Origin of the sequence: Marinomonas sp. UCMA 3892 (genome assembly GCF_012726345.1) — a bacterium.
In the GTDB taxonomy this organism is placed as follows: domain Bacteria; phylum Pseudomonadota; class Gammaproteobacteria; order Pseudomonadales; family Marinomonadaceae; genus Marinomonas.
The window spans coordinates 455,013-619,673 of record NZ_PTXN01000001.1; the positions used below are offsets into that span (position 1 = coordinate 455,013).

Sequence of the window (164,661 nt, forward strand, 5' to 3'; positions counted from 1 at the left end):
TTTTAAAACAGGTATTGTTGCCTTAGACAGCCAATCATCTTTTTCTGTGGGGTTTAACGTTCTGCTTCCATTCGGTTTGGCATTTTATACACTTCAGCAAATTTCAGCAATAATCGATACTAACAAGCCTGATGTAAAAAAAATGTCTTTATGGCAATATATATTTTTCTCCTTCTGTTTTATCACTCTTCCATCGGGGCCGATACTAACATACAGACAAGCAATAAATGAATACAAGCAATTTAATCATAGAAAAATTCGGTACAATGAGATTGCCTTAGGAATAAGTTTGATTATTTTTGGTTTAGCTAAGTTTTGTTTTATTGCACTACCCATAAATCAATACACAGAGCTTTTTTTTCTCAGTTTAGAGCAAAAATTATTTACTCTCACGTTTACTGAGAGCTTGTATGTTATGATAGGCAGTATACTCAAACTGTATTTTTCATTTTCTGCATACTCTGACATGGCGATAGGGATGGGATTTTGTTTTGGGCTTAAACTTCCTGTTAATTTTGATTCGCCATTAAAAGCCTCGTCCCCCGGTAGTTATATGAATTCATGGCATATGAGTTTTATGGCCTTTATTAGGATGTATGTATTCTTGCCTTTATTTTTGTTGACTAAGAATGTTCCAATAAAGTCGGTCCAAACTCGCTATACAACAGCGTGGGCTATAGCAGTCTTTTTTTCATTTTTTTTGACGGCAGTTTGGCATTCGCCAAGTGATAGTATGATTATTCAAGGTGTTGTTGTTGCATTGCTTTTGGTATCAATCGAACTGTTAAAAAAAACAAGTGCTACTGAGCCTAGGCAATTTATAACGAGGTTTTCACAGGCGTTATCTAGATTGATAACTCTGGTCTGTGTATTTATAACAGGTTTGTTTTTCTTTGTTCCTTCTTCTGGCGTTGCTATACAGATTTTGATAAATATTGTTGCACCAGAAAAGATTAGCGTTACCTCACTATTATGTCCTTTTATAGAAGAGTTTCATTTGTCGCTATTTGACTGTTCAAGTTTTTTTCCCTCACTTGATAGCGCTCAGCAAGCGAGTGCTTTCTTAGGTCCTTCTTGGGCCATACTGCATATGGCTTTTGTGGTCTTTATTGTTTTTTTTATGCCCAATTCTATGCATATATTTAACGTGTCTCGAAGTGTTCATTTGTCATTATTTAACATAACCTGGAAGAGAACATTGTTTTTTGCTTTTATAATGGCACTAATATTTGTTTTCTCAGTAAGTATGCTGAGTAATGTGCAAGGGTTTGTTTATGGTTAGTGGTAAACTATATTTAAAGGTGGTTGCATTTTTTATAATTTTATTTTTTTTTGTTATTGCTATCGTTAATTATATTGTTGACCCTTATTGGCAATTTGATTTTGCTTCCTCAAATACAATTACTGGAGTGAATGATCAAATATCGGAATATTATTTAATGGGGCATGTATATCCTGATTTAATGCTAGATCGGCAGAAAAAAATCATACAAAATAGTTTAGCTAATATAGTGATAATAGGAACATCACGCAGTTTAAAAGGATTAAATACTTGCGATAACTATAATATTCAGAAAGTGGGTTTTTCTGGAATATCTCAGCGATTTTCTATGCAGCTATTTGAAAAAACGATTAGCTCTAATAGTAAAAAATATGTTTTTTTTGAGCTTGGTAGTTTGCTTAATGATAAAGAGCTACCTTCGGAAAAATTAACTGCCCTTGAGGCATTGTTTTCAATTAGGATATTTTTCAATAGCTTATCTAATTTTTATGAAAGTTATACTAATCAGAAGAAATATCCATTTTGTAATATTAGTACTGTCCAATTGAGAAAATGGAGTAAAGAGAGGGTTGAAAAGCAAAGAACTCTTTATCAAAACTCTTTATCGTCAATTGAACCAATTATGGAAAGAATTGCCCAACAATGTGAGGGCTCTCTAAGAGATGAAAATAACCCGTTAAATATTATATTATATATCGATCCTGTTAACCCCAATTTGATGAGTTATGATAAATTGTTAACTATGAAAAAGACCTTAGAGAAAATTATTGTTAATCATGATTTTGGTGGTGGGTGCTCTTTAAAGGTAGAGATTTTTCAGGAGAGTAAAGAAATAAGTCAGGAAACAAACTGGTATGATATTAATCATTATAATCCGCTTATTGGGGATTATTTTTTGAAAGAAATGCTAAGAAATAATGTGATTCTTAGATCTAAATAAAAGCTTAGGGAGGATATTATGGAAAATAATTATGGCTTATATTTCTATCTATTTTAAATTTTAGCATTTAGTTTACGGGGCTGCGTCTTGGCTAGAAGCTTTTTGAAGAGTTATTGATTGGCGATAATGTAAAAGAAACTCAGCATAAACGTATTATGACCGCCAATGAGCGGTTTTTATCCTTACCTGATTTTGTTCAAACCATGGAGCAATTGGATAAAGCTTGCCATGATTTTGACCATGAAAAAGTGCGTGAGATCTTGATTACGGCTCCAACCGATTTTCAGCCAACCGATGGTATTGGCGATTTGGTGTGGAATGCGAAAAAGGCGTTAGATCAGCAAGTTGAAGATTCAAATGTTGTTCACTTGAAAGAGCATGTGTCGTAGCGTTTTTCGTCGGCCGATTTGTTTTTTTGTAGGGCTTTAGCGCGTTAAGGTTTTGGTTTGGTGTGATTAGGTTTTTGACGGCCTAAAGGCCGACCTACATGTGATTGGTTTTTTGTAGGCATTATTAGTGAAGCGTGATGTGCCTATGTAGCGGTCCATCCTCAACCGTCAGATCACGCCTCGTACCTCGGCTAATCAGACCTACAGGTGAGGTAGGTGTTCGTGGTGCCAGAGTATGGCGGGTGTTGGGCAGTGTGCAATGGGGAAGTAGCCGATGTTGCTGCGGATGCGTTGCGTAACGCTTTGGTGCCAGTGGGGTGATAGTGTATGGTTGGGTTGGTCGTTTTCCAGTACACAGCAGTGCCGCGGCGCGAGGGTTAGTTTGCGCCACGGGTGCAAGCGACGTTGTTGGTAGTGTATTTTGCCTAGGTGCTTGGGTTCTATGGTGAGCAGTGGCTGCCAATGGGGCGGCTGTGTTTTGGCTAAGCGTGTTGCGTGATAGCAGTTTTGTTTGGTTTGTTGTTCTATCCAGTTTATTAGGACTCGCAAGGCGATGTCTCCTATGCCATCTTTGCGGTATCCGCCGCCAATATCCGAATGTACTCCTGCTAGCCATATTTCCAGTGCGCGTCCATCTTGGTTGATTAATGTTGGGCGAAAGGCGAGGCGTTGCTCGTCTAGTGCGACTAGGTGTAGTGCTCGATGAACGCCTTCAGGTAGTGTGTTTCCATGTTCAAATACGACTTCTGTTTGTGGGCGTTTTGTTAAATCTAGGTTTGGCCAGCCAATAGAGGCTACGGTGTCGATGACCGCTTCTATAATGATAGGGCGATCAATAAGTGGAGTAATCAGTGCGGCAAAGCGTCTGGCTAATGCGGCACCTCGACTGAAGTCAATTAAGACAATGTGGCGAATCGATTTGTTGTAATGATTTTTAAAGTCGTTTATCGCACGATTTAAGATATTGGCTACATGGCCAGATTCGATGGCAAAGGCGGCGTTTATTTTTTGCTCTAGCCAGCTGCCATAGGCTCCAATACCTGCGTAGTAAAAGCTGCGATATGGTAAACATGTGGGCGTGATGTCTATCTGGTTTTTAACGCGGCCGCCTAATAATAAATGGGATTTTAGTACGTTGGTGATGCTGGAAATGCTGTGTTCTGGTGCGCAGGCGTCGTTTGGGCTATTGTCTGTGCCATCGAAGTGAAAAAATAACATCGACATACATGTCTCCTTGTGGTGTTGAAAGTCATCTTCCTGATGACCGAATTGATCATAGCATGGTTTGTGTTTTTGTTTTGGTAGATCGTGTTTTAGCGCGTCAAGGGTTTTGGTTTGGTGTGATTAGGTTTTTGACGGCCTGAAGTCCGATCTACATGTGATCTGGTGTTGCTAGGGTTTTGACGGCCTGAAGGCCGACCTACATGTGATTGGTTTTAATGGATTTTTTTGGGAGTGTTGGATGTTTGTTTTGGTAACGGGCGGTGCAGGTTATATTGGCTCGCATACTTGTGTCGAGTTGATTAAGGCGGGTTTTGAGCCGATTATTATTGATAATCTCTCGAATAGTAAAGAGGTCGTTTTAGATCGCATTGAGACGATTGCCGGTAAGCGTCCAGTGTTTATGAAAGGCGATATTCGCGATTCAAACTTTTTAAATAGTGTTTTCGAGAAATATACTTTTGCTGCGGTTATTCATTTTGCCGGTCTGAAAGCGGTTGGCGAGTCTGTTCAAAAGCCTTTTTTGTATTATGAAAATAATGTTGCCGGAACCTTGAGCCTTATCAAGGCTATGGAGTTGGCTGGACTGCGGAATTTAATTTTTAGTTCGTCTGCGACTGTCTATGGTATGCCTGAATCTGTGCCTATTCGTGAAGATTTCCCTACTTCAACGCAAAACCCTTATGGGGCAAGCAAGTTGATGGTAGAAGGGATGTTGACTGATTTGGCTAAGGCCAATAGCGAATGGAATATTGCTACTTTACGTTACTTTAATCCGATAGGTGCTCACGAGTCTGGTCTGATTGGCGAGGATCCAAAAGGTATTCCAAATAATTTATTGCCCTTTATCAGTCAAGTAGCTGTGGGTAAATTGGCTTGTTTGAGTGTGTTTGGTGATGATTATGATACGCCAGACGGGACGGGGGTTCGTGATTATATTCATGTGGTGGATTTGGCTCGCGGCCATGTCTGTGCCTTGGAAAAGGTGCTGGCTCAGTCTGGTCATTTTGTTGTGAACCTAGGCACTGGCAATGGATACTCTGTACTTGAAATGGTTAAAGCGTTTGAAGCGGTCTCTAATAAATCTATTAGCTATAAGATTGTGGATCGTCGTCCTGGCGATATCGCGACTTGTTATGCGGATCCTGAGTTTGCTAAGGCTTTTCTTGGTTGGCAGGCAGAGTTTGACTTGGCGCGTATGTGCGAGGATTCTTGGCGCTGGCAATCGAATAACCCAAATGGGTTTGATTTGTAGGAATAGGGCAAAAGGGTTAGATTCCTTTCGGTTGGTTTTTGTGGGTCGTGCTTTAGCGTGTCAAGGTTTTGGTTTGGTGTGATTAGGCTTTTGACGGCCTAAAGGCCGACCTACACGTGATTGGATGTTATTAGGCTTTTGACGGCCTGAAGGCCGACCTTGTGTTTTGTTTAAAAAAAAGGGGCCGATATGCGTTTGACTAAATACCAGCAAGAGACAATTAAGCATGTGCTATTGAAGCATTTTGGCGAAGGGTCTGATTTGCTGCTTTTTGGCTCAAGGGCTGATGATAGTGCGCGTGGTGGGGATATTGATCTGTATATTGAGCCTGATTTGCATGAGGCCGATGACATTGTTGAGGCTAAATTGAATGCTTTGGTTGAACTTCATTTGCTACTTGGTGAGCAGAAAATTGATTTGGTAGTCAATCGTAAGTCTGGAAGGTTTTTGCCTATCTATAAAATCGCTAAAGAGAGTGGCATTCGTTTATGAATAAGGATGTATTTCAGGGGATCGTTGACATTTGCCAAACACATGCAGAACGTTTGCATTGGTCTATGCAGCACTTGGCAGATAAACAACCCTACACTGCAGCTAGTTTGTATGAACTTACGGAAATTGAACTTGCGGTATTTGATCAGTTTATTGTCCGGTTTTCAAAATTGCAGGATGTGATGGGGTAAAGTTGTTCCCTGCTGTGATTGAGTTGACATATGAAGAAGGTGAGCTTACTACATTTATTGATAAATTAAATCGGCTTGAAAAAATAGGAGCCTTGGGTTCTGTTGAACAGTGGCTGAAGTTACGGGAAATGCGTAACCAATTTGCCCATGATTACCCCGATGATCCTGAAATACAATCGGCGTTATTGAATAAAGCGTTCGGTATGGCTGGTCAGTTGTTGCAATGCCTAGATCACGTGGTTTGTTTTGCGGCTAAGTATCAATAGATATGTGTGTTTCTTCCGTGTTGTTAGTTTTTTTGTAGATACCATCTCTCCTAATCTGCCTCAAGTTTTTATTTAACTAACTTGAGGCAGATATTCTGTTTGATTCTTAACAACACCAAAACATATTTGTGACAACTTTCTCATCGCTGCACCTAGCGCCTGCATTTTTGTTTTGCCTTGTTTTAGTAATCTCGTTTTCTGCGCTTTTATATCGGTATTATGTTGCCCAGCTACGATTGCGGCCATATACAATTTTGCTCTGATATAACCGTAAGCGTGTGGTAAACCACACATAGATCGTGTTGCTTTACTTTAGTAAATGATTGTTATAACTTTATTATCAGACAGAGGGCAATGGATTTGTCCACGCCTCCAGGACGGAGGCTCTGTCACTTTTCAGGAAGATTCAAGGCTGCATGGATGCAGCGGGAAGACTCACCCTTTATTCTCAAACTTAAGTCAGCTTGATATTCCACGGCAATAAATCGTCTACGTCATCGTTTTCCTTTCTTCTCGGCAGCTCTTCAAACAATCTTACTAAGTAATCATACGGGATAAGCCCATTGGCTTTGGCCGTTTCTATGATGCTATAAAGCGTGGCGCTGGACCGTGCTCCATTGCCCGTATTTGAGAACAGCCAGTTTTTGCGTCCAATCACGAAGGGTTTGATGGCGCGTTCCGCTCGGTTGTTATCGATGTTGACGTGATAGTCTGTCAAGTAAACTGTCAGTTTGTCCCATTGATTGAGATTGTATTGGATGGCTTTACCCAATAAAGATTTCGGTGGCACCTGTTGAGCTGACTTTTCAAGCCAGGCTTTGTAGTTCGCTAGTGCTTCGGGCGCTTGCTCCTGACGGATTTTAAATGCGCCTTCTACATTGTCGGCCTGTTGGGCCAGCGTTTCGATGGCGTACAGTTTTTTGATGTGGTTGATCGCCATCGTTGCTTTTCCTGACTTGCCTTTCGGCATGCCTTTTTCCGCCTCAATAAATTTGCGACGTGCATGGGCCCAGCAACCAGCCAACGTGGCTTGGGTGGATTCATACGCTTGATAACCATCTACATTAAGATAACCGTCGTAGCCTTGTAAAAAATCGATGGCACATTGCCCACTTCGAGTCGGCTGGTAATCGTATAAGACAATATTCGGGATCAGGTTCTGTTTGCTTGGGGCATCTTTGCCTGTGCAATACACCCACATGTAACATTTTGAACGAGCTTCTTTGATCACATTCAGGGTGGTTTCATCGGCTTGGATAACGGACTGTTTCCGTAATACTTGATGTAGCCGTTCATAAAGAGGCTCTAAGGCATCAGCACATTTTTTCATCCAATCTGACATGGTTCGTCGGCTCAACTCAATACCGTATTGTTTGAATAAGGTTTCTTGTCGATAGAGTGGTAAGCTGTATTGGAATTTACCCGTGATAATCTGACTCAGCAGACTTGGGGTCGCGATGCCTTTGGGGATAATGCTCGGTGGTATAGCTGCTTGCTTAATCGCATTCTGAGTGCCTGTTTTTTCACACTCACGGCACGCGTATTTAGGGCGAACGGTTTCGATCACTTTAAGCTGAGCTGGGATTTTTCAGAACGGTCTTCGCCTATGCAATGAAGTGCACCTTGGCAACATGAGCAGACTTTGTCTGACTCAGCGATATCCAGTACAACCGTTTCGCGTGGTAAATCCTTTGGCAGGGGCTGACGCTTGGGTTTCTGACGAGTGTAGGAGACGGTCTGTGTTTCAGTCTCTGTGTCGATGACATCAGATTCGGCCGCTATTTCATCAAACAACTCACCTTGCCCAGGTGAGATTTCCGAGCTTTTGCCAAACTGCTTTTGCTGCGCCAAACGCCACTGCTCTAAAATGAACGTGTATTTAGATTGCCACTGCGCAAGCTGCGAGTCTTTTTCACTCAGAAGGCTGTCTTTTTTACCCAATAGTAAAGCTTGCTCAAGCAATAGTGCTTTAAGCGCTTCAATGTCATTGGGTAAGTCTTCTGGAAGTATGTTCATAGGTTGGATTATACCAACCTAATGGGCTATGCGTCATGATATCGGTAAGTTAAATGCGGATGTGCCCCCTGGGAGTGAAGGGGTAGACCGTCCAACAACCAATTCAGTTGTCGATGAGATATGTGCAGCGATAAATGCTCATCCTCAATGCCTGGCCATTGGAAACGCCCTTTTTCCAATCGTTTGTAATGCAACCAAAAACCATTATTAGACCATTGCAATATTTTAATCTTGTCACGTGCTCGCCCACAAAAGACAAAAATGTGCTCACTACAAGGTTCTTTTTCAAGATCGTAGGCGACAATATTGCAAAGCCCATCAATGGCCTTACGCATATCGGTTGGTCCACAAATGAGAGTAACGTTAAGCTGGGAAGACGCGGTAAACATGAGTCTGTTGCTCTGATTTAAAAGACAACAGACTTTAAGGTGTTTGAAGATAATTAAAATGTGTGGTTTGCCGGACGCTTACATATAACCTGGCCCTTCCTTACTCAAGGTTGTTTTTCCTGTCCGTTTGCCAGATTCGTTGTGCTTGGGGATCAAGCCTAAATAAGAAGCTAGCTGTTTCGCGCTCTTAAACCGCTTACACGCCAGTAAACAAACCATTATTCGGGATGTTACTTCACCAACACCATTTATACTTTCAAGTAATTGGCGGTTCTTCTTCAATTGAGGATGCCTGTTAATATGCTCATCGATTTCATTTTTGAGTTTATCAATTTCAGCCTTTAACACTGCTATCATATCTTTGAGAGATTGAGTGACCCGAGCGGATGCGCCTGAAAAACCTGCCGCTTCATAACGGTTTTTTTCACGCTGTAAATCTTGCTCTAACGCTTCAAGTCTACGCACCATTGCCTTTAGCTCTCTTGCTTCTATAGGCTCTGGCTGCCAGCTTGAAAGTGAATGTTGTTGGTCATGACCATAGCGAGCCAGCATTGTGGCGTCTGATTTATCAGTCTTATGAACTAGCCCTAATGAGTTTGCATATTGTTTTGCTTTTCCTGGGTTTACATGTAAAAGAGTAAATCCTTGTTCATATAAAAAATACATCAAAGGTTCGCTATAAATACCAGTAGGCTCTGTCGTAATAACAATATTCTGAGCTTCTAACCCTGTATTCTTTAGCACCCAATCAACTAATTCTTGATAGCCTTGTATTGTGTTCTTTAAGACCTTGGTTTTCTGCTTATTTTTGACTACGTCGCGTAACCAGCTAACATCTAACTTTTCTTTACCTACATCAATGCCAATAAAAGCCTTCATCTCTATCTACTCCCCTTGTACATGCAGCATCACCCTTACTTGGGGTGTTAGGATACCATTCAGTTTAATGGAGGTTAGGAAATCAGGGCTCAATCTACAAAACAGCATTTTTGTGCTAAGGTCGCGCACGAGCTCACCGATTTCCCGATGCGATAAGTGCTAGCTAAACACCCATCAAGAAGAGATACAAGGTCGTGCTTTAGCGCGTCAAGGTTTTGATTTGGAGTGATTAGGCTTTTGACGGCCGATTCATTTTTTGTAGGTCGTGCTTTAGCGCGTCAAGGATTTTGGTTTGGTGTGATTAGGCTTTTGACGGCCTAAAGGCCGACCTACATGTGATCGGGTGTTGTTGGTTTTTTGACGGCCTGAAGGCCGATCTACATGTGATTGGGTGTTGCTAGGTTTTTTGCTTCTTTATTTGTCCTTCATTAATCCATTCTTATATTTCTTACCTCTTACTTTTGTTAGACTAGGCAGATTATTTTTGTCATATACGAAGGATCTGTTTTGAAAATTATTCCTGTTATTTTATCTGGTGGTGTTGGCAGTCGTCTTTGGCCATTATCACGTGAGCATTTTCCTAAGCAATGTTTGCCTCTGACGGATAAAGAATACAGTCTTCTTCAGCAAACCATGTTGCGTACTTTATCTTTAGAAGTGGCAGATCCTATTGTGGTTTGTAATGAAGACCATCGTTTTTTGATCGCGCAACAGTTGCAATCTATTGGTGTTAAAAAATCCAGTATTGTTTTAGAGCCTAAAGGCCGTAACACGGCGCCGGCAATTGCTTTGGCGGCGCTGGAAGCATTGCGAAGCCAATCTGGCGATGTACTTATGTTGGTTTTGCCTGCCGATCATGTCATCCGTGATATTGCTGCTTTTGAAACGACGATTAAGCAAGCGGTTGAATTGGCTAAGCAGGATGCTTTAGTGACCTTCGGTGTGCAGCCAACTCGTCCCGAAACTGGTTACGGTTATATTCGTTCCGGTGATAATTTCTCTGTAGTTGAATTTGTTGAAAAGCCTAACCTTGCAAAAGCTCAGGCTTATTTGGATTCCGGTGAATATTTATGGAATAGCGGAATGTTTTTGTTCCGTGCCAAGGCTTTTTTAGATGAGTTAGCGGCTCATCGAGATGATATTTTTCAAGCAGTAAATCTTGCCTATCAGCAGCGTACTGAAGATTTGGATTTTGTGCGTATTGATGCTGAATTGTTTTCACAATGCCCTGAGGAGTCCATTGATTTTGCTGTGATGGAGCCAACCAAAAAAGCGAAAGTTGTGCCTTATGCCGGGGACTGGAGTGACATTGGTGCTTGGGATGCTTTATATGATTATGCAGATAAAGACGCTGACAACAATGTGCTATTGGGTGATGTAATGGCTGAAGGCTCTACTAATTGCCTTATCCGTTCTGAGTCACGTTTAGTCGCTGCGGTGGGGGTGAGTGATCTTGTTATTGTCGAAACGGCAGATGCTGTTTTGGTGATGGACAAAAACAATGCTCAAGACGTGAAGAAGATTGTTAAACGCATTAAAGCCGAAGGTCGTGAAGAGCACATGTATCACACGACGGTGCATCGCCCTTGGGGAACGTATCAAACGGTAGATCTTGGTGGTCGCCATCAGGTGAAACGTATCATGGTCAAACCAGGTGAGAAGTTAAGCGTGCAAATGCACCATCACCGTGCCGAGCATTGGGTGGTTGTGTCTGGTACAGCGAAGGTTCAAAACGGTGATCGTGAAATTCTGCTAACCGAAAATGAATCTACTTACATTCCTGTGGGTGTTGTTCATGCATTAGAAAACCCCGGCAAAATTCCTTTAGAACTAGTAGAAGTACAGTCTGGTAGCTATTTAGGTGAAGACGATATCGTACGCTTTAGTGATCGCTATGGCCGTTAAAATAATAGCCGTTAAGAAAATGATCTTAAGCAAGGATTGATAAAATGAGTACTAGTGTTGTACAGGTAAAACAACTTAGCGATGAATTGGGTGTTGCCTTTGGTACCAGCGGTGTACGTGGTTTGGTGAAGGATTTAACGCCGACGCTTTGTTTTGCTTTTGTTCGTTCCTTCCTGCAAACAGTTTGTCCTTCTGCATCTAGCGTAGCTATTGGTATGGACCTACGTCCGAGTAGCTCTGATATTGCTAAAGCTTGTTTGCTGGCCGCTGAATCTTTTGGCGCGAAAGTCGAGTTTTGTGGTGCTTTGCCAACGCCTGCTTTGGCGTTTTATGCCATGCAAAATAACATGCCGGCGGTGATGATCACGGGCAGTCATATTCCTTTTGATCGCAACGGTATTAAGTTTTATCGTCCAGACGGTGAGATTAGCAAAGCTGACGAAGCCTCTATCATGAATGGCTTAGTTGAAGTACCTGAATTCGTTTCAGATCAAGCAGCACAGTTGGCGTTGCCTGTCATTGATCATTCTGCTGTTGAGCTTTTCAAACAGCGTTATACCTCGCTTTTTCCGTCGAACATGCTGCAAGGCAAACGTGTTGGTGTGTACGAGCATTCCAGTGTGGCGCGAGATGTGATTAAAGAGTTATTGGCTCATTTCGGTGCTGAGGTTATTTCGTTAGAACGTACTGAGACTTTTGTACCGATTGATACAGAGGCGGTATCAGAAGAAGATGTGCAGAAAGGCTTGAACTGGTCTAAAGAATATAAGCTGGATGCCATTATATCCACAGACGGTGATGGTGATCGTCCGCTTATTGCTAATGAAAAAGGTGAGTGGTTACGCGGTGATATTTTAGGCGTGCTCTGCGCTGATTATTTACAAGCAACCCATGTGGCAGCCCCCGTAAATGTGAATACTGTTCTTGAGTTGAGAGGTACATTGCAAAGCCCTGAGCGGATCTCGCTGAGAACTAGAATTGGCTCGCCTTATGTCATCGCAGGTATGGAAGATCTGCTGCAACAATCACCAGATGCCAGAGTTGTTGGTTATGAAGCCAATGGCGGTTTTTTGGTTGGCGCTGATTTTGTTGTTAATAATCAAGTATTACACGCTTTACCAACGCGAGATTCAGTATTACCTGCTTTAATTGTACTAGCAATGTCCTATGAGCAAGCTCTCCCAATTAGCCAATTAACGGCTAACTATCCAGGCCGTTATACCGCTAGTGATCGAATTAAAGACATTCCAACAGACGTCAGTAGACAGCTTATAGCCGATATTAAAACAAGCAAGGCTAAACAAACTGAGCTGCTATCAGCAATAGCGCAAGAAAGTGAAGTGCTAGAGGTTGTATCAATTGATGAAACTGATGGACTTCGAATGACGCTCAATAGTGGGGATATTGTTCACTTACGGCCGTCTGGTAATGCACCTGAATTGAGGTGTTATGTTGAATCTAAGATTTTGCGTACTGCTAAGCGAAGTGTCAGTGAGATATTAGGTAAAGTATTTGAAGTGAGTAACGTCTAAATGACTGTATCTTTACCTTTTAAAATATCTATTTATATACTGAGAGATGGTTTTGCTAAAAAATAAAATTATAAGCCTGCTTAGTAATAAGGGGTTTCAGCGCTATGCGGCAAACAGTTCATGGTTAATGCTTGAGCGAATGGTACGTCTTTGTACGGCTTTGATTATAGGTGTATGGCTTGCTCGCTATTTAGGACCAGAAAGGTTTGGGTTGTTGAGTTATGCTCAAAGCTTTGTTGGTATTTTTGCTTGTATTGCAAGTCTTGGTCTTGATGGGATCTTAATTCGAGAATTGGTTAAAGATGAAACTAAAAGGGATGAGCTTATAGGGACTGCTTTTGGGCTTAAAGTTATTGCCAGTATAATTGTGATTGGAATGATTTTTTTAATAAGCTCAAGCGTGAATGGTTTTGATGAAAATATACTGATATTAATCATAGCATGCACATCTTTTTTTCCTGCTTTTGAAGTTGCTGACTGCTATTTTCAGAGTAAGAGTTTAGTAAAATATACGGTTTTTTCTCGTTTTATTAGTGTATTCATTATTTCAATTTTAAAGATTGTTTTTATTTTAAATGAAGCCTCTCTCGAATCTTTTGCTATTTTGGTTGTCTTTGAAAGTTTTATTTTTTCAATAGGGTTGAGTTACTATTATTTTAAAGATCGTATTTATGCTTTAGGTGGAGAAGCAAAAAGAAAAATATTTCTTTTTTCAAAGAAAACGGCCATTAATCTTTTAAATGATAGCTGGCCACTTATTTTAGCTGGTGCTGCCTCAGCAATTAATATGCGGGCAGATCAAATAATTTTAGGTAATTTTCTTAGCAAGGATGTTTTAGGTAATTATTCGGCTGCTGTTAAAATTGCTGAGGTATGGCTAATGATTCCAACTGTTTTGGGTATTTCGATATACCCAGCTCTTATTTTGGCAAAGGAAAATAGTGAGGAATATTATAAGAAAAGGGTCATTCAGATAGTTAAAATTATGTCTCTATTTGCTCTTCCTGTTGCGATATTAATATCAATTTCATCCAATTATATTATTAACATCTTGTACGGGGATGAATTTACTACCGCTGGGAAATATTTGGCTTTATATATATGGACTGGAGTCCCTTATTTGATTTTCTTTGTTACTAATCAAGTGATGTTGATTGAAAATATAACTAAGTTAAGTTTTTATGTGGCACTATTTTCAGTATGCCTGAATTTAATTTTGAACTTTATTTTCATTCCTAGATATGGCGGTGTTGGTGCTATAATGACAACTTTTTTTGCGTCTTATCTCTCTGTATTGCTATCTATTTATTTGATTAATAAAAAAACCAAATTTATAACGCTAAGAATTTGAGTTAAATGAGCTTGAGCCCTTAAGCCGGTTTTTAAACTTGGTATGTTTTTATAGGGTTGTCAATTTTGGATGGATTTGAGTGTTAGGTTATATTAATAAAGCTGCTCAAAGTGAATTTATATAAGTTTAGAATGGGATTGATATATGAAAGTACTAATATTAGCTGGTGGGTATGGAACTCGATTAAGTGAAGAGACTGATATCCGACCAAAACCAATGGTTGAAATTGGTGGTAAGCCGATAATATGGCATATAATGAAGATGTATTCTCATTATGGCTTTAATGATTTTGTTATTTTGCTTGGCTATAAGGGATATTCAATAAAAGAATATTTTGCAAACTATTATTTACATCAAAGTGATGTGACCTTTGATATGTCAAACGGTGGTATGGAAATACATAATAATTCCAGTGAGCCATGGAAAGTTACATTGCTAGATACTGGTTTAGACAGTATGACTGGTGGAAGAATCAAAAGAGCTGTAGACTTTATTGGCGATGAGACGTTTTTATTAACTTACGGCGATGGTGTCAGTGATGTTAATATTAAAAATCTAGTTGAATTCCATAAAATGAACAAGGCCAAGCTTACTTTAACGGCTATACAACCTGCGGGACGGTTTGGTGCTTTAGACATCGATGGAAACAAAGTAGAAAAGTTTATAGAGAAACCTGAGGGCGACGGTAGCTGGATTAATGGCGGTTTTATGGTTTGTGAGCCGGAAGTTCTAGATTTTATAGAGTCTGATCAAACCGTTCTAGAGCAGGAACCTTTACGGAAATTAGCTGAAATCGGTGAATTAGCAGCTTTTAAACATGATGGTTTTTGGTCTTGTATGGATACACTTAGGGATAAAGTCGCGTTGAATAACCTTTGGGATAATAATAAAGCACCATGGAAAAAATGGTAATGAAAGATCTGTTTAATGGTATATATCAAAATAAAACAGTACTTATTACTGGGCATACTGGATTTAAAGGGTCTTGGTTAGCTTATTGGCTGGAAAAAATGGGTGCCAATGTCATAGGTTATTCATTACCTGCACCTACACAGCCAAATCATTTTTCTTTGTTAAATTTGAATATGATTTCGGTTGAGGGTGATATTCGAAATTTTGACCAACTTGATAGAGTATTTGAACAATATAAACCTGATATTGTATTTCATCTAGCTGCTCAGGCTTTGGTTAGGTTGTCATATCAAGACCCTATTGAAACATATGAAACAAATGTGATTGGAACACTTAAAGTATTTGAAGCCTGTAGAAAGCATAACGTTAATTCTATTGTTAATGTTACTAGCGATAAAGCTTATGAAAATAAAGAGTGGATATGGGGTTATAAAGAAACGGATGAGTTGGGAGGACATGACCCTTACAGCTCGTCAAAAGGGTGTGCTGATATTTTAGCTAATTCATATAGAAAGTCTTATTTTAATGTTGATAGCTACGCTAAAGAACATAATACGTTACTAGCAAGTTGCAGAGCTGGGAATGTTATTGGTGGTGGGGATTGGGCAAAAGATAGGTTAATAGTAGATGTTGTCCACTCTATCATTAGTGAGAAAGATGTATGTATCAGAAGTCCAGATGCGGTAAGGCCGTGGCAGCATGTGCTGGAACCTCTTAGTGGTTATTTATTGATAGGGCAAAAGCTGTTAGAGAAAAGAATCGAATTTTCAGACTCATGGAACTTTGGACCTTCTGATGAAGGGGTAATGACTGTAAAAGAACTGGTAGAAAAAACAAAGCAGTATTGGGATAAGCTCAATTATAAAATTGAGTCGAGTGTTAACCAGCCTCATGAAGCTAAATTGTTGCGACTTGATTGTTCAAAGTCTAGATTATATTTAGATTGGGATAATGTTTGGTCGAGTGATGTTACACTAAAAAATACAATCGAATGGTACCGCTCTTTTTATGAAAACAATGAAGTTAGTACAGAAAATAATTTGATTGATTATATTAATGATGCGAAGAAAAAGAAGCTGTGCTGGACTAACTGATGAAATATATATCTACTAACTTTGACGGATTGTTCTTGATAGAGCCAACGGTTTTTTCTGATGAGCGTGGTGAGTTCTATAGGGTGTATTGCGATCAGGAAAACAGTGAGTTTTCCGACTTTTCAGTGAAACAAATAAATCATTCTATCACCAAAGAGAAAGGGACTGTGCGTGGCTTTCATTTTCAATATGAACCTAATGCAGAAGCTAAAATTGTGAAGTGTATTCGTGGAAGTGTATACGACGTGGTTGTAGATATTAGAAAGGGCTCTCCCACTTTTTTAGGTGTTTATACTGTCGAATTATCTTCTAAGAAAAGAAATATGCTACAGATTCCTAAGGGTTTTGCTCATGCTTTTCAGACTTTAGAAAATGATTCTGAGCTTTTGTATCTCCATAGTGAGTTTTACACGCCCGCTAATGAGGGGGGATTAAATTATAAAGATCCCATGTTAGATATTACTTGGCCCCTTGATGTAAAAAATATTTCTGAAAGGGATGAGTTGCATAAGTTTTTAAGTATAGATTTTGAAGGAATTGAAATTAATGAAATGTAGATTTTGTAATACACCCTTAGATTTAGTATTTGCTGATTTGGTTAACTCTCCACCTTCGAATTCTTTTTTGACTGAAAATGAATTAAATGAGCCTGAGGTTTTTTATCCTTTAAAAACATATGTTTGTGATGAATGTAAGTTAGTTCAAATTGATGAATATAAAAAATCAGATGATATATTTAGCTCCAATTATGTGTACTTTAGTTCATTTTCTAATAGTTGGTTAGAGCATGCTAAAAAGTACGTAGAAGATATTTCTACCAAGTTAGATCTTAAACCTACATCATTCGTTACAGAAATTGCTTCTAATGATGGCTATTTATTACAGTATTTTAAAGAAAAAAATATTCCTTGCTTAGGTATTGAACCAACATCTAGTACTGCTGCCGTGGCAAAAGGCAAGGGAATTGATGTTGTTGAAGATTTTTTCGGTTCAAAACTTGCTCTGAACTTGAAAAAATCAGATTTGATTCTTGGAAATAATGTTTTAGCCCATGTTCCAGATATTAATGATTTTGTTCGAGCCTTAAAAATTGCTTTAAAAGATAGCGGTACTATCACTATGGAGTTTCCGCATCTAATGAATCTTATAAAAGACAATCAGTTTGATACTATTTATCACGAGCATTTTTCTTATTTATCTTTGTGTACAGTGAAGCAAATTTTTGAGGCGCAAGATCTTAAGCTCTATGATGTTGAAAAACTTTCAACACACGGTGGTAGCTTGAGGATATATGCAACACATATTGATAATACATCATTAAAAGAAACTGAAAATATTTCCAGTATCCTGGAAGAAGAGCGTAATTTTGGACTTCTTGATATAAATGTTTATAAAGAATTTCAAGAAAGAGCTAATAGAGTAAAATGTGATCTAGTTGAATTTTTGTTAAAGGCTAAAAAAGAAAATAAAAAAGTAGTAGCCTATGGTGCCGCTGCTAAGGGAAATACTCTTTTAAATTATGCTGGTGTTAAAGCTGATTTGATTGAGTTTGTTGTTGATAAATCTCCATACAAGCAAGGTTTGTATTTACCCGGTAGTCATATTCCAGTTGTAAGCGAAGAAGTGTTAAGAAATAGCGTGCCAGATTATGTTTTAATTTTACCTTGGAATATTAAAGATGAAATTATGGCTCAGCTTTCATATGTCCGTGAGTGGAGTGCTAAGTTTGTTGTTTTTGTACCTGAGCTGGAAATATTATGAGTAAAATATATTATACAAAACCCTATATAACGCAATTAGAGGTTGACTACGCTACAGATGCTGCATTGAACGGATGGGGCGATAAGTGTTATGACTATATATATAAGTTTGAAGATTCATTTAAAAAACACCTTAATGTCTCATATGCCATGGCGACTTCTAGCTGTACTGGAGCTATGCATATGGGGCTTTCTGCTTTGGGTATTTCTCATGGCGATGAAGTTATAATAGCGGATATAAACTGGATCGCATCTGCTGCACCAATTGTATATCTTGGAGCTACTCCTATTTTTATTGATATATTGAATGATACTTGGTGTATCGATCCTTCAAAAATAGAGCAAGCTATCACTCCAAAAACAAAAGCTATAATTGCAGTGCATCTTTATGGAAATCTTTGTGATATGGATGCGATTATGGCCATAGCTAAGAAACATAATCTTTATGTTATCGAGGATGCAGCTGAAGCAATTGGTTCTATATATAAAGGTAAAAAAGCTGGTAGCATTGGTGATTTTGGTGTGTTTTCATTTCATGGTACTAAAACGATGACCACTGGTGAAGGTGGAATGTTTGTTACAAATAATCTTGAACTTTATAAGAAAGTTAATATTTTAAATTCTCATGGAAGAAATCCTGAAAATCCAAAGCAGTTTTGGGCAGAAACTATAGGGTTTAAATACAAAATCTCAAATATTCAGGCTGCTATTGGTTATGCCCAGATGACACATATTGATGAGCTAATTAATAGGAAGAGAGAAATATATTTCAAGTATTTCTCTCTATTTAAAAATGTCGAAAAGGTGTCTATGAACCCAAACCCAACTTCAAATGAATTAGTATATGGTTACTGGATGCCTACATTAATTTTTGATGCTGAATTAGAATTTGATAGAGACTTATTGATTGATAAGTTTAAAGAGATTAATGTTGATGCAAGGGTTTTTTTCTATCCTTTATCTATGCTGCCAATGTTTGACGAGGTAAGAAATAATAAGGTTTCTTTAAATATATATGCGCGCGGTATTAATTTGCCAAGTTACCATGAGATTAGCGATGGTCAAATTAAAAAAGTAGCAGATATAGTTGTTGAGTATTTGTCGTGAAAAATATAGTTATATGGGGTTGCTCTGGGCATGCCAAGGTTCTGAGTGAATTATTAGAGGGAAAAGATTTTCGTATTGTTGCTTTTATCGATAGAGATAAAAATATTCAAAGTTTTATTTCTGGAGTTCCTGTTTTTTCTGATGAGCATGCTTTTCTTGATTGGTTGGAATCTAACAGACCTAATGAATATTTCTATGGTGCTATTGCAATAGGGGGAGCGAATGGGAAAGATAGGATGAGTATTAATGATTTTTTTAAAAGTGCTAAAATTATCACACCGAATTTAATACATAGTTCTAGTTATGTTGCAATAACTGCATGTTTATCTGAAGGTGTTCAGATTCTTGCAAAAGCAATAATATCTGCAGGTGCCATTATTGGTAGAAATGTGATTATAAATACCGGATCAATAGTTGAGCATGAATGTATAATTTCAGATGGCGCTCACATTGGTCCTGGTGCGACATTAGCTGGTTGTGTAAAAGTAGGTATGTATTCTTTTATCGGTGCTGGCTCCGTTATCCTGCCAAGGGTGAAGATTGGGAAAAATGTAATTGTTGGAGCGGGTAGTGTTGTTGTTAAGGATATACCTGATAATGTTGTTGTTGCAGGGGTACCTGCTAGGTTTTTAAGAGAAAATAAATTGTGAGTATTTTTGAAGTATCGATAGTACATTTTATTTTAAGGCAAATTGAAAGTTTTTTTGGTGGCAGTGAAGATTTTCTGGACTTGCATTATTGTGTTCAAAAAGTTTTGAATAATGATCTTGAGTTTCACCGAGTTAAAGAATGGAAAGATACACCTACATTAGATGTTCTTAATTCCATTCAATATCCTATTTTTCTTTACAAACTCTCAAGAGAGCTATTTTTAAGTGGTGATGTTACTGGAGCCAAAAAGATTTTTTATCTTAATAAAGTACTTCATAGTATAGATTTATTTTATGAAATAGATCTAAAGAAGAATTTTTTATTAAGTCATTCTGTCGGTAGTGTATTTTCCAAAGCAACTTATGGTGATTTCTGTGTGTACTATCATGGTATATTAGTTGGTAAAAATAATGATGATAGACCAACTTTAAATGATGGACTTGTTATGTTTTCTGGTTCAAAGATTGTTGGCAATTCAACTGTGGGCAAGAATGTAGTTGTTTCTGCTGGAACGGTAATTGTTGATCAAAATATACCTGATAATGTATATGTTTTCCCTGGAAAAGGAAAAAAGCCCGTTTTAAAAGAGTTGGAAGAAAACTATACGGATAGGTATTTTATTAAATGAAAGTATTTGATAATAAGCTGACTATTATTATCCCTACACGAGAAAGAGCAGATACTTTATATCATACGATTCGAACCTGCTTGAATCAAACGTATTCAAATTATCATATCATTGTTAGCGACAACTTCAGTCAAGATAATACAAAAGAAGTTGTCGAGTCATTTAATGATGATAGGCTTTCATATATTAATACTAATAAACGTTGCAGTATGAGCGAAAACTTCGATTTTGCTTTGTCGCATGTTAAAGATGGTTATGTAATGAGTATTGGTGATGATGATGGCGTATTACCAAATTCTCTAGAGTATGTTAATGAAATTATTAACACAACTAAATGTGATGCAGTTGTCAGTCATAACGCTTTTTATTCTTGGCCAAATACACCTAATCCAAATAAACTTTATTGGAGTGATAAATCCAGCTACGAAGTACGTAATACAAAAGAATGGCTTTCTAAGTATCTGAAATTTAACATGTTATATACATTTGACTTGCCTGGAGTTTATTGTGGATTCGTAAAGAAAGAAGCAATAGAGCGGATGACAAAAAATGGTATTTTCTTCCGATCGGCTACACCTGATTCTTATTCAGCCCTTGCTATGTGTTTTGCCATGGGAAATTATGCTTATTCGTATAAAGCTTTTGCAGTACATGGCTCATCTGCGAAAAGCAATGGTGCGGCATATTTATCCAAGAAAAAGGAAGAGGTAGGTGAGGAGGTTATAAAGTTTTTTAAAGAAAATACGATTCCATTCCATAGCGACATAGTTATGACAAAGGCATTTAGAGTCTGTTCGCTTGAAGCCCTATTGCAGTTAAAAAATAATTTTCCTGAGCTTACAAAAGGCATCGAAATAGATTGGAAATTATTTTTATCAAAAGTACTTACAGAAAGACAAGAACATACTAAAGAAGAAATAGAAGATGCAGTCATGAAAATGTGTAGTTTACATAATGTTGACTACAATGAAATTTTATCTATTGTTCCAAGTAAATATGGCCATTTAAGAGAATTAAGTTTTAAAGAGCTATCATCTAAATTGATGTCTAAAATGCTTATAAAAGTCAGTGGTAAAAACACAAAAATAGAAGATGCAAGTAATTATGGTGTCTATAATGTTTATGATGCAATGATATTGTTGAAGGCATTCCAAAAATAGTTTTATTGCTTGTTCTATAAGAGATTTTAGGAAATTATTTTAGTGTCATTAAAATGATTTTCTAGGATTAAAGAAAGAGTTTTTTTAAAGAGTATATTTATGAAAGTCGTAATCGCTGGTACAGGCTATGTTGGCTTATCTCTTGCGGTACTTTTAGCGCAGCGCCAGGAAGTTGTTGCTTTGGATGTAGTTCCCGAGAAGATAGCGCTTTTGAATAATAAACAATCCCCGATTCATGATGCTGAAATTCAAGATTTTCTTGAAAATAAGTCTTTAAACTTGGTTGCTACATTAGATAAACAACAGGCATACCAAAATGCGGATTATGTCATTATTGCTACGCCAACGGATTATGATGCCGAAACGCATTACTTCAATACTAAGTCGATAGAGTCTGTTATTGTTGACGTTTTGGCGATTAATCCTCAGGCTGTCATGGTGATTAAATCGACGATTCCTGTCGGCTATGTAGAAAGAGTAAAAGCTAAATTTGGTGTGGATAATATTATTTTCTCACCAGAGTTTCTTCGTGAAGGTAAGGCACTTTATGACAACCTGTATCCATCTCGAATTATTGTAGGAGAAGTCTCTGAGCGGGCTACTATTTTCGCAAATTTGCTTGTCGATGGAGCTATCAAAAAAGACATGCCAGTCTTGTTTACGAATGCAACTGAAGCTGAAGCGGTAAAATTGTTTGCTAATACCTATTTAGCTATGCGTGTGGCTTTTTTCAATGAATTAGATACTTATGCTGAAGTTCAAGGGCTGGATGCCCGTCAAATTATTGAGGGTGTCAGTCTTGATCCTCGTATTGGTGGACACTATAACAACCCTTCTTTTGGCTATGGTGGCTACTGTTTACCGAAAGATACCAAGCAACTACTAGCTAATTTTGAGATGGTGCCACAAGCATTGATTGGAGCAATTGTTCAATCAAACGACACCCGTATGGACTTCATTGAACATCAAGTCCTCAATAAGCAGCCTAAAAAAGTAGGTGTTTACCGTTTAATTATGAAGGCGGGCTCTGATAACTTCCGTGCCAGTGCTATACAGGGAATCATGTATCGTTTACAGGGTAAAGGCGTTGAGTTAGTGATTTATGAACCTGAGCTTAGCGATTCCGAATTTCATGATGCAAAGGTACTGAGTTCTTTAGATCAATTCAAAGAAGAAAGTGACGTTATTATTGCCAATAGAATGAGTGATGAATTACTAGATGTGGTAGCAAAAGTGTACACACGAGACCTTTTTGCAAAGGATTAACAATGAGTAATAAAAAAGTATTGGTAACTGGTGGCGCTGGGTTTGTAGGCAGTCACTTGTGTGAGCGCTTGGTAACAATGGGATACGATGTATATTCATTGGATAACTATTTTACGGGCAGTGAAGCAAATCATGTAGCCGGCGTGACTTATATACGTGGTGAAACAAAGAATATTGCTACGCTTGTCGATTTTGCTCCCGACATGGTTTATCACCTTGGTGAATATTCGCGGGTAGAGCAAAGCTTTGACGACATTGAAAAGGTTTGGGCATACAACAAAGAAGGTATTTTTGCGGTACTAGAGTTTGTTCGCAAAGCTGGCTGTAAAATTTTGTATGCTGGCAGTAGTACTAAGTTTGGCGATGGTGGTCTTGGGCGCAGTGCTTCTCCTTATGCTTGGACAAAAGCGACTAATACTGAGTTAGTTATGAATTATGGCAATTGGTTCAATGTACCTTATGCGATCACGTATTTTTATAATGTATACGGTGAGCGAGAGATACAAACCGGTAAATACGCCACTTTGATTGCGTTATTTAAAGAAAAAATGCGTAATAACGAACCGCTTACAGTAGTGAGCCCAGGAGCCCAAAAGCGTAATTTTACCCACATCGACGACATTATAGACGGTCTGGTGTTGGTGGGGGAGAACGGCTATGGTGATGAGTTTGGTATTGGTAGTGAAGAAGGCTTTAGTATTTTAGAGGTTGCTAAGATGTTCAATGGTCATATTGAGATGTTGCCTGAACGCAAGGGTAACCGAATGACTGCAGATGTCATGGCAGATAAAACGAAAGCATTAGGTTGGTCCGCTAAACGTACACTAGCTAGTTATATCGAAAATCTTAGATTAAAGAGCTGGAAATAATGATGCCTGATGAAAACAAGTTCATCCCTCCGCATGCATTGAACACTGCTGTACTTTTTTTAGTATTCAACCGATTGGATACTACAAAACAAGTTTTTGAGGCGATTCGTCAAGCGAAACCACCGCGTCTTTATATCGCGGCAGATGGTGCTAGAACTAGTAAAGAAGGTGAAGCAGAGAAAGTTCAACTTGTTCGTGACTATATTACTCAAAATATAGATTGGGATTGCGAAGTAAAAACTTTATTTAGAGAAAAAAACCTTGGTTGTAAGTATGCTGTTAGCGGTGCTATTACGTGGTTCTTTGAAAATGAAGAGCAGGGGATAATCCTTGAAGATGACTGTTTACCTAGCCAAAGCTTTTTTTGGTATTGTGAAGAGTTACTGAATAGGTATAAATATGATGACTCTATTTATTTAGTATCAGGGGATTCTCGTGGTTCTGAGTCATTCGGAATGCAAGAAGACTACAGTTTTTGTAAGTATCCCTTGATCTGGGGGTGGGCTTCTTGGGCGAGAGTTTGGAAAACATACGATCCAGAAATATCAGATTGGCCTTCATGTCGGAATATCTTACCACATGATATTTCTAAATATGCCCCTACAATGAGGTTTTGGAAAGGCGTATTTGATCGTGTATATAAAAAAGAAATTGATACATGGGACTATCAGTTTTCTTATTTATTATTGAAAAATAAGGCTAAGTGTATAGTCCCAAAGTTTAATTTGATATCAAATATTGGTTTTGGTGCTGAAGCAACTCATACTTATGATGTTGATTCGGCTTCTGCAAATCGATCTACTCTAGACTTTGACTTTCCTTTAGATCATAAGATAAAGTTAGAAAATGAGATTCTAATAAATGAATATTATGATAAGAATGAATTTTTAAGGAGAAGGTTGTTGGTAAGAGCGATTAAAAAAGCTTTGCGTATTATTGGAAACTTAAAGACATAATTTTTGACTCTAATGCTCCTATCTTTCAGTTATATAATGAAGTATGAGGTTGACTACTCATTTTTATAACGAGCTTTTAAGTTTTATTAGAAATTTATAGGTTGTTTAGAATTATAGGGTATTATATTTAGGAATTGCCAAAAGTTATAGGTTAGGGAAAATGAGATTATGTCCTAAATATAGGACAATGCTTATCTGACCATAATCTCAAGATCGAATGACATGAATCAGCTTTCTTTCACAGATAACGAATTTATCTGCAAACGCCGAAAAGCTAGTAAAGAGCTGGTACAGCATGCGTGGTCCTGCTATGAAATACGCACTTTACGAGGTTACCTCGATGCGCCTATTTGCTGGCTTGTCATTAGAAGATACGATACCTGATCACGCAATCATCATAAACTTCCGTTATTTGCTTGAGAAGCACGGCCCTGATTGCCTGCATTTCAAAGAAGTAAACAAGCGGCTGTCGACTCAGGCATTACTTCAAGGAAGTAACGATTGACGATGTGAAGATCATCGAAGTTGTGAGCCCAACCAAAAATAAATCGAATACGAGTGACTCTGAGATGTACCGAACGCAAAAAGGTAAACAATGGTTTTTGGTCTAAAAGCACTTGTAGGAGTGGGTGAAGGCGATGTTTGATACATAGCTCAACCATCAATCCGCTAATGAGCACGACCTTAATCAACTACCGCCAGGGATGATACATAGGGAAGAGTTGTTTGTCTCTGAGGAGGTTAATGGGCTATTGTGGCGTGAATAAACGCATCGAAACGAGGGGGATAATATTAGACAGGTAGGTTGTTGAAATGCAGAGCAAGATATAAGCTTCGAAAAAGCACCTTAGCATTAATAATCGGCCTATCAAAAAATGTCAATAAGCATGCGGTGTTTTTTTGTGCTTGGCAACTCTATTAAGAGTTGACCAGATAGATACAATCTATATTAGGTTAATCTGTCTTATCGACGGAATTAGTTTTTTAGATACTCTGTTTTAAGGGCGAGCTTGCATAAAGACTGAGATTTAAGGGTGTTATTAAAGAGTTAAGGTCGTCGATGAGTAATTCTCTGACTTATTTTTAGGGTTTTTGATAGAAAATCGAGAAATTTTTCATGAAAGATATTTATATTCTTGTTTGGTTTTTATTTAATTATGAGATTTTTAATAAATTACTGAAAAAAGTTAAAAGCTCAAGCGAGTTATAGTCTGATTTTAACGTTTGGTGCTGATAGTTTTATTTCAAAAAAAAAGTTTTTTAGAATTTGAAGATTTAACTAAGTTGTTTTTTTGCTATAACCTTCTCTGAATAATAATAAGTTTAATGAGGATGTGTTATTTATGGATTTTATTAATAAGGGCTTGTTATGCCAAAGATCGTTACAAGGTTTTTTTTCTATAAAATATCTTATTTCGTTGCTAGAATGTTATCTTTTTTTTATAGAGGACTTGGTCGTAGAGGGAATGAAAAAATTATTATTTTTCGACCAGATGCAATAGGAGATTACTTGCTTTTTCAAAATTTCATTCCACTTGTTAAGAAGGATAATGTCGAGATTATATTAGTTGGTAACTCTAAATGGATGGAGTTAGCTGGAGTTAATGAAAGTTTTACATACGAATCTATAGATCGAGTAAAATTTTCAAGAGACTTTTTTTATCGAGTGAAATTTTTGTTAAATGCATCATGCTATTCTAATGTGCAGGCGGTTTTATATCCATGTTACAGCCGCGAAGGGGTTGTCTTTGAGGACTTTGTTAGAATTATCTCTTCTTCACGTAAAGTTGCTTGGTTCGGTGATACAGTGAATCATTCCAAAATCTCTAGATATTTTACAAGCAAAATATATACTGATTTATATTCTGATTCTAAGAAAGATTGCATAGTTTTTGAATTTTATCGAAATAGAATGTTTTTTTCTAGTTTTTTAGGAAAGGATATAAATATCGATAAGCCTACGATTTCATTTACACCATCTTATAATATGAAGCTACCAGAAAAATATGCTCTTCTATTTATTGGGGCCAGCACTTCAATTAGAAAATGGTCGCCTTCTGGCTTCTCAGAAACGGCTTCGTATCTTAAAAACAAATTTGGCCTTGATATTGTTTTATGCGGCGGACAAGACGATGTGTTAGAAGGTGAATTGATATCGGATTCAATAAAAGGTACCCATTTAAATTTAGTTGGAAAAACAACGCAATTGGAATTATTGGAAATAATATCAAGTTCAGTTATTTTGATTTCTAATGAGACCGCTATCCCACATATTGCAATGGCACTAGATCACCCTAATGTTTTCGTAATATACAATGGAAGTCATTATGGACGCTTTGTACCGTATCCAGAAAATTTTAAAAACTACCATTTAATTACTCATCCATCTATACATGCTGATCTAAATTCTTATAAAATTAATAGCAATAAGAGAGGATTCAATGATAATCCAAATATTAATGATATCTCATCATCAGATGTGATTTCTATAATTGAGTCAAAAGTATCTTTATGAAAAAAGCACTTATTACGGGTATTACTGGTCAAGATGGTTCTTACTTAGCTGAATTTTTATTAGCAAAAGGCTATGAAGTTCATGGTATTAAACGTCGAGCATCATCTCTTAACACTCAGCGAATTGATCATTTGTATCAAGATCCTCATGAACCAAATCCAAAGTTGAAGTTACATTACGGTGATTTAACTGACAGCTCCAACTTGACTCGGATTTTGCAAGAAGTTCAGCCAGATGAAGTTTACAATTTGGGGGCTCAATCTCATGTCGCCGTGTCGTTTGAAGCTCCTGAGTATACTGCTGATGTTGATGGTATGGGAGCTTTGCGTATTTTAGAGGCTATTCGTCTTCTAGGTCTCGAAAAGAAAACCAAGTTTTATCAGGCATCTACTTCCGAGCTTTTTGGACTTGTGCAAGAGACTCCTCAAAGAGAAACTACGCCGTTTTACCCTCGTTCGCCTTATGCTGTGGCTAAAATGTACGCTTACTGGATCGTGGTTAACTACCGCGAATCTTATGGTATGTATGCCTGTAACGGCATATTGTTTAATCATGAATCACCACGCCGCGGTGAAACTTTTGTTACTCGTAAAATTACTCGTGGTTTGGCAAATATCGCACAAGGTTTAGAGAAGTGCTTGTATATGGGGAATATGGATGCACTCCGTGATTGGGGCCATGCTAAAGATTATGTTCGCATGCAGTGGATGATGCTTCAACAAGAGCAGCCAGAAGACTTTGTTATTGCTACTGGGGTTCAGTATTCCGTTCGCCAATTTATCGAATGGTCTGCCCAAGAGTTGGGTATTAAGTTGAAATTTGAAGGTCAAGGCGTTGATGAAAAAGCTATTGTTATAGCTATTGAAGGCGATAAAGCACCTGCTTTGAAAGTAGGAGATGTGGTCGTGCAAATAGACCCACGTTATTTCCGCCCTGCTGAAGTAGAAACTTTATTAGGTGACCCAAGTAAAGCGAAGCAAAAATTGGGGTGGACACCAGAAATCACGGTACAAGAAATGTGTTCTGAAATGGTTTCAGCAGATCTTAAAATCGCTAAGCAGCATGCCTTTATGAAAGCCAATGGCTATGAAGTACCTGTGGCTCAGGAGAATTAATAGGTGAACTTAGATTCAAGAGTTTATGTTGCCGGTCATGGTGGAATGGTCGGTTCTGCTATTATCCGTCAACTGAAAAAAAGCGGCTATCAGCATATTGTTACTCGTACTTCTGCTGAGCTTGATCTAACAAATCAAACTGCAGTGGCTGCTTTTTTTGCCGAGCAAAAGATTGATGAAGTGTATTTAGCTGCTGCGAAAGTGGGTGGTATCTATGCTAATAATACGTTTCCAGCCGAGTTTATATACCAGAACTTGATGATAGAGGCCAATGTCATTCATCAGTCGTATTTGCATGGAGTACAAAAACTTTTGTTTCTAGGTTCTTCGTGTATTTACCCTAAGTTGGCTAGTCAACCTATGCAAGAATCGGCTTTGTTAGATGGCTATCTAGAGCCAACTAATGAGCCATATGCAGTAGCTAAAATTGCGGGAATAAAATTGTGCGAATCTTATAACCGTCAATATGGTGTAGATTATCGCAGTGTAATGCCTACCAATCTTTATGGTCCAGGGGATAATTATCATCCTGAAAATAGTCATGTTATCCCTGCTTTGATACGCCGTATACATGAGGCAAAAGAACAAGGGTTAAGTGAAGTGACTATCTGGGGGACCGGTACGCCAAAACGCGAGTTTTTACATGTGGACGATATGGCGGCGGCTAGTATATTTGTCATGAATCTTGATAAAGCTACTTATGATAGTGAAGTTCATTCAATGGAAAGCCATATTAATGTTGGCACGGGGTTGGACTGCTCTATTCTGGAAGTTACTCATAAAATTGCTAAAGTTGTAGGCTTTAATGGTGATATTAATACAGACACAAGCAAGCCTGATGGCGCACCAAGAAAACTAATGAATGTAGATCGTCTTCATCGTCTTGGTTGGGAGTCTAGTATTGAGTTGGATAAAGGACTTCAGGATGCCTATGACTGGTTTTTAAAGAACTCTACTGATTTGAGAGTATAGTATGCTTAAGCAAAATACTCAGTGGCAACCAATCATTAACATTATTACAATTGTTTATAATGATGTTGAAAATATTGAAAAAACATTAAAAAGCGTTTTAAACCAATCCTACGAGAATATTCATTATATTGTAATTGATGGTGGTTCATCAGATGGTACAAGGCAGTTAATAGAAAAGTACCAAGATAAACTTTTTGCTTTTCTGAGCGAAAAAGATACTGGTATTAGTGATGCTTTTAATAAAGGCACTAGATTAGCTGAAGGTGATTATATAAATTATATGAACTCAGGTGACGTTTTTATTAATAACCAATCTGTATCTATATTTGCTGATGCTATTGTTGAATCTAAAGCCGATGTAATTACTGCTTTTTCAAAGTTTGTTGATAAGAGAATACCGAAAAAAATAGTAAGTGATGCTACTTTTATAGGTGAAAGGTCAATGATTTCACATCAGGCTTCTTTTATATCTAAGGCTTTGTTTGATAAATATGGATTATATGATGAAGATTTTAGAATACGTATGGATTACGAATTTTGGTTAAGGGTTTTACCTCACTCATCTCTTTTCTTTATAAATGATACTCTTGTCGATTATGCTGATGGTGGTATAAGTGGTCAAAACTCCGGAAAGAACTTTAAAGAGGAGATTAAAGCACAAATCAAGAACTTACCCTCTATTACTTTAGTGATATGCTTGGTTAAAAGTAGTCTGAAGTATTTTATTAAGAGGTTGATTGGGAAATAGATGTTAGGGATAAATTATGCTTTATTTTGACTCTCGGTGGTTAAAAAGCGGAGGGATTGGTCGGTTTTGTAAGGAAATAATGCAAGCTCAAAGTCTAAGTGGATGTAGTCTCATCAGTGGTGAGCTGTCTTCTGCGCTATCAGCTATAGACCCGATTAAATTATCTAGAATTACGCTAGGTGGTAGCTACTTTGTTAGTCCAGGCTACAATTGCCCTTTTTTTTCTGCAAGTAAAGCTATAGTCACGCTTCATGACCTCATGCATCTGAGATTTCCTGAGTACTCAAATGCTAAAAACAAGTTGTATTATAATTATATTGTGAAGCAGACGGTACGAAATGCCCCTGCTGTTTTTACTGTCTCTGATTTTACACGACAAGAAATTTCACGTTGGGCTAAGGTTCCTATCGATAAAATAATTGTGGTTCCTAATGGGGTTGATCATGAATTTTATCATGAAGCTGTTCTTCCTATCGTGAGAGACAGACCTTATTTCTTATATGTTGGAAATAATAAATCACATAAGAATTTGAAAAGACTGGTGAGTGCTTATGCGAGCTCAGGTCTTTCTACTGAGGTTGACTTATTAATTTCTTGTAAATCCACACCAGAATTAAGTTTGTTTATTGCTGAATTAGATATGACTGAACGTGTGGTGTTTTTATGCGGAGTTGAAGAGTCTGATTTGCCTTCTTATTATAAAGGCGCCGTTGCGACTGTTGTCGTAAGTTTATATGAAGGCTTTTGTTTGCCTATTCTTGAATCTATGGCTGTTGGCACTCCAGTAATTACATCGAATGTTACAGCCATGCCCGAGACCGCTGGCGGAGCAGCATTTTTAGTTGATCCTTATGATATTAATTCTATTAGAGACGGTTTAGTTGATATCTGGCAAAAGAAATTGGTACGTATTAATTTAGTTGAATTGGGGTTGAAAAGAGCACAAATGTTTTCTTGGGAACGTTCTAGAGAAATTTGGGATGATGCTCTAATCCCTATCTTGGAGAAATAATGAAAATAGCAATTGTACATGACTGGTTTGTTAACCCAGGAGGCGCAGAAAATGTTATACAGGCTATTATCGATATTTTTCCTGATGCTGATTTATTCTCTGTAGTGGATTTTTTTGATGACGAGCAGAGAAAAAAATACCTGATCGGCAAGCAAACAAAGAACACCTTCATACAAAAGTTACCATTTGCAAAAAAGAAATATCGTGCGTATCTACCATTAATGCCTTTTGCTATAGAGCAGCTTGATCTTACTGAATATGATTTAGTGATTAGTAGTAGTCATGCGGTGGCAAAAGGAGTAATTACATCACCTAATCAATTACATGTTTGTTACTGTCATTCACCTATTCGATATGCTTGGGATATGAAGTTTGAATATTTAAAGGAGTCTGGCTTAACCAACGGTGTTAAGTCTCTAATTGCCCGATATTTTTTACATAAAATTCGAATGTGGGATTTTATTTCCAGTCATAATGTTGACGCTTTTATAGCTAATAGTCATTTTATTAAAAGAAGAATTGAGAAATCTTATCGCAGGGATTCAAAAGTTATTTTTCCTAACGTTGATGTTAATGCATTTTCTCTTCAAATAGACAAAGATGATTTTTATTTTACTGCGTCGCGTTTGGTTCCCTATAAACGGTTAGCGCTTATTGCGGAAGCCTTTTCAAAAATGCCTGATAAAAAGCTTATTATCATAGGTGATGGCCCTGAAAGAGATAAGGTTGAAAAAATAGCATCTGCTTCATCAAACATAAGTTATTTGGGATACCAAGATTATCAAACTCTTAAAGAGCATATGATGAAAGCTAGAGCTTTTATTTTTGCGGCTGAAGAAGATTTTGGAATTGTTCCATTAGAAGCTCAAGCCTGTGGTACGCCTGTTATTGCATTTGGTAAGGGGGGGGTATTAGATACGGTTATAGATAAGAAAACAGGCTTTTATTTTTATAAACAAACAGCAGATTCGATTATTAAAGCTGTTAATGATTTTGAAGAAAATCATAGCTTATTACTTGAGCCAAGTGAAATTAGAGCTCATGCGATGAAATTTTCTACGGAAATTTTTAAGGAAAATTTCAAGCAGTTTGTACTTGAGAAATGTGAAGAAAAAGGCATAGAAATTTGATCTTCATTGAAGATCAAATTGCATTCTTATGTATAAAGCCTTTAAAAATAGTCAAAAAGATGATTCTGAGATCGAACCATACAGACCAGTTTTCAATATAGTATAGGTCGTATTCAACTCTGTTTTCCATTTTGTCTATTGTATCGGTTTCTCCGCGAAAGCCATTTACTTGTGCCCAGCCAGTGATGCCTGGCTTGACCATATGGCGGCGCATATAAGATTCAACAAGTGTTTTGTAATGTTCATTGTGTGCAAGTGCATGGGGTCTTGGCCCAACAATGGACATCCTGCCTTGAAGTACATTGATAAATTGCGGTAGTTCATCTAAAGATGTTCTTCTCATGAAAGCACCGATAGGGGTTATTCTACTGTCCCCTTTTGTTGCTTGTGTTACTTTTCCATCTTCCTCATTGTGAACCACCATAGACCGAAACTTATAAACCTTAAAGTCCTGCCCATTGGCGCCTGTTCTATATTGTTTAAATAAGATCGGCCCTTTGGACGTTAGCTTTATAGTGATGGCTAAGGCTACTAAAATTGGGCTTATGAGTAACAGTATAATAGAAGCCAGTATTTTGTCTTCTAGGGACTTTAGAAAACGGTTTTTACCTTCAAGCATATGAGAGGTTGAAATGTTTATAACGGGTAAACCAGCAACTTCCGTCATGGATTGATTTAAGAGTCTAAAGCCAAAGATATCGGGTACCATTCGAATCACGATAGAAGTGTTGCTTAAAGCGGATTGTACTTGTTCCATTTTTTGCACTTCGCTCATTGGAAGAGCAATCCAAACCTGATCTATTTTGTGATTTTTAACTATTTTATCTAGTTCATTTAATGTGCCTAAAAATGGTACAGAGTTAATTTCATGTTTATCGATGGCTTGGTCTTGTGTACTAAGTATCCCTTTTACGACTAACCCCATTTCAGGGTGTTGTTTTAGTCGCTCTAGAACTTGTTGTGCCAGCTCTCCATCACCAATAATAATCACGCTTCTGATGTTGAAGCCTTTTGCTCTTAATGCCCCTAGGGACTTTCGAAGCAAAAATCTATAGCTCAATATTGTAGCGGTAGAGGTACATAGCCAACTTACTACCCAAATACGAGAGAATAAATCGGAAGATTGGGTAACAAATCCACTGATGATTAGTAGCAAAAATGTTGTTAATGTCGCACTAAGAACACATCTTATCTCAGACGTGAATGATGCCCCTCGCCATGCCCTATAGGCGCCAAAAAAGGACAGGCTTGCTGCTCCAAGTAGCACACCGAGTAGTAGGACATTTTTATATGTTAAATCAAGGCTAAGACTTGAAAATCTTAACCAGTAACTTAATAGTCCGGCACTTAATAGCCCAAGGCAATCTATGATTCTTAGTATGATACTAAGTGATGTGCTGTGTTCTTTTAATGCTAAACTTTTTTTCACGTATTTCTCTGCTGTTAACTTAGCTAGTCAATAATATTTAGATTTTTATAACTAAGATTTATTCTTTAAAATTATATTTTGCGCGCCATATTTGGGCCTGTATACCTGTCATAAATATCGTAAAGTAAAAAACACCTGTCCAGAAATTTTGGTAGGCTTCGAAGCAATTCATAATGCTCCAGAAGCAGACAAAACTCATAAAGAAATAGCCAACTTGTTTTTCTATTTTTCCAGCTTTTATTTGTTTAAAAAGGCTTTTTGCCATTACGACCCAGATACTAATATAAAAAGCTAATCCTACAATACCAAAGTTAACCAGCATCTCAATATAGATGTTATGCAAGTGCCCGAAATCTTTTCTTATATCATCTGGTAGCCATTCTGTTTTTTTCATAACAAGACTTCTACCATTGCTTCCCCAACCAAATATTGGTTTGGCTTTTATAAAGTCTGTTGCCGCTACCCAGCTATGAAGGCGTATACCAAAACTAGTATAGGGCACATTATCAAAGTCTAGTGTGGCAATAGCACTTAATGCTTCTTTCTCTTCTACAGCTCTGTTTATCATAGCGTCGTTGTTAGTTAACGCTATATTTATTGCCATGCTGAGGCCTAACATGCTAGCTAGAAATAGACTTAGGGTGACTAGCTTTTGCTTTCCTGTTGCTCGATTAAACCGCTTTATGGTGAAGTAGCTGGCCATAAAAAACGCCGTAATCAGTAACGCAAGCCAAGCTTGACGAGATGAGTTGATATAAATAATGAGGATACAGTAAGCAATAGCAAGAAAAAGAGGGATTGCTAACCATTTGCTTTTACTTAGAAGCGTGCGAGTAAAGCATAAAAAGCCTATCAAAATAACGCCAAAGAATAAGCTGGTATGTTGAGCTTGTCGAAGACCGAAAAATACTCGTTCTCCGTCTAGTCCCCGAATAATCTCAGGTATACCTTCACCTGTTACCCAAGGGGAAACTAGTATTCCTAGTGCTGCACAGCCCCAGACGAGCCAAGTGGCATTTTTGTATTGGGCTACCCACCAAGCTAACGGAATGAAAACAAACCAACGAGTTATCTTATCCAATTTAGGTGAGCTTTCCGCCCATTCAGGGGTAACATACTGAGATAATCCCCATGAAATTAATTGGAATAAGATAGCTATCCAGACAAAACGAAACAATATGTGGCTGTTGACCACTTTGCCGTATTTGAATAATCCCCAGAAACCTGTGAGTGTGGCTATAGCGGATGCGACACCTGCGATCTCAGAGAAGCCTGTTCTTGTGAGAGCATAAAGTGCAATCGAGATGATTCCTAGAAGGATTAACCAAGTTGGCTGTTCTGCTGGTGTGCGTCGTTTGAATGCATTGGCTAAACTGGTAGAAACTGATGTCATTTTAAGCTCGTGTATTTGGTTTTCTATAAGGGCATATCAATATTAAGTGGCAATTTTTGCGTAATTATACAAAGAGTTATGGGAAGGGGTATATAAGATATTCATCAGAGTAGTCATTTTCTTGAAGAAGGGGGCTTTTCTTGTCAAAAGTGGCTTAAATAAAAAATGGCCATCGATAACGACAGCCATTTTTTATTTTATAGAACAAATAATTTATTTCGTTGCTTTTGGTGCTTCTGGCTTCTCTATATCATGCAGTTCAACAACAAATTTAAGCGCTGCATTTGGTGGAATAGGACCTGTGCCACCAGGGCCGTAAGCTAAATCAGCTGGGATGTATAGTTCATATTTAGAGCCAACAGGCATAAGTTGTAGACCTTCGGTCCAGCCAGGAATTACACCATTTAGTGGGAAGGTAATGGCTTCACCACGTTTGTATGAGCTATCGAACACTGTTCCATCACTTAGGCTGCCTTCATAGTCCACTTTTACTGTGTCTGTTGCGCTAGGTTTGTCACCTTTGCCGGCGGTGATAACTTTATAAAGCAAACCAGATTCTGTTTTTTTCACGCCATCTTCGGCTTCTTTCTCTTTTAACCAAGCAGCAGACGCAGCTTTTGCTTCTTCTGCGGCTTTTTCTTGTTCAAGTTGAGCTTTTGCCATTTGTTCTTGCTGGTAGTCTTGGATGGTTTTAGTTACTTCATCCATGCTCATTTTGCCTTCTTTACCAGCAAATGAATCTTGGAAGCCTGCCATAAAGGTTTTCATATCTAGTTCAGAGAAATCCTGAGACATGCGAGAACCAAACATGGTGCCAATGCTGTAACCAAGGCGTTGCTCTTTAGTGTCTAGTTTAATTGAGCTGTCGGCTGCGTACGCAAAAGAAACAGATGACATGACCAGCGCCGCAATAAGAGTTTTTTTCATAGCTATTTTTTTCATAAGAAAAGGTGTTCCATTGTTTGTTGATTTATCATTTAGTGACGTGAAGCATTAAGACGGAGTTCAATTCGCATATTTTTTTTACCAGCATTTCTTGGGGCGAAAACAAAGCAGGAACAATGGTATACGCCTTGTGCTTTGCAAAATCAGATCCGTCGTTTTTGTTTAACATGAATGTTCTAACATAAGGTTGGCTATTTATGCCAGTTTATATGCGTTCATGTTATCAAAGCGACCCCTTCACCTGCACACTTTGTTTGAGTTACAAAAGATAGAACGGCCTCACAAAGCACAAGACGTAGGCTGAGATTAATCCGCTGTTCTTTATCTATACAATCGCTTTTACAAAAGCATGACGGTGTTTGCTAAAGCAAGTTTGTTTGTCTGGCTCTATTTACAATTTATTGACGTTTCTACGTTAAGGCTTGGGCTCAGGCATTTTATCGATTCGTGCTTTAGTGCGACAAAATACCTATGATGAATGTAATCGTTATAAAACTAGTGCTTTAACCTTGGTCTATTGAGTGAATCAATGACTGACTAAAGATCTGCCCATCCACAAAAGTGAAGACCTCATTGGCTTTAATGTGCGTTAAGAAATAGTTGTGGTAACCGTAATATTTATAATGGCTTTTTAGTATTTTGCTATGCCACCATTTTTTTAACATCTTCTGAATTCTCGGTTTGCTGCGTAGATCGTGCATTGAGTCAAAAGATACAACTTTGTCTTTTTGTGTATTTATATCGAGTTGGTGGCTATAACAGGAATAATGGCCAAATATCGATTTAGTGTCATAGCATGGTGCTAGTGCCGTTTTAGTGTGCTCTGGGCCGTAAGGGAACTTCTTTATTTTACGCAAATGGTTTACGTACATCAGAACTCTATTTGGCACATGGCTGCTTTTGTTGATGGCGAAGGCTAAGGCATAAGCTGACATAATATGTTCTGGATGAGGGTCTATCTCTGGTTCTGTTACTAGTACAGTTGAAGGCTTAATTTGCTCTAGTAGGCTAGTTAGATCTTCGATTAGTAATTGTCCAGAGCTAATATTCTGTTCATCATTCGGAAGTTTTAGCGTATTAAATGTGCGGCTTATTTGAGGTGTTAGCGCTGGGAAAGCTTTATCGCTTTTTGGCTCTTTTGGCGTTTGATAAAGCGATTCTTTGGATAACCAAGGGAAGACAATCGCTCAAGCTTAACGCCGGCAAGAAGCGGTGTTGTCATGCTATTCCACGCTCTGATTTGTACTTTTCGCTGTGTTGCATCGCTTATGGTTTCATCTAACCCAGAAATATACTGCCTATCTAAAGACTGGAGGTTTTGTCCTGCATTGATGGTTGTAATCCAAACTTGATCCGCAAAGTCGCTGTATAAGCCATATGCAGCGAGCTCAGCATCGTCGGCATGTGGCGCAATGATGAGAATGGGCCCATCAGCGAGGTTGGGTTTTTTAAAGCCTAAAAGTTTTGCTTCAGTAGGAGCTTTGCAATGTTCGAAAGCCAATTGTAATTGGTACAATGTTTTGTCTTTTGCCAATAAGCCACTTAGATTGAGGTAGCGAGTGCCTTGTTGATTCGCTTCAAAAAATTGTGAATGGCCAACTGTATTTTGATCTTCATTATTAAAAAAAGCGGAAATACAGCCTTGCTTTTTTTTATGAGTAGATTGATAAGGAAACGATAGTAACCAAGTAAATTCATCTTGTGTTAACTCAGCGAATCTTGCTTCATCTGCCAGAGTCAAATTAGATATATTGCTTGTGTTCTGCTTTTTTATAAGTACGTCACTTTGCCAATCTGGTTGTAACGCATACTGGTAATCAAGTTTTTTCATAAAAATAATTCTTGTAAAGTAAGGCAGTCGTTTAATCTAAATTTATTGAGCTGGTAAGTAGGTGCCGCAATATTGTTGCACGATATGTTTTTCGTCAAACTGCGCGAGCGATTGTGCGACGTCTGGGCCTAAAAGCACGGAGTCTCCTTGTTTCAAAGCAAGGACGATTTTCTCGGCAAGAGACTCAGGGCTTTGTTCTGCTAAATAGTCACTTAACTGCCCACGCATGATATCACTAACGCCACCAGGGCAATTTGTTGCAACGACAGGTGTTCCGCAAGCCAAGGCCTCAATGAGTACCATTCCTAGCCCTTCACTTTTGGAGCTTAAAACAAAGAGGTCTGCACGCTGATACCAAGGAAATGGATTGCTTTGTTTACCTTTTAGAAAGATACAATCTTCTAATCCTAGTTTTTTGATCTTATTTTCGATTGCAGCTTTTTCTCGACCTTCCCCGACGATAACTAGGTCATGTGTTACGCCGAAGTTGTTGCGTGCGTAATAATAGGCGTCGATTAATAATGGAAAGTTTTTACCTCCTACAAGACGGCCTAAACCTAAAATATAGGGGCTTGTATGGTAATTAATATTGGTTTCTAGAGCCGATGCTTTTTCTCTAATTTCTTCATAATTATTTGGGTTGCTTATGATTGAAATACTTTGACATGAAATAGCGAAGTTGTGAATTAGATCCATAAAAGAGCGCTGTGCTTCTTTGGATATACATACCACATGTCGGTTGGAAAATAGCCATGAAAACATCTGCTTAGATTTAGAGCCATACACCGACTGGTTAAGCATACTTTCACAAACGAAGACAAAACGAGGGTCTTTGAGTGGCCAAATATGTGAAAAAGTGCCTTGCCCACGAAAAATAATAAGATCAAATCGGCCAGCTTCTTTCTCTAATTTTTTGAGTTTATAAGAAAAAGCCATGGCTTCCGCATAGGCAAAAAACATGACGAACGATTTACGAAAAATGATATTTAATAATTTAGATATTATTAGCCAAATAAAACCAATGCCGCTTAGCATCACCATTTTTTGTAGGGCAAACAAATGTATTTTGACATTAGGGTTGCTGGGGGAGACTTCAATTTTGCGATTTTTAAGATAAATAAGGTGAGTATCATGGCCTTGTTTCGCAAAGGCGTCGGATAAATTGCAGGCAACTCTCTCCATGCCTCCAATTTTTAAACAATTTACAACAACCGCAACCTTCATCGAATCTCCTAAAAAATGTAAGGCAACGTTGTAAAGTCGCCGTCGTGCTATTTCTACTATTGAAAGCTAATACTAAACAACTCAGCATTCAAAAAATATAGTACATAAATTAACGAACCCACTAAATGCTCAAGAAGGCTATTTAATCCCCATAAATAACGGAATAAGAATTGGCACTAGAATGCTCATAATAAAGCCACTGGCGATGCAGACTGGGATGATTTGCGCGCCGTGAAATTTACCCAGCATGGGTAAGGTGAAATCCATTGCCGTTGCGCCAGAATAACCGACGGACATGTGGCTATTTAGTCGAGCTAAGAACGGAATCAGCATGAGGGCAAGGATCTCACGTCCAAGATCAAGCAAGAAGGCCGTGGTGCCAAGTACCGGATCGCCTAAGCCCGTAATAAGAATGCCAGATAAACTGTACCAGCCGAAGCCTGAAACAACCGCAAGCCCTTGGTTCCAACTTAGCCCTAAAACTAGGCTGCCAATCCAACCCGCTAATAGAGTGGTGAAAATGGTCACTAGGGCGATAATAACGCCTTGCGAGTTTAAAAAGAGCTTGCGTAGACGGTGATTGCCTTGACGAAGTTGGCAACCGATTAAAAAGAGTAAAACGTACAGCAAGCCAGTCACTAGTTCGTCGACGCCTGTTAGCCAATCTTTGGCGAAAATCCCAACGATGACGCCACCAATCACCCAAGCAATGGTTCTTGCTGCATCCATTAGTGCATGGTTTTTGCTGTCTGATGGACCTTGAGCAAGACTGTCTGCGTGGGTGCCGCCAAAACGCAGACCACTTAGATATAAGCCAGCTAGGCTCAATACGCTGATTAGCACAAAGAAAATAATGGCTTGATAACCAGCAATGAATAGCTTTTCTGCTAAATTGTCTAGCGCACCAAGGCTAAAGCCAATTAAGCCTAAAATGAGGTACACAAGCTGTTCTAACCCTTTTGCCACGCGCGCAGGCGTGAATAACTTGATATTGACCCAGTAACCAAAGAGTAGGGCGATAAGTAATGGGCCAAGAGTAGCGATAATGGTCATGTGGGTGTGGTCTTCCTAGACAGGTCTTTAAATACTGGTGCGGCATTTTCTCGGTATTGAGATGTAAATACAAGCTTGGTTTTTTGTAGAGCATGTTGTTTTTAGGTGGGACGTGATTCATCACGTCAAGGTTTTGGTTTGGTGAGATTCATTTTTGACGGCCTGAAGGCCGACCTACATTTTTGATGGTATGTTTTTTGATGGTATGTTTTTTGTGGGTCGTGTTTTTGCGCGTCAATATTTTGGGTTTGGTGTGACTTGGTTTGTTCTTATTGATGCTTGATATCGTATTTTTTACATAGTTAATCTGATAAAATCCGATTAACTATGTAAAAATGTAGGTTTTTTCCAATGAGCGAAGATCTTTTAAAAACGTTTGGTTGTGTGCCTATCCAGCATAGTAGTTTGTTGGCGGTATTACATGATTACAAAACGCCAAATGACAAAATACACCGTTGGTTGCAACAAGGTTGTTTGTTGCAGGTTAAGCGTGGGTTGTATGTCGTTTCGCCTCAGATGAGCGGTGAGTTGTGGTCGCTACCGCTGGTTGCGAATGTACTGTATGGACCTTCTTATGTCTCTCTGGATTACGCTTTGTTTTATCATGGGCTGATTCCTGAAGGTGTTGTTGAGATATCTTCGGTGACGACTAGGCGTTCGAAATTCTACAAAAGTGATGTAGGCCGCTTTTCGTATACTCATTTGCCTTTGCCTTACTATTCGTTAGGCATTATTCAAGTAAAACCAGCTGAAAAAGTGAGCTATTTAATGGCGTCACGAGAAAAAGCTCTGTGCGATAGTCTTTTGTTAGCACGTAATTTAAGAGTCTATTCTGTTAAAGGTTTGGAGAGTTATTTGCAGCAGGACTTGCGGTTGGACTTTTCTGAGTTGGCGCAGTTTGATATTGCTTTAGTAAAAAAACTCGCAGAGAGCGGAACTAAGGCTGCTTTATTAGGGCTGTTGGTTACCTTATTGGAGTCATTATCATGTTAAAGCAAATGCTACAAAAATATTCACTTTCCAGTGAGGCGGAAGCGGACCAAGCGCTACGCGAAGTCATGCAAGAAATTGCGTTGGCGGGGTTGTATCGAGGTGGTTTTTTTCAAAAAGCGGCATTTTACGGCGGCACCTGTTTACGTATTTTTCATGGCTTGCCTCGATTTTCTGAGGATTTAGATTTTTCATTACTTGCACCTGATCATTGCTTTACACTTGACCCTTATTTTAAGGCTGTTAAAGACGAGTTCATATCGCTTGGTATTGAGGTTGAAATTACTCAAAAAACCAGAAAGTCGACCAATCAGATTGAATCTGCTTTTTTGAAAAGTCATAGCCAAATTTTTGATATTTCATTGATGATAGATCGGCCTGTTAAGATCAAGTTTGAAGTCGATATTGATCCTCCATTGGGTTTTACTACAGAAGAGAAGTTGTTATTGGAACCTTTTTCATTTTATGTGAAGTGTTTCCGGCCATCTGATTTATTTGCCGGTAAGATGCATGCTCTGCTATTTAGGCCGTGGCTCAATAGGGTAAAAGGCCGTGATTGGTATGATTTCGAATGGTATGTTCGACGTGGTATCCCTATCAATCTCTCTCATTTTGCCAATAGAGCTAAGCAAAGCGGTGATATAATTGATATTGATTTGAATGAAGAGACCTTTAAACAATTGCTCGCAAGCAAAATTACACAACTGGATATAGTCGGTGCTAAACAAGATATTGTCCGGTTTATTACGGATCCTGATTCGTTGACGTTATGGTCTGTGGATTACTTTCTGCAAATTACGAAAAAATTAAAAGTCGTGAAGTGATGATAATTTGATTGGTAGATATAAGTGTAGGTCAAATTTATCCCAACAATGCTCGTATCTGTCGGCCTGAAGGCCGATATACAGGTGATTTGGTGCAATGTATGGTGATCGGTGGTAAATTGCTCGGCTGTTTTTTGGTGTTTTCTATGGATAGTCGGCGGTGATGTGTGGTTAAGCGTTTTCCAGTGTTAAAAGAAGTTTTGCATTTGTTGTTTCCGATGATCCTGACTATGACATTGGAGTTGTCTATTAGCGTTGTCGATACCATTATGTTAGGCCATTACAGTGCGTTGCATTTGGCTGCTGTTGGTTTGGCATCGAGTTTATGGCTACCGGTTGGATGTTTCTTGATTGGTGTGACATTCGGGCTTACGCCTTTGGTGACGCGTCATTTGCATGGTCGACAACCAAAATTGGTTAATCTGTATATGTCGCAAGCGGTTGGCTTGTCTGTTGGACTTGGTTTATTGGCAAGCTTGGTAGCTATCTTCTTACTGCCATATTTCGCCGGTTTGATGGCGACGGAAGAAGAGACAAGGCAAGTTTCTATCTCGTATTTATATATCTTTGCGCCAGCTCTTCCAATGTTGGCTTTGATGACGGCGTATAAAAACTTGTTTGAGGCGGCTGGTCGTCCAGGTTTTCCGCTGTTTGTCGCTAGCTTTGGTCTGGTGCTGAATGTATTGTTTAACTATGTGCTGATTTTTGGCAAGTTTGGTTTTCCTGAAATGGGGGCAAAAGGTGCGGCGTTGGCGTCTGCTTTGTCTTTGTATCTAGCGGTAACCCTATTTTTTGTTTATGACCGCTTTATTAATAAAACTCCGTTATTTACTCGCCTTGTGTGGCGTTACACGCGTAAGTTTTCGATACTTCTTAATATTGGTGCGCCAGCAGGTTTTGCCTTTGCTTTTGAGGTGGGCTTGTTTTCATCTATGACGTGGCTGATTTCATCTTTTGGTGATCTGGCATTGGGCGGCGGTCAGATCGTTATGTCTTACACTTCTTTCTTGTTTACACCAATGATGGCCATGAGTGCTGTGACTGCGATAGTGGTAGCAAAAGCCATGTCGAAAGAAGGCGTTAGCGGCGTTAGAAAGCGTATTCGTGTGATCGTGTTGCTAGGCCTTTCTTATGTAAGTACGTGTTTTATTATTACTCAGGTCTTTCATAATCAGATTCCTTATATTTACAGCAATAATGCTGAAGTTGTGGCCTTGGCAGCGAGCATTCTGTTGATCTCTTCTTGTTATCAATTCCCCGATATGCTGCAAACTGTATTTACTGGCGCCTTACGAGGATTTCGTGATACGCGTTCAACCATGATCGCCTTTGCAGCGTCTTTGTTTGGTTTAAGTATACCGTTTGGATTTTGGTTGTCTCATTACAGCCCTTGGGCAGAAACTTTATCTCTGCGAGGTTTTTACATTGGTCTAGGTGCAGGGTTGACCTTGTTAGCGGTAATTTTGATCGTACGCTTTCGTGTGATATTAGCGCGTTATGAAGGCCGACGTATTGCCTCACCAAGAGAAGTTGCGTAGGCAAGGAATTTCCGGCCTTTATCAAACTTCCTTGACGCGCTAAAGCACGACCAACAAAAACCTAACAAAATCAATCACCTGTAGGTCGGCCTTCAGGCCGTCAAAAACGAATTGCACCAAACCAAAACCCTTGACGCGCTAAAGCACGATCTACATACGGTTTGGTTATTGTTTAAATTGCCACTGCGGTAGTTGGGTGTCTGGGTGTGACAAGCGGATGAGGTCGGCTTGGTAGGTAGTTTCTATTTGTTTTCCTTGGGCTAGTCTTTTGGGCTCACTGTTGAAGATGACTTTGCCTTTTTCTAATAGGACGAGTTTGTCACCATAGAGTGCCGCTAGGTTGATGTCGTGTAAGATGCAGAAAATCCCCAATCCTTTTTGAGTAAGGTTTTTAAGTAGCCTTAAGACTCGTTGTTGCTGGTGTAAGTCGAGCGCTGAAATGGGTTCATCTAATAGTAAGTATTTGCCTTCTTGAGATTGTGTTTTTGTCCGTGAGGGCTTGTCTGCGAAGAGCTGAACTAAGACTCTTGCGAGTTGGATACGTTGCTGTTCTCCTCCGGATAAGCTGGCGTATTGACGAGTTTCTGTATCTGGCATGCCGACTTCGATTAAGGTGTCATGAATTAACTTCGAGGCTTGCTGATCTGACAATGCCCATGGTGCGAGCCCAAGAGAAACCACTTCTTTCACGGTTAATGCGAAAGGCAGATGGATTTGCTGAGTTAATACGGCGCGCTTTTTGGCGAGGTCTGCCAGCGACCAATTCGACAACAGTTTTTTATCTAACGTGATGTGCCCTGTATCTGCTTGAAGTGCGCCTGAGCAGCATTTTAATAGCGTCGATTTTCCCGCGCCGTTTGGCCCAAGAATAATAGTAAGTTGTCCAGGCTTTATGCTAAGAGAAACATTTTCTAATAGGTTTTTCCCAGATCGAATAAGCGTGAGTTCGCTGATGTTAAGCATTAGCTGGTTTCTCGTATATTTTTTAAAAGTAGCCATAAGAAAAATGGCCCACCCAATAAGCTGGTGACCAAGCCAACAGGCAGTTCTGCAGGAATGACTAAAAGCCGAGCTAGGGTATCTGCTCCTGTTAGTAAACTGGCGCCTAATAAGGCAGAGCAAGGAATGACTATGCGGTTATCGGCACCAAAGAGCATACGAATGAGATGTGGGACCATTAGTCCAATAAAGCCAATAAGGCCGGTAAAGGCAACGGTCACGCCGACACATAACGCCACAATGGCGATGAGCTTTATTTTGAAGCTCTCGACATCTAGTCCTAAATAACGGGCTTCTTCTTCGCCAAGTAATAACAGATTTAAGTTTTTAGATTGGCGCCAAGCATAACAAAGCAGTGGTAATAAAATGCTTGCAATAACAGCAACTTGCTCCCATCTAGCACCGCCTAAATTTCCCATTGCCCAAAAAGTTAAGGCTCTTAGCTGTTCATCATTGCTTACGTAAGTAAGTAATCCTGTTGCTGACCCTGATAAGGCATTGATAGCGATACCAGCAAGGAGTAAATGCAGTACAGATACTTGGCCCTTGTGTTTGGATAATTGAAAAATCAACCAGCAGGTGAGTACCGCGCCTAAGAACGCCGCGATGCTTTGCAGATAAGATTGTGCCCACAGTGGTAAGTTATCTGCTAAAGGATTGAGAACAATCAAAATGCCGACAAAAACGGAAGCGCCAGATGAGACGCCTAGTAAGCCGGGATCTGCCAATGGGTTACGAAATAATGCTTGCATTAACGCACCAGAAACAGCGAGTGCAGCGCCGACCAGAGCAGCCATGAGTAGCCTAGGTAAGCGAACCGTCATCAGTATTTGTCGGTCTATGTCATTCATGGAAGACAGAAAAAGGTCTCGCCATGAAATCGAATAGGCTCCTTGCGTTAACGCAAATATCCCCACCATAAACAACGCTAAGATTAGGACTGGGTAAGGGATTTGCGAATAAAAGGCGCGTTTCATGGCGCCCAGTCTTCAAGTTGTTGATGTATAAGCTCAATGGCTTGAGGCGTTCTTGGGCCGAGGCCTAATGCTAATAAAGCATCTAAGGATATTAAGCGTTGAGCTTTTGCCGCTGGTGTTGAAGCCATTCCGGGTAAAGACCAAATGGCTTGCTCGCTTGCTCTTGTCAGTCCTTGTTGAGTCACCACAATAGCGTCTGGCTGAGCGAGTAAAATGGCTTCAGGAGTGAGTGCCTTGTAGCCTTTTATGTTGCTTACCGTATTGGTTGCCCCAGCGAGATGAAATAAAGCATCGGGAGCAGTTCCTTGTCCTGCCACCATAGGAGCGCCGCTCATTTGTAAGACAAACAGCAAGCGAGGAGGACGTTTTTTCCAAGATTCAGGAATAGCTAATTCATCAAAGTCTTGTTTAATGTCATCAATCGCTTGCTTGCCAGCAATGTCTAGATTCAAGGCATGAGCGACTTGTGAAACTTTATCAAAAATACCCTGTTTGGTATCTGGTGCGTCTATCGACACAACGTTCACCCCAGTCTCTTTTAGCTGCTGCAATACTTTAGCTGGTCCTGCTGCTGGCGTGATGAGTAAGAGTTCTGGATGAACGCTCAGTACGCCTTCTGCCGACAGAGTGCGCTGGTAGCCAACTTTGGGCATTTGGTTCGCTTTATCGGGGTAGATGCTACTGGTATCGCTGGCAACGAGTTGCTTGTCAGCACCAAGTAAATAGACGATTTCTGTGACTGTTCCACCTATGCTGACAACACGTTGAGCAAAACTGAAGGTACTGCTAAGTGATCCTAACACCATCAGGGTAACGAAAATAAGCAGCTTTCGGCTCATGATGTCGTCTCCTGTTTAGCGCTTAGATTAATCACTTTCTCTACTGTGTTTTGCCATAGTGGTAGTTCAGGGTTCCCCGGCTTACGTTTGCCAAATAGTGTTAAAATGGAGTCGCCTTTGGCGTTGAATGCTTCAATAGAAGTAATAATGCCGTCGCTGCTAGGGCGTTTGATGGCCCAAGTTTCTGCGATCAAGTCTTCTCTTAGGTGCAAGTTAAAACCTGGGTCTAATACATTGAACCAAGGGCCTTGTTGCATAAGACGATGTACTTCGCCGCTGAAAATTTGGATGCAGCCTTTATTACCAACAAACACCATGATGTTGCAGTTTTCTTCTTCAGCAAAGGTTATAGCGTTTTTTACACTGTCTTGTTTTAGTTTTGTTGCCCATTGATCACCAATTTGGGACAAAGCTTGAGTACGAGAAAGGCCGTGCCTTTTGAGCATGCTATGATATTCATGAACATCTTTTAGCTCTGACCATTCTTTAGCGAAATGAGCTTTATCAAAATTAGCTGGTAGCTCGCTGATAGGTTCTTGCTCTTTTTCTAACGGTAAATAAGTGGGTGGAACGGGGGAAGCGTCGCGAAATTCAGTTATGAGAGCGTCCCATTTTTCGGCTAGAGTATTGTCTGTGCGATAGATTTTATGAACTGCTAAACCATGAGCGTTGAAAAACTGGATACTATGGCGACCATTTTCGATGACATGGAATGCGCTGTGCCATTGGCCAAGGAACAGGCGTAAGTCGATATCGTCCGATAAGACAAGACCCATATTGCCCTTTTCCATGAAACTAAACTTATGATACGTCCCCGTGGTTTCGTGTACGGCTTCATCGTTGCGGGTGATGGTCATCACCTCACCGACGTTTTCTAGCTGAGCTAATAGGCGTTGAAACGGTGGCTTGATAGCCCATGTTTCTGTGCCTTGTCGGCAAGCAACTAATTCGCCCTCGCTAATGTTCAGCTGTTTGGCAAGCTCTCGAGCTCGTGGTGCTTGGCCTGATAAAACAACTTCTAGGTATCGCGAGTAAGCAAGATTATTGGTGGTATTTGCTGTTTTAACTTTAGGTGCTTCGTTGTTGACTGACATATGAATTCTCCATGAATAAATAAGGGAGAAACGCTTCCCCTTGTTTATTTTTAAGTTAATAAATACTTTGAGCGTGTCTTAGAATGACAAGGTTGCATCTATGCCAAAATTGCGACCTGCACGAGTGTATCTATTCAAGTTAGTGCTGGTATTGGTTAGGTTACGAATGTCATTCCAATTCATGTATTTTTCGTCGGTTAGGTTAAAAAGACCGGCGTTAAAAGTGAGGTTTTGCGTCGGTTTGTAATAGGCTGTTAGATCAACAAGGCTATAATTTGATGTGGCTAGCCATTGTTTGCTGGTGGATATGTCTTCTTTTTTCTTACCAGACGCCCAAGTTAGGTTGAGCTTTCCGCCCCATTTTTCTGATGGTGCATCGTAGCCAAGACCGACAACCGCACTAAGCGGTGAAATGCTGTCGAGCGGTTCACCGTTTTCTAGGTTATCTCCTTCTGCGTAAGCTATGGCTCCATTTAATACCCAGCCGTCATTAAGAGTATCTATGCTTTTAGATAGGTCTAAATTACCTTTGATCTCAACGCCTTTAATCACCACATGGTTAAGGTTTTGATTGGTGTATTGGCCAAGGCTAAAAGCCGCTGAAGAGCCTAAAGATACTTGCTCGATGAAGTTTTTATAATCGTTGTAGAAGGCAACAAACTCTGCCGCTCCATATGTATTTTGGGCGCGAATGCCCGCCTCGATGAAGAGGCTTTCTTCTGGCTCCAAATCTGGGTTTGGTGTTATTTGGTAAGAACCGTAAGGGGCTGAGTTTGCGAAGTAGTAGTAGAGTTCATCTAAGTTTGGCGCCCTAAAGCCTGAGCCTGTTTTGCCGAAAACCGTGTAAGTGTCCGTCAGAGCATATTCGGCAGCCAGTTGTGCGGTAAGTGCTTCGTTTTCATTATTGCCCCATGACTCTATGTATTCGTCGCCTGTTGTTGTGTATTTGTAATTATCGTAACGGATGGCGGGAACGAGAGTTAGCCTATCTGTGGTAGCCCAGCTGTCTTCTATGTATACGCCAAAGATGTCAGCGTCAGCTTTAGGGGAAAAGCGAGATGCCGTGGTTGTGCCTGATACTGTGTCTTTGTTTAGGTTTTCCAAAGACTTTTTGTCGTAATTTAAACCATAGCGGATTTGATGGGCTTCAATTTGTTTCACTAAATCGGCTTTTAAACTGGTGCTTTCCTCATCATAAAAGCGGTTCACAAGACGGTTGTTATTGCTCCGATGTGTTTTGTTGGTCGTCTTGGTATCTTGATAATCGACCTGCCATTTTAAGCGATCATATAAGGTGTTGGTTTGTGTATTTTCATGGAAGAAGCCAATACGGCGACGGACGCTTTTGTCGTCAGAACTTTGTTGATCTGTTGCTGAGCTTTCTGAAAATAAGTCAGACTCTGATGTGCTGTGGAAGTATTCACCCACAACACCAATACGGTTATTGTCGTTTACTTGCACTTGCACTTTAGCTAGTACGTTGTCTGATCCGGTGTCTGCCGGGTCTACCGAAGCTCGTTTGACTCCGACTGTCTGATCCGATCCAGCGTCGCCTCGATGGTTCTTGTTTTCATGACCATCTCGGTTTGTGTATACAAGCAAGGATTCTACCTTGCCAGTGCGATTCGCAATGGTGAGTGTTTGATTGAATTCATCCGATGCACTTTTGTATCCGGCTTTTAACGAGCCTGAAGTATCATTGCCTTCTGCGGATAAAAAGCTACTAGGCTCTTTTGTTCTATACTTTACAACGCCACCAAGGGCACCGCTGCCTTCTACAACATCACCGCCTTTAATTATTTCGACAGACTCTAATGAATCCATATCAACGGTATTTCGTCCGGTTCTTAAATAGGTGGTTGTAGGTCCGTATGCATCGGCTTGTGTTACGCCATCGACACTGATTTTTACTCGGTCACCATCAAGTCCTCTTATATTAATGCTACTTATGCCAAAGCGGGAATCTTGGCTGGCATCGACTCCAGGTTCGTAGCGGACTAGATCATCTAGATTGCGGACTAGTGTTTTTTCGATATTTTTATAATCAATACTAGACGCTGAGCTACCTACCTTTGGCACATTTTCTGATAGAGCATCAGCTTCAATTGTGACAGTATCTAATTGGTGTTCTACTTCTAAAGTATCTGCGGAAAAGACCGGATTTGCTGCCATAATAGATAGAGCGATTAAAGATAAGGGAACAGGGTAAGCTGTTTTTTTCATGATTTCTCTCGTTGATTCATTAAGTCACTCCGAACTAAAAGAACATTCCTTTATGAGAATGATTATCACAAAATAACAGCATCAAATACAAATGACTTTCATTAACATTTGTTAATAAAGCAAGGTTATCTGCTATTGAAAGGGTTTTTCCAATTATGGTTTAGGAGACGTTGTTCTTACTATTGATGCTTAATATACGAAAGTTCATCCGCAAGGGAATAACGGCTTTCGTTAGTCAGTTAAATGGATTCGTCGATCTAGGGAGGTGTTTCAGGTGAGAATGCAATACACGCTAGAAAGGACTAGCGTGTATTGATTATATAAGAGAAATCAGGGAGTTAAGCGAATACGAAGTATTTGCGAACGGTTTCAACCACTTCCCAAGTACCTTTCATACCTGGCTCGATAACGAATACATCACCTGCTTTTAGGTGCTTTGGTTCTTCGCCTTCTGGGGTGATAATGCAGTAACCTTCTAAGAAATGGCAAAACTCCCATTTGTCATAGTTCACTTCAAACTTACCTGGAGTACAGATCCAAGTCCCCATTATTTTGCTACCATCTTTCGATAAGTATGCATTTAGATTAACTGTGTGCGGATCGCCACCAATGCGGGTCCATTTTGTTGCGTTTACCACAGGCGTTGGGCAGGTTTCGCGCATAACAGTGATAAAGTCAGACATAGCAGCTCCAGATAAAATGTTGAATTAAAGAACAACCATTGTATGGTGGCACCTATCTAGAGAGTTGTCTGTTTGCGTCATAAATGTCTTTGAAAGAGCTAAAGAGGTCAATGAAAAATTCTTTGCGATGTTTGTAGCTTAGCTCAAATTATCCAGAAGAATTTACACGGAGTTTATGGGGATCTTTCCCGGTAGGTTGTAGGAGCTTTCATGATAAAAGCTCGGTAAGCTTGAGCAATGATTCTGTTTTGTTCGCAATGTTTTTTCCAGTATCCCTTCTAATATAAGTAGTAAGCCAAAGTTTTAAATAATGGCTCTTCCTATCGATTAACGCTAGAATCTTGGCGTTTTTGATTCAATGTTTTTAACCCATTTTAAGTAACTTGTAATGAGTGCTCATTCTGAAGGATTCGTAATGAAGGGAAATTTCTTTAAAGCCGTCGTCGTTGTGGCTTGTTTATCTTCTGCTGCCGCGTTCGGCTTTAGTTTCGATATTTTTGGTTGGTTCCAAAAGAGTAGCAATATCGACAAGATGATCGAATATGTTCCTGCTGATACGGCTCTTTTTGTTGGTGGTGTGACAAATAAAGATATTGTTACTAGCTCTGATCAGATGATGGCTCAGCTGAAAGATAGTAGCGATGGTGATGCTATTTTAGAGATGCTTAAGTCTTTTCCTGAAAGTGAAGGCTTGGATTTTATACGCTGGTTTATCAAAGATTATTACGAAGTGGCACCCAAGGGTGGCATAGCAATATATAACCACTACGGCTTTGATATGGAAGGCGCGAGTGTTATGTATTTAGACGGGATTTTCCCCGTTATGCGTGTTGTATTGCAAGACGAACAGGCGTTTCTGAGTCTTGTTGAAGAAGCGGCTCAAGAAAGTGATTTGACCTTGGGATCAAAAACTATTGCAGACCACACCTTAACGACTATTGAGCTGGCGAAAAATGACGATATAGTGCTAACACTTGGTTTTATGATCAAGGATAGTGTTCTTACTATCTCAGTATTATCGCAAAAAGATGATTCAGCCGCTCAAGCTCAGCGTTTTGCTTTAACTAAGCCTTCTATTTCTATGCCAGCAGATAGCTGGAAAAACGACAGCAAGATATATAACTTCATGGATTATTCCCATGGTTATGTAAGTTTGCTGAACATTGCTAATGCTATGCTGGACAAAGACGCTCGTGCGCACCAGCAGTTGAAAGCCTTGATGGGAGACGAGCTGCCTGATTTAACTGAAGCTCAAATGCAGTGTCGTACTGATATTGTCAATATTGTTTCTGGTGTGCCGCGTTTTGTCTTTGGTTTGAATCGTTATGATGTAAAAGACGACAATATGGCGTTTGACTTCTCCTATGCACTAGAGATCAAAAATGCCAGTATCTTAGGCGAACTGAGTAAACTTCGCGGCTTTATCCCAAGTTATTTGAATACTAGTAAAGACCTTACTCTTGGTCTGGGTGTGGGTTTATCTGCGGATGCTATTTCACCGGTTTTAACGAGCCTATGGAGTCAGTTTACTAAAGCAGATTTTAGTTGTGCTCAGTTGCAAAATTTACAAGTGAAGTTACGGGAAAACAACCCAGCGGTGCTGTCGGTATTTACTAGCATGGCACAAGGCTTATCTGGTGTTAGCTTGGGCGTTTTTGATTTGACAAAAGATGAAAACAGTCAGTTAGGCGCTCAATACGATGCCATTGCGACCATCACTGCTGAAAAGCCAGAAGTGCTGTCTGCACTTGCTAGTAAATTCCTACCCATCTTAAATGGTGTACAAATTCCAACCGATGGTTCTGCTGTTAATCTAGCCGACAGCGGTCTGCCAATGGATACTTTCGTGGCAATTAAGGGCAAGCATTTGGTTGCTTACACAGGCGAAAAGAGTAAGCAGGTTGCCGAGCAATTAGCGACGGAAGAAGTGAAGCCAAACGGCGTTGTAGCTTTTAATATGGACAGTATTAAGCTGGGCGACCTGATCATGGATATGGGAGCGCTAAACGCAAGTATGGGTAATGACTGTACCGATTTGTTTACCGTGTCTACTGTGCTTACCACGGTGCCTTTTACATTAAATGTTCGTGAAGATCTTGATAATAATGGTTATAAAAGCGCTTGGTTTATGTCGATGAATGATGTATCAAAAATAACCATAAAACGTCGTCAAGATTTGGTTAATGCATTTAAAGTTGAATACTTAGACGAAGAATGTAACTGGATCGATATCGGCAGCGAAACCTTTAACGAAGATGGGACAGGTACGTTTGTAGATAGAGATGATTCTAACAGCTGTAATGTCTTCGAAAGTAGCTTCAAATGGTCTCATGCTTTGGGCTCTATCATAGAAACTGACTCTAATACCCGATTCCGCAACAGCTGTGATAGTGAGTGGGAACAACAAGAGAGTGTCGACTTTAGTTGCCAGATTTTGGGCGCCAAGGAAACCGAGTTTTATTGTTTACAAGACGATGGTGATTACAAAGCCCTTCATCGTTACACGCAACAGTGATCAACATAAAACGCTAATTTAGAGTTTTATTGCACTCATAAAAAATCCAATGACGTTGCAGTCATTGGATTTTTTTGTGCTAGTTTATTATTTACCTTTTGCTTCTTTGATCGCTGCAAAGAATTGATCAAGTAGATCTTGTCCTAGTTCTTTCGCTTGGGCGTCAATAACTATTTTTGCTGAAGCTTTCATCTTATCCATTTCTTCAGGTGCAATACTGTTTACTTCCATCTTTGTTTTTAAGAAAGCCAGAGATTTTTCTGCTTGTTCTCTACTATCTTTTCTTTCTGCTTCGCGGGATATAACGGCTGCTTTTTTAATGATGGTTTTTTCATCATTGCTGAGCTTATCCCAGAAAGGCTTACTGATTAACATAACCCATGGGCTATAGACGTGATGTGTTTGGCTAAGGTACTTTTGAACTTCATAAAACTTACTAGATTGGATTGTGCTGTATGGGTTTTCTTGTCCATCTACAGCGCCAGTTTCTAATGCAGTAAAGAGTTCTGAAAAGGCCATAGGGACAGCGTTAGCACCCATCTGGTTGAAGAGCTCTAAATACATAGGGTTTTGCATAACCCTTAGTTTTACACTGTTTAGATCGTCCATGGTTTTGATAGGGCGTTTTGAGTTTGTCAAATCACGAAACCCATTTTCCCAGTAAACAAGGCCAACAACTCCATGTTTTTCTAAGCCATCCAGCATGGCTTGTCCAAATTTTCCATCTAGAACTTTGTCTGCTTCTGGACCATCTTTAAACATGAATGGTAAATCCCAAATCGCAAAACTTTTGTCTATGCCAATTAATGATGATGTTGACGTGATCATCATTTCTTGCGCTCCGCCAATTAGCGCATTTTGCATTTGAATTTCATTTCCCAACAAAGCATTCGCAAAGGATTTTACTTTGAATTTTCCATCGGAAAGTCGCTTTACTTCCTGTGTAAATGTTTCTACTGCTCTACCTTGTTTACTATCTTGATTTAATCCATATCCAAATCTAATGATTCGAGAATTCACATCTTGGGCGCTGGCACTAATTGAACCAATTGTAAGAGTGGTTCCGATAGCAATCGCTAAAATAGATTTAAATGCATTTTTTGATATTGTTATTTTTCTCATTTTATTTTCCTTTTTAGGTTTAATAGAGCAGTTTTGCTGGTACGGTTATAATTTCTGGGAATATCACGAACAATACTATTATTGCCATATATGCAAATAAGAAGGGCAGTATTCCTCTTGTTATTTTTTCTAATGGCTCTTTTGCTACGCTAGAAACAACGCTTAAAACGGTGCCAACTGGCGGTGTAATTAACCCTACACAGCCAACCATAATAAACATAACGCCAAAGTAAATAGGATCTATACCGGCTTTAATAATTAAAGGTATGGTTACAGGTGCTAATATTAATATGGTTGGCGTTAGATCCATGACCATCCCGATTAATAACATGACGATCACGATTGTCGCCATTAATGTTCTCGGGCTGTCCATAATAGGCTCTAGAAAACTTATTAATTCAGCAGGAAGATCTGCTAATGTCACCATATATGAAGAGACAATCGCCGCAGCACAAAGAAACATAACAATACTTGTTGTATAGGCTGCTTGAATGAATAGAGGGATAAGGTCTGATATTTTCAATTCACGGTAAACGAGAAGACTAATTATCATTGCATATCCAGCAGCAATGACAGCGGCTTCGGTTGGCGTGAAAAGTCCTCCTCGTAATCCACCGATAATAATTACCGGCATAAGCAATGCAAAGAATCCATCTTTTGCTACTTTTAATCTAGTTTTTATACTTTGGCGAGGTTGAGGCTCCACATCAACCGTTTTCATGCTCCATTTCCAAGCTAAGACCAAACCCAGTCCCATGATGATTCCAGGTACAATGCCAGCCATAAATAGCTTGCTGATAGATTGATTCGCCGTTACACCAAAAATGATAAATGGCATGCTTGGGGGAATAATCGGGGCAATAATCCCGCCTGCAGCAATGAGTCCTGCAGAGCGACCTATTGGGTAGCCATTATTGCGCATCATTGGGAGAAGGAGCGTTGCTAGTGCTGCTGTGTCTGCAATCGCTGAGCCAGATAAGCTTGCCAGTATCACGGCTGCAATGATAGCTACATATCCTAATCCTCCGCGTCTATGGCCTACGCAACTAATTGCAAGGTTAATGATACGTTTGGATATTCCCCCTGCATTCATTACTTCCCCTGCAAGGATGAAAAATGGTACAGCCATCAGGGGGAAGCTATCGGCACCATTGATAAGGTTTTGTGCGACTAATTGAGCATCGAAAAAATCTAGATGCCACATTAATGTTATGCCAGTTAATACCAAAGCAAATGCTATTGGCATACCTAGAAACATAAATCCAGCTAGGCTGAATAAAAAAATCCCTAATGCCATTAGTTATTCTCCTTGAGTTGTTCTGGAGATATTTCGGTATTTCCTGGAATATGAGAATTTTCACTTTTTAGAATAATTAGTATGAGATTTCTTATAATATAGAACCCCATGCCAATTGATGCGAAAAGGCCAGTGGAGTACATAAATGCTAAAGGATATTTCATAACAGTTGAATTTATATTCCAACCAATGTTGTATTGTTTCCAACTGCCTTCTAGAAATAAATACAAGGCATATAGCATAAGAGAATGACTGATTATTGCGCATATTAATCGTAAATTTTTAGGAAGCTTTCTTTGTATAAGATCAAAACCAATATGGGAATTTCGACCAACAGCAAGAGTTGCTCCCATAAAGATAAGCCATACAAACAAAAGTCTCGATAGCTCTTCTGAAGCTGCAATGCCCGAGCCAAATAAATATCGTAAAACAACATTTATAAAAACTGCAGAGAACATTACTGCTAAAGCTAAAGCCATCATATACTCAATGAATCGTTCGAATTTATTGATTATATTGTTCATTTTTTTCACCGTTATTATTTTAATTACATTAGAAAAAATATTCTAATGTGAGTGTCTAGGTGGATTGTCTTTAGATATCACTTTTAAATGTAAGGTTGCGGGTTCTAGGCAGCCACCGGTTGAAAGTTGGCCAACAAGTTGACGATACAATTCTTGCCAAGGTGTTTGAGATGCCGGGATGTTTGGCGTCCATTCTTCACGACGTTTGGCCATTTCCTCATCATTAATTAAAAGATTAATTGAACGATCGTTGAGGTTGATCAGAAGCTTGTCGTTGGTACGAAGTAGCGCAATACCACCGCCAACAGCGGCTTCAGGGGACATATTGAGAATAGATGGGCTTGCTGATGTGCCACTTTGACGACCATCGCCAAGGCATGGCAATGATGAAATCCCTTTTTTCATTAATTCTGACGGTGGATCCATATTGACGACTTCGGCACTGCCAGGATAACCAACTGTGCCAGCACCACGAATAACCAAAATACATTTTTCATCTATGTTGAGTTCGGGGTCTTCTATTCGAGCATGATAATCTTCCGGCCCTTCAAACACGATCGCGCGAGCTTCAAATGAGTTTTCTGCACCAGGTTCAGATAAATAGGTTTTCTTGAATGCGTCACCAACCACAGACATTTTCATTATGGCGCTATCAAAAAAGTTACCACTTAGAACGATGAAACCCGCTCGATGTTTTAGTGGCGCTGCGCATTCATAAATAACATCAGCGTTATTAGTGGGGTTGGCAGTTGCAATTTCCCCGATGGTTTTGCCGCTAACAGTTTCACATTGTTCATGGAGGTAGCCTGACTTTTGAAGCTCATGAAGCACTGCAGGTACGCCTCCAGCGCGATGAAACCCTTCACCAAGATGTTTACCAGCAGGCATGCAATTGACTATTAGAGGCACATTTTCACCGACTTCTTGCCAATCATTAAGCGATAAATCTATGCCCATGTGGCGTGCAATGGCGATTAGGTGAGGTGGGCAATTTGTGGATGCGCCAAGTGCGGAAGCAACCACAATGGCATTATGAAATGATTCTTTAGTCATGATCTGTGAAGGGCGAATATCATTAAGTACCAGTTCACAAATACGCTTGCCCGTTGCATAGGCCATTTGTCCGCGCTCTCTGTACGGTGCCGGAATACTAGCGCAGCCAGGTAATGACATGCCTAAGGCTTCAGCCAGAGCATTCATTGATAACGCTGTGCCCATGGTGTTGCAATGGCCAATGGATGGGGATGCAGCGGTTGTCATCTCCATAAAGCCTTCGTAGTCAATCTTTCCCGTTGCTAATAATTTACGAGAACTCCAGATAACGGTGCCAGAACCGATTAGCTCACCTTTATGATGTCCATCCAACATCGGTCCGCCAGATAAAACAATGGCAGGTAAGTCGGTTGTGGCTGCTGCCATTAGACAAGCAGGAGTTGTTTTGTCGCACCCAGTGGTGAGTACGACACCGTCTAAAGGGTAGCCATGAAGTATTTCAACTAACCCTAAGTAGGCTAAATTACGGTCCAGTGCCGCTGTTGGACGACGACTTTGCTCGGCAATTGGGTGCACTGGAAATTCCATTGGTATGCCGCCCGCATCACGGATACCTTCTTTAATACGTTGTGCTAATTGGACGTGATGACGATTACAAGGTGTTAAGTCACTTCCAGTTTGCGCTATACCTATAATAGGTCGACCTGATTGAAGCTCTTCACGAGTCAGCCCTTGGTTCATGTAGCGCTCTACATACAATGCTGTCATATCGGCGTGGCTTGGATCATCAAACCATTGCTGGCTGCGTAAGCGAAACTTATTATTATTTTGCATGTGAATATCTCTGTGTTTTTTAATTATGCGGCGCTATTCCCATCATCAAATATTCGTTGATGATTCAACTCGTTATTTACTGACAAAGTTATTTTTAGCTTTTAATAAACCGCGGTGAGTTAAGTTATTGATGAGTGAGTTGATTCCAAACTCCCATGGCTTTGCATCGCTGCTGTAAGTGACGGTGTTGTATAGCGTGCCAAGTTTTGGGCTGCTAATGATGACTGTGTCGCCTAGCTTATGCGTAAAACCGCCGCCAATATGATCACGATCTTGAGTAGGTGAGAATAGCGTCCCTAGAAATAAGAAAAAGCCATCAGGATATTGGTGATTTTCGTTAATAGTCTGCTGAACAAGATCTACTGGGCTACGACTTATTTTTATCATGGAAGACAGCCCTTCTAGGGTGTAACCGTCGGTGCCTTTTACTTGAAGAGTAACTTCGCAAGTATGCACATCCTCTAAGGTGAAGTTATCGTCAAATAAACGAATGAAAGGGCCAATGGCACAAGAGGCGTTGTTGTCTTTTGCTTTGCTAAGTAGCAGTGCGCTACGACCTTCGAAATCACGTAAATTTACATCGTTTCCTAGGGTTGCGCCTTGTATCTTACCTTTGCTGTTTACGGCTAGAACAATTTCAGGCTCAGGATTATTCCACTCAGATTTCGGATGAATACCAATGGATTTTCCGCTTCCGATAGCCGATAAAACGGGGGCTTTTGTGAAAATTTCCGCATCTGGGCCAATACCGACTTCTAGATATTGTGACCACATGCCTTTTTCTATTAACAGTTCTTTCAACTGTGTGGCTTTTTCAGAGCCAGGCTCAACTGAACTTAGGTTATCGCCAATAACGCCTTCTACTAAAACTCGGATGGCTTTCGCTTTTGAAGGGTTACCTCCCGCTTGTTCTTCGATTACTCGTTCAATCATGCTTGAGGCAAATGTGACGCCTGCGGCTTTAATAACTTGAAGATCGGCTGGAGCGAGTAGATAGGCTTGATCAGTGTTGGCTGAATCATGGGTGTTGTCCAGTAGATCCTCTAGGCTGCATAGGAATGTTCCTTCGACATCTTTAAGTTGCTCTACTGGATGATCGTTTTCTAGGAATTCACTTAGTGTTGCAAAGTGTGCAGATATATCAAAAACATTGTTTTCGCGAATGACAACGAGTGATGGGCCTGAAGGATTGCCTGGAGACCAAACGCGGCCAATAAGAGTCGCTTGGTTCGCATCGACTGGTAGGGTGTTCTTTGTTGTAAGTTTGATCGACATAATTGGTATTTCCTTATTCTTGTTGGAATGTACATTAAGATGGGGAATCGATAAAATCCAATGACATATAGTTAATATTTGATAACTGGTAGTTATTGATTAGAGGAAGGGTTATGTCGCATTTTTCATTTTCAACGTTTTGCAACTGGATAAAATTTAGACATCTTTATTTATTAGATTCACTTGGTCGTACAAAAAATATGCACTTGACTGCACAGCAAATGAATTTGAGCCAGCCAGCCGTGAGCAAGATGCTCAAAGAAATTGAGGGGTTGCTTGGTTTTGAAGTGTTTGATCGACTACCGCGAAGTATGGTGCCGACTACTCTAGGGGAGCATGTTATTCGATATGCACATATGACCTTAAATGATGCTAATGGTTTTGTTGAGCAAATTACTAGCTTGCATAAAGGTGGACATGGTTACTTAAAAGTAGGGGGGATTTTTGCCGCTACTTCAGCTGTTCTGCCTGAAGCGATTATGGAAATAAAGAAACGTTCCCCTTTGTTGAATGTTGAAGTGGTTGAACAAACAAGTGGGAACTTGATGAAAATGTTGGAAGAAAAGACGTTGGATTTAGCAATAGGTCGATTTTCAGAGCAAGGACAGCAACAAAATTTCGACTTTACTCCCTTAGCTCCTGAAAAATTTTGCTTAGTCGCCAATTCAAGCCATCCTCTTAGCGGGGAGGAGACGGTTTCACTTGAAAAGCTCTTTGAATGGCCTTGGTTGTTATACCCTAAGGGGACACCGATTAGAGACCGTATGGAAGAATCTTTCGCTAAAGCAGGGGTAGCATTACCGCAAGATATTGTGGTGACGATATCTGTGCAGACTTTTCTTGAATTGCTTCAGCGAGGTCCAATGATTGGTATGCTACCAACCGTTATGGTTAAGCCTCATGTAGAAAGCGGTGTTTTAACTGTGCTTAAAACACCGTTGGATTTAGTGCCTCAATATTACGGTATCTTAACAAGGAAAAATGAAGCGTTAGTCGGCCCCGCATTAGAGTTCGCCAATATTCTTCAGCATAATGCTCAACAAATATTGGCGGCTGAAAAACAACCAATTGATATTATTTAGTTATCAATTGATCAATAAAAACCATTGGTAAGTGATCGATATCAGACCTAAATTACCGTGAATAACAAAAAACGGTATGGGAAATTTATGTCTGATTACAACGGTTACAATTTTATTGGAAATACTCGTAGTGCAAGAGGGGATGTTGTTTTAAAGAGTCGGAATGCAGCAACAGGACTTGAGTTGGCCCCTTCATTTTATCAAGCAACGATGGATGAAGTTGATTCCGCCTGTAAAATCGCTTCATCGGCCTTTCCACTTTATAGCAAGCTACCCGCAACTCGTCGCGCAGAGTTTTTAAATAAGATTGCCGATGAATTAGACATTTTAGGAAAAGACTTTATTGATTTGGTTCAACAAGAAACGGCCTTGGATGAAGCACGTATAAAAGGTGAATGTGGCCGTACTAGTAATCAAATGAGGTTATTCGCCGATTTATTGTCACGAGGAGATTTCTATGATGCCAGAATTGATACGTCAATGCCTGATAGACGTCCAATACCTCGTGTTGATATACGCCAATGTCGTATTGGTCTTGGTCCTATCGCTGTATTTGGCGCCAGTAATTTTCCATTAGCCTTCTCAACGGCTGGTGGTGATACTGCCTCAGCACTTGCAGCCGGTTGTCCAGTAGTATTCAAAGCACACAGCGGACATATGGGGACGGCTGAAAAAGTTGCTCTTGCTATCCTCAGAGCAGCCGAACAAACGTCTATGCCTGATGGTGTATTCAGCATGATATTTGGATCGGGTGTTGGTAAATCATTAGTTAATCATCCAGCTATTAAAGCAGTAGGTTTTACTGGTTCTTTGGCTGGTGGTAAGGCTATATGTGATATGGCGGCAACTAGACCTCATCCAATTCCCGTTTTCGCTGAGATGAGTAGTATCAACCCCGTTATTTTATTGCCTCAAGCTTTAGAAAATAGAGGTGATTTGATTGCAACGCAACTAGCTGATTCTGTGGTCTTGGGGGTTGGGCAATTCTGTACTAATCCAGGTCTCATTGTTGGTATCCGTTCGTCAAAATTTAGCACTTTTATCAAGCAGCTCTCCTCTGAAATATCACTCAAACCAAGTAAGACAATGCTAAATAGCGGCACTTTGAATAGCTATCAAAAAGGGTGCGACGCTTTACAAAATCACCCATCAATTAAAATCTTAGCCAGTGCTGAGAGCGTTGAAAACAAAGCCACTGCTTATTTATTTCAGGCTGAATCCAGTTTATTGCTGAGTGGCAGTGAGCTACTGCAAGAAGAAGTATTCGGTCCAGCTACCGTTATTGTCGAAGTGAATGACATGGAAGAATTACGAGCGTGTATTTCGGCTATGCATGGCCAACTGACAGCTACTTTAATTGGTGAATCCGAGGAGCTAGCTGAGTCTCAGGAATTACTTTCATTGCTCGAAGAAAAAGCGGGTCGAGTACTTATCAATGGTTATCCAACAGGCGTTGAAGTGTGTGATGCTATGGTACATGGCGGACCATTTCCGGCCACTTCAGATTCTCGTGGTACATCGGTGGGGACCTTGTCTATCGACCGATTCTTACGCCCAGTTTGTTTTCAAAATTATCCCAACTCACTTCTCCCCGAAGCGTTAAAAAATAGCAATCCGCTCAATATTGAACGCTTAGTAAACGGTGTAAACACTAAAAGCCTTATTGAAGAATAACCATAAAAAATCGTAAGGAGATATCCCAATGAAGGGTAAAAAAGTACTTATAACAGCAGCAGGTCAAGGAATTGGCTTATCTAGTGCAAAAGCATTTTTAGATGCGGGAGCGGAGGTTTTTGGGACGGATATTGATATTCGTAACCTGCAAGCAATAGCAGGATTAAAAGCGCTATATCTTGATGTGACTTCTGAGGCTGGAATTGTCAATCTGCTAGATCAAGTCGGCAATATAGACGTCCTTTTTAACTGCGCTGGCTATGTACACGCAGGGGATATTCTGGCGTGTGACGAGGTGGCATGGAGTAAATCGTTTGATCTTAATGTTACGGCGATGTACCGAATGATTCGTGCTTTCTTACCTGGAATGATTGAGCAGGGTGGAGGCTCAATCATCAATATGGCATCAGTGGCATCTAGTATTAAAGGTGTACCTAATCGCTTTGCGTACACAGCAAGTAAGGCGGCAGTTATAGGGCTAACAAAATCCATAGCATCTGATTTTATTGGTAAAGGCATTCGCTGTAATGCTATATGCCCAGGTACGGTCGATTCTCCATCTTTGCGTCAACGAATCTCTGAACAAGCTCTACAACAAGGGCTAACTGAGGAGGCCGTCTTTAATCAATTTATTGATCGACAGCCAATGGGGCGCATAGGGCATCCTGATGAAATTGCCAAATTAGCCCTATATCTAGGTTCCGATCAGTCTAGTTATACAACTGGAACGGTGCAAATTATTGATGGTGGTATGAGTATTTAGTGTTTGTACTCGCTGAAAACAGTATTCGAAATGGTAGGAGATAATATTGAAATTATTACGATATGGTATTAAAGGGTCTGAGAAACCAGGTGTACTTGATGATCAGGGCCAAATTCGCGATCTATCTGGCTATATTGATGATATTTCTGGTAGCGCTTTAAGTGATGAGGCGATATCTAATTTGAGAAAGCTGGATTTGAATACCCTTCCTAAAGTGGCTGGAAATCCGCGTATTGGTTCATGTGTAAACCATGTTGGAAAGTTTATTTGTATTGGCTTGAACTATGCTGATCATGCCGCAGAGGCCAATATGCCAGTTCCAGAAGAGCCAATCATTTTCAACAAATGGACGAGCGCAATATCGGGCCCAAATGATGATGTTGAAATACCTATTGGCTCAACGAAAACAGATTGGGAAGTCGAGCTGGGTGTTGTTATCGGTAAAGCAGGGCGTTATATATCAGAGTCTGATGCAATGGATTATATTGCAGGGTACTGCGTTATCAATGACGTCTCTGAGCGTGAGTGGCAAATTGAACGTGGCGGCACTTGGGACAAGGGTAAAGGTTTTGATACGTTCGGCCCAATTGGCCCATGGTTAGTGACGAGAGATGAGGTTCCAAATCCTCATGAATTAGGATTGTGGTTGGAAGTTGATGGACATCGTTATCAAAACGGAAATACCAATACTTTGATTTTTAAGATCCCAGAAATTATTGCCTATTTGAGCCGCTGCATGAGTCTGCAACCAGGTGACATTATTTCAACCGGTACTCCGCCGGGAGTGGGAATGGGGATTAAGCCTAATGCCGTTTATTTGAAGCCTGGTCAGACAATGAAACTAGGAATAGATGGGCTTGGGGAGCAACAGCAGTTTACGGTTGCAGCAAAATAATACGTAGAAACTGAAATGCAAATTTGAGGCCTCCAGTTTACCCGGTGACCTCAAATTTATTAGCTTAAATTCTAGCTATAGGTAATATCTTTAAACGCTTGGAATTGCGATAAATACACTTTGCCATTGAGGTGTTGCAGGAATCCGCTGCATTCTAGGTGATCCATTACTGGGCCTTTTACCTCCGAAAGCGAGAGTTTAATGTTCAAGCTTTTTAATTGCAGGTTCAGGGCTTCGAGCATTTCTAAGGCGCTGAAATCAATTTCATTCACTGCGCTGCATTGAATCACCACATGGTTAATTTCTTTGCGTTGGCTAATGGTGTCGATGATGTGATCTTCCAAAAACGTCGCGTTAGCAAAGAACAGACTCTCGTCTGGTCGTAAACAAAGCAATTCAGGTGAGGTTTCCACCTCATAGCGTTTCACATTACGAAAGTGTTCAGTGTCCTTGATTAAGCCAACTTCGGCCACGTGTGGTTTGGACGTACGATACAAATGCAAGGCAATAGACAACGCCACGCCAGAAGCCACGCCAACTTCCACACCCAGCAATAAAGTAATCACAATAGTCGCGAGCACTGCATAGAAATCACTACGGGAAAACTGCCATGTTTTTTTCAAGATAGAAAAATCTATCAGGGTTGTGACCGCCACAATGATGGTCGCCGCTAGTGTGGCTTTGGGCAAAAAGTACAGCATAGGCGTTAATAACAAAGACGCGATCATAATGCCAAGAGCCGTCATGATGCTGGCAAGCTGAGTCACCGCGCCGGCATCAAAGTTCACCACGGAACGAGAGAACCCACCAGTTACCGGAAAGCCACCAGATACACCCGACGCGATGTTGGCCGCACCTAAACCGATGAGTTCTTGGTTCGGTTTGACTTTTTCGCGTCTTTTAGCGCCTAAGGTTTTACCAACCGAGATAGATTCTACGTAGCCAATGATCGAAATCATCAGCGCAGGCAAAGCGAGTTCTTTGATTAATTCCAGCGATGGCAAAGTGAATGTTAAACTCGGCAATCCTGCTGGAATGTGTCCTGTGATTGCTACGCCATGAGATTGCAAGTCATACAGATAGACAACCGCAAGGCTTGAAAGCACGCCGAGAATCGGAGCGGTTTTCGCCAACGACGCCGCTGATGCTTCGGGAACCTTTAGCATGATCAAAAAACGTTTCGCGTGACGACGAGCCAACAGCAAAAATGCGATCACAGAAACGCCAATCACAAAGGTCATGGGTTTAAATTGACCGATGTTTTCCAGCATAGAAAGCAATTGCGTAACGACATTGTCGCCATGAGCTTGGATGCCCAAAATGTGCTTTAACTGGCTCAGCGCAATGATGATTCCTGAGGCAGAAATAAACCCCGAAATCACTGAGTGAGAAAGCAGGTTAGTAACCATCCCAAGCTTCATTACGCCCATGATTACCAACATGGCGCCAGATAATAGAGCGAGAGTGATCGCGCCAGTAAGGTAACTGGCAGTGCCTTGTTCGGCAATCACTGCGAGTGATGTCGCTGTCATGAGTGACGCCACGGCAACCGGGCCAACCGACAGTGATGTGCTGGTGCCAAATAAGGCGTACAAAACCAAAGGCAAGATACTGGAATATAAGCCTACTTCTGGTGGTACCCCAGCCAACATGGCGTAAGCCAGTGACTGAGGAATCAGCAACATGGTGACGATAAACGCCGCGGTGGCGTCTTGGCTAAATTGCCCACGGTTATAGGTCTTTAGCCAAGACAGAGCGGGAATGAAACGTTCAATGGTCATCTTGAAGCTCTCGTTACTTACGCATTGTTGGTTTAACAAACCATTCATAGCCTTTCAGCATGCCGTGCCAGTAGAAAGGAGGCAGTAAGTCTTCTTTCAGCACCCAAGCGAGATAGGTGGGTTTGGTACCATCGTTCAGCCATGTCGGGAAGGTTGGTAGCAGCTTTCCGCCGTAACCAAATTCCGCCAAGACAATCTTGCCGCGCTCAACGGTAAGTGGGCAGGAGCCGTAGCCGTCGTAGATGGCTCTTATCGTATTTCCGTCGATAGCATCGGCAATATTTTGTGCCACGACAGGTGCTTGTTTACGAGCCGCCGCCATGGTTTTTGCGTTTGGCGTATTACTTACATCACCTAATGACCAAATATTTTTGAATGAGGTATGTTGCAAGGTTTCTTTATCGACATCGACCCAGCCAGCTGCATCAACTAATGGACTATTACGAATGAAGTCTGGTGCAGTTTGTGGTGGGCAAACATGCAACATATCGAACTCGGTCTCTACGATGCTTTTCTCGCCATCTTTGTTTGTGGTGGCAAAATAGGCGCGTTTATTTGGACCGTCCACTTTGACTAGGTTGTGAGTGAAGTGAGTATTAACTTGGTATTTTTGAATATAACTTTCCAAAGCAGGAACATATTCAGGCACTCCAAATAATACAGCGCCCGCATTGTAAAAAGACACGTTAATGTCTTTTTGCTTGTCGTTCTTCAACCAATGGTCACAAGATAGATACATGGCTTTTTGTGGCGCGCCGGCGCATTTGATCGGCATTGGCGGTTGGGTGAATACGGCTTTGCCACCGTTTAAATTTTTCACCAATTCCCATGTATAAGGTGCTAAGTCGTAACGATAATTTGAGGTCACACCGTTGCGACCTAAAGTGTCTGATAAGCCTTCAATGGCGTCCCAATTAAGCTTGATACCAGCCGCTACGACTAGGTATTGATAAGCTATTTTCTGACCGTTTTCGAGCACTACTTGGTTCTCATTTGGCAAGAAAGTTTTTACCGCTTCTTTTAGCCATTTTGTGTGTGCTGGAATAACATCAGCCATGTTGCGGCGCGTATTTGGTGCTTTAAACACACCGCCGCCGACAAGTGTCCAACCGGGCTGATAAAAATGACTTTCGGCTGGATCAATCAAACAAATTTTCAAGCCAGGTTTGCGTTTTAATAAACTAGCGGCAGTTGAAATACCGGCTGAGCCTGCACCGACTACTACAACATCGTATTGGGCTGTTGTTTTATTGTCTTCTTTAGATGGTGCTTTGTCGTCTTGTGCGATAGGTGTTTCGGTCGTTGAAGCGTCCTGAGCCGCTTGCCAAATTTGGCTGGAGCGATTACCCGTTCGGCAATAAGCGTGAACATTTTCGGCATTTTGTATTGCAGCTTGAAAAGCAGTTATGTCCGAAGCCGTCATTTGCCCGCCAGCAAACGGAATGTGTTTAGCTTTGATATTTTTTTCTTCTGCATAAGCGGCAACATCAGCAAAAGGTAGTTGTCCTTCCTCTTCACCATCTGGTCGATTACAAATGATAAGCGTGACACCAGATTCTGCTAAAGCGTCCACATCGTCTAAGCTGATCTGCTCAGATACGGAATAGTTGTCTGTGATTTTTTTGCGTAACATGGTTGTTCTCACTCTATATAATTATTATTTAGCCTAATGGTCATTAGGCTATTTATAGTTAGTTGCTATTGTCGTTACGGTTTATTTGAACGCATTCAACGGAATTTTTAAGTAAGACAAACCATTGTCTTCCGGTTCTGGCAGATGTCCTGCTCTCATATTGATTTGCAGTGATGGCAAAATCAGGCGAGGCATGGCTAATGTTTTGTCGCGGGTTTCACGTAAATCTACAAAGGTCGATTTGCTGATGCCTTGTTTAACGTGAATGTTCAATTCACGCTGCGCTTTTACGGTAGTTTCATATTCCAATTCACGGCCATTCGGGCAGTAGTCATGGCACATGAAAATGCGGTGATCTTCTGGTAGTGCCAGGATTTTTTGTACGGAATCGAACAATATACCTGCGTCGCCACCGGGGAAATCAGCACGTGCGGTGCCGGCATCTGGCATGAACAAGGTATCACCAACAAATACGGCGTCACCTAAAACATGGGTGAAGCAAGCTGGCGTATGGCCCGGTGTGTGGAGTGCTGTACATTGCATTTCACCAATTTGAAATTGCTCGCCATCTTCGAATAAAAAGTCAAACTGCGAACCGTCATGTAAGAAGTCAGCACCTTCGTTGAATACTTTGGCAAAGGTTTCTTGAACTGTGGTGATTTGTTCGCCAATACCAATTTTGCCGCCGACTTTGCTTTGAATGTATGGCGCAGCAGAAATATGGTCTGCATGGACGTGAGTTTCAATTAACCATTCCACTTTTAGTTTGTGGGTGGTGACGTACGCAATAATTTCGTCAGCACCTTTATGAGAAGTACCGCCAGAGGCATAGTCAAAATCCAATACACTGTCGACAATGGCACAGCTAGAAGACGCTGGATCTTTAACGACATAAGAGAAAGTATTGGAGTCTTTATCAAAAAAAGCCGCTACATCAGGCTTGGTTACAATCGTGTTTGTCATGTTTCACCTCGTTATCAAATTTTCCACACGTTCAAATAGTCTATTTATTTGATGGATTTATAGGTTAAGTAAGGCAGAAAGTGTGCCAAGGTTTTATCTTTTAATTAACTATTTGAAATATAAAGAATTAATTTTTAATAAGAAGAAAGTTTTTAAATTAGAATTGACTAATGTTTTGGTGGTTGTCATATTTGGCGTTAAATTTTGACAAAAATGGCAAATACTTTATGAATATCATCGCATCCGATTCTTCTTCCTTTGATGGACTCGCCAGCATGTTAGAAGGCTACGATTGTCCTGCTATTTTAGTATCGGTGGATTATCGAATTCTTGCCATTAATCAGCATTATCGAGAAGAATTTGGTGATGTTCCTTTGCAGCAGAACAAGCGTTGCTTTGAAGTTTCCCATGGCTACAGCGTGCCTTGTGATGAAGCGGGTGAGGATTGTCCTTTGTCGGCAACCTTGCAATCAGGCCGCAAAGAACGAGTGCTGCATATCCACCAAACGCCAAGAGGCAAAGAGCACGTCGATGTAGAAATGCTGCCGATTCATGACAGCCAAGGGCAATTGCTATTTTTTGTCGAGCTGCTGCGTTCAGTGTCGGTGGCCAGCGTCCAAGACAGCAGCAAAAAATTGGTGGGCTCGAGTAAATCCTTTAATCGAATGTTAGAAAAAATTACTCGTGTTAGTCACAGCGACGCGTCTGTTTTACTACTTGGAGAATCCGGTAGCGGTAAAGAACTGGTCGCGCACGCGGTTCACCAAGGCGGTCATAGAGCGAATAATTCCATGGTGACATTGGAGTGCGCAGGGCTGACGGATTCTTTGTTTGAAAGCGAGCTGTTTGGTCATGTCAAAGGCTCGTTCACTGGCGCGCACAGTAACCGAGTAGGTTTAGTTGAGCTGGCTAATGGCGGTACGCTGTTTTTAGACGAAATCGGCGATGTTCCGCTATCAATGCAAGTTAAGCTATTGCGACTCATTGAAACTGGGGCATTTCGTCCGGTTGGTTCTTCAACTGTTAAGCACACTAATTTTCGATTAATTTGTGCGACTCACAAAAATTTAGCACAAATGGTGAAAGCAGGTGAGTTCCGCCAAGATTTATACTATCGGATCAACGTGTTTCCAATACATGTGCCTTCCTTAAGAGAACGACAAGATGACTTAGTCTTGTTAACCAACACCTTGTTAAAACGTATTAGTGAGCGAAAGGAATACCATCTTACTGATTCGGCGATGCAAGTATTAAAGCAATACGATTTCCCTGGCAATATTCGAGAGCTAAGTAACATCCTCAATCGCGCAACACTTTTAACTGATACGAATATGATTGAGCGAAGCACTATTCAAGAATGTTTGGAGATCGATCGTGAGCTTGATCCGCTGGTGGATACTTCATCAGCTTCTCAATCGTTAAGTATTACTGATGCTGGTGAAGACAAAGAATGGCTGGACTTAAAAACTGCAGAAAAACGCTACTTATCAGAACTCATGGCATTTCATCATGACGATAAAGAGCAGGTCGCCAAGGTCGCAGGAATCAGCCTGCGATCCTTGTATCGGAAGTTAGAATAGTTGGTTTTTTTCAGGATATTTTACATAAAGTATCAAAAAAAATGCTTTATGGTTTAAATAAGATACTTGTAGTTGAGTTTGTGTCGCCTTGAATCCTTACTATAACGACTCTAAAGGTTAAAACAGTAAGGTGAAAATGATGAATAAAGTATTTCTTATGACAGCAGCGTTAAGCAGCTTAGTATCCATGAGCAGCAATGCATTTGAACTTACAAGCCAAGATATTCAAGAGGGGCAAAAGATGCCACATGCTTTTGAGTTTAACAGTTTTGGTTGTAACGGAGATAATAAATCACCCCAACTAAAGTGGGCCGATGCGCCTAAAGGCACGAAAAGTTACGCTATTACCGTGTACGACCCAGATGCACCGTCTGGTAGTGGTTGGTGGCATTGGTCAGCGTTTAATATTCCGGCTTCGGTTACGTCTTTGGATCAAGGTGCAGATTTAACTAAGCTTGGTGCGACAGAACTGAAATCAGATTACGGTAGCGTTGGCTTTGGTGGTTTCTGCCCTCCAAAGGGCGATAATATGCATCGTTATCAGTTTACTGTTTGGGCGTTGCCTGTGGAGAAGCTGGATTTAAATGCTGATGCTTCAGCTGCGTTAGCAGGTTTCACGGTCCGCAGTATGGCAATTGGTAAGGCTATGTTGGTCGCACCTTATAATCGTTAAGCAATCATCTATTAGGAGTGAAAATGCGCCCCATGTTTAAAGTCAGTCAAGTGTATGGTTTACAAACACAGCGACTGCGCAATGTGGCCATTCTTACTCCTAGTCTTTTCAAAATTCGTTCAGGGCGCAAACGTTTATTTTGGCAGGATGATGTGTTGGAATTTGATGTCACAACATTATTGCTAACAAAAGCAGGACAACAACTGACGTTTGAAAATGAGCCAACCAAAGAACGTTTTTTGTCAGTGCAGATGAGTTTTTTATTGCCACCTTCAGAAGACATGATCCAACTGAGTATCAAGGTGGCTGATAATGAATGCTCGCCACGCTTTAAGCCTAATCGTTCTGTGATGGCGAGTCTCGATTTCTTGCTGGAATTAGATACACAAAGTGTGAGTGAGACGACTCAAGCTTATTGGTTAAATGGCTTTTACCAGCAATTGGCTGAAGCGGGTAAACTGCATCTTATCTTTGAAGGGCATGCTGTTTCCTTTGAACAAAAAATCACTGAGCTTTTGCAGCAAGCGCCATGGCAAGATTATCAATTGGATCAAGTCGCTACGCATTTTTCGATGAGTCGGGCGACGCTTATTCGTCGTTTGAAAGAAGAAAATACACAGTTTAGAACCTTGTTAACTCGAGTGCGTATGAATCATGCTATTAGTTTGATGCAACAAGGCTACCGCCAACAAATAGACATTGCTGTGCGTTGCGGTTACCAGTCTCAAGAGCGCTTTAGTCAGCGTTTTTACAAGTCATTCGGGATTACGCCAAGCCAATATATAAAGACACTTTAGTTTATTTTAGTCATATTTTGGTTTGCTACAGTTTTGCTTTTAGTGAGTTGAAATCTACCCCAATGTCTTCTTGAATCGTAACGAAGCAATGATTATACCGCCGATAGTAAAGAGTCCTAGCCATAATGCATCTTTTCCTAATAAAAGCAGACTGGCATCTCGCAAGGCGATAGCACGGATCATGCGCATGAAATGCGTTACTGGTAAGGCTTCGGCAATCCATTGAGCAGCGACCGGCATGGCATCGTAAGGAAACATAAATCCCGAGAGCAATATTGATGGCAAGAGAATAAATATGGTCATCTGCATCGATTGCAATTGCGTTTTGGCAATGGTGGAAAGTACTAATCCAAGGGTTAAGCTGGCAAAAATGAATAAAATGGAGCTGCCGAGTAGTGACAGAATGCTGCCTTTAATCGGCACAGAAAACATCCAATGACCCACGCATAAAATAATAGCGACTTGTAAGAGCCCGACTAAAACGTAAGGCGCTATTTTTCCTATCATGAGTTCGATAGAACGCACTGGTGTGGTGATGAGAAACTCCATATTGCCATGCTCGCTTTCTCTTACTATGGCCGATGACGTAAATAAAATCATTGTCATGGTTAGAATCACTGCCACTAAACCTGGCACGATATTCACCACGGTTCTTTGTTCTGGATTGAAGTATTGCACGACTTCGAAACTCGGCGCGGTGCGTGTCGCGGTATGGTTGGCCACTTCGTCTAAGGGCATATTGCGCAATGCTCTGATGGTAGATGCAATGACGGTATCCGAGCCGTCGACTATCCATTGCCCTATTGGCAGAGTGAGTGGTGAATCAGTCTGTTTATGATCGTAGAGCGGGTGATTGAATAGACGGCGAGTCATGTCTGCTGGCAAATACAGTACAGCTCTGATCTCGCCTTTGGTAATTGCGACTTCGGCCTCTTTTATGGAGCGATAACGAGCAATAAAGTCGACAGATTGAGTGGCTACCAGTGCTTGTTCAACTGCTCGGCTTTCCGATGTTTGACTGAGGTCGACAAGACCAACGTGAATGTGTCTAGCGTCGGTGTTAATCGCATAACCAAACAGCATAAGTTGTACCAGCGGTATCATGATAATCATGCCGAAGGTCATTCTGTCTCGGGAAAGCTGCTTTAATTCTTTGATGAAAATAGCATAGATTCTAATCCACATAGCGGTCTCCGGTGCAGGTAACAAACACGTCTTCAAGGCTAGGACGAGCCAATACAGTTTCTCTGCCATCACTGAGTGTTGAGATAAGGCTGAGAGGATCTTGTACTTTCTTTTTCACTAGCACTCTTAGATGCGCGCCAATTTGTGCTGCAGAGAGGATTTCTGGGTGCTGGGTTAGTGTCTGTTTTAATCGTCTTAATTTATTACCACTGACTTCCACGACGGTGGCAGGCATAGCATCCATCAAGGCCTGAGGAGAGCCATCGGCGCGTTTATTGCCTTCTTCCATAATCGCCAAGGCGTGACAGCGTTCGGCTTCATCCATGTAATGGGTGGACACTAAAATAGTGGTGCCAGCGGCGCAGAGGTCAAATAATCTTTCCCAAAACTCACGGCGATTTTCTGGGTCAACCGCAGAGGTCGGCTCATCGAGAAATAACAATTCGGGAGAATGTAGTGTGGCGCAGGCCAGAGCAAGACGCTGCTTTTGTCCGCCGCTCATGGAACCGGCAAACTGTTTTGCTTGTTTTTCTAAATCGTATAACGCGAGTAATTCTTCGAGGCGGGCTTTTTTGCGCTTTCCAGCAAAACCATAAATGGCACCGACAAAATTGAGATTCTCTTGAACGGTAAGGTCGTCGTATAAAGAGAACTTTTGCGTCATATAGCCGATGCGTTTTTTCAGCGCTTCTTCATGGCCTAATAGCGGTTTACCTAAAATGGTGACGTCACCTTCGCTAGCTTCTAATAACCCAGTGAGCAGACGAATGCTGGTGGATTTTCCGCAACCATTGGGGCCAAGAAAGCCATAAATGCTGCCTTTAGGGATTTTTAAATCCAGTTTATTTACCGCAATGTTGTTGCCAAAATGCTTGCTCAATCCCTTGGCTTCAATAGCGTATTCTACTTGTTCTGAAGCGTAGGAAGTCATGGCAAACGCACCTCAACAGCGAGTCCCGTGGGCAGCTGGTTAGCGTTGATGAGATCAATATCTGTCAGATACATCAGGCGTGCTCTGTCTCGCTCATTGAGTGCATAAAATGGCGTATAAGCAGGCTGCGAGCGGATATTTCGCACGCGACCTTGAATGGGCGATTCGATACCATCAGCAAACACTTCAATAGCGTCGCCAGTTTTTATCTTGGTTAACGCGCTGGCAGGTAAATACACTCTTGCATAAGGGTGGCCAGAAGATAGCAAGCTAATTAACTGAGTGCCTGCGGTAACACGATCTCCTTCGTGCCAAGGTAGCGTATCAATTGTGCCATCAATTGGCGCTTTGATGGTGAGGTCTTCACGAGCTTTGGTTTGCCATTCAAGGGCGGCCTGTGCGGCTTGCACCTTGGCATTGGATTGAGCAATGTCTTCTTCGCGCGCACCATTTTTTAATTCTAACCATTGATCATGAGCTTGCTGGGCTTTGGCTTTATTGCTGTCTCTAGATGCTTTCGCTGCATCGAAATCGGCTTTGCCAACGACTTTGCTTTTATACAGTTTGTCGTAACGTTGGAACTTTAGCTCCGCTTCTTTACTGGCGGCTTGAGTGGCTTCTAGTGCGGCTAATGATGCACTTAATTGTTCTGGGCGTGTGCCAGCAGTAAGCTCACTGAGGGCGGCATTGGCTTGAGCAAGCTCGGCTTCGCGCTGCGCTATAAGTGAGTCGGCACTGCGAGTGTCTAAGCGTAACAATGTGTCGCCTTGGGAGACTTGTTGTCCTTCGCTGACCTTTACTAAAACAATTTGTTCTGCCGCTGGGGCCGATAAGGTGATTCTATCGCGTTCAATATTGCCCATGGCGTAAGTTGACTCTTCTGACTGGCAAGCGGTAAGCAAAGTCAGCACAAGTACGGATAGTAGAATATGACGTGTTTTCATTTTTGCTCACCTTTGGTGTCGTTGGATGATGGCTGTTGTGATGGAAAGGTGAAAAGTCCTTGTTCTAGCAGTGTTTGGTTATGATCCGCTAGATTTAATAACCAGTCTTCTTTGAGTTCGACCCCAAGTTGCTGCTGAAGGTATTTTGGCGCCAACACAGGGAAAATCATCAAGCTAACAAAACTAAGACGAATCCATGCTGGATTAAGGTTTGGATTAATTTGCTTTTGCTTTTCAAACGCCTCGATCCATTTTTCTGATCGTTTCAAGATGTTGTCGATAATGCCCGTCAAAATACCAAACGCTTCGGGGTTATCTTGTTGGTTTATCACCTGCAAAATCAATTTTGGCAGCATGGGATTGTTGGCAATCATGCGATAGTAGGTTTGCATCAGTAACAATGGATTGGGTGGAGTGTTGGGGTCAATATCGGCTTGGAATTGTTCGATAACTGGAGCTAAGGTTTCTTGTATGGTTGCTTCGAATAAACCTGCTTTTGAACCGAAGTAGTAACGAATCATAGCCGCATCTACTCCCGCCGAGAGGGCGATTTTTCGAGTCGATACCTTGTCAAAACCCTGTTCAGAGAAACAACGCTTGGCGGCAGCAATTAAACTGCTGCGAGCGGAATCTTGATTCTTATCAGACTGTTTAGGGCGCCCCATTCGGGTGGTCATTGTTGGCTCCAATTATTAATTCATCTAGTGATGAATATAGGCCATATATCCACAATGAGTTACTAAGATAATTCCTCAAAATGTTATTTAGTGAGGGATTTAACGTTAAAAACCTCTTCATTTTTTATTGGATTACTGTGACTGTATTAGAGAAAAGATAGGTGAATATTTGAATTCACCTATCTTGGTAGCTAGCTAGGGATCGCTCAAGTAAACTGGAATTGTTTGATTTTTTTGCTAAGTTCATCGGTCATTTTGGCAATCATCGTGCTGCCTTCGGACACTTGTTGAGAATCCTCTAGTACCTTTTCAGATACTGCTCGAATACCCATTATGTTGTGGTTGATCTCTTCGGCCACTGTGCCTTGCTGTTCCGCAGCGGAGGCGATTTGATGGCTGCGAGCCGATACGTCGTCTACTTGTGTTAGCATGTTTTTCAAGTTTTCAGCGGCGACATGCATTCTGTCTGCACCGCGTTCAGCTTGTTGAGTGCTGGTAGCCATAGACGTGGAAGCTTCTTTTGATTGATGCTGAAGCTTTTCGATAATCGAGCGGATTTCGACAGTTGATCCTTGAGTGCGGCTTGCCAGTGAGCGAACTTCATCGGCCACGACGGCAAAGCCTCGACCTAGTTCACCAGCTCGTGCCGCTTCAATGGCTGCGTTCAAGGCAAGTAGGTTTGTTTGCTCTGAGATATCTCCAATTACGCCTAAAACAGAGTCGATATCGCCTGTTTGCTCAAGTAGTTTAATAATAACGTCGTTTGCACCTTCTATGTTCTTGGTTAAACTTTGGATGTCTTCGTTAGTGGCGTCTAGGTCTTGGCTACTTTGGCGCGTAATGGTTTGCACCATTTGAGTCGCATCAGCGGTATCTTTGGCATGTTGCGCTACGTCTCGAATGGAGTAAGACATTTCGTTCATGGCGGTAGCAAGCATTTCGACTTCTTGGAATTGGTGATCCATCCCTTGTTTAGTATGTAAGCTATTGCCTTGCATTTGTACGCAAACGGCTTGCAGTTCGGTGATGGCGTGGTCGACTTCTAGCAAGGTGTCGTTTAATGAAACGGATACGTGGTTTGCCGCATTGGCTAAAATACCGATTTCGTCTCCACGTTGCATATCTAATTGCTTAGTAAGATCGCCATCTGAGATATGTTGTAAATGTTCTGTCACTGTTTTAAGTGGTCTTGTGATGTTACGAACAATAGTGACACTTCCGATCAGAGCAATAAGCACTAGAATTAGTTCGATAAACGCAGATTTTTGCACTGCAGCCCAAAATATATCCGTAACACCGCTGTATAGTACGCCACTGCCAATGACCCATCCCCAAGGTTGATAACCTTTTACATAAGACACTTTATCTTCAGGCTGTGAAACTTGTGGGCCCTTGTAGGCATAGTGAACATAGCCTTCCTCTTGTTTTCTCACCACAGATACCATTTCTTGCCAGTGATGAAAGCCATTTATGTCGGTGACATTTGTCATGCTTTTCCCCTCATCTTGCGGCTTAAAGGGATGCATTAGCAGCTTGGCTTGCATGTCGTTCACCCAGAAGTAGCCATCGTCGCCAAAGCGTAGAGCAGATAGCGCAGCCAAAGCAGATTGCTTCGCTTGTTCTTCGCCAATGATAGGTGCTTGGTCGCCATAATATTTTACGAGAGAATAAGCGCTATCGACTTGTTCTTTAACTTGGAGTTGTCGTGCGTTGAGCAATTCGCTGTGCAGTTCGCTATAGGCCATAGCGCTAAAAACGATGAGTAATGTGACTAAGGTGCCAATAAGCCCCCATAGTTTGTAGCTTACCTTGATTGAGCTGAGCTTCATGCGATATCCCTATTAGTATTAATGTTTGTTTTATAAGCAGAGATTATGGGCTGGAGTGGCTGTTAATATTGTGATCAAAATCAAGAAAACAGCACTTAGCATCACTATTTGCTACGATCCAAAGCACGGTGATTTTTTCTTGTTTAGTTAATGCTCATCGAATTCTGTGGCATCATTATTGCTTTAATTTATTTCAGATAAATCAAATCAGCAGGACTCGTTCTTGCTAGGCAAAGGCGCCTGAACCCGCAGCAGTAAATTAGCAGCGGGGTTCAGGCGCCTTTTTTTGTACTGCATTGGAGATACAGGAACATGAAGTGGCTTACTTATCCGGCATTTTTGTTGTTGCACACACTGGGCATCATCGGCATGCTTCGTACTTTATTAGGTCTTTCCATAGTCGGTGGCATCCTCACTTTAGTAGCACCTTCGCGGCTAGCTGAGATGCTGTGGGCCGTATTGGCCTATCTAGCGATTGCCAGCCTGTGGCTTCTATTGCAGGAAATCGGTCAGTTGCAACGCTATTGTGAAGAAACTGTCCTGCAGAGTACCAATGAGCCTTTCAGCGCTATTCAGTGGTTGTTGTTGCAGCCTGTCAGCCGCGGGTTTCAGCAGTGGCTAAACCGCGAGCAACGTCAACAACAGCTGTTACAGCAGCGTCTGGATGAGATATCTCACTCGTCACATGAGCTTGAACAAAGCGCCGCCTTGGTAACTCGTAACGCCGAAGGGCAAAGTGATTCAGCTACCGTAGCGGCAGCAGCGGTAGAAGAGTTAAATGTGAGCATCATGCAGGTGGCTTCACTGGCTGCCGACTCTCGTCAAACCAGCGTTGTGGCCAGCGAACAGTTGGCTGATGGTATCGAGCAGCTCACCAATCTGGTGCGACAGGTGTCCGAGATGGCGCAGCAAGCTATTACTACCGACGAGTTGATCCGCCAATTGAGCAGCAATTCGCACATCATCAATGAAATGTCCGGTACCATCCGCAGTATCGCCGACCAGACTAACCTGCTCGCTCTTAATGCAGCTATCGAAGCTGCGCGTGCGGGCGAAAGTGGTCGCGGTTTTGCTGTGGTGGCTGATGAAGTACGTCGTCTGGCCATGCATAGTCAGGAGTCTGCTACAGAAATCAGTCGCAATATCGAATTGGTGCAACAGCATATCAAGGAGGCCGCTGTCCAGGTGTCTGATTTGACCGGGTTAGCGCACCGCAGTGCCGAAAATTCAGAAAGGGTGCGGACGTTACTCAATCAAGTTCAGCAGCATACCCAGCAACTAACGGGGCAAGTCGATCAAGTGGCGGTCAGTACCGAACAGCAGGGGCAGGCTGTGGCGGAAATTGCTGAATTGGCCGATCGTGTTCGTCGGGGTAATGCCGATAATTTGCAGGCTGCCGATCAGGCACGCACCATTGCCCACCATCTGGCTCACCTTACAGGATAATTAGTATGAATAATATCCACTATGTATTACCGCTATTGTTCACCATTCTGATGGTATTGGCCTTGTTGTTTTATGGTTTACACTGGCGCTTGCAACAAAAAAAGCGCTTACATATCCAATTGAACATTCGTCAATTGACTTTGCTGCGAGTGCTGATTGCTGAATTTCAGCGTCATCGCGGTCTTAGTAATGCTGTGCTTTGCGGCGACACCAGCATGAGTCAGGATCTTGCCACCACCCGACAGAGCTTGGATCAACATATTCGTGCCGCCCAGGAGTTTGATGGCACGCATCGAAACGCTTGGAACAGTCTGATCGATCACTGGTCGCGCATGCGTGAAGGGCGAAGTAGTGACCGAGCGAATAATCTCATCCAGCATCACCTAATTATCCGTAACAGCATTTTTCTGATGGAAGATGTGGCCAGCGAGATTGATTTGACTAAAGGCCTGCCTGAATTGGGCTACTTGCCCTGTATCTGGCGAGAAGTAATTCAGGCGGCAGAATGGGCGGGTCAGGCACGCGCTTTGGGTACTGGCATGGCCGCAGCCGGACAAAGTAGTGTCGAACAACGGGTAAGAATGCATTTCCTCTATCAGAAAATTGAATTACTGGCAGGCAAGGCTTTTGCTACCTTGCAACATCATGCTATTGAACATCCACAGATGAATGAGTTTCGTCTACAACATTGTGAACAGGTAGTAGCTGATTTTCTAAGTTGTATAAAACAGGAGTTGCTCGGATCGGAGCTCCCTGTGATTGCCGCTAAAACCTATTTCCAGCATGCCACTCAAGCAATAGATGAACTGCTGGCCTTAGTGGATACAGCATTGGGTCAGCTGCATCCGCGAGGCTAAGGAAGATGGAATGTGTCGCCAGTGGAGCCATGATCCATGCATTTTGCTACCATCCAAAGCTTGAAGACTTTTTCCATGAGGAAGCACTATGCAATATTCTATTCTTATCACAGGTTGTTCGACGGGAATTGGACTGGAAGCAGCCAGAATGCTCCAAGATCGTGATTTTCTAGTAGTGGCGAGTTGTCGCAAGCAAGAAGACGTAGCTGTGTTACAAGCCCAAGGCATTAAGCACGTCGTGCAGCTGGATTTAGCGGATTCGGCTTCGATAGAAAAAGGCTTGCAAGAAACATTAGCGATTACCAACGGCCAGCTTTTTGCTTTGTTTAATAATGGCGCCTATGGCCAGCCCGGTGCGGTAGAAGATTTGCCTGTTGATGCGTTAAGAGCTCAGTTTGAGTGTAATTTCTTTGGTACGCACGAGCTGACAACGAAAGTACTGAAAATAATGTTAGCTCAAGGTTACGGACGCATCATCAATAACAGCTCTGTGCTTGGCTTAGTTGCTGCTCCGTTCCGCGGTGCTTATAACGCCAGTAAATTTGCTTTGGAAGGCTTAACAGATACCCTGCGTTTGGAATTGTCGGACACGCCTATTAAGGTTTGCTTAATTGAACCTGGTCCGATTGAAAGTCGTTTTCGTGCGAATGCGTTGCTTGCTCTAAAAGACAATATCGACATAGAAAATAGCCGTCACCAAAAAGGCTATGCAGAAGCGATTGCTCGTTTGAGTAAAGAGGGCGTGACGTCATCGCAAACCTTGCCAGCCAGTGCAGTGGTGAAAAAACTGATTCATGCGTTGGAGTCAACTCATCCAAGAGCGCGTTACTATGTGACTATGCCAACGTACGCCGCTGTTGTAATGAAACGAGTATTACCTACTTGTTTATTGGATTGGATAATGCGACGCCAAGGCGCTTAGGTTTTAAGAGGCTAGTTCAGCGCTGCTAATCTAGCTTTTCTAGCCATTGAGTCATGGCTGATAAGTAGTTTGTTCGAGCGGATTGATGAGATAAATACAAGTCATGGAAACCTTGAGGAATACTCGCTTGCGTGAGGTTCGTGAAGGTTTTCTTGGCCGCTTGCTGCATGCTATTGACATCTAACACGCCATCGCCTTGTTGTATTTCTTTTACTGTACGCTTACCTATAGTACTGATTTCTGAATGGCAAATTAGCGTTGGGATAGCGAGACGTTGATTAGCAAGACGGCGCTGTGCAATGATGACTTCTCTTAGCCAATGAAAAGAAAGATCAAAGCCCCGTGGGGGTTTCCAATCTAATCGATAATCCCATTCTCCACCAAATACTGTGTGTAGTGATTTTGAGTAAATGTTGATTTTTTTAGCTCGTAAATACGAAAATGGTAGTAAAGACACTAATATTCGAACTGGCCAGCTGACGAAGTTTAATACGGCTGGCGGGAACGGCAGGGCGAGAAATGGACTGTTGAGCATCAGTCCAATCACTTCTGGAAAGGCTTTATTGTAATAGCTTTCGCGTTCGGGCAATGCGTAAGGCTGCGCCAAATAGGTCGATACGACTAAGCCGCCAGTAGAGTGCCCGAGTATGACTACTTGATTCACCCCATCTTCTTTTATGGTGGCCAAGGCAATGTCTAAATCTTGGCCATATTGTTCAATTGATTCGCACCAATTAGGCGGAGTCGAAGGGCGAATCGAGCGACCGTAGCCTTGTAAATCTAAGGCATAGAAACGATAACCTAAGTCGATAAAGTGTTCTGCTAAACCAGTCTGAAAAAAATAATCCGTGTAACCATGAACGTACAAAATGGCTTTTGTCGCGTCTGGGTTACCGATATGGTGAATGAGTGTGGTGTGGACTTTGGTTTTTGGGCCAGCAAAGGAAAAAGTGCGAGCAAGAAAGTCGACGCCCAATAGATCTTCACATTCGTTTACTTGTTGCCAGTGTTGTCCTATTGGTGCGCTCATTATGTTTTTTCCTTCGTATTAGCCGAAAATATTATCACCTAGCTGATCAATCGTAAGCTTGGCTTTGCGCAATGTTATTTCAATACATTCGTCGCGGTTTGGCATGAGGTCAGAACGAATAAATTTGTGTGTTTTTTGTTCTTCACCTTCGCCTTTGGTGATGGTTGCAGCAACGCGATATTGGCCACCATCTTTCATTGGTGCTGGTATAATTGAAAAACCTTTGTGTTCTACGACGTCTTCGGCTTTTTCTGGTGCGCTTTCGCCACCTGCAAATAGCCCTTTAAGGCTAGATAAGATACCCATGAAATTATTCTCCTATGTTTTGCGCTATTTTTCGGGGATTTGTTGTATTAGTCAAATGCCGTCGTATTATTTATTTTAATCGGTTACAGAATTACCACAGGATAATCGTCCTGTCGAAGTATAATAAATCTTTAGCGTTTTCTTTTCCTAGGGTATTAGCTTGAAAAAAACAATGAGCACAATTACTCAAGTTGCCACACTTGCAGGCGTTTCTAAAGCCACGGTTTCTCGAGTGTTGAGTGGCACCACGCCAGTCAAAGACGAGACAAAATCTCGGGTGTTGGATGCTATTAATACACTCTCTTATAGCCCTAATCAGGCGGCTCGTTCACTTGCTAGTAACAAAACCTATACCATTGGTTTGGTTGCATCTCGCATTGATACCGCTTATTACGGCCCTGCTGCGAGTGGGGTTGAAAAAGCCTTACGAGGTGGTGATCGTCATGTGATTATCGCCAGTGGTAACGGATCGTTAGAAGGCGAACGTGAAGCCGTTGATTTTTTGATTAAACGTCAAGTTGATGCCTTGGTTGTACTGACAAACTTTATGTCAGAAGAGGAAATTGCTGTTATTAATAAGCGTTGCCCTGTTTTTGTTTTAAACCAACATTTTCCTGGTGACGACGGTCATAGTATTTCTTTCGATAATTTTGCGGGTGGTGAAATGGCGACCCAATATCTTATTGATAAAGGCCATAAAAAAATTGCGACTGTCACTGGCCCATTATGGAAACATGATGCGTACCAGCGTTATTTAGGCTGCCAAAAAGCGCTACAAAAAGCAGATATTGCCCTGCATTTTCAACTTGAAGGTAACTTTAGTGCGAATTCTGGCATGACTCATATGCAATCTATTTTAGAGCGAGAAGATAAACCAACAGCGATCTTTTTTGCTAATGATATTATGGCGATGGGAGCACTGCATGTATGCGCCGAGCATGGTGTTAAGGTTCCCGAAGATATTGCCATAATAGGTTTTGATGACCTTGATATGTCTAAGTATTATTCCCCAAGTATTACCACCATAAAATTGCCTTTATATGATATGGCTGAAGCCACCGCATATCTGCTTTTAAACAGCGTTTACGGTGCTCATTTCCCTTTAAAAACGACTTTTTTCCCTGAGTTAATTGTTCGTCAATCTGCTTAGTTTGACTTAGTTGCCCTCAAAACAAATAAGTAAAAAGTATTGACGGGGATCTTTTATTGTCTAATATTTGTTCATGAAAGCGGTTTCATTTCAAGTTTTACCATTTTCAGCTCAAGCCTTTCGCGAGGAAGTATTGAGGACAAAAACCCAATAGAGGATAAAAATAATATGATGGGTAAAAAACTGTTCGCTGCCACAATAGGGGCAGGTTTTATGAGTGCATCGGTGCAAGCAGCTGATGTGGAAGTGATTCATTGGTGGACATCAGGTGGTGAGCAAAAAGCCGTTACTGTGTTAGCTGAAGAATATAACAAACTCGGTAACGATAAATGGGTCGATACGGCTGTTGCATTAGGCGAAAATGCACGATCACTTACTATGCAGCGTATTCTTGGTGGTGATGCACCTGGTGCCGCACAATTCAATACCTCTCGTCAGTTCGAAGAATTGATTGAAGAAGGTCTTCTCCTTGATCTCACTCCGGTTGCGGAAAAAGAAGGCTGGAAGAATTTTATTCGTCCTTCCAGTATTTTAAACCCCTGTATGAAAGACGGCGGCATTTATTGTGTGCCCGTCAATATTCACTCTAATCAATGGCTTTGGACGAATAAGAAAGTCTTTGCTGATGTGGGAGTGAAAGAGCCGCATACATGGGAAGAGTTTTTAACGGTTGCCCCTAAGATCCAAGCGGCAGGCTATATTCCTTTGGCATTTGGTGGACAAGGTTGGCAAGAGCGCCATGTTTTTGATGTGGTGATGATTGGTATGACAGACGAAAAATTCTGGAATAGTGTATGGAAAGATAAGGACCCCAAGGCTGCTAGCAGCGATAAAATGCGTAAAGTCTTCGAAACGTTTGGTGCGTTACGTCAGTTTACGGATGCAGGTGCACCTGGTCGAAACTGGAATGATGCCACTAACATGGTTATCACTGGCAAAGCCGCTGCACAAGTAATGGGTGACTGGGCTCGTGGTGAGTTTGCTGCGGCAGGAAAAGTCGCCGAAGTGGATTACGGTTGTATTCCGGGACCCGCAAAACGCCCTTCTCTTACTCTTGGGGGTGATGCATTTATCTTCCCTAAATCCTCTGATAAAAACCTTGAAGCGGCACAAATGAAGTTAGCTTCTATGATGTTGAGTCCAACTATTCAAGCAAAATTTAATAATACTAAAGGCTCCTTGCCTGTGCGCGCGGATGTCGATTTAGATGTAGCCGATGCATGTATGAAAAAAGGTCTCGCTTTGTTGGATGACCCCAAAGCTACTATCACACCTGCAAATAATTACATTACGGAAGATACGAATGGGCAGGTTCAAGATCTAGTTTCTACTTTCTGGAACGAACCAAGTATGTCTGTTGACACTGCGCTTAGCATTTTCAAAGGCATCATCGAAGACGCTGAGTAACCTTCGATAATCAGAATAACCACCAGTTTCTCTAGAGTTTCTAGTACTAAAGATGCAGTACTGGCGGTTAATTCTCGTATTTCAAAAGGAGTTCAAGATGGAAGAGACTATGGTTACTTCAGCAAAAGTGTCTAAACCCAGACGAACAAAACGTGTGCAAATTTCTTCGTTATTAGCCAGTGCTCCTATGGCGATCGTAGCAATTGGTGTGTTTGTTGTTTGTGTCGGTTATTCGGTGGTGCTTTCTTTCACGAAATCACGCTTGTTCCCTAATTTCAATTGGGTTGGATTGGATCAATATGAGCGACTATGGGGAACGTCTCGGTGGATAGTATCAGTCGAAAACTTATTTTTGTACGGTGTGTTATTTATCGCCTTGTGTTTAGTTTCCGGTTTTTTTATGGCGGTCTTTCTGGATCAGAAAGTACGTTTTGAAAGTGGTTTTCGAACCTTATTCCTTTATCCCTATGCTATGTCCCTAGTAGTAACTGGATTGGTTTGGCAATGGATGATGGAACCTTCTCTTGGTCTTCAAAATGTGGTTCAGCGCATGGGCTGGGAGTCTTTCGAATTTGCGCCTTTGGTCGATCCACAGTATGCCATTTATGGTGTACTGATCGCTGCCGTGTGGCAATCATCTGGGCTAGTGATGGCCTTGATGCTGGCTGGATTACGCGGTATCGATGGCGAAATTTGGAAAGCGGCTCGTGTGGACGGGATTCCCACTTGGAAAACTTACTTCTTTATTGTTCTTCCGATGATGCGACCTGTGATGATTACCTCTGTGGTGTTGCTTGCTGTGGGCGTGGTGCGGGTTTATGACCTTATTGTCGCGCAAACCGGTGGCGGCCCTGGCATGTCGACGGAGATGCCAGCTAAGTTTGTTATTGATCACATTACAGCCCGTGGCAATGTTGGCCTAGGAATGGCGGCGGCGACCATGATGTTGCTTCCAGTACTCTTGGTCATTGGTCCTTGGATTTATCGCGAATATGTTCGTCCAACGAAACATTAGGAGTCGATCATGGAACAGATTCAACTAACTGGTCCACATGGGCCAAAACCGAAAAAAACCACAGTATCACGGCTTGGCGTTTATGCATTTTTATTCAGTGCTGCCGTTTTCTTTTGTATCCCCTTGTATGTGATGTTGATTACATCGCTAAAAGGTATGCCTGAGATTCGCTTAGGGGAGCTTTTTTCGTTACCTGGCGACCCAAGTTTTGCCGCCTGGGTAAAAGCGTGGGGTGAGGCCTGCTCTGGGGTGGAGTGTAATGGCATACAAACGGGTTTCTGGAACTCGGTAAAGATTACGATTCCAAGTGTGGCGATATCTATCATCCTCGGTTCGATCAATGGTTATGCTTTGTCATTCTGGCGTTTTAAAGGCTCAAATTTATTGTTTGGTCTTTTACTGTTTGGCGCCTTTGTGCCTTTTCAAGTAGTGATCTTTCCGCTGATTATTTTCCTTCGCGAGGTTGGTCTTTATGGCTCTTTAACGGGGATTATTTTGATTCACACTATTTTTGGTATGCCCATTATGACTTTGTTATTCCGCAATTATTTTTCATCGTTACCCGATGAATTGTTTAAAGCAGCACGAGTGGATGGTGCGAATTTTTGGCAGATTTTTTTTCAAATCATGATGCCGCTATCTATTCCTGTAACGGTTGTCGCGGTGATTTTACAGACCACGGGAATTTGGAATGATTACTTATTGGGGCTGATTTTTGCCGGTCGAGAGAACCTGCCAATGACAGTGCAATTAAACAATATTGTGGCCACGACATTTGGCGTACGTGAATACAACGTGAATATGGCGGCGACGATTCTTACAGCGTTAGTACCGCTGGCTATTTATTTGTTGTCTGGCAAATATTTTGTGCGTGGCATAGCGGCTGGCGCGGTGAAGGGGTAAGGCGATGAACAGTATATCTATTAAAGAGTTGGATCTTAAGTATCAAGACGCGCATGTTTTGAAGCAGCTTAATCTTGATATTAAAAAGGGCGAGTTTTTGGTTCTGCTTGGGTCATCTGGCTGCGGTAAATCTACTTTGCTCAATTGTATTGCTGGCTTGTTGGATATTACGGCTGGGCAGATTTGGATTAACGAGCGCAATGTGACATGGGAAGAGCCCAAGGACCGTGGTATTGGCATGGTTTTTCAGTCTTATGCTTTGTACCCACAGATGACAGTGGAAAAGAATTTGTCTTTTGGCTTAAAGGTGAAAGGCATGGCAAAAGATGAGATTCGTGAACGAGTGGATCGTGCGGCGAAAATTCTGCAGATCGAGCCATTATTAGATCGTAAACCATCAGAACTGTCTGGTGGTCAGCGCCAACGGGTGGCGATAGGTCGAGCGTTAGTGCGAGATGTGGAGGTTTTCTTATTCGATGAGCCTTTGTCTAATTTGGATGCTAAGTTGCGAGCGGATTTGCGGGTAGAAATAAAACGCCTGCATCAAAAGCTTAAAAATACCATGGTGTATGTGACTCACGATCAGGTAGAAGCGCTTACTTTGGCAGATCGAATTGCCATCATGAAAGACGGCGAAATCCAGCAGCTTAGTTCTCCAGCGGATATTTACCATAAGCCGTGTAATCTTTTTGTCGCGCAATTTATTGGTTCGCCGAGTATGAACCTTTTAGAAGGCCGTATTGTTGGTGAAAACTTTGTTTATCATGATTATCGCGTCAATTTAATGGGCTACGAATTTATCAATCAAGGGGATCATGATACGTCTGCTTACTTAGGAATTCGGCCAGAACATTTGGCTCTTGAACCTCGTGATGGTTATGTGAAATTGGCATCAGTCAGTATCGATATTATTGAACCAATGGGCGATGAAACCATTGTTTGGTTTGATTTTATGGGCCGTAAATGGTCAGTAAAAGTTCATGGAGACCATCAGCTTAGATGGGATGAGGAAGTCGATATTTATCTTGATCCCAAAAAAGCTCATCTCTTTTCGAAGCAAAGCGAAGTGCGGCTTTAAGCCAACAGTCCTGGCAATAAAAATAAAAAGGAAACGATATGAACGAATTTTCATTTCAGCTTTATAGTGCCCGTAATACTAAATCTCTCGATGAGGTTTTTGCTCTTTTACACCAAGCTGGTTATCAGCAAGTGGAAGGCTATGGTGGTTTGTATGGTCAATTGGATGAATTAAAAAGCTTATTAGAAAAACATCAATTAACTATGCCAACTGGGCATTTTGATTTAACCATGTTGGAAAACAATATTCAGCAGGCTTTGTATATCGCTAAAACCCTGAATATGCACACCATTATTTGTCCTTATATTTTGCCAGATCAACGTCCTGACAATGCGCAAGGTTGGTTTGAGTTGGGACAGCGGCTAGAAGCCATTAGAGAAAAAACCATCAATGCTGGTTTTGAATTTGGTTGGCATAACCACAACTTTGAATTTGAGGCTTTAGCCGATGGTTCTTTGCCCATGACGCAGATTCTAGAAGGCGGCCCGAATATTAAATGGGAGATGGATGTGTCTTGGGTGGTCAAAGGCGGACAAGACCCGATTGAATGGCTAACTAAGTATCGTGACCGTATTTGTGCTGTACATTTAAAAGACATCGCGCCAGAAGGGGAATGCCAAGATGAAGATGGTTGGGCGGACTTTACTCACGGAACATTGCCTTGGCGTGAATGGTGGCCTGTTGTGCGTTCAACACCAGCTAGTGCTTTTGTAATGGAGCATGATAATCCGAATGATTTATCTCGTTTCGCTAATCGTGCGTTAACAGGAGCAAAAGCCTTACTAAAAGGAGCGACAGTATGAAAACCATTTTGAAGGTTGGGCTGATTGGCTGCGGCAATATTTCGGACAGTTATTTTTCTTTAGCTCCGCAATTCTGTGGTTTTAAGATTGTAGCTTGTGCTGATTTAAACGCTGAGTTAGCAGCAACGAAGGCGCAAAAGTACGGTGTTGAAGCACGTAGTGTTGAAGCATTATTGGCTTCTCAAGATATTGATATTATTGTTAATTTGACGATTCCTGCTGCGCATTATGCAGTGAGCATGAAGGCACTTGAAGCAGGTAAGCATGTTTATTCAGAAAAACCTTTGGTTTTGAGTCTTGAAGAAGGCTTAAAAATGAAAGCGCTTTCACTAGAGAAGGGGCTAAAGGTAGGTAGTGCACCAGATACTTTTATGGGGGGATCTCATCAATTTGCTCGACACTTATTGGATCAAGGTGAAATAGGTGAGGTGTATTCAGGTACGTGTCATGTAATGAGTGCTGGAATGGAGAGCTGGCACCCTAATCCGGACTTTTTCTTTAAGGCTGGCGGCGGTCCGATTCTTGATTTGGGACCATATTACATTGCTAACTTGATTCAACTATTAGGACCTGTGGAGTCTGTGATTGCCAAAACATCGATTCCTCGTAAGCAACGTAAAATTACTAGCCAGCCAAGATCTGGTGACATGATAGACGTAGAAACTCCAACGACAATTCATGCCATTTTGAGCTTTAAAAATGGGGCAATGATTACGCTGGGTGCAAGTTGGGATGTGCAAGCCCATCAGCATTCCCATATGGAGTTATATGGTAGTAAGGGCTCTATGTATTTGCCTGACCCTAACTTTTTTGGCGGAAAAGTATCTCTGATTCAAGAGGGTCGTGAGATGCCCTTGAAACTCTGGGATCATCCGTTTGGCGTGCCAAATCAAATCCATGGCGAGCAGGCCAAGGCTAATTATCGTGCCGCAGGTTTAGCGGAAATGGGAATGGCGATTCACATGGGGCGCGATCATATGTGCTCACTTGACCGAGCATTGCATGGCGTGGAGGTCATGACGGCAATTTTGGCGTCAGGAGAGAGTGGACAATCCATCAAAATGACTACCCATTGTGATCGTCCTCGCGCACTTGATCCTGAGGCTGCTAAAGCCTTACTTGCTGCTTGTTTTTAGGAGGACATTATGAAAACGATAAAAGGCCCTGCGATTTTTCTTGCCCAATTTGTGGGGGATGAAGCGCCTTTCAATAGTTTCGACGGGATTTGTGGTTGGGTTGCCTCATTGGGGTACAAAGGCGTACAAGTTCCCACCTGGGATAAGCGCTTGATGGATCTCGAACGCGCCGCAAACAGCCAAGACTATTGTGACGAGCTAATCGCTACGGCGGCAAAGCATGGAGTGGTGATATCGGAATTATCCACGCATTTACAAGGTCAGCTGGTGGCGGTGCATCCAGCCTATGATGAGGCGTTTGATGGCTTTGCCGATCCAAGTGTAAGGGGGAACCCAAAAGCTCGCCAAGCCTGGGCGGTGGAACAGCTTAAAATGGCCGCCAAAGCTTCGCAGCGTCTTGGTCTAAATGCTCACGCTACTTTCTCCGGTGCGCTCGCGTGGCCGTATTTTTATCCTTGGCCGCAACGTCCAGCTGGTTTAGTAGAAGAAGCTTTTGCTGAGCTTGGTCGCCGTTGGAAGCCGATTCTCGATGCTTTTGACCAAGCAGGTGTCGATTTATGTTATGAAATCCATCCAGGTGAAGATCTGCATGATGGGGTAACCTTCGAGCGTTTTCTTGCCGAAGTAGATCATCATCCGCGAGCGAACATTCTTTATGATCCGAGCCACTTCGTGTTACAGCATTTGGATTATTTAGCCTTTATCGATCATTATCATGAGCGCATCAAAATGTTCCATGTGAAAGATGCAGAACTCAATTTAGATGGAAAATGTGGTGTTTATGGTGGTTTCCAAAACTGGGTAGATCGCCCTGGGCGTTTTCGTTCTATTGGTGATGGCCAGGTAGATTTTAAAGGCATTTTCTCCAAGCTCACCGCCTATGATTTTGCCGGCTGGGCGGTGCTGGAATGGGAATGTTGTTTGAAACACCCAGAAGACGGAGCCCGTGAAGGCGCACAGCATATCCAAGACTTTATTATCCGCGTGACGGATAAAGCCTTTGATGACTTTGCCGACAGCGGAGTGGATGCGCTGGCGAATCGTCGTATGTTGGGGTTGGAGTAATATTATGGCTGAAGCAAGCAAACGCCGTTTGCGTCTTGGTATGGTAGGTGGTGGCGAAGGTGCTTTTATAGGTGAGGTTCATCGTTTTGCAGCGCGTCTTGATGACCATTATGAGCTGGTGTCAGGAGCCTTATCAAGTCAACAGGAGAAAGTCGAACGATCCGCTAAGGTGTTAGGATTGGCTCGATCTTATGTGGACTTTGAAGAAATGGCGCGTCAGGAAAGTGAGCGAGAAGATGGCATCGAAGTGGTGTCCATAGTGACCCCCAACCATTTGCATGCACCAGTGGCGATGGCGTTTTTGAAACGCGGTATTCATGTGATTTGTGATAAGCCACTGACAGCAACTCTGGAGCAAGCAAAAGCACTTTATCAGGCTGCTGAAGATAGCCAAGCGCAGTTTTTATTAACCCATAACTATTCTGCTTATCCTATGGTACGCGAAGCGCGTGCCATGGTGAAAGAGGGTAAGTTGGGTGAAATTCGTTCTATACAAGTGGAATACGTGCAGGATTGGTTAACACAGTCGTTAGAGCAAACCGGCAACAAACAAGCGGTTTGGCGTTCGGACCCTGCTCAAGCTGGTTTGGCAGGCTGTGTTGGTGACATCGGCAGTCATGCTTATCAATTGGCGTGTTTTGTAGGTAACACCCAGGGTAAAGAAGTTTTGGCGGATTTATCCAGCTGGGTTGAAGGGCGAGCTTTGGACGATGACGCGAATATTCTGTTGCGCTATGAAAACGGAGCTAAAGGTCATTTGTGGGCGAGCCAAGTGGCTCCTGGCAATGAGAATGCCTTGTCGTTGCGGATTTATGGCGATAAAGCCGGCATCGAGTGGCATCAGGAATCACCTAATGAGCTGATTTATTCTGTGTTAGGTGAACCAAGCCAACGCCTTCGTCGAGGCAATAGCTATTTGAGCGAGGCGGCCACATTGGTTTCTCGTATTCCGTCTGGTCATCCTGAAGGTTATTTAGAGGCGTTTGCGAATTTATATCGCGAGTTTGCCGAGCAACTTCTCACATCAACCACGAATCCTAATTTACCAACACTGGCAACGGGGTTACATGGAATGCGATTTATCACAGCTACCGTTTATTCGAGCCAAAATAATGGCCTTTGGGTTCCATTAACTGATTAGTTATTAGAAGCGAGACCAGCACGAAGCTGGAATTAGCCGCAATATCTTTAAGCGGCTTTTTTCGGCTTGCTGTATACTTTCGGCTAAATAGCTAATTGAGTCATAGGAATAAACAAACATGGTCGGAACACAAGTTAATAACCCCTTGCATGGTGTGAAACTAGAGAAGGTTGTCACGGATCTGATGGAGCATTACGGTTGGGAGGAGTTGTCGATTCGTATCAATATTAATTGTTTTAAAAGTGATCCTTCAGTGAAGTCTAGCTTGAAATTTCTGCGTAAAACCCCTTGGGCCAGAGAAAAGGTTGAAGCGTTGTTTTTGGAAACTTTTAGCAGCTAAGCGCAGACTCTATTTCTGCCCTCACGTTTTGCTTGGTAGAGTTTTTGATCGGCAGCGCGAAGGAAATCGGTAAATTCATGCTCCGGCCGTAATGAGCTAATCCCAATACTCACAGTTAATTTGATTGGTTCGTTATGACTGAAGAATATCCCTAGTTCTACCGCCTTTCTGACTTTTTCCGCTTGTCTAAACGCTTCCTTATCACTGATATTCTTGAATAGAATGACGAACTCTTCTCCGCCTAAACGGTATATTTCTTTGGCGTGAATAGATTGCATCAAGGCATCGGCAACCTTTATAAGTACAGAGTCACCAATATCATGACCGTATTTATCATTGATATTTTTGAAGTGATCAATATCAATGATAAGCATGTGCATACTTTCAAAACTATGTTGGAAAGCTTGGAAATCAGCTTTTAAAGCATGACGATTTTTAAGGTTGGTTAAATCGTCTTGTAAGGCAAGTGAGTGGAGGAACTCACTGGTTTTTTGGCGTTGCACTTCGTAAATATGACAAACGAGCCAAATAGAGCAATACACTAGAGTAAAGTTGAATATCGTTCTATAAGGCATGAAGACTTGAGTGTCAGTACGAAAGAATATAACCATCGCAGCTGATAGCACAATAATGGCGCTAAAAATGAAACCTTTTCTCAAGCCAAATAAACTGTAGTACCAAAAAGGTAAAGCTAATCCCCAATAGGTTGCTCCGGCTACAAGGTCCATGACCGCAATCGACAGAAGAATATTTATGGTTAAGGAGATGAGAAGAGTGTAGCTGTGCCAAGGTCGATAAAGACCATTGGATGACTTATAAAGACAAAAGCCAGCAAAGGTAGCGACAGCGAGCTGCATCGTGCCAAGCCCAAGTTTCTGCAATGTGATCATATTGAGCACAAAGTAGACGCTATTCAAAACACAAATTAACGTGCTGAGCCATTTGTGGAATTCTTCTGGTGACACAGAGGAATGTGGGTAACGACGTGTACTCATTGATGATTCAACTTAAGAGCAATGGAAGTAAATAATGGTCAGTTATAAGGTGTGTTCTTAAACCGCCTCGGTAACATTTATCGATCCATAATGTACTAAGTTGCGTCCTTCGTTTTTAGCTGTGTATAGGTTTTTATCAGCGACGCGTAAAAACTCTCTAAAAGATTGCCCTTTGTTGAGTTGTGCTATGCCAATGCTCACGGTGATTTTGATGTTTTGTTGATGAGTTCTAAAAATAGAGTTTTCTACCGTTTTGCGAATAGTTTCCGCAAAATCAAATGCTTGAGTTTGGGTGTAATCATTTAAGACAATAAGAAACTCTTCTCCGCCAATACGATATACATGATCATTGTTTATACAATAGTGTAGTAGTTCAGTCATTTCAATTAGTACTGAATCGCCAACATCATGCCCAAACTCATCATTGACGCTTTTAAAATGATCGATATCTATAATCAGCAGGCGGGTTTCTTCTTGCTCTTTTTCCTGAAAAGGGTCTACCGCTGCTTTATTGAAGTGATCAAAAAAAAGTCTTAACGCGTGACGATTTTGCGCACCCGTTAGTGGGTCTTGGAAGGCCATTTTTTCTAGGAGTAGGCTGCTTTTTGCATATTGAGTTTCATATAAATAGCAAATGGCGTAGGACAAAAAGTAGGCTAATACGAAGTTAAGAACAGATCGATAGGGGATGAAACTCTCTGTATCGGATTTAATGAATAAAATAGCAAGAGCTGGTATGGACAAGAGAATAGTATAGAAAAGTCCAAGTTTTGGACCTGCAAGTAGGCAATATAGCGGTGGTAAGACAAGAAACCAGTAAATAGAGCCAGCTCTTAGATCTGCAAAATAAAAAGCATAAATGACAGCAGCTGTGATTGAGAAAGTTAGCATGTAGGTATGCCATTTTTTTGCTTTTTCTAGCTGAGCCGCTCTAAAAAAATACAAATTCATTAGGCCAAAAACAGCATCAATAATGCCAATGGTAATTTGGTTTAAGATGACGACATTAAGAAAGCAGTAAAAGATCATGATGACACCCGTGACTAGGCTCAGCCACTTATGCAGGGTGTCTCTTGTTTCCAATAATAAGAAGTTTGTTTGAGTCGTCATTTCGTCACTTTCTGTATATAAAATAATCAGTAAGGATTCTTAAGGGGACATATTCTCTCTTAAAAATATAGACTAGTTTGATCTATTTAAGTAACAATTTGTTACCGATGGCGGTAAAAGAATCGGCAGCATTGATTAATGACTGTGCAGTTAAGGATTCAACGCCATAGACTTCTACTTTAGTTTGGTATTTTTCCCTGAGTGTTTTAGCGAGAATATCGAAGTCGCCATCGCCAGAAAGCAAAACAAGGACATCGCTATCTTTACCATGCTCTATGCCATCGATAGCAATACCCACATCCCAGTCGCCTTTTGCTGAGCCATCCGAGCGTTGAATGAAGGGTTTCAATTTCACTTCAAAGCCAATCGCTCGTAGGATATTTTGAAACTGTCGTTGTTTCTCATCGCCTCTGTCTATGGCGTAAGCGATGGCCTTTACGACATTTCGACCTTCAGTCGCTTGTTGCCAAAAAGTGTTGTAGTCGAAAGAGCGTCCAAACGCTTGTCTCGTGGTGTAATAGACATTTTGAACATCGACTAAAATCGTCACATTTGTCATGGTATTCCTAGGCAGTATGAGTGAAAAACAGAGTGGGGAAAGAACACGTTACAAGTATTCGTATTGAAAAGAAATCATAAAACTGGATAAGAAGAGGGCGATAATTTTAAAAGCATCCCCATTATGCTTATTAGACAAATTTTTATTGGATAACGGAGTGTTTATATATGTCCGGATTTGAACCAGATAACCGTCTTAGACCGTTAACGCCACGAGAGGAAAACGCAAAAAGTAATATGGTGATTGCCTATGTTTTTATGTTGTTAGGCATATTCACGGGTGTCTTTTGGTTTATCGGTGCCATTTGGGCCATGGTAAAAGCAGATGAGGCCCGTGGCACTTTTTTTGAAGATCACTACGCTAATATTATTGGTACTTTTTGGTGGGGGATCTTTTGGAGCGTTATTGGCGTGATACTGACGTTATTTTTTATCGGCTATATTTTGTTGTTTTGTGTTTGGATTTGGTCGATTTTTAGGATGGTGAAAGGTATTGCCAGAGCAACTTCTAATCAGTCTTATCGGGAAATGTTTAATCCTTTTTAGATTTTTGATGGTTTTTACAGCCCATGCGTGGAGACACTTGGGCTGTAAAATAGAGTCTTGTTAATATAGTAGCGCCTTGCTAATTGTTCAGTAACGTCATTTTACTGTCTTTATAAAGCGTACCTTTGTTTGCCATTAACACTAGCTCTTTTAGACTGAGAGCCGAAGAAGGTTGCATAGTTAGGCTCAGTTTTTCAGGCTGCATTAAAAACGTTAATAATGTTTCGGCAACGTGTTTCGCTTCTTCCGAATCTGCTGGTGCAAGCCCCAATGCTTGGCTTGCGTATCTCAGACTGTTCGACTGATTTTCTGGTGAATCTCGCAAAACAGCCGATTGAGGAAACAGATGAGTGATTAATCCTGATTCTTCGTATTTCACCTCTAAAGAATGCAATTCAATGGCGTCACCATAGATGATGGGTAGCGCTTCAGGCTGGCCTAATGCAAACGATGCTAGTACGTCAGAACGTAGATCAGACATGACGATGCCATGATCCAATACGTTGATTTTAGAAGACAGATCTAGCTTGCCAATACCCTTTATGTCTAGTTTGAATTGAGACGAGACTTTTTCACCCTCAATCTTGGAAGTAAAAGAGCCTTTACCAAGTAAGGTTTCAATTCCACCTGCACGCATTAGGTGTCGTGTATCACGAGATAAGCTGTCGATTGGGCTTTCTTGAATCCAAAAATCCACATCTAAATCAGGGTATTTGATTGGGTAACTATTGAAAGAAATTCTAGCGAAGCGAAGCCATGGAGCATTCTCATTGCCAAAGCTGACATTTTCCAGGGAGGGCGTTAGAGTGAATGGATCAAGGTGAATGCTTTCATAATGGACAAAAGGCGCTAAACCAGATTGATTAAGCTGTTCTTGAATTTTGTCTTCGGCATATTGAGTCCCAAAACGCTGAACAAGATAGATGATAAAAATTGCCATGCAAGACAGTAAAATAAAGTAGGTGATGGCTTTGCCAAGACCGTTTTGAAGCTTAGTTGAGATGTTCAATTTTAAATCCTAAATTTTAAACATGTTTCTGTGTTGGAATAAAACATGCAGGTATTATTAAGCAATGTCGCTGTCAAAAAGCGACCTATTCGGAACATTATCTAATAAAGGACAATCGAATGCAGTTTAAAAAAAGTGTCTTATTGGCAGTATTAGCAACGACGACTTTTTCAGCGCCATCATGGAGCGCCGAGTCTGTTGATTTGTTGATCAAAGACGCTACCGTTTTGACTATGGATAACAGTAAAACGCTCTATCACCATGGTGTTGTTGCGATTAAAGGAAATAAAATTTTCGCTGTAGGTGATGCGTCATTAGCAGCTCAATTTGATGCGAAAAAAGTGTTGGATGTGCAGGGCGATATCGTAATGCCAGGCTTAATAAATACTCATACCCACGTATCTATGACGGTTTTACGTTCTTTAGCAGATGATGTGCCAGACCGTTTGCATCGTTATATTTTCCCTCTGGAAAACAAGCTAATTACCCGTGATATGGTGCGTATTGGCGCTAATCTTGGCAATGTCGAGATGTTGCGTGGCGGTGTTACTACCTACGCCGATATGTATTATTTTGAAGATGAAGTCGCCAAAACCGTTGATCAAATCGGCATGCGTGCTGTGCTTGGTGAGACTGTGATTAAATTTCCGGTCGCAGACGCTAAAAACGCCGAAGAAGGTATTAACTACGCGTTAAGATTCATTGAAGAATACAAAGACCATCCGCGCATTACACCAGCGTTTGCGCCTCATGCTCCTTATACAAACACCACTGAAGTGTTGCAGCGAGTAGCTGAATTATCCAAAGAGAAAAACGTGCCGGTGCTGATCCATTTAGCCGAATCTCACACCGAGCAAGAAAAAATTGCCGAGCGAGCTGACGGTAAAAGCCCTGTTCAATATATGCATGATATTGGTGCTTTGAATGATCACTTAGTTGGCGCTCATATGATTCTAGTAGACGATCATGATATTGAGCTTGTTAAAGAAAGTGGCATGGGCGTGGCGCATAACATGAGCGCAAATATCAAGTCGGCGAAAGGTGTTTCGCCTGCTCTAAAAATGTATGACGAAGGCGTGAGAATTGGCTTAGGGACTGATGGCCCAATGTCTGGCAATAATCTAAGTACTATTGCTGAGTTTGGGCAGGTAGCTAAAGTCCATAAATTGGTTAACCAAGATCGTGCGGCTATGCCACCTATTAAAGTCATTGATATGGCAACCATGGGTGCAGCAAAAGCGCTGCATATGGAAGATCGTGTTGGTTCATTAGAAGTTGGAAAATTAGCAGATATTATCGTCGTGGATACCAAGGCTCCGCATATGGTACCTATGTATAATCCTTACTCTGCCTTGGTTTATTCTGCTTATCCTAGCGATGTTCGACACAGTATAGTTGACGGCAAAATCCTTATGGAAGACAAGAAAATACTCACCGTAGATGAAGCTGCGATTATTAAAGAAGCCGTGGAATACACTCAAATTGTGCGTGATACTGTGATAGCGAATGGTGACGAAGTTCTATAGATACCTTTGCACGACTGCTGCTAGTCTTCGATCATGAGGCCGTGCACAGCTCTTTACTACTTCATAGTTCTTATTTTTTTATCTCGAGAAAACCTCTTTTTACCTCAAAAATAGAAAGAGGTTTTTTATTTTGGGCTTCTTTTATCCAATCGTTACGAGCACGCTGGGATATTCACGAAAAATGCGTACCATAGAGATAATTGACTAATATCCAGTCTGTATTTACAAGGAGCGCGTTATTTCATCTTTGATTCCCTCGCAAGACGACTTATGGTTTTTGCCTTTAGGCGGCACCGGCGAGATCGGTATGAACATGAACCTTTATGGCCATGACGGGCAATGGTTGATGGTCGATTGCGGCGTTTCCTTTAACGAGCCATTGACGCCTGATGACCTGCGTACCTCCGAAATCGTTTGCGCTGATCCTAGTTTTATTGCCGAACAAAAAGAACGTTTAGCCGGCATCGTCATTACTCACGCCCATGAAGATCATGTGGGGGCTTTGCCTTTTTTGTGGCGACGTTTCAAATGTCCGGTTTACACCACGGCTTTTACTGCAGAAGTTTTGCGTCGTAAGTTGGTTCAAGTAGGCTTAACCGATCAAGTGCCGATTATCGAAGTGAAAGAAAACGAAACCAAAAAGATTGGCGTGTTTAATGTCAAATGGTTGGGATTGACTCACTCGGTTCCAGAACCTTATGCGATGACCATCGACACGCCTGCTGGTCGTGTCTTTCATACAGGTGATTGGAAAATCGATAAAAAGCCAATTTTGGGTGATGCGTTTTCTTCATCAGCGTTTAAGGCGTTAGCCAAAGAAAACATTCTCGCCATGGTGTGTGATTCAACCAACGCGCTAAAAGACGGTTTTTCGCCGTCTGAAAGCGATTGTTATCTGGGATTATTAAAAACCATTGAGGCAGAAAAGAATCGTGTTGTGGTGGGTTGTTTCAGCAGCAATGTCGCGCGTTTAGTGGCATTGGGGCAAGTCGCAAAAGCAACAGGTAGATACCTTGCCTTGATTGGAAGGTCGCTGACAAATATGGTTAGTGCTGCACGGGTGACAGGCCATTGGCCGGATGATTTACCGATTATCGACGCTACGCATCTCGGCTATTTACCAAGAGAAGAAGTATTGGCTGTGGTCACAGGAAGCCAAGGGGAACCAAGGGCGACCTTGAACCGATTGGCCGCCAATAATTGTTTTGATTTGAGTCTAGAAGCCGACGATTTGGTAATTTTTAGTTCCATGCGCATTCCCGGCAATGAGCAGGCCATAGACAGATTAGCCGAGCAATTTAAAGGTCGGAAAATCCGCACCTTGCAAGCTCATGAAACCGACTTGACCATTCATGTGAGTGGCCATCCTTGCCGCGAAGAACTCAAACAGCTTTATACTTGGGTGCAGCCGCAATTGGCGATTCCAGTTCATGGCGAGCCGAAACATTTGGATGCTAACGCTGACGTGGCGAAACTCAGCCATGTGCCGGATCAGTTAATCGGTCGAAATGGCGACTTATACCAGCTAGCGCCGAACGTTAGTATTCGACGTCAGCAAGTAAAAGTCGGTCGTATTGCGTTGCTCAGGTAACGCTAAATAAAACGAATGACAAGGCGAGAAGCTACTTATCGAGTTCATTGAAAATCGGTGCAAACACGCTTTTCGCTGGTTTGCCAGGGATCTCCTTGGCTAGCCTTGGGACTAAATAACCTGGCAGCTCGGCAGCCACTTTCCCCATCAAGCGTTGAGCATCTTCGATTGAAATATCAAAGTGCGCCGCGCCTTCGACTGGATCTAACGTGAACATGTAGTAAGGCAAAATCCCAGCATCGAATACAGCTTCGCTCAAATTGACTTGAGCTTCTACCGAATCGTTGACGCCTTTTAATAGAACACCTTGATTGAGCAAGGTAACGCCCGTTCTTTTCAGCTTATAGGCTGCCTGAGCGAGCTCTTCGTCCATTTCATTGGCATGATTAATATGCCACACCATCACGATGTCGAGACGACTTGCTTTGATCCACGCTAGCATGTCATCGCAAACGCGAGATGGAATCACCACGGGCAAACGCGAGTGAATGCGTAGGCGTTTTATTTGTGGCAACGCATCAAGCTTGCGGACTTTATCGGCGAGTAAAGCGTCTTTCATCATCAAAGGATCACCGCCACTTAAGATCACTTCGTTGATTTGAGGATGGGCTTTTAAATAGTCGATTACCGAGTCCCACTCCGCTTGCGCTAGTTGATTGTCACCGTAAGGAAAATGACGACGGAAACAGTAACGACAGTTTACTGCGCAAGTGCCAGTGGTAATAACCAACAAACGACGTTTGTATTTATGCACTATGGCTTTTTGTGGATTGTGTTCGGCTTCTTCTAATGGGTCTTTTGTGTAACCCACGACTTTTTGCATTTCAGCTGTACTAGGCAGAATTTGCAGCAGCAGAGGATCGTTAGGGTTGCCATATTCAATGCGCGACAAATAAGGTCGCGGCACCAGTAATTTGAAGCTCTGATGTGCTTCTATGCCTTGTTGAGCAAGACTTTTTGGCAGACCTAAGTGCTCAACCAGTTCTGGTAAGGAGGTTAGGGCCTGCGACAGGTGCTGCGACCAGCTTAAATTGTTCTTTGTTTGAATAGGGATCACGTCAAATATCTGCAAAATTGTGTTCATTTGGGTTATGATTGCGCCAACTTATTTTGGCCTACTCGGCCAGTGGCTCTCAGAGATCTTTGCAAACGCTCTTTTTACTTGTCTATTTAACGGTTCTAAATGACATAAAAAGAAGTTTGCAGAGATCTTGGGACTGACATGATACGCCAGTCAGAGCCTTTTCTCTAAAAATATACTGTGAGGATGTATGGCTAATATTTCTACCAGCGAAATGCGCAGCGGTTCTAAAGTAATGGTCGACGGCGATCCATGTGCGATTATCGATAACGAACACGTCAAACCAGGTAAAGGCCAAGCCTTTAACCGCATCAAGCTGCGTAACCTAAAAACTGGTCGTGTTTGGGAGCGTACTTTTAAATCTGGTGATACGCTAGAAACAGCTGACGTAATGGACACCGATATGGAGTACTTGTACACCGATGGCGAGTTCTGGCACTTCATGGCTGTAGATGGTTCTTTTGAACAACACGCAGCAGATGAAACAGCAGTAGGCGACACGATTAAGTGGCTGAAAGAGCAAGAAAAATACGTTGTAACTCTATACAACGGTGCGCCATTGGCGGTTGCTGCGCCTAACTTCATCGAACTTGAAGTAAAAGAAACGGATCCAGGTGTAAAAGGCGATACGGCTAACGGCGGTTCTAAGCCTGCTTTCTTGGTAACTGGCGCTATGGTTCGTGTACCACTGTTTATCAACATCGGTGAAGTTCTTCGTGTTGATACTCGTACTGGCGACTACGTTTCTCGCGCAACAGGAAAGTAATTCCTGAATTTGCATAATTAATATGAAAGCCCCCGATAGGAAACTATCGGGGGCTTTTTTTGCTTCGCTGTCCCGTCCTGAAATAGGTTATGCTTAGGCTTTTGGTTGGTCTGAATGGTTTAAGAGTAGTTATGAAATGAAAATTTAAGGTGCTTGGTAGGAAAAGCTAATTAAAAAATTAAGAAGCTATGAGGAAGTGTTTCTCATCATAACTTCTTAATAAAAGGGAGGCCTATCAAAAATGCAGTTTAATTAGCAGGTTTCCATTTAGCTGCTTTATCAAAGAAGTTTAGTGTTTCAACTTCTGCTGCATCCATTTGGTCTTGAGGGAAATAGCTCGTTTTGACAATGACAGTATTTTCATCTTGGTTCACGTAAATGAACTGACCTTGTAAGCCGATTGCTGAATAAGCATTTGTATTTGGCATGGTCCACCATTGGTAGCCGTATCCACCTAATTTAGGGTCTTCTTTATCTACCGGGGCTGTTGATAATTTAACCCATTCTGGTGAAACAATTTGTTTGCCGTTGATCTTGCCGTTATGCAGCATCATTTGACCCACACGAGCAAAATCACGAACGGTTGCATTGAAGCCTGCGCCAGTGAATTCTCGTCCAACACCTGGCTGTCCATCCATGATGAAGAAGCCATTTGATTCAGCACCTATTGGCTCCCATAAATGTTGCTGCATGTAAGAGGCCACATTACTGCCATCGCTGACACGTTCAAGCAACAAGCCTAACACTGCCGTATCGATGGTTTTATAGGCTAAGAAAGTACCTGGTTTATGAAGGCGCTTGATGGTTTTTGCTGGCTCAACAAAGCGCGCTACGTTTTTAACTAAAGCCAAAATATGGTTCTTAGCTGCTATGCCTGGATTGGCAAAGTCATAACGCTCTTCGTAATCGACACCGGATTTCATGGCAAGTATTTGACGAATAGTCACGCCTTTATAGGCACCTTCAGATAATTCAGGTAGGTAAGTGGTGATATCGTCGTCTAATGATTTAATACGACCTTCTTCAAGGGCAACACCAACCAAGATAGAAACCATAGATTTGGTCATTGACCAAGCCATGAAGTGCGTATCTTGGTTGCTGTTGTTGCGATAGTTTTCATAGACGACTTTGTCGTCTTTAATAATGATCATCGCATTGGTATAGGTTCTGTCTAAGAATTGCTCTGGTGTATAGTTGTTACCTTCATACTCGTAGGTAAAATCTAGTGGCTTATCATTGTGAACAAATGGGGTGACGTTTCCTGAATGACCAACTTGGCGGGTTGTGAATAACGTATCCATTGAGCGAAATGTTAGCGTATTAACATCGCCATCGAGCATTGCCCAGCGTAAGTTTTGGATGGCAATAGGAACTTCAGATACTGGACCAATTCCCGCAACTATTGGGTCTACTTCTGATGCTGCGTGTGCAGCTATTGGGAGTAGAACGATTGAAGATAGTAAGCTTGCGCCCATAAAACATTGCATGTTTTTTATTTTTGTTTGCATGTCTGTCTCTCTCTCATTTTGATTAAAGTTTAACTAGACAATTGTTTGTCTATAAAACAAATAATGCTCAGTTCGCTTCAGCTTGTCATATCCCAAATAGGATAGACCAAACTATCATTAGCTTATTTTTTGTGAGAAAGGCGTATTTTCTAGTTGGCTTACATGGGGAAGTATTGAAGACCACAGTATTTTTACTAGTTCTGGTTGGCGGGTGACTCCCATTTTTGAAAAAATACTTTTTAGTTGGATTCGTGCGGTGCCAACGGTTATGCCTTTTTCTATAGCGTATTCCGTCAACGAAAAACCATTTGCTAAAGCGCTCGCTAGTTTTACTTCTGCAGGTGTAAGGCTGAATAAGCGACCAATATTCTGCTCTGAAAGTATCACTTCATTATGGCTATTGGATAAAAATAGGGCAAAAGTGAGAGGCTGTTTGGATTGTATCAGGCCGACTGATATAGAAGACAAAATAGGGGTAAGTAGCAACTGTATTGGACTAGTTTGATGCTCCCCAATTCTAGCAAGAGGGTGAGATGTTATTCCTGTAGGCGATTGTGTTTGGCGCAATAGCTGTATGAAAATGTTTCTGTCTGCCTTGTGTTCAAAGCGCAATTCGTTATCTATCAATTCTAGGTAATCTGATTCCGATATTATGGAAGCTGCACTGCTATTAAACCAGCTAACTTTGCCATACTGATTTATTAGCATGATCCCTGTGGTTAATTTATCTGTGATTTGTTTAATAATAGTATTGCTGCTCGATAGCGCCTGAAATTGATCATACAAAAGAATGGTTTGTTGTATATGAGGTGCAAGTTGCTGAAGTAATGATTCGCAGTTGTGGTCAAAGAGGCGCAAATCACCGTGTTTACGGTGAGCAATTAAGTTGAGATAGCGATTAGGAGAAATTTTCATTTCTAGGGAAATCGCCAATCCTAATCCTGCCTTCGCGAGCCGCTCTTGGAAATCAATATATCGTGGACAGGAGTCAGAGAAGAGCTCTTCATCGCGGATTATGGCTGGGTATTCGCTAAAATCATAATCTAGACGGGGATTATCAGAATTATTAACCCATTTATCGTGCAAGTCTGCATTTATAGTCGACTGGGAGTCGCGCATCAGCCAAATTTCAGATGGATTAGAGTTGTCCGATAGTTCGTGTATTTGAGCAGCAATGCTTTCCACTTCTAACTTTTCACGTAGCTCATCAAGAATACTTATCCATCGATTTGGGTGCTGTACGCAACTATAAATCTTCGGTAAAAGTTGATTCAAAAAGCTTTCAATCATGATGGCCTCCGCGTTGTCAAACAACTAGGTGCCAGTATTTTCCTTAAAGATGAATCAGTTCTCTATCAACAAGATGGCGACTGTATTTCCGTAAGTGTAGATCGATTTTAGGCACTTTGTTTATTATTTTTAGTTCGACCTTTCTAAAACATACCTCATGAAACTATTAAAGAGAAGTATTGTTTATAAAATAAACTATTTATATTTTTGATTATTATTTTTTATTACATCGATGTTTTTTTACCATAAAGGTAAGACATTGTTCCTGAATCGATTTTGCTGTTTTTAGATAGCGTGTATATGAAAAAGCTTCGATAGCGGACCATCGAAGCTTTTAAAGTAATGTATTATTAGGCTAGTTTTTAGCAGAAATCGCTTTATCTACAGAGAAAGAGCCGGCGCCGCTGAATACTAAAGAAGCGGCAACAATCAAAAGTGTTAGTGCGTATTCATAGCCGTTGTTTGCCATGAACAAACCGTTTGAAATATGCACAGAGAAGATTGCCATTAGCATAGTGAAAGCAATGACTGCAGAAGCTGGACGAACAAGCAAACCGATAACAAGTGCCAAGCCACCAAAGAATTCTGCACTACCTGCTAAAAGAGCCATCAGATAACCAGGTTCTAGACCAATAGATGCCATCCACTGACCAGTGCCTTCAAGACCGTAACCGCCAAACGCACCAAACAATTTTTGCGCGCCATGTGCCATTAGGATTAGACCCACTGGAATACGCAAAATTGTGCTAGCGATACCAGAAGTTGTGTTAGTGATTTTTTGGATTAACGATGTTGTCATTTTGATTTACCTTAGTGTTGGGTTGGTGTTACTTAATATGTAGGCACTATATATAAAAAAAACAGAATAGTGTAACGGAGTATTTTGAGGTTAATGATCAAAAAAATTGAACTATCGAAATGATCTACGATTTTGATGCCAATATTTGACTGAAAACCTCTTGTTATTGAGAATCTCTACTAATTTTATTGGATTCTCTGTCACTATGTATTACGACGGCTTAAAGGCTAATTTAGATCAGTTATAGGCAAAAAAGTAGCAGAGTTTGCAGTCTATAGAATGGTAGCGTGTTGTTATCTCTATAAATAACAATATACAGGATAAAACATGTCTAAAGCATTAATGGGAAAAGTCGCCGTTGTGACTGGTGGCGCATCAGGAATAGGTCTTGCTAGTGTCGAAGGCATGATAGCTGAAGGTGCTCGGGTCGTGATCGTGGATCGTGATGAGACAGCATTACAAGCTTTGCAAGACAAACATGGCGATGCAGTCATCACCCTTGCAGTAGATTTGTTGGATCCTGCCGCTTGCTCGGCGATGGTTCCGCGGATTTTAGAAAAAGCCAAAGTGATCGATATTTTTCACGCCAATGCCGGCTTGTATGTTGGTGGTGATTTAGTTGATGCCGATAACGACGCCATAGACCGAATGCTAAATCTGAATATTAACGTTGTCATCAAGAACGTGCGTGATGTTTTGCCGCATATGATTGAACGAGGTGTGGGCGATATTTTAATAACCAGTTCCTTAGCGGGTCATTTTCCGACACCTTGGGAACCGGTTTATGCCTCATCAAAATGGGCGATGAATTGTTTTGTGCAAACGGTGCGTAGACAAGTCAGCAAGCATGGGATTCGCGTTGGCTCGGTATCTCCCGGCCCAGTTATTACTTCTTTATTATCTGATTGGCCTGCGGAAAAACTCGCAGAAGCCAAGTCAAAAGGTAGTTTAATGGAAGCCAGCGATGTGGCTGAAGCGCTCATCTTTATGCTTACGCGTCCTCGTCATGTGACGATTCGGGATGTTGTGATGCTTCCGTCACAATTTGATTTATAACTCGCCATTAAGCTTATTAAATCTATTTAAATTAAAAAGGGAATGGTCATTCGACCATTCCCTTTTACTTTTCTACTGTATCTTATTCTGGAGAGCTTATAGCTTAACAATCAGCTTGCCGGTATTTTTACCGTCAAATAACAGGTTAATGCCACTAGTTGCGTTTTCGATTCCTTCAATAACGTGGGTACGATATTTCAATTCTCCTTTGCATAACATAGATCCCAGCGCTTGGCCGTATTCAGGGATACGATGGAAATGATCTGGCATGGTGAAGCCTTGGATCGATAGGCGGCGTTTGATGATGCCAACCCAACTTGGCCCTGGTGCTGGTTCGGCTTTTTGATAGTCAGCGATTAGGCCACACACAGCAATGCGACCATGAGGATTCATGCGTTCAAAGATAGGACCTTGTGCCAAACCACCCGTATTTTCAAAGAAAAGATCGATGCCGTTTGGCGTCGCTTGCGTCAATTGTTCGACAAAGTCTGTATCTTTGTAATTAATCGCATGATCAAAACCAAGTTCTTTTGTTAACCATTGGCATTTCTCATCAGAGCCCGCCACGCCAACAACCGTTAAACCAAGGTTTTTAGCCATCTGACCGACAAGAGATCCAACTGAACCTGCTGCCGCTGTGACGATAAGCGTCTGACCTGCTTCTGGTTTAAGCACTTCAAACACACCGTGATAAGCAGTAATACCGGGTAGGGCAATGACGGATAAAATTGCTTCAGCAGGCAGCTCTTTTGGAATGACGTTTAAGCCATTACCATCACTGATCGCATATTCAGTTAGACCCATAAGCCCCATAACACGAGCGCCAACTGGGAATCTTTCATTGTTGGATTTAACGACTTCACCTATGCCACTGGCGCGCATGGTATCGCCTAATTTTACCGGCGGAATGTAGCTGTTTTCATCCGCGCTCATCCAACCGCGCATGGCTGGATCTAAAGAAAGATGAGAGAGTTTTACCAATACTTCGCCTTCTGCTGGCGTTGGAATGTCTTGAGTAACAATATTGAAAATATCTTCGGTGATTTCTAATTCAGGACGTTTTATCAGTTTTACGGAATGGTAAGACATAGAGATGAATCCTTTTGTGCATGAATTTCTATTTATCCTGAAATAGAGTCTAGAGCATTTTTGTTGATCTAAAGGTTAAGATTAAAGAAGTAAATGTGCAATCGCTCCAATTTTGTTAAGTCTCTGCTCTCATCAGACTGTTGATTATGTCGCATAAGCTGATCAATTGTTGATAAGTACTGTGTTTATCCCCAGTATTTTCGAGCGGCCAACCGCAGTTTATACGGAAGCAATCGTGATAAAAGTCGTGGGTACTGAAACAAGCACCGCTGCGTATGTCGATGCCCTGTTTATTAGCTTCTTTTTCAAGCTGTACAGCATTTAAACTGGGGATCTGTACCCAAAGTACGATTCCGCCTTGTGGGGCACTGATTTTTGCATTGGTGGGCAAGTATTTGATTAAAAATTGTTGATAACTATGTATGTGTTGATTCAAAACCGTACGTATTTTATTCACATGAGAGCGATATTCACCGGTGTTGATAAACTCCGCCATACAAGACTGTATAAGTCCATTCACACCAAAGCTGGTTAAGGAATGTTGATTGATATAAGACGTTAAATATCGACCCGGAACACACCAACCAAGTCGCAGTCCAGCGGCTAAGGTTTTTGAAAAAGATCCGCACCAAATCACATATCCCTCTTTATCCCAATATTTTGCTGGCAGCGTTTGTTGTTTCTGGTGGCTTAATTCGAAATAGACGTCGTCTTCTATCATCGGTGTTTTGTATTGCGCGGCAAGTGTTGCTAGAGCTTGTTTTTGTTCAACGGGCAGCGTCATTCCAGTTGGATTCATGTTCGATGTGCTAAACAGAGAGGCTTTTATCAAACCTTGTTGCATCAAGGTTTCTAGATGATCTAAATCTAAGCCTTTCTCATTAATAGGGATTTCAATCACTTTGCGAGATAAGGCACTTAGTAAATCGAGCAAGCCACTAAAACAAGGGGAACTAATGGCAATGGTGTCGCCCGCTTTGCTAACGCTTTCTATCGCCAGTCTTACTGCATCAATACAGCCATTGGTGATCACAAAGTCGGCTGCTGAAAAGGCTAGATTGTCATGGCGGAAATGTTCCGCAAGGGCGCTTCTCAGGCCTTTGTCGCCTTGTGTTTCTGGGTATTGAAAGAGATGCTTTCCTGCTCTTTGAGTGACACGTTTAATGCTGCGTTGCAGTGCGACGCTAGGTTGTAATTCTGGCGAAATCATCGAGGTGCCAAGCGGGCTAAAAAGCGCCGAGGCAGGATTGTAACCATTTAATGGCGCAAAGCGTTTCGGGTCCCGTTGTTCAATACTTTTGATGTTTAGACTTGGAAAGGTGGTGCTTTCTAATTGGTTGGCAACGAAGTACCCAGACTGAGGCTGTGCATAAATCCAACCCGTTTGTTGAAGGTAATCGTAGGCTTTAGTCGCAGTAGTCATGCTGACTTGATGCTGCTTCGCCATGGTTCGTAGCGCTGGCAAACGGCTTCCCGCAGGCAGTCGTTGTGCTTGTATGTCGTCGATATAATGCTGAGCAAGTGTTTCGTAAAGCGCCATAACATTCCCCCAAAGTATTTCCTTTCTTTGAATTGTACTCTTATTTTTATCAAAAATTGAATCTGTGTTCTTTTTGGTTTTCTAGTGATACTTCTTTCTGAAGGAAATGCTTAGCTATGTTCAGTTACACGCGGTGTTTCTGTGAGGTAGGCGGTAGTTTCGAATAGAAACACCGCGTGTAATTGAGCGCCTTCGTTATTGTTTACAACAGATTTTATTTACTAGGAACGAATAATGAAACTACGAGACTTTGGGTTGCTGTTTGCCTTGATGGCGTTATGGGGATTGAATTTCAGTGTGATCAAGCTTGGCGTGAATAGTGTTCATCCTTTAGTACTCACCGCGTTGCGATTTAGTTTTGCGGTGTTTCCTTTGATCTTTTTTATTAAGAAGCCAGATGTGCCGTGGCGCTATTTGATTGCTTATGGCTTGTCTTTTGGTGTCGGCGTTTGGGGATTAACGACCTTATCGATTGGCGCTGGTGTTTCGGCAGGAATGGCCTCTTTGTTATTGGATATGAGTATTGTTAGTAGTTTGCTGGTGGGTTGGTTATGTTTAAACGAAACCATTACTCGCAATAAGTTGCTTGGCGCTGGATTGGCTTTACTTGGACTTGCTTTGATCATCTACTCCGAAGGTGGTTCGGTGACTGGAAAAGGTTTAGTGCTGGTATTAATGGCGTCGGTGTTTTGGAGCGTTAATGGCTTGATTGTAAAACGCGCGAATACCAAAGCTATTTTTGCTTTTAATATCTGGGGAATGTTGTTTGCACCTTTGCCTTTGTTGTTACTAGCGGTTATTTTTGAAGGAGCGCAAGTCGTCACTGAGTTGCCGAATCAATTTACCCAATGGACGCTGTTTTCCGCTTTGTTCCAAGCTTACCCGACGACACTATTAGGGTACTGGTTTTGGAATAAGATGATAATGAAATACTCAGTATCCAGTGTCGCGCCAATGACGTTACTGGTACCTGTGTTTGGTATTTTTGGTGGTTATTGGTTTTACAATGAGCCAATAGAAACGAATCAGATAATCGCTGCTGTGCTGATTTTATTAGGTCTGTTTGTCGGGCAAATGGCATTGCCGAAATTGAGTTTCTTTAAAAGACTGAGAGGTGATTCATGCAAGAAATCCAGTATGTCCTGATATTAATTGGTGCTTTTGTTGCTATGGCGAGTCCTGGGCCTGCGACATTGGCGATTGCATCTACGTCAATGAATCAGGGGCGAGTGCAAGGTTTGGCGTTAGCATCAGGCATACTCACAGGCTCGTTATTTTGGTCTTGTTCGGCTGCCTTTGGTTTAGGTGCTGTGCTGTATGCGAATGTCTGGCTATTCGAAAGCTTACGTTATGTTGGTGCGGTCTATTTATTATTCTTAGCTTATAAATCTTGCCGTTCAGCGATGACTAATAAATTGGATGCGAGCAAAATGTTGGCCACGTTAGAGACTAAACAAACGTCTTTGCGCACTGCTTATTTTCGTGGTTTAGCCATCCACTTAACCAATCCTAAAGCGATTTTGTTTCTAGGATCGTTATTCGCCATGGGGATGCCGAGTTCGGTTTCCACACAAGGTTTGTTGTCTGTGATTGTCTTATTAACGATTCAAAGTGGCTGCATAAATTTGGGCTACGCAGTGCTGTTTTCGAACCCAAGAATTCGCCAAAGCTATTTTAAAATGAAACGCGGCTTTGATGCTGCCTTCGCGCTGATGTTTGGCGTTGCGGGCATTAAAATATTGCTGAGTAAAGTGAATATATAAGTCTGTATTTGTTATGATGCACTTTATTTTTAGAGTGCTTTTCTATGTACGACGCTTCTTTATGGCAACCCAGTGCGGATATTTCGATTTTGCAAAAGCGTGCGCAGTTACTAAAAGCTATTCGCGCTTTTTTCGATGTTCGTGAGGTGATGGAGGTGGATACTCAATGTCTGTCTCTGGGTAGTATTACAGATCCACATATTGAAGTATTAACAAGCCAGACGCGTTCCCAAGGTGAAGACCTTACTTACTATCTTCAAACTTCCCCAGAGTTCGCCATGAAGCGTTTATTATGCGCAGGCTCTGGGTCTATCTATCAGTTGGGAAAAGTGTTCCGAGCTGAGGAGATTGGCCGCCGACATAGTATCGAATTTACTATGTTGGAATGGTATCGAGTCGGTTTTGATCATTGGCAATTAATGGATGAGATCCAACAGTTGCTGTCGGCACTATTGAATGAAGAGGCGCTGACTTGTGAACGACTCAGTTATCAAATGGCGTTTTTACGTCATACCGGACTTGATCCTTTCACCGCGACATTGTTTCAGTTACAAGAGTGTGCTCACGAACACACAGAATACGGTTTGCAGGAAGATGATCGCGATACCTTGCTTGAGTTACTTTTCTCGAGCGTGGTAGAACCAGCTATTGGTAAATACGTCCCTTGTTTTATTCATAGTTATCCTGCTTCTCAGGCCGCACTTGCCAAGACTCATCTTGATGAAAAAGGGCTGTTAGTAGCCGCACGATTTGAGCTTTACTGGCAAGGCATGGAGCTAGCGAATGGCTACCATGAACTCACTGATGCTAAGGAACAAGCAAGACGATTTGCTGAAGATAAAGAAACACGCAAGGAAATGCGATTGGCGAACCGTCAGTTTGATGAGCGATTAATTATCGCATTAGAAAACGGCTTGCCAGATTGTGCTGGCGTTGCGTTAGGAGTGGATCGCTTGTTGATGTTAATGTGTCATAAATCGCATATTGCTGAGGTGTTGCCCTTTGCTCATGCTAGGGCTTAATAATTTTACTCAAGGTAGCGCTTTTTGAGTTGAAATAAATGTCTAGATAATAATAACAAGGTATTTTAGGTGAGTGCATTGAAAGAAAAATACGGCTTTAGCATAAGATGGCTTTTTTCATCTAAACAGTTAATTTGGCTGTATCTTGGTGCCTTTTTTGTGGTGGTTTTGTTGATTTGGAAAGGCGGTGAAGCCCTGCGTAATCAACAGATCAAAGCGTTGCGTATTGATTCTTTTGAGCAGTTAAACCAACTTGCCAGTGTGTTGGAAAGCGCGATTGCCAAGTACCAACATATGCCGACGTTATTGGCGTCTAATGACCGAGTAAGAAAAGCCCTGCGAGACGGTTTCGACTCGGACATTAATCAGCTTAATCGTGAACTTGAGCAAATTAACCGCATCACCGAAGCCTCAGACAGTTATATTTTAAACACAGATGGACTAACGATAGCCTCGTCTAACTATCGAGAAGTTACTAGTTTTGTCGGTCGTAACTTCGCATTTCGACCTTATTTTAAAGACGCGATTCAAGGAAAACCGGGTCGCTATTATGCGCTTGGTACGACATCGAATCGCCGCGGTTATTACTTCTCTTATCCTGTCTATGAAGGCGATTCGATTATTGGTATTGCCGTTGTAAAAGTGGATTTGACCCAATTCGAAAAACGTTTTGCCAATCAGCATTATGAATTTTTGTTACTCGATCCGGATGGCATTGTGTTTAGCAGCTCGCGTGCTAACTGGTTGTATCGGGTATTGGGCGAGTTGTCTCATACTGAGTTGCAGCGTATTGCTGATTCACAGCGTTATTATGGTAAATCCATTGAAAAGCTGGCAATTGTTTATCAAAAGCCTTTTGATGAAAAATCGCAAATTGTTGATGTGTTAGAAAATACTGTTATAGATGGCACCGAAGAATTAGAGCGGCTGTCGTTTTTAAGGATGAGTCGCCCGATTCGCTTATTAGGCTTTCAAATTTCTATCCTTGCGCCTTTAAAAATCATCAATGAAGAAATCTCTTTATGGCGTACCATTTTTGCGGGTGGCGTGACTATTACAGCCTTGTTATTGGGTTTGGCTATGTTGCGTCGGCGCATGTTACGAGAGCGTTCTGATGCTAATGAAATGACGCGCCACAACCAAGCGTACATTCGTGAAGTGATTCAAAATACACAAGCGGGTTTGGTAACCTTGGATGAGCACCACAAAATAGAATCTTTTAATCCGGCGGTTGAAAAGTTGCTTGGTCAGCCGTTATCTCCTCTAGTTGGGCAGCCACTTGGCGTTTTATTTCAACCCGACGAGCAAGATGCGTTAGTTTTATCTTCTCATAATGATTTTCTGGAAGCTGCTAATGATTTAGGTATTAAAGTGCTGACGCGAGAAGGGCGCTTATGTTATTCCGATCAAACAGTTCCGGTGGAAATGACCTTATGTAAGATGCAATTGCCTAATCGCCTAAGTTATTTGGTGACTTTTCATGACATGACCGAGCGTAAACGTTACGAGCAAGATATCACTCAAGCGCGTATTGAGCTTGAAGAACGAGTGAAAGAACGAACGTTTGAACTACAAGGTGCCAATACTCGTCTTCGCCATGAAATTGAAGAGCATAAAGGTACGCAACGAGAGCTGATCCAAACAGCCAAGCTTGCGGTATTAGGGCAATTAAGTGCGGGTTTGAATCATGAGTTGAACCAGCCTTTGACTGCGATTCGAGCTTTCGCAGGGAATGGATTGAAGTTTCTGGATCGCGGCCAGTACGAACAAGCCCATGCTAACTTGCAGCATATTAGTCAATTGGGTCATCACATGGGCGATATTATCGCTCGCTTTAAAGTATTTGCTCGTAAAGGTGACGTTCATCAAGGCCCTATTGCCGTACAGACTGCCATTATGGGGGCTATGAAAATTATGAGTCCACGCTATAAAGAAGTAGGTATTGAGCTGGTAGTCACGGAAGATCAAGGCTTTATTGTGAATGGTGACATGGTCTTTTTGGAGCAAGTGTTGGTGAATTTATTGGCCAATGCTGCTGATGCAATTTTAGAAACACCGAATAACCCACGACGAGTCCACATTGAGCAAATTTCCACTGTTAATCAAGTGATTATCTGTGTTAAAGACTCGGGGAATGGCTTAAGTGATGACGCTATTCGGCACCTTTTTGAACCTTTTTTTACTTCTAAATCTTCAGGATTGGGATTAGGACTAGGCTTGTCGATTAGCCAGCGTATCGTCGAGGCGATGGGTGGGCAAATTAGCGCGCAAAATCGAGATTCTGGCGGTGCCGAATTTTGTGTTAGGCTACCTTGCTTTAACCACCACTTATCTGAATTCCAGTCTCTTTCTAGAGAGTCTAAAGAATCTATAGATCCTAAAGAGGAAATCTAATGCCGGACAGCAAGCAAGTAATATTAATTGACGACGAGCAAGCGGTTCGTATGGCAATTTCTCAGACATTACAGCTTGAAGATTTTGATGTTATAGAGTTCGCATCGGCTCAAGGCGTGATTGAAAAGTTGTCTCTGGATTGGTCTGGCGTGATTGTAAGCGATATCAATTTGCCTGGCAAAAGTGGTTTAGAGCTGTTTGAAGAAGTTAAAAAAATTGATGCGGAAATCCCTTTTATTCTAATTACTGGCCACGGCGATATTAGCATGGCGGTGAGCGCTATTCGCGACGGTGCTTACGATTTTATTGAAAAGCCGTTTTCCAATGAAGACTTTCTTGAAGTGGTGCGTCGTGCCTCGGAAAAACGTCATTTAACCTTAGAGAACCGCAATTTACGTCTGGAATTGGTTGCGCAAAATGCGCCAGGTCCGCGGATTATCGGCAATACGCCGGGTATTCATCGTTTGCGTCAGGCGTTGTTGCATGTAGCAGATACCGGCGCGGATATTCTTATTCAAGGGGAAACAGGCACAGGCAAAGAGTTAGTGGCGCGTTACATTCACGAGCATAGCTCTCGTCGAGGTCACACTTTTGTGGCGATTAACTGCGGCGCAGTGCCTGATTCTATTATGGAGTCTGAATTATTTGGTCATGAAAAAGGCGCTTTTACCGATGCCAAAACACAACGTATCGGTAAGCTTGAGCATGCCAACGGTGGAACGCTCTTCCTTGATGAAATTGAAAGTATGCCGATGTCGATGCAAATTCGCTTGTTGCGGGTGTTGGAAGAGCGTCGCTTAGAGCGTTTGGGTTCCAATACAGCGATTGATCTGGATTTGCGTATTCTGGCCGCGACCAAGGTTGACCTGAAGCAACTGAGTGAAGGCGGCACATTCCGTGAAGACTTGTATTATCGACTCAACGTGGTGCGAGTAGATATTCCACCATTACGAGAGCGAAAAGATGATATCTCTCTACTGTGGCAGCATTTTTGTTTAGTGGCGATTGCACAATATAAGCGAGAGTCTGAGCCACTGTCGGCGGCGCGAATGCACAGCTTGTTGAGTTACGATTGGCCGGGGAACGTGCGTGAGTTACGTAACCTTGCCGAGCGTTATGTGCTGATGGGGGAAGCAGGTTCGTTTGAGTTTGATCAGATCATTATCAATGAAAATAATCCCGGGGTGATGACGCTCCCTGAGCAGTTAGAGCGCTTTGAAAAAACTTTATTAGAACAAGAGCTGCTGCGTCAGAAAGGCTCTATTAAAGACACCATGGATGCGCTTGGTTTGCCGCGTAAAACGCTTTACGACAAGATGCGTAAATATGATTTAGATAAAGATATCTACAAACAGTAATTAGTACTCTTCTATCTTCTATATAACTTACAAGAATGGGCGAGCAGAGATTTCTGCAGCCCATTTTGCTATTCTTTCGACTTCATTCCTTTTGATCCCCTGTCGATTATATGGCCTTATCTGCACTGCTTTTTGACCAAGTTTCTCCGCATGTATTTACACTTCTTGTTATTGTGTCTGGACTAACGTCTTTTTTTACCGCCAGCTTTGGCGCAGGAGGTGGTGTTATGTTGCTTGGTGTCATGGCACAAGTATTACCACCACAACTAATAATTCCGCTGCATGGTGTGGCGCAGCTTGGTTCAAATGCTGGACGCGCAGCGATGAGTTGGCGACATATTGATTGGAAACTTATTAGTACGTTTTTACCCGGAGCGATGCTGGGTGCTTTCATTGGTAGTTTTGTCTTAGTTTCTCTGCCGCCAGCTATTATGTATCTAACGATTGCTTTATTTATCTTATATTTATGTTGGGGGCCGAAGCTTCCTAAGATGGTATTGGGTAATTGGGGAACAGCATTTGCTGGTGCTATCACTACGTTCATTACGCTTTTTGCTGGCGCAACTGGTCCATTAGTAGCAGCCTTTGTAAAGCAAATTCATGCGGATCGGTTTCGCACAGTTGCAACCTTTGCTATGGCGATGTCGTTACAGCATATTTTGAAGGTTGGGGTATTTAAGGTTGCAGGTTTTCCGTTAACAGCTTGGTTGCCTTTATTGGTATGTATGATTATCAGCGGTGCGATTGGTACTTGGGTTGGTCTTCGAGTATTAAAACGTATGCCAGATCGTTACTTTCATCGAATTTTTAATATTGTTCTTACTTTAATGGCGTTACGTTTAGTATGGCAGTCCTTTGCCTTACTATGACGTTTGTAGATAGCTTGATATTAGTCGCCTAAGACCAAACCTTCTCGTCTTGGGTCAGCCCCACCAAGTAAGCCGCCTTTCTCTACGACAATACCCTGTACACCAGAGTTTAAATCTTGCACAGATACTTTAAAACCCATGTCGGTTAGAGCCTTAGCGTAGGTTTCTGCTTCTGTGCCTTTTTCAAGATCGTAGGTGCCAAAGCGGTTGAGCATATTTGGCAGCGTGATGGCTTCCTGAATGTCCATGCCCCATTCAAGATGAGCAATAAGTGTTTTTGCTACGTAGCCGATTATACGAGAACCACCTGGTGAGCCAACAACCAAATAAGGTTTGTTGTCTTTCATCACTATGGTTGGTGACATAGAAGAGCGAGGGCGTTTGCCGGGTTCTAAGCGATTGGCAATTGGGAAGCCATCTTGGTGAGATTTAAATGAAAAGTCTGTCAGTTCATTGTTTAGTAAAAAGCCATTACTCATTAAATTCGAGCCAAAACCATTTTCGATTGTGGTGGTAACTGACACAGCATTGCCGTCTTTATCTACAATAGAAATATGGCTTGTGGAAGGTAACTCGATGGCAATGTCGTTAGCTTGTTTAATTGGATGACGCCACTCAGGTTCACCAGCTTCAACGCTTTCAAGGGCTTTGCCTTTAGTAATGAGTTTTGCACGCTCGGCTAAATAAGGTTTGTCCAATAAACCTTGTGGCATAGGTACAAAGTCTGTATCAGCTATGTAACGACCGCGATCAGCAAAGGCAAGACGCGATGCATCGCCGATGATTTGCCGCGCTTTAGGTGAGTTTGGACCTAAAGCCGCTAGATCAAATTGTTCGGTAATACCAAGAATTTGGCCGACCGTTAATGCGCCAGAACTTGGTGGCCCCATGCCACAAATATCATATTCCTTATAAGGCAAGCACACCGGAGCTCGCTCTTTTACGCGATAGCTGAGAAAATCTTGTTCGGATAAAACTCCTGGGTTATCTAGCGCTCCACGTACCTGAGAGACAATCTTTTTCGCAATTTGTCCTGTGTAGAATTCATCAGCTCCATACGTAGCGAGGAAGCGTAAGGTTTCATAATATTGGGCGTTTTGTAAGCGGCTACCTGCTTCAAGTGGGGTGCCATCGAGATTAAAAAAGTAGGCTTTGGTTTCTGGATAACGAGCTAAGCGCTCCTCACTGCCTTTAATCGCATCTGCTAAGCGAGGAGATACAATAAAGCCTTCTTGCGCGAGCTTAGTTGCTGGTGCTAATAAATCTTCCCAAGGCATGGTGCCATAGCGGTCGTGCAATTCGCCCATCAATTTGACTGTGCCAGGCGTGCCGACAGAACGACCGCCAACAACGGCATCGTAGAAGGACAGTGGCTCACCATTTTCATCTTGGAAAAGTTCTGGTGTGGCTTCTTGAGGTGCTGTTTCTCGGCCATCAAATGTAGTGAGTTTTTGATTTGCTGCATCGTAATACACAACAAAAGCGCCGCCGCCTAAACCAGACGATTGAGGCTCAACTAAGCCAAGTACCATTTGTACCGCAACCAGAGCATCAATAGCAGAACCGCCAGCCTTTAACACATCGTAACCGGCTTTACTGGCTTCTGGATTGGCGGTAGCGACCATGAATTTCTGAGCGTGAGCTAGACTCTTCTTTTCGATACCACTCGCTTCTTCTGGCGCAACGCCATCAGCTGCTTGTTCTGCAGCTATACTGAATTGACTAACGGCAAGCAAAGGAACGAGGGTTAAGGCTTGTAACCAGCGCTTTTTTAGCATCATAAAATCCTTATTGATGAAAGTGGAAACTGTCTGGTCCCATCAAAACAAAAATACGCTGCTGCGTGAAGCCATAAAATAAACAATGATGTGATTTTAGAGAAAAGAAAACGAAAATGTCGCGTATCGTTCGTTTTGTGTAGGTATAAAAAAACGCCCCGGAGGGCGCTAAACTTTATAAATTTTTTGCATGTGTTGCTAAGAACACTTAGGACTAGAGGAATTGTTATTGAACGATTTCTGGTCCCATAATGCTGTACGGTAGCGCAGTAGATAGTGCAGGGATGTAAGTTACCATCACTAAGAACACCATCAATACTAATACGAACGGCATCGCAGCTTTCACCACTCGGGCTAAGCTCATACCCGTTATACTCGAGGTAACAAACAGGTTTAAACCAATTGGTGGCGTGATCATACCGATTTCCATGTTAACCACCATAATGATACCTAGATGAATTGGATCGACACCCAGCTCCATTGCAATAGGGAACACGATAGGAGCAACGATAACCAATAAACCTGATGGTTCCATGAACTGGCCACCAATCAACAACAAAATGTTAACGGCGATTAGGAAAGTGAACCAGTTAAAGCCAACGTCGAGCATCCATTCAGTGATTGCTTGAGGGATACGTTCTGCCGATAAGGTATGAGCAAACAACAAGGCGTTGGCGATGATAAACATCAACATAACCGTTGTTTTAGTACCTTCTAGCATTACTTTGCGAGACTCTTCACCGAACAAAGAAGGGAAGAAGCCGCGTAGCATCATGGACAAGTTACGTCCCCAGATTGGCGTGCCTGCAGCTAAGCAAGAGCCAACAGATTCTTCTAGTTTGCTTGAACGTTTATAGACATAGAAAATAGCGATAGCAATCGAGATGATGGCGCCCCACAATGCACGATCACCGCCAGTGACGGTTTCACTGTCTGCAAAAGCGAAGAAGGACATGATCTCCCACACAAGGAAGAAAGATACGCCATACACTGTACCGTTAAAACCAACACGGGCATGTGGTGCATCGTTATCGTTTGTCCATGTTTGGCCTTTTAAAGGACCCATGTCGCGGTAAACAAACAAGGCAATAAACATAGAGTAAACAGCAGCAACAACCGCCGCTTCAGTTGGTGTAAATACACCACCATAAATACCACCCATGATGATTACGACTAGGAACAATCCCCAGCCTGCTTCTTTACCACCACGAATTAGATTACCAAAACCTTTCCATTCTTCAGAAGGAAGGTTTTTGATACGAGCGACCACGTAAATCGCCAACATCAGCATACCGCCAGCAATTAACCCAGGAATCACCCCTGCTAAGAACATACGGCCAACTGAGACGTTTACAGAAGCCGCATAGACCACCATAACGATAGAAGGCGGAATCAAAATACCCAGCGTACCTGCGTTAGCAATGATACCGGCTGCAAAGTCTTTTGAATAACCTACTTGAACCATACCTGCAATAGCAATAGTACCAATGGCTACAACGGTTGCTGGAGAAGATCCAGACAAGGCTGCGAACATCATACAAGCCAATACAGACGCCATTGCCAAGCCGCCACGGAAGTGACCAACACTGGCAATTGCGAAGTTAATTAAACGCTTCGCTACGCCACCCGTCGACATGTAAGACGAGGCAATGATGAAAAACGGGATAGCCAACAACGTATAGTGCTGACCAACCCCAAACAGAGAAATCGCGACTGACGATAATGAGTCGTGAGAGAAAAAAGCAATAAACAGTATGGACGATAAGCCCAATGAAATACCAACCGGCAAGCCAATAAACAACAGGACGATTACTAATAAAAATAGAATGATTGATTCCACAATGATGCTCCTGCGCTAGTCTTTCAAGACGTTTTGGTTTTCTTTAACAAGATCTTGTGCCTCATGGCCACTGATCAACATGTCGCGTTTGCCGCGGGCAATATCGATGAATGCTTGTAAAGAACGATAAGAAAGTAAAGCCAAGCTGATTGGTAGAACAACAAGAACTATCCAGCGGTGAACACGAGGGCGTAAACCAAACATTTCTTGTACAAATTCAGGGTAACGAAGTTCTTCTGAACCTATGCCAATTTTGAACATTTTCAACCAATACTCGATAGCGCCACCACTAACGTCTACGCCAAGCATTGCTAGCCACGTAGAGTCTAGTAGGATAAGTCCGTAAAGCATGGCTGCTGCAGCACCAAATAAAGACAATGCTTTTGCGATGCGTTTTGGTACCGCATTTAAAACAATGTCGACACCTAGGTGAAGGTTGGTTTTAATACCGTAACTCATGCCTAATAGAATTAGCCAAGAGAAAGCCACCATGTTGAATTCAAGCGCTGCGTCCCAGCCAGTATTAAACCCATAACGAGCGATTACCTGACCAAAGGATACCGCCATGATTGACGAAATAACGAGGATCAGTAGGTTTTCTTCAGCTCGTTCCATGACTTTTGGGAAGCGCTTTTCTAATAGCCAAAGAACAATAATAAAAATAAGTAAGTAAAGATGCGGCCAATGTGCCATGGGGGTCTCCTTAACTAAGTGGACCAGAACAAGTTAAAGTGCAGCTTTGTGGGGTTTCTCGTAGGTTCTAGGATCAGTCGCTGATGAGAGATTGCGGACCAAGAAAGCACAGAATAAAACCACAAGAGCTGACCTGTTAAGGTCAGCTCGCTGCGGGATAAAAATAGATTAAGCGCCGGCAGCAGCGTCAATCAAATCTTTACCAATGTAGCTTTCAAATTGTTGCCAAACAGGTTTCATTGTATTCACCCATTCTTGGCGTTGCGCTGGAGTAAGTGTATTGATCTTGCCGCCAGCTTTGATTATGTTTTGACGGTTTTCTTCTTCCGCTGCTTTAACACTCAAGTTTGCTTCTTGTGTTACTTCATCCGCAATTTGAGTGAATTGAGCGCGGTCTTCTGGAGAAAGGCTCTTCAAGAATTCAGAAGATGTCATGAACAAGTAAGCCAACAACTGATGGTTAGTATCGGTTGTGCTGTCTTGAACTTCGTAGAATTTTTGCGTGTAAATGTTAGACCAAGTGTTTTCTTGTCCGTCTACAACGCCAGTTTGTAACGCGCCGTATACTTCAGAAAACGCCATAGCTTGAGGAGATGCACCCATTGCCGCGATCATTTGTTTTGCAACATCAGACGTTTGTACGCGGAATTTCATGCCTTTTGCGTCGCTAGGGATCAAAAGTGGTTTTTTGGCAGAAAAGTATTTCATACCAGACATCCAGTAACCTAAACCAACAAAGCCTGCGTAGTCATCCATTTCTGTTAATAGCGCTTTACCTTCTTTGGTTTTAGTAAAGCGAATTGCATGGTCCATGTCTTTAAAGATGAAAGGAAGGTCAAACACGCCATATTTATCAGTGTAAGAACCGAACTTAGAAAGTGATGGAGCAAGCAGTTGAACGTCGCCTAAAAGTAGAGCTTCAAGTTCTTTTGAATCACCAAATAGTGTGGAGTTAGGGAAAACTTCAACACACAATTTTCCATTCATTTCTTTATTTACACGTTCTGCGAAGCTATTTGCAGCAACCACTTTAGGATGAGTGGTACCGCCAGTTACGTGGCTGAATTTTACAACGCGCTCACCTGGATCGCAGGCAGCAATCGCAGTAGTAGCAGAAAGAGCAAGTGCTAAAGATGTTAGAGCAAGGCTGATTTTTTTCATTTTTATAAAACTCCAAAAACTGAATTATTATTGTGTACCGGTTTTTTAGCCTGATTTTTTCTGGTTTTTCGCCAGATACAGACAAAGCAAAACAGGTGGTGCTATTCATACTGTTTACACAATCTGTGCCAAGTCTTTATGTTTTATTTAAGTGTTTGATTTTATTTGTAAAATTATTTTATTTGTGGTTTTTAGGCTTTATGGAAGAAGTTTAATAGGGGGGATTACACTCATAATTAAATTCTTAATGGGTGGTTATTCACCCATTTTCACTTAAGAGTTTGTGTTAAAAGCTTTTTGAAGGTTTGGTGCATGGCTTTCTTTCCAGATAATTGCGCTTTTAGACGGCTATGTTCGGTATTACGGCCTAAAGCGGCTTCGATTAATAGTTGGTGGGTTGGATCCTTGGGGGTTAACTGGCCTGTTAAAGCAAGAGACAGTGTCGCTTTGAGGAAAACAGGGCGAATACTGTCAAACTGACGATGATGCTCTACAAATAGCTCTATATCCTGCAAGTCCTGCGATGACAATTTAGCCAGCACGGGAAGTTCGTTTTGTTGATAATATTTTTGACCTAGAATGAGCATAACCAAATCGGTTGATAAGTCGGTATATTGCAGCAGCAAGTTAATTAGAAACTGTTCAATAAATCGTGCTTGCCATTTGTAGGCTAGCTTAGTGGCGTGCTCCGTCGTTGGCTTCACCATCATCAAAGAGTAGCTGCCACTTGCTTGGTCTTTGGCAGTTCCCAATCGAACAGGTACGTAACCATTCTTTAACCAAAAAGACACCACATCGGGAGTCGCTGCAAAACTGCTGCATAGAAAATCGCAACGATCATTGGCTGCGGTTTCGATATGCGTAAGTAGTTGACTCGCCAAGCCTTTATTTTGTTGGCTTTGTTCCGTTGCAATTCGGCCGATGCGCCAGTAACAGTACTGTCCGGCGTTTTCAACGCCTTCATGAGCAAGTAGAGATTGTGGTACTAAATGTCCTCTTGGTCGACGTTTCCCTTGCATGACTTCTTGGCAGAGTGAGCTTGGCAGGTTGCCTTCTTCGGTAATAATCGCAACGCTTTGGGCATTTCCTTCTGATAGATAAAGATATGTCGACACGGAAGGGTCGTCTAGCACCCAGCGCAAGTTGTCAGGCGAAGTTTGATAGTGAGCGCTTACCAATAATTGAAAAGTATCGGCGAGCAAGTTAGTGTTTTCTAGCCAATCAGCGCCAGTAAGATGACTAAAGTTTGTCGGCTTAGTCATACTTTTATTAGTACTATTAGGTGCGTCAAAGTTAGGCTCTGGATTCGCTAAAAAGAAGCAATCATTGATCCAGTTTTCCAGTGGGTCATTTCCCCCCCATCGAATTGGCAGGCTCAAAGTTAGTTGCTGCAGCGCCAATGTTTTAGAAGTTTTTTGTGATTCTAAATAGTGGCAAAAGCGAATGCCAAAGCCTTTACCAGCGCCTTCATAGCCATAGTCTGTGGTACTAAAAAGACAATGCTCAGCTTTCTGATTTAATTCTATAAGCATGGGCAAAGGAATCATGGACGCTTCATCAACAAAGAGAAAATCCCAGTGAGTCGAGTTACTTATCAGAGCATCAGGAGCGAAAAAAGGCAGAGTAGCTTTGTCTTGATCAAGCACCTGCTCAAAGCGAGATTTAAGACTCACAATAGCGTCCTGATTAGGCGCGGTGATCGCTACACGTTTTCCTTCTTTGACTAGCTTTGCCAAACTGTCGCCCAATAAGGTGGATTTGCCTCGGCCACGTGGTGCAATTAGTACATAGGATTTGGCTAGTTCTGCAAATAAACACGACTGAGCTTCAGCTTGTTCTTGGGTTAGCTGCGCGTTAGGTTCTATTGGTTTTAAAGCCGGTAACGGGTTTACGCTGTGTTTTTTATTCTTGCCAGAGAGTAATAATTTAAAAGGTGATGTCGCGTCTTGTAATTTATCGAGCAGGTAATGTTTAAAGTGCGATGTCACTTGTTCTGGCTCATAAGGCCAAGGTAAATATCTCGACAAGTCTTGATCTGCCATTGATAACCACTCGACATCAGGCAGTGCAATGGCAAAGAGGCCATTGCCTCGAACCGTACCAGACAAAATAGCCAATGCACTGGCAGATACGCCATGAGTCAAATCCACCAAGATAGCGTCATGATTGCTGCCTAGTTCTTGTCGGACTTGTTTAAAAGAACAGGTTTTAAATTGTTTCGTTTTTAACGACGGAACGAGTAACTCGTCATACTGGCTCACATCATGAGCGGCAATTAGTGGAGTAGAGAAATTTTCACACAGACGAAGAAAGTCTGACAAAACCTCGCGAGGCGAGCCCTTTAATATAAAACAGTGGCGGTGGTTGTCAGACATAAAAATTAAATTTCCTAGTGATCACATTATTAGAGACCTTCGCCTCGTTTTGGCTTTGCTCGTGACATCATGCAAAGGCCTCTATCATACTGTGACCACAAGGAAGCGCCAGCGCTTGTTAAGTTTACGCGATAACAAATAAGTCCATGAAGCGATTTACCGCTGTGCTTTCAAGGGCGGCTTGATCCTTACAGAGTGAAAAAATAGCTTGGCTCTGACGGTTCGGAAAACGCGTTGCCAAGTTGTTTTTAAACTTCTGCTCTAACAACGGAATGCCTTCTTCACGACGACGACGGTGTCCAACTGGATATTCCACCACTACTTCTTCAGTACTGCTGCCATCTTTAAAGAATACCTGAATCGCATTTGCAATAGAGCGTTTATCCGCTTCTAAATATTCAGCAGTGAAGCGTTTGTCTTCGACGATTTCCATCTTGTTACGCAGCTCATCGATGATTGGGTTAGCTGCATGAAAGTCATCTTCATAATGTTCGGCGACCAAGTTACCAAACGCCAATGGCACAGCGGTCATGTATTGCAAGCAATGGTCACGGTCGGCGGCATTCGCCAATGGGCCGGATTTGGAAATGATGCGAATGGCCGATTCATGAGTACGAATAACGATCTTGTCGATCTCTGCCAAACGATCTTTCACCAAAGGATGTAAAGTAACAGCCGCTTCGGCCGCAGTTTGAGCATGAAACTCTGCTGGGAAAGAGATCTTGAACAAGACGTTTTCCATCACGTACGTGCCATAACATTGTGGAAAGTCTTGCGAGAAAGAAAACTGACGCTTGTCTTCCGGTTTAATAGCTTGGTCTTTGTTGGTTTTCGAGAAGGACACATCATAAAAGCCCCATTGATCTGCCGTTAGCACACCAGGAATGCCCATTTCGCCTCGCATCGACATGTCCGCTAAGCGAACTGCACGAGAGGTCGCATCGCCGGCGGCCCAAGACTTGCGTGAGCCTGCGTTTGGCGCATGACGATAAGTACGCAGAGCAGAGCCATCGACCCAAGCTTGTGAAATTGCCGCCATAATTTGTTCTCTGTCGCCGCCCATCATCTTGGTTACCACAGCAACTGAGGCAACACGCACTAATAAAACGTGACACAAACCCACACGGTTGAAAGAGTTTTCTAGGGCAATAACGCCTTGAATTTCATGGGCCATTACCATGGCTTCTAACACTTCACGCATGGTCATCGGGCTTTCACCCTTCGATAGTCGAACTTGTGAAAGATGATCCGCTACCGCCAAAATGCCACCTAGGTTATCGGAAGGATGTCCCCATTCTGCCGCCAACCACGTGTCGTTGTAATCCAACCAGCGAATAATACAACCAATGTCCCATGCCGCTTTTACAGGGTCGAGAGACAAAGACGTGCCCGGTACACGAGCACCATTTGGAACAACAGTACCTTGTACTATTGGGCCAAGGTGCTTGGTACATTCTGGGAAGCGTAGGGCGAGTAAGCCACAGCCCAAGGTGTCCATTAAACAGTTACGAGCAGTGTCTAGGGCCTCTTGGCTTTCTACTTTAAAGTTCAGTACATAATCCGCGATGTCTTGAATGACTTGGTCGTAATCCGGGCGGTTGTTTAAATCTACGTTGTTGCTCATTTCTTTTCCTTAATCGTTAAATTTTAATGCTGATGTTGGGTTAATGACGGTCGTCAATATCAACCCATTCAGAATGATCTGGTCCAATATAATCGGCGCTTGGTCGAATAATGCGATTGTTCGACCGTTGTTCCATGACGTGAGCAGCCCAGCCAGTGACACGAGAGCAAACGAAAATTGGCGTAAATAATTTGGTTGGAATCCCCATAAAACGATAAGCGCTGGCGTGGAAAAAATCCGCGTTGCAGAAGAGTTTTTTCTCGCGCCACATCACGGCTTCGCAACGTTCTGAGACCGTATATAAATGATCGTCGCCAACGTCTTCGCTGAGTTTTTTTGCCCATTTTTTGATGATGTCATTGCGTGGATCGCGTTCACTGTAAATAGCGTGACCAAAGCCCATGACTTTTTCTTTATTGGCAAGTTTTTGCATCAACGCCGCTTCGGCTTCGTCAGGGGTTTTCCATGGTTCTATCATGTCCATCGCAGCTTCATTTGCGCCACCATGAAGTGGGCCACGTAAGCTGCCGATACCGCCAGTAACGCATGAATACATGTCTGACAAGGTGGAAGCACAAACACGAGCGGTAAAGGTTGAAGCGTTGAATTCGTGCTCAGCATACAAGATCAAAGACGCGTTCATCACTTGTGTATGAAGAGCGCTTGGTTCTTTGTCATGCAGCATGGTGAGAAAATGACCAGCCAAAGAAGGTACGTTGGCATTATGAGTATTAACACGTACGCCATCGTGGGTGAAACGATACCAATAAACGACCATCGCAGGCAGCGTTGCGACCAATCGATCAGCGGTATGTAAGGCTAGCGATGGTTGCTTTTCAAAAGCGAGTTCTGGTTCAAGATTGCCTAAAAAAGAACAACCGGTGCGCATCACATCCATTGGATGAGCGCTTTCTGGGATAAGTTCCAAGACGGCTTTTAGCTCTTCAGGCAAGCTGCGTAAACTCATCAGTCTTTGTTCGTAGTCGTGTAACTGAGTACGGTTAGGTAACTTTCCGTACAGCAGGAGATAAGCGACTTCTTCAAAGCTCGCTTTGTCCGCTAAGACATCAATGTCGTAGCCGCGATAGGTTAATCCGGAGGCCGCTTTGCCAACGGTACAGAGTGCTGTTTCGCCTGCACTTTGGCCGCGTAGGCCTGCGCCAGAAAGTACTTTAGCCATTTTCTTACCTCATATTTTTATTTGTCTTGAGATTCGTTGAAAATATTTAAACGCTTTACCTGTTGTTATCTTAAGTTCTTATTTCTTATGCTCTTATTTCTTAGAGAAGAGCGCGTCTAATTTGTCTTCATATTCATGGTAGTTGAGAAATTCATAAAGCTCATTACGAGTTTGCATACTGTCGACTACGTTGCGCTGGTGGCCGTCGTTCAATAAATGCTGATATACGTTTAGTGCGGCTTTGTTCATTGCGCGAAACGCACTCAGTGGATAGAGCACCAAATCCACGCCAGCGCTGGCCAATTCTTCTTTACTGAATAAAGGTGTAGCGCCAAATTCGGTGATGTTTGCTAAAACCGGCACCTTCACGGCAGCAACAAATTCTTTGTATTGATCCAAAGTGATCATGGCTTCTGGGAAGATCATATCCGCGCCAGCTTCGACACAAGCAATGGCTCGCTCGATGGCCGATTCCATGCCTTCCACAGCCAGAGCATCGGTGCGGGCCATGATGACAAAGTTGTCATCGACACGAGCGTCGACGCAGGCTTTCACGCGATCGACCATTTCGTCTTGACTGACAATGGCTTTATTCGGGCGATGTCCGCAGCGTTTTTGTTGTACTTGGTCTTCAATATGCACTGCCGCCGCGCCAGCTTTTTCCATTTGCTGAATGGTTCGAGTGATATTAAATGCGCCACCAAAGCCGGTATCGATATCGACTAGTAATGGCAAATTCGAAGCGGAAGTAATACGCCGCACGTCTTCTAATACATCGTGTAAATCTGTCATGCCAAGGTCTGGCAAACCATAGGAGGCATTAGCAACACCGCCGCCAGATAAGTAAATGGCATGATGACCTGTTTGCTCTGCCATCATGGCGCAATAAGCGTTCACGGCGCCAACAACCTGTAATGGGGATTGGGTTGCGACGGCTTGTCTAAAACGGGCGCCTGCTGAAAGTATTGTCATTATTTTCCTCTCTTTAGAACGATTTTAATTAAGTACGGGAAGCGACAGAGGAATGCTCCATCGCTTGCTTTAATAGCTGGCTGGCGCGGCTGATATGGCGGCGCATGAGTAGTTCTGCTAGATCACCTTCGTGATTTGCAATCGCATCGAGAATGGCTTTGTGTTCACGTAATGCTTGGCGTGGATCGCTGCGTTGATCCGCCGTGTGACGTCGATACATGCGAATTACCGCGTACAATTCTTCTGTTAATAAACGAATAAGCTTGGCGTTGCCGCTGGCGTGAATGATACGTAAGTGAAAATCGTCATTCCCGCCTTGTTGTACGTAGTGTTCATCTTGGTTGGCATCTAGGTGCGCTTGATGTTTATCGAGTAGTGAATACAAACTGTTTATTTCGTCCGCTGGCATAGTGGAGGCAGCTAATCGAGCTGCCATGCCTTCTAAGGCCTCACGCATAGTGAAGGTGTCGAGCATATCTTGTGTGTTTAGTTGGATAACACGAGCGCCAACATTAGCGGTGCGCGTAACCAGACCAAGCCCTTCTAATTTAACGATAGCTTCCCTTAATGGCCCACGAGAGACGCCATATTGCTTGGCAAGTTCTGGCTCTGAAATCTTGCTGCCTTGGGGAATATGACCCTGCACAATAGCGTTGGTGAGCTGCTGGGCGATGTCTTCAGACAGTGTCGCGGATTTGATCGAAATAAGGTTGTTCATAAATGGACAAAAAGCTTTATTGTTGACAATGTGACTAGTTATAGTCGTATTTTTTCGATTTATCAAGTTAGATTGTCGACAATTTATTGGTTCCTATCTTATCCTTTAGTCGTACGTGTGAGCGTGATAGAGGAGAGATAAGCTACTAACATTGTGTTTATTAAGTGATTTTTGGGCTTTATTGATTAGAAACGCTTGGTTGAATATCAAAAGCTGATAAAGTCGGGAGAATCATTTGAATATTGTTATGATCAAATGTGTCGACAATCGCTTTGCTAGGCTTGTTCGCTTGGCGGTTTGTTTGATTACCCAACAAGTAGGGGAAACTATGAAAAAAATTAAAAATGAAGCGGCCCTAAGTAAAAAAGCCATTCAAGTTGGCGAGAACTATGCCCTTAAACGAGGTTATGCAGGTTTTTCTTCAACCATGTCTGCTAATAAAAAAACCGAGGCAATTTATCGTTTATTAGTGCTTGATAAGTTGGTAGTGGGTTTGCCTGCGGACAAAGAAGACTTGCCAAGTATGAAGCACAAACTGGCGTTGTGGATTCAGAAGCTATTACCTAAAGATGATCCACTGCTTAAATAAGCAGTGGCTGGATTAATAATTAAAAGTCCAGCGGAAGAGTGGTGATATTTTTTACTTCACGCATGGTGAAGTGACTTTGCGCTTCTTGTATGTGTGGCAGTTGCAATAACTGGCTACGCAAGAAGTGCTCATAGCTTTCAATGCTGTTGGAAACCACTCTTAAGCTGTAATCCATTGCACCAGAAATCGTCCAACACTCGACCACTTCGGGATAGTCGACAATCGCTTGCTCGAACTCATCCAGCATTTTTCGGCCATGGGAAGAGAGTTTGATATTGACCAAGACGACGATGCCCAATCCCAATTTGTTTCTGTCTAAAATTGCTTGCGTCGAACGAATATAACCATCTTGTTCTAGGCGATTAATACGTCGCCAGCAGGGCGATTGTGACAAGCCGATCTTATCCGCTACTTGAGTTGCACTCAGGCTGCCATCGTGTTGCAGCAAATTAAGAATCTTACGATCGGTTGAGTCTAACTGTTCCATGTGATCCATCTCTTAAAAGTCGAGATTAACATAATGGATTCGCCTACTTCATTTCAATACTTTATTTATAAAATGTTATAACGTAACATATTTGTTTTTGATGTTATTAGTCTGTCTGCATTTTTAGAGGAAGTTATCTTGAAGGTGAATCTTAGTTTACAAAAAATGTCGCAATCGGTTGATTTAACGAATATTGATCTCAACTTCGTTGATACAGAACGAATGGATCAAATTAGTTTAGATAAAAATCCGCGATTAATGGGGGTGGTGAGATCCTCTCATCAAGACGTTTTTGCTGATATTTATCAAAACAACATTAGTATGGCGATTTGGCAAAGGCCGCTTGGTCTGTTGTCGCAATATGCAGAATCTTTATTAGTATCTGCGCCGAATTTTGTTTTCAAATCTCAAGGAAATTCAGCCCAACTTAACACCACGTTAACTAAGCTTCTGCCTGAGGCTCAAAATAAAGCCTTGTTTGTGGAAGACGTGACGTTATTGGTCGACATGTTTGCGTGTTTATTTGACCTTAAAGAAGTCGGTTTGCGCCTAAATGTGCTCTCCAACGCTATGTGCCCGCGTTTTCATGTGGATAAAATTCCCTGTCGATTGGTATCAACTTATGTCGGAAGCGGTAGTGAGTGGCTACATGAGGCTCATGTGATAAGAGATCGCTTGGGGTTAGGTGGTCATGTGGCGGATCACGATAGTGGCCTGCACGAAAAAGGGCGTATTAATGAATTAAAGGCGGGTGATGTGGCGTTAATGAAAGGTGACGAATGGCCAACGTCATTAGGCCGAGGAGTGGTTCATCGTTCGCCTTCGGCAAGCCTTGAAAATAAGCGATTGTTTTTAAGCTTGGACATGATTTAACAAATCACCTACTTCTTCCTTGAGTGGTGTTTGAAAAAATCACCATTCAATCGGTTGGTTATTCCAATCAAGATAAGCCGCTTTGTTATCCATGGTGACACTTCCCATGATGTATAAAAGTTGAGTCGCTACAAAGTCTGCAGTGAAGAGTTTGTCTTTCGGCACCGATCGTTGGAAAGGTTTAGAAAGTGGTGTGTCTGTAGTGCCTGGGTGAAAAGCGATGAACTTAACGTTTTTTGCTCTTCTGGCGTATTCCACGGAACTGGTTTGAATCAGCATATTCAATGCCGCTTTTGAGGCTCGATAGCTGTACCAGCCGCCGGTTTTATTATCCGAAATGCTGCCAATTCGAGCACTAAATAACGCCACTTGAGTAGCTTGTTCACCTTGTAAAATGGGTAATAGCTGGCTCAACCACAGCATGGGAATAATAGTGTTGGTGTGAAATATAGCTTCTAGCTGAGAGGCTCTGATTTCTTCTAACTTTCTTTCTGGCATCATGCTGTTGTGTAATATGCCATTGCAAATCAATACTTTGCTTATCTTTCCAGAATAGGCGGAAAGGCTTTTACAGATCTGCTGAATACTGTCTTCACTATAATCAGACTCTAGCCATTGTGTTTTTGTGGCGGTTTCAGAGTTTGGTAAGGATCGACTGACGGCAAATACGCCAAGGCAGTCTTTATCCGCTTCGAACTGTTGTATCGCTGCTTGTGCAATCGCACTACTCGCACCAATCACCAAGGCATAAAAGGATGACATACTAAGACTCCGAGAATAGGCAAAATAAACTAGATGGTTTACAGGTCGCAGCGGTCTTTTAAACAGGATTCACAGCGCGGTTTTCCTGTGACAAACGATGATATTTGGTGGCGGTAGCGCGCAAAGAATTTGTAACCCATGTCCGCAAAAAAACGAATTACCGGCCAGCGGAGCAACTGCATCCATTTGTGTTTTCCGACCAGTTTCCAAGCAAGGCAGGTTACGTCTAATCCTTTGATGATTTTTCCATTGGCGAGTTGGCCGTGCAGTAATCTATCAGCTTCGACCTTATCAATATAAGGGAATCTCTCACTAAAACTATCGGCGTGAATGTCTTCTAATTGTAGTTTTTTTTGCGTATCTAATGACTGCAATGTTTGCATTTCAGCGGCGCAAAGAGGGCAATGGCCATCGTAGAAGATTGTTAGCATGTATCATTACTCTTTTAGTGTGACTGTCTAGTGTGATTGTCTAGTAATGATACGTAGCGAAGAGAGAGTTAGATCAGTTTGTTATTGCAGGTTTCGCGATGGCAGGCTTAATAGTGTGGATACAGAACCAGCAAATGCATAATAGAGGTAACCGATGTTAAACCGAAATTTAGCGAGGTGTAATACGGCTTTGCATTATTGGCTTGCTTTAACCAACGAGCATCAACCCAGAAAATAGTTATTAGGCTGAGTAACAAAAGTACAACCGACAGTTCCGGTGTTTTTAACAGCAAGGAAACCCAAGCGCCGAATACGGTTGCGAAAGAGCATATAAGTAGTTTTGCGCCGTTACGACTTTCAGGTAATTCTATTAATCGTCCCCACATTGTTCCGCCAATAAAGCTAACAATAACAGCTGCATAAGCTGCAAAAAGTGTCACTCCAGATTTACCAAGGAAGCTACCGTTAGTTAGGCTCAAATACGTCGCAAAGAGAAATGGAAAAATACCCAATATTGCTAATGTAGCCACTACTGGCTTATAAGAACGCATGCCGTTACCTTTAAATAAATGCTATATGTAAATGAGAATATGTAAACAATACGAATTATCTAACAAAATGGACTTTAAAACAGCAATCCAGTTCCTTATTTTGTCCTATTTTTGTGCATAAAAGTGTAAAGTTTTTTGTTATGGCCATTTGGCTGGGATATGCAGGTGTTATCTTGCCTGCCGTTGTTTGAAAAAGGGTAAAGAATACTTATTCATTGCTTGCGTGGAATCGCCATTGAGCGAAATAGGGTCAACGAGTACAATGGACGGCTATTATTACTTGAACATGATGCCAGATTGGCTTTTATGTCCTCATTAACGAATTTTGCTTAAGGTGTGTTTAGAAATGCCAGCTAAAACAATGGATGAACTCGTCTCCCTATGTAAACGTCGCGGATTTATTTTCCAAGGCAGTGAAATCTACGGTGGTATGCAAGGTGCTTACGATTACGGTCCGCTAGGTATTGAATTAAAAAACAACCTAAAAGCCGCTTGGTGGCGTTCAATGGTATATGAGCGTGACGATGTAGAAGGTTTGGATGCTGCGATTATCCAAAACAAACACGTCTACAAATATTCTGGTCACGAAGATACTTTCACCGATCCAATGGTAGATTGTCACGAATGTAAATCTCGTATGCGCGCTGACCACATGAAAGACATCAAAGTATGCGATAACTGTGGTTCTACCAATGTTACTCCGCCTCGTGATTTTAACTTGATGTTCAAAACCAACGTTGGCCCAATGGTGAACGAAGAGTCTTACACTTACCTTCGTCCAGAAACCGCACAAGGTATCTTCACTAACTTCAAAAACGTTGTTGATTCGACTTCTCGCACTTTGCCATTTGGTATCGCGCAGATCGGTAAATCATTCCGTAACGAAATTACTCCGCGTAACTTCATCTTCCGTGTTCGTGAATTCGAACAAATGGAATTAGAATTCTTTTGTAAGCCAGGTGAAGATGAAAAATGGCATGAATTCTGGGTTAACGCTCGTAAACAATGGTGGTTGGATCAAGGTCTAGCAGAAGAGAATATCCAGTTTGAATATGTGACTGGCGATGACTTAGCTCATTATTCAAAATCTACTGTGGATATCTTGTACAAGTTTCCACATGGTTTTGAAGAATTAGAAGGCGTTGCTAACCGTACAGACTACGATCTAGGTTCTCACACCAAAGCACAAGAAGAGTTCGGTCTTTCTGCGAAAGTGAAAAAGAACGAGCATTCAACGGCTAAGTTGGCGATTCGCGATCTTGAAGAAAATAAATGGGAAGTGCCTTTCTGTATTGAACCTTCTGCTGGTCTAGACCGTGGTCTATTGGCTGTAATGACAGAAGCTTATACGGAAGAAGAGCTACCAAACGGCACTTCTCGTACTGTACTTAAGTTCAAACCGCACCTAGCGCCTATCAAAGTGGCTATTATGCCGCTTAAGAAGAACAAGCCAGAAATCGTTGCTCTTGCTAAAGAATTGAAAAACAAGCTTCAGAAGCTTGGCCTTGGTCGTATTCTTTATGAAAACACCGGTAACGTAGGTAAAGGCTACCGTCGTCATGACGAAGTGGGTACGCCAATCTGTGTGACTGTCGACTTCGACTCTATCGAGCAAGAAGGCGCACCAGTAACCGTTCGTGATCGTGACACTATGGAACAGATTGTTGTGAACGCGGCAGATCTTCCAGCTTACGTGATTAACTACTTCATCAACCAAAACTAATTTTTGTTGATGATCTAAAAACCATGACTCTCGTTTGAGAGTCGTGGTTTTTTTATGTCTATGATTTTATTCATTGATAAAAAGTGACACCAAAAAAAAGACCGCAAATAAGTTGCGGTCTTTTATGTGCGAATCGCACTAAGGGAAAACGAAAGTTATATAGTTTAGAACGTCATTTTTACTTTAGCGTTGTATCTACGACCATCTAATACCGTATCGTAGTTTTCAATATCTACTTTTTTATCTAGCAAGTTATAAATTCCTGCATAAACAGAAATGGCATCGTTGATGCTGTAGCTAATGCCTGTATCCACAAAGGTATAGGAAGGAATCGCTTCCTGCATTGAGGTGCGGTTTAAACCTTCGCTTGATTCTCCACGATAGTTTATACGAGTCCAAGAAGTAAGCTTGGGTGTTGCATCCCAGTTAAGGGTCGCGTTAGCCATGTGTTTTGGCAGACGATTTAACGGCTCACCAGCAAAACTACCTGTTTTTTGCTCTGACTCTGTATAAGTATAGTTCCCCACCACATTGATAATGTTTGAGAACTCATGGGATAAAGTAAATTCAATCCCTTGCATTTCTACTCGGTCTACATTCGTTCGTTCACTGATGAAGGTATAAGAATTGCCTGAGTACGAACAACTTGCATCTCCAGCTGTAGTATCGCAAATACGCTGTTCTGTAATTTTATCTTTATAGTCTGTATGAAATAACGTTGTGCTGATTTGTGTGCTGTGCTGATTATCCCAGTAAAGCCCAATTTCATGGCTGGTACTTTCTTCTGGTTTTAAATCAGAATTGCCCAAAATAAGTGCTGAGCCACGGCCAGATATTTGTCCCCAACCCTCGCTACCTTGACGAAGATCTGGTGAACGGTAGCCAGTACTTATTCCACCTTTTAGTGTCCAGTCTTGAGCGAATGACCAGTTACTGTACAAACGTGGTGATATATTGGAGCCATAGTTTTCATCTTCGTTGTAGCGTAAGCCACCAGTAATCGAAAGATTGTCAGTAATAAAATATTCATCTTCTGCAAATAGTGATGCGTTCCAGCGTGTTAACTCGTCTATACCATTGCCGGCTTCATTGCTTCCATCTTCTAGTTTTTGATAATCATATTGCCCGCCAACAGTTAATACGTTTGTATTAAATGGTAGTACAGTTTGATTATTGAGAACTGTATTCTGATAGGACATATCACGGCTAGAATTATCTATCTTTTCGTGGGTTAGATAGGTTTCAATGTTCTTGTTATTTGCGCTCGCTGAATGTGTGATAGCGTAGTGTTCACGGTCATAGTCTTGCTCAGATACACTTCCATCGGCAGCAACAGAGTAACCGGGGTTGCGATAGCGTGTTTGTTCTTCTTTACCAGCTTCAAATATCAGATTTTGATTTTCGGATATGGCCCACGACACTTTTGCCGTTGCATTTTTGATTTCTTGATCAGCGTAACCGTCGACAATTTTATCTTCGTCACGTTGTGAAACTTGTCCATAGAGTTGCAAGCCGAGTTTGTCTTTTACTAAAGGTCCACTCAACATTAAGTCGGCTTGTTGGCTATCTCCTGACGCCGAGCTGTCTTGAATCGTGGTACTTAACGATAGCTCGCCGCCCCATTTATCTTGTACTTTTTTAGTTATGATATTAATGACACCGCCAAGCGCATCGGAACCGTAAAGTGAAGACATTGGACCACGAATTACTTCAATGCGCTCAATGGCTGATAGCGGCGGAGTCCAGCCTTGTTCGATACCTGAACCATCGCTATTTGGTCTTGTTTCACGGGAGCCTTGGCGTTTTCCATCGACCAGTATTAGAGTATATTTTCCACTCATACCGCGCATGGATATTTCTTCTGTCGAACCACCACCCGTTACCATTACGCCAGGAACATCTTTCAAAGCATCGGTAACATCTCGATAAGCTTTCTTTTCAAGTTCTTGTTGAGTAATTACCGTTATAGAAGCTGGCGCATCAGAAATTTGTTGTTCATAACCAGAAGCAGATACAACCAATTTATCTAGGTCGACAATGCTTTCTTCTGCTAGCAGCGTTGCAGAATACGTTGTGGCGCTGATTAGTGCGGCTAAAGTGGTCAGTTTATAATGGCGAGCTGAAGGGGTCATTATGAACAATTTCTCCGTGGTAGAAGTAGTGTTTATCTCGTATAATCTATTGCATAAAAGATATTAAGAACGCTTATCGTTTGCATTATCTGATAATAATTACTTTTTGTGGTGGCACGTTTTGTTCCTCTTTTTGCAACACCTACAAGAGACCTCAAGATCAGCTGGTTTTATGGGGGCCGTATTAAAACGAACAGAAAAGCAAAATTTGGACTGCATCTTAGGGATGTTTATAGGTAGATCAGGGGAAAAGTGAATGTACGATCTGAACGAAGTTAGGACATTCGTTTCTGTGATGGAAACGGGCAGTCTTAAAGAAAGTGCTCAAAAATTGGGGGTATCTAAGTCTACCCTGAGCCGTCGTATTAGCCATTTGGAACAAGCATTAAATCAGCCGTTATTACGCCGTCAAGCCAATCGGCTTTTCGCTAATGAAGCAGGAATTAAGTTTTTACCTTTTGCAAAAAAAATGCTCAATGTCGCCGATGAAGGTCATAAAGCCGTTGAAGAATTAAAAGATGAAATTAGTGGATCTTTAGTGGTTTATGTTCATACAACCTTGCTTCGAGGTTGGTTTTCTTGGCTAATGTTTGATTTTTTGGATGAGTTTCCTCAAGTTAATATTGAGGTACGTACAGGTAATCAGCTATCTCAAGAGATAAAAAGTAATGATGTTTGCGTTTGGGTGGGGGAGCCTATCAACGATCAACTGCGCTCAGAACAGATAGGCACATTAAGCCAAGGTTTATATGCTAGCGCCGAATATTTAGAGCGAATTGGAATTTTGAAACATCCAAGTGAGCTAAATCAATATGCTTGGGTCGATACGCTTAAAAATGAGCAAAACAACATAGTACTAGAGCATGAAACGCAGGGAGATGTGTCTTTTGATTTACCTAAGTCTCGTCTTACAGTGGATCAATACATACTTCACGCTGAGGCTATTATCCGAGGAAAAGGTGTAGGATTATTGCCACATTATTTTGCTGAAAAACATTTAAAGCGCCATCCTGAAGTGTTTGTCTCTTGTTTACCTGAGTGGAAGGGCAAATCATTACCTGTTTACCTACAATATCCTTTTGGTCATTTACCGAAAAAATGCACACATTGATTCAATACTTAAGAGAAGAAGCGAAGACCTTTTATTAAGTCTAGAGTGTTAATTCTATTGTCTTGTTAGCAGCACTTTTACTGCCCAAAAACAGAGAGTAAAAGTGCTGAAAAGAACAAAGGCGAATAGAGAAATTAAGGTGTTGTTTGCCACCAAGTCGTTAGAGGGGGCAAATCGTTAATAGAAAAAATACGACCAAATTCAGGTGTACTTAAGGTCACATTTCGACGTTCTGATTCAGCAACCACTCGGTCAAACGGATCATGCCATGTATGAAAAGCCAGATCGAAAGTGCCATTGTGAATCGGCATCATCACTTTTCCTTGTAAGTCGATATGAGCCTGAACGCTTTCTTCTGGCTTCATGTGAATATCGGCCCAGTCTTTATCGTAAGCGCCCGTTTCTATCATAGTGAGGTCAAATGGCCCGTACTTATCGCCCGTTTCTTTAAAACCTGAAAAATAACCAGAGTCGCCACTAAAGAAAATGCTTTCCTGCGGTGTTTTGATTACCCAAGCTCCCCATAAGGTCGCATTGCCATCGCCCATACCTCGTCCTGAAAAATGCTGAGTCGGTGTAAAGGCTACCAAACCTTGGCTAGTTTGAAGCTCCTGCCACCAATCGAAAGTAGTAATTTTATTTGCCTCAACGCCCCAATCAACTAAGTCACCATCAACGCCTTTTGGCACCAAAAATTGCTTCGCTTTGGCTAATAAAACCTTGATGCTCGCTTTATCCAAATGATCGTAATGATTATGGGAAATCAACACCTTATCGATAGGCGGTAAGTCTTCTAAACTAATGGGTGGCTGGTGAAATCGTTTTGGGCCAGCAAACTGAAAGGGCGAAGCGCGATCCGAGAATACAGGATCAATCAGCCAATATTCGCCATACACCTTGAGCAAAATAGAAGAATGCCCAAGCTTAACCAGATGCAGCGTATCATTACTCAGCATATCTAAATCTACTCGGCTAACAGCACGTACCGGAATATTGATGTTTGGCGTAGTATCGACTTTTTTCTCAGTAAAAAAGCGCACCCACAAAGTAGCCGTGTCTGCAAAAGACATAGGCTTACGCGGTGCAGTATTGTGAAACTTAGCGTCTTTATAAGGCGCGGACGTGACTTCCTTGATGGGATTAACTTTGGACATAATGTTCAGGTTAACGATATAAACCGCTAGAACAAGCACAAGAATCAAGGCAAGAAAGAGTTTGATCACAAACATGGAAAAATCACTTTTAGGTTAATAGCAGCTTATAATTTGGGCTTATACTTTAAATTCAACAGTAGAACTTAGCTAATAATACGCAAGCATCAAGACTTCAGATCTTTAAATGGGGAAAGTACTTTGGGTGACGGTGATGTAAAACGACTTTCGCGGTTAACAGCGATTACGACACAATTACAGGCGAATTCGTTAGTTACGGCGACTGAGTTGGCGGCTCGGTTTTCTGTAAGTGTCAGGACGATTTACCGAGACATTCGAGCATTAGAAAGTTCGGGTATCCCTATTTATACAGAAGAAGGTAAAGGCTATCGAATGGCAGACGGCTATCGTTTGCCGCCTATTATGTTTACCGAAAACGAGGCTAATGCTTTGGTGATGGTTGAGCAGTTGGTACTTCATAATAAGGATTCTTCGCTGGTAAAAGATTACTCTGATGCCATTGATAAAATTAAGTCGTCGCTCAATAGTGAGAGCAAAGCGAAGGTTAATCTTCTCTCTGAACGAACGCAATTTAGCCAAATGAAGATGCAAGAGAAAAACAGCGATAATTTATCGACACTACAATGCGCGTTAACGAACTTTTTTCTCATTGATATCGGCTACACGGATGAAGCCGGTCTATTGACGCAAAGACGTATTGAACCCTTTGCTTTATTAAGCACGAGAAATAGCTGGATACTGGTTGCATGGTGTCGTTTACGACAAGATTTTAGAAACTTCCGCTTAGACAGAATACAAAACCTTGATTTACTCTCCGAAACATTTGCGCCCCACGAGATGACGCTAGAAGACTATTTTTGTCGTTATGGTTGATGGTTTCATCGTTATTATAAATAAGTTTTTACCCCTGACATAGGGCTGTCATTAGGTGATCATAAAATGTATTGAGACATACATTCAAAAGCTTTTATTTAATGAGGAGTAGCCTAATGCTAAAAGCAAAAGCACAGTGCTTATGTGGCGCGGTGACCATCGTGGCCAATCAGATCAATCCTAAATTCACCGTTTGCCACTGTGATTCTTGTCGCGGCTGGAGTGGTGCGCCTTTTTTTGCGCTTCAATGTGGTACCGACGTGGTGATTGAAGGCCAAGATCACATCAAAGAGTATGACTCTTCGGCATGGGCTTCACGGAGTTTTTGTGCAGAATGCGGTACGCATTTATTTTATAAGTTGAAAGAAAGCGGTGCCCATAACATGTCAGTAGGGATTTTCTCAAACCTTGATAGTATTGAAATGGACATGCAATATTTCAGTGATCAACGTCCTGATTACTATTGCTTTTCTAATAAAACGAAAGAAATGACCAGAGCAGAAATCATGGCGTATTTTGCTTCTGCTGTTAGTACGACGGCTAAAGAGTGATTTGATAGTGTCACTATTTTTGCTGCTGATAACACCTTCTCGTCTTCATGTCATTTAGGGAAGAAAGCCCCGTCTCCGGGGCTTTATATCGCTGTTGAAAAGGTATTTTGTACTTTAGTTTTTTTGTACTTTAGGCTTTTCGTACAGGAGTCAAAAAAGGGGATACATGCCTTACAGAATCATGGCGGCAATCCAAGCAAAGATTATCATGCCGAAGTTAGCGTGCATAAAGGTAGGAATAACCGAATCGCGAACGTGATCATGTTGACCATCGGCATTGAGTCCAGAGGTCGCGCCAAGAGTAATAGTTGAAGCTGGTGAGCCCGCATCACCCAGTGCCGCAGACGCACCCAACAATGCAACCGCCGCCATTGGCGAGAAGCCTAAAGTTAGTGCGAGAGGAATATAAATAGGCGCTAGAATTGGCACACTGGCAAATGAATCACCAAAGCCAATCGTAATAAACAACCCAACAATCAACATGATAGCCGCTGCTAAAGCTTTGTGATCACCGATCATTTCAGCGGAAGCTTGTACCAAAGGTTTGATTTCCCCAGTCGCTTCTAACACACCCGCAAAGCCAGACGCGATGGTAATAATTACCGCAATCTGCACCATCATTCGCATGCCTTCAGTGAAGACATCATCCTGTTGATTCCAACGAAATATGCCTGAAATCGATAGAATCATAAAACCTATCATGGCACCCACAAGCAGCGAATCAAACGTGATTTGGAACACTAAAGTGACTGATATAGCGATTAGTGTCATGACCAGCTGGAAGGGTTTCAACACAGTGTCTTTGGTTTTATCAAGATGCTGCTGAGCCGCTTCATTTGTCGTGTAGTCACGAGGTTTGCGGTAAGAGAAAAATATCGCCACCAACATACCGGCAAGAATGCCCATAACAGGCAAAAACATGGCTTTCGGGACCATGTCAGCCGTTACCGCTAGACCATATGCAGAGCCGACCTCATTGACGTTTGCCAACAAAATTTCATTTAAGAAAATCGCCCCAAAGCCTGTAGGCAGTAATAAATAACTAGAACTGATTGAGCACGCCAAAATACAAGCAATAGCGCGACGGTCAATACGCAGCTTATTAAAAATAACCAAAAGAGGCGGAATCATCACAGGAATAAAAGCGATATGAACAGGTACGGCATTTTGAGATAAGATCGAAGCGACCATGAAAATTCCATAAAGCAGCCACTTCACTTTGTTTTTGTGGCGAGTATCTTCATTGCCCAGCATGCTCACCAACTTTCTAGTGAGCAAATCGAGCACACCGCTGCGAGCAAGGGCAACCGCAAGAGCACCCACCATAATGTAGGTCATACCGACTTGCGAACCGACCAACAAATTGTCATTGATCGCCGCAATGGCTTCTTGAGTGGAAAGCCCACTGTGCATACCACCCACCAAAGCGGAAGCGATTAGAGCAATAGTGACAGGAACTCGCGCAACACAAAGGAAAATCATCAGTCCAATCGCCAACACCACAGAGTTAATTGGCAAACTACCAGGATTCAGAATTCCAAAGCCCAAGATTAGACACACTACACAGGCAATACCGATCACCTTGAATGGTGGCGTATTAGGCACATTCGAAACTTTTTCGTTCATAGCATCCACATATTGTATTTGGGAGGAAAGGATCAGCGCTTTAGTCACAGCTGAATACCTTTTAGAGAGAACTATTTTCTGAAGAAAATGAGCGCGACTAATTTAATTTCTAATCGACCAACTGTAAACGCTTTTGTCTGATTAATGTTCGTCGAGGCTTGTGTATGTTGAATAGCAGAGGTTTTCTTGTAAAAAAAGATAGAGAATCAGTGTCATTATTGACTTAAACGAAATAGAAAAATAAGGTACATCAGAGACAAATGCCATCATTTAAGGACGATCATGCCGATACAGCCAATTACCCAAACCATGTGGGCTGAAATACTTAAGATCCAAGCCGAAGCCTATTCAGCAATCGAACCTGAAAGCCTAGAAGTACTGCAAAGCAAATGGCAGCAATCGCCAGACTGCTGTTTTGCCTATTTAGGAGAACGAAGCTGGTTAGAAGAAAAAAGTGAGCTAGAAGAGCAAGGTGGGCAAGAGAAGCGGAACATATTGGGATATTTATTGGCTCATGCTTGGCACGGTGAAACGCCGCCCAAGTTATACCAACCTCTACCAGAAGGAAGCCATGGCCCCATATTGTTTCTGCACGACCTAGCACTATCAAAACGTGCCGTGGGAAGGGGAGTGGGCTCTCAAATGGTCACGCATTTACTTGATACTGCAGTATCGTCTGGCTTTCAAAAAGCCTTACTGGTTTCTGTACAAGACTCAGTATCATTTTGGCAAAAACATGGCTTTGTTGAAATGACGGATCAACAAGCGAGCGAGAGTTACGGTGAAGATGCCAAAGTCATGATGCGAGCGCTTTAAGGTGTTTGGTCTCATCATCTGGTTCCGCAAAGTGAGCTCGGAGCTTGATTACGTAAACTATCTATAACTGTCGCTAATCAAGAAGTCGTTCGGGGGCGTCCATTTCCTCGTGTAATATACGAACAACAAGTATTTCAGTTTCAAGTACTTGATAAAAAACAGCATGATGTTCAAGCAGTAATCGACGATATCCTGGGAAAACATGGGCATAATTGGTACCGAGAGATGGGTGATTCATTAATTGTTTCATTTCTGTTTCCAACTGATCAATGTAAGTATCTGCTTGATCAACGCCCCATTCTTCACAGATATAAACCCAAATTCCGATTAGGTCTGATTCTGCCTTCGGTGTAATGCTAAGCCTGAACATTACTTGGCTGCATTTATTCTTTTGTGACCTGCCGTCTTGATGGCTGATATATCAAGTGGTTTAGATTCTCCGCTCGATTCGCCTTCAACGAGAGCCTGCCTAAGAATGGCAAGACGCTCTTTGGCTTGTTGATCCTTTCTAATGAGATCACGGATATACTCACTGTCATTGCCAAAATGACCACTTTCGATTTGACTCTTTACCCAATTGTTTCGTTGTTCAGTCAGCGTGATTGTTTTTCTATGCATGCCCATAGCTAGAACCCTTAATTCAAAACAGTATGACAATATCATACTGTTACTCTAACCGACAAAATATGGCAACGATAGCTGTTGCGATGGCGGCAGCTTATACAAGGCGGCCTTTCTCTGCATCTGCCTAGTTTGCTTGCTAGATACCTATTAGGAGAGAATCTTTCTTGTGGGAACCGCTTCGAGGAAGCTTGAGAGCAAACAAAAGAGTAGAAAAACGGCATACTTAAAATCTCGTTATAGTTTGTTAGGTCTTGGCTTTTCTATAGTTCATTGCGCAGAATAAATTCAACAAGGTTTTACTTTTAAAATCGCACGATTCGATCGCTTTAATCGATTCGCACGATAAGCTATACTTTTCATAACTTTGAATGAGGGGTTTACAATGAACACATTAACGGCAAATGACGCAAAACGAAATTTTGGCGAGCTTCTTTTAAGCGCCCAGCGTGAGCCTGTGATCATTAGTAAAAATAGTAAAGATACAGTTGTTGTTATGTCGATGAAAGACTTCGAAGAACTAGAAGCAATGAAGGTCGATTACCTCAAATACTGTTTTGAATCAGCAAAAAAAGATGTCGACAGCGGTGGCGTGGTTGATGGTGCGACTTTTATAAACTCTCTTTGATTGCTCACTACACCGATATGCAAAATAAACACTTCAAACTGAGCCTATTGGCTCAAGATCATCTGCTTAAGATAAAAAGCTATACAGTGGAGCATTTTGCCGAACCTCAATGGCGTAAATACAAAGCCACATTACTTTCAGGTTTTCAGACGCTAGCTGATAACCCTGAGTTAGGAAGGCCTTGTGATGACATACACCACAATGGTTTTTACTTCCCAGTGGGTAAACATGTTGCGTATTACACCAAAGAAACAGACTCCATCCTTATTGTTGCTGTATTAGGGCGATCTCAACTTCCTCAGAAACACCTTAAGTAATCTTAGTTGTACCTTGATATTGGGTGATGAACATTCGTATTTATCTAAGCTGGAAGACTTACTAACCACAGCGGGTTTCCAAAGCGCTTTATTGATTTCAGTACTATTCTGGCAAAAACATGGCTTTGTTGAAATGACGGATCAACAAGCGAGCGAGAGTTACGGCGAAGATGCCAAAGTCATGATGCGAGCGCTTTAAAACGCTCGTAACGTTCCTAATTCACTCGCCCATAAAAGGTTTTGCTTGCGGCTTCTGATAACGCAATTCCGGGCTGTGAGTTATAGGCGAGAACCGCCAACATACGAGTGGTATCGCCTTGTGTTGGTGTGACTCGGTGAATGGCATTTCGACCACGGAAAAGCACCAAAGCACCGGGCTCGATTGCCAATTCTTTGACCTTTTTCTGTCCCGCGAGAACCTCACTAACACCGCTATAATTCATCTCGCCAGCATCTGCGTCACGCATGTTTTCAATATATTCAAACACACCGCCGCTCTCAGGCTTTTGAATTAACAAAGTAATGGCAAATGACGAGTTATCGAAATGCCAACCTAACTCTTGGCCTTCGCTGGCGTAATGCAAATTGATAGAAGAAAGATTATCTGCGTAGTTATACAGCGCCTCTTCGTCTAACACACTGGCAAGAAAGGCTCGAAATACCGCCGAATCATAAAGCTGTCTTAGTGGCGAGTTTTCAGAAATTTGATCGTCCGTGATGCAACCTTTAGACGAAATGACCTGCTTGTTTCTCGCATGATCAGCGTCATAACTTGGATCGACATTCGTTAAGTAAACGTTATGGGTGGACTTCGTATACCAAGCAAGATCCTTCTTCATCTCGCCTTCCTCAATAACGGCTTGAATCGCCTTATGATTGAGGAAATCAGGCAAGACCAAAGCCCCGTTTTCTGCCAAAGTCTTTTTACAATCTTCTCTAAAGTCATTATCTTCAATAGGGTAAGTTGTCTCATTAATAATATTGGATAACGACATCAGTGTTCCCCTTTAGTTTTTGATCTTTTATATTGCCAAGGATATCGTCCAGATTAATGAAGTTAGCAAAACAGTTAAATCAATATTTTATACACTCATCATTAATTTTTGCTTAACAATAATGTTAATAAGTGACCACGTTTTGCACCGCCTTCATTCTACGAGAGCATCATGTTAAAACTGCCTAACCTGAACAGCTTAATCACTTTTATAAACGCAGCGTACACAGGCAACTTTGCGAAAACGGCAAAAGCCTTGTGCATAACGCCAGCGGCCGTCAGTCAACAAATAAAACAGCTAGAATCTCATCTAGACACAACGCTGTTTGAACGCTCAAAACTGGGTGTGGAACTGACTCAAGCAGGTCAGCAATACCTATACTTTGCCAACCAAGCGATTGAAAACCTGCAACGTGGACAAGCCAGCTTAGACCAATTAAAGCAGCAAACGATTTTTACACTCCACACATTACCCTCCGTTGCGAGCTTGTGGTTAATGCCCAAAGTACTGCACATAATGGAACAACACCCAGACCTAGAAATACGAGTGGAAGCCAGCCATACATCGGTAGACTTCAACTTGAGCCGCTGTGATGCAAGCATCAGCTTTGGTAAACAAGACAAATCACTGAACCACGATTTTCTATTCCAAGACGAAGTACACCTAGTCGCCAGTCCATCACTCGTTAACGGAATAGCACAGGGGGATTTAGATGCATTACTTGAAAAACCAATGATCCATATCGACTGGGGCGAGGAGAATCCATACCTACCCAACTGGCAAGACTGGCTAACCGCCGCAGGTTACCGCAACCGAAAAACCAACAAAGGCCCACAATTCAACCTCTCCAGCATGGCGATCGACGCCGCCATACAAGGCAAAGGCCTACTACTCGGCCAAGGACTCTTCATCCAAAACGCACTGAAAACAGGGCAACTCATCACACTCAGCCCAATCACACTTCCCCTAAGAAAAGCCTACTACCTCATCCATCCAGATAGAACGAAAAATAAAGAGGGAGCTATGGAGTTGATAGAGCGGTTGAAAGAGGCTGCCTTTTAAGGTGATAGTGGTTTTTACTAAGACGTAGCCGTTGGTATTGTTGGTGGACTTTAATAGAAAGGGCGTTTAATTAGCATGAATTAGTCTGTTTTAATAAAAAGCAAGTTGACCAAGCCCTTAGTACTGGTTAGCTTTTATAGAACATATTTTAAGCATGGATAGTTCATGGAAAACCAAGGTGAGAACGGAGCAAATATTTCTGTAGATTTAACTTTCGATCAAGTAATTGAAGAACTCACTAAATTCGAAGATTTTTTTACCGATAAAGACAGTGTGAAACTGTTAGCTGATTGGTTACATGAAGATTATGGCATTAACAAAGCAGCCTCTCGGCTTGCTCTAAAATACATTATTCCTTTTGTGCTTAACAGATTGTCTCAACTTGGAAAGGTGATCGTTCAGTCTTGGGTAAATAAATTACATGATAATTTAACCCACAGACCCTTGTATGAAAAATTGAGTCGCACGTTACTCGATACCTTGAAAACTCGTACAGATAAGACTTATCAGCGTGCTATGCAAGTAGCCGATCCTGAACAGTTAAAGCAGTTACAAGCAACACCAAGTTGGACTCAACTTAATGCTGAACAACAAGGTCTAGTGCATCTACTTTTGGCACAAGAAAAAAACCATCAGCAACAACTTGGTATTAGTAATAATCTACATCACCTTATTGATTTGCTTTCATTCGATTTGGATTTGAAGTCCGTTGACCAGCTCAAGTCTCAAGCTGAAACCGTAGAAAAAGGCAGTGCTATTTGGCTGACCTACTTTAAGCAACATTCCGATTTAATTGGCCGTGATACTCAGCTAAATCGACTTGACGAATTTTATGATCAAGAAACCATGTTTAGCTGGTGGGCAATATCTGGTGCAGGCGGCATAGGTAAAAGTCGTTTGGCTTTAGAATCCATTTCTCGCCATGATTACCTTTGGGATGTGGGTTTTTTACATGCCTCAAAACTCGATGTACCTGATGCTTTGCATAAATGGACGCCATTACAACCTACTATTATTGTTATTGATTATGCGGCCTCACATAGTAAACAAATTGCTAATTGGTTAGACCATATAATTCAACATAAAGACGATTATCTCTGTCCTGTGCGAATTTTAATATTAGAAAGGGAATACAAAAACCAAGATTGGTGGGAACACCTTACCACAGGGTCTAGCGCAGCCTTAGTTCGAAAAAATGCTTTTTATACGGCTGAACCAATTGAGCTTGCTCCATTGAATAAAACCGACCAACAAACCGCACTTGCAAGCTTTTTGTATAACCTAGAAGCCAGCGACAATTTACCAGAAAAAGACCACACCATTTGGGGCACCATACACACAATCACTACACAAGGCAGCCCTCTGTTTTTAGGCATGGTAGCAATCGCACTGGCACATAATTCCCTTGCCGACATTCGTCAATGGCAACATCTAGACCTTCTGGACAATATATACAGTAGAGAAAAGCAAGCATGGCAACGTCAGCTTGACGACCTTTCCCATGAACAATACCACCAAGCTATCGACCTACTTGCCTTTGCCACATTAATAGGTGGGTTTGATTGGGAAAAAGAAGAAGACAACATTCAAACGTTACTTGCCTGTCAGCTAATCGGGTCAGAAAAAGAAATAGAAAGCGCTATGAAAAGCATCGAAATCTTAGCGGGTCACCAAGGCGGATACTTACAACCTGATCTTATTGGGGAATACTTCCTATTACAGCACTATGCTCTCCCAGCCAATAAACCCACAGCCACTAAGCGTCGCATACTCATGCACGCATTAAAACTCGCCCCAAACAACACCCAACAAAGCTTACATCGCTGCGCAACTGACTACCCAGATAACAAAACTGCCTTCACATGGTGGCAAATCCTACTCACCGCGAGTCTAAATGAAGAAGAGTCAATTATTCAGCATGATGTCGCCCTTCGTATCGTCAATCAACTCACCTTACATTGCCATTACCTCATTCCACTTACAACTTGGCTACCGGCGCTACTACAAACCGGCAATCATTATACTAAAGCAACTGCGTTAAACCAGATGGCTATCATTTATCTCCACCTATCAAACTACGGCAAGGCTCTACCGCTCCTGCAAAAGGCATTAAATATATACAAAGGTATTGAAAATAAAGTGGGCGAAGGCACTACACTGAATAATATTTCTCAAATTTATAAAGCCAAAGGCGATTACCACACCGCATTAGACTATTTAGAACAATCCTTAAATATTAGTGAGAGTATCGGTGACAAAGTTGGTGAAGGCACTACACTGAATAATATCTCGCGAATTTACAGTGATAAAGGAGATATTGATACGGCACTAAGTTACCTAAAAAAATCTTTAAAGATAAAAGAAGAAATAGGCGATAAAGGAGGATTGAATAATATGGCAGATATTGCTTTTTCCAAAGGAGACAAAGACACGGCATTAAGTTACTTTGAGCAATCCTTAGTGATTAAAGAAGAAATCGGCGACAAAGCTGGCGTAGGCGTTGCGCTGAATAATATCTCGCAAATTTATACGGCCAAAGGCGATAATGACACGGCATTAAGATACCTAAAACAATCTTTAAAGATAAAAGAAGAAATAGGCGATAAAGTAGGAAAAAGCATTACCCTGAATAATATGGCAACCATTGTTCTTTCCAAAGGAGACAAAGACACGGCATCAGGCTACCTAGAACAATCTTTGGCGATTCAAAAGGAAATTGACAATAAAGCAGGCCTTTGCAATACCTTATTTAATATAGGTCATATCTATTATAAGAATAACCAGAAAGATAAAGCCATTAACACTTGGCTGGATGCTTACCAAATAGCCTCTTCAATTGAACTCAAACGAGGATTGGATGCGCTGGAAGGTTTAGGCACTCAGTTGGGGTTAAAAGATGGTTTAATTGGTTGGCAAGCCTTGCTCGATGAGCGAAATAGTTAAGCAACGTTGACACGTTGGTTTCCTAATATGATTTTGCGTTTAAAACGTGGGCTTTTTGGGCGAATTTTGATACTGGCCGGAATCTGTGTACTCTCGCCAACCATGTTCATGGAAGAAAGTTCATCAAGTTGGTATTCAACTCCAAGCTTTTCCATCACTTCGATCATAACACCATCCGCCCCAGCTGGATTGTCTGCCATTAGCTTGCCAGTGATACTGTTTTCTCTAGCGCGAACATACAATCCATAGCCTATTTTCATCACATTACCTTCACGTACTAAAGTACGTAATGCCCGTCCTACTTGGTCGTAATCTGCTATATCAGTAAAATCAGAGCCCAAAAATACAGAACGCTTAGAGCGCCTTACTCTCGTTTTCATTTTATCTAATATAGTCATACCATATCTCCTGAGACTGTCTCTTATGACATGTGAAAATACGATACTTCTGTATATTTTAAATAGGTGAAATGGCTAGTTATGTAGTGGCATAGTCATTATGTCAACTCAGTAACAAGTGGGCGATGTAATATCGAGATTTTTTCTCTGGATTTTGATCTTGTATCAAAGAGCATTGTGTCCAGTTTTTGTGATGCGACTACTTCGGCTAAAATTTTACGCATAAATGACTCCCATTCTTTTTTAGACGGGTCAAAATCTTGCCAAGAAATCATAAAGTCAAAATTCTCTCCATGCCGTATAAGGCGACCAGGGATACGACTTTCACCGAGGTTGCCAATAAATATTCCGTAACGAAGATATGGGTGAATAGTTTTATGATCTTTAGACTTTTTACTGTATGTAATTGCATCGTGCGTAGTTACACTAGTAATTTTTACTTCAATAACGACACGTGGTTTCCATCTTTCTTCGCTAAGCCACTCATAAATAAGGATATCTGTCTCATACGACATTGTATTATATGTTGGGACTTGGTTTGTGTAATCGGTTACCTCGTTTTTATAAATAAGTTTTTGAGCTGAATCTGCGGCTAAGTTTTTATTTTTAGCCTGCAAATGGTTGTGTATTTTATGGGCAATTACGTCTGCCCATTTTTTTTCTCTCATTATATTTCCCTATTATTAGTGGGCAAAATAGTGCTGTATTTATATGCCTGACTGCTTTTTCTTGTTATATGAGTTTTGTCGCTGTTCAGAATTCTGGACGTACTGAACAGAACGATATTGGTCTAACTTCCAGTTAATTGGATGTCTTAATGTTACGCTTTCATGCGTTAGGCGGTAGGGAATCAAACCCAACTGCAAAAAGCTTATAGTTCCAAGTGATGCTGCTAGATTAGCGAATAGCTGTTCAAAATCTTCTGACAATTGCAGCATTTTTTTCCCATGCTCTGCTTCCATCGAAAGCTGCTCAAACCAATCTTCATCAGCTATTTGAACAGTCGCCTTCGCGGACACTTCGATTGCAGATAGAAGGCGAGTGCAATATTTTTTCCATAAAATGATATCTGTGGAATGCTTAAGCTCATACCACGCCTTTCGACCGAATATATTTTCGAAAAGGTTTTTCAGACCGAAACCATCTTCCATGTTGTATCGCATATTTTCACCAGTTTGCATGATTTTATTGTGTATATGTGCGCTATAGCTTGTCTCGGTAGAGCGATATTTGTTAGGTGTAGATATTTATAGATTGATACTAAAAGACTTCCCAATTAGCTGCCAGTGTTTAGTTTACAAATCTTGATGTCGCTCTAAAGAAATACTTACCTAATGAAAGCTTTGCTTTAAACCGTCTGATTACGGTCGTTCCTCCCTTATGCAGACCTATAAAAACAATTATTCCTGTTAAAGCCCATCCACACTTTCTGAACTCATACCACAGAAGAACGAACTTCGACGCAATCATGATTGCGCGATCCTATGGAGTTTCAGAGTCAGTTGAAAATATCCTTCTTTACAACAGCGAAAACAATCTATGCCTTTCGATACAAGGAGCGTAGGAAGCAATCATGCGCCTATGAAAAAAATCAGGCATTAAAGATCTTAAAGAGACCTTTTGGTTACTTTTGCGGCTCTGGGCAAAAGTTACACGCCCAGCAGGGCGGAATAAAGGTTGGGAATACAAAGCGTTTGAATGGAACCTAAATTCCGCGTTGGACTAAAAGACGCCTTACCTTAGAAAATGAAAGCTTCGCTTTCAACGGCGGATCACGGTCGTACCTCCCTCATCGCGCCCTACGAAAACCGATGAGGTCAGTTCGACGCAACGAAGTTGCGCGATCTTATGGAGTTTCAGAGTCATTGTTTGACGAGCTATCTTCCACCGAAAAAACAATCTATGCCTTACGATACAAGGAGCGTAGGAAGCAATCATGCACCTATGAAAAGAATCAGGCATTAAAGATCTTAAAGCGAATTTTTGGTTACTTTTGTACGTTCTTGAATTAAATAGCGGGCAAAAGTAACACGCCCAGCAGGGCGGAATAAACTCGCAATCTCAAAGCCATTTAAAAGTAACCAAAAATGTTTTTAAAAAAGGCAATTCGTATTGCCCTATACGTCAAATGACGTATCCCTGTAAGTCATTTCGCGCATACCTTTCTATCGTTGATTTTTTAATACTGGCTCTACGGATTTGAGGTGTTCATGCCTCGTCTAAAAAAACCAAAAATATTATAAATCACAATAGGACGGCTCCAACTATGAAAATCAAAACGCTTACATCTGCGATTGTGCTCTCTGGTGCAACGCTTATTGCGCTTCCTTCGCTGGCAGCAGACACAATCAAGGTCGGTGTGTTGCACTCCTTGTCTGGCACGATGGCGATTTCTGAAACCACGCTAAAAGACACTGTCTTGATGATGGTGGATGAGCAAAACAAAAAGGGTGGTTTGTTAGGTAAAAAGATCGAAGCTGTGGTGGTTGACCCAGCATCAAACTGGCCATTGTTTGCAGAAAAAGGTCGTGAGTTATTAACCAAAGACAAAGTGGATGTGATTTTTGGTAGTTGGACATCGGTTTCTCGTAAATCGGTATTGCCTGTATTGGAAGAGTTGAACGGTTTGATGTTCTACCCAGTTCAGTACGAAGGCGAAGAGTCGTCTAAAAACGTGTTCTACACAGGAGCTGCGCCAAACCAACAGGCGATTCCTGCGGTGGATTATTTGATGAACGATCTTGGCGTAGAGCGTTTTGTGCTAGCGGGAACAGATTACGTTTATCCACGTACCACCAACAAAATTCTTGAAGCCTACCTAAAAGGCAAAGGCGTTGCAGCAAAAGACATCATGATCAACTACACGCCATTTGGTCACTCTGATTGGCAGTCGATTGTTTCTGATATTAAAAAATTCGGTAGTGAAGGTAAGAAAACGGCTGTGGTTTCTACCATCAACGGTGATGCCAACGTGCCTTTCTATAAAGAATTGGGTAACCAAGGTATTTCTTCTGAAGATATCCCAGTGGTGGCTTTCTCTGTGGGCGAAGAAGAGCTTTCTGGTTTAGATACGAAACCGTTGGTTGGTCACTTGGCGGCTTGGAACTATTTCGAAAGTGTAGACACGCCTGAAAACGAAGCCTTCATCAAGGCTTGGCATGCATACACAAAAAATCCTGATCGCGTAACGAATGACCCAATGGAAGCGACTTACATCGGTTTCAAAATGTGGGCAAACGCGGTAACGAAAGCGGGCACAACAGATGTTGATGCGGTTGAGCAGGCTATGATCGGTCAAACAACACCAAACCTTACTGGCGGTATTGCAGTAATGAACAAAAACCATCACTTGAGCAAGCCTGTATTGATTGGCGAGATCCAAGACGATGGCCAGTTTGAAGTGGTTTGGGAAACTGATGGTGTGGTTGCAGGTGATGCTTGGTCTGACTTCTTACCAGGCTCTAAAGATCTGATTTCAGATTGGACGGCGCCGATCAAGTGCGGTAACTACAACACCAAAACTAAGACATGTTCTGGTCAGAATTACTAATTTGACCCATTCCCAGGGGTAACCTCGACTCTCTGTCTAGCAGGCTAATTAGCGAGTTAGCCAGAGAGTTATTTTTTACCTTCGAACAAGCTTCTAACTTCTTTTTAGCGTTGTGTTTTTGAATGCTATCGCAATAAACCTACGACACTTGGAGTATGACCTTGAGACGTATCACCTTGAGACATTGCATTGCGCTTTGTTGCTGTCTTTTTGGGCTCTTTTCCCTTTCTACTCATGCGGCTGAAGCGGCTTCTTTTGACCCTTTGCTTGCAGAGTTGGGCGAAGCCAAAATCAAAGACATGGAGCCTATTTTAGTCAGAATCGAAGCCGTATCCGATGAAACCGTTCTGCCGCTACTACGCACCTTACTAAACGGTAACTTGTATTACATCAAGGCAGAAAAAAAGGTCATTGGTGAATTCGAAAGCAACGGCGAAACTTATTACAAAGACGTATTTACTGACGAAATCAACGCTGGCATTGATAGGCGTGATGTCGACAAAATCCGTGTGAACAATAACTTACGTGGGTATTTGCGTAACGCCATTGCCCGTATTCAACTTACTTCCAAATCGCCAAGCGTGCGTGAAAATGCCGTACGCGAATTACTGTCCAAATTAGATGGTAGCACAGTGGCAGTGTTAGAAGGTCTTTACCCGAACGAGACCAATAAAAAAGTAAAAGACGCTATGGGATTGGCGTTGGCTATGAATACTGCGTCACAAACGGAATTGGCAGCGTCTAACCGTATCGCTGCGATTGAAAAGCTTTCCTCTAGTTTAGAAAATGATGTTCGAAACCTACTGACGACCTTAACACGTGACGACAATACGGCGGTGGTGACTGCGGCGAATATCGCTTTAGAAAAAATCGCGCAACGGGCGAATCGTTTTGCTTTTGTCGATCAGTTGTTTTTTGGTTTGAGCCTTGGCTCGGTGTTGTTGCTGGCGTCCATTGGCTTGGCAATTACCTTTGGGGTAATGGGCGTTATTAACATGGCCCATGGCGAAATGATTATGCTCGGCGCTTACACGACGTATGTGGTGCAGTTGATGATGCCGAATTACATCGATTATTCAATTTGGGTAGCGATTCCTGCGGCCTTTTTGGTGTCGGGTTTGATGGGCGTGTTGATCGAGCGTTTGGTGATTTGTCGCTTGCATGGTCGCCCATTAGAAACCTTGCTAGCGACCTTTGGTATCAGTCTGATCTTGCAGCAATTGGTGCGGACGATTTTCTCGCCACTTAACCGTCAGGTGTCTACGCCTAGCTGGATGAGCGGCTCTTGGGAAATAAACCCAGTGTTGTCTTTGACGTTGAACCGTTTGTACATTCTTGCTTTTGCCTTGCTGGTATTTATCGTCTTGGTGATTGTATTGAAGAAAACTCCCCTTGGTCTAAACGTTCGTGCGGTATCGCAAAATCGCAACATGGCAAAAGCCATGGGTGTGAAAACCAATTGGGTGGATGCTATGACCTTTGGTTTAGGTTCTGGTATCGCGGGTATTGCAGGTGTGGCGTTGAGCCAATTGACCAACGTAGGGCCTAACTTGGGACAATCTTACATTATCGATTCTTTCATGGTGGTGGTGTTCGGTGGTGTGGGTAACTTGTTAGGAACCTTGGTTGCGGCCTTCACTTTGGGGATCGCGACGAAATTTCTTGAGCCAACGACGGGGGCGGTTCTCGCGGCTATTCTGGTGTTGGTGTTTATTATTCTCTTTATTCAAAAACGTCCTAAGGGACTCTTTCCACAAAAAGGGAGGGCGGCAGAATGACACGTCTTACAGCTTGGTTTACTGAAGGACGCTCGACGGGCAAACACACTCTGCCATTTGTGGTGATTTTATTAGGTGTAACGATTTTGGCTTCGGCCGCGAATCTGTTTTTACCCGCCGACTCGATCTTCTATGTCAGCACTTACACCATCACGCTTTTAGGTAAGTATTTGTGCTACGCCATGCTGGCGTTGGCGGTGGATATTATTTGGGGTTATTGCGGCATTTTGAGTTTAGGACATGGGGCATTTTTCGCCTTGGGCGGTTACGCGATGGGCATGTATTTAATGCGCCAAATTGGTGATCGTGGCGTTTACGGTAACCCAATACTACCTGACTTCATGGTGTTCTTAGACTGGAAAGAATTGCCTTGGTTTTGGCTGGGCATGGATCAGTTCTGGTTCGCTATGCTGATGGCGGTGTTTATTCCGGGGTTATTGGCCTTTGTGTTTGGTTGGTTGGCGTTTCGTTCTCGTGTTACTGGTGTGTATCTTTCCATCATGACGCAAGCGTTGACCTATGCCTTGTTGTTGGCTTTCTTCCGCAATGAAATGGGCTTTGGTGGCAATAATGGTTTGACCGACTTTAAAGAAATCCTTGGTTTCAGTCTGCAAGCCGACAGTACTCGTGTTGCCTTGTTCTTAATCACAGCGATTTTGCTGGCAGTAATCTTTGTGATCAGTCAGAAGATTTTATCTTCTCGCTTTGGCAAGGTGGTGTTGGCGATTCGTGACTCTGAATCTCGCTCACGTTTCATCGGTTATCGCACCGATCGTTACAAGGTCTGGTTGTTTGTCTATTCCGCTGTCATTGCGGGCATAGCTGGCGCTTTGTATGTGCCGCAAGTGGGCATTATCAACCCAGGTGAGTTTTCTCCAATCAACTCTATTGAGATGGTGATTTGGGTGGCTGTTGGTGGTCGTGGCACCTTGATTGGTGCGGTGATTGGAGCCTTATTGGTGAACTACGCGAAGACCCGTTTTACAGCCATCATGCCAGATGCTTGGTTATTTGCCCTTGGAGCCATGTTTGTCTTGGTTACCTTGTATTTACCAAAAGGTTTGATGGGCTTGTATGGCCAGCTAAAGGCTAAGCGAAACAGTGTTACGAAAAAGGAGTCGCAAGCATGAGTACCTTAGATAGTACCCGTGAATTCTTCCGCCGAGATCAGGTGTGGCCATTTTTGGCACCCGAGCAGGCCGCCGTAAACGTCGATAACCAGATGATTCTTTACGTGGAAGATTTGAATTTAAGCTTCGACGGTTTTAAAGCATTAAATAATCTGAATTTGTATATCAATGACGGCGAATTGCGTTGTTTGATCGGTGCCAATGGAGCGGGCAAAACCACCTTGATGGACGTGATTACCGGTAAGACTCAGTGCGATTCAGGTACGGTTTTCTTTGGACAGAATCACAACCTATTAAATAAAGACGAAGCGGAAATTGCTCAGCTTGGCATAGGTCGTAAATTCCAAAAGCCGACTGTGTTTGAAGAGCAAACCGTGTTCGATAATTTGGAATTGTCCCTTAAAACCGACAAACGTGTTTTGCCGACTTTATTCTCGCGTTTAACGCCAACGCAAATTGATCGCATTGATGAGGTGCTAAAAACCATTGGTTTGGCTAAGCAGCGTTTTATGCTGGCGGGTTCCTTGTCTCACGGACAAAAACAATGGTTGGAAATCGGCATGTTGCTAGCGGCTGATCCAAGGCTGTTATTGATCGATGAACCAGTGGCTGGCATGACAGCGCAAGAAACGGAACGCACGGCGGAGTTGTTAACGTCTTTAGCCGGAGAGCGAACCGTAATTGTCGTGGAGCACGATATGGAGTTTGTGCGCAGCATTGCTCGTACGGTAACCGTTTTGCACCAAGGCTCCGTATTGGCCGAAGGCACTATGGATCAGATTCAAAGTAATAAAGACGTAATTGAAGTATACCTTGGTGAAGAAGCCGCTAGCGAGAAAGCGCAAACAATAGCAGGAGCCACAGCATGATTTCCATTAACAATGTCGATCAACTTTATGGTGGTACACAGATACTTTGGGGCTTGGATTTAGACATAGTTCCCGGCTCTATAACTTGCATCATGGGACGCAACGGCGTGGGTAAAACCACTTTACTAAAAGCCATCATGGGTTTGTTGCCGATCACAAAAGGCGAGATCACCATGGAAGGCGAAATACTGAATAAACAAAGCGCCGAAAAACGCGCTTATTCAGGCATTGGTTATGTGCCTCAGGGGCGAGATATTTTTCCCATGCTCACGGTAGAAGAAAACCTGCGTATTGGTTTGCCTGTGCGTGGTAAGCGCACGAAAGACTCTCCAAAAGAAATTCCAGAGAAAATCTTTGAGCTTTTTCCGGTATTGAAAGACATGTTGCATCGTCGTGGTGGTGATTTATCAGGCGGCCAGCAACAGCAGCTGGCGATTGGCCGTGCTTTGGTATTAGAGCCAAAAGTCTTGATTCTTGATGAACCTAACGAAGGTATTCAGCCGAACATTGTGAAGCAAATCGGCGATGTGATTTTAAAGCTGAACGAAGAAGAAGGATTAACCGTTATCTTGGTGGAACAAAAGCTTGGCTTCGCTCGTCGCGTCGGGAAAGAATTTCGTCTGATGGAAAAGGGACGCATTGTGGCGGCGGATAAAATGGAAAATCTCAACGACACCCTGATAAAACAATACTTGGCGGTCTGATTTTTGCATTGTTGAGCGATTAGGCGATACGCAAAAAACGCTATAGGGCATCAATGAATAATAAACATAATCTTGCTTTGGCAGAACAATACGACCAAAAGCCGCTGATAGAAACGTCCATGTTGCCCGAAGTTGGTGCTTCGCAGTGGCATGCGTTTCTGACGTTAGGCTTTAGTAAAACAGCCCGTGGTACTGTGCTGAAAACCTGTGATCATAAAGGGCCTTTGTATGTGCAAAAGCCTTTTTACCCTGAAGGTCGAGACACGGCACACATCTATTTATTGCATCCGCCAGGTGGTTTGGTATCTGGGGATCGTCTCACTATCACGGCAAACCTAGCCGAAAATACACATGTTTTGATCACAACCCCTGGGGCGGGTCGTGTTTATCGTGCTCGAAAGGATAAAACGCTACAACACCAAATTACCCAGCTTAATGTGGCTGAAAACAGCTTAATGGAATGGTTGCCACAAGAAACCATTCTGTATCCCAATGCCCACACACGCCTTGAAAACCGTATACATCTTGCGGATAACGCCAAGTTTATTGGTTGGGAAATAACGTGTTTTGGTTTACCCGCCAATCAAGAGGATTTTGCGCAAGGTCATGCAGAGCAGGGCTTTGAAATTCGCCAAAATGGTCGTCTTAAGGTGCGTGAACGTTTGGTGATAGATGATAGTAGCCGAACGGTTTTCGCGGCCAAAGCTGGGCTAGCTGGCAAACCCATTAATGGTTTGATGATTGCTGGCCCCTTTGACCTGACCCATGCTTCTCATTCAGCGAGCCATGATGAACTGATCGACTCCCTACGAAAACATTGCGCGCAACATAACTCAGTGAGTGGCGTAAGTTTGGTTGGCGAGTACATTTTCGTGCGCAGTCTTCATCATGATTCCGAACAAGTGAAGCAGCTATTTATTCAGTGTTGGCGAGAAATTCGTCCCGCATTAATCAATAAAGAATCCAATGAACCAAGAATTTGGGCGACCTAAAATTGTGCGAACGCTCTATTTTTGTTCATTAAATTTAATTTAAAAGTCACACAATGAGGCATAGATATAAATGGAACTCCTGCCAAGAGAAAAAGATAAGCTTCTTGTATTTACCGCTGCCTTGCTTGCCGAGCGCCGCTTGAATCGCGGTCTAAAATTGAACTACCCCGAAGCTATGGCGTTCATCACCATGGAAATTATCGAAGGCGCTCGCGATGGTAAAACCGTGGCGGAATTAATGGCCTACGGCAAAACCTTATTAAGCGCGGAACAAGTGATGGATGGTGTGGTGGAGTTGATCCACGAAGTGCAGGTGGAAGCGACGTTCCCAGATGGGACCAAGTTAGTCACCGTTCATAATCCTATAAATTAGGGAAGGAGAACCTCCATGATTCCAGGTGAAATACAGGTTGCCGAAGGCGTTATCGAACTCAATGTGGGTCGCAAGACGGTGAAAATTCGCGTCGAAAATACCGGTGATCGTCCTGTGCAAATTGGCTCCCATTATCATTTTTACGAAGTGAATCCAGCCTTGTCTTTTGATCGTGAATTAACCAAAGGTTTTCGTTTGAATATCGCTTCTGACACCGCTGTGCGTTTTGAGCCAGGTCAAGGTCGTGAAGTGGAGTTAGTCGAATACGCAGGTACGAAGACCATTTACGGTTTCCGAGGTGAAGTCATGGGTAAATTGGTAGGAGCAGAATAATGGCGACGATGGACAAACAAAGTTATGCGCAGATGTTCGGCCCGACTACTGGCGACCGTGTGCGTTTAGGCGATACTGATATTTGGATTCAGGTGGAAAAAGATTTCACCGTCTATGGTGACGAAGTGAAATTCGGTGGTGGCAAGGTCATTCGTGACGGTATGGGACAAAGCCAAGTGACCAATGAGATTGCCGTAGATTTGGTGATTACCAATGCTCTGGTGTTGGACCATTGGGGAATTGTGAAAGGCGATGTTGGCATCAAAGATGGCCGCATTTTTAAAGTGGGTAAAGCGGGCAACCCAGACGTACAAGATAATGTGGATATTGTGGTTGGCCCTGGCACTGAAGTGATTGCTGGAGAAGGTTCTATTCTGACCGCGGGAGGCATTGATGCCCACATACACTTTATATGTCCGCAACAAGTGGAAGAAGCGTTAACCTCTGGCGTCACCACCATGATTGGTGGCGGTACTGGACCTGCTACGGGAACGAAAGCAACGACTTGTACTTCGGGTCCTTGGTATCTTGGCAAGATGTTACAAGCAACCGACAGTATGCCGATGAACTTAGGTTTTTTAGGCAAAGGTAACGCCAGTCTGCCAGAGGCCTTAGAGGAGCAGTTAGAAGCGGGCGCATGTGGGCTAAAATTGCATGAAGATTGGGGAACTACCCCAGCATCAATTGATTGTTGTTTGAGTGTCGCAGAAGCCTACGATGTGCAAGTAGCTATCCATACCGACACGCTGAACGAATCTGGCTTTGTTGATAGCACCATTGATGCTTTTAAAGATCGTGTCATTCACACTTATCACACCGAAGGCGCAGGCGGCGGTCACGCTCCAGATATTATTCAAGCTTGTTCTAACCCAAATGTTCTGCCTTCTTCAACCAACCCAACGCGCCCTTATACTCACAACACGGTTGATGAGCATTTAGACATGCTAATGGTATGTCACCATTTGGACAGTAATATCGAAGAAGACGTAGCTTTTGCTGATTCGCGGATTCGTAAAGAAACCATTGCCGCGGAAGACATTCTCCATGATCGTGGCGCTTTCAGTATGATTTCGTCTGATTCCCAAGCGATGGGACGAGTGGGCGAAGTGGTAACTCGCACATGGCAAACAGCCCACAAAATGAAGCAACAGTTTGGTTTATTACCAGAAGATCAAGAATTGGGTGCGGATAATTTTCGTGCTCGTCGTTATATTGCTAAGTACACCATCAACCCTGCCATTGCTCATGGTATCAGTCACGAAGTGGGGTCAATTGAACCGGGAAAAATGGCCGATTTGGTCTTGTGGAAGCCCGCTTTTTTTGCCGTGAAACCTTCGATGATTATCAAAGGTGGCATGATTGCCAGCGCTCCAATGGGTGACCCAAATGCCTCCATTCCAACCCCACAACCTGTGCATTATCGGCCTATGTTTGGCTCCTGTGGTAAGGCTGCGGCAGCGACGTCTGTGACCTTTGTATCTAAGGCCGCATTGAATAATGGCTTGAAGGAAAGTCTTGGATTGGAACGTACTTTGGTGGCTTGTAAAAACACGCGCAATATTTCCAAGCTCGATATGATCCATAACGATTGGCTCCCAAATATTACTGTCGATCCGCAAACCTATGAAGTGCGAGCGGATGGGGAGTTATTAACCTGTGAGCCTGCGGAGAGGTTACCTCTCGCACAACTCTACACGCTTTTTTAGGCTCTTTTTTAGGAACGTTTTTTTGAGGAAGATAGCATGCTAGATATTTACGAAAGATTAGGCACACATTGCCATGATCCGGTTTACACCACTGTGACGTTAACCCATGAACAGCGTGACCGCGGACGTTTAAAACTTGTCGGTGAAAATAACGAGGAAGTTCGTGTTTTTCTTGAACGCGGTAAACCGCTGTTAGTAGGGGAATTCTTAAAATCTGAATGCGGCAAGATAGTTCAAGTCGCTGGTGCCGTAGAAGATGTGGCTCATGCCAGTTGCGAAGATTGGGAAGCTTTTTCCAAGGCTTGTTATCACTTAGGTAATCGCCATACCAAAATCCAAATTGGTGAGCGTTGGCTACGTATCAAACCAGACCATGTATTAGAAGACATGTTACATATGCTTGGTTTGATCGTTACCCATGAAGAAGCGGTGTTTGTGCCTGAATCTGGAGCTTACAGTCATGGACACAGTCACCACTAACATTGTCACCACAGACATTCGTTTATTGCGGCTTTTGCAATTAAGCAGCGTGGGTTTGCCTGTGGGCGGCTTTGCTTTTTCTCAGGGCATGGAATATGCCATTGATCAAGGTTGGGTGAAAAACAAAGCCGAAGTATCTGACTGGATTGGCTTGCAATTGCAACAATCGGTAGCTCGTGTGGATTTACCTGTGCTGCGGTTATGCATGGACGCCGCTAAGCAGCAAAACACAGAAAGATTATTTGAACTGAATGATTTGGTACTGGCCTGCCGAGAAACCAAAGAGCTGCGACTGAATGATACTGCGATGGGGGAAGCTTTATTTCGTCTAATGGGCAGCCTGCAAATAGATACGCCATTTAAGCGTTTAGATGAGATGAGCTTTGTTACCTTGTTTGCCATTGCCGCCAACCATTGGGGGCTAGAAGTGGATCTTGCTTGTCTAGGCTTTACTTGGTCTTGGCTAGAAAACCAAATTGCTGCAGCAACCAAGCTAGTCCCCCTTGGGCAAACACAAGCGCAAGAATTGCTAGGTGAGTTACAGACAGATATTCGACATGCCATTGCCATGTCATTAAATATTGAAGAAGAGCGTGTTGGCGCAGGATTACCAGCTATCGCCATCGCTAGCGCGCTACACGAAACACAATACTCGCGGCTATTTCGCTCTTAGTGTTTTAGTTCCCTCCTTATGGAGACGAGGAGCTAAGAACCGCCGAGTATTAATTATTGAGTTAAGAACAAGGAACCTAATATGAAAAAACAAACATTACGAATTGGTGTAGGTGGTCCAGTAGGATCAGGCAAAACGGCTTTATTGCGTTCTTTGTGTAGTGCTATGCGTGACTATTACAACATTGCCGTGGTGACCAATGATATTTACACCCAAGAAGACGCGAAGTTCTTAACCCAGCATGAAGCCTTGGATGCGGATCGTATCTTGGGTGTGGAGACAGGCGGCTGTCCTCATACGGCAATTCGTGAAGACGCGTCGATGAACTTAGCGGCAATAGATCAGTTATTAGAACGCCACGGCGCATTGGATGTGGTATTCGTGGAAAGTGGTGGTGATAACTTAAGTGCGACGTTCAGCCCAGAGTTATCCGACTTTACCATTTATGTTATTGACGTATCTGCTGGTGACAAAATTCCTCGTAAAGGCGGTCCTGGTATTACGAAATCGGATTTGTTGATTATTAATAAAACTGATCTAGCGCCTTTGGTTGGCGCGTCTTTGGATGTTATGGCGCACGACGCCAAAATTCAACGTGGCGATCGTCCTTTCATTTTTTCTAACCTCAAAAGTGCCCAAGGTTTGGATGAAATTATTCAGATTATTGTGTCTGAAGGGATGTTGGAAGCAAAAGAAATACCTGCAGCGAAAGCCGTCGTTTAAATAGCTACTGCGCTCGTTATTTCGTTGGGAAGTATTAATTTTTGGTTGATCAAGTATTAGGAGAAATTTATGAAGGCATTGAAAACAAAAGGCTTGTTTGCTGCGGCTTCGTTAGTAGCGGCAGGTTCTGTATTTGCTCATCCGGGGCACGAACACGCGTCCAGTTTTATGGCGGGCTTTTCTCACCCTATGGGTGGTTTGGATCATCTTTTAGCCATGGTGGCGATTGGTCTTTGGGCGGCGAGCATTGGTGGTCGCGCTTTGTGGGCAATCCCCGTTGCGTTTGTTATGACGATGATCCTTGGTGGTGGTTTGGCTGTGGCTGGTATGTCAGTACCATTTGTTGAACAAGGTATTTTACTGTCTGTGATTGTTCTTGGTGCTTTGGTGTTGTTTGCTAAGCGTTTACCAACGGCGGTTTGCGTGGCGATTGCTGGTGGTTTTGCGTTATTCCACGGTGCTGCACATGGAATGGAAATGCCTTTGAATGCCAATGGTCTGCAATATGCGTTAGGTTTTGCTTTGGCAACAGCGGGTTTGCATGCAGTTGGTCTAGGCTTTGGTCAGGTAATGGCGAAAATCGGTACGCCTTTGGTGACACGCATTAGTGGTTCTTTAATTGCGACAGCGGGTTTGGTGCTTGCTTTTGCTTAACTCACTTTTGTCTTGTAAGCCACGGAGCGGCACTCTAATACCTAAGTCCGAGATATTATGACTGCGGCACAAAAGATCTTTAAAGTGCGACGCCACTATAACAAGTGGGTTGCTGACCAAACGATGGAAGATTACGCCCTGCGTTACACTTCTAGGCATGACAGCAGCTCCAAGCAAGGTCATGTCATGAGCATTGAGCGTGTCGGTCATACGGCGCTCGGTGCGACCGCGTTTTTAGCTTTAGAGGGATTGGCCGCGGTTATTACACTGGCGTATGGGTTTACCAATGCCGTAGCGGCCATTCTCACGGTATTGGCGGTGTTTTTTATCACTGGCTTTCCCATTGCTTATTATTCTGCCAAGCATGGCTTGGACATAGATTTACTGACTCGAGGAGCGGGTTTTGGCTATCTTGGGTCGACGATAACCTCACTGATTTACGCCACATTCACATTTATCTTTTTTGCTATCGAAGCAGCGATTTTAGCCTCGGCGATGGAAGTTCTGTTGGGCATTCCGTTGGCCTTGGGTTATGCGCTTTCGGCTATCTTTGTGATTCCTATCGTAACGCACGGTATTCGTGCTATCAGCCGTTTTCAAAATGGCAGCCAGTGGATTTGGTTGGTGTTGCAAGTCGCTGCGATTGGGGTGGTAGTGACGCAGGAATACCAAAACTTCGAAGGCTGGACGCAATACGCGCCGGTGGATTTACCACAAAGTACGCATTTCGATTGGATACTGTTTGGTTCGGCGGCGTCTGTGTTATTTGCTCTTATGGCGCAGATTGGTGAGCAGGTCGACTATTTACGTTTTTTCCCGATCAAGAACAAACAAAATCGCCGACGCTGGTGGTTTTGGCTTATTTTAGCTGGCCCTGGTTGGGTATTTATTGGCGCGATCAAAATGCTGTTAGGCTCATTTTTGGCCTATTTAGCAATTTCTGATGGCGCTAGTGTGGTTCAAGCGACAGACCCTACTTATTTGTATCAGCGCATCTTTTTCTTTTTGACTACCTCCCCGACTACGGCCTTGTTGTTGGCAGCGGTGTTTGTGTTTATCTGTCAGATGAAAATCAATTTAACCAATGCGTATGCGGGTTCCATTGCTTGGTCCAATTTCTTCTCGCGTTTAACCCACTCTCATCCAGGCCGTGTCGTCTGGTTAGTGTTTAACGTTACCATTGCGTTATTGCTGATGGAGTTGGGCATTTATCAAGCCTTGGGCGCGATTCTAGGTGTGTTTGCAATAGCCGCCGTGAGTTGGTTGGGGAGTTTGTCTGCGGACTTGTTGATTAACAAACCTTTAGGACTAAGCCCTAACTATGTGGAGTTTAAGCGGGCGCATTTGTATGACATAAACCCAGTGGGAACAGGCTCTATGTTGATTGCCACGTCATTGGGGTTGGTGAGTTATTTAGGTGTCTTTGGGGAAGTGGCAAAAAGTTTGTGTCACTTTATTTCGCTGGGCTCGTGTTTTGTCTTTGTGCCACTGATCGCATGGCTCACCAAGGGTAAGTATTACTTAGCACGTCAAAGTACCGAACTGATTCCGATGATCGAGCTGGCAAGACAGCGCAACCCTAAGTATGTCACCTTGACCTGCGGGATTTGTGAGAATGCTTTCGAAACGGAAGACATGAGTTTTTGCTCGGCCTACATGCAGCCGATTTGTTCCTTGTGTTGTTCCTTGGATGTGCGCTGTTTAGACAGCTGCAAGCCGCAGGCGAGTATTGGTCAGCAGAGTGATTATTTCTTAAAGCTGTTTTTGCCCAAGGGATTGGTAAAAGCACTGAGTTCTCGTTTTGGTCGTTTTGCGTCTTTATTGCTGGTGATCAACATCATTAACGCAGCATTGATGATGTTGATTTATCGGCAAATGGCACCGAGTTCGCTGAATGAAGCTGTCTTGCTGAAAGACACCATGTTGGCGCTGTTTTTTACTTTATTGATTGTCTCTGGTGTCTTGTCTTGGTTGTTTGTGCTTGCCCATGAAAGCCGAGTGGTGGCGCAGAAAGAGTCGAATCGGCAAACTCGGAAATTGATTCGTGAGATTGACGCTCACCAAGAAACTGACCGTGCATTACAAAATGCAAAAGAACAAGCCGAGCGGGCAAATGAGGCGAAAAGTCGTTATCTTACGGGGATTAGCCACGAATTACGCACGCCGCTGCAATCTATTATTGGCTATGCACAGCTGTTATCTGAAAAAGCCAATACGCCATCAGGGCATCAGAATGGCCTGGATATTATTCATCGCAGTGGTTTGTATCTGGCCGATTTGATTGAAGGTTTGTTGGATATTTCGAAGATTGAGGCAGGGCGTTTTGATCTGTATCGCAATACGGTGGATTTGCCGAAATTGATCGATCAGCTAAACAGTATGTTTGCCATGCAGGCTCGTGACAAAGGCATTCAATTACAATCGAAAATTCTCGCGCCTTTACCTCAGCATGTGGTGACGGATGAAAAGCGTTTGCGGCAAATTTTGATCAATTTGTTGTCAAATGCGGTTAAATACACGCCAAAAGGCTCGGTTTTGTTCGAAGTGAACTATCGCAATCAAGTGGCGGAGTTTGTCATTCGCGACACGGGCGTTGGCATTAAAGAAGGTCATTTAAAGCGCATTTTTGATCCGTTTGAGCGAGTCCGCGATGTCAGTACTGGCAACTTACCCGGCACAGGTTTGGGCTTGACCATAGTGAAGTTGCTGACGGAAATCATGGGCGGTGATATACAAGCTCATTCTGTGGTCGGCGAGGGCAGTGAGTTTCGCGTTAGCCTAATGTTACCTTGGGTCAGCCAAGGGGATGGCTCCGCTTATGTGGACTCCCCCTTGTCAACAACATTAAAGATCAATTAAAGAATAAATGCGTGCTTATGTACGAGCTCTAATTGGGGAAGCTATCCCAGGCTCTATGATATTTACGCGAACTTGTTGTCAAATCTCATGGACGAGCTAACGGCTCTAAGCGAAGCACTGACTAAACAAGCTGATTTTCATCTTTTATTGAGCATTATTGTTGTTTAACAACTCTTTTAAACAGCCAAAAGCTCTGCTTTATATTCTGTACCATTTGCCAACATAGCAAAGGCCGTTCGTACCGTTTTGTTGGCTAACGCGACAGCAGCACACCGTTTTCCTTTGCGCTCAACCATTTGCTGTATCCATAAGTCTTTTTTCGTTTTTGCAGGACGTTTAGTCGCTTGATTAACC

152 protein-coding genes and 3 pseudogenes (1 of these 155 cut by a window edge) are annotated in these 164,661 nt (G+C 42.1%); 89 read left to right on the forward strand and 66 right to left on the reverse strand.

What is annotated here, in order from left to right:
- The 3 genes from B6N13_RS02190 to B6N13_RS02200 form a co-directional block, all read left to right on the forward strand.
- Positions 1-1,282, forward strand: partial view of a hypothetical protein gene (locus tag B6N13_RS02190; RefSeq protein WP_169458323.1) — the 3' portion only. The gene continues 266 nt to the left of window position 1, outside the view; only the last 1,282 of its 1,548 coding nucleotides appear in the window; the start codon falls outside the window, past its left edge; it ends in the stop codon at positions 1,280-1,282.
- Positions 1,275-2,222: a hypothetical protein gene (locus tag B6N13_RS02195; protein WP_169458324.1), complete on the forward strand. Its 948-nt coding sequence runs from the start codon at positions 1,275-1,277 to the stop codon at positions 2,220-2,222. Before B6N13_RS02190 ends, B6N13_RS02195 begins: the two co-directional genes overlap by 8 nt.
- A 113-nt stretch (positions 2,223-2,335) precedes the next feature.
- On the forward strand, positions 2,336-2,611 hold the full coding sequence (locus tag B6N13_RS02200; RefSeq protein ID WP_211172732.1) for a hypothetical protein: 276 nt from the start codon (positions 2,336-2,338) through the stop codon (positions 2,609-2,611).
- Between the two features lie 201 nt (positions 2,612-2,812).
- Here the strand turns inward: B6N13_RS02200 and B6N13_RS02205 are convergent, their stop codons facing one another.
- Entirely contained in the window at positions 2,813-3,835 is a 1,023-nt protein-coding gene (locus B6N13_RS02205; protein WP_169458325.1) for a DUF2235 domain-containing protein, read from the reverse strand.
- Between the two features lie 238 nt (positions 3,836-4,073).
- Between B6N13_RS02205 and galE the strand changes: the two genes are divergently transcribed.
- The 4 genes from galE (at position 4,074) to B6N13_RS23160 (ending at position 6,036) form a co-directional block, all read left to right on the forward strand.
- Positions 4,074-5,087: a UDP-glucose 4-epimerase GalE gene (gene galE, locus B6N13_RS02210; protein ID WP_169458326.1), complete on the forward strand. Its 1,014-nt coding sequence runs from the start codon at positions 4,074-4,076 to the stop codon at positions 5,085-5,087.
- Positions 5,088-5,276: 189 nt separating this feature from the next.
- Positions 5,277-5,579 carry a nucleotidyltransferase domain-containing protein gene (locus tag B6N13_RS02215; protein ID WP_011978643.1) on the forward strand — a complete coding sequence of 101 codons (303 nt, stop codon included), beginning with the start codon at positions 5,277-5,279 and terminating at the stop codon, positions 5,577-5,579.
- Positions 5,576-5,770, forward strand: a complete 195-nt coding sequence (locus B6N13_RS23155; protein ID WP_211172733.1) for a hypothetical protein — start codon at positions 5,576-5,578, stop codon at positions 5,768-5,770. Before B6N13_RS02215 ends, B6N13_RS23155 begins: the two co-directional genes overlap by 4 nt.
- 14 nt (positions 5,771-5,784) lie before the next feature.
- The gene (locus B6N13_RS23160; RefSeq protein ID WP_211172734.1) at positions 5,785-6,036 is read left to right on the forward strand and encodes a hypothetical protein; all 252 of its coding nucleotides are present in this window, start codon (positions 5,785-5,787) and stop codon (positions 6,034-6,036) included.
- Between the two features lie 72 nt (positions 6,037-6,108).
- Here B6N13_RS23160 and B6N13_RS02225 read toward each other — a convergent pair.
- The 4 genes and pseudogenes from B6N13_RS02225 to B6N13_RS02240 all read right to left on the reverse strand — a co-directional run.
- Positions 6,109-6,300 (reverse strand): annotated as a pseudogene (locus tag B6N13_RS02225) (IS110 family transposase); the annotation flags it as partial.
- Positions 6,301-6,490: 190 nt separating this feature from the next.
- Positions 6,491-8,052: pseudogene (locus B6N13_RS02230) on the reverse strand (IS66 family transposase).
- 26 nt (positions 8,053-8,078) lie between these two features.
- Positions 8,079-8,441, reverse strand: coding sequence for an IS66 family insertion sequence element accessory protein TnpB (gene tnpB / locus B6N13_RS02235; RefSeq protein WP_072842474.1), 363 nt, complete (start codon positions 8,439-8,441; stop codon positions 8,079-8,081).
- 78 nt (positions 8,442-8,519) lie between these two features.
- A complete protein-coding gene (locus tag B6N13_RS02240) occupies positions 8,520-9,320 on the reverse strand; it encodes an IS110 family transposase (RefSeq protein ID WP_248280195.1) in 801 nt (266 codons plus the stop codon).
- Between the two features lie 507 nt (positions 9,321-9,827).
- Here B6N13_RS02240 and B6N13_RS02245 point away from each other — a divergent pair.
- The 21 genes from B6N13_RS02245 to B6N13_RS02345 all read left to right on the forward strand — a co-directional run bounded on the left by B6N13_RS02245 (position 9,828) and on the right by B6N13_RS02345 (position 32,003).
- Positions 9,828-11,225, forward strand: a complete 1,398-nt coding sequence (locus B6N13_RS02245; protein ID WP_169458327.1) for a mannose-1-phosphate guanylyltransferase/mannose-6-phosphate isomerase — start codon at positions 9,828-9,830, stop codon at positions 11,223-11,225.
- 44 nt (positions 11,226-11,269) lie between these two features.
- Entirely contained in the window at positions 11,270-12,757 is a 1,488-nt protein-coding gene (locus tag B6N13_RS02250) for a phosphomannomutase (protein WP_169458328.1), read from the forward strand.
- 52 nt (positions 12,758-12,809) lie between these two features.
- On the forward strand, positions 12,810-14,108 hold the full coding sequence (locus B6N13_RS02255) for a flippase (RefSeq protein ID WP_169458329.1): 1,299 nt from the start codon (positions 12,810-12,812) through the stop codon (positions 14,106-14,108).
- 144 nt (positions 14,109-14,252) lie between these two features.
- A complete protein-coding gene (gene rfbF, locus B6N13_RS02260; protein WP_169458330.1) occupies positions 14,253-15,020 on the forward strand; it encodes a glucose-1-phosphate cytidylyltransferase in 768 nt (255 codons plus the stop codon).
- On the forward strand, positions 15,020-16,114 hold the full coding sequence (gene rfbG / locus B6N13_RS02265; RefSeq protein WP_169458331.1) for a CDP-glucose 4,6-dehydratase: 1,095 nt from the start codon (positions 15,020-15,022) through the stop codon (positions 16,112-16,114). Before rfbF ends, rfbG begins: the two co-directional genes overlap by 1 nt.
- Positions 16,114-16,671, forward strand: a complete 558-nt coding sequence (locus B6N13_RS02270; RefSeq protein ID WP_169458332.1) for a dTDP-4-dehydrorhamnose 3,5-epimerase family protein — start codon at positions 16,114-16,116, stop codon at positions 16,669-16,671. The genes rfbG and B6N13_RS02270 overlap by 1 nt, the downstream gene beginning before the upstream one ends.
- The gene (locus B6N13_RS02275) at positions 16,661-17,875 is read left to right on the forward strand and encodes a class I SAM-dependent methyltransferase (protein ID WP_169458333.1); all 1,215 of its coding nucleotides are present in this window, start codon (positions 16,661-16,663) and stop codon (positions 17,873-17,875) included. The genes B6N13_RS02270 and B6N13_RS02275 overlap by 11 nt, the downstream gene beginning before the upstream one ends.
- Complete coding sequence (locus B6N13_RS02280) at positions 17,872-18,981, forward strand: DegT/DnrJ/EryC1/StrS family aminotransferase (protein ID WP_169458334.1); 1,110 nt, start codon at positions 17,872-17,874, stop codon at positions 18,979-18,981. The genes B6N13_RS02275 and B6N13_RS02280 overlap by 4 nt, the downstream gene beginning before the upstream one ends.
- The gene (locus B6N13_RS02285) at positions 18,978-19,631 is read left to right on the forward strand and encodes an acetyltransferase (RefSeq protein ID WP_169458335.1); all 654 of its coding nucleotides are present in this window, start codon (positions 18,978-18,980) and stop codon (positions 19,629-19,631) included. Before B6N13_RS02280 ends, B6N13_RS02285 begins: the two co-directional genes overlap by 4 nt.
- Complete coding sequence (locus tag B6N13_RS02290) at positions 19,628-20,260, forward strand: hypothetical protein (RefSeq protein ID WP_169458336.1); 633 nt, start codon at positions 19,628-19,630, stop codon at positions 20,258-20,260. Before B6N13_RS02285 ends, B6N13_RS02290 begins: the two co-directional genes overlap by 4 nt.
- On the forward strand, positions 20,257-21,420 hold the full coding sequence (locus B6N13_RS02295; RefSeq protein ID WP_169458337.1) for a glycosyltransferase family 2 protein: 1,164 nt from the start codon (positions 20,257-20,259) through the stop codon (positions 21,418-21,420). Before B6N13_RS02290 ends, B6N13_RS02295 begins: the two co-directional genes overlap by 4 nt.
- Before the next feature lie 99 nt (positions 21,421-21,519).
- Entirely contained in the window at positions 21,520-22,686 is a 1,167-nt protein-coding gene (locus tag B6N13_RS02300) for a nucleotide sugar dehydrogenase (protein WP_169458338.1), read from the forward strand.
- Between the two features lie 2 nt (positions 22,687-22,688).
- Complete coding sequence (locus tag B6N13_RS02305) at positions 22,689-23,555, forward strand: NAD-dependent epimerase/dehydratase family protein (protein ID WP_169458339.1); 867 nt, start codon at positions 22,689-22,691, stop codon at positions 23,553-23,555.
- Positions 23,555-24,511 carry a hypothetical protein gene (locus B6N13_RS02310; protein WP_211172735.1) on the forward strand — a complete coding sequence of 319 codons (957 nt, stop codon included), beginning with the start codon at positions 23,555-23,557 and terminating at the stop codon, positions 24,509-24,511. The genes B6N13_RS02305 and B6N13_RS02310 overlap by 1 nt, the downstream gene beginning before the upstream one ends.
- A 244-nt stretch (positions 24,512-24,755) precedes the next feature.
- On the forward strand, positions 24,756-25,016 hold the full coding sequence (locus tag B6N13_RS02315; RefSeq protein ID WP_348981518.1) for a transposase: 261 nt from the start codon (positions 24,756-24,758) through the stop codon (positions 25,014-25,016).
- Between the two features lie 864 nt (positions 25,017-25,880).
- A complete protein-coding gene (locus B6N13_RS02320) occupies positions 25,881-27,026 on the forward strand; it encodes a glycosyltransferase family 9 protein (RefSeq protein ID WP_169458341.1) in 1,146 nt (381 codons plus the stop codon).
- Positions 27,023-28,141: a GDP-mannose 4,6-dehydratase gene (gene gmd, locus B6N13_RS02325; RefSeq protein ID WP_169458342.1), complete on the forward strand. Its 1,119-nt coding sequence runs from the start codon at positions 27,023-27,025 to the stop codon at positions 28,139-28,141. Before B6N13_RS02320 ends, gmd begins: the two co-directional genes overlap by 4 nt.
- Before the next feature lie 3 nt (positions 28,142-28,144).
- Positions 28,145-29,113: a GDP-L-fucose synthase gene (locus B6N13_RS02330; protein ID WP_169458343.1), complete on the forward strand. Its 969-nt coding sequence runs from the start codon at positions 28,145-28,147 to the stop codon at positions 29,111-29,113.
- Between the two features lies 1 nt (position 29,114).
- Complete coding sequence (locus B6N13_RS02335; protein ID WP_169458344.1) at positions 29,115-29,861, forward strand: glycosyltransferase family 2 protein; 747 nt, start codon at positions 29,115-29,117, stop codon at positions 29,859-29,861.
- Positions 29,862-29,877: 16 nt separating this feature from the next.
- Positions 29,878-30,873, forward strand: a complete 996-nt coding sequence (locus B6N13_RS02340) for a glycosyltransferase family 1 protein (protein ID WP_169458345.1) — start codon at positions 29,878-29,880, stop codon at positions 30,871-30,873.
- Positions 30,873-32,003 (forward strand): glycosyltransferase family 4 protein, encoded by a 1,131-nt coding sequence (locus tag B6N13_RS02345; protein ID WP_169458346.1) that lies wholly within the window; start codon positions 30,873-30,875, stop codon positions 32,001-32,003. The genes B6N13_RS02340 and B6N13_RS02345 overlap by 1 nt, the downstream gene beginning before the upstream one ends.
- Before the next feature lie 13 nt (positions 32,004-32,016).
- Here B6N13_RS02345 and B6N13_RS02350 read toward each other — a convergent pair whose 3' ends face one another.
- The 7 genes from B6N13_RS02350 to B6N13_RS02380 form a co-directional block, all read right to left on the reverse strand.
- Complete coding sequence (locus tag B6N13_RS02350) at positions 32,017-33,432, reverse strand: undecaprenyl-phosphate glucose phosphotransferase (protein ID WP_169458347.1); 1,416 nt, start codon at positions 33,430-33,432, stop codon at positions 32,017-32,019.
- Between the two features lie 58 nt (positions 33,433-33,490).
- Entirely contained in the window at positions 33,491-34,825 is a 1,335-nt protein-coding gene (locus B6N13_RS02355) for an O-antigen ligase family protein (protein WP_169458348.1), read from the reverse strand.
- 213 nt (positions 34,826-35,038) lie between these two features.
- On the reverse strand, positions 35,039-35,752 hold the full coding sequence (locus B6N13_RS02360) for an FKBP-type peptidyl-prolyl cis-trans isomerase (RefSeq protein ID WP_048814222.1): 714 nt from the start codon (positions 35,750-35,752) through the stop codon (positions 35,039-35,041).
- A 521-nt stretch (positions 35,753-36,273) separates the two neighbouring features.
- Complete coding sequence (locus B6N13_RS02365) at positions 36,274-36,705, reverse strand: hypothetical protein (RefSeq protein WP_248280196.1); 432 nt, start codon at positions 36,703-36,705, stop codon at positions 36,274-36,276.
- A gap of 167 nt (positions 36,706-36,872) precedes the next feature.
- A complete protein-coding gene (locus B6N13_RS02370) occupies positions 36,873-37,601 on the reverse strand; it encodes a PIG-L family deacetylase (protein WP_169458349.1) in 729 nt (242 codons plus the stop codon).
- A gap of 42 nt (positions 37,602-37,643) precedes the next feature.
- Positions 37,644-38,825, reverse strand: coding sequence for a glycosyltransferase (locus tag B6N13_RS02375; RefSeq protein ID WP_169458350.1), 1,182 nt, complete (start codon positions 38,823-38,825; stop codon positions 37,644-37,646).
- A gap of 138 nt (positions 38,826-38,963) precedes the next feature.
- On the reverse strand, positions 38,964-39,878 hold the full coding sequence (locus B6N13_RS02380; RefSeq protein WP_012068566.1) for a lysine exporter LysO family protein: 915 nt from the start codon (positions 39,876-39,878) through the stop codon (positions 38,964-38,966).
- A 351-nt stretch (positions 39,879-40,229) separates the two neighbouring features.
- Between B6N13_RS02380 and B6N13_RS02385 the strand changes: the two genes are divergently transcribed.
- The 3 genes from B6N13_RS02385 to B6N13_RS02395 all read left to right on the forward strand — a co-directional run bounded on the left by B6N13_RS02385 (position 40,230) and on the right by B6N13_RS02395 (position 43,230).
- Positions 40,230-40,871, forward strand: coding sequence for a hypothetical protein (locus B6N13_RS02385; RefSeq protein ID WP_169458351.1), 642 nt, complete (start codon positions 40,230-40,232; stop codon positions 40,869-40,871).
- Positions 40,865-41,692, forward strand: a complete 828-nt coding sequence (locus B6N13_RS02390) for a nucleotidyl transferase AbiEii/AbiGii toxin family protein (protein ID WP_169458352.1) — start codon at positions 40,865-40,867, stop codon at positions 41,690-41,692. Before B6N13_RS02385 ends, B6N13_RS02390 begins: the two co-directional genes overlap by 7 nt.
- Positions 41,693-41,877: 185 nt before the next feature.
- Positions 41,878-43,230 (forward strand): MATE family efflux transporter, encoded by a 1,353-nt coding sequence (locus B6N13_RS02395; RefSeq protein WP_348981516.1) that lies wholly within the window; start codon positions 41,878-41,880, stop codon positions 43,228-43,230.
- Between the two features lie 165 nt (positions 43,231-43,395).
- Here the strand turns inward: B6N13_RS02395 and B6N13_RS02400 are convergent, their stop codons facing one another.
- From B6N13_RS02400 to B6N13_RS02425, 6 genes are all read right to left on the reverse strand, one after another.
- Entirely contained in the window at positions 43,396-44,193 is a 798-nt protein-coding gene (locus tag B6N13_RS02400; protein WP_169458353.1) for a heme ABC transporter ATP-binding protein, read from the reverse strand.
- A complete protein-coding gene (locus B6N13_RS02405) occupies positions 44,193-45,206 on the reverse strand; it encodes an iron ABC transporter permease (RefSeq protein ID WP_012068571.1) in 1,014 nt (337 codons plus the stop codon). Before B6N13_RS02405 ends, B6N13_RS02400 begins: the two co-directional genes overlap by 1 nt.
- Positions 45,203-46,045, reverse strand: coding sequence for an ABC transporter substrate-binding protein (locus tag B6N13_RS02410; RefSeq protein ID WP_169458354.1), 843 nt, complete (start codon positions 46,043-46,045; stop codon positions 45,203-45,205). The genes B6N13_RS02405 and B6N13_RS02410 overlap by 4 nt, the downstream gene beginning before the upstream one ends.
- Positions 46,042-47,139 carry a ChuX/HutX family heme-like substrate-binding protein gene (locus B6N13_RS02415; RefSeq protein ID WP_169458355.1) on the reverse strand — a complete coding sequence of 366 codons (1,098 nt, stop codon included), beginning with the start codon at positions 47,137-47,139 and terminating at the stop codon, positions 46,042-46,044. The genes B6N13_RS02410 and B6N13_RS02415 overlap by 4 nt, the downstream gene beginning before the upstream one ends.
- 78 nt (positions 47,140-47,217) lie before the next feature.
- Positions 47,218-49,362 (reverse strand): TonB-dependent hemoglobin/transferrin/lactoferrin family receptor, encoded by a 2,145-nt coding sequence (locus B6N13_RS02420; protein WP_169458356.1) that lies wholly within the window; start codon positions 49,360-49,362, stop codon positions 47,218-47,220.
- 338 nt (positions 49,363-49,700) lie between these two features.
- The gene (locus B6N13_RS02425; RefSeq protein ID WP_012068575.1) at positions 49,701-50,045 is read right to left on the reverse strand and encodes a cupin domain-containing protein; all 345 of its coding nucleotides are present in this window, start codon (positions 50,043-50,045) and stop codon (positions 49,701-49,703) included.
- Positions 50,046-50,460: 415 nt separating this feature from the next.
- Here B6N13_RS02425 and B6N13_RS02430 point away from each other — a divergent pair, with 415 nt between their 5' ends.
- Positions 50,461-52,560 carry a hypothetical protein gene (locus tag B6N13_RS02430; RefSeq protein ID WP_169458357.1) on the forward strand — a complete coding sequence of 700 codons (2,100 nt, stop codon included), beginning with the start codon at positions 50,461-50,463 and terminating at the stop codon, positions 52,558-52,560.
- 87 nt (positions 52,561-52,647) lie between these two features.
- On the opposite strand, the gene B6N13_RS02435 is transcribed toward B6N13_RS02430, so the two are convergent.
- From B6N13_RS02435 to B6N13_RS02455, 5 genes are all read right to left on the reverse strand, one after another.
- A complete protein-coding gene (locus B6N13_RS02435; protein ID WP_169458358.1) occupies positions 52,648-53,682 on the reverse strand; it encodes a TRAP transporter substrate-binding protein in 1,035 nt (344 codons plus the stop codon).
- Between the two features lie 19 nt (positions 53,683-53,701).
- Positions 53,702-54,979, reverse strand: coding sequence for a TRAP transporter large permease subunit (locus B6N13_RS02440; RefSeq protein ID WP_169458359.1), 1,278 nt, complete (start codon positions 54,977-54,979; stop codon positions 53,702-53,704).
- Positions 54,979-55,503 carry a TRAP transporter small permease gene (locus B6N13_RS02445; protein ID WP_012068579.1) on the reverse strand — a complete coding sequence of 175 codons (525 nt, stop codon included), beginning with the start codon at positions 55,501-55,503 and terminating at the stop codon, positions 54,979-54,981. The genes B6N13_RS02440 and B6N13_RS02445 overlap by 1 nt, the downstream gene beginning before the upstream one ends.
- Positions 55,504-55,545: 42 nt before the next feature.
- Positions 55,546-57,330 (reverse strand): IlvD/Edd family dehydratase, encoded by a 1,785-nt coding sequence (locus tag B6N13_RS02450; protein WP_169458360.1) that lies wholly within the window; start codon positions 57,328-57,330, stop codon positions 55,546-55,548.
- Positions 57,331-57,402: 72 nt separating this feature from the next.
- Positions 57,403-58,605 (reverse strand): fumarylacetoacetate hydrolase family protein, encoded by a 1,203-nt coding sequence (locus tag B6N13_RS02455; protein ID WP_169458361.1) that lies wholly within the window; start codon positions 58,603-58,605, stop codon positions 57,403-57,405.
- A 113-nt stretch (positions 58,606-58,718) separates the two neighbouring features.
- On the opposite strand from B6N13_RS02455, the gene B6N13_RS02460 reads away from it, so the two are divergent.
- The 4 genes from B6N13_RS02460 to B6N13_RS02475 all read left to right on the forward strand — a co-directional run bounded on the left by B6N13_RS02460 (position 58,719) and on the right by B6N13_RS02475 (position 63,019).
- A complete protein-coding gene (locus B6N13_RS02460) occupies positions 58,719-59,687 on the forward strand; it encodes a LysR family transcriptional regulator (protein ID WP_169458362.1) in 969 nt (322 codons plus the stop codon).
- An 87-nt stretch (positions 59,688-59,774) separates the two neighbouring features.
- A complete protein-coding gene (locus tag B6N13_RS02465) occupies positions 59,775-61,361 on the forward strand; it encodes an aldehyde dehydrogenase (NADP(+)) (protein ID WP_169458363.1) in 1,587 nt (528 codons plus the stop codon).
- Positions 61,362-61,389: 28 nt separating this feature from the next.
- A complete protein-coding gene (locus tag B6N13_RS02470) occupies positions 61,390-62,124 on the forward strand; it encodes an SDR family oxidoreductase (RefSeq protein ID WP_198432122.1) in 735 nt (244 codons plus the stop codon).
- 46 nt (positions 62,125-62,170) lie between these two features.
- The gene (locus B6N13_RS02475; protein WP_169458364.1) at positions 62,171-63,019 is read left to right on the forward strand and encodes a fumarylacetoacetate hydrolase family protein; all 849 of its coding nucleotides are present in this window, start codon (positions 62,171-62,173) and stop codon (positions 63,017-63,019) included.
- Positions 63,020-63,090: 71 nt separating this feature from the next.
- Here B6N13_RS02475 and sulP read toward each other — a convergent pair whose 3' ends face one another.
- From sulP to B6N13_RS02490, 3 genes are all read right to left on the reverse strand, one after another.
- Complete coding sequence (gene sulP, locus B6N13_RS02480; protein WP_169458365.1) at positions 63,091-64,800, reverse strand: sulfate permease; 1,710 nt, start codon at positions 64,798-64,800, stop codon at positions 63,091-63,093.
- A gap of 13 nt (positions 64,801-64,813) precedes the next feature.
- The gene (locus B6N13_RS02485; protein WP_169458366.1) at positions 64,814-66,433 is read right to left on the reverse strand and encodes a bifunctional protein tyrosine phosphatase family protein/NAD(P)/FAD-dependent oxidoreductase; all 1,620 of its coding nucleotides are present in this window, start codon (positions 66,431-66,433) and stop codon (positions 64,814-64,816) included.
- Positions 66,434-66,514: 81 nt separating this feature from the next.
- On the reverse strand, positions 66,515-67,396 hold the full coding sequence (locus B6N13_RS02490) for an MBL fold metallo-hydrolase (RefSeq protein WP_169458367.1): 882 nt from the start codon (positions 67,394-67,396) through the stop codon (positions 66,515-66,517).
- Between the two features lie 227 nt (positions 67,397-67,623).
- Here B6N13_RS02490 and B6N13_RS02495 point away from each other — a divergent pair, with 227 nt between their 5' ends.
- The 3 genes from B6N13_RS02495 to B6N13_RS02505 all read left to right on the forward strand — a co-directional run bounded on the left by B6N13_RS02495 (position 67,624) and on the right by B6N13_RS02505 (position 70,446).
- On the forward strand, positions 67,624-68,976 hold the full coding sequence (locus B6N13_RS02495; RefSeq protein WP_248280197.1) for a sigma 54-interacting transcriptional regulator: 1,353 nt from the start codon (positions 67,624-67,626) through the stop codon (positions 68,974-68,976).
- 139 nt (positions 68,977-69,115) lie between these two features.
- Entirely contained in the window at positions 69,116-69,649 is a 534-nt protein-coding gene (locus B6N13_RS02500) for a YbhB/YbcL family Raf kinase inhibitor-like protein (protein WP_169458369.1), read from the forward strand.
- Between the two features lie 23 nt (positions 69,650-69,672).
- A complete protein-coding gene (locus B6N13_RS02505) occupies positions 69,673-70,446 on the forward strand; it encodes a helix-turn-helix transcriptional regulator (protein WP_169458370.1) in 774 nt (257 codons plus the stop codon).
- A 54-nt stretch (positions 70,447-70,500) separates the two neighbouring features.
- Here the strand turns inward: B6N13_RS02505 and B6N13_RS02510 are convergent, their stop codons facing one another.
- From B6N13_RS02510 to B6N13_RS02530, 5 genes are all read right to left on the reverse strand, one after another.
- Complete coding sequence (locus tag B6N13_RS02510) at positions 70,501-71,631, reverse strand: ABC transporter permease (protein ID WP_100187946.1); 1,131 nt, start codon at positions 71,629-71,631, stop codon at positions 70,501-70,503.
- Positions 71,621-72,562: an ABC transporter ATP-binding protein gene (locus B6N13_RS02515; protein WP_169458371.1), complete on the reverse strand. Its 942-nt coding sequence runs from the start codon at positions 72,560-72,562 to the stop codon at positions 71,621-71,623. Before B6N13_RS02515 ends, B6N13_RS02510 begins: the two co-directional genes overlap by 11 nt.
- Entirely contained in the window at positions 72,559-73,506 is a 948-nt protein-coding gene (locus B6N13_RS02520; protein WP_169458372.1) for an HlyD family efflux transporter periplasmic adaptor subunit, read from the reverse strand. The genes B6N13_RS02515 and B6N13_RS02520 overlap by 4 nt, the downstream gene beginning before the upstream one ends.
- Positions 73,503-74,183, reverse strand: coding sequence for a TetR/AcrR family transcriptional regulator (locus B6N13_RS02525; RefSeq protein WP_169458373.1), 681 nt, complete (start codon positions 74,181-74,183; stop codon positions 73,503-73,505). Before B6N13_RS02525 ends, B6N13_RS02520 begins: the two co-directional genes overlap by 4 nt.
- A gap of 206 nt (positions 74,184-74,389) precedes the next feature.
- The gene (locus B6N13_RS02530; RefSeq protein ID WP_169458374.1) at positions 74,390-76,012 is read right to left on the reverse strand and encodes a methyl-accepting chemotaxis protein; all 1,623 of its coding nucleotides are present in this window, start codon (positions 76,010-76,012) and stop codon (positions 74,390-74,392) included.
- Between the two features lie 312 nt (positions 76,013-76,324).
- Here B6N13_RS02530 and B6N13_RS02535 point away from each other — a divergent pair, with 312 nt between their 5' ends.
- The 3 genes from B6N13_RS02535 to B6N13_RS02545 all read left to right on the forward strand — a co-directional run bounded on the left by B6N13_RS02535 (position 76,325) and on the right by B6N13_RS02545 (position 79,237).
- Positions 76,325-77,458: a methyl-accepting chemotaxis protein gene (locus B6N13_RS02535; protein ID WP_100187943.1), complete on the forward strand. Its 1,134-nt coding sequence runs from the start codon at positions 76,325-76,327 to the stop codon at positions 77,456-77,458.
- A gap of 5 nt (positions 77,459-77,463) precedes the next feature.
- Positions 77,464-78,315 carry a nitrate- and nitrite sensing domain-containing protein gene (locus B6N13_RS02540; protein ID WP_169458375.1) on the forward strand — a complete coding sequence of 284 codons (852 nt, stop codon included), beginning with the start codon at positions 77,464-77,466 and terminating at the stop codon, positions 78,313-78,315.
- Between the two features lie 88 nt (positions 78,316-78,403).
- Positions 78,404-79,237, forward strand: coding sequence for an SDR family NAD(P)-dependent oxidoreductase (locus tag B6N13_RS02545; RefSeq protein WP_100637332.1), 834 nt, complete (start codon positions 78,404-78,406; stop codon positions 79,235-79,237).
- 25 nt (positions 79,238-79,262) lie between these two features.
- Here B6N13_RS02545 and B6N13_RS02550 read toward each other — a convergent pair whose 3' ends face one another.
- Both B6N13_RS02550 and B6N13_RS02555 read right to left on the reverse strand, forming a co-directional pair.
- The gene (locus B6N13_RS02550; protein WP_100637331.1) at positions 79,263-80,267 is read right to left on the reverse strand and encodes an alpha/beta hydrolase; all 1,005 of its coding nucleotides are present in this window, start codon (positions 80,265-80,267) and stop codon (positions 79,263-79,265) included.
- An 18-nt stretch (positions 80,268-80,285) separates the two neighbouring features.
- Complete coding sequence (locus tag B6N13_RS02555; RefSeq protein ID WP_012068599.1) at positions 80,286-80,573, reverse strand: HlyU family transcriptional regulator; 288 nt, start codon at positions 80,571-80,573, stop codon at positions 80,286-80,288.
- Positions 80,574-80,745: 172 nt separating this feature from the next.
- Here B6N13_RS02555 and B6N13_RS02560 point away from each other — a divergent pair, with 172 nt between their 5' ends.
- The 10 genes from B6N13_RS02560 (at position 80,746) to B6N13_RS02605 (ending at position 90,611) form a co-directional block, all read left to right on the forward strand.
- A complete protein-coding gene (locus B6N13_RS02560) occupies positions 80,746-81,723 on the forward strand; it encodes a LacI family DNA-binding transcriptional regulator (protein WP_072840464.1) in 978 nt (325 codons plus the stop codon).
- 168 nt (positions 81,724-81,891) lie between these two features.
- Positions 81,892-83,130, forward strand: a complete 1,239-nt coding sequence (locus B6N13_RS02565) for an ABC transporter substrate-binding protein (protein WP_012068601.1) — start codon at positions 81,892-81,894, stop codon at positions 83,128-83,130.
- Positions 83,131-83,227: 97 nt separating this feature from the next.
- Positions 83,228-84,145, forward strand: a complete 918-nt coding sequence (locus tag B6N13_RS02570; RefSeq protein WP_211172736.1) for a sugar ABC transporter permease — start codon at positions 83,228-83,230, stop codon at positions 84,143-84,145.
- A gap of 9 nt (positions 84,146-84,154) precedes the next feature.
- Entirely contained in the window at positions 84,155-85,048 is an 894-nt protein-coding gene (locus B6N13_RS02575) for a carbohydrate ABC transporter permease (protein WP_072840400.1), read from the forward strand.
- Between the two features lie 4 nt (positions 85,049-85,052).
- Positions 85,053-86,126 carry an ABC transporter ATP-binding protein gene (locus B6N13_RS02580; protein WP_169458376.1) on the forward strand — a complete coding sequence of 358 codons (1,074 nt, stop codon included), beginning with the start codon at positions 85,053-85,055 and terminating at the stop codon, positions 86,124-86,126.
- A gap of 38 nt (positions 86,127-86,164) precedes the next feature.
- Entirely contained in the window at positions 86,165-86,929 is a 765-nt protein-coding gene (locus tag B6N13_RS02585) for a sugar phosphate isomerase/epimerase (RefSeq protein ID WP_012068605.1), read from the forward strand.
- The gene (locus B6N13_RS02590; protein WP_169458377.1) at positions 86,926-88,065 is read left to right on the forward strand and encodes a Gfo/Idh/MocA family oxidoreductase; all 1,140 of its coding nucleotides are present in this window, start codon (positions 86,926-86,928) and stop codon (positions 88,063-88,065) included. The genes B6N13_RS02585 and B6N13_RS02590 overlap by 4 nt, the downstream gene beginning before the upstream one ends.
- A gap of 9 nt (positions 88,066-88,074) precedes the next feature.
- Positions 88,075-89,130 carry a sugar phosphate isomerase/epimerase gene (locus B6N13_RS02595; protein ID WP_169458378.1) on the forward strand — a complete coding sequence of 352 codons (1,056 nt, stop codon included), beginning with the start codon at positions 88,075-88,077 and terminating at the stop codon, positions 89,128-89,130.
- Between the two features lie 4 nt (positions 89,131-89,134).
- Positions 89,135-90,271: a Gfo/Idh/MocA family oxidoreductase gene (locus tag B6N13_RS02600; RefSeq protein WP_169458379.1), complete on the forward strand. Its 1,137-nt coding sequence runs from the start codon at positions 89,135-89,137 to the stop codon at positions 90,269-90,271.
- Between the two features lie 118 nt (positions 90,272-90,389).
- Positions 90,390-90,611 carry a VF530 family protein gene (locus B6N13_RS02605; protein ID WP_169458380.1) on the forward strand — a complete coding sequence of 74 codons (222 nt, stop codon included), beginning with the start codon at positions 90,390-90,392 and terminating at the stop codon, positions 90,609-90,611.
- Here the strand turns inward: B6N13_RS02605 and B6N13_RS02610 are convergent.
- From B6N13_RS02610 to B6N13_RS02620, 3 genes are all read right to left on the reverse strand, one after another.
- Positions 90,608-91,606 carry a GGDEF domain-containing protein gene (locus B6N13_RS02610; protein ID WP_169458381.1) on the reverse strand — a complete coding sequence of 333 codons (999 nt, stop codon included), beginning with the start codon at positions 91,604-91,606 and terminating at the stop codon, positions 90,608-90,610. The genes B6N13_RS02605 and B6N13_RS02610 overlap by 4 nt on opposite strands.
- A 57-nt stretch (positions 91,607-91,663) precedes the next feature.
- Positions 91,664-92,716 carry a GGDEF domain-containing protein gene (locus tag B6N13_RS02615; RefSeq protein ID WP_248280198.1) on the reverse strand — a complete coding sequence of 351 codons (1,053 nt, stop codon included), beginning with the start codon at positions 92,714-92,716 and terminating at the stop codon, positions 91,664-91,666.
- A gap of 82 nt (positions 92,717-92,798) precedes the next feature.
- Positions 92,799-93,275, reverse strand: a complete 477-nt coding sequence (locus tag B6N13_RS02620) for an NYN domain-containing protein (protein ID WP_072840393.1) — start codon at positions 93,273-93,275, stop codon at positions 92,799-92,801.
- 167 nt (positions 93,276-93,442) lie between these two features.
- Here B6N13_RS02620 and B6N13_RS02625 point away from each other — a divergent pair, with 167 nt between their 5' ends.
- Positions 93,443-93,820 (forward strand): YIP1 family protein, encoded by a 378-nt coding sequence (locus B6N13_RS02625; RefSeq protein WP_169458382.1) that lies wholly within the window; start codon positions 93,443-93,445, stop codon positions 93,818-93,820.
- Between the two features lie 79 nt (positions 93,821-93,899).
- On the opposite strand, the gene B6N13_RS02630 is transcribed toward B6N13_RS02625, so the two are convergent.
- Complete coding sequence (locus tag B6N13_RS02630) at positions 93,900-94,829, reverse strand: hypothetical protein (RefSeq protein ID WP_169458383.1); 930 nt, start codon at positions 94,827-94,829, stop codon at positions 93,900-93,902.
- A gap of 119 nt (positions 94,830-94,948) precedes the next feature.
- On the opposite strand from B6N13_RS02630, the gene B6N13_RS02635 reads away from it, so the two are divergent.
- The gene (locus B6N13_RS02635; protein WP_169458384.1) at positions 94,949-96,355 is read left to right on the forward strand and encodes an amidohydrolase; all 1,407 of its coding nucleotides are present in this window, start codon (positions 94,949-94,951) and stop codon (positions 96,353-96,355) included.
- Between the two features lie 307 nt (positions 96,356-96,662).
- Positions 96,663-97,946, forward strand: a complete 1,284-nt coding sequence (locus B6N13_RS02640) for a ribonuclease J (RefSeq protein ID WP_248280199.1) — start codon at positions 96,663-96,665, stop codon at positions 97,944-97,946.
- A gap of 31 nt (positions 97,947-97,977) precedes the next feature.
- On the opposite strand, the gene epmB is transcribed toward B6N13_RS02640, so the two are convergent.
- Positions 97,978-99,030 carry an EF-P beta-lysylation protein EpmB gene (epmB, locus tag B6N13_RS02645; protein WP_211172738.1) on the reverse strand — a complete coding sequence of 351 codons (1,053 nt, stop codon included), beginning with the start codon at positions 99,028-99,030 and terminating at the stop codon, positions 97,978-97,980.
- A gap of 187 nt (positions 99,031-99,217) precedes the next feature.
- On the opposite strand from epmB, the gene efp reads away from it, so the two are divergent.
- Positions 99,218-99,793: an elongation factor P gene (gene efp / locus B6N13_RS02650; RefSeq protein WP_072840388.1), complete on the forward strand. Its 576-nt coding sequence runs from the start codon at positions 99,218-99,220 to the stop codon at positions 99,791-99,793.
- A 248-nt stretch (positions 99,794-100,041) separates the two neighbouring features.
- On the opposite strand, the gene B6N13_RS02655 is transcribed toward efp, so the two are convergent.
- From B6N13_RS02655 to B6N13_RS02665, 3 genes are all read right to left on the reverse strand, one after another.
- On the reverse strand, positions 100,042-101,301 hold the full coding sequence (locus tag B6N13_RS02655) for a serine hydrolase (RefSeq protein ID WP_169458385.1): 1,260 nt from the start codon (positions 101,299-101,301) through the stop codon (positions 100,042-100,044).
- A 117-nt stretch (positions 101,302-101,418) separates the two neighbouring features.
- Positions 101,419-102,591, reverse strand: coding sequence for a hypothetical protein (locus B6N13_RS02660; protein ID WP_169458386.1), 1,173 nt, complete (start codon positions 102,589-102,591; stop codon positions 101,419-101,421).
- 355 nt (positions 102,592-102,946) lie between these two features.
- Entirely contained in the window at positions 102,947-103,390 is a 444-nt protein-coding gene (locus tag B6N13_RS02665; protein WP_169458387.1) for a DoxX family protein, read from the reverse strand.
- Between the two features lie 327 nt (positions 103,391-103,717).
- Here B6N13_RS02665 and B6N13_RS02670 point away from each other — a divergent pair, with 327 nt between their 5' ends.
- Positions 103,718-104,446 (forward strand): SDR family oxidoreductase, encoded by a 729-nt coding sequence (locus B6N13_RS02670; protein WP_100187927.1) that lies wholly within the window; start codon positions 103,718-103,720, stop codon positions 104,444-104,446.
- Positions 104,447-104,542: 96 nt separating this feature from the next.
- On the opposite strand, the gene B6N13_RS02675 is transcribed toward B6N13_RS02670, so the two are convergent.
- Positions 104,543-105,535 (reverse strand): NADP-dependent oxidoreductase, encoded by a 993-nt coding sequence (locus B6N13_RS02675; protein WP_169458388.1) that lies wholly within the window; start codon positions 105,533-105,535, stop codon positions 104,543-104,545.
- A 115-nt stretch (positions 105,536-105,650) separates the two neighbouring features.
- On the reverse strand, positions 105,651-107,075 hold the full coding sequence (locus B6N13_RS02680; RefSeq protein WP_169458389.1) for a PLP-dependent aminotransferase family protein: 1,425 nt from the start codon (positions 107,073-107,075) through the stop codon (positions 105,651-105,653).
- 234 nt (positions 107,076-107,309) lie between these two features.
- Between B6N13_RS02680 and B6N13_RS02685 the strand changes: the two genes are divergently transcribed.
- The 6 genes from B6N13_RS02685 (at position 107,310) to B6N13_RS02710 (ending at position 114,481) form a co-directional block, all read left to right on the forward strand.
- Positions 107,310-108,221 (forward strand): EamA family transporter, encoded by a 912-nt coding sequence (locus tag B6N13_RS02685; RefSeq protein ID WP_169458390.1) that lies wholly within the window; start codon positions 107,310-107,312, stop codon positions 108,219-108,221.
- Complete coding sequence (locus B6N13_RS02690) at positions 108,197-108,838, forward strand: LysE family translocator (protein WP_169458391.1); 642 nt, start codon at positions 108,197-108,199, stop codon at positions 108,836-108,838. Before B6N13_RS02685 ends, B6N13_RS02690 begins: the two co-directional genes overlap by 25 nt.
- A 44-nt stretch (positions 108,839-108,882) precedes the next feature.
- Positions 108,883-109,860, forward strand: a complete 978-nt coding sequence (gene epmA, locus B6N13_RS02695) for an EF-P lysine aminoacylase EpmA (protein ID WP_169458392.1) — start codon at positions 108,883-108,885, stop codon at positions 109,858-109,860.
- Positions 109,861-109,929: 69 nt separating this feature from the next.
- Positions 109,930-112,254, forward strand: a complete 2,325-nt coding sequence (locus B6N13_RS02700) for an ATP-binding protein (protein WP_100187923.1) — start codon at positions 109,930-109,932, stop codon at positions 112,252-112,254.
- A complete protein-coding gene (locus B6N13_RS02705) occupies positions 112,254-113,612 on the forward strand; it encodes a sigma-54 dependent transcriptional regulator (RefSeq protein WP_169458393.1) in 1,359 nt (452 codons plus the stop codon). Before B6N13_RS02700 ends, B6N13_RS02705 begins: the two co-directional genes overlap by 1 nt.
- A gap of 110 nt (positions 113,613-113,722) precedes the next feature.
- A complete protein-coding gene (locus B6N13_RS02710) occupies positions 113,723-114,481 on the forward strand; it encodes a sulfite exporter TauE/SafE family protein (RefSeq protein WP_100187921.1) in 759 nt (252 codons plus the stop codon).
- A gap of 20 nt (positions 114,482-114,501) precedes the next feature.
- Here B6N13_RS02710 and ggt read toward each other — a convergent pair whose 3' ends face one another.
- The 9 genes from ggt to B6N13_RS02755 all read right to left on the reverse strand — a co-directional run bounded on the left by ggt (position 114,502) and on the right by B6N13_RS02755 (position 126,822).
- On the reverse strand, positions 114,502-116,259 hold the full coding sequence (ggt, locus tag B6N13_RS02715; RefSeq protein WP_248280200.1) for a gamma-glutamyltransferase: 1,758 nt from the start codon (positions 116,257-116,259) through the stop codon (positions 114,502-114,504).
- Between the two features lie 226 nt (positions 116,260-116,485).
- Complete coding sequence (locus tag B6N13_RS02720; RefSeq protein ID WP_072840368.1) at positions 116,486-118,099, reverse strand: TRAP transporter large permease subunit; 1,614 nt, start codon at positions 118,097-118,099, stop codon at positions 116,486-116,488.
- Between the two features lie 15 nt (positions 118,100-118,114).
- Complete coding sequence (locus B6N13_RS02725; RefSeq protein ID WP_072840367.1) at positions 118,115-118,792, reverse strand: TRAP transporter small permease; 678 nt, start codon at positions 118,790-118,792, stop codon at positions 118,115-118,117.
- A 168-nt stretch (positions 118,793-118,960) separates the two neighbouring features.
- On the reverse strand, positions 118,961-119,953 hold the full coding sequence (locus B6N13_RS02730; RefSeq protein ID WP_169458394.1) for a TRAP transporter substrate-binding protein: 993 nt from the start codon (positions 119,951-119,953) through the stop codon (positions 118,961-118,963).
- A 269-nt stretch (positions 119,954-120,222) separates the two neighbouring features.
- Complete coding sequence (locus tag B6N13_RS02735; protein WP_169458395.1) at positions 120,223-122,328, reverse strand: GNAT family N-acetyltransferase; 2,106 nt, start codon at positions 122,326-122,328, stop codon at positions 120,223-120,225.
- A gap of 124 nt (positions 122,329-122,452) precedes the next feature.
- Complete coding sequence (gene prpD / locus B6N13_RS02740) at positions 122,453-123,952, reverse strand: 2-methylcitrate dehydratase (protein WP_169458396.1); 1,500 nt, start codon at positions 123,950-123,952, stop codon at positions 122,453-122,455.
- Positions 123,953-123,992: 40 nt separating this feature from the next.
- Positions 123,993-125,132, reverse strand: coding sequence for a 2-methylcitrate synthase (prpC, locus tag B6N13_RS02745; RefSeq protein ID WP_169458397.1), 1,140 nt, complete (start codon positions 125,130-125,132; stop codon positions 123,993-123,995).
- Positions 125,133-125,225: 93 nt separating this feature from the next.
- On the reverse strand, positions 125,226-126,104 hold the full coding sequence (gene prpB, locus B6N13_RS02750) for a methylisocitrate lyase (RefSeq protein ID WP_072840362.1): 879 nt from the start codon (positions 126,102-126,104) through the stop codon (positions 125,226-125,228).
- A 28-nt stretch (positions 126,105-126,132) separates the two neighbouring features.
- A complete protein-coding gene (locus B6N13_RS02755; protein ID WP_100637317.1) occupies positions 126,133-126,822 on the reverse strand; it encodes a GntR family transcriptional regulator in 690 nt (229 codons plus the stop codon).
- Positions 126,823-127,150: 328 nt separating this feature from the next.
- On the opposite strand from B6N13_RS02755, the gene B6N13_RS02760 reads away from it, so the two are divergent.
- Positions 127,151-127,411: a DUF5062 family protein gene (locus B6N13_RS02760; protein ID WP_169458398.1), complete on the forward strand. Its 261-nt coding sequence runs from the start codon at positions 127,151-127,153 to the stop codon at positions 127,409-127,411.
- 19 nt (positions 127,412-127,430) lie between these two features.
- Here the strand turns inward: B6N13_RS02760 and B6N13_RS02765 are convergent, their stop codons facing one another.
- Positions 127,431-127,898: an Lrp/AsnC family transcriptional regulator gene (locus B6N13_RS02765; protein ID WP_100187915.1), complete on the reverse strand. Its 468-nt coding sequence runs from the start codon at positions 127,896-127,898 to the stop codon at positions 127,431-127,433.
- A 144-nt stretch (positions 127,899-128,042) separates the two neighbouring features.
- Here B6N13_RS02765 and B6N13_RS02770 point away from each other — a divergent pair, with 144 nt between their 5' ends.
- A complete protein-coding gene (locus tag B6N13_RS02770; protein ID WP_232728912.1) occupies positions 128,043-128,771 on the forward strand; it encodes a DUF1826 domain-containing protein in 729 nt (242 codons plus the stop codon).
- 39 nt (positions 128,772-128,810) lie between these two features.
- Here the strand turns inward: B6N13_RS02770 and B6N13_RS02775 are convergent, their stop codons facing one another.
- The 3 genes from B6N13_RS02775 to B6N13_RS02785 all read right to left on the reverse strand — a co-directional run bounded on the left by B6N13_RS02775 (position 128,811) and on the right by B6N13_RS02785 (position 130,515).
- On the reverse strand, positions 128,811-129,533 hold the full coding sequence (locus B6N13_RS02775; protein ID WP_169458399.1) for an SDR family NAD(P)-dependent oxidoreductase: 723 nt from the start codon (positions 129,531-129,533) through the stop codon (positions 128,811-128,813).
- 38 nt (positions 129,534-129,571) lie between these two features.
- Positions 129,572-129,964 (reverse strand): DUF393 domain-containing protein, encoded by a 393-nt coding sequence (locus B6N13_RS02780; RefSeq protein ID WP_100187912.1) that lies wholly within the window; start codon positions 129,962-129,964, stop codon positions 129,572-129,574.
- Positions 129,965-130,071: 107 nt separating this feature from the next.
- Complete coding sequence (locus B6N13_RS02785; RefSeq protein ID WP_100637314.1) at positions 130,072-130,515, reverse strand: DUF3429 domain-containing protein; 444 nt, start codon at positions 130,513-130,515, stop codon at positions 130,072-130,074.
- A gap of 346 nt (positions 130,516-130,861) precedes the next feature.
- On the opposite strand from B6N13_RS02785, the gene B6N13_RS02790 reads away from it, so the two are divergent.
- Positions 130,862-132,238, forward strand: coding sequence for a glycine--tRNA ligase (locus B6N13_RS02790; RefSeq protein WP_169458400.1), 1,377 nt, complete (start codon positions 130,862-130,864; stop codon positions 132,236-132,238).
- Positions 132,239-132,402: 164 nt separating this feature from the next.
- Here the strand turns inward: B6N13_RS02790 and B6N13_RS02795 are convergent, their stop codons facing one another.
- Positions 132,403-134,370 carry a ligand-gated channel protein gene (locus B6N13_RS02795; RefSeq protein ID WP_169458401.1) on the reverse strand — a complete coding sequence of 656 codons (1,968 nt, stop codon included), beginning with the start codon at positions 134,368-134,370 and terminating at the stop codon, positions 132,403-132,405.
- Positions 134,371-134,626: 256 nt separating this feature from the next.
- Between B6N13_RS02795 and B6N13_RS02800 the strand changes: the two genes are divergently transcribed.
- A complete protein-coding gene (locus tag B6N13_RS02800; protein ID WP_169458402.1) occupies positions 134,627-135,481 on the forward strand; it encodes a LysR family transcriptional regulator in 855 nt (284 codons plus the stop codon).
- A 134-nt stretch (positions 135,482-135,615) separates the two neighbouring features.
- Here the strand turns inward: B6N13_RS02800 and B6N13_RS02805 are convergent, their stop codons facing one another.
- On the reverse strand, positions 135,616-136,710 hold the full coding sequence (locus tag B6N13_RS02805; protein WP_169458403.1) for an MBL fold metallo-hydrolase: 1,095 nt from the start codon (positions 136,708-136,710) through the stop codon (positions 135,616-135,618).
- Between the two features lie 123 nt (positions 136,711-136,833).
- Between B6N13_RS02805 and B6N13_RS02810 the strand changes: the two genes are divergently transcribed.
- Entirely contained in the window at positions 136,834-137,526 is a 693-nt protein-coding gene (locus tag B6N13_RS02810) for a YafY family protein (protein WP_169458404.1), read from the forward strand.
- A 116-nt stretch (positions 137,527-137,642) separates the two neighbouring features.
- The gene (locus tag B6N13_RS02815) at positions 137,643-138,077 is read left to right on the forward strand and encodes a GFA family protein (protein WP_169458405.1); all 435 of its coding nucleotides are present in this window, start codon (positions 137,643-137,645) and stop codon (positions 138,075-138,077) included.
- Between the two features lie 171 nt (positions 138,078-138,248).
- Here the strand turns inward: B6N13_RS02815 and B6N13_RS02820 are convergent, their stop codons facing one another.
- Positions 138,249-139,589 carry a Na+/H+ antiporter NhaC family protein gene (locus tag B6N13_RS02820; RefSeq protein WP_169458450.1) on the reverse strand — a complete coding sequence of 447 codons (1,341 nt, stop codon included), beginning with the start codon at positions 139,587-139,589 and terminating at the stop codon, positions 138,249-138,251.
- A gap of 396 nt (positions 139,590-139,985) precedes the next feature.
- Here B6N13_RS02820 and B6N13_RS02825 point away from each other — a divergent pair, with 396 nt between their 5' ends.
- Positions 139,986-140,519 (forward strand): GNAT family N-acetyltransferase, encoded by a 534-nt coding sequence (locus B6N13_RS02825; protein ID WP_169458406.1) that lies wholly within the window; start codon positions 139,986-139,988, stop codon positions 140,517-140,519.
- A 73-nt stretch (positions 140,520-140,592) separates the two neighbouring features.
- On the opposite strand, the gene B6N13_RS02830 is transcribed toward B6N13_RS02825, so the two are convergent.
- Complete coding sequence (locus tag B6N13_RS02830; protein WP_169458407.1) at positions 140,593-140,889, reverse strand: type II toxin-antitoxin system RelE/ParE family toxin; 297 nt, start codon at positions 140,887-140,889, stop codon at positions 140,593-140,595.
- On the reverse strand, positions 140,889-141,137 hold the full coding sequence (locus B6N13_RS02835) for a type II toxin-antitoxin system ParD family antitoxin (protein ID WP_248280202.1): 249 nt from the start codon (positions 141,135-141,137) through the stop codon (positions 140,889-140,891). Before B6N13_RS02835 ends, B6N13_RS02830 begins: the two co-directional genes overlap by 1 nt.
- Positions 141,138-141,525: 388 nt before the next feature.
- On the opposite strand from B6N13_RS02835, the gene B6N13_RS02840 reads away from it, so the two are divergent.
- Genes B6N13_RS02840 through B6N13_RS02850 form a run of 3 tightly spaced genes read left to right on the forward strand, consistent with a single transcriptional unit; the run spans position 141,526 to position 142,284 of the window.
- Positions 141,526-141,768 carry a type II toxin-antitoxin system Phd/YefM family antitoxin gene (locus B6N13_RS02840; RefSeq protein WP_169458409.1) on the forward strand — a complete coding sequence of 81 codons (243 nt, stop codon included), beginning with the start codon at positions 141,526-141,528 and terminating at the stop codon, positions 141,766-141,768.
- A gap of 17 nt (positions 141,769-141,785) precedes the next feature.
- Complete coding sequence (locus B6N13_RS02845; RefSeq protein WP_169458410.1) at positions 141,786-142,085, forward strand: type II toxin-antitoxin system RelE/ParE family toxin; 300 nt, start codon at positions 141,786-141,788, stop codon at positions 142,083-142,085.
- 19 nt (positions 142,086-142,104) lie between these two features.
- Complete coding sequence (locus B6N13_RS02850; protein WP_211172741.1) at positions 142,105-142,284, forward strand: hypothetical protein; 180 nt, start codon at positions 142,105-142,107, stop codon at positions 142,282-142,284.
- Positions 142,285-142,300: 16 nt separating this feature from the next.
- On the opposite strand, the gene B6N13_RS02855 is transcribed toward B6N13_RS02850, so the two are convergent.
- Positions 142,301-143,080, reverse strand: a complete 780-nt coding sequence (locus tag B6N13_RS02855; protein WP_169458411.1) for a 2OG-Fe(II) oxygenase — start codon at positions 143,078-143,080, stop codon at positions 142,301-142,303.
- A gap of 171 nt (positions 143,081-143,251) precedes the next feature.
- On the opposite strand from B6N13_RS02855, the gene B6N13_RS02860 reads away from it, so the two are divergent.
- Both B6N13_RS02860 and B6N13_RS02865 read left to right on the forward strand, forming a co-directional pair.
- Complete coding sequence (locus tag B6N13_RS02860; RefSeq protein ID WP_169458412.1) at positions 143,252-144,142, forward strand: LysR substrate-binding domain-containing protein; 891 nt, start codon at positions 143,252-143,254, stop codon at positions 144,140-144,142.
- Positions 144,143-144,307: 165 nt separating this feature from the next.
- Positions 144,308-147,085 carry a tetratricopeptide repeat protein gene (locus tag B6N13_RS02865; protein WP_169458413.1) on the forward strand — a complete coding sequence of 926 codons (2,778 nt, stop codon included), beginning with the start codon at positions 144,308-144,310 and terminating at the stop codon, positions 147,083-147,085.
- On the opposite strand, the gene B6N13_RS02870 is transcribed toward B6N13_RS02865, so the two are convergent.
- The 3 genes from B6N13_RS02870 to B6N13_RS02880 form a co-directional block, all read right to left on the reverse strand.
- Positions 147,082-147,483 carry a DUF6088 family protein gene (locus tag B6N13_RS02870; protein ID WP_169458414.1) on the reverse strand — a complete coding sequence of 134 codons (402 nt, stop codon included), beginning with the start codon at positions 147,481-147,483 and terminating at the stop codon, positions 147,082-147,084. The two genes, B6N13_RS02865 and B6N13_RS02870, sit on opposite strands and share 4 nt — an antisense overlap.
- Before the next feature lie 98 nt (positions 147,484-147,581).
- Positions 147,582-148,151 carry a hypothetical protein gene (locus tag B6N13_RS02875; RefSeq protein WP_169458415.1) on the reverse strand — a complete coding sequence of 190 codons (570 nt, stop codon included), beginning with the start codon at positions 148,149-148,151 and terminating at the stop codon, positions 147,582-147,584.
- 39 nt (positions 148,152-148,190) lie between these two features.
- Entirely contained in the window at positions 148,191-148,646 is a 456-nt protein-coding gene (locus B6N13_RS02880) for a hypothetical protein (RefSeq protein WP_169458416.1), read from the reverse strand.
- Positions 148,647-149,749: 1,103 nt separating this feature from the next.
- On the opposite strand from B6N13_RS02880, the gene urtA reads away from it, so the two are divergent.
- The 14 genes from urtA (at position 149,750) to B6N13_RS02950 (ending at position 164,307) form a co-directional block, all read left to right on the forward strand.
- On the forward strand, positions 149,750-151,033 hold the full coding sequence (gene urtA, locus B6N13_RS02885) for an urea ABC transporter substrate-binding protein (RefSeq protein WP_100186805.1): 1,284 nt from the start codon (positions 149,750-149,752) through the stop codon (positions 151,031-151,033).
- A 155-nt stretch (positions 151,034-151,188) separates the two neighbouring features.
- Positions 151,189-152,811 carry an urea ABC transporter permease subunit UrtB gene (gene urtB / locus B6N13_RS02890; RefSeq protein ID WP_169458417.1) on the forward strand — a complete coding sequence of 541 codons (1,623 nt, stop codon included), beginning with the start codon at positions 151,189-151,191 and terminating at the stop codon, positions 152,809-152,811.
- On the forward strand, positions 152,808-153,941 hold the full coding sequence (gene urtC / locus B6N13_RS02895; protein WP_169458418.1) for an urea ABC transporter permease subunit UrtC: 1,134 nt from the start codon (positions 152,808-152,810) through the stop codon (positions 153,939-153,941). The genes urtB and urtC overlap by 4 nt, the downstream gene beginning before the upstream one ends.
- Positions 153,938-154,810 carry an urea ABC transporter ATP-binding protein UrtD gene (urtD, locus tag B6N13_RS02900; RefSeq protein ID WP_169458419.1) on the forward strand — a complete coding sequence of 291 codons (873 nt, stop codon included), beginning with the start codon at positions 153,938-153,940 and terminating at the stop codon, positions 154,808-154,810. Before urtC ends, urtD begins: the two co-directional genes overlap by 4 nt.
- Positions 154,807-155,514 carry an urea ABC transporter ATP-binding subunit UrtE gene (gene urtE / locus B6N13_RS02905; RefSeq protein WP_169458420.1) on the forward strand — a complete coding sequence of 236 codons (708 nt, stop codon included), beginning with the start codon at positions 154,807-154,809 and terminating at the stop codon, positions 155,512-155,514. The genes urtD and urtE overlap by 4 nt, the downstream gene beginning before the upstream one ends.
- A gap of 53 nt (positions 155,515-155,567) precedes the next feature.
- Complete coding sequence (locus B6N13_RS02910) at positions 155,568-156,506, forward strand: urease accessory protein UreD (protein WP_169458421.1); 939 nt, start codon at positions 155,568-155,570, stop codon at positions 156,504-156,506.
- A 70-nt stretch (positions 156,507-156,576) separates the two neighbouring features.
- Positions 156,577-156,879 carry an urease subunit gamma gene (locus B6N13_RS02915; RefSeq protein ID WP_012068672.1) on the forward strand — a complete coding sequence of 101 codons (303 nt, stop codon included), beginning with the start codon at positions 156,577-156,579 and terminating at the stop codon, positions 156,877-156,879.
- 15 nt (positions 156,880-156,894) lie between these two features.
- On the forward strand, positions 156,895-157,212 hold the full coding sequence (locus B6N13_RS02920) for an urease subunit beta (protein ID WP_169458422.1): 318 nt from the start codon (positions 156,895-156,897) through the stop codon (positions 157,210-157,212).
- Entirely contained in the window at positions 157,212-158,918 is a 1,707-nt protein-coding gene (gene ureC, locus B6N13_RS02925) for an urease subunit alpha (protein WP_169458423.1), read from the forward strand. The genes B6N13_RS02920 and ureC overlap by 1 nt, the downstream gene beginning before the upstream one ends.
- Positions 158,919-158,954: 36 nt before the next feature.
- The gene (locus B6N13_RS02930) at positions 158,955-159,398 is read left to right on the forward strand and encodes an urease accessory protein UreE (RefSeq protein WP_012068675.1); all 444 of its coding nucleotides are present in this window, start codon (positions 158,955-158,957) and stop codon (positions 159,396-159,398) included.
- Positions 159,379-160,071, forward strand: a complete 693-nt coding sequence (locus tag B6N13_RS02935; protein ID WP_169458424.1) for an urease accessory UreF family protein — start codon at positions 159,379-159,381, stop codon at positions 160,069-160,071. Before B6N13_RS02930 ends, B6N13_RS02935 begins: the two co-directional genes overlap by 20 nt.
- Before the next feature lie 81 nt (positions 160,072-160,152).
- A complete protein-coding gene (gene ureG, locus B6N13_RS02940) occupies positions 160,153-160,794 on the forward strand; it encodes an urease accessory protein UreG (RefSeq protein WP_012068677.1) in 642 nt (213 codons plus the stop codon).
- Between the two features lie 69 nt (positions 160,795-160,863).
- Positions 160,864-161,448 (forward strand): HupE/UreJ family protein, encoded by a 585-nt coding sequence (locus tag B6N13_RS02945; RefSeq protein WP_012068678.1) that lies wholly within the window; start codon positions 160,864-160,866, stop codon positions 161,446-161,448.
- Between the two features lie 57 nt (positions 161,449-161,505).
- Positions 161,506-164,307 carry an ATP-binding protein gene (locus B6N13_RS02950; protein WP_348981517.1) on the forward strand — a complete coding sequence of 934 codons (2,802 nt, stop codon included), beginning with the start codon at positions 161,506-161,508 and terminating at the stop codon, positions 164,305-164,307.
- Positions 164,308-164,483: 176 nt separating this feature from the next.
- Here the strand turns inward: B6N13_RS02950 and B6N13_RS23280 are convergent.
- A pseudogene (locus B6N13_RS23280) lies at positions 164,484-164,661 on the reverse strand (IS110 family transposase); the annotation flags it as partial.

Coding starts and splice junctions, on each gene's coding strand:
- tnpB (WP_072842474.1), bottom strand. CDS start 8,441: ATGTTTACCGCGTCTTCCCAGCTTAACGTTACTCTCATTTGTGGACCA.
- B6N13_RS02825 (WP_169458406.1), top strand. CDS start 139,986: ATGCCGATACAGCCAATTACCCAAACCATGTGGGCTGAAATACTTAAG.
- epmB (WP_211172738.1), bottom strand. CDS start 99,030: ATGAACACAATTTTGCAGATATTTGACGTGATCCCTATTCAAACAAAG.
- B6N13_RS02505 (WP_169458370.1), top strand. CDS start 69,673: ATGCGCCCCATGTTTAAAGTCAGTCAAGTGTATGGTTTACAAACACAG.
- B6N13_RS02815 (WP_169458405.1), top strand. CDS start 137,643: ATGCTAAAAGCAAAAGCACAGTGCTTATGTGGCGCGGTGACCATCGTG.
- epmA (WP_169458392.1), top strand. CDS start 108,883: ATGTACGACGCTTCTTTATGGCAACCCAGTGCGGATATTTCGATTTTG.
- B6N13_RS02875 (WP_169458415.1), bottom strand. CDS start 148,151: ATGAGAGAAAAAAAATGGGCAGACGTAATTGCCCATAAAATACACAAC.
- B6N13_RS02495 (WP_248280197.1), top strand. CDS start 67,624: ATGAATATCATCGCATCCGATTCTTCTTCCTTTGATGGACTCGCCAGC.
- B6N13_RS02410 (WP_169458354.1), bottom strand. CDS start 46,045: ATGAGCCGAAAGCTGCTTATTTTCGTTACCCTGATGGTGTTAGGATCA.
- B6N13_RS02935 (WP_169458424.1), top strand. CDS start 159,379: ATGGACACAGTCACCACTAACATTGTCACCACAGACATTCGTTTATTG.
- B6N13_RS23155 (WP_211172733.1), top strand. CDS start 5,576: ATGAATAAGGATGTATTTCAGGGGATCGTTGACATTTGCCAAACACAT.
- B6N13_RS02545 (WP_100637332.1), top strand. CDS start 78,404: ATGCAATATTCTATTCTTATCACAGGTTGTTCGACGGGAATTGGACTG.
- B6N13_RS02250 (WP_169458328.1), top strand. CDS start 11,270: ATGAGTACTAGTGTTGTACAGGTAAAACAACTTAGCGATGAATTGGGT.
- B6N13_RS02640 (WP_248280199.1), top strand. CDS start 96,663: ATGAACATGAACCTTTATGGCCATGACGGGCAATGGTTGATGGTCGAT.
- B6N13_RS02775 (WP_169458399.1), bottom strand. CDS start 129,533: ATGTCATCCTTTTATGCCTTGGTGATTGGTGCGAGTAGTGCGATTGCA.
- B6N13_RS02880 (WP_169458416.1), bottom strand. CDS start 148,646: ATGCGATACAACATGGAAGATGGTTTCGGTCTGAAAAACCTTTTCGAA.
- B6N13_RS02405 (WP_012068571.1), bottom strand. CDS start 45,206: ATGAAACGCGCCTTTTATTCGCAAATCCCTTACCCAGTCCTAATCTTA.
- B6N13_RS02790 (WP_169458400.1), top strand. CDS start 130,862: ATGCCAGCTAAAACAATGGATGAACTCGTCTCCCTATGTAAACGTCGC.
- B6N13_RS02310 (WP_211172735.1), top strand. CDS start 23,555: ATGATGCCTGATGAAAACAAGTTCATCCCTCCGCATGCATTGAACACT.
- B6N13_RS02665 (WP_169458387.1), bottom strand. CDS start 103,390: ATGACAACATCGTTAATCCAAAAAATCACTAACACAACTTCTGGTATC.
- B6N13_RS02385 (WP_169458351.1), top strand. CDS start 40,230: ATGAGCGAAGATCTTTTAAAAACGTTTGGTTGTGTGCCTATCCAGCAT.
- B6N13_RS02655 (WP_169458385.1), bottom strand. CDS start 101,301: ATGCAAACAAAAATAAAAAACATGCAATGTTTTATGGGCGCAAGCTTA.
- galE (WP_169458326.1), top strand. CDS start 4,074: ATGTTTGTTTTGGTAACGGGCGGTGCAGGTTATATTGGCTCGCATACT.
- ggt (WP_248280200.1), bottom strand. CDS start 116,259: ATGCTAAAAAAGCGCTGGTTACAAGCCTTAACCCTCGTTCCTTTGCTT.
- efp (WP_072840388.1), top strand. CDS start 99,218: ATGGCTAATATTTCTACCAGCGAAATGCGCAGCGGTTCTAAAGTAATG.
- B6N13_RS02335 (WP_169458344.1), top strand. CDS start 29,115: ATGCTTAAGCAAAATACTCAGTGGCAACCAATCATTAACATTATTACA.
- B6N13_RS02865 (WP_169458413.1), top strand. CDS start 144,308: ATGGAAAACCAAGGTGAGAACGGAGCAAATATTTCTGTAGATTTAACT.
- B6N13_RS02870 (WP_169458414.1), bottom strand. CDS start 147,483: ATGACTATATTAGATAAAATGAAAACGAGAGTAAGGCGCTCTAAGCGT.
- B6N13_RS02610 (WP_169458381.1), bottom strand. CDS start 91,606: ATGAGTACACGTCGTTACCCACATTCCTCTGTGTCACCAGAAGAATTC.
- B6N13_RS02355 (WP_169458348.1), bottom strand. CDS start 34,825: ATGACATCAGTTTCTACCAGTTTAGCCAATGCATTCAAACGACGCACA.
- B6N13_RS02920 (WP_169458422.1), top strand. CDS start 156,895: ATGATTCCAGGTGAAATACAGGTTGCCGAAGGCGTTATCGAACTCAAT.
- B6N13_RS02205 (WP_169458325.1), bottom strand. CDS start 3,835: ATGTCGATGTTATTTTTTCACTTCGATGGCACAGACAATAGCCCAAAC.
- B6N13_RS02420 (WP_169458356.1), bottom strand. CDS start 49,362: ATGAAAAAAACAGCTTACCCTGTTCCCTTATCTTTAATCGCTCTATCT.
- B6N13_RS02760 (WP_169458398.1), top strand. CDS start 127,151: ATGAAAAAAATTAAAAATGAAGCGGCCCTAAGTAAAAAAGCCATTCAA.
- B6N13_RS02295 (WP_169458337.1), top strand. CDS start 20,257: ATGAAAGTATTTGATAATAAGCTGACTATTATTATCCCTACACGAGAA.
- B6N13_RS02445 (WP_012068579.1), bottom strand. CDS start 55,503: ATGAACAATATAATCAATAAATTCGAACGATTCATTGAGTATATGATG.
- prpC (WP_169458397.1), bottom strand. CDS start 125,132: ATGGCTAAAGTACTTTCTGGCGCAGGCCTACGCGGCCAAAGTGCAGGC.
- B6N13_RS02780 (WP_100187912.1), bottom strand. CDS start 129,964: ATGCTAACAATCTTCTACGATGGCCATTGCCCTCTTTGCGCCGCTGAA.
- B6N13_RS02535 (WP_100187943.1), top strand. CDS start 76,325: ATGAAGTGGCTTACTTATCCGGCATTTTTGTTGTTGCACACACTGGGC.
- B6N13_RS02730 (WP_169458394.1), bottom strand. CDS start 119,953: ATGAAAAAAATCAGCCTTGCTCTAACATCTTTAGCACTTGCTCTTTCT.
- B6N13_RS02710 (WP_100187921.1), top strand. CDS start 113,723: ATGGCCTTATCTGCACTGCTTTTTGACCAAGTTTCTCCGCATGTATTT.
- B6N13_RS02575 (WP_072840400.1), top strand. CDS start 84,155: ATGGAACAGATTCAACTAACTGGTCCACATGGGCCAAAACCGAAAAAA.
- B6N13_RS02530 (WP_169458374.1), bottom strand. CDS start 76,012: ATGAAGCTCAGCTCAATCAAGGTAAGCTACAAACTATGGGGGCTTATT.
- rfbG (WP_169458331.1), top strand. CDS start 15,020: ATGAAAGATCTGTTTAATGGTATATATCAAAATAAAACAGTACTTATT.
- B6N13_RS02450 (WP_169458360.1), bottom strand. CDS start 57,330: ATGCAAAATAATAATAAGTTTCGCTTACGCAGCCAGCAATGGTTTGAT.
- B6N13_RS02525 (WP_169458373.1), bottom strand. CDS start 74,183: ATGACCACCCGAATGGGGCGCCCTAAACAGTCTGATAAGAATCAAGAT.
- B6N13_RS02400 (WP_169458353.1), bottom strand. CDS start 44,193: ATGCTTAACATCAGCGAACTCACGCTTATTCGATCTGGGAAAAACCTA.
- B6N13_RS02705 (WP_169458393.1), top strand. CDS start 112,254: ATGCCGGACAGCAAGCAAGTAATATTAATTGACGACGAGCAAGCGGTT.
- urtD (WP_169458419.1), top strand. CDS start 153,938: ATGAGTACCTTAGATAGTACCCGTGAATTCTTCCGCCGAGATCAGGTG.
- B6N13_RS02485 (WP_169458366.1), bottom strand. CDS start 66,433: ATGTTACGCAAAAAAATCACAGACAACTATTCCGTATCTGAGCAGATC.
- B6N13_RS02660 (WP_169458386.1), bottom strand. CDS start 102,591: ATGATTGAAAGCTTTTTGAATCAACTTTTACCGAAGATTTATAGTTGC.
- B6N13_RS02240 (WP_248280195.1), bottom strand. CDS start 9,320: ATGAAGGCTTTTATTGGCATTGATGTAGGTAAAGAAAAGTTAGATGTT.
- B6N13_RS02215 (WP_011978643.1), top strand. CDS start 5,277: ATGCGTTTGACTAAATACCAGCAAGAGACAATTAAGCATGTGCTATTG.
- B6N13_RS02635 (WP_169458384.1), top strand. CDS start 94,949: ATGCAGTTTAAAAAAAGTGTCTTATTGGCAGTATTAGCAACGACGACT.
- prpB (WP_072840362.1), bottom strand. CDS start 126,104: ATGACAATACTTTCAGCAGGCGCCCGTTTTAGACAAGCCGTCGCAACC.
- B6N13_RS02565 (WP_012068601.1), top strand. CDS start 81,892: ATGATGGGTAAAAAACTGTTCGCTGCCACAATAGGGGCAGGTTTTATG.
- B6N13_RS02305 (WP_169458339.1), top strand. CDS start 22,689: ATGAGTAATAAAAAAGTATTGGTAACTGGTGGCGCTGGGTTTGTAGGC.
- B6N13_RS02540 (WP_169458375.1), top strand. CDS start 77,464: ATGAATAATATCCACTATGTATTACCGCTATTGTTCACCATTCTGATG.
- B6N13_RS02915 (WP_012068672.1), top strand. CDS start 156,577: ATGGAACTCCTGCCAAGAGAAAAAGATAAGCTTCTTGTATTTACCGCT.
- B6N13_RS02560 (WP_072840464.1), top strand. CDS start 80,746: ATGAGCACAATTACTCAAGTTGCCACACTTGCAGGCGTTTCTAAAGCC.
- B6N13_RS02860 (WP_169458412.1), top strand. CDS start 143,252: ATGTTAAAACTGCCTAACCTGAACAGCTTAATCACTTTTATAAACGCA.
- B6N13_RS02945 (WP_012068678.1), top strand. CDS start 160,864: ATGAAGGCATTGAAAACAAAAGGCTTGTTTGCTGCGGCTTCGTTAGTA.
- B6N13_RS02585 (WP_012068605.1), top strand. CDS start 86,165: ATGAACGAATTTTCATTTCAGCTTTATAGTGCCCGTAATACTAAATCT.
- B6N13_RS02680 (WP_169458389.1), bottom strand. CDS start 107,075: ATGGCGCTTTACGAAACACTTGCTCAGCATTATATCGACGACATACAA.
- B6N13_RS02275 (WP_169458333.1), top strand. CDS start 16,661: ATGAAATGTAGATTTTGTAATACACCCTTAGATTTAGTATTTGCTGAT.
- B6N13_RS02910 (WP_169458421.1), top strand. CDS start 155,568: ATGAATAATAAACATAATCTTGCTTTGGCAGAACAATACGACCAAAAG.
- B6N13_RS02830 (WP_169458407.1), bottom strand. CDS start 140,889: ATGTTCAGGCTTAGCATTACACCGAAGGCAGAATCAGACCTAATCGGA.
- B6N13_RS02280 (WP_169458334.1), top strand. CDS start 17,872: ATGAGTAAAATATATTATACAAAACCCTATATAACGCAATTAGAGGTT.
- B6N13_RS02580 (WP_169458376.1), top strand. CDS start 85,053: ATGAACAGTATATCTATTAAAGAGTTGGATCTTAAGTATCAAGACGCG.
- B6N13_RS02550 (WP_100637331.1), bottom strand. CDS start 80,267: ATGAGCGCACCAATAGGACAACACTGGCAACAAGTAAACGAATGTGAA.
- B6N13_RS02390 (WP_169458352.1), top strand. CDS start 40,865: ATGTTAAAGCAAATGCTACAAAAATATTCACTTTCCAGTGAGGCGGAA.
- B6N13_RS02490 (WP_169458367.1), bottom strand. CDS start 67,396: ATGACAAACACGATTGTAACCAAGCCTGATGTAGCGGCTTTTTTTGAT.
- B6N13_RS02755 (WP_100637317.1), bottom strand. CDS start 126,822: ATGAACAACCTTATTTCGATCAAATCCGCGACACTGTCTGAAGACATC.
- B6N13_RS02455 (WP_169458361.1), bottom strand. CDS start 58,605: ATGTCGATCAAACTTACAACAAAGAACACCCTACCAGTCGATGCGAAC.
- B6N13_RS02425 (WP_012068575.1), bottom strand. CDS start 50,045: ATGTCTGACTTTATCACTGTTATGCGCGAAACCTGCCCAACGCCTGTG.
- B6N13_RS02685 (WP_169458390.1), top strand. CDS start 107,310: ATGAAACTACGAGACTTTGGGTTGCTGTTTGCCTTGATGGCGTTATGG.
- B6N13_RS02855 (WP_169458411.1), bottom strand. CDS start 143,080: ATGTCGTTATCCAATATTATTAATGAGACAACTTACCCTATTGAAGAT.
- B6N13_RS02930 (WP_012068675.1), top strand. CDS start 158,955: ATGCTAGATATTTACGAAAGATTAGGCACACATTGCCATGATCCGGTT.
- B6N13_RS02600 (WP_169458379.1), top strand. CDS start 89,135: ATGGCTGAAGCAAGCAAACGCCGTTTGCGTCTTGGTATGGTAGGTGGT.
- B6N13_RS02835 (WP_248280202.1), bottom strand. CDS start 141,137: ATGCATAGAAAAACAATCACGCTGACTGAACAACGAAACAATTGGGTA.
- B6N13_RS02510 (WP_100187946.1), bottom strand. CDS start 71,631: ATGTGGATTAGAATCTATGCTATTTTCATCAAAGAATTAAAGCAGCTT.
- B6N13_RS02300 (WP_169458338.1), top strand. CDS start 21,520: ATGAAAGTCGTAATCGCTGGTACAGGCTATGTTGGCTTATCTCTTGCG.
- B6N13_RS02415 (WP_169458355.1), bottom strand. CDS start 47,139: ATGTCAGTCAACAACGAAGCACCTAAAGTTAAAACAGCAAATACCACC.
- B6N13_RS02430 (WP_169458357.1), top strand. CDS start 50,461: ATGAAGGGAAATTTCTTTAAAGCCGTCGTCGTTGTGGCTTGTTTATCT.
- B6N13_RS02500 (WP_169458369.1), top strand. CDS start 69,116: ATGAATAAAGTATTTCTTATGACAGCAGCGTTAAGCAGCTTAGTATCC.
- B6N13_RS02605 (WP_169458380.1), top strand. CDS start 90,390: ATGGTCGGAACACAAGTTAATAACCCCTTGCATGGTGTGAAACTAGAG.
- B6N13_RS02840 (WP_169458409.1), top strand. CDS start 141,526: ATGAACACATTAACGGCAAATGACGCAAAACGAAATTTTGGCGAGCTT.
- B6N13_RS02675 (WP_169458388.1), bottom strand. CDS start 105,535: ATGTCTTACCATTCCGTAAAACTGATAAAACGTCCTGAATTAGAAATC.
- ureG (WP_012068677.1), top strand. CDS start 160,153: ATGAAAAAACAAACATTACGAATTGGTGTAGGTGGTCCAGTAGGATCA.
- B6N13_RS02805 (WP_169458403.1), bottom strand. CDS start 136,710: ATGTTTGTGATCAAACTCTTTCTTGCCTTGATTCTTGTGCTTGTTCTA.
- B6N13_RS02670 (WP_100187927.1), top strand. CDS start 103,718: ATGTCTAAAGCATTAATGGGAAAAGTCGCCGTTGTGACTGGTGGCGCA.
- B6N13_RS02440 (WP_169458359.1), bottom strand. CDS start 54,979: ATGGCATTAGGGATTTTTTTATTCAGCCTAGCTGGATTTATGTTTCTA.
- B6N13_RS02360 (WP_048814222.1), bottom strand. CDS start 35,752: ATGAAAAAAACTCTTATTGCGGCGCTGGTCATGTCATCTGTTTCTTTT.
- B6N13_RS02195 (WP_169458324.1), top strand. CDS start 1,275: ATGGTTAGTGGTAAACTATATTTAAAGGTGGTTGCATTTTTTATAATT.
- B6N13_RS02270 (WP_169458332.1), top strand. CDS start 16,114: ATGAAATATATATCTACTAACTTTGACGGATTGTTCTTGATAGAGCCA.
- B6N13_RS02375 (WP_169458350.1), bottom strand. CDS start 38,825: ATGAAGGTTGCGGTTGTTGTAAATTGTTTAAAAATTGGAGGCATGGAG.
- B6N13_RS02590 (WP_169458377.1), top strand. CDS start 86,926: ATGAAAACCATTTTGAAGGTTGGGCTGATTGGCTGCGGCAATATTTCG.
- B6N13_RS02465 (WP_169458363.1), top strand. CDS start 59,775: ATGTCTGATTACAACGGTTACAATTTTATTGGAAATACTCGTAGTGCA.
- B6N13_RS02785 (WP_100637314.1), bottom strand. CDS start 130,515: ATGCGTTCTTATAAGCCAGTAGTGGCTACATTAGCAATATTGGGTATT.
- B6N13_RS02520 (WP_169458372.1), bottom strand. CDS start 73,506: ATGAAAACACGTCATATTCTACTATCCGTACTTGTGCTGACTTTGCTT.
- B6N13_RS02380 (WP_012068566.1), bottom strand. CDS start 39,878: ATGACCATTATCGCTACTCTTGGCCCATTACTTATCGCCCTACTCTTT.
- sulP (WP_169458365.1), bottom strand. CDS start 64,800: ATGACCATTGAACGTTTCATTCCCGCTCTGTCTTGGCTAAAGACCTAT.
- B6N13_RS02625 (WP_169458382.1), top strand. CDS start 93,443: ATGTCCGGATTTGAACCAGATAACCGTCTTAGACCGTTAACGCCACGA.
- B6N13_RS02340 (WP_169458345.1), top strand. CDS start 29,878: ATGCTTTATTTTGACTCTCGGTGGTTAAAAAGCGGAGGGATTGGTCGG.
- B6N13_RS02765 (WP_100187915.1), bottom strand. CDS start 127,898: ATGGAACAGTTAGACTCAACCGATCGTAAGATTCTTAATTTGCTGCAA.
- B6N13_RS02320 (WP_169458341.1), top strand. CDS start 25,881: ATGCCAAAGATCGTTACAAGGTTTTTTTTCTATAAAATATCTTATTTC.
- B6N13_RS02845 (WP_169458410.1), top strand. CDS start 141,786: ATGCAAAATAAACACTTCAAACTGAGCCTATTGGCTCAAGATCATCTG.
- B6N13_RS02365 (WP_248280196.1), bottom strand. CDS start 36,705: ATGTCAGCTTATGCCTTAGCCTTCGCCATCAACAAAAGCAGCCATGTG.
- rfbF (WP_169458330.1), top strand. CDS start 14,253: ATGAAAGTACTAATATTAGCTGGTGGGTATGGAACTCGATTAAGTGAA.
- ureC (WP_169458423.1), top strand. CDS start 157,212: ATGGCGACGATGGACAAACAAAGTTATGCGCAGATGTTCGGCCCGACT.
- B6N13_RS02690 (WP_169458391.1), top strand. CDS start 108,197: ATGCAAGAAATCCAGTATGTCCTGATATTAATTGGTGCTTTTGTTGCT.
- B6N13_RS02555 (WP_012068599.1), bottom strand. CDS start 80,573: ATGGGTATCTTATCTAGCCTTAAAGGGCTATTTGCAGGTGGCGAAAGC.
- B6N13_RS02435 (WP_169458358.1), bottom strand. CDS start 53,682: ATGAGAAAAATAACAATATCAAAAAATGCATTTAAATCTATTTTAGCG.
- urtE (WP_169458420.1), top strand. CDS start 154,807: ATGATTTCCATTAACAATGTCGATCAACTTTATGGTGGTACACAGATA.
- B6N13_RS02460 (WP_169458362.1), top strand. CDS start 58,719: ATGTCGCATTTTTCATTTTCAACGTTTTGCAACTGGATAAAATTTAGA.
- B6N13_RS02370 (WP_169458349.1), bottom strand. CDS start 37,601: ATGAAAAAACTTGATTACCAGTATGCGTTACAACCAGATTGGCAAAGT.
- B6N13_RS02595 (WP_169458378.1), top strand. CDS start 88,075: ATGAAAACGATAAAAGGCCCTGCGATTTTTCTTGCCCAATTTGTGGGG.
- B6N13_RS02800 (WP_169458402.1), top strand. CDS start 134,627: ATGTACGATCTGAACGAAGTTAGGACATTCGTTTCTGTGATGGAAACG.
- urtA (WP_100186805.1), top strand. CDS start 149,750: ATGAAAATCAAAACGCTTACATCTGCGATTGTGCTCTCTGGTGCAACG.
- B6N13_RS02735 (WP_169458395.1), bottom strand. CDS start 122,328: ATGTCTGACAACCACCGCCACTGTTTTATATTAAAGGGCTCGCCTCGC.
- B6N13_RS02470 (WP_198432122.1), top strand. CDS start 61,390: ATGAAGGGTAAAAAAGTACTTATAACAGCAGCAGGTCAAGGAATTGGC.
- B6N13_RS02950 (WP_348981517.1), top strand. CDS start 161,506: ATGACTGCGGCACAAAAGATCTTTAAAGTGCGACGCCACTATAACAAG.
- gmd (WP_169458342.1), top strand. CDS start 27,023: ATGAAAAAAGCACTTATTACGGGTATTACTGGTCAAGATGGTTCTTAC.
- B6N13_RS02515 (WP_169458371.1), bottom strand. CDS start 72,562: ATGACTTCCTACGCTTCAGAACAAGTAGAATACGCTATTGAAGCCAAG.
- B6N13_RS02570 (WP_211172736.1), top strand. CDS start 83,228: ATGGAAGAGACTATGGTTACTTCAGCAAAAGTGTCTAAACCCAGACGA.
- B6N13_RS02795 (WP_169458401.1), bottom strand. CDS start 134,370: ATGACCCCTTCAGCTCGCCATTATAAACTGACCACTTTAGCCGCACTA.
- urtB (WP_169458417.1), top strand. CDS start 151,189: ATGACCTTGAGACGTATCACCTTGAGACATTGCATTGCGCTTTGTTGC.
- B6N13_RS02615 (WP_248280198.1), bottom strand. CDS start 92,716: ATGACGACTCAAACAAACTTCTTATTATTGGAAACAAGAGACACCCTG.
- B6N13_RS02345 (WP_169458346.1), top strand. CDS start 30,873: ATGAAAATAGCAATTGTACATGACTGGTTTGTTAACCCAGGAGGCGCA.
- B6N13_RS02620 (WP_072840393.1), bottom strand. CDS start 93,275: ATGACAAATGTGACGATTTTAGTCGATGTTCAAAATGTCTATTACACC.
- prpD (WP_169458396.1), bottom strand. CDS start 123,952: ATGAGCAACAACGTAGATTTAAACAACCGCCCGGATTACGACCAAGTC.
- urtC (WP_169458418.1), top strand. CDS start 152,808: ATGACACGTCTTACAGCTTGGTTTACTGAAGGACGCTCGACGGGCAAA.
- B6N13_RS02725 (WP_072840367.1), bottom strand. CDS start 118,792: ATGGCACATTGGCCGCATCTTTACTTACTTATTTTTATTATTGTTCTT.